At 63.9% G+C, this 225,931-nt stretch carries 209 protein-coding genes, 4 pseudogenes and 1 other annotated feature (2 of these 214 running past the window's edge); of the genes and pseudogenes, 97 read left to right on the top strand and 116 right to left on the bottom strand.

The annotated features are described in order from the left end of the window. Positions 1–154, top strand: a pseudogene (locus P5703_RS03110) (IS5/IS1182 family transposase); its annotated part reaches 29 nt to the left of the window's first position; the annotation flags it as partial. Positions 155–168: 14 nt separating this feature from the next. Here the strand turns inward: P5703_RS03110 and P5703_RS03105 are convergent. From P5703_RS03105 to P5703_RS03085, 5 genes are all read right to left on the bottom strand, one after another. Beyond that, positions 169–360 carry a periplasmic substrate-binding domain-containing protein gene (locus P5703_RS03105; RefSeq protein ID WP_020307714.1) on the bottom strand — a complete coding sequence of 64 codons (192 nt, stop codon included), beginning with the start codon at positions 358–360 and terminating at the stop codon, positions 169–171. Positions 361–1,083: 723 nt separating this feature from the next. After that, the gene (locus tag P5703_RS03100; protein WP_020307713.1) at positions 1,084–1,401 is read right to left on the bottom strand and encodes a hypothetical protein; all 318 of its coding nucleotides are present in this window, start codon (positions 1,399–1,401) and stop codon (positions 1,084–1,086) included. Between the two features lie 23 nt (positions 1,402–1,424). Next, the gene (locus tag P5703_RS03095; RefSeq protein ID WP_011914418.1) at positions 1,425–4,547 is read right to left on the bottom strand and encodes an efflux RND transporter permease subunit; all 3,123 of its coding nucleotides are present in this window, start codon (positions 4,545–4,547) and stop codon (positions 1,425–1,427) included. Between the two features lie 2 nt (positions 4,548–4,549). After that, positions 4,550–6,187 (bottom strand): efflux RND transporter periplasmic adaptor subunit, encoded by a 1,638-nt coding sequence (locus P5703_RS03090; protein ID WP_011914419.1) that lies wholly within the window; start codon positions 6,185–6,187, stop codon positions 4,550–4,552. Then, a complete protein-coding gene (locus tag P5703_RS03085) occupies positions 6,184–7,470 on the bottom strand; it encodes a TolC family protein (protein WP_279642063.1) in 1,287 nt (428 codons plus the stop codon). Before P5703_RS03085 ends, P5703_RS03090 begins: the two co-directional genes overlap by 4 nt. Positions 7,471–7,847: 377 nt before the next feature. Here P5703_RS03085 and P5703_RS03080 point away from each other — a divergent pair, with 377 nt between their 5' ends. The 6 genes from P5703_RS03080 to P5703_RS03055 all read left to right on the top strand — a co-directional run bounded on the left by P5703_RS03080 (position 7,848) and on the right by P5703_RS03055 (position 13,788). Further along, entirely contained in the window at positions 7,848–8,837 is a 990-nt protein-coding gene (locus tag P5703_RS03080; protein ID WP_049341153.1) for an IS5 family transposase, read from the top strand. Between the two features lie 484 nt (positions 8,838–9,321). Then, positions 9,322–9,744, top strand: a complete 423-nt coding sequence (locus P5703_RS03075) for a hypothetical protein (protein ID WP_169918116.1) — start codon at positions 9,322–9,324, stop codon at positions 9,742–9,744. A 131-nt stretch (positions 9,745–9,875) separates the two neighbouring features. After that, positions 9,876–11,951 (top strand): 2Fe-2S iron-sulfur cluster-binding protein, encoded by a 2,076-nt coding sequence (locus P5703_RS03070; protein WP_285585504.1) that lies wholly within the window; start codon positions 9,876–9,878, stop codon positions 11,949–11,951. Beyond that, a complete protein-coding gene (locus P5703_RS03065; RefSeq protein ID WP_014597608.1) occupies positions 11,952–12,641 on the top strand; it encodes a hypothetical protein in 690 nt (229 codons plus the stop codon). Next, positions 12,638–13,441, top strand: coding sequence for a multiheme c-type cytochrome (locus P5703_RS03060; protein WP_003298494.1), 804 nt, complete (start codon positions 12,638–12,640; stop codon positions 13,439–13,441). Before P5703_RS03065 ends, P5703_RS03060 begins: the two co-directional genes overlap by 4 nt. An 11-nt stretch (positions 13,442–13,452) precedes the next feature. Beyond that, positions 13,453–13,788 carry a DUF1622 domain-containing protein gene (locus tag P5703_RS03055; RefSeq protein WP_003298493.1) on the top strand — a complete coding sequence of 112 codons (336 nt, stop codon included), beginning with the start codon at positions 13,453–13,455 and terminating at the stop codon, positions 13,786–13,788. A 176-nt stretch (positions 13,789–13,964) separates the two neighbouring features. Here P5703_RS03055 and P5703_RS03050 read toward each other — a convergent pair whose 3' ends face one another. From P5703_RS03050 to P5703_RS03035, 4 genes are all read right to left on the bottom strand, one after another. After that, a complete protein-coding gene (locus tag P5703_RS03050) occupies positions 13,965–14,945 on the bottom strand; it encodes an IS5-like element IS1384 family transposase (RefSeq protein WP_010466230.1) in 981 nt (326 codons plus the stop codon). A gap of 270 nt (positions 14,946–15,215) precedes the next feature. Beyond that, a complete protein-coding gene (locus P5703_RS03045; protein WP_003292133.1) occupies positions 15,216–15,545 on the bottom strand; it encodes a DUF2790 domain-containing protein in 330 nt (109 codons plus the stop codon). A gap of 1,010 nt (positions 15,546–16,555) precedes the next feature. Next, positions 16,556–16,891: a hypothetical protein gene (locus P5703_RS03040; protein ID WP_011914422.1), complete on the bottom strand. Its 336-nt coding sequence runs from the start codon at positions 16,889–16,891 to the stop codon at positions 16,556–16,558. A gap of 195 nt (positions 16,892–17,086) precedes the next feature. Then, positions 17,087–17,380 (bottom strand): hypothetical protein, encoded by a 294-nt coding sequence (locus P5703_RS03035; protein ID WP_011914423.1) that lies wholly within the window; start codon positions 17,378–17,380, stop codon positions 17,087–17,089. A 604-nt stretch (positions 17,381–17,984) separates the two neighbouring features. Between P5703_RS03035 and P5703_RS03030 the strand changes: the two genes are divergently transcribed. Beyond that, on the top strand, positions 17,985–18,440 hold the full coding sequence (locus tag P5703_RS03030) for a DUF305 domain-containing protein (protein ID WP_003292136.1): 456 nt from the start codon (positions 17,985–17,987) through the stop codon (positions 18,438–18,440). Positions 18,441–18,642: 202 nt separating this feature from the next. Here P5703_RS03030 and P5703_RS03025 read toward each other — a convergent pair whose 3' ends face one another. The 9 genes from P5703_RS03025 to P5703_RS02985 form a co-directional block, all read right to left on the bottom strand. Continuing rightward, positions 18,643–19,455 (bottom strand): c-type cytochrome, encoded by an 813-nt coding sequence (locus P5703_RS03025; protein WP_014597611.1) that lies wholly within the window; start codon positions 19,453–19,455, stop codon positions 18,643–18,645. 8 nt (positions 19,456–19,463) lie between these two features. Next, positions 19,464–20,624 carry a copper resistance protein B gene (locus tag P5703_RS03020; protein WP_003292138.1) on the bottom strand — a complete coding sequence of 387 codons (1,161 nt, stop codon included), beginning with the start codon at positions 20,622–20,624 and terminating at the stop codon, positions 19,464–19,466. Then, positions 20,614–20,925 carry a hypothetical protein gene (locus P5703_RS03015; RefSeq protein WP_003298487.1) on the bottom strand — a complete coding sequence of 104 codons (312 nt, stop codon included), beginning with the start codon at positions 20,923–20,925 and terminating at the stop codon, positions 20,614–20,616. Before P5703_RS03015 ends, P5703_RS03020 begins: the two co-directional genes overlap by 11 nt. Before the next feature lie 12 nt (positions 20,926–20,937). After that, positions 20,938–22,719: a copper resistance system multicopper oxidase gene (locus P5703_RS03010; protein ID WP_014597614.1), complete on the bottom strand. Its 1,782-nt coding sequence runs from the start codon at positions 22,717–22,719 to the stop codon at positions 20,938–20,940. A 645-nt stretch (positions 22,720–23,364) separates the two neighbouring features. Then, on the bottom strand, positions 23,365–25,128 hold the full coding sequence (locus tag P5703_RS03005; protein WP_279642004.1) for a protein-disulfide reductase DsbD: 1,764 nt from the start codon (positions 25,126–25,128) through the stop codon (positions 23,365–23,367). A gap of 182 nt (positions 25,129–25,310) precedes the next feature. Next, complete coding sequence (locus P5703_RS03000) at positions 25,311–25,751, bottom strand: DUF411 domain-containing protein (RefSeq protein WP_014597615.1); 441 nt, start codon at positions 25,749–25,751, stop codon at positions 25,311–25,313. A 26-nt stretch (positions 25,752–25,777) separates the two neighbouring features. After that, the gene (locus tag P5703_RS02995) at positions 25,778–26,050 is read right to left on the bottom strand and encodes a heavy-metal-associated domain-containing protein (protein ID WP_003292143.1); all 273 of its coding nucleotides are present in this window, start codon (positions 26,048–26,050) and stop codon (positions 25,778–25,780) included. A 73-nt stretch (positions 26,051–26,123) separates the two neighbouring features. Beyond that, entirely contained in the window at positions 26,124–28,478 is a 2,355-nt protein-coding gene (locus P5703_RS02990; RefSeq protein ID WP_279947431.1) for a heavy metal translocating P-type ATPase, read from the bottom strand. Between the two features lie 5 nt (positions 28,479–28,483). Beyond that, positions 28,484–28,654, bottom strand: a complete 171-nt coding sequence (locus P5703_RS02985) for a DUF2933 domain-containing protein (RefSeq protein WP_080505060.1) — start codon at positions 28,652–28,654, stop codon at positions 28,484–28,486. 585 nt (positions 28,655–29,239) lie between these two features. On the opposite strand from P5703_RS02985, the gene P5703_RS02980 reads away from it, so the two are divergent. The 3 genes from P5703_RS02980 (at position 29,240) to P5703_RS02970 (ending at position 31,808) form a co-directional block, all read left to right on the top strand. Then, complete coding sequence (locus tag P5703_RS02980) at positions 29,240–29,917, top strand: heavy metal response regulator transcription factor (RefSeq protein ID WP_003292145.1); 678 nt, start codon at positions 29,240–29,242, stop codon at positions 29,915–29,917. Then, the gene (locus P5703_RS02975) at positions 29,914–31,293 is read left to right on the top strand and encodes a heavy metal sensor histidine kinase (protein WP_031323825.1); all 1,380 of its coding nucleotides are present in this window, start codon (positions 29,914–29,916) and stop codon (positions 31,291–31,293) included. The genes P5703_RS02980 and P5703_RS02975 overlap by 4 nt, the downstream gene beginning before the upstream one ends. 185 nt (positions 31,294–31,478) lie before the next feature. Further along, positions 31,479–31,808 carry a four-helix bundle copper-binding protein gene (locus P5703_RS02970; RefSeq protein ID WP_285585495.1) on the top strand — a complete coding sequence of 110 codons (330 nt, stop codon included), beginning with the start codon at positions 31,479–31,481 and terminating at the stop codon, positions 31,806–31,808. 219 nt (positions 31,809–32,027) lie between these two features. Here the strand turns inward: P5703_RS02970 and P5703_RS02965 are convergent, their stop codons facing one another. Further along, on the bottom strand, positions 32,028–32,327 hold the full coding sequence (locus P5703_RS02965) for a hypothetical protein (protein WP_085987739.1): 300 nt from the start codon (positions 32,325–32,327) through the stop codon (positions 32,028–32,030). Between the two features lie 453 nt (positions 32,328–32,780). On the opposite strand from P5703_RS02965, the pseudogene P5703_RS02960 reads away from it, so the two are divergent. Next, positions 32,781–33,400, top strand: a pseudogene (locus P5703_RS02960) (IS3 family transposase); the annotation flags it as partial. Positions 33,401–33,442: 42 nt separating this feature from the next. Here P5703_RS02960 and tnpC read toward each other — a convergent pair. Next, complete coding sequence (gene tnpC / locus P5703_RS02955; RefSeq protein ID WP_285585493.1) at positions 33,443–34,996, bottom strand: IS66 family transposase; 1,554 nt, start codon at positions 34,994–34,996, stop codon at positions 33,443–33,445. A 72-nt stretch (positions 34,997–35,068) separates the two neighbouring features. Between tnpC and P5703_RS02950 the strand changes: the two genes are divergently transcribed. After that, positions 35,069–36,097: an IS30 family transposase gene (locus tag P5703_RS02950; RefSeq protein WP_019818564.1), complete on the top strand. Its 1,029-nt coding sequence runs from the start codon at positions 35,069–35,071 to the stop codon at positions 36,095–36,097. A gap of 34 nt (positions 36,098–36,131) precedes the next feature. Here P5703_RS02950 and tnpB read toward each other — a convergent pair whose 3' ends face one another. Continuing rightward, a complete protein-coding gene (gene tnpB / locus P5703_RS02945; protein ID WP_023098947.1) occupies positions 36,132–36,491 on the bottom strand; it encodes an IS66 family insertion sequence element accessory protein TnpB in 360 nt (119 codons plus the stop codon). Positions 36,492–36,574: 83 nt separating this feature from the next. Between tnpB and P5703_RS02940 the strand changes: the two are divergent. Then, positions 36,575–37,129: pseudogene (locus tag P5703_RS02940) on the top strand (IS3 family transposase); the annotation flags it as partial. On the opposite strand, the gene P5703_RS02935 reads toward P5703_RS02940, so the two are convergent. Then, entirely contained in the window at positions 37,021–38,742 is a 1,722-nt protein-coding gene (locus tag P5703_RS02935; RefSeq protein ID WP_020307703.1) for a potassium/proton antiporter, read from the bottom strand. The pseudogene P5703_RS02940 and the gene P5703_RS02935 sit on opposite strands and share 109 nt — an antisense overlap. A gap of 200 nt (positions 38,743–38,942) precedes the next feature. Between P5703_RS02935 and P5703_RS02930 the strand changes: the two genes are divergently transcribed. The 5 genes from P5703_RS02930 (at position 38,943) to P5703_RS02910 (ending at position 44,813) form a co-directional block, all read left to right on the top strand. After that, a complete protein-coding gene (locus tag P5703_RS02930) occupies positions 38,943–39,365 on the top strand; it encodes a phosphatidylglycerophosphatase A family protein (protein ID WP_020307702.1) in 423 nt (140 codons plus the stop codon). Positions 39,366–39,658: 293 nt separating this feature from the next. Next, a complete protein-coding gene (locus P5703_RS02925; protein WP_011914445.1) occupies positions 39,659–41,536 on the top strand; it encodes a pyruvate kinase in 1,878 nt (625 codons plus the stop codon). 571 nt (positions 41,537–42,107) lie between these two features. Then, entirely contained in the window at positions 42,108–42,728 is a 621-nt protein-coding gene (locus tag P5703_RS02920) for a tyrosine-type recombinase/integrase (protein WP_003152807.1), read from the top strand. A 286-nt stretch (positions 42,729–43,014) separates the two neighbouring features. Further along, entirely contained in the window at positions 43,015–43,578 is a 564-nt protein-coding gene (locus tag P5703_RS02915) for a DMT family transporter (RefSeq protein WP_285585484.1), read from the top strand. 12 nt (positions 43,579–43,590) lie between these two features. Next, positions 43,591–44,813, top strand: a protein-coding gene (locus P5703_RS02910; RefSeq protein ID WP_085987735.1) for an IS3-like element ISPst4 family transposase whose coding sequence is annotated in 2 segments (ribosomal slippage) — positions 43,591–43,876 and positions 43,876–44,813 — 1,224 coding nt in all. Because the reading frame shifts where the segments join, the coding sequence is not laid out codon by codon here. Next, positions 43,869–43,985, top strand: a sequence feature (AL1L pseudoknot). (Overlaps the previous gene by 117 nt.) Before the next feature lie 196 nt (positions 44,814–45,009). Here P5703_RS02910 and P5703_RS02905 read toward each other — a convergent pair. From P5703_RS02905 to P5703_RS02875, 7 genes are all read right to left on the bottom strand, one after another. Then, on the bottom strand, positions 45,010–47,229 hold the full coding sequence (locus P5703_RS02905; RefSeq protein WP_014597638.1) for a DEAD/DEAH box helicase: 2,220 nt from the start codon (positions 47,227–47,229) through the stop codon (positions 45,010–45,012). After that, entirely contained in the window at positions 47,204–48,499 is a 1,296-nt protein-coding gene (locus tag P5703_RS02900; protein ID WP_014597639.1) for an ATP-binding protein, read from the bottom strand. Before P5703_RS02900 ends, P5703_RS02905 begins: the two co-directional genes overlap by 26 nt. Next, entirely contained in the window at positions 48,496–50,979 is a 2,484-nt protein-coding gene (locus P5703_RS02895; RefSeq protein ID WP_014597640.1) for a tellurite resistance TerB family protein, read from the bottom strand. Before P5703_RS02895 ends, P5703_RS02900 begins: the two co-directional genes overlap by 4 nt. A 209-nt stretch (positions 50,980–51,188) precedes the next feature. Beyond that, complete coding sequence (locus P5703_RS02890) at positions 51,189–51,842, bottom strand: 3'-5' exonuclease (protein WP_011914492.1); 654 nt, start codon at positions 51,840–51,842, stop codon at positions 51,189–51,191. A 94-nt stretch (positions 51,843–51,936) separates the two neighbouring features. Further along, positions 51,937–52,311, bottom strand: a complete 375-nt coding sequence (locus P5703_RS02885) for a hypothetical protein (protein WP_080505063.1) — start codon at positions 52,309–52,311, stop codon at positions 51,937–51,939. Positions 52,312–52,364: 53 nt separating this feature from the next. Continuing rightward, the gene (locus tag P5703_RS02880; RefSeq protein WP_003291462.1) at positions 52,365–52,679 is read right to left on the bottom strand and encodes a hypothetical protein; all 315 of its coding nucleotides are present in this window, start codon (positions 52,677–52,679) and stop codon (positions 52,365–52,367) included. Beyond that, positions 52,679–53,083: a DUF6957 family protein gene (locus P5703_RS02875; protein ID WP_011914493.1), complete on the bottom strand. Its 405-nt coding sequence runs from the start codon at positions 53,081–53,083 to the stop codon at positions 52,679–52,681. The genes P5703_RS02880 and P5703_RS02875 overlap by 1 nt, the downstream gene beginning before the upstream one ends. Before the next feature lie 1,268 nt (positions 53,084–54,351). Here P5703_RS02875 and P5703_RS02870 point away from each other — a divergent pair. Continuing rightward, the gene (locus P5703_RS02870) at positions 54,352–54,969 is read left to right on the top strand and encodes an HAD family hydrolase (protein WP_020306044.1); all 618 of its coding nucleotides are present in this window, start codon (positions 54,352–54,354) and stop codon (positions 54,967–54,969) included. A gap of 600 nt (positions 54,970–55,569) precedes the next feature. Here P5703_RS02870 and P5703_RS02865 read toward each other — a convergent pair. Further along, positions 55,570–56,025, bottom strand: a complete 456-nt coding sequence (locus tag P5703_RS02865) for an NUDIX hydrolase (protein WP_200632351.1) — start codon at positions 56,023–56,025, stop codon at positions 55,570–55,572. A 256-nt stretch (positions 56,026–56,281) separates the two neighbouring features. Here P5703_RS02865 and P5703_RS02860 point away from each other — a divergent pair, with 256 nt between their 5' ends. Together P5703_RS02860 and P5703_RS02855 are read left to right on the top strand one after the other, a co-directional pair. After that, positions 56,282–56,896 carry a LysE family translocator gene (locus P5703_RS02860; protein ID WP_014597642.1) on the top strand — a complete coding sequence of 205 codons (615 nt, stop codon included), beginning with the start codon at positions 56,282–56,284 and terminating at the stop codon, positions 56,894–56,896. A 166-nt stretch (positions 56,897–57,062) separates the two neighbouring features. Beyond that, positions 57,063–59,294, top strand: coding sequence for a hybrid sensor histidine kinase/response regulator (locus P5703_RS02855; RefSeq protein WP_125460316.1), 2,232 nt, complete (start codon positions 57,063–57,065; stop codon positions 59,292–59,294). A gap of 75 nt (positions 59,295–59,369) precedes the next feature. Here the strand turns inward: P5703_RS02855 and malK are convergent, their stop codons facing one another. The 3 genes from malK to P5703_RS02840 form a co-directional block, all read right to left on the bottom strand. Further along, on the bottom strand, positions 59,370–60,485 hold the full coding sequence (gene malK / locus P5703_RS02850; RefSeq protein WP_013983939.1) for a maltose/maltodextrin ABC transporter ATP-binding protein MalK: 1,116 nt from the start codon (positions 60,483–60,485) through the stop codon (positions 59,370–59,372). A 76-nt stretch (positions 60,486–60,561) separates the two neighbouring features. Next, positions 60,562–62,190, bottom strand: coding sequence for an alpha-glucosidase (locus tag P5703_RS02845; RefSeq protein WP_017244392.1), 1,629 nt, complete (start codon positions 62,188–62,190; stop codon positions 60,562–60,564). Between the two features lie 147 nt (positions 62,191–62,337). Then, positions 62,338–62,886 carry a sugar O-acetyltransferase gene (locus P5703_RS02840; RefSeq protein ID WP_011914504.1) on the bottom strand — a complete coding sequence of 183 codons (549 nt, stop codon included), beginning with the start codon at positions 62,884–62,886 and terminating at the stop codon, positions 62,338–62,340. A 165-nt stretch (positions 62,887–63,051) separates the two neighbouring features. Here P5703_RS02840 and P5703_RS02835 point away from each other — a divergent pair, with 165 nt between their 5' ends. Then, positions 63,052–63,675 (top strand): glutathione S-transferase family protein, encoded by a 624-nt coding sequence (locus P5703_RS02835; RefSeq protein ID WP_126526030.1) that lies wholly within the window; start codon positions 63,052–63,054, stop codon positions 63,673–63,675. A 47-nt stretch (positions 63,676–63,722) separates the two neighbouring features. On the opposite strand, the gene P5703_RS02830 is transcribed toward P5703_RS02835, so the two are convergent. The 5 genes from P5703_RS02830 to malE form a co-directional block, all read right to left on the bottom strand. Next, positions 63,723–64,151, bottom strand: a complete 429-nt coding sequence (locus P5703_RS02830; protein WP_243363388.1) for a hypothetical protein — start codon at positions 64,149–64,151, stop codon at positions 63,723–63,725. A 135-nt stretch (positions 64,152–64,286) separates the two neighbouring features. Further along, a complete protein-coding gene (gene malT / locus P5703_RS02825) occupies positions 64,287–67,034 on the bottom strand; it encodes an HTH-type transcriptional regulator MalT (protein WP_285585474.1) in 2,748 nt (915 codons plus the stop codon). Between the two features lie 93 nt (positions 67,035–67,127). Then, entirely contained in the window at positions 67,128–68,018 is an 891-nt protein-coding gene (malG, locus tag P5703_RS02820) for a maltose ABC transporter permease MalG (RefSeq protein WP_003283570.1), read from the bottom strand. Positions 68,019–68,028: 10 nt separating this feature from the next. Then, positions 68,029–69,594: a maltose ABC transporter permease MalF gene (gene malF, locus P5703_RS02815; protein ID WP_279646643.1), complete on the bottom strand. Its 1,566-nt coding sequence runs from the start codon at positions 69,592–69,594 to the stop codon at positions 68,029–68,031. Positions 69,595–69,661: 67 nt separating this feature from the next. Continuing rightward, on the bottom strand, positions 69,662–70,849 hold the full coding sequence (gene malE, locus P5703_RS02810; protein ID WP_045633478.1) for a maltose/maltodextrin ABC transporter substrate-binding protein MalE: 1,188 nt from the start codon (positions 70,847–70,849) through the stop codon (positions 69,662–69,664). Positions 70,850–71,099: 250 nt separating this feature from the next. Here malE and P5703_RS02805 point away from each other — a divergent pair, with 250 nt between their 5' ends. Next, positions 71,100–73,172 (top strand): alpha-amylase, encoded by a 2,073-nt coding sequence (locus P5703_RS02805; RefSeq protein ID WP_151320284.1) that lies wholly within the window; start codon positions 71,100–71,102, stop codon positions 73,170–73,172. Further along, positions 73,169–74,281, top strand: coding sequence for a protein kinase family protein (locus tag P5703_RS02800; RefSeq protein WP_151320285.1), 1,113 nt, complete (start codon positions 73,169–73,171; stop codon positions 74,279–74,281). Before P5703_RS02805 ends, P5703_RS02800 begins: the two co-directional genes overlap by 4 nt. Before the next feature lie 174 nt (positions 74,282–74,455). On the opposite strand, the gene mta is transcribed toward P5703_RS02800, so the two are convergent. Beyond that, positions 74,456–76,117, bottom strand: a complete 1,662-nt coding sequence (gene mta / locus P5703_RS02795; protein WP_061373048.1) for a glucan 1,4-alpha-maltotetraohydrolase — start codon at positions 76,115–76,117, stop codon at positions 74,456–74,458. A gap of 385 nt (positions 76,118–76,502) precedes the next feature. On the opposite strand from mta, the gene P5703_RS02790 reads away from it, so the two are divergent. Both P5703_RS02790 and P5703_RS02785 read left to right on the top strand, forming a co-directional pair. Continuing rightward, positions 76,503–77,795 (top strand): maltoporin, encoded by a 1,293-nt coding sequence (locus P5703_RS02790; protein WP_014597653.1) that lies wholly within the window; start codon positions 76,503–76,505, stop codon positions 77,793–77,795. Between the two features lie 116 nt (positions 77,796–77,911). Beyond that, complete coding sequence (locus P5703_RS02785; protein ID WP_019407048.1) at positions 77,912–78,835, top strand: MalM family protein; 924 nt, start codon at positions 77,912–77,914, stop codon at positions 78,833–78,835. A gap of 111 nt (positions 78,836–78,946) precedes the next feature. Here the strand turns inward: P5703_RS02785 and sugE are convergent, their stop codons facing one another. The 6 genes from sugE to zwf all read right to left on the bottom strand — a co-directional run bounded on the left by sugE (position 78,947) and on the right by zwf (position 85,035). Then, positions 78,947–79,267 carry a quaternary ammonium compound efflux SMR transporter SugE gene (sugE, locus tag P5703_RS02780; protein ID WP_014597654.1) on the bottom strand — a complete coding sequence of 107 codons (321 nt, stop codon included), beginning with the start codon at positions 79,265–79,267 and terminating at the stop codon, positions 78,947–78,949. A 268-nt stretch (positions 79,268–79,535) separates the two neighbouring features. Further along, complete coding sequence (locus tag P5703_RS02775) at positions 79,536–80,399, bottom strand: aldo/keto reductase (RefSeq protein WP_125856455.1); 864 nt, start codon at positions 80,397–80,399, stop codon at positions 79,536–79,538. A gap of 12 nt (positions 80,400–80,411) precedes the next feature. Further along, positions 80,412–82,040, bottom strand: a complete 1,629-nt coding sequence (locus P5703_RS02770; RefSeq protein WP_125856454.1) for an NADP-dependent glyceraldehyde-3-phosphate dehydrogenase — start codon at positions 82,038–82,040, stop codon at positions 80,412–80,414. Between the two features lie 69 nt (positions 82,041–82,109). Next, complete coding sequence (locus P5703_RS02765; protein ID WP_125856453.1) at positions 82,110–82,847, bottom strand: bifunctional 4-hydroxy-2-oxoglutarate aldolase/2-dehydro-3-deoxy-phosphogluconate aldolase; 738 nt, start codon at positions 82,845–82,847, stop codon at positions 82,110–82,112. Between the two features lie 18 nt (positions 82,848–82,865). Next, positions 82,866–83,579 carry a 6-phosphogluconolactonase gene (gene pgl / locus P5703_RS02760; protein ID WP_102838600.1) on the bottom strand — a complete coding sequence of 238 codons (714 nt, stop codon included), beginning with the start codon at positions 83,577–83,579 and terminating at the stop codon, positions 82,866–82,868. Further along, entirely contained in the window at positions 83,566–85,035 is a 1,470-nt protein-coding gene (gene zwf / locus P5703_RS02755; RefSeq protein WP_279641569.1) for a glucose-6-phosphate dehydrogenase, read from the bottom strand. The genes pgl and zwf overlap by 14 nt, the downstream gene beginning before the upstream one ends. 170 nt (positions 85,036–85,205) lie before the next feature. On the opposite strand from zwf, the gene P5703_RS02750 reads away from it, so the two are divergent. Continuing rightward, a complete protein-coding gene (locus P5703_RS02750; RefSeq protein ID WP_013983959.1) occupies positions 85,206–86,075 on the top strand; it encodes a MurR/RpiR family transcriptional regulator in 870 nt (289 codons plus the stop codon). Between the two features lie 121 nt (positions 86,076–86,196). Here P5703_RS02750 and P5703_RS02745 read toward each other — a convergent pair whose 3' ends face one another. The 4 genes from P5703_RS02745 to mdtD all read right to left on the bottom strand — a co-directional run bounded on the left by P5703_RS02745 (position 86,197) and on the right by mdtD (position 90,986). After that, positions 86,197–87,165, bottom strand: a complete 969-nt coding sequence (locus tag P5703_RS02745) for a glucokinase (protein ID WP_279641568.1) — start codon at positions 87,163–87,165, stop codon at positions 86,197–86,199. Next, on the bottom strand, positions 87,162–88,988 hold the full coding sequence (edd, locus tag P5703_RS02740) for a phosphogluconate dehydratase (RefSeq protein ID WP_020306020.1): 1,827 nt from the start codon (positions 88,986–88,988) through the stop codon (positions 87,162–87,164). Before edd ends, P5703_RS02745 begins: the two co-directional genes overlap by 4 nt. 97 nt (positions 88,989–89,085) lie before the next feature. Continuing rightward, complete coding sequence (locus P5703_RS02735) at positions 89,086–89,346, bottom strand: hypothetical protein (RefSeq protein ID WP_019407057.1); 261 nt, start codon at positions 89,344–89,346, stop codon at positions 89,086–89,088. 212 nt (positions 89,347–89,558) lie between these two features. After that, positions 89,559–90,986 carry a multidrug transporter subunit MdtD gene (gene mdtD / locus P5703_RS02730; protein WP_125919274.1) on the bottom strand — a complete coding sequence of 476 codons (1,428 nt, stop codon included), beginning with the start codon at positions 90,984–90,986 and terminating at the stop codon, positions 89,559–89,561. A gap of 285 nt (positions 90,987–91,271) precedes the next feature. Between mdtD and P5703_RS02725 the strand changes: the two genes are divergently transcribed. The 4 genes from P5703_RS02725 to P5703_RS02710 are packed head-to-tail and all read left to right on the top strand — an operon-like array spanning position 91,272 to position 94,390. Then, positions 91,272–91,805: an iron transporter gene (locus P5703_RS02725; RefSeq protein WP_014597663.1), complete on the top strand. Its 534-nt coding sequence runs from the start codon at positions 91,272–91,274 to the stop codon at positions 91,803–91,805. Further along, a complete protein-coding gene (locus P5703_RS02720; protein ID WP_014597664.1) occupies positions 91,805–92,143 on the top strand; it encodes a cupredoxin domain-containing protein in 339 nt (112 codons plus the stop codon). The genes P5703_RS02725 and P5703_RS02720 overlap by 1 nt, the downstream gene beginning before the upstream one ends. A 19-nt stretch (positions 92,144–92,162) precedes the next feature. Continuing rightward, the gene (locus P5703_RS02715) at positions 92,163–93,020 is read left to right on the top strand and encodes an FTR1 family iron permease (protein ID WP_014597665.1); all 858 of its coding nucleotides are present in this window, start codon (positions 92,163–92,165) and stop codon (positions 93,018–93,020) included. After that, positions 93,017–94,390, top strand: a complete 1,374-nt coding sequence (locus P5703_RS02710; RefSeq protein ID WP_014597666.1) for a 4Fe-4S binding protein — start codon at positions 93,017–93,019, stop codon at positions 94,388–94,390. The genes P5703_RS02715 and P5703_RS02710 overlap by 4 nt, the downstream gene beginning before the upstream one ends. A 97-nt stretch (positions 94,391–94,487) precedes the next feature. Here P5703_RS02710 and P5703_RS02705 read toward each other — a convergent pair whose 3' ends face one another. From P5703_RS02705 to P5703_RS02695, 3 genes are all read right to left on the bottom strand, one after another. Then, positions 94,488–95,183, bottom strand: coding sequence for an anaerobic ribonucleoside-triphosphate reductase activating protein (locus P5703_RS02705; RefSeq protein WP_013983965.1), 696 nt, complete (start codon positions 95,181–95,183; stop codon positions 94,488–94,490). Next, the gene (nrdD, locus tag P5703_RS02700; protein ID WP_014597667.1) at positions 95,180–95,335 is read right to left on the bottom strand and encodes an anaerobic ribonucleoside-triphosphate reductase; all 156 of its coding nucleotides are present in this window, start codon (positions 95,333–95,335) and stop codon (positions 95,180–95,182) included. The genes P5703_RS02705 and nrdD overlap by 4 nt, the downstream gene beginning before the upstream one ends. A 72-nt stretch (positions 95,336–95,407) precedes the next feature. Continuing rightward, entirely contained in the window at positions 95,408–97,426 is a 2,019-nt protein-coding gene (locus P5703_RS02695; protein ID WP_011914532.1) for a ribonucleoside triphosphate reductase, read from the bottom strand. Between the two features lie 231 nt (positions 97,427–97,657). Between P5703_RS02695 and P5703_RS02690 the strand changes: the two genes are divergently transcribed. Together P5703_RS02690 and P5703_RS02685 are read left to right on the top strand one after the other, a co-directional pair. After that, entirely contained in the window at positions 97,658–98,335 is a 678-nt protein-coding gene (locus P5703_RS02690; protein ID WP_011914533.1) for a Crp/Fnr family transcriptional regulator, read from the top strand. Between the two features lie 48 nt (positions 98,336–98,383). Next, entirely contained in the window at positions 98,384–98,767 is a 384-nt protein-coding gene (locus P5703_RS02685) for a putative zinc-binding protein (RefSeq protein ID WP_013983966.1), read from the top strand. Positions 98,768–98,905: 138 nt separating this feature from the next. On the opposite strand, the gene ubiT is transcribed toward P5703_RS02685, so the two are convergent. The 6 genes from ubiT to P5703_RS02655 form a co-directional block, all read right to left on the bottom strand. Continuing rightward, the gene (ubiT, locus tag P5703_RS02680; protein WP_014597668.1) at positions 98,906–99,400 is read right to left on the bottom strand and encodes a ubiquinone anaerobic biosynthesis accessory factor UbiT; all 495 of its coding nucleotides are present in this window, start codon (positions 99,398–99,400) and stop codon (positions 98,906–98,908) included. Further along, the gene (locus P5703_RS02675) at positions 99,394–100,284 is read right to left on the bottom strand and encodes a U32 family peptidase (RefSeq protein ID WP_011914535.1); all 891 of its coding nucleotides are present in this window, start codon (positions 100,282–100,284) and stop codon (positions 99,394–99,396) included. The genes ubiT and P5703_RS02675 overlap by 7 nt, the downstream gene beginning before the upstream one ends. A gap of 14 nt (positions 100,285–100,298) precedes the next feature. Further along, positions 100,299–101,294 carry a ubiquinone anaerobic biosynthesis protein UbiU gene (gene ubiU, locus P5703_RS02670; RefSeq protein ID WP_014597669.1) on the bottom strand — a complete coding sequence of 332 codons (996 nt, stop codon included), beginning with the start codon at positions 101,292–101,294 and terminating at the stop codon, positions 100,299–100,301. A gap of 203 nt (positions 101,295–101,497) precedes the next feature. Then, positions 101,498–101,707, bottom strand: a complete 210-nt coding sequence (locus P5703_RS02665; protein WP_011914537.1) for a hypothetical protein — start codon at positions 101,705–101,707, stop codon at positions 101,498–101,500. A 73-nt stretch (positions 101,708–101,780) separates the two neighbouring features. Continuing rightward, positions 101,781–103,307 (bottom strand): nitric oxide reductase transcriptional regulator NorR, encoded by a 1,527-nt coding sequence (gene norR / locus P5703_RS02660; RefSeq protein ID WP_019407064.1) that lies wholly within the window; start codon positions 103,305–103,307, stop codon positions 101,781–101,783. 4 nt (positions 103,308–103,311) lie between these two features. Continuing rightward, positions 103,312–103,455, bottom strand: a complete 144-nt coding sequence (locus P5703_RS02655) for a hypothetical protein (protein ID WP_285585468.1) — start codon at positions 103,453–103,455, stop codon at positions 103,312–103,314. Between P5703_RS02655 and ytfE the strand changes: the two genes are divergently transcribed. The 4 genes from ytfE (at position 103,454) to P5703_RS02635 (ending at position 105,762) form a co-directional block, all read left to right on the top strand. Further along, positions 103,454–104,170 carry an iron-sulfur cluster repair protein YtfE gene (gene ytfE / locus P5703_RS02650; RefSeq protein WP_285585467.1) on the top strand — a complete coding sequence of 239 codons (717 nt, stop codon included), beginning with the start codon at positions 103,454–103,456 and terminating at the stop codon, positions 104,168–104,170. The genes P5703_RS02655 and ytfE overlap by 2 nt on opposite strands. Further along, positions 104,167–104,685 carry a DnrO protein gene (locus tag P5703_RS02645; RefSeq protein WP_285585466.1) on the top strand — a complete coding sequence of 173 codons (519 nt, stop codon included), beginning with the start codon at positions 104,167–104,169 and terminating at the stop codon, positions 104,683–104,685. Before ytfE ends, P5703_RS02645 begins: the two co-directional genes overlap by 4 nt. Before the next feature lie 134 nt (positions 104,686–104,819). Beyond that, complete coding sequence (locus P5703_RS02640; RefSeq protein WP_011914541.1) at positions 104,820–105,503, top strand: Crp/Fnr family transcriptional regulator; 684 nt, start codon at positions 104,820–104,822, stop codon at positions 105,501–105,503. A gap of 67 nt (positions 105,504–105,570) precedes the next feature. After that, positions 105,571–105,762, top strand: coding sequence for a hypothetical protein (locus tag P5703_RS02635; RefSeq protein WP_013983973.1), 192 nt, complete (start codon positions 105,571–105,573; stop codon positions 105,760–105,762). Between the two features lie 255 nt (positions 105,763–106,017). Here the strand turns inward: P5703_RS02635 and P5703_RS02630 are convergent, their stop codons facing one another. The 13 genes from P5703_RS02630 to P5703_RS02570 all read right to left on the bottom strand — a co-directional run bounded on the left by P5703_RS02630 (position 106,018) and on the right by P5703_RS02570 (position 117,441). Then, the gene (locus tag P5703_RS02630; RefSeq protein WP_049340509.1) at positions 106,018–107,859 is read right to left on the bottom strand and encodes a nitric oxide reductase activation protein NorD; all 1,842 of its coding nucleotides are present in this window, start codon (positions 107,857–107,859) and stop codon (positions 106,018–106,020) included. An 83-nt stretch (positions 107,860–107,942) separates the two neighbouring features. After that, positions 107,943–109,367, bottom strand: a complete 1,425-nt coding sequence (locus tag P5703_RS02625) for a cbb3-type cytochrome c oxidase subunit I (RefSeq protein WP_011914544.1) — start codon at positions 109,365–109,367, stop codon at positions 107,943–107,945. A gap of 43 nt (positions 109,368–109,410) precedes the next feature. Then, a complete protein-coding gene (locus P5703_RS02620; protein ID WP_011914545.1) occupies positions 109,411–109,851 on the bottom strand; it encodes a c-type cytochrome in 441 nt (146 codons plus the stop codon). A 254-nt stretch (positions 109,852–110,105) separates the two neighbouring features. Then, positions 110,106–110,612 (bottom strand): siroheme decarboxylase subunit beta, encoded by a 507-nt coding sequence (gene ahbB, locus P5703_RS02615; RefSeq protein WP_285585465.1) that lies wholly within the window; start codon positions 110,610–110,612, stop codon positions 110,106–110,108. Then, a complete protein-coding gene (locus P5703_RS02610) occupies positions 110,587–111,030 on the bottom strand; it encodes an Lrp/AsnC family transcriptional regulator (RefSeq protein WP_011914547.1) in 444 nt (147 codons plus the stop codon). The genes ahbB (P5703_RS02615) and P5703_RS02610 overlap by 26 nt, the downstream gene beginning before the upstream one ends. Next, positions 111,023–111,535, bottom strand: coding sequence for a siroheme decarboxylase subunit beta (ahbB, locus tag P5703_RS02605; protein WP_285585464.1), 513 nt, complete (start codon positions 111,533–111,535; stop codon positions 111,023–111,025). The genes P5703_RS02610 and ahbB (P5703_RS02605) overlap by 8 nt, the downstream gene beginning before the upstream one ends. Then, positions 111,532–111,990, bottom strand: a complete 459-nt coding sequence (locus tag P5703_RS02600; protein WP_011914549.1) for an Lrp/AsnC family transcriptional regulator — start codon at positions 111,988–111,990, stop codon at positions 111,532–111,534. Before P5703_RS02600 ends, ahbB (P5703_RS02605) begins: the two co-directional genes overlap by 4 nt. Before the next feature lies 1 nt (position 111,991). Next, positions 111,992–113,167 (bottom strand): cytochrome D1 domain-containing protein, encoded by a 1,176-nt coding sequence (locus P5703_RS02595; RefSeq protein ID WP_045159642.1) that lies wholly within the window; start codon positions 113,165–113,167, stop codon positions 111,992–111,994. Next, positions 113,164–113,505 carry a c-type cytochrome gene (locus tag P5703_RS02590; protein ID WP_014597678.1) on the bottom strand — a complete coding sequence of 114 codons (342 nt, stop codon included), beginning with the start codon at positions 113,503–113,505 and terminating at the stop codon, positions 113,164–113,166. Before P5703_RS02590 ends, P5703_RS02595 begins: the two co-directional genes overlap by 4 nt. An 18-nt stretch (positions 113,506–113,523) precedes the next feature. Continuing rightward, a complete protein-coding gene (locus P5703_RS02585) occupies positions 113,524–113,838 on the bottom strand; it encodes a c-type cytochrome (protein WP_011914552.1) in 315 nt (104 codons plus the stop codon). A gap of 319 nt (positions 113,839–114,157) precedes the next feature. Then, positions 114,158–115,033 (bottom strand): ethylbenzene dehydrogenase-related protein, encoded by an 876-nt coding sequence (locus P5703_RS02580; protein ID WP_045159643.1) that lies wholly within the window; start codon positions 115,031–115,033, stop codon positions 114,158–114,160. Positions 115,034–115,080: 47 nt separating this feature from the next. After that, positions 115,081–115,689: a cytochrome c3 family protein gene (locus P5703_RS02575; protein ID WP_011914554.1), complete on the bottom strand. Its 609-nt coding sequence runs from the start codon at positions 115,687–115,689 to the stop codon at positions 115,081–115,083. Between the two features lie 69 nt (positions 115,690–115,758). Continuing rightward, positions 115,759–117,441, bottom strand: coding sequence for a nitrite reductase (locus P5703_RS02570; protein WP_011914555.1), 1,683 nt, complete (start codon positions 117,439–117,441; stop codon positions 115,759–115,761). 307 nt (positions 117,442–117,748) lie between these two features. Here P5703_RS02570 and P5703_RS02565 point away from each other — a divergent pair, with 307 nt between their 5' ends. From P5703_RS02565 to P5703_RS02505, 13 genes are all read left to right on the top strand, one after another. Continuing rightward, positions 117,749–118,597, top strand: a complete 849-nt coding sequence (locus tag P5703_RS02565) for a CbbQ/NirQ/NorQ/GpvN family protein (RefSeq protein WP_020305995.1) — start codon at positions 117,749–117,751, stop codon at positions 118,595–118,597. Continuing rightward, positions 118,581–119,168, top strand: coding sequence for a cytochrome c oxidase subunit 3 (locus P5703_RS02560; protein ID WP_106442316.1), 588 nt, complete (start codon positions 118,581–118,583; stop codon positions 119,166–119,168). The genes P5703_RS02565 and P5703_RS02560 overlap by 17 nt, the downstream gene beginning before the upstream one ends. Before the next feature lie 10 nt (positions 119,169–119,178). Further along, positions 119,179–119,427, top strand: a complete 249-nt coding sequence (locus tag P5703_RS02555) for a cytochrome C oxidase subunit IV family protein (RefSeq protein ID WP_106442317.1) — start codon at positions 119,179–119,181, stop codon at positions 119,425–119,427. Positions 119,428–119,585: 158 nt separating this feature from the next. Next, entirely contained in the window at positions 119,586–120,767 is a 1,182-nt protein-coding gene (gene nirJ, locus P5703_RS02550) for a heme d1 biosynthesis radical SAM protein NirJ (protein ID WP_125870172.1), read from the top strand. Positions 120,768–120,828: 61 nt separating this feature from the next. After that, positions 120,829–121,665, top strand: a complete 837-nt coding sequence (gene cobA, locus P5703_RS02545; RefSeq protein ID WP_011914560.1) for a uroporphyrinogen-III C-methyltransferase — start codon at positions 120,829–120,831, stop codon at positions 121,663–121,665. Beyond that, positions 121,656–123,164 carry a nitrite reductase gene (locus tag P5703_RS02540; protein ID WP_049325942.1) on the top strand — a complete coding sequence of 503 codons (1,509 nt, stop codon included), beginning with the start codon at positions 121,656–121,658 and terminating at the stop codon, positions 123,162–123,164. Before cobA ends, P5703_RS02540 begins: the two co-directional genes overlap by 10 nt. A gap of 242 nt (positions 123,165–123,406) precedes the next feature. Beyond that, positions 123,407–123,799 (top strand): type IV pilin protein, encoded by a 393-nt coding sequence (locus tag P5703_RS02535; protein ID WP_017244428.1) that lies wholly within the window; start codon positions 123,407–123,409, stop codon positions 123,797–123,799. Between the two features lie 5 nt (positions 123,800–123,804). Further along, positions 123,805–124,365, top strand: coding sequence for a type IV pilus modification protein PilV (gene pilV / locus P5703_RS02530; RefSeq protein ID WP_236082315.1), 561 nt, complete (start codon positions 123,805–123,807; stop codon positions 124,363–124,365). 14 nt (positions 124,366–124,379) lie between these two features. Beyond that, complete coding sequence (locus P5703_RS02525) at positions 124,380–125,477, top strand: PilW family protein (protein WP_049325941.1); 1,098 nt, start codon at positions 124,380–124,382, stop codon at positions 125,475–125,477. Then, on the top strand, positions 125,474–125,947 hold the full coding sequence (locus P5703_RS02520; RefSeq protein ID WP_017244431.1) for a PilX N-terminal domain-containing pilus assembly protein: 474 nt from the start codon (positions 125,474–125,476) through the stop codon (positions 125,945–125,947). Before P5703_RS02525 ends, P5703_RS02520 begins: the two co-directional genes overlap by 4 nt. Positions 125,948–125,970: 23 nt before the next feature. After that, positions 125,971–128,985, top strand: coding sequence for a pilus assembly protein (locus tag P5703_RS02515; RefSeq protein ID WP_285585460.1), 3,015 nt, complete (start codon positions 125,971–125,973; stop codon positions 128,983–128,985). An 8-nt stretch (positions 128,986–128,993) separates the two neighbouring features. Continuing rightward, a complete protein-coding gene (locus tag P5703_RS02510; RefSeq protein ID WP_017244433.1) occupies positions 128,994–129,512 on the top strand; it encodes a GspH/FimT family pseudopilin in 519 nt (172 codons plus the stop codon). A gap of 79 nt (positions 129,513–129,591) precedes the next feature. Further along, positions 129,592–130,455 carry a LysR family transcriptional regulator gene (locus tag P5703_RS02505; protein WP_048329852.1) on the top strand — a complete coding sequence of 288 codons (864 nt, stop codon included), beginning with the start codon at positions 129,592–129,594 and terminating at the stop codon, positions 130,453–130,455. 42 nt (positions 130,456–130,497) lie between these two features. On the opposite strand, the gene P5703_RS02500 is transcribed toward P5703_RS02505, so the two are convergent. From P5703_RS02500 to P5703_RS02430, 15 genes and pseudogenes are all read right to left on the bottom strand, one after another. Further along, positions 130,498–131,637 carry an HPP family protein gene (locus P5703_RS02500; protein ID WP_125852580.1) on the bottom strand — a complete coding sequence of 380 codons (1,140 nt, stop codon included), beginning with the start codon at positions 131,635–131,637 and terminating at the stop codon, positions 130,498–130,500. Between the two features lie 95 nt (positions 131,638–131,732). Beyond that, positions 131,733–132,062: pseudogene (locus P5703_RS02495) on the bottom strand (cbb3-type cytochrome c oxidase subunit I); the annotation flags it as partial. A gap of 345 nt (positions 132,063–132,407) precedes the next feature. Continuing rightward, complete coding sequence (locus P5703_RS02490; RefSeq protein WP_049325938.1) at positions 132,408–133,502, bottom strand: methyl-accepting chemotaxis protein; 1,095 nt, start codon at positions 133,500–133,502, stop codon at positions 132,408–132,410. Between the two features lie 12 nt (positions 133,503–133,514). Beyond that, entirely contained in the window at positions 133,515–134,258 is a 744-nt protein-coding gene (locus P5703_RS02485) for an SDR family NAD(P)-dependent oxidoreductase (RefSeq protein ID WP_049325948.1), read from the bottom strand. A 119-nt stretch (positions 134,259–134,377) separates the two neighbouring features. Further along, entirely contained in the window at positions 134,378–135,568 is a 1,191-nt protein-coding gene (locus P5703_RS02480; protein ID WP_108242308.1) for an NnrS family protein, read from the bottom strand. Between the two features lie 314 nt (positions 135,569–135,882). Then, positions 135,883–136,065: a twin-arginine translocase TatA/TatE family subunit gene (gene tatA, locus P5703_RS02475; RefSeq protein ID WP_013983994.1), complete on the bottom strand. Its 183-nt coding sequence runs from the start codon at positions 136,063–136,065 to the stop codon at positions 135,883–135,885. A gap of 47 nt (positions 136,066–136,112) precedes the next feature. Then, a complete protein-coding gene (locus P5703_RS02470) occupies positions 136,113–136,685 on the bottom strand; it encodes a nitrous oxide reductase accessory protein NosL (RefSeq protein ID WP_011914569.1) in 573 nt (190 codons plus the stop codon). 25 nt (positions 136,686–136,710) lie between these two features. Further along, positions 136,711–137,541: an ABC transporter permease gene (locus P5703_RS02465; RefSeq protein WP_013983996.1), complete on the bottom strand. Its 831-nt coding sequence runs from the start codon at positions 137,539–137,541 to the stop codon at positions 136,711–136,713. Continuing rightward, entirely contained in the window at positions 137,538–138,464 is a 927-nt protein-coding gene (locus P5703_RS02460) for an ABC transporter ATP-binding protein (protein WP_049340487.1), read from the bottom strand. The genes P5703_RS02465 and P5703_RS02460 overlap by 4 nt, the downstream gene beginning before the upstream one ends. Beyond that, entirely contained in the window at positions 138,461–139,768 is a 1,308-nt protein-coding gene (locus tag P5703_RS02455) for a nitrous oxide reductase family maturation protein NosD (protein ID WP_108242311.1), read from the bottom strand. Before P5703_RS02455 ends, P5703_RS02460 begins: the two co-directional genes overlap by 4 nt. 113 nt (positions 139,769–139,881) lie before the next feature. Further along, positions 139,882–141,795 (bottom strand): TAT-dependent nitrous-oxide reductase, encoded by a 1,914-nt coding sequence (gene nosZ, locus P5703_RS02450; RefSeq protein WP_285585459.1) that lies wholly within the window; start codon positions 141,793–141,795, stop codon positions 139,882–139,884. A 75-nt stretch (positions 141,796–141,870) separates the two neighbouring features. Next, entirely contained in the window at positions 141,871–144,048 is a 2,178-nt protein-coding gene (gene nosR / locus P5703_RS02445; protein ID WP_279644871.1) for a transcriptional regulator NosR, read from the bottom strand. A 262-nt stretch (positions 144,049–144,310) separates the two neighbouring features. Next, complete coding sequence (locus tag P5703_RS02440) at positions 144,311–145,561, bottom strand: acyl-CoA dehydrogenase family protein (protein ID WP_279641558.1); 1,251 nt, start codon at positions 145,559–145,561, stop codon at positions 144,311–144,313. Between the two features lie 184 nt (positions 145,562–145,745). Then, a complete protein-coding gene (locus tag P5703_RS02435; protein WP_011914576.1) occupies positions 145,746–146,186 on the bottom strand; it encodes a CopD family copper resistance protein in 441 nt (146 codons plus the stop codon). A gap of 70 nt (positions 146,187–146,256) precedes the next feature. Next, positions 146,257–146,610 carry a hypothetical protein gene (locus P5703_RS02430; protein ID WP_014597697.1) on the bottom strand — a complete coding sequence of 118 codons (354 nt, stop codon included), beginning with the start codon at positions 146,608–146,610 and terminating at the stop codon, positions 146,257–146,259. Positions 146,611–146,820: 210 nt separating this feature from the next. On the opposite strand from P5703_RS02430, the gene P5703_RS02425 reads away from it, so the two are divergent. Next, a complete protein-coding gene (locus P5703_RS02425) occupies positions 146,821–147,240 on the top strand; it encodes a DUF488 domain-containing protein (RefSeq protein WP_061373026.1) in 420 nt (139 codons plus the stop codon). On the opposite strand, the gene P5703_RS02420 is transcribed toward P5703_RS02425, so the two are convergent. Together P5703_RS02420 and P5703_RS02415 are read right to left on the bottom strand one after the other, a co-directional pair. After that, complete coding sequence (locus P5703_RS02420; RefSeq protein ID WP_011914579.1) at positions 147,224–148,222, bottom strand: TRAP transporter substrate-binding protein; 999 nt, start codon at positions 148,220–148,222, stop codon at positions 147,224–147,226. The genes P5703_RS02425 and P5703_RS02420 overlap by 17 nt on opposite strands. A 367-nt stretch (positions 148,223–148,589) precedes the next feature. Continuing rightward, on the bottom strand, positions 148,590–149,528 hold the full coding sequence (locus tag P5703_RS02415; protein WP_045159655.1) for a TRAP transporter substrate-binding protein: 939 nt from the start codon (positions 149,526–149,528) through the stop codon (positions 148,590–148,592). A 411-nt stretch (positions 149,529–149,939) separates the two neighbouring features. Here P5703_RS02415 and P5703_RS02410 point away from each other — a divergent pair, with 411 nt between their 5' ends. From P5703_RS02410 to P5703_RS02400, 3 genes are all read left to right on the top strand, one after another. Next, positions 149,940–150,941 carry an NAD(P)/FAD-dependent oxidoreductase gene (locus P5703_RS02410; protein ID WP_017244449.1) on the top strand — a complete coding sequence of 334 codons (1,002 nt, stop codon included), beginning with the start codon at positions 149,940–149,942 and terminating at the stop codon, positions 150,939–150,941. A 49-nt stretch (positions 150,942–150,990) separates the two neighbouring features. Next, a complete protein-coding gene (locus P5703_RS02405) occupies positions 150,991–152,367 on the top strand; it encodes an L-serine ammonia-lyase (RefSeq protein ID WP_125852594.1) in 1,377 nt (458 codons plus the stop codon). A gap of 156 nt (positions 152,368–152,523) precedes the next feature. Further along, positions 152,524–156,690 carry a CheR family methyltransferase gene (locus P5703_RS02400; RefSeq protein ID WP_020305979.1) on the top strand — a complete coding sequence of 1,389 codons (4,167 nt, stop codon included), beginning with the start codon at positions 152,524–152,526 and terminating at the stop codon, positions 156,688–156,690. An 86-nt stretch (positions 156,691–156,776) separates the two neighbouring features. Here P5703_RS02400 and P5703_RS02395 read toward each other — a convergent pair whose 3' ends face one another. Further along, a complete protein-coding gene (locus P5703_RS02395) occupies positions 156,777–158,336 on the bottom strand; it encodes a sigma-54-dependent phenylalanine hydroxylase transcriptional regulator PhhR (RefSeq protein ID WP_011914584.1) in 1,560 nt (519 codons plus the stop codon). 245 nt (positions 158,337–158,581) lie between these two features. On the opposite strand from P5703_RS02395, the gene phhA reads away from it, so the two are divergent. From phhA to cynS, 5 genes are all read left to right on the top strand, one after another. Further along, a complete protein-coding gene (gene phhA, locus P5703_RS02390) occupies positions 158,582–159,367 on the top strand; it encodes a phenylalanine 4-monooxygenase (RefSeq protein WP_013984010.1) in 786 nt (261 codons plus the stop codon). Between the two features lie 140 nt (positions 159,368–159,507). After that, positions 159,508–159,864, top strand: coding sequence for a 4a-hydroxytetrahydrobiopterin dehydratase (locus P5703_RS02385; RefSeq protein ID WP_011914586.1), 357 nt, complete (start codon positions 159,508–159,510; stop codon positions 159,862–159,864). Continuing rightward, positions 159,864–161,060, top strand: a complete 1,197-nt coding sequence (locus tag P5703_RS02380; RefSeq protein ID WP_017244452.1) for an amino acid aminotransferase — start codon at positions 159,864–159,866, stop codon at positions 161,058–161,060. The genes P5703_RS02385 and P5703_RS02380 overlap by 1 nt, the downstream gene beginning before the upstream one ends. Before the next feature lie 203 nt (positions 161,061–161,263). Then, positions 161,264–162,025, top strand: a complete 762-nt coding sequence (locus P5703_RS02375; protein WP_125882445.1) for a phytanoyl-CoA dioxygenase family protein — start codon at positions 161,264–161,266, stop codon at positions 162,023–162,025. 84 nt (positions 162,026–162,109) lie between these two features. Continuing rightward, positions 162,110–162,559, top strand: a complete 450-nt coding sequence (gene cynS, locus P5703_RS02370) for a cyanase (protein WP_279641557.1) — start codon at positions 162,110–162,112, stop codon at positions 162,557–162,559. A 4-nt stretch (positions 162,560–162,563) separates the two neighbouring features. Here cynS and P5703_RS02365 read toward each other — a convergent pair whose 3' ends face one another. Together P5703_RS02365 and P5703_RS02360 are read right to left on the bottom strand one after the other, a co-directional pair. After that, positions 162,564–163,118 (bottom strand): ankyrin repeat domain-containing protein, encoded by a 555-nt coding sequence (locus tag P5703_RS02365; protein ID WP_279641556.1) that lies wholly within the window; start codon positions 163,116–163,118, stop codon positions 162,564–162,566. 111 nt (positions 163,119–163,229) lie between these two features. Continuing rightward, positions 163,230–164,768 carry a catalase gene (locus P5703_RS02360; protein WP_003280002.1) on the bottom strand — a complete coding sequence of 513 codons (1,539 nt, stop codon included), beginning with the start codon at positions 164,766–164,768 and terminating at the stop codon, positions 163,230–163,232. 291 nt (positions 164,769–165,059) lie between these two features. On the opposite strand from P5703_RS02360, the gene codB reads away from it, so the two are divergent. Next, positions 165,060–166,337 carry a cytosine permease gene (gene codB / locus P5703_RS02355; protein WP_279641555.1) on the top strand — a complete coding sequence of 426 codons (1,278 nt, stop codon included), beginning with the start codon at positions 165,060–165,062 and terminating at the stop codon, positions 166,335–166,337. A 13-nt stretch (positions 166,338–166,350) separates the two neighbouring features. Then, positions 166,351–167,586, top strand: a complete 1,236-nt coding sequence (codA, locus tag P5703_RS02350) for a cytosine deaminase (RefSeq protein ID WP_279640570.1) — start codon at positions 166,351–166,353, stop codon at positions 167,584–167,586. On the opposite strand, the gene P5703_RS02345 is transcribed toward codA, so the two are convergent. After that, positions 167,580–168,266: a c-type cytochrome gene (locus P5703_RS02345; protein ID WP_020305973.1), complete on the bottom strand. Its 687-nt coding sequence runs from the start codon at positions 168,264–168,266 to the stop codon at positions 167,580–167,582. The two genes, codA and P5703_RS02345, sit on opposite strands and share 7 nt — an antisense overlap. A 337-nt stretch (positions 168,267–168,603) precedes the next feature. Between P5703_RS02345 and P5703_RS02340 the strand changes: the two genes are divergently transcribed. Both P5703_RS02340 and P5703_RS02335 read left to right on the top strand, forming a co-directional pair. Further along, positions 168,604–169,107 carry an acyl-CoA thioesterase gene (locus P5703_RS02340; protein ID WP_014819134.1) on the top strand — a complete coding sequence of 168 codons (504 nt, stop codon included), beginning with the start codon at positions 168,604–168,606 and terminating at the stop codon, positions 169,105–169,107. Between the two features lie 119 nt (positions 169,108–169,226). Then, positions 169,227–169,571 carry a zinc ribbon domain-containing protein YjdM gene (locus tag P5703_RS02335; protein WP_197861100.1) on the top strand — a complete coding sequence of 115 codons (345 nt, stop codon included), beginning with the start codon at positions 169,227–169,229 and terminating at the stop codon, positions 169,569–169,571. 47 nt (positions 169,572–169,618) lie between these two features. Here the strand turns inward: P5703_RS02335 and P5703_RS02330 are convergent, their stop codons facing one another. After that, positions 169,619–170,326, bottom strand: coding sequence for a DUF1294 domain-containing protein (locus P5703_RS02330; RefSeq protein ID WP_151320302.1), 708 nt, complete (start codon positions 170,324–170,326; stop codon positions 169,619–169,621). A gap of 132 nt (positions 170,327–170,458) precedes the next feature. On the opposite strand from P5703_RS02330, the gene P5703_RS02325 reads away from it, so the two are divergent. Next, positions 170,459–171,292, top strand: coding sequence for an NYN domain-containing protein (locus P5703_RS02325; RefSeq protein ID WP_013984021.1), 834 nt, complete (start codon positions 170,459–170,461; stop codon positions 171,290–171,292). 6 nt (positions 171,293–171,298) lie between these two features. On the opposite strand, the gene P5703_RS02320 is transcribed toward P5703_RS02325, so the two are convergent. Then, positions 171,299–172,699 carry a diguanylate cyclase gene (locus P5703_RS02320; RefSeq protein ID WP_037004340.1) on the bottom strand — a complete coding sequence of 467 codons (1,401 nt, stop codon included), beginning with the start codon at positions 172,697–172,699 and terminating at the stop codon, positions 171,299–171,301. 217 nt (positions 172,700–172,916) lie between these two features. Between P5703_RS02320 and P5703_RS02315 the strand changes: the two genes are divergently transcribed. Beyond that, positions 172,917–173,303: a hypothetical protein gene (locus P5703_RS02315; RefSeq protein WP_013984023.1), complete on the top strand. Its 387-nt coding sequence runs from the start codon at positions 172,917–172,919 to the stop codon at positions 173,301–173,303. Positions 173,304–173,315: 12 nt separating this feature from the next. Here P5703_RS02315 and P5703_RS02310 read toward each other — a convergent pair whose 3' ends face one another. The 6 genes from P5703_RS02310 to P5703_RS02285 are packed head-to-tail and all read right to left on the bottom strand — an operon-like array spanning position 173,316 to position 179,462. Beyond that, positions 173,316–174,242, bottom strand: a complete 927-nt coding sequence (locus tag P5703_RS02310; protein ID WP_125919297.1) for an ABC transporter permease — start codon at positions 174,240–174,242, stop codon at positions 173,316–173,318. Then, complete coding sequence (locus P5703_RS02305; RefSeq protein WP_125883083.1) at positions 174,242–175,378, bottom strand: ABC transporter permease; 1,137 nt, start codon at positions 175,376–175,378, stop codon at positions 174,242–174,244. The genes P5703_RS02310 and P5703_RS02305 overlap by 1 nt, the downstream gene beginning before the upstream one ends. Further along, positions 175,371–176,948 carry an ABC transporter ATP-binding protein gene (locus tag P5703_RS02300; protein ID WP_285585443.1) on the bottom strand — a complete coding sequence of 526 codons (1,578 nt, stop codon included), beginning with the start codon at positions 176,946–176,948 and terminating at the stop codon, positions 175,371–175,373. Before P5703_RS02300 ends, P5703_RS02305 begins: the two co-directional genes overlap by 8 nt. Beyond that, a complete protein-coding gene (locus tag P5703_RS02295; RefSeq protein WP_285585441.1) occupies positions 176,945–178,042 on the bottom strand; it encodes a BMP family ABC transporter substrate-binding protein in 1,098 nt (365 codons plus the stop codon). The genes P5703_RS02300 and P5703_RS02295 overlap by 4 nt, the downstream gene beginning before the upstream one ends. Before the next feature lie 26 nt (positions 178,043–178,068). Further along, the gene (locus P5703_RS02290; protein WP_125865855.1) at positions 178,069–178,455 is read right to left on the bottom strand and encodes a VOC family protein; all 387 of its coding nucleotides are present in this window, start codon (positions 178,453–178,455) and stop codon (positions 178,069–178,071) included. After that, positions 178,452–179,462, bottom strand: a complete 1,011-nt coding sequence (locus tag P5703_RS02285) for an isopenicillin N synthase family dioxygenase (RefSeq protein WP_125865856.1) — start codon at positions 179,460–179,462, stop codon at positions 178,452–178,454. Before P5703_RS02285 ends, P5703_RS02290 begins: the two co-directional genes overlap by 4 nt. Positions 179,463–180,041: 579 nt before the next feature. On the opposite strand from P5703_RS02285, the gene P5703_RS02280 reads away from it, so the two are divergent. Next, entirely contained in the window at positions 180,042–180,497 is a 456-nt protein-coding gene (locus P5703_RS02280; RefSeq protein WP_013984030.1) for a DUF2231 domain-containing protein, read from the top strand. Continuing rightward, positions 180,494–181,789: a PQQ-dependent sugar dehydrogenase gene (locus tag P5703_RS02275; RefSeq protein ID WP_011914609.1), complete on the top strand. Its 1,296-nt coding sequence runs from the start codon at positions 180,494–180,496 to the stop codon at positions 181,787–181,789. Before P5703_RS02280 ends, P5703_RS02275 begins: the two co-directional genes overlap by 4 nt. A gap of 52 nt (positions 181,790–181,841) precedes the next feature. Here P5703_RS02275 and P5703_RS02270 read toward each other — a convergent pair whose 3' ends face one another. Further along, positions 181,842–182,246, bottom strand: a complete 405-nt coding sequence (locus tag P5703_RS02270; RefSeq protein ID WP_285585436.1) for an SRPBCC family protein — start codon at positions 182,244–182,246, stop codon at positions 181,842–181,844. A gap of 170 nt (positions 182,247–182,416) precedes the next feature. Here P5703_RS02270 and gloA2 point away from each other — a divergent pair, with 170 nt between their 5' ends. Then, positions 182,417–182,809: an SMU1112c/YaeR family gloxylase I-like metalloprotein gene (gene gloA2, locus P5703_RS02265; protein WP_049340458.1), complete on the top strand. Its 393-nt coding sequence runs from the start codon at positions 182,417–182,419 to the stop codon at positions 182,807–182,809. Between the two features lie 128 nt (positions 182,810–182,937). Then, a complete protein-coding gene (locus P5703_RS02260) occupies positions 182,938–183,396 on the top strand; it encodes a hypothetical protein (protein WP_014597721.1) in 459 nt (152 codons plus the stop codon). Positions 183,397–183,438: 42 nt separating this feature from the next. On the opposite strand, the gene P5703_RS02255 is transcribed toward P5703_RS02260, so the two are convergent. Next, positions 183,439–183,897 carry a carboxymuconolactone decarboxylase family protein gene (locus tag P5703_RS02255; RefSeq protein WP_049340457.1) on the bottom strand — a complete coding sequence of 153 codons (459 nt, stop codon included), beginning with the start codon at positions 183,895–183,897 and terminating at the stop codon, positions 183,439–183,441. Between the two features lie 94 nt (positions 183,898–183,991). Between P5703_RS02255 and P5703_RS02250 the strand changes: the two genes are divergently transcribed. The 3 genes from P5703_RS02250 (at position 183,992) to P5703_RS02240 (ending at position 187,215) form a co-directional block, all read left to right on the top strand. Next, positions 183,992–184,798, top strand: coding sequence for a helix-turn-helix transcriptional regulator (locus P5703_RS02250; protein WP_285585435.1), 807 nt, complete (start codon positions 183,992–183,994; stop codon positions 184,796–184,798). A 159-nt stretch (positions 184,799–184,957) separates the two neighbouring features. Next, a complete protein-coding gene (locus P5703_RS02245; protein WP_014597723.1) occupies positions 184,958–185,947 on the top strand; it encodes a GlxA family transcriptional regulator in 990 nt (329 codons plus the stop codon). 86 nt (positions 185,948–186,033) lie between these two features. Beyond that, on the top strand, positions 186,034–187,215 hold the full coding sequence (locus P5703_RS02240) for an MFS transporter (protein ID WP_011914616.1): 1,182 nt from the start codon (positions 186,034–186,036) through the stop codon (positions 187,213–187,215). A gap of 22 nt (positions 187,216–187,237) precedes the next feature. Here the strand turns inward: P5703_RS02240 and P5703_RS02235 are convergent, their stop codons facing one another. Both P5703_RS02235 and rutR read right to left on the bottom strand, forming a co-directional pair. Next, positions 187,238–187,612: a VOC family protein gene (locus P5703_RS02235; RefSeq protein ID WP_014597724.1), complete on the bottom strand. Its 375-nt coding sequence runs from the start codon at positions 187,610–187,612 to the stop codon at positions 187,238–187,240. 106 nt (positions 187,613–187,718) lie between these two features. Next, on the bottom strand, positions 187,719–188,429 hold the full coding sequence (gene rutR, locus P5703_RS02230) for an HTH-type transcriptional regulator RutR (protein WP_011914618.1): 711 nt from the start codon (positions 188,427–188,429) through the stop codon (positions 187,719–187,721). Positions 188,430–188,722: 293 nt separating this feature from the next. Here rutR and rutA point away from each other — a divergent pair, with 293 nt between their 5' ends. The 9 genes from rutA (at position 188,723) to P5703_RS02185 (ending at position 195,460) form a co-directional block, all read left to right on the top strand. After that, positions 188,723–189,811 carry a pyrimidine utilization protein A gene (gene rutA, locus P5703_RS02225; RefSeq protein WP_014597725.1) on the top strand — a complete coding sequence of 363 codons (1,089 nt, stop codon included), beginning with the start codon at positions 188,723–188,725 and terminating at the stop codon, positions 189,809–189,811. Continuing rightward, complete coding sequence (gene rutB, locus P5703_RS02220; protein ID WP_111481519.1) at positions 189,811–190,557, top strand: pyrimidine utilization protein B; 747 nt, start codon at positions 189,811–189,813, stop codon at positions 190,555–190,557. Before rutA ends, rutB begins: the two co-directional genes overlap by 1 nt. Positions 190,558–190,636: 79 nt before the next feature. Further along, positions 190,637–191,023, top strand: coding sequence for a pyrimidine utilization protein C (gene rutC / locus P5703_RS02215; protein WP_014597727.1), 387 nt, complete (start codon positions 190,637–190,639; stop codon positions 191,021–191,023). 63 nt (positions 191,024–191,086) lie between these two features. Next, positions 191,087–191,884: a pyrimidine utilization protein D gene (rutD, locus tag P5703_RS02210; protein WP_014597728.1), complete on the top strand. Its 798-nt coding sequence runs from the start codon at positions 191,087–191,089 to the stop codon at positions 191,882–191,884. 10 nt (positions 191,885–191,894) lie between these two features. Continuing rightward, positions 191,895–192,485 (top strand): malonic semialdehyde reductase, encoded by a 591-nt coding sequence (locus tag P5703_RS02205; protein ID WP_014597729.1) that lies wholly within the window; start codon positions 191,895–191,897, stop codon positions 192,483–192,485. 13 nt (positions 192,486–192,498) lie between these two features. Beyond that, complete coding sequence (gene rutF, locus P5703_RS02200) at positions 192,499–193,026, top strand: NADH-dependent FMN reductase RutF (RefSeq protein ID WP_019405326.1); 528 nt, start codon at positions 192,499–192,501, stop codon at positions 193,024–193,026. Positions 193,027–193,199: 173 nt separating this feature from the next. Beyond that, positions 193,200–193,604, top strand: a complete 405-nt coding sequence (gene dksA / locus P5703_RS02195; RefSeq protein WP_014597731.1) for an RNA polymerase-binding protein DksA — start codon at positions 193,200–193,202, stop codon at positions 193,602–193,604. A gap of 9 nt (positions 193,605–193,613) precedes the next feature. Then, positions 193,614–194,816, top strand: coding sequence for a zinc metallochaperone GTPase ZigA (zigA, locus tag P5703_RS02190; RefSeq protein ID WP_111481520.1), 1,203 nt, complete (start codon positions 193,614–193,616; stop codon positions 194,814–194,816). Continuing rightward, positions 194,816–195,460: a DUF1826 domain-containing protein gene (locus tag P5703_RS02185; RefSeq protein WP_111481521.1), complete on the top strand. Its 645-nt coding sequence runs from the start codon at positions 194,816–194,818 to the stop codon at positions 195,458–195,460. The genes zigA and P5703_RS02185 overlap by 1 nt, the downstream gene beginning before the upstream one ends. A gap of 45 nt (positions 195,461–195,505) precedes the next feature. On the opposite strand, the gene P5703_RS02180 is transcribed toward P5703_RS02185, so the two are convergent. Further along, positions 195,506–195,835 (bottom strand): four-helix bundle copper-binding protein, encoded by a 330-nt coding sequence (locus P5703_RS02180; protein WP_014597733.1) that lies wholly within the window; start codon positions 195,833–195,835, stop codon positions 195,506–195,508. Between the two features lie 209 nt (positions 195,836–196,044). Here P5703_RS02180 and P5703_RS02175 point away from each other — a divergent pair, with 209 nt between their 5' ends. The 3 genes from P5703_RS02175 to P5703_RS02165 all read left to right on the top strand — a co-directional run bounded on the left by P5703_RS02175 (position 196,045) and on the right by P5703_RS02165 (position 198,295). After that, on the top strand, positions 196,045–196,632 hold the full coding sequence (locus P5703_RS02175; protein ID WP_111481608.1) for an IMPACT family protein: 588 nt from the start codon (positions 196,045–196,047) through the stop codon (positions 196,630–196,632). 448 nt (positions 196,633–197,080) lie between these two features. Beyond that, a complete protein-coding gene (locus tag P5703_RS02170; protein ID WP_014597735.1) occupies positions 197,081–198,031 on the top strand; it encodes an adenosine deaminase in 951 nt (316 codons plus the stop codon). A 99-nt stretch (positions 198,032–198,130) separates the two neighbouring features. Further along, the gene (locus P5703_RS02165; protein ID WP_168355681.1) at positions 198,131–198,295 is read left to right on the top strand and encodes a hypothetical protein; all 165 of its coding nucleotides are present in this window, start codon (positions 198,131–198,133) and stop codon (positions 198,293–198,295) included. A 4-nt stretch (positions 198,296–198,299) separates the two neighbouring features. On the opposite strand, the gene P5703_RS02160 is transcribed toward P5703_RS02165, so the two are convergent. Further along, complete coding sequence (locus P5703_RS02160) at positions 198,300–199,472, bottom strand: Bcr/CflA family multidrug efflux MFS transporter (protein ID WP_111481522.1); 1,173 nt, start codon at positions 199,470–199,472, stop codon at positions 198,300–198,302. Positions 199,473–199,673: 201 nt separating this feature from the next. Here P5703_RS02160 and P5703_RS02155 point away from each other — a divergent pair, with 201 nt between their 5' ends. Continuing rightward, a complete protein-coding gene (locus P5703_RS02155) occupies positions 199,674–200,321 on the top strand; it encodes a TetR family transcriptional regulator (RefSeq protein ID WP_017244489.1) in 648 nt (215 codons plus the stop codon). Between the two features lie 12 nt (positions 200,322–200,333). Here P5703_RS02155 and P5703_RS02150 read toward each other — a convergent pair whose 3' ends face one another. After that, a complete protein-coding gene (locus P5703_RS02150) occupies positions 200,334–200,525 on the bottom strand; it encodes a heavy-metal-associated domain-containing protein (protein WP_017244490.1) in 192 nt (63 codons plus the stop codon). A 148-nt stretch (positions 200,526–200,673) separates the two neighbouring features. Here P5703_RS02150 and P5703_RS02145 point away from each other — a divergent pair, with 148 nt between their 5' ends. The 4 genes from P5703_RS02145 to P5703_RS02130 all read left to right on the top strand — a co-directional run bounded on the left by P5703_RS02145 (position 200,674) and on the right by P5703_RS02130 (position 207,421). Continuing rightward, on the top strand, positions 200,674–203,052 hold the full coding sequence (locus P5703_RS02145; RefSeq protein ID WP_111481523.1) for a heavy metal translocating P-type ATPase: 2,379 nt from the start codon (positions 200,674–200,676) through the stop codon (positions 203,050–203,052). Positions 203,053–203,065: 13 nt separating this feature from the next. Next, positions 203,066–203,491: a Cu(I)-responsive transcriptional regulator gene (gene cueR / locus P5703_RS02140; RefSeq protein WP_285585426.1), complete on the top strand. Its 426-nt coding sequence runs from the start codon at positions 203,066–203,068 to the stop codon at positions 203,489–203,491. A 253-nt stretch (positions 203,492–203,744) separates the two neighbouring features. After that, positions 203,745–205,325 carry a malate dehydrogenase (quinone) gene (gene mqo, locus P5703_RS02135; protein WP_017244493.1) on the top strand — a complete coding sequence of 527 codons (1,581 nt, stop codon included), beginning with the start codon at positions 203,745–203,747 and terminating at the stop codon, positions 205,323–205,325. Between the two features lie 173 nt (positions 205,326–205,498). Beyond that, complete coding sequence (locus P5703_RS02130) at positions 205,499–207,421, top strand: HAMP domain-containing methyl-accepting chemotaxis protein (protein WP_279641551.1); 1,923 nt, start codon at positions 205,499–205,501, stop codon at positions 207,419–207,421. A gap of 52 nt (positions 207,422–207,473) precedes the next feature. Here the strand turns inward: P5703_RS02130 and bfr are convergent, their stop codons facing one another. Continuing rightward, positions 207,474–207,941, bottom strand: a complete 468-nt coding sequence (bfr, locus tag P5703_RS02125; RefSeq protein WP_017244495.1) for a bacterioferritin — start codon at positions 207,939–207,941, stop codon at positions 207,474–207,476. Positions 207,942–208,185: 244 nt separating this feature from the next. Between bfr and P5703_RS02120 the strand changes: the two genes are divergently transcribed. From P5703_RS02120 to P5703_RS02110, 3 genes are read left to right on the top strand one after another with little or no spacing between them, the layout of a single operon-like run. Continuing rightward, positions 208,186–209,265 (top strand): efflux RND transporter periplasmic adaptor subunit, encoded by a 1,080-nt coding sequence (locus P5703_RS02120; RefSeq protein ID WP_026006500.1) that lies wholly within the window; start codon positions 208,186–208,188, stop codon positions 209,263–209,265. A gap of 4 nt (positions 209,266–209,269) precedes the next feature. Then, positions 209,270–212,314, top strand: a complete 3,045-nt coding sequence (locus tag P5703_RS02115; RefSeq protein WP_279641550.1) for an efflux RND transporter permease subunit — start codon at positions 209,270–209,272, stop codon at positions 212,312–212,314. Beyond that, positions 212,311–213,774 (top strand): efflux transporter outer membrane subunit, encoded by a 1,464-nt coding sequence (locus P5703_RS02110; RefSeq protein WP_279641549.1) that lies wholly within the window; start codon positions 212,311–212,313, stop codon positions 213,772–213,774. The genes P5703_RS02115 and P5703_RS02110 overlap by 4 nt, the downstream gene beginning before the upstream one ends. Positions 213,775–213,850: 76 nt before the next feature. Here the strand turns inward: P5703_RS02110 and P5703_RS02105 are convergent, their stop codons facing one another. Further along, positions 213,851–214,741 carry a PA4780 family RIO1-like protein kinase gene (locus P5703_RS02105; protein WP_017244499.1) on the bottom strand — a complete coding sequence of 297 codons (891 nt, stop codon included), beginning with the start codon at positions 214,739–214,741 and terminating at the stop codon, positions 213,851–213,853. A 157-nt stretch (positions 214,742–214,898) separates the two neighbouring features. Here P5703_RS02105 and ada point away from each other — a divergent pair, with 157 nt between their 5' ends. The 3 genes from ada to P5703_RS02090 are packed head-to-tail and all read left to right on the top strand — an operon-like array spanning position 214,899 to position 217,062. After that, the gene (ada, locus tag P5703_RS02100; protein WP_285585419.1) at positions 214,899–215,939 is read left to right on the top strand and encodes a bifunctional DNA-binding transcriptional regulator/O6-methylguanine-DNA methyltransferase Ada; all 1,041 of its coding nucleotides are present in this window, start codon (positions 214,899–214,901) and stop codon (positions 215,937–215,939) included. Between the two features lie 51 nt (positions 215,940–215,990). Then, positions 215,991–216,233: a hypothetical protein gene (locus P5703_RS02095; protein WP_279641547.1), complete on the top strand. Its 243-nt coding sequence runs from the start codon at positions 215,991–215,993 to the stop codon at positions 216,231–216,233. Positions 216,234–216,282: 49 nt separating this feature from the next. Beyond that, positions 216,283–217,062, top strand: a complete 780-nt coding sequence (locus P5703_RS02090) for a TatD family hydrolase (protein ID WP_013984059.1) — start codon at positions 216,283–216,285, stop codon at positions 217,060–217,062. 9 nt (positions 217,063–217,071) lie between these two features. Here the strand turns inward: P5703_RS02090 and P5703_RS02085 are convergent, their stop codons facing one another. From P5703_RS02085 to nfi, 4 genes are all read right to left on the bottom strand, one after another. Beyond that, positions 217,072–219,102: a methyl-accepting chemotaxis protein gene (locus P5703_RS02085; RefSeq protein WP_014597746.1), complete on the bottom strand. Its 2,031-nt coding sequence runs from the start codon at positions 219,100–219,102 to the stop codon at positions 217,072–217,074. A gap of 310 nt (positions 219,103–219,412) precedes the next feature. Next, a complete protein-coding gene (ampE, locus tag P5703_RS02080; RefSeq protein WP_011914647.1) occupies positions 219,413–220,249 on the bottom strand; it encodes a regulatory signaling modulator protein AmpE in 837 nt (278 codons plus the stop codon). A 15-nt stretch (positions 220,250–220,264) separates the two neighbouring features. Further along, positions 220,265–220,816: a 1,6-anhydro-N-acetylmuramyl-L-alanine amidase AmpD gene (ampD, locus tag P5703_RS02075; protein ID WP_011914648.1), complete on the bottom strand. Its 552-nt coding sequence runs from the start codon at positions 220,814–220,816 to the stop codon at positions 220,265–220,267. A 103-nt stretch (positions 220,817–220,919) separates the two neighbouring features. Further along, positions 220,920–221,645, bottom strand: a complete 726-nt coding sequence (gene nfi, locus P5703_RS02070) for a deoxyribonuclease V (RefSeq protein WP_279641546.1) — start codon at positions 221,643–221,645, stop codon at positions 220,920–220,922. 154 nt (positions 221,646–221,799) lie between these two features. Between nfi and P5703_RS02065 the strand changes: the two genes are divergently transcribed. Further along, positions 221,800–222,789, top strand: coding sequence for a GlxA family transcriptional regulator (locus P5703_RS02065; RefSeq protein WP_017244506.1), 990 nt, complete (start codon positions 221,800–221,802; stop codon positions 222,787–222,789). 143 nt (positions 222,790–222,932) lie between these two features. Here the strand turns inward: P5703_RS02065 and zapE are convergent, their stop codons facing one another. The 3 genes from zapE to P5703_RS02050 form a co-directional block, all read right to left on the bottom strand. Beyond that, positions 222,933–224,027, bottom strand: a complete 1,095-nt coding sequence (zapE, locus tag P5703_RS02060) for a cell division protein ZapE (protein WP_019405341.1) — start codon at positions 224,025–224,027, stop codon at positions 222,933–222,935. Positions 224,028–224,190: 163 nt separating this feature from the next. Beyond that, positions 224,191–225,549, bottom strand: a complete 1,359-nt coding sequence (locus tag P5703_RS02055; RefSeq protein WP_013984065.1) for a tryptophan--tRNA ligase — start codon at positions 225,547–225,549, stop codon at positions 224,191–224,193. A gap of 51 nt (positions 225,550–225,600) precedes the next feature. After that, positions 225,601–225,931, bottom strand: partial view of an alpha/beta hydrolase gene (locus P5703_RS02050; RefSeq protein WP_020305933.1) — the 3' portion only. It continues 296 nt past the right edge of the window; only the last 331 of its 627 coding nucleotides appear in the window; its start codon lies beyond the right edge, outside the window; it ends in the stop codon at positions 225,601–225,603.

Below are 225,931 nucleotides of genomic sequence, written 5' to 3'. Positions count from 1 at the left end.
CTTCCTGAGCGACACCGAGCATGGCGTGATCATGTAAGTGGAAACGACTCCGGTGCATCGTACTGCCGCAGTCGACTCGACCAGAACGATGGTCGAGTGTTTCGAAGCGCAGTTCGATCTAACGCCGGAACGCCTCATTGGCTATGCCGCCTATGCGGTGCAATCCGCCTAAAGAGGTGCGTTCACGGGCCGCGGTTTGAGCTTTAGGGAAAATCCCTCCTCGCTTTTCTCCACTATCAGCTCATCTCCCAGCGTCCAACCGAGTTTCGCAAGTAACTCAGATGGAAGCTCAACGATTACGTCTCCGCTGCCGTCTCCCGGATCTTGGCAGACAACTCGCCAGCTGTTAGGTGTGTCCATGACGCCACCCTCCTTACAGAAGCTAAAGTCAGAAGCATGGCGGAGACGCCTTACCATAGCGCACACCCATGTCGTAGATTCCCCCTATTTGGAGGCTAAACCATGACAGAGCCCAGCGACCACGAAATTGGCCATCCCGAGGGATTGATTCCTGCGCTCGCAGCCAGCGCCACGCATGCTGCTTACCTGCGTGCAGTTCAGGCAGGCCGTACGCTGATAATGGCGAGGGATGGATGGCTCGTTCGAATTGATCCGGACGGCTCAGAGACGCGGCTTCGCGCCTTACCCATGAAGCATAAGGTAACGGCGGGGAGCGTCTTTCATTTTAGCGCGCAATTGCGGAGCTAGGGCTGCCCAACGCGGATACGACTGCCTCACGAAAGTGGCGGGCGCAGGCAGTACCGCCAAGATCTTGAGGCGGTGAGTGCGGCAAGCTTAATCCGTACAATGCCGCTTCGTTTGCTCTGTGTAGCCCGATGAAGCACCCGATGGTGGCAATCACCGAGGCCACGCCAGGTCGCCTGGATCGAAGTAGCTGCTACAGGTAGCAGACGTGATCGACACGAAGCCTGATTTGCGTGGCTGTCCATTCGCATCGCTTGGCCTGCCGTCCGAGAATGGATTCCCGCGGCAGTTATTTGGAATCTGCGGTGCTGCTCGACCTGGCTTGTTAGCTGGCGTAAACCAAGATCCATCACGGCGACCAGATGAAGACCGGTGGAATTAGGAGGCGATGCGAATGCCGCACGCCGAGTACTTCTGGTTAAGCGCCAGATCGATTTCGGCAACGTACTTCACGTGCGCCATGCTGCACGGCACATCTATCAGGCGATGCAACGTCTTCTCTATTTTAGCCTGGGGCCTTTTGGTTGTTGACGATACCGTCGATGGGAATCGCGCCTGCACAGTCAGCAGCGACACCGTTTCGCCTCCAAGATCTATGGCTCCATTAGCGTCGCGAATGACTGATGGAGGATGCGAATCGGTGTCGGAGTCGATGCGATTACCCACCGGCCGGACGATCAGGGCGGATTCGAACAAATCGATGCTCGAATCCGCATCATTTAGCAAGCCGAACGGGCCAGGCCACGCTGTTTCACGAGCGTATAGATCGCCGGAATAACAACCAGCGTAAGAATCGTCGAAGAAACCATGCCGCCCACCATCGGCGCGGCGATGCGCCTCATCACCTCCGATCCGGTACCGGTGCCCCACATGATTGGCAACAGACCGGCCATGATGGCAACCACAGTCATTATCTTCGGCCGCACTCGATCCACCGCGCCAATTATCACTGCCTGGTAAAGGTCATCCACCGTCAGCTTTTCACCGGCAGCCTCCCGCTCTGCTCGACGCTCATCGAGCGCGTGGTCAAGGTAGATCAGCATGATCACGCCTGTCTCCGCGGCAACGCCAGCCAGAGCAATGAAACCCACCGCTACTGCAACGGAGAAGTTGTAGCCCAACGCCCACATCAGCCAAACGCCACCTACCAGCGAGAATGGCACTGAGAGCATGACGATCAGCGTCTCGGTAAGCCGCCGGAAGTTCAGATACAGCAGGAGGAAGATCACCACCAGCGTCAACGGCACTACGATTTTCAGCCGCTCGGCCGCTCTCTCCATGTACTCAAACTGGCCGCTCCAGGTGACATAATACCCAGGCGGGAAACTCACTTGCTCCTGTACAGCTTGCTGCGCCTCGCGCACGTAGCTACCGATATCCCTATCACGAATATCCACGTAGATATAGGCCGATAGCAATGCGTTCTCAGTGCGGATGCTCGGCGCGCCCTTAGTGATGCTGATGTCCGTAAGCTGGCCGAGTGGTATCTGTGCACCGCTCGGCGTCGGCACTAGCACTTCAGTGCCGATCCGTTGGGGATCGGAACGCAGCTCTCGCGGATAGCGCACATTGACGCCGAATCGCTCCCGCCCTTCGACAGTGGTGGTCACAAGCTCGCCGCCAAGGGCGGTGCTAATCACCGTTTGCACTTCCCCTACCGTCAAGCCGTAGCGGGCCAAGGCGTCATAGTCGGGCGAAATGTCGAGGTAGAAGCCGCCTGTAATACGTTCGGCAAACGCGCTGGTGGTGCCGGGCACTGCCTGCACAACCGCTTCAATCTGAGTTGCTAGCCGCTCGATCCCGGCGAGGTCCATGCCAAATACCTTGATGCCAATGGGCGTTCGAATGCCGGTGGAGAGCATGTCCAAGCGCCCTTGGATGGGCATAGTCCAGCTATTTGCCACGCCCGGAAATTTCAGCGCGTCGTTCATCTCGGCGATGAGCTTGTCCACCGTCATTCCTGGCCGCCACTCTTTCTCCGGTTTGAGGTTAACCACCGTCTCGAACATTTCCACCGGCGCCGGGTCGGTGGCCGTGGCCGCGCGGCCCGCCTTGCCAAACACCGAGGCCACCTCTGGGAAGCTCTTGATGATCCGGTCCTGCGTTTGCATGAGCTCAGCGGCCTTGGTAATAGACATACCAGGAAGCGAGGCTGGCATATACAGCAGCGTGCCCTCGTTGAGTCGCGGCATGAACTCGCTACCGAGCTGCCGCGCCGGCAAAATGCTAACGACCAAAACCACCAGCGCTACAACGATTGTCATCACCTTCCAACGCAGCACACCTTGGATGATCGGGCGGTAGACCCATATCAGAAAGCGGTTCACCGGGTTCTTGTGCTCGGGGATTATCCGCCCTCGCACGAACAGCAGCATCAGCACCGGCACCAGGGTCACTGATAGCAGCGCCGCAGCGCCCATAGCGAAGGTCTTGGTGAGCGCCAGCGGCGAGAACATCCTCCCCTCCTGCGACTCCAGCGTGAACACCGGTAGGAAGGAGACTGTGATGATCAGCAGCGAGAAGAACAGCGCAGGGCCTACCTCCCGACAGGCCTCGATTATAATATGTACACGCGGCTTCTCCGGCGGCGCTCGCTCCAGGTGCTTGTGGGCGTTCTCGATCATCACAATAGCTGCGTCCACCATCGCACCGATGGCGATCGCGATGCCGCCCAAACTCATGATGTTGGAGTTGAGCCCTAGCCAGCGCATGGCGATGAAGGACATTAGGATGCCAATCGGCAGCATGAGGATGGCCACCAGCGCACTGCGCACGTGCAGAAGAAACACAACGCACACCAGCGCAACGATGATCGACTCTTCAAGAAGCGTGAACTTGAGATTGTCGACAGCGCGCTGGATAAGATCCGAGCGGTCGTACACCGTCTCGATATTCACTCCTTCCGGCAGGCCGGGACGGATCTCCTCTATTTTGGCCTCAAGATTGTCGATCACGGACATAGCATTCTCGCCGTAGCGGGCAACGGCGATGCCGCCGACCACCTCACCCTCTCCATCGAGCTCAACGACGCCGCGACGCTCGTCCGGGCCGAGTTCGACGCGAGCTACATCACGCAGCAGAACCGGAATTCCGCGTGAAGCTTTCAGCACCAGTTTCTCGATGTCCTCTGCACCGCGCAGGTAGCCACGACCGCGCACCATGTACTCGGTCTCGCTCATCTCTACGATGCGGCCACCGACGTCGGCATTGCTGGTACGGATGACTTCAGATATCCGGCTCAACGGGATGTCATAGGCCTGAAGCTTCTGCGGGTCAACGGTGACCTGGTACTGCTGGACAAAGCCTCCGATGCTCGCAATCTCGGATATGCCTTCGGCCTTGGTGAGCTGATAGCGCACGAACCAGTCTTGCAGGGTGCGTAGCTCAGCAAGGGTATGACGTGTGCTGGTCAAGGCGTATTGGTAGACCCAGCCCACACCTGTGGCATCTGGCCCTAACGCGGGTGTCACCCCCGCTGGCAGGTTCTTCGAAGCGAAGTTGAGGTACTCCAGCACCCGCGAGCGGGCCCAATAGATGTCGGTACCGTCCTCGAAGATGACATAGACGAAGGAGGCACCGAAAAACGAGAAGCCTCGCACCACCTTGGAGTTGGGCACCGATAGCAGCGCCGTGGTAAGCGGATAGGTGACCTGATCCTCTACCACCTGCGGGGCCTGCCCAGGATATTCGGTGTACACAATCACCTGCACGTCGGATAGGTCCGGCAGTGCGTCCAGTGGGGTTTTCATTACCGCGTAGATGCCGGCGCCGATGATAATCAGCGTGGCGAGCAACACAAGGAAGACGTTGCGCACCGACCATTCAATGATTTTGGCAAGCATGCTTAATGCCCTCCATGGGAATGGCCGCCGTCCGGCATCACATGATCTGGGTGACTCCCAGACTCAGCGTCGCTACCGTGGCCCGCATCCACCTCACCCGCCGGCTTATGAAGCTCGTTGCTCTCGTAACTGCCGCTATCACTGTGATCGTCGTGTCCAGCATGACGATGAAGTGCATCGGCATTGCCTGGCGCGGCGGGACCGTCAGGCCCGACGGCGGCTCCATGGGCATGGGGATCCGCTTCTGCAGTCGAAGCCGACTTCCCACTCATGCCGCTTAGCGCTGCCTTTAGGTTGCTCTCGGCGTCTATCAGGAAGTTGGCGCGCGTGACTACTGACTCGCCCTCCCCCAGCCCTTCCAACACCTCAATGTAGCCGTCGGCACGCCTGCCTGTGCGCAGTTCGCGCGGCTCAAAGCGACCTTCGCCCAGGGCAACCAGCGCAATCCGGCGAGTACCGCTGTCGATTACCGCCGAGTCAGGCACTGCGAGCACCGGCGCCTGCTCACCTGCTGCGAGCTGAGCGGTGCCGAACATAGCCGGCTTAAGCAGGCCGTCGGGATTGGTTAGCTCGATGCGAACCCTGGCGGTGCGAGTCTCCGGCGACAGATCGGGATAAACGAAGGTTACCTCGCCCCTAAAGCGCCGGTCGGGATAGGCGCTTACCGTAAGCTGCGCCTTCTGCCCAAGCTGAACTAACGCCAGATCCTGCTCGAAAACCTCAGCGATAAGCCAGACGGTATCGAGATCCGCGATTCGGTAGAGGGCATCCCCTGGCTGAAAGCGCATACCTTCAACCGATGGCTTATCCAATACCACGCCATCCACGGGCGCGGCGATCGTCAAAGTGCGAGTTACCTTGCCAGTACGACGCAACCGTTCAAGCTGTGCTTCCCCGATATCCCAATTGCGTAGCCGCTCAAGGGCAGAATAGGAGAGGGAGGCGAGCCCCTTTTGCGCGGCCGCGCTGCCGCCGGCAAGACTTTGCTGCCCGGCATTGGCGATCAGGAACTCCTGCTGCGCCGACACCAGCTCGGGGCTGTAGACCTCCATAAGTGGCTGGCCTTTGCGAACCGGCTCACCGGTCGTGTTGACGTAGAGCTTTTCGATCCAACCCTCAAACTTGGGCGCCAAGGTGTATTGGCCGCGCTCGTCGACCTGCACCGTACCGACTGCACGCACTGTACGGGTGAGCACGCGGCGCTCAACTGGCGAAGACAGTACACCCAGCAACTGCACCTTCTCAGGGCTGATTACAACGGTGTTTCCCGATTCATCACCCTCATAAACGGGGATGTACTCCATACCCATGGAGTCCTTCTTCGGCACCGGGGAGGTGTCCGGCAGTCCCATGGGATTGCGGTAGTACAGGATCTTGCGCTCGCCCTGCGCGGCAGCAGGCCCCTTGTCGGCGTAGACCGGGATGTAGTCCATCCCCATCGGATCCTTCTTGGGCACTGGCGACGTGTCGGGCAGCCCCATGGGGTTGCGGTAGTACAGAACCTTGCGCTCTTGTGGGGCGGTGCTTCCAGCTACCTCCGAGGAGCCTGTCCTTTGCGCCACCATGTAGCCACCACCGAAGCCGGCGATTGCCGTCGCAAGGGCGAGCGCACCTGCGCCGAAAATCATGCTGCGATTCATAGTTCTGCTCCGACAAGACGTTCCAATTCCACCACTTGGACTCGTTGCTCCAGCGCCAGCGAGAGCAGCGACAGCCTCAGCTGGCGAATCTGTCGCTGGGCATCAAGCAAGGTCGCGAAATCGACGTTGCCGGTCTGATAGCTGGCGAGCGCCGATTGATAGGTGAGCTCCGCCTGCGGCAGGAGCGTTCTGTCAATCAGTTCGTGCTGTCGAAAGGCTGTCTCCAACGCCGACCACGCTTCACCTACGCTGCCCGCGAGACGGCTGTTGACCGCCTCGCGACGAGCCTCGGCGGCGTAGCGCAAGGAAACGGCCTCGCGCTGCTCTGCGCTGCGGCGTTTGCCCCACAGCGGGATATTCATCTCCAGCATCAACTCGAACTCTTCGGCCCGGTTACCCATCTGGACGACGGCAGTGCCGACGGTGATATCCGGAATCCAGTTTCGGCTGGCAAGCGCCTCAGCACGCTGGGCCTCTTGAATTCGTGCATTGAGCTCAGCCAGTTGAGGATTGCCACCGAAGATACGAGCCTGCAGCTCAGCCAAGGTCGGCACTGATGCAGGCAGAGCAGGCCAACCGGCGGGCTCCGCCAGCGGCGAGTTCGCAGGGCGCGCCAAGATGCCGTTCAACCGCGCCGCCGCGCCGCGTCGGTCGCGTTCCAGCGTCAGCAGCTCGCTCTGCAGACTGGTGTGCTCGGTCTGAGCCTTGATCACGTCCTGTTGCGGCGCAAGCCCCACTCTGTAGCGAGCTTGGGCAATACTCTCAAGCTCATCCACCAGCGCCCGCAGCTCCTCGGTGACCTGGATGGCTGCGTGGGCATACTGGTATTCGTTGAAGGCAAGCTTGACGAGACTCCTGAGCTCGACTCGGCTCAGGCGCTCGCGGGCCGCTGCCTGCTCGGCGCCCGCCTCTGCGATCTCGCGAGCAAGCCCCCGCTTGCCGCCAATAGGAAAAGTCTGACGGAACGCGTAACGTGTGCTGCCAACGCCGCTGGGCGATAGGCTCGGGTCGTCGCGGGCGATGCCCATTTCCTCAAAAGTGAGCATCGGGTCCGGGAGCGCACCGGCTACATCGGGACGCTCCCAGGCGGCCTGCCTCTCATGCCCGACAGCCCGGAGCTCTGGGCTCTGCCGTTCAAGCAGGTCTAGCAGCGGAGGCAACGTGGCGCCAAGCTCGGCTGACCCTGGCGAAGCCTGCGCGCCGCTGCTCAGAGCAAGGCCTAGGATGACGGGTGCTAGCAGCCCCCAACTGCGGACGGGCAGCGGCTGAACGATCCAGTTCATAGAATCTCCTTACTGCAGTGCCGGTCCCGTTGATTGCAGCAACGACAACTAGAATATTCGAGGACTTCGGCTTGCGCACCACGCCAGTCATGAGCGGAGAGCGGAAACGGGTGTGCCGACCAGGCGCGATATTTGATCAAGTCATTCATCATGTTTAACTCCGAAGCACGCAAATTTCGGCACAAGGGAAAGCTTGGACCCGTTTATGAGCGAGCCTCGAATAGTTCGTAAATATTGTTTGGCTTTATTGCAGATCAGACCTGTCGTTTATATAACCTAAACTTTACATTTATGTCAGTTACCTAAACTAAGGAAACGCTGATTTAACCCCGTCCCCGTAGAATGCCCCGGTCATCCCGATAGGCGCAACCATCCAGATGAAACAGCAAGCCAGCTTCGCCGATCTCGAGTACTCGGCGCGTCGCAAGCCGACGCGGCGGGAGAAGTTTCTGACCGACCTGGATCGTCTGGTGCCGTGGTCGCAGCTGGCGGCATTGATCGAGCCGCACTACTACCGCGGTGAGCGCGGTCGTCCGCCGGTCGGTCTGGAAACGATGCTGCGCATGTATCTGTGCCAGAACTGCCTGGGCCTGTCGGACGAAGGAATTGAAGATGCCATCGTCGACAGCATCGCGGTGCGTCGCTTCGTGGGCATCGACCTGATCGAGCGTCAGGCGCCCGATGCCACCACGCTGCTGAAGTTTCGCCGTCTGCTTGAACGTCACGAGATGCCGGTGCGCATCTTCGCGCTGATTCGCGAACAGCTCGGTCAGCAAGGGCTGATCCTGCGCGAAGGCACGATCGTCGACGCCACCTTGATCGCTGCGCCCCCCTCGACGAAGAACAAGGAGGGCGAGCGCGACCCCGACATGCACCAGACGAAGAAGGGCAAGCAGTGGTATTTCGGCATGAAAGCGCATATCGGTACGGATGCGCACACCGGCATCGTTCATTCGCTTGCCGCCACGGCGGCGAACGCCTCCGACGTGAGCCAGACGCACAAGCTGCTGCATGGTGAGGAGAAGCACGTGCATGCCGACGCCGGCTACCAAGGCGCAGACAAGCGTCCCGAACTGAAGGAGTGCGAGGCTGAGTTTGTCATTGCACGTCGCCGCTCAACCTACAAGAAGCTGGACAAGACGGACCCGAGACGCCAACTCATCGAGCAGGCGGAGCACGCCAAGGCGAGCATCCGCTCGAAGGTCGAGCACGCGTTCCATGTGGTGAAGAACCTGTTCCGGCATCGCAAGTGCCGCTACAAGGGTCTGGCGAAGAACACGGCGCAGTTGCATGTGCTGTTCGCGATGGCGAATCTGGTGCTGTCGCAGAGAAGTCTGTGCGCGCCCTACAGGACAGGTGCGTCCTGAGGGCGAGAAATCGGGGTGATGAACCCCGAAAGGGCCTCGGGTTGATGATTCGGGGCTGAAAAAGAGCCGAAATTCGATGTCATGACGATGCGAATTTCGGAGTTGCTGCCTCATGGACGAAAAATCCCGGACGGGTGGCTTTGATCAGCGTTTCCCTAACATATTTTCAGCGTACTACTCGCAAAACACCTGCTATCTCCGCCGCCGCAAACCACAAATAACCTGCTACCTCCTCTTCAAAATCAATGCAACTATTTCACCAACAAACGTGAAAATGTAATGCACAAGTAAGGTTTACGACAGCTTCTTTTCCGTAGGCTATTAGTAATAGCCTGATCTGTAAGGTAGTTTTTCCTACGCCCACAGCCAAAGTCAGAAAAACAACCATTAGGAGGTTGTCATGAGACCGCACCGACGCACACCCCTCGCTCCAATTTGCTTCGTGGGAATACTCCTCGCTGGGACGACGCTCGCTGATGACGACATGCACAACAAGAACGCCATGCCTAGCCCAATTGGACAGCAGCCCACCAGCACGCCATCGGCGCACGCTACCGATCCGAAGTCCTCTGCTCCTCAGAATACGCTTGCAACGCCCGATGCCATGGCCACGCACATGGAGGAGATGGCAGCCATGATGCGCCAAAAGGGGCAAGCCATGGAGGCCATGGGCCGACAGATGCAGGAAGGCAGCATGCAGATGCATCAACAGGCCATGGCGATGAAGACTGGCGACGCCTCTGCGCATCAGGGCATGGACATGTCTGCCACGATGCAGCACATGCAGCAGATGAATGAGGACATGAAGCACTGCGAGATGCAGATGCAGAGGGTTGACGCCACCATGCAGAAGATGGATTCGAGCATGGGTGGCGGTATGGCTAAGAAGAAGATGGGCCACATGTAGCGGAGGCCGGCGCGGTGCTAACGGAAGACTTCGTACGGTGGAAGCGAGTCGCCGCTGCAGCCACGCTGGCGATGCTGCTAGCTCCCGGAACTGCTGGCGCTCAGTCGGCTGCTGATCTACACGCAGCTTATTTGCAAGGCAAGGTCGGCTACACCACGGCTGCGCAGCTGGTCGCTGCCGGCACGGCATCTGCCCAGGGCGGCGGCTCGATGGGTGGTGTGCCGATGGGCACCACGCCGCCGGCTGGCGCGCCGATGGGCGATGACGATCACGCCGCGCATCATCCGGACAAGGCCGGAAGCATGGCGGTACCGCAGCCGGCGCCAGCCGATGGCATGCCGGCGCAAAGCAGCAGCTCGATGAACGGCATGCCGATGAGCGCCACACCGCCGGCTGACGCATCGGCGGGCGATGACGATCACGCCGCGCATCACCCGGACGCGACTGCCAGCATGCCGGCTTCGAGTGGTGCATCGATGGCCGGTTCCATGGGCGGCATGATGGCCGGTTCCATGGGCGGCATGATGGACGACATGATGCGCGGCTGCCGCGGAGACGAGTGCGGTCGGGATCGGCGCCTCAACAAGCTGCTGTATCCGCAGCTGATGGCGCTACCGGATCTACCGCCGGAGCGGCGCGCGAGCGTTGAGCAGCTCGCCCACCACCGGATGCACGAAGGGATCCAGCTATTGGCGTCCCTGTCGTCGGAGGCGTCGCACGCGGTCCAGCGCAACGACTACGGCGGCCTGCAGGAAGCATCCGACCGCATGCGCGTGGCCTGGGGCGAATTCGACAGCGGCTTGTCGGCCTACCGCGCACTGGCCGAAGGACAGGCGCCGCGGGGGATCGCGCTGGCGTGGTTCCGGCGCGAGATGAACCTGACCGATCCCCTGACCACGGCCCCGGCGCACGGCGTCTTCGGCCTGTCGGGCTTCCACTACTTCACGATGGCGTTGCTGCTGGCCTTTGCGCTGCTGGCCGCCTGGATGTACGTGGCGCGAACCCGACGCACGAATGCGGTCCTCGCCACGTTGCGCACCGGGGCACCGGTGCCTCCGGCCCCCGCCGCTGCGCCTCGTTCCGGTGTGGCGCCGGTCCCCGCGGCGTCCGTGTCTCCGGGCGTGCCGGCCGAGGGCGAGCCGCAGGCACGCGCACCCGTGTCCACCATGGGCGGCTGGGTGGGCAAGTTGCGGGTCGCACGCGTCTTCCAGGAGACGCCCAAGGTCAAGACGTTTCGGCTGGCGCCAGTGGAGGGCGTGGGTGCGCTGCCGTTCGAGTTCGAGCCCGGCCAGTTCCTCACGCTTTCGGTGCATTCAGGCGGGAACCAGGTCAAGCGCTCGTATTCGATCGCTTCATCGCCATGCTGCCACGGCTGGTGCGACCTGACGGTCAAGCACGAAAGCGGCGGCATCGTCTCGGGTTACCTGCACGAGCAGGTGAAGGAAGGCGATCTCCTCGATGCGTCCGGCCCCTACGGCCGCTTCACCTTCCGCGGCGTCGAGTCCGACAGTGTCGTGTTCCTGGGCGGCGGCGTCGGCATCACGCCGCTGATGAGTTCCATCCGCTACCTGACCGACCAGAGCTGGAACGGCCGGATCGACCTGGTCTACGCCTGCAAGGACCTGGAAAGCGTGATCTTCCGCGACGAGCTGAACCAACTCGCCCGCCGGCATCCGAACCTGCATGTGTCCATCGTGCTGAGCGACGAGTCATCGGCGGCATGGACCGGCCCGCGTGGGTTCATCACCGCCGAACTGCTGGGGCAGATTCCGCAGATCCGTTCGCGCCGCATCCACTTGTGCGGTCCGTCGGTGATGATGGACGCGGTCCGCAACGAACTGGGCAAGCTGGGCATCGACCTGGCGTCGGTTCATTCCGAGCTGTTCCTGAGCCCCTCCAGGACAGTGCCTCCCGGCCTGGAGGTGTCGGCGGGCGACACGGCGACGGCCGTCACCTGCAGCTTCGAGCGGTCCGGAAAAAAGGCGCCGCTGGCGGCCGGCCAGACCGTTCTCGAGGCCGCCGAAGAGGTCGGCGTTCCGATCGAATATGCCTGCCGGCAGGGTTACTGCGGCCTCTGCAAGATCAAGCTGCTGTCGGGCGAGGTCACCATGGACGTGGACGACGGTCTGACGCCACTCGATCGTTCCTCGGGCGTGATCCTGGCCTGCCAGGCGAAAGCGTCGGCCGATATCTCGGTGGATGCGTAGATGCGCAACCAGGATCGCATCATCGCGACGATCATCTTCTTGATGCTGGTGGTCCTGTGGCTGGGTTTCCTGGTGCACCGCTCTTCCTTCTTCGCCGGAAGCCTCCTGGGTGGCGTGTTCGGCGTCGTAGGCGCGGCGTTCATGCTCGTCCCGCTCACCTACACCGTAATCAAGCGCAGCGCTACGCTGCGCCGCGCATTCACCAGGAAGCATGGCTTCGGCGCATTGCTGCAGGCGCACGTCTATTTCGGCTTGGTAGGCGCGCTGTTGGCCATCCTCCATAGCGGGCACAAGTTCCAGAGTGCGCTCGGCGTCGCGCTGACGGCATCGATGCTGCTGAGCGTGCTCACTGGGTTCATCGGCCAGCATTACCTGCGCTACGTCGCGGAGAACATCCGCGAGAAGAAGGCGCAGATCGACGGGCTGTGGCGCCTTCTGGATGGGCAGTACTGGGCCTACGCGCAAGGACCAACAGCGGGCGTTGCCGGTACGCCCAAGGCCAGCGCCGAACTGCTGCCACTGGCATCCGCCGCCGCCGATCTGCAGTACTCGATCCAGTTCCAGGAGCGGGTGCGCAGGCTGTTCAACGCCTGGCTGTCGGCACACATCGCGTTCTCGATCATCTTCTATCTTCTGCTGGCGTTGCATATCTGGGCTGGCATCTACTTCGGGTTGCGGTGGTTCAGATGAGTCGAAAGGGAAAGATCCTCGCCGCGCTGCTCGCGGTCCTGGCGCCGGTGTCGGCAGTCGCACTGTGGACATACCTTCCGCAAATGCAGCGCGCCGCGACGTGGCAGAACATGGCCTCTCCGGGCCCCCTGTCCAGCGCACATGCGTTTCTCAAAGAGGACTGTGCGGCGTGCCACACGCCGGTGAAGGGCGTGGAGGACGCGACTTGCGTGGCCTGCCATGCAAACGAGACCGTCCTGGTCCAGCGACAACCGACGGCATTCCATGCCGACATCGCCGGCTCGAACAACTGCGTGGCCTGCCACAAGGAACACGACGCCGGCCGCAGCCTGCGTGGTATGGACCATGCGGCTTTGACCGACATCATCGTGCGATGGCTCGATCGGGCCCCGGAGGGTCATGAGGGGGCGGTGCTGCTCGCGCACCTCAAGGCACACCGGCCCGAGGCGCTGCCGGGCAACCTCTCGCTTGCCAACGGCATGACTTACAAGGAGACGCTGCTGGACTGTGCGAGCTGCCACAAGACCACCGACCCGCACGTCCAGGTCTTCGGAAACGACTGCGCGACATGCCACGGCACGACCACATGGTCGATTGCCGAGTACCGGCATCCACCGCCGAGTTCCACCGAGTGCGGCCAGTGCCACCTCGCGCCGCTCAGCCACTACAAGGAGCACTTCGGAATGATGTCCAAGCCGATAGCGGGTGTCAGGAATGCGGAACCTGAGCAGTGCTATCTCTGCCACCAGACCACCTCATGGAACGATATTCGGGGAATAGGCATCTATGACCACCATTGACGGGTGTTTCTATGAACCTTGAGGCACCTCATGCAGCGATTGAGATCGCGGTGATCGGGTTCGAGATTGCAGGGGTGCTCGCTATAACTTTCGGAAGTTTCATAGCGCTCTATCGCTTTTTTTTCAATTACAAAGGGGCCGCATTGACGGATCGCTCCCGGTCATTACGGCAAGATATTGGCGGCGCGATTGTGCTAGGACTAGAATTCCTCGTTGCTGCCGATGTCATACGAACGGTTGTAATTGAGCCCTCGCTACGAAACGTTGCAGTACTTGGTTTGATAGTACTTGTCCGAACATTTCTCAGCTACACGCTCCATATGGAAAATAAAAGCCGCGAGTCGTAGGCACCCCTCGCGGCTATGTATGTACTACTAAGGATGGTCTGAAGTAGCCATGTATTTCCCCGGCATACCACCTGGCGCAACTTTTAAACTCGCCAAATGACCAAAAAACAATCAATTCGACGAGTATTTCTTACGTTTTCGCCACCCGGACCCCACTCCGGTGGCCATTTCCCGCATTACAGGCGCACCTCTCCTGCATTCGTCAGTAAATGTCGGCGCGCCATCCACAGGTTCGACAGAGCGAACAGTGTCACCAGTTGCGCCGTGTTTTTGGCCAAGCCGCGAAAGCGCACCTTGGTGTAACCGAACTGGCGCTTGATTACCCGGAACGGATGCTCGACCTTGGCGCGCACCTGAGCCTTGGCCTTTTCAATCTTGCGCTTGGCTTTGTACAGCACGCTGCGCTTATCGAGTTTTTTGTAGGTGCTGCGGCGTGCCGCCACCTGCCAGATAACTTCACGTCCTTCATGCTCGGGCCGCTTTTCGACACCGGTGTAGCCTGCATCGGCGCAGACCACGTTTTCGTCGCCATGCAGCAATTTGTCCACCTGGGTGACATCCGCCACATTGGCCGCCGTGCCCACTACGCTGTGCACCAGACCCGATTCGTCATCGGCGCCGATGTGGGCCTTCATGCCGAAATAATACTGGTTTCCCTTCTTGGTCTGGTGCATTTCCGGGTCGCGCTTGCCGTCCTTGTTCTTGGTCGAACTGGGCGCATTGATCAGCGTTGCATCGACGATGGTGCCCTGGCGCAGCGACAGGCCGCGGTCGCCCAGATAGCCATTGATGACAGCGAGGATGCCGGCCGCCAGCTCGTGTTTCTCCAGCAAGCGGCGGAAGTTGAGAATGGTGGTTTCGTCGGGGATGCGCTCCAGGTTCAGCCCGGCAAACTGGCGCAGGATCGTGGTTTCGTACAGCGCTTCCTCCATCGCTGGATCGCTGTAGCCGAACCAGTTCTGCAGCAGATGCACACGCAGCATCGCCATCAACGGGTAGGCCGGACGGCCACCTTCACCCTTCGGATAATGTGGCTCGATCAAAGCAATCAAGCCCTTCCACGGCACCACCCGATCCATCTCGATCAGGAACAACTCCTTGCGGGTTTGCTTGCGCTTGCCAGCGTACTCGGCGTCGGCGAAGGTCATCTGCTTCATCGGGAAACTCGGTGGGTGGGGTCGCGGTATTTTGCCAAATCAGAAAGTCTTTTTCAGAGTTTCCCTAAGCACATCGCTCAGCTGGGCAGTTTCCCCAGACGGCCCCATGCCAGTACCCGCACCGATTCGCCATAAAAACGGCAAGGCTAGTAACGATTGTATTGCTGAAATGCTTATGACCACCGCCGCACCAGGAGCATGTCTCGGGCTGCGACTACCGCCTCGGACTCTTACGTTTATGCAGGCTTCGATGGGTCGATAGGTGGTGTCTTATCTCCGACAGTTCGTTCCGGCGACCCGATACTCAACAATCGCCAAATCACCCTTAGAGTCCTCATAGGTAATTTGGGCCGGCATCACATCGTTGCAGGTCATATCGGTTCGCGTGGTACGAATTACCTTGGCGATGTCCAACTTCATCCCATAACGATAATGGACAACTTCGGGAGGCTTCTTTCCGACAGAAGTAGCGTACTCCCGCATAGTATTTTCGTTCGCACGTATCATTTCGCCATACTCGCGATCTGAGCTACCCTCTGCCAAGGATAATGAGCTCACGCTCATAAAAAACACTGCTGCCGTAATCTTGAAAGCTTTCATAACCAGCTCCTAACTTAACGTGTGTGATGAAATTATAAGAGCGGCAAGCTGTTACTCATATGACGCGGTAATTACACTGGTGTTATGAATCAAATTACCCAAGGATTAAGTGGGGCCGGTAGCATTCGAGCAAGCATAGCCATCCCGATTAATTGGCTCAGTTACCTAGCGGCCACACCATATGAAAATCATTCAGCCGTTGAGCTGGGGGTCGCAGGCGCTCAAGTTTTAAATTTGAGAGGCCCATCCACGCAGCGCTTCTGGCTAGGACGGGCCGACGGGTGACAGGCGCCCCTCGGCTCTTGATGAAGGGGCATAGAACTGGCACTGCCGGAGCAGAGAACAGCATCGGCATCGACCAGGGGCGTATTCTCGATATGCGCCGCATCAGACTTTCCCGGCTCAAAGCTGGGATACTGACCGCTGCGATCTCAGACCAAAAGATGGGTCTCGTCGATCACATGCATCGCTTTGCGTGACGTCCGCGTTTGCAAGCTACCCGCGGCAATTATCGGTGCCTTTTGGAAGACATCACGAGGAAGACCACATACTGCTCGACAATGACAGACTCAACTTGGTAATAGCCTATGTAGGAGGCGATAGCGGCGCGGCCATAAGGGGCGGCATTCAGAATGGCAATGGAGCTTCAAAACGCTGCGTATCGTCACACTTTTGGTCAGGGCCTCATATTCGCGGCAGAGAACGCGATCGCGATCGGCGGCATATCAGAGCGGACTGGTGGTTTTCCACAGCGACTGTAGTGATTTCGTAGCAGCACCACTGGGTCCCCCACAGACATTCGCTCAACTGGTGAAGTAGACGCCAACTGAATGTAAAAATTGTATGTGCTGTGGAAAAATTAAATCACTCGCTCATGTTGCTTTGAGCTGAGCCGAGAAGGCCGACTCAGCCCATTGTTGCATGACACGCTGTCAGGATCCTCCTCCCGTGTAAGGAGACGTTATGATCCGGCTTACCCCTGTGGCAGCTACTCAGAAATAACTTTCTTGTCATTTATTACCATGTGAGCGGTTGTTTATTTTGGCTGGCATTCCGCGGAACTCTACCGCGTGAAGTCGCCCGTCTGGAGTACGAATTTTTATTTCATATGGCCTAACATTTCCCTTAAGTGTGTTATTTATAGCTTTATTATCCGAACGCTCTTTATTCATAGGGGCCACACTCACCACCTCGCCGCGCTTCAGCAGATCCAGCATTACTTGGTGACCATCCCCAACAGTGTGATCGTGCCGCATAGCACTTTCTTGTTCCGTGCCGGCGACGGCTGCGAAAGCTGCCGAAATTAGCGAAATCGTCACCAGTGCTTTACTAATTTGGTTCATCATTTATCCCTCTTCCCCGATTTGCGTTTAAAAAACTATTGCTCGCTTTCTGTCTCAAACATCCCAAGTATAAACTGCACGTCTAGGGTTCCCTTAGCAAAGGGAAGCCTAAGCATCGATGATTGTTGCAGGGTAAGTGCTGATACCTGCAACAACCATAATCGTATTAATATCGCGGAGGTGTCCGTTAAAGTGGTATCAGCCGTTTTTAACGCCTACTGGGGCACCGAGAAATTCGACCGAATGGACGACTCCGTCAGGGGTTTTAATTTTAATCTCATACGTTCTTACATCACTTCCGGACACTGGTGAATTACCCATTGGGGTCACGCTTAGCACTTGCCCGGTTTTTAGCAGATTGACCATCACTTCATGACCATCGCCAACAGTATGGTCGTGTCTCATGGGTTGATCGCCTTTATTTGCAGCGATGAGAAAAGGAGATGTAGCGGTTAGAACAAGGGCGATAACGAGCTTTTGCATGCTTTTCATTGTGCTTTCCTCAGTGTTGGGGCCTGATTTGAGTGTGGCGGGTGAATACTTACGGGATGCTGTCCCTAAAATTACATTGGCGTAACCTCAGTGACAGCCAACAAACGTTCAGCTCCTGCGCTTTGGAAACTGGAAACAGGTCTGAACGACCTGATCTTCCACAAATCGCAATTACTGGTTACCGCAAGGATCTCGATGTCGCTCCTTACCCCTTAAAGGCTTACCTCTTCTACATTCGACAGCGAATATCGAGGAGACATCCACAGTTCGACAGGTCGTACAGCGTCACCAGGCGCGCCGTGTTCCTCACCAAATCACGGAAGCGCGTCACGCAGCCAGACTGGCGCATGGTCACTTCTACTTGGAGCAGCGCTGCGCAAACCCGAGAGCGAGTAAACTCGGTGCAGATTACATTTTTGTAAGCTTTTTAAAAAAATCGAAACCTCACAGCCTCCCGGCTTGTCCGTTCTTAGGTAACACCGAGGGCTGATTATCAAATCTGAGCTCTCACAGTATTAGTAACGCAACTGCCCGGCATGATCGAAAAATACGCAGACTTTAGTCAATGCAATACTGTGGCAGCACATCACCATGAGGAGTTGATATGAAAATGTCTTATTGGCGTTTCGCTGCGATGGTGGCCACATCAACCGTCATCATGTACGGCGTTATGTATTTGAATACTTACGCTTTTGAGCATGTTCTATGGAGTGAGACCCGTGCTTGGATGGCGTTAGTAATGGGAGCTGTCATGGCGATAGTCATGCTCGCCTTCATGCTCAATATGTACAAGAAAAAGCCCATGAACATAGCGATATTCGCCGGCGGAGCAGCTTCCTTTGCTATTGCCCTGTGGCTTGTTCGTAGCCAGGCAACTGTCGACGATACGGACTATATGAAGGCCATGATTCCTCACCATTCCATAGCCATCATGACAAGTGAGCGCGCTCAGATTTCAGACCCGCGCGTTCGCAAGCTGGCAGATCAAATCATTGAGGCTCAGCGCCGAGAGATCTCTGAGATGAAGTTCCTGATCAATGATCTAGAGAGGGCTAACTGAAAAAACGTATCGAGCAACTTTCTCGCCCCGGCCCGTTTTTCCTTCAAGCGTCACGCGATCCCGACGAGGTCATTGCGCTTATTGAGTTCGCTGACCTGAGCGGCCAGCACACGAACTAACCCGCGATGACGGCGGTGTAGCAAGACGCTCGTCGCGGTAAAAGCTCAACTACTGCTTGACCACCAAACGTGCCCCGTTGCTTTTAGCTGTCATGTACGTGCTCTTTGCCATCCGCATGAGTGTGAGCGTTGGACGCCGGCTCGCCATGATGGTCGCTGGCGCTACTGCCTTTCGTGCTGGAGTTACTTCCACCATGGTGATCATCGCCGTTACTGCTCGAAGAATGGTGATCGGCCTCTGGAGCTGAGCCGCCGTGGTGGTCTGCAGCCGCTATACCGCGACGTCCAGACTCTCCTCCAGCGGCAGCATTGCCATGATGGTCAGAATTGCTGCCATCCAAGCTTTCATGATTGTGCGTCTGGCTCTCACCGCCACCATGCTGGTGACCGCCACTCGCAGCGACGAGCGCTTGGTATTGCGTAGCGTCGATCTTGGGCAACTGGCTGATGAAGGCAACCATGCCCCAGATATATTCGTCGCCCATACTCTTACCCCAGGCCGGCATGCCTGTTGCTTTGATTCCATGCTTAATGACCCAGAAGGCGGATGCAGGGCCTGCGTCAATGCCGATCTTGGCCAGGTTAGGCGGGGCTGGATACAGCGCCTGACTCAGCTCTGTTTGTTCGACACCGGGCGCCAGATGGCACCCAACGCACATGGCGTTGTAGTTCCCGGCCCCGCCACGAATGAGAGCCTCGTCATCTAGATTGGGAATCTCAATGTCCTTGGACCGCGCTTCGATAGAGCGATCACGCGCCATTGAAAGGAACGCATGCACGGCTGGGTAATGAGGATCGTCAGCACCAACGTTGATCAAGCCGGAATAGGCTCCGGCTAATATTGCTGCACTACCGACAGCGCCTGCTACCACCAGGGTTGTAATTGTTTTTTTCATATCAGGCTCTAAAACCACATTCGAATGCCGGCGACAAAGCGCGCCTCTTCAACATCTTCTCCTTCGTCGCGCAGCATGTCTGCGGTATTACCGTATGAGCGACTCCAAGAAATCCCGATGTAGGGCGCAAACTCGCGAACGATTTCGTAGCGCAGGCGCAAACCCAGTTCGGTATTCGCCAGGCCCGAGCCCACTCCTCTTTCAGAATCATTCTTACCGTAGAAATTGGCTTCCGCAGTTGGCTGGAGGATCAGCCGATTGGTAAGCAAGATGTCATAGTCGCCCTCAAGACGCGCCGCAGTCTGGCCGTTTTCGCCGACGAAGGCTGTGGCCTCGGCTTCAAAAGCGTAAAGCGCCATGCCTTGCACACCAAAGGCAGCCCAGGTCTGTGGAGACTCGGGTTTGAAGTCTTGGCGAACGCCAGCAACGACGTCCCACCAGGGGCCGACCGAGCGCCCATACAACAGCTGCAGCTCGGCATCCTCGGTTACGCCGTTAGTACGCTCTCCCTCGGAACGAAACCAGACCCGATTGATATCGCCTCCCACCCAGCCTGAGGCATCCCAGGCCAGGGTGCTGCCCTCATCAGCGTCCTGATATTCAAGCTGATCGAGCAGAAAGAAGCTGTTGATGCCGCTATCGTGCACTGTGTGTCCAGGCAGAGGCGCGAAGGCCGCTTGGCGATCAGCATCCGTGAGGACGGGGATCGGTGTACGACTGGTGGTTCTCGGGGTATCAGCGGAGCTATGGTTCATTTGGGAGTGATCCATGTTGCTGTGATCCATCCCTTTCATTTGCTCTTGCATGGCGCCGTGGCCCATCTTGCTATGGTCCATAGCCGCAGCTTTACTCTGATTTTGGCCATGGTTCATCTGGGAGTGATCCATACTGCCCATCTGGCCTTGCATGGCCTCATGATTCATCTTGCTGTGGTCCATAGCAGGAGTCCCATCCTGCGAATTCTGGCCCTCGGGCATCTGGCTATGATCCATGCCCCCCATCTGCACCTGAGCAGCCCCGTGGTTCATCTTGCTATGGTCCATCGGCATGGAGCCGTGGTCCATAGTCGAGTGATCCATCTCTTCTGCGGCAAAGGTAAAGCCGCTACTCAGTGCGCTCATTGACACCGCCAGCGCAATGAGCGATGGACGTGAAAGCTTAATGGTCATGGTTCGAATCTGCCTCGGCATGGTCGCTGCCATGCTCACCGGTCATTTTTTGGTGGTCCATGCCGTCATGGTCCATCGAGCCGTGATTCATCGAGCCGTGATCCATTTGCTGATTGGCGGGGCCCTGGCCTCGCACCTGAGGAGGCTGCTTCTCACTTGCAGCTTTGGAAGAGTCAACGGCGTGCCGTCCGTGATCGCTGTGATTTTCTTCGGCCAGCGACACTGGGATATACAGGGCAGCCAAAAGGCTCAACATTGCGGCACTGCAGAACAGGTGGTTTCGTTTCGGGGAATTGCTCATTAGATATCTCCTTTACTCATCCACACGAACTTCACGGAACATGCCCATTTCCATGTGGAGCAGCAGGTGGCAGTGATAGGCCCAGCGCCCTAGCGCATCTGCGGTTACGCGATAGCTGCGCTTCGAGCCTGGTGGTACATCAATGGTGTGTTTGCGAACTAGGAAGTTGCCGTTCTCATCCTCCAGATCGCTCCACATGCCATGAAGGTGGATGGGGTGGGTCATCATGGTGTCGTTGACTAAGGTGATACGAACACGCTCGCCATACTTCAATCGCAACGGTTCCGCATCAGAGAACTCAATGCCATCGAATGACCAAGAGAATTTCTCCATGTGACCTGTGAGGTGCAACTCGATGGTACGGCTCGGCTCGCGCCCATCCGGATCGAGGAAGGTGCTGTGCAGATCTGAGTAAGTCAGCACACGGCGACCGTTGTTGCGAAGCCCGATTCCCGGGTCATTCAGCTTGGGAGTTGGCGTCATGGTCTGCATGTCGACCAGAGGGTTATTGGTTTCGGAGGCCGGATGGGGCTGCATCGCTCCACCCATGCCTGCCATCGCTGAATGATCCATGCCAGCCATGCTGTCGTGGTCCATACCTGCCATCTTGCTATGATCCATGCCTGCCATGCCGCCCTGCATGGAGCCATGATCCATTCCCTCCATGCTGCCGTGATCCATTCCCATATCGCTCATGGAGATCAACGGGCGAGGATCAACTTCAGGAACAGGCGCGCTCAGCCCTTCGCGAACGGCCAGGGTGCCGCGTGAATAGCCAGTGCGGTCCATGGACTGCGCGAAGATGGTGTAGGCCTGCTCGCTATCGGGCTCGACTATTACATCGAAGGTTTCGGCCGCAGTAATACGGAACTCATCGACGCTAACAGGTTTGACGTACTGCCCATCGGCCGCCACCACCGTCATCTTTAGACCGGGGATGCGGACATCGAAATAGGTCATGGCCGATGCATTGATGAAGCGCAGACGGATTTTCTCACCCGGCTTGAAAATACCAGTCCAGTTGTTATCCGGCGCCTGGCCATTCATCAAGTAGGTGTAGGTATAGCCACTGACATCGGCAAGATCAGTCGGGCTCATTTTCATCTCGGCCCACATCTTCCGATCAGCGATCGCTGCGGACCACCCCATCTCGCTCACGTCATCGACGAAGTCGCCGACAGTACGTTTGTGGAAGTTGTAGTAATCCGATTGCTTTTTGAGCTTGGCCAGAACCCGTTCCGGATCTTCGTCAGTCCAGTCACTTAGTAGCACGACGTAGTCACGGTCGTAGCTGAACGGCTCCGGCTCTTTGGCATCGATCACCAGAGCACCATAGACGCCAGCCTGCTCCTGCAGTCCCGAGTGACTGTGGTACCAATAGGTGCCGTTCTGGTTAACCTTGAATTTGTACTCATACATGCCATCGGGGGCGATGCCGTGGAAACTCAGGCCAGGTACGCCATCCATGTTCGCCGGCAGGATGATGCCGTGCCAGTGAATCGAGGTATCTTCCTGCAGACGATTACGAACGCGCAGAGTCACGGTATCGCCTTCCCGCCACCGCAGGGTCGGCCCCGGAAGTGAGCCATTGATGGTCATCGCGGTACGAGCCGCGCCAGTAATATTTACCGGGGTTTCACCGATGAACAGATCAAAATCGGTACCGGCCAGCACGTTGGCCTGACCGGGACTGGTCACGGCCCAGACCGGCATACGCCACATGCCTAAGCCGCCGAGAATACTGGTGGCGGCTAGCCCCTTGATGAAAGTGCGCCTTGTGGTTTTGCTTTGCATCCCGTTATGTCCATTAATCAGATGAGCCGGTGGTGAGCAATCCGGTCTCGGGTTCGTTGACTGCCCCACTATCGAGATTCCACCTTCAACCTTTCCCACTGTTGTGTGAACTCGTTCCAGCGAGCAGCGCCTCTTCAGCAGTTGGTAAGCTCAGCTTATTTGGCGTCGCAATTTGCAACAGGCGCCTCGGCTTATGCTGCTTGGAGGCGACAGATTCTCAAACCGCCACTCAGGTGCCCCATATGCCAACTGACACATTCGCCCCTGCCAAGTCGGAGTACTCGGCAACGCATGAAAACAGGGGCATTGTTCGATCCCCCTCGAAATACCCGTTAATTCGGTTTCCGTTTGAACGGAGTGCTTTGTTCTTCAGGCACGACGCCAACTTAACCGCGGCATCCTGTCACAGGCCTTAGCGAAACATTACAGTTCTGTCAGGTTCTAGTTTTTCTGACTGTTAAGTTCCGGTGTGGCTGTTCAACAAATGGCTGACTTCAGCCGTCACGGATTTTGAAAGTGGAGCATCGGTAAAAACGATCAAGTCATCTGCCCACGTCTTAGCTTTCAGCCGCCGCAAGTACATGCTGCGGCGGGCTGCGATCTGCCAGCTGACGTCGACTTCCGGGAGCGACCAGGTTGCATGCTTTACATTCGGTCGTCGGCTTGACGCAGTCGTTCCAGAAAACTCTCGGCGTCGGTTTCACCAACCGTGCGAAGGTCCTGCCACTCATCACCACTGGGGGCAAACAATTGCAGTGCCGGCGGGCCAAACAGCTGGTAGCGATCAAGCAGCGCGCGTTGCTCGGCATCGCTACGCGTCATATCGAAGCGCACCAGCCGGTAATCAGCCAGCTGCTCGCGCACAGAGGACACTTCGAGTACTTCTCGTTCGATTACTTTACAACTGATGCACCAGTCGGCGTACCAGTCCAGCAGCAAAGGTTGGCCGGCAGTTTTCGCTGACAACAGTGCCGCATCCAGGGCTGCTGGGGTGTCCAGGGTCTGCCAGCCGACGGTTGCGCCGATTTGAGGCAAGCCTTGGGCGTCCAGGCGACCCAGTGGGCGCAGCGGGTCGGTTTGACCTTGCAAAGCGCCCACCCAACTGCTGATGCCGTAAACCAGCAAGGCCACACCAAGCAACTGGGCAAGCTTCTGCTTGCCGGGCTTAGGAATAAATTCCAGGGCGCCCAGCCACAACGCAGTGCCAACCGCCAACAGGCCCCACAAGGCCAGCGTCACGGGAGCGGGTAACACACGCTCCAGCAGCCATACAGAGACACCCAGCAACATCAGACCGAAAACCTTGCGTACGCCGACCATCCAGGTCCCGGACTTGGGCAACAAGGCGGCGCCACCAGTGGCGAGCAACACCAACGGCGCCCCCATGCCCAGACCCAGCGAAAACAGCTTCAGCCCGCCGCCCAGGGCATCGCCGGTGGCGCTGATGTACAGCAGCGCACCGACCAGTGGTGCTGTCACGCAGGGTGATACAAGCAGGCTTGACAGCACGCCTAGCGTTGCGGCCCCTATCATTGAACCCCCGCGGGTTCGGCTGGCCAGGCGATCCATTCGTTCGGTAATAAAGCGCGGCATACGCAACTCGAACACCCCGAACATGGCCAGGGCAAATACCGAAAAGAACAGCGCAAAGGGCACCAGTAGCCACGGTGACTGCAGGCGCGCCTGCAGGTTGAGGCCAGCTCCGAACATGCCCATCAGCGCTCCGAGCAGTGCGAAGCAGGCAGCCATGGGAAGTACGTAGGCAAGCGACAGGCGAAAACCTCGTAGCCCACCGAGTTGTCCACGCAGCACTACGCCGGAAAGGATGGGCAGCATCGGCAGCACGCAGGGAGTGAAAGTCAGCCCCAAACCGGCCAGAAAGAACAGTGCCAGACTTCCCCAGTCCAAGGTCGTTTCCGGTTGCGCAGGCGATACCGGGGGCGAGTTACCGATCTGAAAAGTGCGCATTTCAGGTGGGTAGCACAGTCCCAGATCGGCGCAGCCCTGGTAGCTCACCTGCAGGGTGAACGGCCTGTTCTGAGGGTTATCAATCGGTAGTTCTAAGTCCGTAATGCCGTAGAACACCTCGACATCGCCGAAATACTCATCGGTTTTCGGTTCGGCTGCAGGCCATTGCGGGGTGCCGATTGTTACTTGCGGATGGTCGCTGTTGAAGGCGAAACGATGTTTGTAGAGGTAATAGCCATCGGCATTTATGAACCGCAGGCGAATACTGTCGGTGTCGGCTTCTATCAGATCAAGGCCAAAGGCCAGATCCACCGGCAGGAAGTCCTGGCTGTTATTCAGGGGGGCGTTGAACAGGGCCGGCTGTGAGCGAGGCAGATCAAAAATCCCAGCACTGACCGGCAGTGGGATCAGTAAAAGCAGGCACAGCAAAAGGCGGAACATGGGTATCTCGCGGAACAAGAGTTAACGAAAGGCTCCGGACATAATTCCGCCTCGCAAGTCAGGAAACTGTCCTGAGCAAGCGAGCCGGACGGGGTGATCGCTGCGATCATCCAGTGATCACCCCCGCGTTCTCTTTGCTGCCACCCGCCTGGGAAAGCCGGTCAGCGGCACGGAGCCTGAATTTACGGGTACTTGGCGAGGACCTCATCCTGCCCTGAACGGGTAAGCCCGATTACCTCGTAGGCATGTTTGGCATCACCGTGCTCCATACCGGGCGATCCAGCCGGCATGCCGGGCACGGCAATACCTAGCAGGTCGGAACGCTTGCGCAATTCGAGTATCTGCGCCACCGGCACGTGGCCTTCAACGAACTTGCCGTTGATCACACCGGTGTGACAGGACGCCAGACGCGGCTCCACTCCTAGGTCTTGCTTCACCGAACGCATGTTGCGTTCAACATGGTCGCGGACCGCAAAGCCGTTGTCCTCCAGATAGGAGATCCAGTCCTTGCAGCAACCACAGTTGGCGTCTCGGTGTACATCGATGATCAAGGGTTCAGCGGCATGGATCGCCCCACTTACCAGCAGCGCCGCAAGGGCTGATATACGCAGTTTTCTAGACATATAAGAACCTTGTTTGCCTCTCGTTTTCAGTTGCAGCCGCAGCCACCGCTGCCACCGCAACCCGTCTTTTTCATGTTGTTCGTCCCGGCTGCCGGACTGGCCAGCTGCGCGGGATATCCCGCATCAGTCAGGGAAGCAATCAGCACTTGGCTGTCGCTCTGGCCGCTAACCCGCACCCTGGCGGCTTGCAAATCGACATCCACCTTGGTGACGCCCTCGACAGTGTTGAGCGCCTCGGTGACATGCTTGACGCACGAGCCGCAGCTCATGCCTTCGACGTTCAGTTCAATGGTGCTCATGAGAATCTCCTGGGAAGTCACCGTAATGGTTGAGCAGATGTTCAACCTTGCCAGAGCGGCAAGGTCAAGCGTTTCAATCGATCGATACCTTGCGCAGCCTCAACGCGTTAAACACCACTGAGGCCGAACTCAGGCTCATCGCCAGCGCGGCGATAATCGGCGACAGCAGCAGGCCGGTCAGCGGGTAGAGCAGGCCTGCGGCCAGCGGGATGCCCAGAGCGTTATAGAGAAAAGCAAAGGTCAGGTTCTGGTGCATATTGCGCACGGTGGCCACTGACAGGCTCCTTGCGCGCAAGATGCCCAGCAGGTCGCCCTTGACCAGCGTGACTTGAGCGCTGTTCATCGCCACGTCGGTGCCGGTGCCCATGGCAATGCCGATATCGGCGCGCGCCAGGGCTGGGGCGTCGTTGACGCCGTCGCCGGCCATGGCCACGCGGTGCCCTTCTTGTTGCAGGGCGGCGGCCAAGCGTTCCTTGTCCTGTGGTTTGACCTCGCCGTGCACCTCTTCGATGCCTAGCTCGCGGGCCACTGCGCGAGCAGTAGTCAGGCCATCACCGGTGGCCATGATCACCCGCACGCCGTCTGCCTGCAGGCGCTCTACCGCCAGTTTCGACGTCGGTTTGATCGGATCAGCCACTGCCAGCAGACCAGCCAGGACGCCGTCCACCGCCAGGAACATGATGCTCACGCCTTCGCCGCGCAACTGTTCGGCCCGCGCACTGAGGGAGCTGGCATCCACGCCGGCATCATTCATCAGCGCGGTGTTGCCCAGTTGCAGGTGGTGGTCATCAACCTGGCCACGTACGCCGATGCCGGAGGCTGATTCGAATGTCTCGGCCGTGCTCAGTGCCAGGCCGTGCGCGCGGGCATGGTCGACGATGGCGTGGGCCAGGGGATGTTCGCTGCCCTGATCGAGGCTCGCTGCCAGGCGCAGCACCTCATCCGGAGTGAAACCAGGCGCCGCCTCTACACTGTGAAAGGCCGGGCGACCTTCAGTCAGGGTGCCCGTCTTGTCGACGATCAGCGTGTCAATCTTGCGCAAATTTTCGATGGCGCCCGCATCGCGGAACAGTACGCCGCTGCCGGCCGCCTTGCCGGTTGCGACCATTACCGACATTGGCGTGGCCAGGCCCAGGGCGCACGGGCAGGCAATGATCAGCACCGCCACCGCGTTGATCAAACCGAAGACCCAGCTCGGCTCCGGACCCCAAAGCCCCCAGACAAGGAAGGTTAGTATGGCGATAGCGATCACCACCATCACAAAGTAACCAGCAATAACATCAGCCAGTCGCTGCATCGGTGCTTTGGAGCGCTGCGCCTGGGCAACCATCTGCACGATCTGCGCAAGCATGGTCGAGCTGCCGACCTTCTGCGCCTGCATCACCAGACTGCCGTGGGCGTTAAGGGTGGCACCGATGAGACTGTCACCGACGTGCTTCATGATCGGCACCGGCTCGCCTGTCAGCATTGACTCGTCCACCGCGCTTTCGCCTTCCAGCACCAGACCGTCGACTGGCACCTTCTCTCCAGGGCGTACGCGTAGCCTATCGCCCGCATGAACATGGGTGAGCGGAATGTCGTCCTCTGTACCGTCGGGATTGATGCGTCGCGCGGTCTTCGGCGCCAGGCCGAGTAGTGACTTGATCGCCGCCGAGGTCTGCGAGCGTGCCTTCAGCTCGAGGAGCTGGCCGAGCAGAGTCAGTGAGATGATCACCGCCGCCGCCTCGAAGTACACGCCGATGCGCCCGTCTTGTACAAAGTCGGCAGGAAACACGCCTGGCGCCAGAGTGGCAACGACGCTGTACAGGTAGGCGGCGGCGGTGCCGAGGCCGATCAGCGTCCACATGTTCGGACTGCGCAGCACGAACGAGCGTACGCAGCGCTCGAAGAATGGCCAGCCAGCCCAAAGCACTACCGGAGTGGTCAGTACGAGCTCGACCCAGTTCTGCGTGGTGCCGTGGAACAGGTTCAGGGAATGCCCACCCATGGCCAGCACGGTGACGATCACCGTCAACGGCAGGGTCCACCAGAAGCGCCGAGAGAAGTCCTTAAGCTCCGGGTTCTCTTCTTCGTCTAGTTCCGGAATGACAGGCTCCAATGCCATACCGCAGATTGGGCAGCTTCCTGGTCCTGCCTGGCGAATCTCCGGATGCATCGGACAGATGTATTCGGTGCTAGGTCCGGACGGCGCTTGAGCTACATCTTGATGCTGCTCATGCGGCCGGCCGCTTGCGAACCGCTGAGGGGCAGCCTGGAATTTCTCCTGACACCTTGCGCTGCAAAAGCGATAAGTCTTTCCTTCGAAGGTCTCGTGATGAGGACTATCTGGCTTGACCGCCATTCCACACACCGGGTCGTACTGTTTACCGTTTTGATCGTGCGAATGGTTAGCCTGATGCCGGTCGTGGTTGCTGGAAGAATTGTGCATGCCATTTACTTCCTATCTTTGTCCTTGGAGACACGGGTGGGATTGGAATGGCCACCATGGTTGTGACCAAACAAATGGAGCAACGGGCAAAGCAGCAAGATTATGTATGGCAGTCCCTGCAAGAGATGACCGTAATGCTCGCGTGCCAAGTAGAAAAAACCGATTATTGCCAGCATTAAGAGCGCTACGCCGGGTCTAGTCTTCCAAAAAGATATTTCATTATTCCGATGAAGATGGCGGTGATACACGGCAGTGACCTCCAGTGCTGGTATTTTTAGTACGTTGCGTCAGCATGAGCCGCTCGTCCCGATAGATATAGCATGCCAACTAAGGAGATTAACGGATCCTCACCTTGCCGACCCTCCTTGCTTGATAGCCGACTGATGGATGTCGCGCCCAATCTAAGCATTGAAAGAAACTCCGTGCAGAGGAATGAATTAATTCACTTCAAGTTCAGAGGTGCGCACACTTAAATTACTATCTGTAAGGCTCGCCCGCCTGATCAGATCACCAAAAAAAAAAGGCGCCGTTGAGGCGCCATTAGGCCAAGGGAGCAATGTGGAAGGCCTGGAAAAACCAGCTGCTAGCATTCTTAGAGTCACTGCTCATATTTTGCTCGAACATAGATTCCGACTTATGTGAAACACTATCACCTCCGCCTGTCAGCGAGCTGATTTGTACGTTACATTTTTGTAAGCTTCTAGATGGCGGCCTCGTTAACCTGCACACTGAGTCGAAACAAACTTTCGGAATCTGCCTGCATGAAATTACTGGTCGCTGAAGACGAACCCAAAACTGGTTCTTACCTGCAACAAGGACTTACCGAAGCTGGATTTACCGTCGACCGGGTCACGACTGGCACAGATGCGCTCCAATATGCGCTGAGTGAGGTTTATGACCTTTTAATCCTTGACGTGATGATGCCAGGGTTAGATGGATGGGAGGTGCTACGCATGGTCAGATCAGCAGGGCACGAAATACCCGTACTGTTCTTGACCGCACGTGATGGCGTGGAAGACCGCGTCAAAGGCCTGGAGCTGGGCGCGGACGACTACCTGATTAAGCCGTTCGCGTTCTCCGAACTTCTGGCAAGGGTCCGGACATTGCTTCGCAGGGGCAGCGGCTCCCCCACCCAAACCACCGTGAAAATTTCAGATCTCGAAGTGGACCTGCTAAAGCGCCGCGCCGTTCGTGCTGGGAAGCGAATTGATCTGACGGCGAAGGAATTTTCACTGCTGGAATTGTTGATGCGCCGACGCGGCGAGGTGCTTCCGAAGTCTCTGATTGCATCTCAGGTATGGGATATGAACTTCGACAGCGACACCAACGTTATCGAGGTCGCGGTACGCCGTCTGCGCGCAAAAGTCGACGACGACTTCGAGCACAAACTGATCCATACCGTGCGTGGCATGGGCTATATGATGGATGCACCGGAGTGAGACTGCGTCACCTTTCGCTGACCGCCCGAATGAGTGTCATGTTCATGTCTGTGGTGGTTGTAGTTCTCACCATAGCTGGGCTGAGCTTCAATTTGCTTAGCCAGCATCACTTCGAAGTGTTGGATCGGCAGGCCTTGGTGGAGAAGCTCGAATCGACCAAGAAAATTTTCAATAACGTACGCAGCAGCGCAAACCTTGCTGAGGAGCTACCGCAGTTGCGAGCTCTGCTAGGTGCCCATCATGATTTAGCGGCGACCATCTTGAGCGAAGATGGCAGAGTGCTCTTTTCTGATCCCAAGACAGTCGACGTCCCGGAAAGCTATAGGGACGCAGAACAGCAGAATATGTGGGAATGGAAATATGCCGGCCGCCTGTATAGAGGATTGACTGCCCGAATCTCGGTAGCAGACCAGCCCGAACCACTTACAGCACTGTTGATTCTTGATGTCACTAACCACGCGCATTTCTTTCAGACTTTGCAGCGTTGGTTCGGCGTTGGATTAAGCGTCAGCGCTCTAATTAGTGCTGCGCTTGGCTGGATGGTAGTTAGAAGCGGTCTCAGGCCTCTGAGGCAAGTTACCCATCTCGCCGCATCGATGTCAGCAAGGTCGTTGCAGGAACGAATGCCGCTTGAACCGATACCGCTTGAGTTACAGCAATTGGTTCTGTCCTTCAATGCGATGTTAGATCGCTTGGAAGATGCCTTTGTTCGGCTTTCCAATTTCTCGGCGGACATTGCTCATGAACTGCGAACCCCTGTTAGCAACCTCATGACCCACACCGAGGTGGTGCTGACCAAAAAGCGGAATATTGATGCTTATGAGGAGAATCTTTACTCCAATCTAGAGGAGTTGAAGCGTATGTCACGCATTATTGACGACATGCTCTTTTTGGCCAAATCCGACAACGGCTTGATTATTCCCGAACAAGCGTCTATCGAACTAGCTGATGTCGTTGCTAAACTGCTTGCGTATTACCACTTAGTGGCTGACGAACGCGATATCCGTCTCTCAGTCTCAGGCGCAGGAAATGTGCTGGGAGATAAATTAATGATTGATAGAGCGGTCTCCAATTTGTTATCCAACGCGCTGCGTTACACCCCGGTAGGGGAAACTATTTCTGTAACGATTCACGAGGCGGAAAGAACGGTAACCCTCAGCGTCGAGAATCCCGGAGGGACGATCGAGCCCGAGCACCTGGACAAGCTCTTTTATCGCTTCTATCGGGTCGATCCTGCCCGGCGCGAGGGTAGTCCAAGCAACGCTGGCCTCGGCTTGGCTATTACCAGATCTATTGTTGAGGCCCATAAAGGCAGAATCTGGTGCACCTCATTAGACGGCGTGACGGGCTTTCACATGGAATTTCCCCGCCAATAATAAAATATCGAATAAAGGTAAATATTTTAAAATCAGCCGCATAGCGATCATAAGGGACCTTACACGATTGTAATGTTAACCATTGGAACGGACGAACTCTGAATATGTCGGATTTATGAGCTGCTAGAGGATCACCTCAGGCCAGCTCAAGACTATACGCTAAAATACGAACTTTGGAGGAAGTCATGACTGAAACAATGTTCAATAGCTGCATTCAAGCTTGTTCTAACTGCGCTCTAGTTTGCGAAGCATGCGCATCTGCCTGTTTACTTGAAGACGACGTACAAACGATGGCCCGTTGCATTGAGCTCGACAGAGATTGTGCTGACATATGTGCTCTGGCAGCCAGACTCATGAGTCGCCAGAGCGAGTTGGCTAAAGAGTTCTGTGCATTGTGTGCAAAAATTTGCCGAGCCTGCGGTGAAGAGTGTGCCAAGCATCAGATGGATCACTGCCAAGAGTGCGCGAAAGCCTGTATGATGTGCGCTGAGGAATGTGAACGTATGGCTGTATAACCAGCAAGCCGCTTTCCTGCCAAGATGGTATCTTATGGACTTGGTAGGAAAGCGCTTTTATTCAGTGGCAGGACACCTACGCTCTACCCACTGAAATGACGCCTTGGCTTCTATTGTTACTCTTGTGCAAAAAAAAGAATGCCATTTGAAAAATCAGTCATAAGCCAATCGTAACGATCATACAATTGGCTTATATCGTATTAATTCCCTTATAAATAATTAACCGTTATTGATGCCAACTGGCGCGCTACGGAACTCCACTGAGTGGACAACTCCATCAGGAGTACGAATTTTGATTTCGTATGGCTGCGCACGATAGCTTGGCCAGCCTAGAATACTATCTTCGCCCATTGGCGTCACACTTAGTACATCACCGCTTTCAAGAAGAACCTTTAAAGCCTGTCTACCCTCGACTGCAGCATAGTCATGCTGCATCGTTGAGTTTCTATCAACCTCAGCCATTGCGAAGGAGGAACTTACGGCTATGCCAACAGCAAGAACTGCCGCAAATTTTTTCATCGTTAACACCTCTTGGTCATTGATGTTGGATAGTTTAAAGGTGTCAACCTTACACAAAGCTGAGTCTTATATTACATTAATGCTAAGCGGAGCTTACGTGTGATGTGCTCTTAACCTCATCACTTGCACTGAAAAACAGCAGAAATTTTTGTTCGATGGCTGCTGCTCGTGGTCTTCAAATTCCGGCAGCAAGAAGCGGATACTCGAACAAGGCGTAGTTCCCCCAAGCGCAACAGAATCTCAAGACAACACTAGCATTTATGCCGTGAGCCAATTTATTCTAGGGATGGTCTGAAGTAGCCCTGTGTTTCCGGCCGACTTCTGCCCTTGCCAATTTTAGAAGCGGCGATTCGACCAAAATCGATCAAGTCATCCGCTCATTTCTGAGTTTTGAATCGCCCCTGGTTTCGTAGACACCTCCAAGCCTCATAATGAGGCCCATCAGGAGGTGCCATGAGCAACCAGCGTTACCCCGAAGAATTCAAGATCGAAGCGGTCAAGCAAGTCACCGAGCGCGGTTTGCGCGTTGCCGATGTGGCGGAGCGTCTAGGCGTGTCCGCGCACAGCCTGTACGCCTGGGTAAAGCGCTACAGCAAGCCCCAAGCACAGCGGCAGCAGGTAGATGATCAACAGGCCGAGCTGCGTCGCTTGCGCGCGGAACTCAAGCGGGTGACCGAAGAGCGAGACATCCTAAAAAAGGCCGCCGCGTACTTTGCCAAGGAGTCCGGCTGAAGTACGCCGTCATCAGCAAGCTGTCGGTGGAGTACCCGGTACGGCGTCTCTGCCAGACCCTCCAGGTACATCCCAGCGGTTACTACGCCTGGCTGGCCGAGCCGAAATCCGCACGCGAGAAGGAAGATCAGCGCCTGCTCGGATTGATCAAGCATGCCTGGCTGGAAAGCGGCGGGGTCTACGGCTACCGCAAGATCCACGACGACCTGCGTGAGCTGGGCGAGTCCTGTGGCCGGCACCGCGTGGCTCGCCTAATGCGGGTGGAGGGGCTGCGTTCGCAGACCGGTTATCGTCGGCGCCCCGGCTATTACGGCGGTAAGCCGACGGTGGCTTCGCCCAACGTAAGCGCTCCATAAACCCCGTCCTGGCGGACGGGTTTGTTTTCAGGAAGCAGAGGCAGAAGCTGGCGAGCAGTTCCACGGCAGCAGCGCTTCGTAGTCTTCGACGCTCTGTGCCGCAGGCAGGTGTTCAAGGATGTGGCGCAGCCAGGCGTAGGGCTCCTGCCCGTTGGCTTTCGCGGTTTCGATCAGGCTGTAGATCTGCGCGCTGGCCGTGGCACCCTTGGGCGTGTCGCTGAACAGCCAATTCTTGCGGCCGATGACGAACGGTCGGATGGCGTTCTCGGCGCGGTTGTTGTCGATCGGTAGATGCCCACCTTCGATGTAGCGCACCAGCCTGCTCCAGTTGCTGGCCAGGTAGTTCACCGCCTTGCCCAAGGCCGTCTGCCCAGCGACCTGCGGCTGGGTTTTGTCCAGCCAGGCCTTGAGTTGGTCGAGCAGCGGCTGGCTGCGTTGCTGGCGGACGGCCAGGCGTTCGCTGTCGTCGACCTCTTTAAGATCGCGCTCGATGCCGTAAAGCTTGTTGATCAGGTTCAGCGCCATGTCGGCACGGCCGGTCTTGCCCTTGGGCTGCACTTTCTGCGCCTCGACGAACTTGCGCCGCGCATGCGCCCAGCAGGCCAACCGCTCGATGCCCTCTTGCACGGCCACGGCGTTGTAGCCGGCGTAGTCGTCGGTCATCAGGTAGCCGCGGTAGCCATCGAGCAGGCGTAGCGGCACCTCCTGCGCACGGCTGGCTGTGTAGTCGAAAAGGATCACCGGCTTGTCCGGCGGCCCACCGCTTTGCACCCACATCCAGGATTGTGCCGAGGGGTCGCGTCCCGGTTCATGCAGCACCTGCAGACGCGTTTCGTCGCAGTGCAACACGGGGTATTCGAACAGTTTGTCGCGCATCAGGTTGAGCAGCGGTTGCAGTTGCTCGCCACTTTGGATCACCCAACGCGCCAGCGTCTGCCGTGGGATGTCGACGCCGTGGCGGCTGAGCATCCTCTCGAAGCGGTACAGCGGGATGCCGTCGGCGTACTTGGTGGTCAGCAGCATCGCCAATACGCTGGGGCTGGCCAGGCTCTTCTCGATCAGTTGGGCCGGCTTGTCGGCGATGACCGGCGCAGCTTCGCAGGCCTTGCAGGCATAGGTCTTGCGGATGTGGCGGATGACCCGCACCTGCATCGGGATGATCTCCAGCTGCTCGCTGGTCTCCTCGCCGATCACCTGCTTGCAGGCACCGCAGACGCAGGTGCGCTCATGCTCGGGCAGCTCATGGATGACCTCCACACGCGGCAGGTTGGCCGGCAGCGGCTTGCGTTTGCCACGGCGCTTGACCGGCGCAACGACTTCTTCGGCTTCGGCTTCGGCTGGCTCGGCGGCCAGCGCTTCGATCAGCTCTTCGGCCTCGTTGAACATGGCCAACTGCGGTGAGTCGGCATCTTCAGGGCTGCGCTCGGACTTGGGCGAGAACAGCTTGTGGCGCAGCAGGGCGACCTGTTCTTGAAGTTGTTCTATGCGAGCATCTTTCGCAGCCGCCTGTTCACTGGCCAGCAGCAGTAAATGCTCGAGCAGGATTGGGTCGTCAGGAAGGGATTCGGGCACGGCGATCATGGCCGTGGATTATACCAGGCGGCCGCGAAAACTGAGTGCAACACCTGACCTTTCCGGTACGGTGCTGCCCCTATGTCCTATTCCGAACTCAGCGTCGAAGAGCGCGCCATCATTCAACTCAGTCAAGCTCAAGGCTTCAGCCTGCGCGGCATTGCTCGCCTGATTGACAGGTCGCCCTCGACCATCAGCCGAGAGCTGAAGCGCAATCGAGGCAGTAGTGGTGCTTACTCGGCCCGCTGCGCCCAGCAACAGATGAACATTCGGCGCCAGGTTTGTCGCCCCAAGCGCAAGCTTGTGCCGGGCAGCGAGCGCTTCGAACTGGTGGCCCACATGCTGCGTAAGCGTTTGTCTCCCGAGCAGATTGCCGGCAAGCTGCGCAGCATGACCATACCCAACCTCAGAGATGCCTACGTCTGTCGTGAGACGATCTATAACGCGATCTATGCCTTGCCGGTCGGCGAGTTGCGCAAGGAGCTGATCGTCTGCCTGCGCCAAGGCAAGACGACGCGCCGGCCGCGCTCTGGTGGCGTGGATCGGCGCGGCCAGATCCCTGAGATGGTCAGCATTCATGTTCGCCCGCCAGAGATCGAAGACCGGCTGATGCCGGGGCATTGGGAGGGCGACCTGATCAAGGGTAAGGCCAACGCCTCGTCGGTAGGCACGTTGGTGGAGCGCACCAGTGGCTACCTGATGCTGATGAAGATGAACGACGCAACGGCGACCTCGGCGATGGAGGGCTTCAGTGCAGCGCTCAACAGCATGCCGCTGGCGATGCGCAAGAGCATGACCTACGACCAGGGCCGGGAGATGGCGCGGCATGCTGAAATCACCCAGCAGACAGGGGTCGCTATTTACTTCTGCGACCCGCACAGCCCCTGGCAGCGCGGTAGCAACGAAAACATCAACGGCCTGATCCGCCAGTACCTGCCCAAGGGGACTGACTTGTCGGTACACAGTCAAGAGCAATTGAATGCCATCGCCTTGGAGCTGAATATGCGCCCCCGTAAACGCTTCGATTTCAAGTGCCCGATCGAAGTCATGGGCGAGGTGATGCAGGAAGCCATGGCTATGCGGCATCATGCTCCAGCTTCAAATCAATAACCGTGTTGCACTCAGCTTCTGCAACCGCCCCAGCTCAGGTCACGAAGCGCGGCGTCAGTATCTGGTGCGGGCGGTTACGCCACAGGTCGATGCCGTCGAGCAGCCAGTTCAGTTCGTCGACCGTCAGCTCAATGGCCTCGTCACCGCCATCGGGTTTGGTCTTGAAGCGCTCGGCTTCCAGACGCTTGAGCCACAGGCAGAAGCCATTGCGCTCCCAGTAGAGAATCTTGACCTGGCTGCGGGTGCGATTGAGGAACACGAACAGCACCGGGTTGAACACTTCCACCTTGATGTCCAGCTCGACCAGCGCAGCCAGTCCGTTGATGGATTTGCGGAAGTCGACAGGCTTGGGATACAGATAAACCTTTTGGACCTTGGCGTCGGGACGCATCATGGGATGAACTCCAGAGAAAACAGGAGTTCAGCATCCGCTGATCTGCGGGCTATAGGCAGGTGGGGTTTATGGAGCGCTTACCGCCCAACCGCCTGGAGCGGCAGTTCAAGGTCAGCGAGCCGAACAAGGTCTGGGTCACCGACATCACCTACATCCGCACCTATGAGGGCTGGTTGTACTTGGCGGTGGTGCTGGATCTGTTTTCGCGCCAGGTGATCGGCTGGTCGATGAAACCACGGATGTGCAGCGACCTGGCCATCGATGCGTTGTTGATGGCGGTCTGGCGGCGCAAGCCCAGGCAGGAGGTGATGATCCACTCCGACCAGGGCAGCCAGTTCAGCAGCTCGGACTGGCAGAGCTTCCTAAAGGCCGACAACCTAATCAGCAGCATGAGTCGACGCGGTAACTGTCACGACAACGCGGTCGCGGAAAGCTTTTTCCAGTTGCTGAAGCAGGAGCGCATCCGACGGAAAACCTACGGCACTCGCGAAGAAGCCCGCAGTGATGTGTTCGATTACATCGAGATGTTCTATAACCCCAAGCGCCGCACCGCCTCGATTCCAACCGTCGTGATGCGCCCTTGCAGTTGCTCGCGAACGATTAGCCGCACTGATCCGGCCATCAATTCGTCCCCCTGACGAGCGCTGCCATCGAGTGCCTCCTTTATCAACTGATCCAGGGGTTGCCCCTTTTCCGCTGCCAGGTCGATACCGTAGGAATTCCACACATCTTCAACCTTGGTGCTGCCCTTGAGCCGGAGTTCAAGGTTTGGCAGATCGGTTCTTGACGCTTCTACCGCCTGGGAAAAAACGCAGTCAACGAAAGGCTGATTGTTTGGCTTGAGGACGACAAACAGATGATCACCGGCTTCAAGCCTGGTCGACCCTCGAGGCGGTATGACGGCCGACCCTCGCGTGATCATCGCCACGACTACGCCTTCGGGCAACGCCATCTGCGAGAGCAAACGGCCGGCGGCTCTCGCATCGTTACCGAGCGTGTATTCGACGATTTCCGCGTCGACATCGTGCAGTGACGAGATTTCGAGAGTCGCGGCGGGCGTCGCTGGTGGCTTCTCCGTCAGCCCCAGCTTGCGCGCGACGAGCGGGAGCGTAGAGCCCTGCACCGTCGCCGATAGCAGAACTACGAAGAACACAACATTGAAGATCAGGGGCGCATTAGGCAGTCCGAAAAGCAACGGGAAGATTGCCAGGATGATCGGCACCGAACCACGTAGGCCTACCCAGGAAACGAGTGCCGTCTCCCTGAGATTGAAGCCAAAAAGCGCAAGCATTGGTGCGACGGCCAGCGGCCTGGCCAGCAACACCAGGACCAGTGCAATCACCAACCCCTCGACCCACACATCGAGCAGCGAAACCGGATCGACGAGCAGGCCGAGGACTACGAACATGGTGATCTGGCTAAGCCATGCCAGGCCATCCATGAACAGGAAGGTGCTGCGCTGGAAAACGAATTTCTGGTTTCCGATCATCACGCCAGCGACGAAGATCGCCAGAAATCCGCTGCCGCCCAGATTCGCGGATACTCCATAGGCGAGCAATCCGCCGGCCGCAACAAGCACCGGATACAAGCCGGTCGCGACCAGTTTTATCCTGCTCAGCAACCTGAGTATCGACCATCCGACACCAAGCCCGACCAGCGCACCTATCCCCATCTGCATCAAAAACATCTGAAGCAGACCCCAGCCAAGCGGCATGCTGTTAACCAGCACCTCCAACAAGCCCACCGTCAGAAAGATGGCCATGGGGTCGTTGGACGCGCTTTCAATCTCCAGCACCGACTTGAGCCGCTGATTGATGTGAATTCCGGCGTTTCGCAAGAGAGAAAATACGGCTGCAGCATCGGTCGAGCCGATGATCGCACCCAGCAACATGCCTTCCAGAACTGGAAGCTCAAGCATCCAGGCAGCTGCGAGCCCCGCGATTGCGGCCGTTGCGAGTACCCCAACTGTTGCCAGCAGAGACGCTGGCTTCCAAACCTTCCTTATGGACGAAACGGGCGTTTGCAGGCCGCCGTCAAAAAGGATAAGCGCCAAAGCCAGGGTGCCGAGGGCATGCGCGGCAACGGCATTATCAAAAACGATCCCGCCGATACCGTTCTCACCTGCAAGCATGCCGGTGATCAGGAACAACACGAGCACCGGCAGCCCCAGACGGGCCGACAGTTTGCTGGAGAGCACACCGAACAGGATCAGTACTGCTGCCAGCAGCAATAGCTTGTCAATTGCAAACACCGAAGGTCCTTAATTATCTATGCACCGCATTTCTCGCGAGCAGACGCAACGTCGTGATAAGCCGGCGAGCCGACCACACCGCCGGATCAGGTCAGTTGTAGCTCAGGAGTAAAAAGCGCTCATTTTGAGCGATGTTCGATACCTAGCGGTCGAATCGATTTCATGCCAGATGTTGCGAGGCCTTTCTCGCGCAATGCCAAATGGTCACCCTAGAGGTTCGACAATTGATCTTTGAGCAAGTCGTTTTATTGATTGCCACTGGTTTCGGGCTGGGGTCTTTACCCTGGGTGCCTGGAACCTTCGGATCACTGCTGGGGATACCACTGGCGTGGTGGCTCTGGGGGCAGGCGCTGACAAGGCAACTGCTGGTCATCACCGCGCTGCTGGCGGTCGGCGTTCCGCTGTGTCACTGGGCCTCGCGTTGGCTTGGAGGCGGTGATGCCGCGCAGATCGTTGCCGACGAGTACTTCGCCTTTCCACTGGTTTTTTTGGGAGTGGCCACAACCCATCGATGGTGGCTACTAGGTGCGGGATTCGCACTGTATAGGCTTTTCGATATCACCAAACCGCCCCCCATTGATTTCGTCGAAACCATTGGTGGTGGCTTGGGTATCGTTTTTTAAGACGTGCTGGCCGCGCTATTGGCTTGGCTCGTTCTGCGTGGGACACAAGCAGTTTGGAGACGCCCGTAGCTCCAGCTCAAAGTCACCCCTACCGACAGTGATTCTAGGCCCAGTCACTCCGCTGCTGTCTGAAACGTTGCATAGGCCAAGATGCTCTCGGCTACAGGTCGACACCTCGTGTGCTGCTTTCTAGGACGACCCACTGGTCGGCTGTCATGAAACAGGTCCAACCTGCATCAGGTCAGTGTATACCGGTAGCGGCCGGTCGGGCCGCAGGCTCTCTGGAGATTTCGATGTCGAAAAAGGCACTGACCCCGCCCTCTGCGGCCTTGCATTTCAATCCATTACGCGTGCAACTCGAACGGCTACGTAACGAGATGACGAGCGACGCCTGCCTGGCATCGCTGAAAAATATCCAGGTTCATGAGTGCTACAGGCAAAGCGCCGAGAACCTGCTGCAGTACCTATGTCTTCGTCGCCATGACCTGCGCGAGTTACAAGCGCAGCTTGCCGAGATCGGTTTGTCGTCCTTGGGCCGCGCCGAGGCGGCAATACTCGCAGCTGTGACATCGGTGATGGGCGTGTTGCAGCGGCTCGAAGAGCCGAATACCCAAGAGCCCAAGGCCCCTGAGCGTGGTCTCCACGAGGGTGAGCGTCTATTGGCGGCTCACGCCGACGCGCTGTTTGGAAAGGCCCGTGGCACGCGCTCGATTCGAATCATGGTCACCCTCCCCTCTGAAGCGGCGCACAACCGCGACCTCATCGAAGCGTTGATCAAGGAAGGCATGGATTGCGCGCGCATCAACTGCGCACACGATGACCCAGACAGCTGGCGTGCGATGATCGAGCATGTTCGTGCAGCGGAGAAAGCGCTTGGGCGCGAATGCAAGGTAGCGCTCGATCTCGCTGGGCCCAAGTTACGCACAGGCCCTATCGCAACGGCGCCAGGTGTAAAAAAGGTACGGCCCACGCGTGATTGCTATGGGCAAGTCATCAGCCCCGCCCACGTTCGTATTACCTGGGCGACGGCAGCCATAAACGAGTCCGATACCGACCCATGCTTGATGGTTACAAGCGATAAAGCGCTGGCAGTCCGTGCTGGCGATACGCTTAGGTTACGCGATGCGCGCGGCTCGAAACGAAAGATGAAGGTCATCGCGTCTGATGAGGAGGGGTGCCTGGCGGAGCTGAAGAAAACGGCCTACTTCACAGACGGCAGGCAGATCAAACAGCGTCGGGCAGGCAAGACACTGGGACGAATGCGCGTTACTGGCTTGCCGCCGCGCGAGCAGCATTTGACCCTGCGGGTTGGCGACCTGTTGGCGCTGACCGCTGACGACCAACCTATCGATCCACCGAGCAACGACAATGCCGAGACCGCAAGGATAGGCTGCACACTACCGCACGTATTGGCGGCGGTCGCAGCGGGCGACCCTGTTTGGTTCGACGATGGCAAAATTGGGGCGCGGGTGGAGAAAGCGTCTGCCGATGCGCTGATCTTGCGCATTACCCAAATCGCACATGCAAGCGGCCGCGCCAAGCTGGCAAGTGACAAGGGCATCAACTTCCCAGACAACGCCCTCCCAGTCCGAGCACCGACCGAGGACGATATTGAAACACTGGCGTTTGCGGCGAAACACGCCGATATCGTTCAGATGTCGTTCGCAAACAGCGCCGAAGACGTGATTGAATTGATTGATCATTTGGAACGACTGGACGCGACGCACCTTGGAGTAGTGTTGAAAATCGAGACCCGTGCCGGATTCGAAAACCTGCCCAAGATGCTGCTCGCCGGCATGCGATTGCCACGATTTGGCGTCATGATCGCCCGGGGCGACCTGGCCGTAGAGACCGGTTTCGAACGTTTGGCCGAAATTCAGGAAGAGATGCTGTGCCTGTGTGAGGCAGCCCATGTACCAGTGATATGGGCAACCCAGGTTCTTGAAAGCCTGGCTAAGAAGGGAGCGCCGGCGCGCTCAGAAATTACCGATGCAGCCATGAGCGTTCGTGCTGAGTGCGTAATGCTCAACAAGGGGCCATACATTCTTAAGGCGGTGACAACCCTCAATGACGTGCTGCGCCGCATGCGGGAGCATCGCGCGAAGAAACGGGACTTACTTCGCTCGTTGCAAGTGGCTGGGCGGCAGGATGCAACCGGGGCGCTAAGCTGAAGGCTGCTGAAGGAAGGTGTCGCGGTCACTGGCAATGGTGTTCAGCAGTGCTTTTCTTCGAGTTATCACCCGTCTGCCACTCGTATCTGCAGGCCCCATCCCACCCATATGGACGGGATTTGACAGCACTTGGCTCGCCGATACTCGACAGCAACCTGCGGGCTCGTCCGGCTTTTTGGTTACGCCGCATGCGCGACCGGACCCGGTTCTCCCACCTGCGTTTTGGACTTCGCAGAGCGTGGAGACGCATCGAGCAAAAGTTGGAAGAGCGGCGTTCGAGGGTAGCCGACTGAGAGGTATGAGCGTGGCTGTGGAAGGAGCACCAGCCGGGCGAGCCGATTGACGCTGGCTTGCTTCGCTTCGAGCGTGCGGGCCCCGTCGCGACCCAGGAGACACTTATCTTTGACGCACTAAACCACAGCGCATCGCGACACTCGCTGGTTGTCGCCCCCCTGCTTTGTAGGCGCCCCCAAATCTCAAAGTAAAACCTTGTTGAATGTCCGGTTCTGGCCGGTTAGCGACCACTTCTCAGGCTAGCCATGCTTGTCCTCCCACATGTGGAGGACTTGCCATGAACATCACTGCTACCTGCACCCGCCGGCCCTGGAACAAAGGAAAGTTGGTCGGACAGAAAACCCCGCTCCGGCTGAGAGATATCTGGGCCATCCGAGTAAGGCTTCAGCTTGCAGAACGAACCCGGGATCTGGCTTTGTTCGATCTGGCCATCGACAGCAAGCTTCGAGCCTGCGACTTAACCAAGCTCCGTGTATGCGACGTTGCTCATGGCGAGCATGTGTCATCACGAGCAATGGTTATGCAGCAGAAAACGAAGCGACCAGTGCAGTTCGAAATTACTGAGCAAACACGGTCTGCTCTCGCGGCCTGGATACACCAAGCCCAGCTCCGTAGCCAGGACTGCCTTTTCCCGAGCAGGCTGCACACCTCAGACCATCTATCCACTCGTCAATACGCTCGTATCGTCAAAGGCTGGGTGCAAGCCATTGGCCTTGATCCGGCCATGTATGGCACTCACACAATGAGACGTACAAAGGCATCACTGATCTATCGCAGGACAAAGAACTTGCGGGCCGTTCAACTTCTGCTTGGCCATACGAAGCTGGAGAGCACCGTTCGATATCTTGGGATTGAGGTCGACGACGCCTTGGAAATGGCAGAGCAGACCGAGGTTTGACCATGTATAGCGACGGTCGAAGTCAGGCCGTCGCTAACCGGCCAGAAGCGGAAGCTGGCGACAGTGCATCGGGTGCCATGTTGTAGCCATCTGTCGATGGCAGCTTGCTGCAGACTGGTTTGTAGCACCTGTTGACAGCCTGCTGCCCCAGATTGATTAATAGCGGCAGATGAAAGCGCTTTACCGACTTGCCTTAACGTTAGAGAAGAGATTGAAGGCAAACTCGGGCTTTCTTGCGGCCTCTCCGCATGCTCTAACCACTCCAATTTGAATGGATGGTTTTCGCATGCCTGTTCGTCAGACATATCTATGCCTGTTAATCCTCGGAACCGCGTTCTGGGGGATTTCGTTTGCCTTCACCAAAGTGGGTGTTGCGGACGGGCCACCCTTCGTATTCCTGGGGTACAAGTTCGCACTCGCTACGCTAGTGCTTTGCGTGATCTTTTTCAGACGGCTGAAACTGATCAACAAAAAAACGCTCCTGGCCGGCGTGGCCATAGGTCTACCCTTGTGTTTGGGTAACATTTTCCAGACTGTCGGGCTTCAGCACACCAGCATCACCAACACCGCCTTCATCACTGGCCTGGATGTATTGCTCATCCCGGTCTTCAAGTGGGCTCTCTTTCGGAAGCGCGTCGAGCCTCGAATCTGGCTCTGCTGCGCCGTCGCGCTGACAGGGCTCTATCTGATCGTTACGAGGGCCGGGCTTACTCTGAATCCAGGTGACATCTGGATCATGTGCTGTGCAGTCTTTTTTGCCGCATATGTGCTCACGGTTGGCTTCTTCTCGCATAAGTACGACTCGATGCTTATGAATCACCCCGGGTTTCGTGGAGGCCTCAACTCTTGAGAAGATGAGGCCATGAGAAAGACTACTACCTACTCCCCTGAAGTCCGTGAGCGTGCTGTGCGCATGGTTCTGGAACACCTGAACGACTATCCGTCCGAGTGGGCAGCCATTGAGGCCATCGCTCCGAAGATTGGCTGTGCCGCGCAAACCCTGCATGGCTGGATTCGTCGCCAGCAGACCGATGCGGGGCAGCGCCCCGGTCAGACCAGTGAAGAGCGCGAGCGCATCAGAGCCCTAGAGCGCGAAAACCGCGAACTGCGTAAGGCAAACGAGATATTGCGCCTGGCCAGTGCGTATTTTGCCCAGGCGGAGCTCGACCGCCGCACCAAGTCCTGAGGGCGTTTGTCGATCAGCATCGTGACCGTCTCGGGGTCGAGTCGATCTGCCGCGTGTTGCAGATCGCCCCGTCCGGTTACCGCAGGCACGTGGCTCAACAGCGCAACCCGGCACTGCGCTGTTGTCGTGCTCAGCGCGATGACGCATTGACCCTGGAAATCCAGCGAGTGTGGGATGCCAATATGCAGTGCTATGGCGCGGTGAAGGTCTGGAAGCAGCTGCGGCGAGAAGGCATCGAGGTCGCCAGATGCACGGTGGAGCGGTTAATGCGTCGGGCCGGATTGCAGGGCATTAGACGTGGCCAGATCGTGCAGACAACGGTGGCCGGCGACAAGGCCCTTTGCCCGCTGGATCGTGTCCAACGCCAGTTCCATGCCGACCGCCCGAACCAGTTGTGGGTGTCGGACTTCACCTATGTATCGACCTGGCAGGGCTGGCTGTACGTGGCGTTCGTGATCGACGTCTTTGCACGGCGGATCGTCGGCTGGCGAGTCAGTACCAGCATGAAGACAGACTTCGTACTGGATGCCCTGGAGCAGGCCCTGTACGCCCGCCAGCCACACCGTACCGGTGGTCTGATCCATCACAGCGACCGTGGAAGCCAGTACGTCTCGATCCGCTATACCGAACGGCTGGCAGAGGCCGGCATTGAGCCTTCGGTTGGCAGCAAGGGAGACAGCTACGACAACGCCTTGGCCGAAACCATCAACGGGTTGTACAAGGCCGAGCTGATTTACCGTCAGTCATGGAAGAGCCGCGAAGCCGTCGAAATGGCGACTTTGAAATGGGTGCACTGGTACAACCACCAACGCCTGCTGAGCTCAATCGGATATATCCCGCCTGCGGAGGCTGAGGCAAACTTCCACCAGCAACAAGCAGGTCAGGCCATGGCGGCCTGACTTAAACGAAACGGCCTCCACAAAACCCGGGGCGATTCAGAATCTAATGTGTGGAGGCACTGAAGCCGGTCAAATAGTCACTTGTTAGCACTCGGTCTTAAGTTGTGCTCCATATGCACTGGATTTTGGTTCATATTGACCAGATGAACCAAAGTCGGCTTTCAACAAAGCAGGCACCACACGAATAAGCTAGATATCAGGCCGTCTCCGCAGGCTGGCTCACTAGAGCCAATGCCAAGGCCTTTGCTCCACCCAAGTCCAAATGCATCGTGGCGTAAGACTGCATGAGTAATGCTGGCGGAAGCACCCAATCCCATTTTTCTTGAGCCATGTTCTGTACGTCCGCTAGAACAGCGGATTCATCAATACCGTCCCACTCGGCGATCTCACGCAGCTTGCGTTCAAGCGACGTCCGATCTCCCTCAACCTCGATGACCAACCCGCTGTTCTCACTGGCTAGTCCGGTGTGCGTCAACAAGATGGCTAGGGCATCGTTTGTCCAATCGCCTCGCCAGCTGAAAAGGTAAGTCTTACCTCCGCTTTCGGTCATGCTCGAATGTACCAATCCAAGGTCCGAGAAAGCGCTACGTGCCTGAGCTAGTAGCTCTTGTGCCGTAGTATCAAGATAGGGGTAGACGTCCGCCTCCAACAAGACGCTCCTCATCTCTTGCCGAACCCGATCATGTACACGGGCTCCAAGCCCGTCAAAGGACGGGGGAGCACCACCGGGATCGGATCTCACGACAACGACCCTGGCCTCAGTGTCCACGCTCGTTACCCGCCAGCGGCGCCCAGCAAAGATAATTCGCTGATCGACGGTCAATGGCCTGGAGACGGGCAATGCGCCAAGTAGTTTGCCATCGCATACCAGGCGGAACTCTTCATTACTGACAAATGCACTGTAGAAGTCGTAGTGGTTGATCAGGCGTTCCCCCACTACGCCGGGCAGCAGGAGCCCCGATGTTTCCTGGGTTATCAAATCGCGCTCACCGAGGGCACGAAGCAAACTGAGGAAGCTGCCCTGCTCCACCCCAGTGAACGGACCACTGCGTATCAAGGTGCTCCACAGCTCTGCAGCTGTAGCTCCTCCCCGCTGGGCTATCACCGAGAGGCACTGCTGTACCAGCGTCGATAAATGAAGGCCATGAACACGAGGAGGCTCGAACCAGCCCTGCATCAACAACCGGATCATCGCGATGCTTTGCAGCAAACCCTGGCGAAGTCGATCTGACAGGGGCGAGCCATCGTCTAGCTGACGCTCCTTGCAGTAACTTCGGAGAATGGCTGCCTCTCCCGGACGGCGTCCGGATCGCCCCAAGCGTTGACGCAAGCTAGCTACCGATGGCGGAGCCCCGATCTGCACTACCGTCTTGATGCTGCCGATATCGACCCCAAGCTCCAGCGTGGTAGTGCAGACTGCGGTGGCAGGCCGGTCACCGTCTTTCAGCGCTTTCTCAGTTTCCTCTCGAATGTCCTTCGCCAAACTGCCGTGATGCGGCCAGAACTCGTTCGGTACACCATCCTGCTCGCAACGGCGCCGCAGATTGTCAGCGAACCACTCAACCTGAGTTCGACTGTTGGGGAAGATCAGGTTATTGCTGCCGCGTAGCACCTGAAAGAGATGCTCTGCGATGGCATGGTCCGGAGAAAAAACATCGTCACCTTCAGGCTGTACCGGGAGCGCCTTCTTGGACTCCACATACCCTCTGATCTGAACCTTAAGTATCTGGCCACTACCCTTGGATTCGATCACCGACACATGATGAGGGGCATTGGGACGCAAGAAGGCAGCAGCCAACGTCATGTCGCCCAACGTGGCGGAAAGACCAACCCTGGGCAGGGGGCGATCAATGATTGTTTCAACACGATGCATGAGTGACTGCAGCTGCTTGCCTCGCTCACTGCCGATAAAGGCATGGAGCTCATCCACCACCAGGTACCGCAGGTTGGCAAACAATCCCGCCAGGCTGGTTCCCTTGTTCACGAACAGAGCTTCGAGCGACTCCGGCGTGATCAGCAGAATGCCTTCCGGGGACTTGAGGAAGCGATGCTTGCGGCTCGCTGAGATATCCCCATGCCAAGCAATGACAGGAAGCTCAAGCTCATCGCAAAGCCTCGCCAAACGATCCCACTGGTCATTGATGAGAGCCTTCAGCGGGCTGATGTAAAGCACCGCCCCAGGCTTTTCCGTGTCCTGCAGGAGATTGGTAAGGATGGGCAGAAACGCGGCTTCGGTTTTGCCTGCAGCTGTAGCCGCCGCGATGATGACATCCTGGTCGGCCCCCAAGAGCGCAGGGATAGCACGCTCCTGGGCATCGCGTAGGGAGGTCCAGCCCTCGGCCCATATCCAGCGCTGGATTCGCGGTTCAAGGAGATCGAAGCCAACCGATTCAGAGCTGGAAGGTGGCAAGCTCATCGTCCGCATCCACTTGGGTATCGGCCTCACCGCCTCGATCCGGTGCAATCTCCACGGCACCCAACAGCGTCCGCCAATCAGCGTCAGGATTCTGCTCCAACACCGCTAGCAGGCTGATGAATGCGGTAATGGTCGTCCGCGGGGTACGGAAGTAGGCCTCACCCATCCGCTGGTTGCAGTGGGCCATAAACAGCGGCAATGCTTCGTCGGGTAGCAGATAGCGCTCGCTCACGCCTGCCGCGTATACATGACGCAGTTTCTGCAGCAGCACGTAGAAATCCTCAGGCGTCAGACTAGTGAGGCGTATGACAGGGCCGGACAGATCTACCAGCCCGGACTTGGCGAAGTTATTTTCAGCCAGACGCGACTGCAGCGCCGGATAGCTGTAGAGGCCGCGGCGAGTATCCATGAGAAATTCGGGTGTACCGCCCAACACAAAACCAAGCCCCTCAGCAGAGCCCTGCAGGGAGTCATTGAGGATACGAAGAATCTGCTCGTAGTTAGCGTTACGAGCTTGGGTGTTGGAAAGTTTGTACAGGTTCACCAGCTCATCGAGACATACCATCAACCCGCTAAAGCCGGCCAACCGAACGAATCGCGCAAGCAGCTTGAGCTGATCGTAGACCGAAGCATCGTCGACGATGGTTCGCACCCCCAGTGCGGTGCGGGCATCTGTCTTGGTAGTGAACTCGCCACGCAACCAGCGGATAGCATCAGCCTTGAGCTGCTCGTTACCCTCTTCGAAGCCTTTGCAATAGGCCGCGATTACATCAGCAAAGTCATAGCCGTTGACCATCTCTGCCAGTTGGTCGAGATGCTCGCGAATCACGGCCTCACTGTCTTTGCCGGACGCTTTGGCTTCCGTTTTGGCCTGCGCCACGAATTTCTCGACTATTCCTTGCAGAGCGCCGCCATCAGGCTTAGTCCGGGTGGACATATTCTTGGCCAATTCGGCATACAGCGAGCGAGCCTGGCCACCAGTAGCATGGAGACGACGATCCGGGTTCAGATCGGCATGCATGGTGACGAGCTTGCGCTCCATCGCGATAGAGCGAACCAGGTTGAGGAAGAATGTCTTGCCTGCACCATACTCACCGATCACTACGCGGAACGCGGAACCGCTTTCCGCGAGGCGCTCCACATCACGGATGAGTGCTTCCAGCTCCCCGACACGCCCCACTTGAATCAGGTGCTGGCCTGCACGGGGGACGACGCCGGCGCGCAGGGACTGGATGACCGCATCGCGGTCCTTGGCTCTGATGCTGCTCATAGCGGTAGTTTGTCCATAATGTCAGGGTTAACTTCGAAGGGGTCTTCCCCTTCGGTGACTGGCATATCGAAATGCTCAAATGCCATGTCGTTGATCTGCTCCAATGCTCCGTCGAGCATGAGTTCCATATCGCTTGCTACGGCCCCCAACTCGTCACGAGACCACTCGGTACGGGATACGAGTACACGCAGGAAGGCTGAGTGATCGGCGTCTAAGCCACAAACGGAGGAAGTATCCTCAACAGTCTCTTCCACAACTACGTCATCTGGCTCAGCAGTCTTGTCGTCAACGAAAACCTGAGCCAGCAGCGCAGATACCTGTTCCGTTTCACGCTGCAACTGAGTGATGCGCTCTTTGTCCAGAGCAAATTCGCCAACAGGCTTGGACGGAGTTGCTCCGGGAATGGAAGGCGTTGTCTGCGATGAGCCTACGGCGCTGCCACTGGCGGCCACATGAAGGTCGCTGTAGAGCGATTGCGGATCCAGCTGCAGGGTCTTGTAGACGCGCTCCAGCAACTTCACCTCTGCGGGGCTAACCTCGCCGTCGACCTGCGCCAAGTGAGCGAGAAAAGCCGCCACAACCCTCTTCGCCGGCTCGGCCAGGGGTTCCAGTTTCTTCTTCAGGCTTTGCAGGGTTGGTGGCTGGTTAAGCTGCAGACGCAGGTGGGCCTTCAGGCGTTTCCGATGAGCACCGCTCAGGTGACACCAGGAGTCGATATGCTGGGATAGCAGCATAATTTCCTGCGGCGACGTGTCACCATCGGCCGCCGCCACAGCACAAGCAAGGTCCAACGTAACAGAGGCGGCGCTATACGCCGGCGAAGAACGCAGATCACCATCTTCAGCCTGGGTCGCAAAGAGCGCCACATTGTCCTCTGCCTTGGGTGTTCGGCTGCCTGTCAGCACATCCGGCTCGATACCGATGTGTAAAGACTCCAGAGCGCGGGCGAGCGTCAGAACCTTGTCTCGCGACAGGCTACCTGCACTCTGCAGTCGCCCTGCCAGCTCACCGAAGCTCATGACCACCATGCCATCGCCGATGCGTTGCTTTAGCTCGGCGAGCGCTGTTCGAGCTGCTGGCGGCCACAGGTTTACGGGCAGCTGTAACAGCGCTTCTAGTGCATCAGGAGTGCCGGGGTTGCGGCCGAGATAACGACTGTAGGGCTCCAACTGCACTGTGCATTCGTCAACCAACTGCTGCAGCTTCTTCCGAGCTGCGCTAGTCGCAGTGACATCAGGGATACCGGATAGGCCATCCAGCTCTTGGGGTGGTAGACCCGCAGAAGCGGTGTTGTATTGGAGTCTCAGACGGGTCTTGTTCTGAGGGAGCACCATACCGGCGCCATAACGTTCCTCGTAGCGCATGCAGAACAACTGGGCGAACGCTTCTTTACAGCGGGTTACGGGTGTCCGCTTCCCGATGCTGTGATCAGACAGCACCCAGGCCAACGCCCAGTCAGCCGGCATTGGTTGCTTGTCAGCCGCCAACTGACCCAGGCCAATACGCAGCTCTACAGGCATTTCGTAGCCGTAAGGTAACGGTGCCGGCGGCGCCTTTTGATAGCGCCTGGCGAGTATTTGGCCTTGGCGGAGGAAGTCTACGAAGCGACTGGCGTAGTTATTGAAGGAGTTATTCTTGCCATAGATCGAGAGCAACCGCTCCACCTCGGCAATTATGATAGGTATGTCGGCCGCCGCAGCCTGATCCGTCTTGGCGTCGACAAAAACCCTACGCTCAAGACCGTAGAAGAATAAGAACACGTAGCCGATGTTGGCATGCGGAGCCTTTCGACCACTGGATAGCCATTGCAAATATGCGCGGCGGGCCTCAGGAGAGATGCTGTCGTAACTGGGCCAGTAAGGGGTGAGACGCTCAGATATATCGACGATGCCCCGTGCGACCTTCAGTTTCGGGTTGATCAGTGACGGTTCCGAAGGTCCATTGCGCCTGTTTTTATCTTCGCCGACGTAGATCAGACCAATAGTGATATTTTCGCCCGCCACTTCGATGGTTTCGCCAGCAGAAAGCCACCGCACGTTGGCACTATTCAGGTTCGCCGGCGCGCTCGGAATTCGGTGGGAAGGCCGCTCAGTGGCCTCTAAAGTTACGGTAAAAAAGCCAGAGTCGTCTCGCTTTGCCGAAACCTGCCGGGGCGACGCCGAGACTTGCGCAGGAGCAGAGGGCTCACTTAGTGGCGAGACCTCATCCAATGAAAACGTCAGGCCGGTGCTTATGCCGAGGTCCGAGGAACTTGAACGAGCTCCCCCTTGGGGTGGCCGCATAGTTGTTGCCGAAGACATGACTGACGGTTTGCTGAAGGCCTTTATTACTAGCCACCCGCCTATGCCGACAATAAGTGCTCCGCCCAAGAAAACCCATACACCCTTGGGAACGGAAGCAAGCCCCCCAATCACTAGGGCACACAGAACCATCGCTCCAGATACACCAGACTTGCTGCTGCGCTTACGCTTCCCTGCCATCGCTTCGACTCCCTATACAAGCATGCTGGCCATTTAGCAGTATCGGCAATTCGGGTGCATCAGCCAATACCTCGCGCCAAGCTATGTGTTGAATCTCTTTATGATGTTATCCAGATGTGTTCCGTATGCACTGGTGAGATGGCGGCCAGATGCGAGCCGGGCGGTCACGGGGTTGAATTGATGAGCAGGCACAGCGCCGTCCGCCCCTACTACGTCGGTTGCCTCGCGCTGAGCAGTAACTGCGCTAACCGTGCCAGATTACGCGCATCGTCGATGGCCCTGTGATGCGCACCCTCCCACAAAAGGCCCATGCTTTCCACTGCACACTTCAGCCCTAGCGCACGGCAAGCGAAAATCTTCCAAAAGCACTTCTTTAGATTGATATGACGGGCCGGATCCAGCAATACATCTACCCCTGCTCTGAAAGCGTCCTCCTTCAGCTGGTTTCGGTCGTAATCGCCCCAAGAGCACCAGCGCCAGCCTTCTGTATTTCGCGGCCTCAGCCATTCACCAAGCTGATCTTGTACCTCCGCGAAACGCTTTGCAGTATCGACGTCAGATTGAGATATGCCGGTCAGCCCCGTGCAAAACTCAGTTAGCGTGGGGCGAAGTAGCGGCCGGACAAACTGTCCGAAATGATCGACAATCCTGTACTCCAACTGAACATCCAACAGCCCGATGCCAATTTCGATCGTCTCCATCTCGTCGCGCTGGACCTCCAATACGTGAGCGTTCCGGGCCGCCTCGTTTAGGTCGGCAGGGTAGTCATCGCAAGTCGCTTCCAGATCCACGCAAAGTAACCAGCGACTTTCGCCAAGTTGTTGACGAAGCGCATCAAGTTGTCCCCAACGCTTTACCTGCATGACACCCCGCCCTTCTTTTCCTCAGAGGATATAAACCTACGAGCATCAGCACGGACCGTGGGCTCCGTTTTATAATAGTGACACGAGAAACGGATCACTGAATCGTTACCGGGGTTGCGTGTAAGCCTTTTGCCCTCTGTGCCAACAGCCAATCCAGTGACAGACGCCCGCCGTCTTCTTTGAAAGTCACAATAACGTACAAGCTGCCCGTGGCGGTAAACAGCGCCCAAAACCCGCCTTGCTCATGAGCTTTCAGTACATCGGAGGTCCGAACCCGGTGACCGTCCTGAAACCTTCCATACACATCCGCCCGCACGTGACGATGAACCACGCCGATACAACAGCCTGCGATTAAATAAGCGTCCGTGAGATACGCCGTAACTTCCCTACCAAAAGACATATCCATTGCTCGCGACAACGCGCCAGATACATCACGTGCTTGGTTGATACTTCGTTTAGTTGAACCCATCACGTCAGCACCCAAATTCGGATCAAAACTCGTTGCCTCCCCCCCACTAACGGCTAGCTGTCCAACCAATAATCGTCTCGAGCAATACGCCCAAACTTGTAGTCTTCATGCTGCGGGGCGTCGCCAAACAAATGATGTATGCGTCGCTCCTGTCGCAAATACGCCAAGGTCATGAAGAAGCAGGTTTCACACATCCGTACGCGATAACGCTCACCGTCATGTCGCGCGCCGTATCCCCAGTGCGCTTGCAGCACACCGAACTGTTCGCCGTACCCAGGCACTCGCATGGAGGTACCACAGACGTCGCAAGGCACATCGGGGTGTCGGTTGTCTGGTACGTCCATGCCCGCCAATATCTGTCTACGCATCAAAAAATCTTCAACACAGTAGTGAGCTCGGCGCTTTTGCGAGCCCCTGGGCCAGCAAGCACATATCGCGTATTGCGCGTTCTGAAAATGCACCCATCGGCAAACTCAATCAGTTGTGTTGTACGCACCCAGTCCCCCTCTTGGAAACGGTTGGCACTGTCGTACAACACGCGGCCGGCATACACCATCGCGGGCTGTTGCCCGGACGCCTGTAACGTTTCTCGTATCGCGTCAGGCACGATGAGATCGATCCAGATCCAGTCACGCACAACACAGAAAGGCACCTCGTCATGCAACGCAGCCGCTGAACCACGCGCGCACGCTTCTGCTAACGACATCTCGATACCAGGCATTACCTCACCCGGGGCGTATAACAAATGAGATATTTTCTTTAAATCGTCCATACCGTCTCTCTATCTGAACCATAGATGTCTAGAGGCAGAATCTGGGCAAAACTTCCCTACCTTGACAAAATTACCAAGTATGAAAAGCTTGCTTCCCAATGAGCGTCAGTTCTGACTTTTGATATATGGCCTGAGTCTAAAAGGCGAACAGCGCAACCCCATCAACCTCCATTATTAAACTAAGTACTTTATTCATCAATGCAAGCCTATGGCGTCGCCCCACTACGCTCAGTATTGGACAAAAAACAGCAACCTGAAACCAATGCAATAAAATAATCCAGCTCCAACGACCGCCCGTCAAGCACTTTTAGAAAAGAAAAAGCCAACCACTGACCATCGGTATTTGTAATACGTATATATTGACAAGGATTGCCAGAACTCATGCACCAGAAGAGCAAGAAGATAATCCTTATCGGACTTACCCTGGGCGCGGTCAATGACTATTTGAGATCAAGACATATCTCCACGGACGATGCGAGGCTGATCCAACCGGCTCGGAGTCTTCTTTTCGAATTTTGAAATTTCGCACCGTTGGTAATCACCACAAGCGAGGCGCGTCGGTGACGCGGAAGGGTACCGCGACTCCTCGCGACTGCTTAAATTGCAAACGAAAGCGGATGATCTGAGTAATTTGTAGCGAGGGGCAGGTTCGAGAAAGTCTGCGTACGCTGAGATCTGCTCACTAACACCTAGCTACCCATCTAGTGCACGCACGAAGCGCGCCACGCGTCGAGCTGTACGGCGAGGCCACAAAATGATGAAAATTATGGCTCAGCAATAATTATGGCTGAGCCATAATTTCATATAACCGCAGCGTCACGGAAAAACCGCAATTATTTACAGCCTGCAATTGACCATGACAGCTGCCCCTCCAACGAGGGGATAGACTAAGTAGGTTAGCTAACTCGGGGCTGTGGAGATGATCGAGGATCGCGCCAATGAGCTGTTCATCAGCGCCGCTAGCAGCTGGAAAATCGGCCAAAAACGCGATGAGCAAAGCCAGCTTTCAGTTCGATTCAGGAGTACTAAGAAGGTCTCTTCTGGACGGCGACTACAAGGAGCTGTCCATGACCAGCCGACACGCCATTAAGGCTGCGGCCTCGCCTCTCCTTCACAGCGCCCATTTGATCGGATGCTCATTGGACAAGCAGCTTCGGAAGGCTTCATCCTAGTAACCAATAATCATGCTATAGCGAAGTATTCGGGGCCAATCAAGCACGTCGGTTGAATGCGCCAGCCTTCGATACCCTGTCGTGACGGGATGTCTAATGACCATACAAGCCGTCATTTTTGATGCTTTCGGGACACTGATAAAGATTCAAGATGGGTCGCATCCGTACCGACAGTTGATGAAGATCGGAAAGGCGCATGGGCGGCGCCCCCGCCCGGACGACGCGTCTTTCCTGATGAAATCTGCGATAACGTTGACGCAAGCCGCAGCGCATTTGGGGATCACTGCAAGCCCTGAACAATTGAGCACTCTGGAAACTGTCCTGGCAGAAGAGATCGCAGCCGTTGAGGCATATCCTGACGGGCTCGAAGCGGTGAAACTGCTCCAAGAGCAAGGCATTCGAATCGGTGTTTGCTCGAATTTGGCTTTCCCGTACCGGCAAGCCGTCCTGCGTTGCTACCCCATGCTAGACGCATATGCATTTAGCTGTGATTTAGGCGTAATGAAGCCCGAACCCACCATCTACAGTTGGATTTGCGATCAGCTTGGGGCGTCCCCGACCGCATCGTGGATGATCGGTGACTCCCAACGTTGCGACCGAGATGGGCCAACGGCAGTAGGCATCCGAGGCTTTTTTGTTGACCGAAACAGCACCAACGGTGACTGCCCTGAATTGGTTACGTTCGCTCGTAAGGTATTGGCAACCGCGCCTTGAGCGAGCGATGTCAGCCCCATCCATTTTCGCACTTCGCGATTGAAACCTGGAATCACACCAAGCAATCCTGCTCCATGAACCTCGAACCGCAGTCAAGATAAGACCGTAAATTGAGTTGAGGTGATTATGATCGGGGGCCAACGGGAACACCTTAGAAACCCAAGACGCCTCCCTAGATCATTGGTAACTTCAAACTCAGGAGCGTTTGGCTTCAACGCAGCCTAAACCCAACCGACTGCGGGCAGCTCTACTCGCCAACGCACGCAAAGCCACTCTCACAGATAGGTGAATGCGATGCTTGACAAGGCTCGAAAGGTTCATATACTCGCGCTCACTGTGAGCAATCCAACAAATCAAGGTTTCCTGCATAATGCGCTGAAGCCTTGATTTGGCCGGGATATTGAAGTTTGGGATTCAAATCCCCCCGGCTCCACCAAACAAACAAGCCCCGAGAATCTCAAGACTCTCGGGGCTTTTTCTTTGTGGTGCCGGAAGATGGCCGCGGGCCTGGCAAGCATCTCTTGCCCGTTTCCTGGGCAACGGTATTTCGGTGGCGCCGCCGAATTGCCCATTGCCGGCAGTCGGAAGAACACAGCCCGGTCAGCTGTTGCGTTGACGCTCCCGCAGAATGGCACCGAGAAGTTCAGGCAGCCACTCAGGCTTGAACGAAGATGGCGCCTCATCTTGCATCTCGCGCAGGCTCCACCACTTCCATCTCTGGATCGTGCTCTGCTCTTCTTCGGTCCATTTTGCAGCGAACACGCGAGTGTTCGCCGGGCACTCTACGAGGAAGTACTTTTCCAACCAACGCGCCGGCGTCGAGCGTGCCACGGCATAGACCTCGTCTCGTTCCTTTAGCAGCTTGCCGATTGGACGCGTAAGGCCAGTCTCTTCATACAGCTCTCGTGCAGCTGCGTCGGTGTAGCTTTCGCCCGGTTTCAGTTCGCCGCCAGCGGTCGCCCAGAACGGCGGCTGGTGTTCGTCCTTGTAGAAAAAAAGCAGCAGCCGCCCATCGGCATCCGCTATGACCAGTCGAGAGCACCTTCTGACTTCCATTGTTTCCTCGCAGCAAATTGGCACGTTGTGGCGTAGGTTACCCAGAGGTCCGGATCAGCGCGCGAGCGCGTCGCGGAACGCGCAGAATGGCGCTCGGACTGGCCCGCCCCAACCCGTAGACACGCGACCGCAGCCAGCCTCTCGGGGCGTGCTATTTCAACCCGCCCATGCGCAGTTCGATCGGCGCCCGGCCCGGATAGTCTCGATGGATGCTCTATGCTGGTTCACTCCAGCCGTCCCATAGCAAGGAGTCCCCATGCCCAGCCTCGAATATCTGATTACCTGCCTGGTCGTCGTGCTGATACCTGGCGCGGGAGTGATCTACACGGTATCGACGGCGCTGGTGCATGGGCGTCGCGCCGGCATCCTGGCCGCGCTGGCCTGTACGCTCGGGATCCTGCCGCATCTGTTGGCGACCATTCTTGGCGTCGCTGCCATCCTGCATTCCAGTGCGCTGGTTTTCGAGACGCTGCGCTATGTCGGTGCCGCGTACCTGCTCTATCTCGCCTACGCAACCTGGCGCGATCGTTCCGCGCTGGCGGTGGGCGGCGATGGTGCGACACTCGACATTCGATCGCTGGTTGCCAAGGCGCTGCTGGTCAATCTGCTGAACCCGAAGCTGACCATCTTCTTCCTGGCCTTCCTGCCGCAGTTCGTCCGGCCCGGCGCCGGTGACGAGCTTGCGCAACTGCTCGGGCTCAGCGCGACCTTCATGCTGATGACCTTTGTCATCTTTGCCATCTACGGGTTGCTGGCCCATGCTTTTCGCAAGGCGGTCGTCGAGTCGCAGCAGGTTCAGGCCTGGCTCCGTCGCGGGTTTGCGGCGTCCTTTGCCGGACTCGGTGCAAACCTCGCGCTGGCCGACCGATGAACGCCCGGGGCGGCTGAAGCCGACCGAGTACAGCAGTCCGAAACCCTGGGCCAGCGCCTCGATCGTCGGCGATGAGGCCGGCCCGCGCTTCTTCTGCGTGACCTGAGTTATGCTGCGGCACGCCCAGCGCTCCAAGCGTTGCGCTTCCATCAGGAACCCTTGCGCCGTGTCGATTCGCTCCCGTCTGGTTTGGCTGGTCATTGCCGTTATAGCCCCGGCATTCGCGTTTGCGCTGTATGGCACCTATGCGGTCTATCGTGCGCAATCGGCGCAAGTCGATCAGGGCATGAAGGAAGTTTCGCGAGCCGTCGCGCTGGCCGTCGATCGCGAGCTGAGTCGGTATGCCACCATCGTCTCGACGCTCGCGGCGTCCCCAACGATCGTCAAAGGTGACGTGCGGACCTTCCACGAGCGCCTTCAGCAGACCGAACATGCGGTGGGCGCCAGCGTGGTGATCTACGATCCGCAAGGCACCCCCTTGGCTGACACGGATCATCCGTTTGGCGCACCCCTGCCAAGCCTGCCGGACTTTCGAACCTTCATAACCACCACCCAGGCCGACGTCAGCCCGGCGTTCCGCGATCCGGTGACGGGGGCGCAGAGCATCGCCATCCGCCACCCGGTGATCCGCGGCGGCGAGGTCGTTTACTACCTGACCATGGACTTTCCGGTTGCAGGCATCGGTGCGCTGCTGGAGCAACAGGCGCTGCCGCAGAAGTGGCTCGGGGTGATCCTGGATCAGAACCAAACCGTCGTCGCGCGCACCCGCGATCCGGACAAGCACATCGGCAAGCGCGCCAGCCCCGATTTCGTCAGCCAACTGCAGGCCGCTGCAGGCGTCGACGGCAAGGTGCAGTCCATCACTCGGGACGACGTGCCGGTAACGACGTTCTTCAGCCATGCACCGGCCTCCGGCTGGACGGCGCTGATCGCCATCCCCCGCAACGACCTGCTGGCCAGCGTGCTTGCGCCGCTGGGGACCGTGGTGCTGGGTATTCTGGTCGTGCTGGCGTTGGCGGTCGTGCTGGCGATCGCAGTCGGTCGAACCATCACCCGACCGCTTGCGCAGCTCGATGATGCGGCCAGCGCGCTGGCGCGAGGCGAGGTATTCGACCCGCCCAGCACGGGAATGGATGAAACCGACCGTACCGCGCAGGTGATGGCCCAGGCCAGCGTGACGATCCATCGCTCCAGCCGGGAGATGGCTCACAGGGTCAAGGAGGCGGTCGCCCAGGCCGAGCGCTCCCATCAGGCCCTGCTCCAGGGGCAGAAGCTCGAAGCGCTGGGCAACCTGACGGCGGGGATTTCCCACGAGTTCAACAACCTGCTGCAAAGCATGACCATGGGCCTGCAGCTGGCCGAAATGCTGACCTCGCATCCGCGCGCCAGGCGTGCCATCGAGGGCTGCCAGCGGTCCGCCCGGCGGGCCACTCGCCTCACACGGCATCTGATGACCTTCAGCAGAAGCCGCACTGCCGACGCCGAACAGGTCGACCTGCGCGTGTTGATCATCGGCATGCACGAGCTGCTGACCGGCGCCCTTCCCAACCGCGTGACGCTGACGCTGGAGCTGCCAGAAGGGGCCTGGCCGACGGTCCTCGATCCGGTGCAGTGCGAGCTGGCCGTCCTCAACCTTGCGATCAACGCCCGTGATGCGATGCCGGAAGGCGGCCCGCTGGTCATCGCCCTGCATCAGCTCACTCTGGTGCAGGACAATCCGTTCGGTCTGGCAGCTGGTCCCTACCTGTGCGTGGATGTGGAGGATTCCGGCTGCGGCATGAGCCCGGAAGTCCAGGCTCACGTGTTCGAGCCGTTCTTCACCACCAAGCCGGTCGGCGAAGGGACTGGCCTGGGCCTGGCCCAGGTCTATGGTTTCGCCCGCCAATCCGGCGGGACGGTATCGATCCAGAGCGAGCTCGGCAAGGGAACCCGCGTGTCCTTGCTGCTGCCGCGCATGGAACAGGCTGTCTGCGCCATACCGGAGGATCAGGATGCGTCCGTGCGGGCCGGCCGCCCGGCACGGGTGCTGGTGGTCGATGATGACGCCGAAGTGCGCGAAGCGATGGTCGCGATGCTCGATGAGCTGGGTTATCAGGTCGACGAAGCACCTTCGGCGGATGACGCGCTGGCGAGGCTGGCCGACCGGCGTCAGCCGGCCATCGACATCCTCCTGTCGGATGTAGTCATGCCTGGGCGGCTGGATGGTGTCGGCCTCGCCGAAGAAGTGCAGCGGCTCTATCCAACGATCCCGATCATCCTCGCATCCGGGTACACCACGCGGATTGCCACCGAGCCGGCGGTCAGGGTGCTGGCGAAACCGTTCAGCCATCAGGCCCTGGCCGAGACCCTGTCGGAAATCCTCGACTCGAATACGCCCGCGCCTCCCGCCGCCCCGTGAGCGCCCGGGCAGGCGCCACGCGTGCGAGGGTCGGTTCGCTCCCCTCCTTCCGTCGCTCCGCCCTGCCGCAGCCCCTTACCCGTAGATGGCCGGCTCCCGATAGTGCCGGGTGCACGCCTCGCCGTTCTCGCGGAACAGGTGGCACTTGTCGGCCTTGAGGCCGGCGGCGAAGGTCTCGCCCTCGGTGACGCGCAGGTTGCCGTCGACGCAGAGGGTGATCACATCCTGCAGACGTTCAAGGGTGAGGTGCAGCAGGTTGTACTGGCCCAGGCGCTCGGCCACGGTGATCTGGCCATGGAACGTGAAATCGGCCTGATCCGGCATGACGAAGTGCTCCGGGCGAATGCCCAGAGTGAGCGGGTCGCCGGGGCTCACCGCGCTGCCGTCCACCGGCAGGGTCAGCGGGAAGCCGCTGGGCAGTTCGATGGTGACAGCCTCGGGGCTGGCGGAAATGGCCCTCACGTCGACGAAGTTCATCTGCGGCGAGCCGAGGAAGCCGGCGACGAAGCGGTTCTGCGGGTAGTGATAAAGGTGCAGCGGCTGACCGACCTGGGCAATCTCGCCGGCGTTGAGCACGACGATCTTGTCGGCCAGGGTCATGGCTTCGACCTGATCGTGGGTCACGTAGATCATGGTGGAGCGGATGCGCTGGTGCAGGCGGGCGATCTCGATGCGCATCTGCACGCGGAGGAAGGCATCGAGGTTCGACAACGGTTCGTCGAACAGGAAAACCTTCGGCTCGCGGACCATGGTGCGGCCGATGGCGACACGCTGGCGCTGACCGCCGGAGAGGTCCTTGGGCTTGCGCTCGAGCAGCTTGTCCAACTGCAGGATCGCCGCGGCCGCCTCGACGCGACGCGCGATCTCGCGTTTCTCGACACTGGCAAGCTTGAGGCCGAAGGCCATGTTCTCGGCCACTGTCATGTGCGGATAGAGGGCGTAGGACTGGAACACCATGCCCACCGAACGGTCCTTGGGGGGCAGGTCGTTGACGCGCTGGTTGTCGATGAACAGGTCACCGGAGGTGATGTCCTCGAGCCCCGCGATCAGCCGCAGCAGGGTGGACTTGCCGCAGCCGGAGGGGCCGACGAAGACGACGAACTCACCGTCTTCGATATCCAGGTCGATATGCCGGGTAATGGGCGTACCGTCGTAACTCTTGCAGATGTCGCGCAGCGTGACACTGGCCATCGTTGTTGTTCTCCGTAGATGTCGCCATGCACTTCGTTCGTTCGCAGCGGCGGGCCGCCCCGCCGCTGCCGGCTCCCTACCGCGCCAGCCGCGCGTAGCCGAAGCCGTGCGCCGGCAACCGCGCCCAGTGGTCATCGTACTCGGCGAAACTCGCCGGCACGTCCACCAGCGGCACCGCCTGTGCCGGCAGCTCGTAGCTGCGTGGCAGGTCGCCGAGGTTGAACAGGCACAACCAGGCTTCCTCGCCCAGCCGGCGCTCGAATACCAGCAGGGCGTCGTCATGGTAGACCATGCGGATGTCGCCCTCGATCAGCAGCCGCTGCTCGCGCCGCCAGCCGAGGAAGCGCCGGTAGCAGTTGAGCATCGAATGCGGGTCGGCATCCTGCGCGGCCACCGACAGCGAGCGGTGCGAGTCGTCCACCGGCAGCCACGGCTGGCTGCCAGTGAAGCCGGCGTGATGCGCCTCGCTCTCCCAGGGCATCGGCGTGCGGCAACCGTCGCGGCCCTTGAATTCCGGCCAGAAGGTGATGCCGTACGGATCGACCAGATCTTCATAGCGCAGTTCCGCCTCCGGCAGACCCAGCTCCTCGCCCTGATAGAGGCAGACGCTGCCGCGCAGGGACAGCAGCAACGCCATCAGCACGCGGCCGCGCTCCGGATCGGGCCGGCCGTCGAGCGCCCAGCGGGTCATCACCCGCACCACATCGTGGTTGCCCATGGACCAGCACGACCAGCCATCGGCCAGCTCGCGCTCGATGCCCTCCACCGTGCGGCGGATATAGGCCGGGCTGCACTGTTCGGTCAGCAGGTCGAAGGAATAGGCCATGTGCAGGGTGTCGCCGCCACTGGTGTAGGCGGCCATGGTGCGCAGGGATTCGTCGCAGCCGATCTCGGCCACCGACGAAGCGCCGGGGTAACGCTGCAGCAGGGCGCGCAGGCGGCGCAGGAAGGCCAGATTTTCCGGACGGGTCTTGTCGTAGATGTGCCGCTGGTAAGCGTAGGGGTTGTCCACGCGCACGCCGATACTGCCCTCGCGGATCTCCAGGTTCGGCGGGTTGTCGCGCAACTCGAGGTCGTGGAAGTAGAAGTTGGCGGCGTCCAGGCGGAAGCCGTCCACACCGAGCTTGAGCCAGAACTCCATGTCATCGAGCAACTGATCCTGCACGGCCGGGCAGTGGAAATTCAGGTCCGGCTGGCTGGACAGGAAATTGTGCAGGTAGTACTGCCGGCGCCGGCTGTCCCAGCTCCACGCGGGGCCGCCGAAAACCGAGAGCCAGTTGTTCGGCACGGTGCCGTCCGGCTTGGGGTCGGCCCAGACGTACCAGTCGGCCTTGTCGTTGTCGCGGCTGGAGCGGCTCTCCACGAACCAGGGGTGCTGATCCGAGGAATGGTTGAGCACCTGGTCGATCAGCACGCGCATGCCGCGCTCGTGGCAGGCCTCGACCAGGCGGACGAAATCATCCAGCGTGCCGAACAGCGGGTCGACGCCGCGGTAGTCGGCCACGTCGTAGCCGAAATCCTTCATCGGCGAGGTGAAGAAGGGCGACAGCCAGATGGCGTCGACGTTGAGGCTGGCGATGTAGTCCAGCTTGTGCAGCACGCCGGGCAGGTCGCCCACGCCATCGCCGTTGCTGTCGAAGAAGCTGCGCGGGTAGACCTGATAGATCACCCCGCCGCGCCACCAGTTCTGAAGTTGCTCGGACATACCACGTACCTTGAGTGAGCGTGAAGACGGGGCCACTCTAGGTGCGGCAAGCGGTCGCAACATCCTCCGGCGGCAGGCGGGCGCAGGCGTAACAGGCGGGCGTAGCTGGCCTGCCGAGCGAGGGCGTAGAGCGGCCCAGCGAGCCGGTCAGCGCACCCGCGCCGGGTTGCCGACCACGGTGGCGCCGGCCGGCACGTCGCGGGTGACCACGCTGCCGGCACCGATCACCGCATCGTCGCCCACCGTCACACCCGGGAGGATGATCGCCCCGCCACCGACCCAGACATTGCGACCGATATGGATCGGCCGACCGAACTCCACGCCCGAACGACGCGCCTCGGGGTCACGCGGATGGTCGGCGGTGTAGAGCTGCACCGCCGGCCCGATCTGCGCACCGGCGCCGATGTGCACCTCGACCACATCGAGAATCACACAGTTGAAATTGAGAAAGGCGCCTTCGCCCAGGTGGATGTTGTAGCCGTAGTCGCAGTGGAACGGCGGACGGATCACCGCGCCGGCACCGACCGAGGCCAGCCGCTCGGCCAGCAGCGCCCGGCGCTCGTCCGGCGAGGCTGCCAGCGCTGCGTTGTAGCGCACCATCCAGGCCTTGGCCGCCGCCTGGTCGGCGAGGATTTCCGGGTCGCCTGGGTGGTACAGCTCGCCCGCCAGCATCTTCTGTTTCTCACTCATTGCCATGGCAACGCCTCCTTCGCTGAAAGCCCGAGGGTGCCACAGCGCCCGCCGCGCCTTCCTCCTCCCTGACGGTCGCGAGCGGATGAGACGATCGACGGTCGCGCCTTCGCATTAACCGCCGGGCTCGACTAGGGTTGTTGCACCTCTCCCCCGTCCGGAGCACTGCCCGTGAAACTGATCGGTCGCTACATGTCGCCATTCGTCCGCCGCGTCGGCGTCAGCCTGCATCTGCTGGATATACCGTTCTCCAACGAGCCCCTCAGCGTTCTGACGGATAGCCTGAAGATCCGCGAATACTCGCCGCTGGGTCGAGTGCCCGCCTTGGTGCTGGACGATGGCCGGGTGCTGATCGACAGCAACGCCATCCTCGACCATTTCGATCAGCAGGCGGGCGCCGAGCGAGCGCTGCTGCCGCTGTCCGGCGCCGAGCGCAGCGAGGCGATGAACCTGCTGGCCTTCGCCGTCGGTGCCTGCGAGAAAACCGTGGCGGCGTACTACGAACGCGATCGTCGGCCGGAAGGACTGGTGTGGGACGATTGGTACCGCCATTGCGAAGACCAGGCGCGTGGCGCGCTGGCCTTGCTGGACACACGCCAGGCCGAGCGCGGCGAGCGGCCCTTGCTGGGCGAACGCATGAGCCAGGTGGATATCAGCGCGGTGGTCGCCTATGACTTCGCCCACCTCACCCTGCCCGACACGCTGGCGCCGGACGGCGCATTTCCCCACTTGGCCTCAGCGTCTCGGCGCGCCAACGCCCTGCCCGCCTTCGCCCAGACGCAGTGGAAGGGCTGAGCGGCGCACCGCAGGCCGCGCGCTAACAGTGCGCAGCCCCGACGTACTCAGCGCGGCGCGCGAACCTGCGCCACCACCTCGTCCAGGGTCGGGTTGGCCTTGCCCATCCCGTTGAAGAACACCGCCGGGATGCCACCGTTGAGCACCGCGACGGTACGCTGCAGCTGCGCCTGCTGTTCGGCGCTGGGGTTGGTCGTCTCGGTACTGAAGTGACTGGAACGCTGCACGGCGATGCCCATGCGGGTCAGCCCGGCCGCCAGCTCGTCGGCCCGCCGTGCGGCGTCGGAGGGGCAGTTGACCGGTGCGAAGACCATCACCACGCCCGAGCGCGCGCCACCGGGCATCGCCACCGGGACGAACCCCGAGGGGCTGCTTGCCGTGCCTGCCTGGAGCAGCGCCTCCTGCGGATGCCCGCTCCACAGCTTGTAGCCGAGCCCCAGGACGGCGGCGATAAACAGGACGCGGGTCAGGCTCATGGGCGACCTCCGTCGTGCAATGCGGCGCCGGGCGCACGCCGGCCGGTTCGCTGAGCTGCCTTCATCATCCGCCACGTCCCTGTTGTGCTGTACGGGCAGCGAGCATAGCCGGTCGCCCGGGTGGCGGCGAGCGCCCTACTCGCCCTGAATCTTGCTCAGCAGGTCGCGCGCCAGCTGCACCGCTTCGCTGCGGTGGGTGATGTTGAGCTTCTGGTAGAGGCTGCGGATGTGCGTCTTGATGGTGGTCGGCGCGACGTTGAGGTGATCGGCGATCTGCTCGTTGGACTGCCCGGCGTGGATCAGGCTCAGCACCTGCCATTCGCGCCGGGTCAGCGGCGAACGGCGGATCAGCTCGGGCACGTCGGGGCGGTTGATGATGTCCTGGATCACCGCCTCGTCCAGCGTGATGCGAATGGCGCGGCTGAAATCGCGCTGCTGCTGCGCCAGCTGGATCAAGCGCGCGGCGCGCTGGGCCTCGGCTTCATCGAGGGTGCGCTCGTGCAGCAGGCACTTGAGCATGCCGATGATCGGCTTGCCGACGCGCAGGAAGCTGCCGATCGCGCCACTGCCGCTGGCCAGGGTCATGGCCCGCTGCAGGTGGTCCAGTGCCTGCTGGCGCTCCTCGCGCAACCAGTGCAGCTGCGCCAGGAGGATATGGTTGCGGTTGCGGTCCATGATCAGGCCGTGGCGCTCGGCATCGGTCAGCAGCTGGCGCAGGATCGGTAGGGCGCGCTCCAGCTGCCCCAGCGCCAGGTGGGCACGGGCGTGATTGCGTGCATTGAGCTGGGCGAAATGGTTGGCGCCGCCGCACACCGGCGGGGCACTGAGCAGCCACTGGCGGATCGCCTCGCGATCCTGGCTGGAGTCCCAGTAGGCGAGCATGATCGCGTGGGCATTGGCCAGCCAGTCGATGTGGTAACGGTCGTCGGCGAGCATCGTCTGCAACTGCGCGATGTAGTCGGCACAGGCGTGCTGCTGGCCGCGGGCGTAGGCGACGCCGGCCAGCAGCGCGTAGCTCTGCAGGCGCCAGCGTGGGTCGTCCAGTTCGTCGAGGATCTGGATACCCTGCAGCGCGCACTGCTCGGCAGCGTCCAGCTGGTGCCACTCCAACAGCACCTGGCCGCGCACCCGGTAGATGAACTCGACGATGGGCGTGGCCTGCAGGTTCTGCTGCTCGATGTACTGGATGGCGCGCTCCTGCAGGGTATAGGCCTTCTGCAGATGCCCCTGGGCGATGGCGATTTCCGACAGCTGGCCGAGACTCCAGACCACCAGGTGCGAGGCATTGATCTCCCGCGCGCGGCGCTCGGCTTCCTCGTACTGCTTCTGCGCCTGCGGCAGTTCGCCCTGGACGAAATGCGCCTCGGCCAGGCCCGACATCGCCGCCACCCGCGAGGTGCGCATGATCAGCGGCTCGCGGGTCAGCGCCTCCTGCGCCAGGGCGACGGCGCGCTGCTCGTCGCCCTGGTTCATCGCCACCTGCGCGCGGACGGCATTGAATTCGCAGACGATGCGCGCCCAGTCCTGCTCGGAGCAGCTGCGCTGCAGCGCCAGCTCGCCGGCCTTGAACCAGCGCTCGACATGATCGAATTGATAGGAGTTCTGCGACACCCACGCCTGCAGCAGGGTGAGCAGTGGCGAGCCGGCGATCACCGCTTCCGGCAGGGTTTCCAGGCACTGTTGCAGCAACCCGAGACGACCCTGGCGATAGAACGCCCGGCCGTGGCGCTGCAGGATCTCGTCGACCTGCTGCGGGTCGCCGGCCTGTACGGCATGGCGCGCAGCTTCCTCGGGCATGTTCTCGGCCAGCAGCGCGGAGGCTGCACGCAGGTGCAGCTGGTTGACCCGCTGCGGCTGGTGGGTGCGCAGCTCGCCCTGCAGGAACACGGCGAACAACGGGTGATAGCTGTACCAACGGCGCAGGCTGTCCAGCGGCTGGATGAACAGGCCGCCACGCTCGAGCCGTTCGAGCATCTCGCGGCCGTGACAGGCCTCGGTCAGACGATCGGCCAGGGCGGCGTCGAAGCGGTCGAGCAGGCAGGTCGCCTCGAGAAAACCGCGCAGGTCATCGGGCAGCCCCTCGATCACCTGTTCGCGCATGTAGTCGCGGATGTCCGGGTGGCCGAGCTGCAGGTTTTCCAGGAACAGGTCCATGCCGCGGCTGGTCTGCACTTCCTGCAAGGCCAGCTGCAGCGCGCAGGGCCAGCCACCGATGCGGCGGTTGAGACGCTCGACCTGCTCGCGATTGATGCTGACCGGCACGCCCAGCTCCAGCAGCGCCTGCACTTCGTCATCCTCGAAAGCCAGCTGGCGCGCGTCGAGCAGCAGCAGCTGATGCTTGACCCGCAGCTCGGCGACACCCAGTTCGGGCAGGCGCCGGCTGCACACCAGCAGGGTCATCCAGCTCGGCATATGGCGCAGGAAGAAGCGCAGGCCGGCGATCAACTCGGCGTCGTGCAGCACCTCGAACTCGTCGAGCACGATCAGGATGGCCTCGTGCTCGTCCGGCAGCTCGGCCAGCAACTGGGTGAACAACGCGTCCAGCGATACCCGGCCCTGCTCGGCCAGCGCCACGGACAGAGGACAGCCGGCGTCCAGCTGGCGGTCCAGCGCCTGGGACAGGTAGCGACCGAACTGCAGCCCCAGGTTGTCGCTGGCATGCAGCTGGAACCAGGCGATGCGGCCGTCGAAGGCCCGCGCCCACTGCGCCGCCAGGGTGGTCTTGCCGAAGCCGCTGGCGGCGTGCAGCACCGCCAGGCGCACCTGCGGCAGGCGCTGCTGCCACTCGTCCAAGCGCGGCCGCTCGAGCAGGCCCGGCGGCAGCATGGGGATCGCCAGCTTGGTGGGGATCAATGGCAGTAAAGGTGGCATCGCGGCATTCATGGACGGTTCCCTGTTCTTGTTCTTGTCATGACCTGGCGCACCGGTTCGCACCGCTCCCGCTCCCCGGTTCCGCGCCTCGTTTAACTCAGGTGGTCAGCCCTTCACCCCGCCGGCGGTCAGGCCACCGACGATCCACTTCTGGCAGTAGAGGAACACGGCGGTGATGGGCAGACCGGAGAGTACCGCGGCGGCGGCGAAGTCGCCCCACAGGTAGTTCTGCGGGTAGAGGTACTGCTGCGCGCCGACCGAGAGGGTGAGCTTGTCCACGTCCATCAGCAGCACCGAGGCGATGGGGTATTCGGTGACGCTGGTGATGAAGGCGAGGATGAACACCACCGCCAGGATCGGCACGCTCATCGGCAGCAGGATATGGAAGAACGCCTGCCAGGTGGTCGCCCCATCGACGATGGCAGCCTCCTCCAGCGAGGCGTCGATGCTCTCGAAGTAGCCCTTGATGGTCCAGATGTGCAGCGCCATGCCGCCCAGCGAGGCGACGATCACCGCGCCGTGGCTGTTCACCCCGAGCCAGCTGACGTGCTGGCCGAGCTGGTCGAACAGGGCATAGATCGCCACCAGCGAGAGCACCGGCGGGAACATCTGGAAGATCAGCATGCCTTTGAGAATCGGCGCCTTGCCGCCGAAGCGCATGCGCGCGAAGGCGTAGGCGCTGGTGGTCGACAGGAGCAGGATCAGCGCCGAACTGACCAGGGCGATCTTCACCGAGTTCCACAGCCACAGCAGCACCGGAAACGGCGGGTTCGTCACGCTGCCGTCCTCGTGGGTGTAGGGGATGCCGAGGGCCAGCGACCAGTGCTCCAGCGTCGGGTTCTCGGGGAACAGGCTGCCGGTGGCGAAGTTGCCCTCGCGAAAGGAGATCGACACCACCATCAGCAGCGGGAAGAGGATTGCCGCGACGAAGGCCAGCAGCGCCGCGTGGGTCGCCCAGAGCCGGTAACGCGCGGATTTCGGTTGCACCATGGCCATGACCGTCTCCTTATACCTTCACTTTCGAGAGTTTGAGATTCAGCAGCGCCATGGCACCGACGAGGATGAAGATCATCGTGGCGATGGCCGCGGCCAAGGCGAAGTCCTGCCCGGAATCCTGGAAGGCGATGCGGTAGGTGTAGCTGACCAGCAGGTCCGTGGTGCCGGCCGGTGTGGTCGCGCCGATGATGTCGGGGCCGCCACGGGTCAGCAGGGTGATCAGCACGAAGTTGTTGAAGTTGAAGGCGAAGCAGGCGATCAACAGCGGCATCAGCGGCTTGATCAGCTGCGGCAAGGTAATGCGCAGCAGGTTGTCCAGCGGACTGGCGCCATCGATCGCCGAGGCCTCGTACTGATCCCGCGGGATGGCCTGCAGCAGGCCCATGCACAGCAGCAGCATGTAGGGGTAGCCGAGCCAGGTGTTGACGATGAGGATCATCGTGCGTGCCAGGGTCGGGTCGCTGAACCAGTCCGGACGGATGCCGAACAACCCCTCGAGCAGCAGGTTGATCTCGCCGAAGTTCTGGTTGAACAGCCCGCGGAACACCAGGATGGAAATGAACCCCGGGACCGCATACGGCAGGATCAGCATCAGCCGGTAGAAGGCCTTGCCGCGCACCAGTTCCCATTGCAGCAGGCTGGCCAGCACCAGCCCCACGGCGAGGGTGAAGACCACGGTGAGCCCGGCGAAGGCGAAGGTCCAGGCGAAGATCTGCACGAAGGGTTCACGGATGCTCGGCTCGCTCAGCACCCGGGTGAAGTTGGCGAAGCCGGCGAACACGGTGAAGCCCGGCGGCACCGCCTTGCCCGTCTCGTCCACATAGAAGCCGCGCTCCATGTCGGCGGTCAGGCGTGCACCGCTGCGGGTGTCGACCAGCACACCGGGGCCGTCCTGCCGGTAGACCGGTTCCACCGCGGCGACCTCACGCAGGCCGTACAAGCGCAGCAGGCTGCCGTCCGGTGCCTGTAGTACCCATTGCTCCAGCGCCTTGCGCCGCTGGATCACGTCGCGCACCGGCAGCGCCTCGCCCAGCCCCTCGACGCCCTCGGCCGGCTGCAGCGGCAGCGGCGCCTGCGGGTCCGGCTCGCCGGTCAGCGGCGGGCTGACGAACACACCCAGTTCGCCCTTGTCGATGCGCAGACGCTCGCCATCAGGGCTTGGATGCAGGGTGAAACGGAAGCGCTCGCCGGCCAGGTAGGTCTGGCTCAGGTGGTAGCGCTCCACCTGGGTCTGGCTGAGCAGGTTGCTGCCGCTGTAGTTGGTGAAGCCGATGCCCACCGTGTATAGCAGCGGGAAGATGACGAACACCAGCATCCCGGCCACCGACGGGAAGATGTAGCGCTGCGCGTACATCCGCCGGTTGATGAACAGGTAGCTGGCGATCCCGGTCACCACCAGCCCGAGCAGGGCGAAGGCCATCTGCCCCTGCACGTAGAGCGCGACCACCAGGTACAGCGCGAAGGCGTTGAAGGTCAGCCACGCCAGCCAGCGCAGGCCGTTGGTCAGGGAGCGGGGCAGGCCCCGGGAGGTCGTACGGGTCATGGCTGGGCTGGGCAACTCGGCACGGGCATTCACGGGAGCGGAACCTTTGAGAACGGAGCATAGTCCGCCGGCGCGCCCGAGGCGGCGGCCGGCGACGGGTTCAACGGGTGATGCGCTTGGCGGCATCGTCCAGGGCGGCGTCGACGTCCTGTCGCCCGGAGGTGATGTTGGTCAGCGCGGCGGCCATGGATGACCAGAATGCCCCCATCTCCGGCACGTTGGGCATCGGCTCGCCCATCTGCGCGTTCTCGAAGGTCGCCTTGATGTGCGGATTGCTCGACAGCTCTTCCATGTAGGCGGTGTTGGCCACCGCACCCAGCGGCACGTCGGCGTTCACAGTCTTCAGGCCGTCGACCTCGAGCAGGTAGTTCTCGAGAAACTCCACGGCCAGGTCCTTGTTCGGGCTGGCGGCGTTGAGCAGCGCGGCGGCGACGCCGACGAATGGCTTGCCCGCCTCGCCATCGATGGCGGGGATCGGCGCGACCCCGAAATCGATGCCGCTCTTCTCGATGTTCGACCAGGCCCATGGGCCGCTGATCATCATCGCCGAGTCACCCTTGTTGAAGGCTGCCTCGGCCACGCTGTAATCGGCACCCTTGGGCATCACGCCCTTGTCGATCAAGTCGCGCAGCACCTGTGCACCGGCCTTGGCGCCGGCGTTGTTGACCCCGGTGGATTTGACGTTGTAGCCGCCGTCGGTCTGCTCGAACACATAGCCGCCCTTGGCCGACAGCAGCGGCCAGGTGAAGTAGGTGTTGTTGTAGTCCCAGAGGATGGCGCGCTTGCCCTGGGCGGCGAGCTTCTCGTTCAGCGCCAGGACGTCGTCGAAGCTCTTGGGCGGAGTATCGACCAGGGCCTTGTTGTAGATCAGGCCGATGGTTTCCACCGAGATCGGGTAGCCCCACAGCTTGTTGTCGTAGGTCACCGCCTGCCAGGAGAAGTCGGCGATACCGGACTTGGTCTCGGCGCTGGGGGTGACGGGGGTGAGCAGACCGCTCTTGGCCCACTCGCCGATACGGTCGTGGGCCCAGATGAAGATGTCCGGGCCGTTGCCGGTGGCCGCCGCCTGCTGGAACTTGTCGGTGGCGCTGTCCGGGTGGGCCACCTCGACCGGGATGCCGGTCTCGGCGGTGAACCGCTTACCGACCTCGGCCAGGCCCTTGTAACCCTTGTCGCCGTTGATCCAGACGACCAGCTTGCCTTCCTCGATCGCTGCCAGGGCCGGCAGCGGCAGGCTGAAGGTGGCCGCCAGGCCAATGGTGGCGAGACACCAGAATTTAGTGTTCATGCTTCGCGTTCCTCGTGGCTTCTTGTTTTTTGTTCCACCCGCTGCCGGCCTTTGGCTCTGGCAGTCGTTCCATCCTCGGCACCTGACGCGCCATCTGCATCCTCCCCTTCGGGGGCACCGAGGGCGTAGAAGCGGGGCGTAGATCGTTCGGCTCAGCTGCGCGAAATACGCCAGGTGATTCAGGCTTACGCCTATACCTGGCTGGCAACGCGCGGTCAAATGTGGCGAAAAAGCACAATGGAGCTTCTCGATGCGTGCTAACCGCCTGCCTGCCCTGCTGCCGCTGCTCTGCTTCGCCCTGCCGCTCTCCGCCCTGGCTGACCCCGAACTGGCCGCCCGACTGGACGACCAGCCGCTGGCGCTGAGCTGGAATGCGCTGGCCAGCGACCGTTACGACATCGAGCTCAGTCTCGCGCCCGGCCAGTTGCAGTTGCGCATGCCTCAGGCCGGCGACGAGGCCGTGCCGCTCGCGCCCTTTCGCCGCCAGCCGCTTGGCAGAGACAGCGCCTACCGCTACGAAGTGCCCGAGGCCGGTCGCTATCGGCTGATCGTCGAGACCGGCGCCGCGCCGGCCCTGCGTCTGCTGCCGATCAAACCCGCCGCTCCGGTGGCAGCCGCCGCGACCTGCAAGCCCTGGGATGGCCGCGAGGTGGAGCTGGCGGTCAGCGAGGTCTTCGGCGAAGGCGAGACCCTGCGTGACGCCTTGTCCGGCGCCACCGCGGTGGTCCGCGACGGCCGGGTCAGGCTGCAACCCGCCGCCGGCAGTGACGGTCTGCTGCTGCTCGAACGCGCCGAATCGCCCGAGCAGCCGATCACACGCGACTGGCGCAACGCGATCGTCTACTTCGTGCTCACCGACCGCTTCGCCAACGGTGATCCAGGCAACGACCGCAGCTATGGCCGCGAGCCGGATGGCGCCGAGGAGATCGGCACCTTCCACGGTGGCGACCTCAAGGGGCTGACCAAGCGCCTCGACCATATCGCCAGCCTGGGCGTCGATGCGCTATGGATCAGCGCGCCCTACGAGCAGATCCACGGCTGGGTCGGCGGCGGCGATCGCGGCGACTTCCGCCACTACGGTTACCACGGCTACTACGCGCTGGACTTCACCCAGCTCGACGCCAACATGGGCAGCGAGAACGACCTGCGTGCCCTTATCAGCGAGGCCCATGCCCGCGGCATCCGCGTGCTGTTCGACGTGGTGCTCAACCATCCGGGCTATTCCACCCTGCAGGACATGCAGCAGCTCGGCTTCGGCGCCCTGCGCGACGGCATGGCCGAGTATCTGCCCGAGCAGTGGAGCGCCTGGCAGCCGGAAGCCCACGAGAACCTGCACGCCTACCACAACCTGGTGGATTACGAGCACCCGAGCTGGGCCGCCTGGTGGGGCCGTGACTGGGTCCGTGCCGGCATCGCCGACTACGACACGCCGCCCAGCAGCACCGTCGATCCACTCAAGGGTTCGCTGGCCTTTCTGCCGGATTTCCGTACCGAGTCCGAGGCGGTCGTCGCGCTGCCGGAGTTTCTCGCGCACAAGGCGCAAACCCGTGCCGAGCCACGCGAAGGCTACCGGGTGCGCGACTACCTGATCGAATGGCTGACCGGCTGGGTCCGCGAGTTCGGCGTCGACGGCTTTCGTGCCGACACCGTCAAGCACGTCGAGCCGTCGACCTGGGCCGAACTGCGCGTGGCGGCCGAGCGCGCCCGCGCCGACTGGGCCCGCGCCAACCCGGACGACCCCATGGCCGGCGAGCCTTTCTGGATGGTCGGCGAAGTGTTCGGCCACGGCCCAGAGGCCAGCGACTATCTCGACCAGGGTTTCGATGCGTTGATCAACTTCGCCTTCCAGGATCAGGCGCTGGCCGCCAGCGACTGCCTGGCCGCCGCCGAGACCAGTTACGCCGACTACGCCAGGCGCCTGGCCGAGACGCCCGGGCACAACCTGCTGAGCTACGCCTCGTCCCATGACACGGCGCTGTTCAACCAGCTGGCCAAGGGCGACCTGGCGCACCAGCGCGGTCTCGCCGCCGCCCTGCTGCTGGCGCCCGGCGCGGTGCAGATCTACTACGGCGACGAAAGCGCCCGCAGCTTCGGCCCCAGCGGTTCGGACCCGTATCAGGGCACGCGCAGTCCGATGAACTGGGCCGAGCACCAGCGACCCGAGATCGCTGGATTGATCGAGCACTGGCAGCGGATTGGTCAGTTCCGTACGCGCCATCCAGCCATCGGCGCGGGTGAACACAAACTGCTTTCTTCCGGCCAGCCCTATGCCTTCGCCCGCGAGCTGGGCGAGGACAAGGTCATCGTGGTGCAGGCCCGATGAGTACCGCATCCCTGACCGCAGCGGCACGGCGCCAGGCCCAGCTGGCCTTTCTCGCCAGCGGCACCGAGTTTCGCCTGGGCCGCCCGGAGGATTGCCCGCTGCCACCGGAACAACTGGCGGCGGTGCGTGGCGACGAGCCCTGGGTACGCGCCTGCCTCGACGACGGGCTGACCGCTCGGGTCTACCGCGTGCAGCTGGCCGGGCGCGACTGGGCGCTGAAGGTCGCCCGGCGGCCCTGTCGTGTGCAGAACCCGGACGGCCAGGCGAGTTTCCTCAACGAGCTGCAGCGCCGCCGCGACCTGGCCCGGCTGATGCGCACACCGGAGCAGGCCGAACGCCTGGCCGGCGTCGTGCCGACGCAGTACGCCTCGCTGCAGCAGGGCATCGTGCTGTCGCCCTGGGTCGAAGGCCGGCGCATCGAGCGCTGGGACGAGCGACAGCTGGTCGAGCTGTTCGACCTGCTGATCGCGCTGGTACTGGCCGGCCTGTTCGAATGGGATCTGGCGCCAGGCAACACCCTGGACGATGGCCGCATCCGCCTGTTCGATTTCGGCTACCTCTACCCCTTCGACCCGCTGCGTCAGTACAACAGCGACGGCCTCGCCTCGCCGGGGTTTCATCCGGCCGAACGCTTCGAGACGCGCCAGCTGTTTGCCTGCCTGTTGCGGCTGGAACAGCAAAGCGAGGCCTGGGCACTGGCCGATTTCGAGCTGGAGAAACGCATCGCGCTGGATGCCTACCAGCGTCTGCATCGAGAGCTGACCGCCCGCGGCGCAAGCGAGACGGTATCGGGCTGGCTGAGCGACCTGATGCGTGGCTGGCGCAACGCACTGGCCGGCGATCCGGGCGGGCTGTACCTGCAGGAGGCCTGGCGCTCGCACTGGCTGGACGTGAAGGACGACCTCAGCGGGCAGAGCTGCACGCCACTGACCCTGCAGCGCCTGGCCTGGCTCCGGGATAAAGCCACTACCCTGCATGCCGACCTGCTCGCCAGCGGCGCACTGGCCAACGCGCGCAACCCTGGCCGCGATGCCTTGCTCGATGAGTTGCGCCAGGCCGAAGCCCAGGCGATTCGCTGGCAGCTGGGCGATACGCAGAATGCCGGATAGCCGTGAGTGACGCGCCGCGGACCCGACGGAAGCTGACTGACCGCAGAGCTGCGTTGGTGGGTTGATGCCCACCGAGCCTGGAGCGGCGCGGCTGCGCACATAGATCTGGACCGAGACCGGTCAACAAAAAGCCCGCCTCACATCGGCGAGGCGGGCCGTCGCTACCGCTTGCGGCTAGAACCGCCCCGCCGTGGTGGCACCCTCGGTGGGCTTCACGCTGTTGTTGGCCCCGCCCTGCCATTGCCGCACCTGCGTTGCATTGGCCTCGTTGCGGATCAGGCACTTCCATTCCACGTTCTGGCCGGCCGGCAGCGAGATGCGGCCTTTCCAGGTCGGGTAGCCGCTGGTATCGGTCAGCCGCACCGCAGAGGCCGGACTCCAGTTGCCGAGCTGGCTGACGTTGCCCACCGCGTAGACGCTGTCGCCGGGTTGCGTCACACCGTTGTCGCAGCGGAAGTTCACGCTGACCAGGGCACCGGGCTCACCGCCGCCATTGTCACCGCCACCACTGCCGGCGCCGGTCCGCCAGACCCGCACCTGGCCATTACTGGTATTGACTGCTTCGCTGAAGCTGCCGCTGGCGACCTGGCCGGGATTGCTCAGGTTGGAATTGAGCGCCACCACCAGGGTCTGCTGACTGCCGGTGACGGTGGCGACGAGGCCGCTGTAGCCGCTGTGGAAGCTGATCGCTGAATCGGCACGCACGCCAGCGGCGCGACGCACCTGGATCAGCTGGCGGATGAAGTCGCGGTAGCCCCAGTCGTACATGTGCGACCAGTACACCACCGGCGTGCCGGGGCTGGTCAGAATGTACGCGTAGGCCTGACGGATCAGCCCGTCCTGCAGCGGCCAGTGATGCTGCCCACCGTTCTGCCCGGGCGAGTAGCCGGTGTCGTGGTTGTCGACAAAGGTCACTGCCACCTCGCGCCAGCGCGGATCGGGGTTGCCGTTAAGGCCGTTCTTCCAGTCGGCGATCGAGCCGTTCTGCATGCGCTCCTTGAGGGCGAAGTCGAACACCGGGCACTTGGCCCGATCGGACCAGTCCTTGATGATCTGCTGCCAGCTCGCCGTGTTGCGCCAGTCCCAGCTGGGATATTCAGAAGGGCCTTTCCACAGCTCGCCGACGCAGAAGCTGTTGTCGGCACTGTCGGTCATCCAGCTGTTGACCCGCTCCGGGGCGAAGCCGCGGACGAAATCGAAGCGGAAGCCGCCGGCGCCGTACTGGCTGCGCAGGTTGGCGAACTCGTCGCGGAACATGCCGTAGACCTGCGGATGACCGGTATTGAGGTCGGCATCGCCGCCGACGAAACGATCGCCGTCGTCGCAGTCGTTGGGGTAGTTGCCCGGGTCGGCGCAGTCGTTGCGCCAGAAGCCCTGGCCAGCCGGCAGGTTGATTTCCTTGTTCGGGTAGCCGCGGTTCATGTGGTTGGGCACCACGTCGTAGAGCACCTTCACCCCGGCACCGCCGAGCGCACCGGCCGCCTGACGCAGCTGGGCATCGCTGCCGTAGCGGCCGTTCTTGTTGAAGTCGTGCCAGAAGTAGCCTTCGCCGCCGCCGGACTTGCCGCCTTCGCTCCAGCTGGAGAAGTCACGCCAGGGCACCGGCATCCAGATTGCCGAGAAGCCGTCGGCCGCGATCGTCGAGGCCTGTTGGCGGAGGATGTTGTACCAGTCGTTGGGCGCTTCGCGGACGACGTTCCAGTGGAAGCCCTGGAGGATGATTTCGTCGCCGCCGTGGTAGCGCACCCCGGCCGGGCTCTTGCCGGCCTGATCGGCCAGTGCGGGAAACGGCAGCAGGACCGCCGCCAATACGGCGGCACGCAGGATGTGGCTCATCGCAATACTCCGGTTCTTGTGCTTGTTCGGGTATCCGACGGCAAGGCCGCCGGACGAGGATGAACGCCGGCCGGGTCTTCGACCGGCACCCGCAGGCTGCCCCTGCACGCCCCCGCCACCAACCTCCCCCGCCCAGTTGCAGGCGGCGTAGTGGCCAGGCCGAAGGCCCCTGGCAATCATCTGCGCCCTGCCGGGCGTAGCCCCGCCCCGGGGATTACGCCGCACTCATCCTGATTACGCCCTCGAGCTGCGCCAGCGAAATCTCTGGGCGGGAGGATGCCGCCAACGGAGCCATCCCCGAGGCTTTCGCCACCGAGCTGCGCCCTGCGACACGCAGCGAAGGCGTGATCGATTCGGCATTAACAAGAAAAACAAGGACCTCGTCATGAAGCACACCGCGCCCCCCCTGTTCGTCCTCAAACCCGCCTGCCTGCTTGCCGCCCTGCTGGTCGGCGGCCCGGCCCTGGCGGTCGATTTCCACGGCTATCTGCGTTCGGGCGTCGGCGCCACGGCCGGCGGCGGCGACCAGGCCTGCTTCCAGGCTGCTGGTGCACCGGCGAAATATCGCCTGGGCAACGAATGCGAAACCTACGCCGAGATCGGCCTCGGCCAGGAGGTGTGGAGCGAAGGCAACCGCAGCTTCTACGTCGACAGCATGATCGCCTACCGCTCCGACCAGGGTAACGACTGGGAAGCCACCGGCACCGACACCAACGGCGGCGAGAACAACCCCTTCGACGAGGCCGGCACCACCTCCATCCGCCAGTTCAACGTGGTCGGCAAGAACCTGATCCCGAGCCTGCCGGGCGCGGCGATCTGGGCCGGCAAGCGCTACTACAAGCGCCACGACGTGCACATCAATGACTACTACTACTGGGACGTCTCCGGCCCCGGCGCCGGTATCGAAGACATCGACCTGGGCTTCGCCAAGGCCAGCGTCGCGTGGATTCGCAACACCGACGGCGACTGGGTCTACCAGGGCTCGGGCACCGGCACCAACCTGGCCAACGACACCCTCGACTTCCGCCTCGCCGAGATCGACGTCAACCCGGGCGGCAAGCTGGAGATCGGCTACGACTACGGCAAGGCCAACCTCACCGACGAGCAGGAACGCGACCCCGGCTACCAGGACCAGAAGGGTCATCTGGTCACCCTCGAGCACACCCAGAGCAACTGGTTCGGCGGCTACAACAAGCTCGCCCTGCAGTACGGCACCGACGGCATCATCGGTAGCAGCGGGCGCAACAGCACCGGCAACAGCGACGGCAAGATGTTCCGTCTGGTCAACCAGGGCGTGGTCGGCCTGACCGACAACATCGAGATGATGTACGTGCAGATCTACGAGGACCGCGACTTCGACAACGACTCCGGGCAAACCTGGGCCAGCTTCGGTGTGCGCCCGGTGTACAAGTGGAGCGACGTGATGAGCACCGCGCTGGAGTTCGGCTACGACCGGGTCGATCCGCAGGCCGACGGCGAGCGCACCCGCGACCTGAAGAAGCTCACCCTGGCCCAGCAGTGGTCGGCCGGCAACAGCTTCTGGGCGCGCCCGCAGATCCGCGTGTTCGCCACCTACGCCCAGTGGGACGGCGGCCGCTATCAGGCCGCCAGCGAATCGATCGATGCCGGTGACGATGACGGCATCACCTTCGGGATCCAGGCCGAGGCCTGGTGGTAACCCGCACTGGCTGAACGCCGTTGCGCGCAACGGCAGGCTTTCCGCTCCCACCGTCCAGACGGTGCCTTTTGCCCCGACTCTGGCAGGTCGGGGCATTTTTTATCCGGAGAAGCACCATGCATCCTCTCTCTCTTTTCGCCGCCGGGCTGATCGCCCTGGCACTCGCCGGCTGCAGCAGCGAGCCGCTGCGCCGGGTCGACGCCCTGGCCGCCAGCCCGGCCCCGCTGCAAGGCTCGGTCGAACAGGCCCGTGCCGCGCTGGCGGCCGCGCCGTCCTGCTGCAACGGCCTCGACCAGCTGCCGTACGAGCCCCTGGAGGCAGGCTTCAGCGGCAACGTCGTGATCGACAGCCAGGCACCGGCCTATGCCTTCGAGACCGGCAAGAGCTTCTTGCGCGCCTTCAAGCTGCCGGCCGGCGGCCCGTCGTTCGAGCTGCGCCTGTACAGCCAGGCCGGCAGCAGCGTGCTGGCACCCAATGCCATGCTGCTGGACAGCCGCATGCGCCCGACCCGCCTGCTGGATGCCGACGACTTCGTCTACGTTCCGCCAACCGGGCTCAAGGGCGACAGCCTGGACGCGCGCCTGCGCATCGATCGCTCGCAGCCCGAGCATCCAGGCAACGAGCGCTACCTGATCCTCTACACCAGCGAGGCGCAGATGGCCGGGCAGACCGTCCTGCAACATCCGGCCAAGGCCTACGCCAAGGCGCTGGGCAACGAACCGCCGAGCATCCCCGATCCGGTGGCGCAGCACTCCCCGGTGGGCGTGATCAAGCTGGTGATGATCCCCGACAGTGCCGCCGGATCGAACGCCAAGGGCTACGTACCGGGCTACAGCATCGGCCAGGAGATGGGCAACGAACTGCCCACCGCGCCGGCACCGACGGTGCTGCCGGAAACCTCGGCCTACTATCGCCAGGCGATCGATGCGGCGCTGGCGCAGAAGGACCTGGAGCGCGCCCTGCGCCTGGCCGACGAGGCCGCGCGCGTCGGCGACACCCAGGCGAAGCAGCATCTGCTGCAGCGAATCGAGATTCGCTGACACGGTCGGCAGCAACGGGTGGATGGGTGAAGTGCCATCCACCCTGCGACGGCTCCCTTGGGCTGGGCTTCAGCGCCGCAGAGTGGAACCCTCAGGACGACCGGCCCTGCCTCAGGCGGTCAATTTCAGCCCCACCAGCCCCGCCAGCAGCAGCACCGCGCTCAGCAACCGCGCGGCCGAGGCGCTTTCGCCGAAGATGACGATGCCCAGGGCCACGGTGCCCAGCGCACCGATGCCGACCCATATCGCATAGGCGGTACCCACCGGCAGAACCTGCATGGCGCGGGCGAGGAGGAAGAAGCTGGCGGCCATGGCCACCAGGGTGAGCACGCTCGGCAGCGGGCGGGTGAAACCTTCGGAAGCCTTGAGGCCAATGGCCCAGCCCACTTCGAGCAGGCCGGCGATGATCAGCATGATCCAAGCCGAATGCATGACGATGACTCCAGCAACGGCAGGGCCGTCCCCGCATGATTCGACACGCCCCGGGTCGTCCCGCGGCGGATGCGACCCTAGCACAGTCGCGCACCGTTTTGGACCACTCACAGCGCCCGTTGATCAGTAGCGTTCCTAAGCGAGGATATGCCGAACCATCGGAGATGCCTGCGGTGGATGGGTGAAGCGTCATCCGCCCTACGAGTCCCGCGTAGGGTGGAAAACTGCAAAGCATTTTCCACCTCGGATAGCGGACAGATGTCCCTGCTCAGGCCACCTCATGCCCGCGGGCCGCTTCGCTCAGGTAGAACCAGGCGGGACGGTCCAGCTCCAGTTCGGCGCCCAGCAGCGCCTCCTCGATCCGCTCCCAGCGCAGGCTGCCGAGGATCGGCAACGGCCGGCCGGGCAGCTGCCGCAGCCAGGCCAGCGCCACCTGATTGGCCGTGGCGCCCACATCGGCGGCGACCTCACTGAGTGCGCTGCACAAGCGCTCACCGAAGCGTCCACCGCCCATGGGCGACCAGGCCAGCGCCTGCAGGCCGGCTGTCTGCAACGCATGCAGGCTGCCATCCCACACCCAGTGCTGGGCCTGCAGTGACAGCTCGATCTGGTTGCAGCGCAGCGGCACGCACTGCGCCAGTGCCTGGCAATGCAGGATGCCGGCGTTGGACAGCCCCACCCAGCCGACCTTGCCGCTGGCGACCAGTCCGTTCAGCGTCTCGGCCACCTCGTCGACCTGCAGCAGCGGGTCCGGGCGATGCAACAGGAAACCATCGAGTCGTTCCACGCCCAGCCGCGCCAGGCTGTCGTCCACCGCCCGGCGCAGGTAACCGGCACTCGAGTCGTAGTGCTTGACCCGCCAGCGCGAGCAGTCCTGTCCCGCCGGCACGATATCGGCCTTGCCGATGATCTGCAGGCGCTGGCGCAGTCCCGGTGCCTGGCGCAGGGCCGCACCGAAGTGCGCCTCGCATTGCCCGCCGGCATAGATGTCGGCATGGTCGAAGCCGTTCAGCCCGCGCTCCACACAGCGCTCGATAAAGCCCAGCAACGCCTGGGGCTCACCCAGCTCGGGGTATTCCAGCAGGCGCATCATGCCCAGCAACAGCGGCTGGGCGAGCACGGGTGCGGCCATCGTGGCGCTCCGTCAGAAGATGTAGTCGGTGGTCAGGAAGCTCGACTGGCGGTCACGAATGATCCGGTCGACCAGCTCCTTGTTGGCCTCGTTGAAGCGCGTCGCCACCAGGGTACGGATGGAGAACACGCGCAGGGCGTCATGTACCGACAGCGTGCCCTCGGCGGAATTCTTGCGACCGTTGAACGGATAGCTGTCCGGTCCGCGCTGGCACTGGGCGTTGATGTTGATGCGCCCGACCTGGTTGACGAAAGCATCCACCAGCCGGCCTACCTGCGCCGGGTCGTTGCCGAAGATCGACAGCTGCTGGCCGTAGTCGGAGGCGGTGACGTAGTCGATCACCTCCTGCAGGTCGCGGTAGGGCACCACCGGCACCAGCGGGCCGAACTGCTCTTCGTGATAGACACGCATGGACGAATCCACCGGGCTCAGCACTGCCGGCTGGAAAAAGGTCTGGTGCGACTCGCCGCCGCCGGCGTTGATCACCCGCGCGCCCTTGCCCACGGCGTCTTCCAGCACCGCATGCAGGTAATCGGTCTTGCCCGGCTCCGGCAGCGGCGTCAGCGCCACGCCCGGCTCCCAGGGCATGCCCGCCTTGAGCGCGTTGACCCGCGCAGCGAAGCGTTCGAGGAAGCCATCGAGCACCGCCTCATGCACGAAGAGGATCTTCAGTGCGGTGCAGCGCTGGCCGTTGAACGACAGCGCGCCGGTCACCGCCTCCTCCACGGCATTGTCGAGATCGACCTGCGGCAGGACGATGCCCGGGTTCTTCGCATCCAGCCCCAGCGCGGCGCGCAGGCGGTGCGGACGCGGGTGCAGTTTCTTCAGGTCGGCCGCGCCCTTGTGCGTGCCGATAAAGGCGAACACGTCGACCTTGCCGCTGGCCATCAGCGCGCTGACCGTCTCGCGACCGCGGCCGTAGATGACGTTGATGACCCCGGCCGGGAAGCTGTCGCGGAAGGCCTCGAGCAGCGGGCGGATCAGCAGTACGCCGAACTTGGCCGGTTTGAACACTACGGTGTTGCCCATGATCAGCGCCGGGATCAGCGTGGTGAAGGTTTCGTTCAGCGGGTAGTTGTACGGCCCCATGCACAGCGCCACGCCCATGGGCACGCGGCGGATCTGCCCGAGGGTGCCCTGCTCCAGCTCGAAGCGGCTGGAGCTGCGGTCCAGTTCCTTCAGCGCATGGATGGTGTCGACGATGTAGTCGCAGGTGCGGTCGAATTCCTTCTCCGAATCCTTGAGGTTCTTGCCGATCTCCCACATCAGCAATTTGACCACCGCCTCGCGCTGCTCGCGCATACGCGCCAGGAAGGCCTCGACATGGGCGATACGCTCGGCCACGCGCATGGTCGGCCAGGCGCCGCGGCCGTTGTCGTACGCCGCGACCGCCGCATCCAGCGCCTCGAGCGCAGCGTCGGCATCCAGCAGCGGCGTGCTGCCTAGTACGACCTGGCGCTCGCTGCCGTCCGCCTCGCGCAGGAACACCGGGCTGCGCACTTCGGCCAGCGGGCCGTGCCACTGCCGCAGCTCGCCATCGAGCAGATAGTCGCGCTGCTCGACCGGTGCATCCGGTTGGTAGGCAGCGGGAATCTCATCGAGACGGGGAAACAGCTCGGCAAGCGGGCGCGCGGTAGTCATGGAACCTCCAGGTAGCGAATCGGGATGATCGCGGCAGGCCCCACGCCCACCGCGACGGGGTCGGACGGATTACAGCTCGCGCTGTTCGGCGCGCTCGGCACGCAGATCGAAGTCGCGCGGCAGTTCGGCAGGCGCTGCGCTGTCCAGCGCCTGCAGGGCCTGGCGCGTGGCGCTTTCGATGGCGTCCCAGTCGCCGGCACGCACGGCCTTGGCATCGACCATCCAGGTGCCGCCGACACACATCACGTTGGACTGCGCCAGGTAGTCCCTGGCGTTGCGCGCGTTGACGCCACCGGTCGGACAGAAACGGATATTGCCGAACGGCCCTCCCAAGGCCTTGAGCGCGGCGACGCCGCCACAGACCTCGGCCGGGAACAGCTTGAAGCGGCGGTAACCCAGGGTGTAGCCGAGCATGATTTCCGAAGCGCTGGCCACGCCCGGCAGCAGTGGCAATGGACTTTGTAGAGCGGCATCCAGCAGCTCGGCGGTGCTGCCCGGAGAGACGATGAATTGCGCACCAGCGGCCTCGGCCTCGGCCAGCATGGCGGCATCCAGCACGGTGCCGGCACCGACGATCAGCTCGGGGCGCTGCTCGCGCAGCAGGCGGATGGCACTCAGGCCCAGCGCCGAGCGCAGGGTGATTTCCAGCACCTTGAGGCCACCGGCGGCCAGGGCGTCGGCCAGCGGCAGGATGTCCGCCTCTCGCCCGATGGTGATCACCGGGAGGATGCGCGCGGCACTGCACCACTGGTCGATCAGGGCGATCTTGTCGGTCATGCTGACGGCGCGGGTTTGGGTAGATGTCATGGAAGATTCCTTGCGGCCTCAGGGGCACCAGTAGATTTCGAGGGGACGGGCGAGGAAGGCGCGGATCGGCATCGCTTCGTAGGATTCGCCGGCCAGGGCCTGGTTGAGCGTGGCCAGCTTGCCCGGGCCGTGCAGGGCGAGCAGGGTCAGCCGCGCGCTGGCCAGCAGCGCCAGGGACATGCTCAGGCGCTGGCGCGGTACGCTCGTCGCCTGCATCGGCAGGCAGCGCCGCGCACCACGCGGGTCGAGCGCTGCTTCCAGGTTCGGGCTGTCAGGGAACAGCGAGGCGGTGTGGCCGTCCTCGCCCATGCCCAGCACCAGCACGTCGATCGGCGGCAGTTCGGCCAATACGGCGTCGGCGCGTTCGGCGGCCTGCTCCAGGCTTGCCGCGCTCTGGTACAAGCCAACCAGGCGCGCCGCAGCGGCCGGGCCCTGCAACAGATGGCGGCGCAACAGGCCTTCGTTGCTGTCGGAATGGCTGACCGGCACCCAACGCTCGTCGGCGAGGCTGATGGTGACCTTGGCCCAATCCAGCTCCTGCTGCGCCAGGCGCTCGAAGAAGGCGATCGGGCTGCGGCCGCCGGACACTACCAGGGTCGCCGCACCGCGCTCGGCGATCGCACTGCGCAGGGCGTTGCTCACCGTCAGCGCCAGTTCGCCCGCCAGCTGGTCGGCGTTGCCGAGGCTGAAACCGAGGGTCTGCACAGGCAGATCGAGATTAGAGATCGTCATACCAACTCCTGCCGTCACGGCTGATCAGGGCAATCGAGGCAGCCGGTCCCCAGCTGCCTGCTGCGTAGGGTTTGGGAGGCGCGCCGACGCGTTGCCAGCCGTCGATCAGCTGGTCGCACCACTTCCAGGCGTATTCGATTTCGTCCTTGCGCACGAAGAGGTTCTGGTTGCCCTTCATCACTTCCAGCAGCAGACGCTCGTAGGCGTCGGGGATGCGCGGGCTCTTGTAGGTTTCCGAGAAGTTCAGCTGCAGCGGGCCGCTGCGCAGCTGCATGCCCTTGTCCAGGCCCTGGTCCTTGGTCATCACCAGCAGCGAGATGCCCTCCTGCGGCTGCAGGCGGATGATCAGCTTGTTGCCGATCAGCTGGCGCTGCTCGGGGGCGAAGATGTAATGCGGCGGCGCCTTGAAGTGGATGACGATCTGCGACAGCTTCTGCGGCATGCGCTTGCCGGTCCGCAGATAGAAGGGCACACCCGCCCAGCGCCAGTTGCAGATCTCGGCCCGCAGGGCGACGAAGGTCTCGGTGTCGCTCTGGGTGTTGGAGTTTTCCTCCTCCAGATAGCCCGGCACCTGGCGCCCGAGGATGCTGCCAGCCACGTACTGGCCGCGCACCAATTGCTGACCGAGGTGCTCCGGCGCAATCGGCGCCAGCGCCTTGAGCACCTTGACCTTCTCGTCGCGGATGCTGTCGGCCGAGAGGTCGCTGGGCGGGTCCATGGCGATCAGGCAGAGCAGCTGCAGCAGGTGGTTCTGGATCATGTCGCGCAGCTGGCCGGCTTGGTCGAAGTAGCCCCAGCGGCCCTCGATGCCGACGGTTTCGGCGACGGTGATCTCCACATGGGAAATGTGGTTCTGGTTCCACTGCGTCTCGAACAGGCTGTTGGCAAAGCGCAGGGCGATGAGGTTCTGCACCGTGTCCTTGCCCAGGTAATGATCGATGCGATAGGTCCGGTCTTCCGGGAAGAAACGCGCCACCGCGTCATTCACCTCGCGGGACGACCCCAGGTCATGGCCGATGGGCTTTTCCAGCACGACGCGGGTGCGCTCGGCCAACCCCGACTCCGCCAGCCCGGCGCAGATCGCACCGTAGACGGAAGCCGGCGTGGCGAAGAAGGCGACGATACGTTCGGCCTGGCCGGCCTTGTCCGCCAGCGCGGCGTAATCCTCGCGGCGGCCGAACTCCATGCTCAGGTAGTCCAGACGGGCCAGGAAACGCTGCAGAACGCTTTCCTCGAGTTCGCGCTCGGCCACATGGCGACGCAGGTGCTCGGCGATCAGCGCCAGATGCGAAGCCGGCTCGCCGCCGTCGCGGGCGAGGCCGAGAATGCGGGTGTCCGCCGGCAGCAGGCCGGCACGGTCGAGCTGATAGAGCGCGGGAAACAGCTTGCGCAAGGCCAGATCACCGAGGGCGCCGAACAGCGCCAGGGTGCAGGGTTCGACAGATAATGGCGTCATGATGTTTGTTCTTCTACTAACACTGCACTATGAATACACGCGAAGCCGCGTTTATTCAAGGATGATGTAGTAATAAAAACAACATTTAGCCAGAAAAGGAGATTCCGGTAGTCGCTCCGCAGCCCGCTCAGTAGCATAGGGCACCTCTGACCCGCCGCATCAGGATCGTCATGGACCGCGTACACAACCTGCTCGAGCAGATCCAGCGTCGCATCGAAGACCTCAACAAGGCCGAGCGCAAGGTGGCCGAAGTCATCCTGCGCAACCCTCAGCAGGCCACCCGCTTCAGCATCGCCGCCCTGGCGCAGACCGCACAGGTCAGCGAGCCGACGGTGAATCGCTTCTGCCGCTCGTTCGGCGTTAGCGGCTACCCGGAACTGAAGATGCAGCTGGCGCAGAGCCTGGCCAGCGGCGCCGCCTATGTCAGCCAGGCGGTAGAGCCCGACGACGGCCCGGCGGAATACACGCGCAAGATCTTCGGCTCGGCCATCGCCTCGCTGGACAGCGCCTGCCAGAGCCTCGACCCGCAACTGGTCAGCCGCGCCGTGGACCTGATGATCCAGGCCCGCCAGATCCACTTTTTCGGCCTCGGCGCCTCGGCCTCGGTGGCGCTGGATGCACAGCACAAGTTCTTCCGCTTCAACCTGGCGGTGACCGCCCATTCGGACGTGCTGATGCAGCGCATGCTGGCGTCGGTAGCGCACACGGGCGAGCTGTTCGTGATCATTTCCTACACCGGGCGTACCCGCGAGCTGGTGGAAGTGGCGCGCATCGCGCGCCAGAACGGCGCCTCGGTACTCGGCCTGACCGCCGCCGGCTCGCCGCTGGCCCAGGCCAGCACGCTGAGCCTGAACATTCCACTGCCCGAGGACACCGACATCTACATGCCGATGACCTCGCGCATCATCCAGCTGACGGTGCTCGACGTGCTCGCCACTGGCATGACCCTGCGCCGCGGCGTGGATTTCCAGCCGCACCTGCGCAAGGTGAAGGAAAGTCTCAACGCCAGCCGTTATCCGGCGGACGAGGAGCCGAGCTGACGCCGCCAGCCCGACCGCTCGGGCATCGGCAATCCCGCCATGATGCGGAGCACGCAGCCCCGGAAGGAACCACGCACCGCTCCATGATGTTGCTCCAACAACATCATGGATATCGGCCGCGCTAGCCAGGCACGCACGCCAGGGCCTGCTCCAGCGCCACTCCGGCACCTTCGAGCCCCGGATATTCCGCGGTCACCAGCCACACCGGCACGTCGGCGAGATAAGCGCTCATGCAGCCCTTGCTGGCAAAGCCACGGGCGAAGCCGCTGGCGGCGAAGAAATCGGCAAAGCGCGGCACCACACCACCGACGATATACACGCCCGCGCGCGCGCCCAGGGTCAGCACGTTGTTGCCAGCCACGCGACCGAGCCACACGCAGAACTGTTCCAGGGTCGCCGCTGCCAGCGTATCGCCGGCCAGCGCTGCCGCCGTGACCTCGGCCGGCGATGCCAGCCGCGGCGCCTGGTCGTGCAGCAGGCAGAGCGCGCGGTACAGCAGCAGCAGGCCGCCGCCACTGAGCACATCCTCGGCGCGCACATGGCCGAGTCCGGCGAACAGCTGCTGCCACAGCGCCGCCTCGTAGACATCCGCCAACGGCAGGTCGACATGCCCACCCTCTCCCGGCAGCGCCTGCCAGCCGCCGCCTGCCAGCGGCAGCAGCGTGGCCACGCCAAGCCCGGTGCCGGGCCCGATCACCAGCGCCGGCGCGCCCGTCTCCGCGACCCCATTGCAGATGATGCGCCGCTGCGCTTCGGCGACCCGGGTCATACCCAGCGCCATGGCCGCGAAGTCGTTGATCAGCAGCAGCTCGTCCAGCTGCAGGGCACCACAGAAATCCCTGCGCCCCAACCGCCAGTGGTTGTTGGTGAACACGAACTGCTCGCCCTTGACCGGCCCGGCACATGCCAGGCAGGCCGCACCGACGCTGCCCGGCGCAAGACCGAGCGACGCCAGGTAGTACTCGACCGCCAGCTCGGGCGTGGCGAAATCCGCCGTCGCCAGCACGCGCACCGCTTCCAGCCGGGCGTTACGCCAGAGCGCGAAGCGCGCGTTGGTCCCTCCGATGTCACCGACCAGCGCCAGCCTCATCGCAGCACCTCCAGCCCGGCGGTGAACACACTGGCACCCTGTTCCGCCGAACTGAACGCCGCCCGCATGAAGCCGAACAGCTCGCGGCCGCAACCCTGCACGCCCGTTGCCGGCGCCGCTGCCGGCAAGCGATCGGCCAGCTCGGCGGCATCCACCAGCACCTCGAGCACGCCGCCCTGGCCGTCTACGCGCAACAGATCGCCATCGCGCAGCCGCGCCAGCGGCCCGCCATCGATCGCCTCCGGGCATACATGGATCGCCGCCGGCACCTTGCCCGACGCGCCGGACATGCGCCCGTCGGTGACCAGCGCGACCTTGAAGCCGCGGTCCTGCAGCACGCCGAGATAAGGCGTCAGCTTGTGCAGCTCGGGCATGCCATTGGCGCGCGGTCCCTGGAATCGCACCACGGCGACGAAATCACGCTCCAGCTCGCCGGCCTTGAACGCCTCCACCAGCTCCAGCTGATCGGAGAAGATCCGCGCCGGCGCCTCGACCACGCGATGTTCCGGCGCCACGGCGGACACCTTCATCACCCCGCGCCCGAGGTTGCCGCTCATCAGCCGCAATCCGCCCTCGGCGGAGAACGGCCGCGCCACGGGGCGCAGGATGCTGTCGTCAAGGCTTTGCGCAGCCCCTTCACGCCAGGTCAGCCTGCCATCTTCGAGGAAGGGCTCCTGGGTATAGCGATGCAGGCCTCGCCCCATCACGGTATGCACATCGTCGTGCAGCAGGCCGGCGTCGAGCAGCTCGCGCACCAGCAACGCGACACCGCCAGCGGCATGGAAGTGATTGATGTCCGCCGAGCCGTTGGGATAGACGCGGGCCAGCGTCGGCACCACTTCGGAGAGGTCGGCCATGTCCTGCCAGGTCAGCTGAATGCCCGCCGCCTGGGCGATGGCCGGCATGTGCAGGGTGTGGTTGGTAGAGCCGCCGGTGGCATGCAGCGCAACCACGGCGTTGACCAGCACGCGCTCGTCGACCAGCTCGCCGAGGGGCGTGTGGCAGCCCCCCTGAGGCGTGAGCCGCGTGACCTGGCGCGCCGCCTCGATGGTCAGCGCATCGCGCAATGGCGTCCCGGGATTGACGAAGGACGAGCCCGGCAGGTGCAGGCCCATCACTTCCATCAGCATCTGATTGGTGTTGGCGGTGCCATAGAAGGTACAGGTGCCAGGGCTGTGATAGGCCTGCATCTCGGCAGCGAGCAGCTCGTCGCGGCCAGCCTTGCCTTCGGCGTAACGCTGGCGCACCGCGGCCTTGTCCTTGTTGGCCAGGCCGGAGGGCATCGGCCCGGCCGGCACGAACAGCGCCGGCAGATGACCGAAGCGCAGCGCACCGATCAGCAGGCCAGGCACGATCTTGTCGCAGATGCCGAGCAGCAGCGCGGCGTCGAACAGGTTGTGCGACAGCGCCACCGCCGTGCTCATGGCGATCACCTCGCGGCTGGCAATGGCCAGCTCCATGCCCGGCTCGCCCTGGGTAACGCCATCACACATCGCCGGCACGCCGCCGGCCACCTGACCCACCGAGCCGATCTCGCGCAGCGCCTGGCGCAGGCGCTCCGGGTAGTCCTCGTAGGGCTGGTGCGCCGAAAGCATGTCGTTGTAGGCGGTGACGATGGCCACGTTGGCCGCATCAGGCAGCCGCAGGCGCTGCTTGTCCTTCGCGCCACAGCCGGCGACACCATGGGCGAAGTTGGCGCACTGCGCCGCGTTGCGGGCCGGCCCGGCGCTCGCGGCGGCGCGAATCATGGCGAGATAGGCCTCGCGCGTCGGACGGCTGCGCTCGATCAGGCGCTCGGTGACTTCGACGACCCGGGGATGCATGAAACCTCCAAGATTGTAGTTTTTATAACAAACAGGAGCGCATCATAGCCGTACACATCAAGCTTTCGAAGCAATATGTTCGTACTAACAACAAATTTCAGTGCCGCAGCAGCTCGATTTGCCGACGCAACTGGGCGACGTGGGCTTTTTCCGCGCGCAACCCCGATGTCAGCTCGGCCTTGTCCTTCTCCAGCCGCACGATCACCTGCCCGAGGCCGTCGAGCAGTTCACGCAACACCGTGAGCTCGCAGCGCTGGCTCCTGCGTTCCAGCCACAGCAGCCATAGCAAAACCAGCAGCACCATCACGCTGCACAGCGACCCTCCGATCAGCAGCCAGGCCAGGCTCAACCCATTCATTCCTTCGCTCCTTCCATAACGGCAGAATGCCAGTCCAGAGCCGCGACGATATGTAGCCTTATACGACAGGTCGATAATGTTTACTTGAACAGGTAAACAAATGCAGCGGGTTCGCGGTGGCGCAATAGCCATCGCGATCAAGTCTGCGGGGAGCGCTACGCAGGGCGGCTGAGCGACCTGTCGACAAAGCTTACAGGTCGCAAGCAGCCGCCCTATTCGGCCACGTCAACCGCGCGCCGGGAGTCATCGCCGTGACCAGGGTCGCGGGGCTCCAGCTGCAGAAACAGCGCGGCCGCGAGCATGGCCATGGCACCCACGCAGAGGAAGGTCAGCTGGAAAGCGTGCAGCACCTCGCTGCCCGCCGCACCCTCCACGGTGAAGCCACCGAGCAGCGCGCCGGCGGTGGCGACACCAAGGCTCATCGACAGCTGCACCACCACCGACAGCAGGCTGTTGCCGCTGCTGGCATCGGCATGGCTGAGGCCGATCAGGGTGACCGTGTTCATCGCGGTGAACTGCATGGAGTTGACCATGCCGATCAGCCCGAGATGCACCAGCAGCAGCCAGGTCGGCGTCTGCGTGCCGATGGTCGCCAGGCTGGCGATCAGGCCGCCGAGCAGCAAGGTGTTGCCGATCAGCAGGCGGCGATAGCCGAGGCGGTCGATGATCGGCTTGGCCAGGGATTTCACCGCCATCGCGCCGAGCGCAAGCGGGATCATGCTCATGCCCGCCTGCGCCGGCGAATAGCCCAACGCCACCTGCAGCAGCAGCGGCACCAGGAACGGCAGAGCGCCGCCGCCCAGGCGCGCGAACAGGTTGCCGAAGATGCCGACCGCGAAGCTGCGGGTATGGAACAGCTTGGGGCTGAACAGTGGCGCCTCGATGCGCCCGGCACGCAGCCAGTAGGCAGCCATGCAGGCGGCACCGCCGAACAGCAGTAACGTCACCCGCGCATGCGGCATGTGCATCTCACCGAGCCCTTCCAGGGCAATGGTGATCAGCACCATCGCGACACCGAACAGCACGAAACCCAGGGTATCGAAACGCACCCGCTCCGGCCCCTTGAGGTCCGGCATGAAGCGCAACGCGGCAATACAACCGATCACACCCACCGGAAGATTGATCAGGAAGATCCAGTGCCAGGAGGCGTACTCCACCAGCCAGCCGCCCAGGGTCGGACCGAGCAACGGCCCGACCAGCCCCGGCAACGCGATGAAGGCCATGATCCGTACGAAGTCGCTGCGCGGAAAGGCGCGCAGCACAACCAGCCGCCCCACCGGCAGCATCAGCGCGCCGCCCAGCGCCTGCAGCACGCGGGATGCGACGAGCTGGTTGAAGCTGGTGGACAGCGCGCAGAGCAGCGAACCCAGGGAGAACAGCACGATGGCTGCGACAAAGATCCGCCGACTGCCGAAGCGATCGGCAATCCAGCCCGATGCCGGAATCAACAACGCCACCGTAAGCATGTAGGCGATCACCACACCCTGCATGCGCAGCGGGTTCTCGGCCAGGTCGCGGGCCATGGCCGGCAGCGCGGTATTGAGAATGGTGCCGTCCAGCGTCTGCATGAAGAAGGCGATGGCCACCAGCCACGGCAGGATTCGCGCGGTGCGGGCATCGAGAGCTACGGGCGGTTGCATGAAGTCCCCGGAAACGAAAGGTGCCCCATCTTAGAGGATTCCCCCGGCGACGGTTCGCGCCGCCAGGGCTTCGACACGGCAGGGACCAGTGCTACGACGCCCCTGTGACGACCGGTCGCAGCAGTCCGCCGACGCCCACGGAGAGCGGTCTGCAACTGCATACGGGCTTGCATACGACCACCGGCAACAAAATATTTCTTGGGAAATTGACGCGAATCATTATCATTCGGAAGCGCAGATGCAATCTTCACTCCGTCCTATTCTGCTTTTCCGGAGGCTTCCCCAATGCGCATCCCCGCCACACTCGCCATCACGTCCCTGCTGCTCACCCCGCTCGCCCAGGCGAAGGAATACCCCATCGGCGAACCGCAGCACTGCGGTGGCATGGAGGTCGGCGCGGTGTACCTGCAGCCGGTCGATATGGACCCGCCGGGCATGATGCGCGCCGCCGCCGAGTCCGACGTGCATCTCGAGGCCGACATCAGCGCCACCGAGGACAACCGCAACGGCTGGCAGGAAGGCAGCTTCGTGCCCTACCTGAGCATCCACTACACGCTGCGCAAGAAGGGTTCCGACGAGGTCGTCGAAGGCGACTTCCACCCGATGGTCGCCAACGACGGGCCGCACTACGGTGACAACGTCAAGCTGCTCGGCCCCGGCAAGTACCAGCTGACCTACAAGATCCTGCCGCCAGGCTCGGGGCACAACATGTTCGGTCGCCACACCGACAAGGAAACCGGCGTCGCCCCCTGGTTCGAAGGCTGCGAGCTGAACTACGAGTTCACCTACGCCGGCATCGGCAAGAAAGGGGGCTACTGATGGGCCGCGCCGGGCGTTCGCTGCTCGGCGTGCTGCCCCTGCTGGCCGGGCTTGCGGGCCCGGTGCACGCCGCGCTGCCGACCTACGAGCTGACCATCCGTGACGGCCACTTCGAGCCGGCAACCATCGAAGTCCCGGCCCGTCAGCGCTTCAAGATCATCGTGCACAACGCCGGCAGCGGACCGACCGAGTTCGAGAGCACACCGTTGCGCGTCGAGAAGGTGCTGTCACCGGGTGTGACCTCCTTCGTCGTGATCCATCCGTTGAAGCCGGGCCGCTACCCGTTCTTCGACGAATTCCATATGGATCTTCCCGAAGGCGAGATCATCGCCAAGTAGTTTTTCCGAGGAGAACCCCATGGGCCAATCCATGTTCATCGTCTGGCGCGAAAGCGTCGAGGCCCTGCTGGTCATCGGCATCCTGCATGCCTGGCTGCGTCAGCAACCGGGTGCCGGCAACGCCCTGCGCATGCTCTGGGCCGGCGTCGCCGCCGGGCTCGGCCTGGCCGGCGCGCTGGGCTGGGGCGTGCTGCAGGCCGGAGACTGGCTGGCCGGCAGCGGTGGCGAATGGTTCCAGTGCGCGATGCTGCTGGTAGCCAGCCTGCTGATCCTGCACATGGTCGGCTGGATGCACCAGCACGGCCGGACCCTGAAGACCAGCCTGCAGAACAGCGCGGCGGACAAGCTCAGCCAGGGCAGCGGCTTCGGCCTGCTGGTGCTGGCCATGCTCGCCGTCGGGCGCGAAGGCAGCGAGACGGTGGTGTTCCTCTACGGCATCGGCAACCAGCAGCAGGGCCAGGAACTCACCGGCTTCGTCATCGGCGGAGTTCTGGGCTTTGTCCTCGCCCTGCTCAGCTATGCCGCGCTGCAGGCTGGCAGCCGTTACTTCAGCTGGCGGCGTTTCTTCCAGGTCAGCGAGGTGATGTTGCTGCTGCTCGGTGGCGCCCTGCTGATGGCCGCGCTGGATCGCTTCAGCGGCCAGCTGATGGGCATGGATGTACCGGAAGTGTTCTATACGGTGTTCGGCGATCCGCTCTGGGACACCTCCGCCCTGCTGGATGACGGCAGCGCCCTCGGTGGCACCCTGGCCGGCCTCACCGGGTACCGCGCCATGCCGTCACTGGCCGCGGTGGTGACACTCGCCTTGTACTGGCTCGCCGCATGGGCCTGGCTCAAACCCCGGGCCCAGGTGCAGCTCGCTGCGAGGCCGGCGTGATCATCCAGGCGCCGTGGCTGGCGCGACTCGGTGATCTGCTGCGCCAGCATGCGAAGGCCATCCGCACGCTGCAGTGGCTGGTGGTGGGCTTCTACCTGACGCTGCTGGTGATTCCCGCCTTTCTCGACCTGCCGCCGGCCCAGGCCGGCATGCTCGACAACCTGACGGTGCTGGCGCAGTTCATCTTCTGGGGGCTGTGGTGGCCCTTCGTGCTGCTGTCGATGATCTTCTTCGGCCGCCTGTGGTGCGGCGTACTCTGCCCCGAGGGCTCACTCAGCGAGTGGATCAGCTGGCGTGGGCTGAACAAGCGCACGCCGCGCTGGGTGCGCTGGAGCGGCTGGCCGACCATTGCCTTCATCCTCACCACCGTCTATGGCCAGCTGATCAGCGTCTACGACTACGCTCAGGCGGCGCTGCTGATTCTCGGCGGCTCCACCGTCGCGGCGATGCTGGTGGGCTTTCTCTACGGCCGCGGCAAGCGCGTCTGGTGCCGCCATCTGTGCCCGGTCAGCGGCGTGTTCGCCCTGCTCGCCCGGCTGGCGCCGGTGCACTACAAGGTCGATGAGCAGCGCTGGCTGGAAAACCGCGAACCGCACCTGCCGACGCCCAACTGTGCGCCGTTGATCGACATTCGCCGCATGCAGGGCAACGCCGACTGCCATGCCTGCGGCCGCTGCAGCGGACAGCGCGGCGCAGTACAGCTGAGCGCCCGCTCGCCGAACGCGGAAATCCTCATCGTCGGCGGCCAGCGGCAAGGCGAGCATTGGGACAGCACCCTGCTGCTGTTCGGCATGATCGGCCTGGCCATGGGCGCGTTCCAGTGGACGGTCAGCCCCTGGTTCATCGCCCTCAAGCAGGCCGCGGCGGAATGGCTGGTGGATCGCGATATCTTCTGGCCGCTGGAAGCCAACGCGCCCTGGTGGCTGCTGACCCACTATCCGCAGGCCAACGATGCTTTCACCTGGCTCGATGGTGCGGCGATCCTGACCTATATCTTTGGCGCCTCATTGCTCGTCGGTGGCGCGCTGTGGCTACTGCTACGCGCCGCCGTGCGGGTGATGCGCCGTGGCGACAATGTGTTCCAGCACCTGGCGCTGGCGCTGGTGCCGCTGGGCGGTGCCGGCTTGTTCCTCGGCCTTTCCGCCACCACGGTGAAGCTGCTGCGCTACGAGGGCTTTCTGCTGGCCTGGGCACAACCGGCTCGGGCCGCGCTGCTGATCGGCGCCATCGCGTGGAGTCTGTATCTGGCCTGGAACGTCATCAGCCGCCACGGCGGCAACGGCCTGCGCCGGTTGCTGGCGTTCGCCTGCGTCAACGCCGGCTGCGCGCTGGTGGGCTATGGCTGGTGGTTGCAGTTCTGGGGTTGGTGAGCCGCCTGCTCATTGTGGGCTCAAGCCCACCCGCGCTCCCCTTCTTCACATCAGCAAGCCCGGCCCCGGGGCCGGGGACTGCAGGGAGCGCCTGCGACTAACCGCGCAACACGAAGGACGGGAACAGCCGATCCAGGCGTTCCCACAGCCGCTGCTGGTCGTAAGGTGCGCGGCTCTCGGCAAGGTTGTCGTCGAGCATGCGCGCGGTGCGCACGCATTGCACGGCGAAGCGTTCGACACCCAGACGGCGCAGGCGCTGGGCCATGTCCCACAGGCTGTCGGCATCGAACAGCTGCCAGTGCACGGTGGTCCTGCATTCATGCTCGACACCGCTTTCCAGCAGGTGTTCGAGGCTCCTCCAGTTGGCCTTGCCGCTGCCGTCCACGCCGGTGATCGCCGTGCTCTGCTCGGGCAGCGCCTTGACGTCGAAACCGACCCAGTCCACCAGCGGCAGGATACCGGCGAACAGCTTCGGCTTGATGCCGGCGCTGTGCAGGCCGACCTTGTAGCCCAGCGCCCGCACTTGGGCGATGGCCTCCGGCAGCGCGGTCTGCAGGGTTGGCTCGCCGCCGCTGAACACCACCGCCTCGAGCAGGCCGACGCGTTGCTCGAGGAACGCCAGAATCTCCGACCAGGGCCTTTCTTCGTTGCCACAGGCGGGAATCAGCTGCGGGTTGTGGCAATAGCGACAGCGCCAGCCGCAGCCTTGGCAAAAAAGCACGCAGGCCAGATGGTCGGGAAAATCCAGTGTGGTCAGGGGGACCAGCCCCCCGACGCGAAGTGCTGCGGTCACCGCGCCGCCGCTTCAGTGAAGTGCAAGCGCTCGCGATGCTCGGACTGCTTGCCCGGATTGAACGCGGCGACCGGGCGGTGATAGCCCATCACGCGGGTCCAGACTTCGCAACGCTGGCGCTGGTCCCGGGGCAGTTGGTTGGCTTGGGTCATGCTGATGCTCCTTTGCGGGGGGTGAGTATGCGGCGCCGCACCTCATGGCGCGGCGTGACATGGGATCGCAGATCAGACGGCCAGGGCCGCTTCGGCCTGCTGCTTGTGCAGCAGCGCCTCGTCGCATTTCGGGCAGAACTCGTGCTCGCCGGCGAGATAGCCGTGCACCGGACAGATCGAGAAGGTCGGCGTCACCGTCAGGTAGGGCAGGCGGAAGCGCGACAGCGCATTGCGTACCAGCTTCTTGCAGGCCTCGGCCGAGGAAATCTGCTCAGCCATGTACAGGTGCAGCACGGTGCCGCCGGTGTACTTGCACTGCAGTTCGTCCTGCAATGCCAGCGCCTCGAAGGGATCGTCAGTGAAACCCACCGGCAGCTGCGACGAGTTGGTGTAGTACGGCGCCTCGGCCGTACCCGCCTGGAGGATGTCCGGGAAACGCTTGCGGTCTTCTTTGGCGAAGCGATAGGTGGTGCCCTCCGCCGGCGTCGCCTCTAGGTTGTAGAGGTGCCCGGTGTCTTCCTGAAACTGCACCAGCCGCGCCCGCACGTGGTCGAGCACCTCAAGCGCCAGGGCGCGACCGGCTTCGCTGTGCAGCCCCTCGGCGTCATCGGTGAAGTTGCGCAGCATCTCGTGCAGGCCGTTCACGCCGATGGTGGAGAAGTGATTGCGCAGGGTGCCGAGGTAACGCTTGGTGTAGGGGTAGAGCCCGGCATCCATATGCTGCTGGATGACCTTGCGCTTGACCTCCAGGCTCTGCCGCGCCATCTCCAGCAGGCGATCCAGCTGCGCCAGCAGGGCCGCCTTGTCGCCTCGGTAGAGGTAACCCAGCCGCGCACAGTTGATCGTCACCACGCCCAGCGAACCGGTTTGCTCGGCCGAGCCGAACAATCCGCCGCCACGCTTGAGCAGCTCGCGCACGTCCAGCTGCAGGCGGCAGCACATGGAACGCACCTGGTTGGGCTGCATGTCCGAGTTGAGGAAGTTCTGGAAGTACGGCAGCCCGTAGCGCGCGGTCATCTCGAACAGGCGCTCGGCGTTGTCGCTGTCCCAGGGGAAGTCGTGGGTGATGTTGTAGGTCGGGATCGGGAAGGTGAACACCCGGCCGAGGCCGTCGCCGGCCTGCATGACTTCGATGTAGGCGCGGTTGATCAGCTCCATCTCGGCCTGCAGCTCGCCGTAGGCGAAGGGCATTTCCTCGCCGCCGATGTAGGGGATCTGCTCGCGCAGGTCTTCCGGGCAAACCCAGTCGAAGGTCAGGTTGGTGAACGGCGTTTGCGTGCCCCAGCGCGACGGCACGTTGAGGTTGTAGATGAACTCCTGGATCGCCTGGCGCACCTCGTCGTAACCGAGCCGGTCCTTGCGCACGAAGGGCGCGAGGTAAGTATCGAAGCTGCTGAACGCCTGGGCGCCGGCCCACTCGTTCTGCAGCGTGCCGAGGAAGTTGACCATCTGCCCCAGGGCGCTGGACAGGTGCTTCGGCGGGCCCGCCTCGACTCGCCCGGGAATGCCGTTGAAACCCTCGTTCAACAGCGTGCGCAGCGACCAGCCGGCGCAGTAGCCGGCGAGCATGTCCAGGTCGTGGATATGCAGATCGCCTTCGCGGTGCGCCGTACCGATCTCCGGGCTGTAGACCTCGTCCAGCCAGTAGTTGGCGGTGACCTTGCCCGACACGTTGAGGATCAACCCACCCAGTGAATAGCCCTGGTTGGCGTTGGCCCGTACGCGCCAATCCTCACGCGAGAGGTATTCGTTCATCGAGGCCGCGACATCCACCACTGCCTTGCGATCACGCCGCAGGCGGGCGTGCCGCTCGCGGTAGACGATGTAGGCACGCGCCGTGTCGAAGTGGCCGGCGGCCATCAGCGCACGCTCGACAGCATCCTGCACCTGCTCGACTTCCACTGCCGTGCGGCGGGCCAGTTGCAGCCGCACCGCCTCGGCCAGGGCCTGTGCGACCGCTGCATCGAATTCACCCGTGGCCGCCCCGGCCGCCGCAATGGCGCGCTCGATCTTGGCCAACTCGAACGCCGCCAAGCGGCCATCGCGCTTGCGCAGCGAGACCGGTTGGTTCACCTCTGCCTGTCTGGGCATTCCCGCCTCCATAACCATATGTAGTGTTCTTTTTTCAGCAAACCACAATATGGTGTGACTTTAGCGGTGGAAATCCATTGTCGAATTGACCATCGTCAAGCCCGAGCGGCTGGCTGGCGAACGGCATCGACCCTGCGTGACGCGCAGACTTGTCCCTGATCAAGGAACCTCCCGCGGCGGCGCTCCTAGGATGCAGCCAGATAAGACCCGGCCCAGCCCGGGGGAGGAACCATGCTCACCGAAAAGACCCTGGTAGCGGAGCTACGCCGCCATCATCTGTTCAGCCGGCTGCCGGACGCCGCGCTGCAGGAGGTATGCGCTTCGGCCAACCTCAAGCGCCTGCCGGCCGGAGCCTCGCTGTTTCACCAGGGCGACAAGGCCGACCGTTTCTATTTCCTCTTCAGTGGCCAGATCAAGCTGCATCGGGTGGTCTGCGACGGTCAGGAGAAGCTGGTGGAAGTGATGCGCGCCGGTGAGTCGTTCGCCGAGGCACTGCTGTTCAAGGGCACGCCCTGCTATCCGGTCAGCGCCACCGCCCTCAAGGCCAGCCTGGTGGCAAGCCTGAACGGGCCCCACTACCGACGCATCCTCGAACAGCAGCCGGACATCTGCCTGGACATCCTCGCCACCCTCAGCATCCGTCTGCACCAGCGCATGACCGAGATCGACACCCTGACCCTGGCCAACGCCAGCCATCGGGTGGTGCGCTTTCTCGCGCAGTCGCAGCAGGACGACAGCGGCGTGGTGGTGCTCGATGTGCCGAAACGGCTGATCGCTTCGAAGCTGGGCATCCAGCCGGAAACCTTCTCGCGCATCCTGCATCGACTGATCGACGCCGGAACCATTTCCGTACAGCGTCGGCGCATCGAGATCCTCGACAACCGCAAGCTGGCCGCCTATGACGAATGACCCGCGGCATGTCCGCCCGCCAACCCACCCCACTGCCGGGAGCGCGCGATGACCGTCACCCCCATCCCCCTGGTCTATTCCTGTTCCGGCTGCTCGAACGTCGCCCAGCTGGCCAACACCCTGGCCGTGCGCCTCGACCGCGCCGGGCTCGCGGAAATGTCCTGCATCGCCGGCGTCGGCGGCCGCGTCGCGGCGCTGGTGAAGAAGGCCAACTCCGGGCGACCGATCCTGGCCATCGACGGCTGCCCGATGCACTGCGCCCGCGCCTGCCTGGCACAGCACGGCGTGATGCCCGACGTGCACATCACCCTCAGCAGCTACGGCCTGCGCAAGCGGTATCGGGAGGACTGCAGCGAGGAAGAGATCGCGGCGCTGTTCGAGGACATGAAACAGATCATCGCCAGCGACCGCATGCAGATGCGCGCCGTGTGACATCTGCCGAAGCTGACGCTGGCCCGATCAATCCGGGCCGCGCAACGAGATCACGGTTTGCAGGTGGGCCGACGCCACCGTTCGTGCCAACGAGCAGAAGCGCCTGTGATTCGCAGCGCTCCGGCTTGGGTGCCTCGATCAGGCGTTTGCCGCCTGCGCCCGATTGGCCGCGGCCACCTCCTCTCCCGCGCCCTGCAGCAGCTTCCACAGCCAGCTCGGCAGGGTGTCCGGGTCGAGGCTGTCGATCAGGTTCTTGATCGCCAGGCCCAGCTCGGTATCCCCTTCGATGACCAACCGGCGGCGGAAGAACAGGGTGTCCGGGTCTTCCTGACGGCTGGCCAGCAAGAGGAACTCGCGCCAGTTGCCGCGGATGGTCACCTCGACCGGCGCCTGCGCCGCGATGCGCAGCTTGCCGCGCTCGCAGGTCAGGCACCAGGCGAGCCCCAGATCGGCAACCTCGAGCTTCATCCAATGGCCATCAAGCACATCGAAGGCCCCGTCGTTCAAAGCCTCGGCGAATACCTGATTCAGGCTGCGCTCCAGCGCCAGGCGCTGGAGCAGGAATGGCGTTTTCGCCGCCAGTGGCAACAGACGGCCGCCGAGATTCACCAGATGGGCACGCGGATTCAGCATAAACCGGCCTCCTCGGCACGCAGCATGCCCGGCTGGCCATGCCAATAACCATTGCAACCATCCACCGCCAGGGGCGGCAGCGCGCCCTTGCGCACCGCGTCGAAGGCGCCGATCACCTCCTCCATGCCGGCGGCCCGCGGGCTCAGGCGCAGCAGGTCGGCGCCGCTGTCCACCAGCCCCTGATAGTCGGCGAGCAGGTTGCTGACCGAAGCGGACATGGTCTGGATGCCATTGATGGTGAACAGCGCCTCGCCTTCCTGGCTGAGCAGCGGGATGCCCTCGGGGTAGTTCTGGCAGCAGAACTGGCAATCGTCCTTGGGCCGGTTCTCGGCTCGCGCGGTGAAGCAGCGCGCCGAATAGGCCAGTGGCAAGTGCCCGTAGGCGAAGATTTCGATTTCCGGCAGCGCCACGCCCAGTTCCTGCAGTTGCGCGCGGGCGCTCTTGATCAGCTTGCCGGAGGCTTCCACCGGCGGCACCCAGCGGCTCATGCCGCTGGCCACCAGCTCGGCCAGGGCGTGGCCGTTGTAGAGGTTGAGCGCCGGGCCGCCGACGAAGGGCAGCTTGCGCTCGGACATCAGCTGCACTGCGCCCATGTCGTTGGCCTCCACCAGCAGCTCGCCGTTGTCGCACAGGCGGCGCAGGCTGGACAGCTCGGAGGCGGCCTCGACCAGCGTCAGACCGGACAGGACCAGTTGCGCCGACGAGGCTTCGGCCAGGTCGCGGGCCAGCCCCAGCCAGTCGTCGAGCATCATGGCGCGGCGCTTGGAGCACACCGTTTCGCCGAGGTAGATCACGTCCAGTGGCTGTTCCGCCATGTTCGCGTAGAAATCCAGTGTCTGCTGGCGATCCCAGTAGAACAGCACCGGGCCGAGAGAGAGTTTCATGCGTGGCTCCTCGTTCATTGCCAGGCTCGGTGGTAGGCACCCAGGGTGGTCTGCGAGCCTTCGGAAAGGCCATCCAGTACCTGCCGCCAGCCGGGTTCGACCGCATAGCGCTGCGGTGCCTTGAGGTAGCTGTCCAGCGCCGCGCGCCAGACCCGGGTGACCTGCTCGACGTAGGCCGGGCTGCGTTGGCGCCCCTCGATCTTCATCGCGGTGACGCCGATGGCGGAAAGCTCCGGGATCAGGTCCAGGGTATTCAGGCTGGTCGGTTCCTCCAGCGCATGGAAGCGTTGGCCGTTGACCATGAAGCGACCCTTGCACAGCGTCGGGTAACCGGCCGATTCGCCTGCGGCGTAGCGGTCGATGAGCACGTTGTTCAGGCGCGAGGTCAGCCCCTCAGGCTCCTCGCTCCAGCGCACCGCCTTGGCCGGCGAGCAGACGCCGCAGAGGTTGGGCGACTCGCCGGTGAGATATGAAGACAGATGGCAACGCCCCTCGGCCATGATGCACAGGCTGCCAAAGGCGAACACCTCGATCGGCACCGGACTGCTCGCGGCGACCTGCTTGACCTGCTTGAGCGAGAGCACCCGCGGCAGCACCGCGCGGCTGATGCCGTAGCGCTGCTGATAGAAACCCAGCGCCGCGGCATTGGTGGCCGAGCCCTGTACCGACAGGTGCAGCTTCAGCTTGGGGTGGCGCTTGCTGGCATAGCCCAGCACGCCGGGATCGGCGGCGATCAGCGCATCGACGCCCATGTCGGCGGCCTGATCGACGGCGCGCTGCCAGCGATTCCAACCTTCCGGCTGGGCATAGGTATTGACGGCGATGTACAGCTGCCGCCCCTTTTCACGGATCAGCTGCAGGCCCTTGTCCAGCTGCTTTTCGTCAAGATTGAGGCCGGCGAAATGGCGGGCGTTGGTGTCGTCGCGAAATCCGACGTAGATGGCATCGGCGCCCTGCTGGACGGCGGCCTTGAGCGCGGGCAGGCTTCCTGCCGGGCAGACCAGGTGCATGACAACTCCTAGACATTCGGGTACATGCGCGCCGCGCAAACAGCGCAGCGGTCGTTCGGCTGAACGGAAAACAGCCGGCAGTCTAGGCAGCTGACCAGTGGCCAGCATTGATAGGGGTCAAGATTGACCGGACGTCGCGACTGCGACGAAATGCAGCGGAAAATCCGCGCCGACCGCACGGCCGCCGGCGCAGAGCGGGGCTCTCAGATGCCCTCGTCACCCTCGAATTCCTCGGTGGCGCGGGCGACCATCTGCCGCCAGGCACCGGACTCTTCGCCGAGCAGGCGCATGGCCTTGAGGCTGGCGGCGAAGGCATCACGGTAATGCAGCGGGTTGTTCTCGCTGGCGGCGCGCTCGGCGAAGGCTTGCGCCTCGTTCAGCAGGGCGTTGAATTCATTGTTGTCCAGGGCCATTGGGCGTTCCTCGAGTGATGACCTGAGGTTAGACCATAGCCGGCCACAGGCGTCCTCGACCGGCCGACAGGCGCTACTTGAGCTTCAGCCGCCGCGCCAGCTTGTGCAGGTTGCTCGGGTCGACATCCAGCAGCCGCGCGGCCTGCGCCCAGTTCTCGCCGGAAGCCTCCAGGGCGTAGACGATGGCCCGGCGCTGCGCCGCGTCCACCGTCTGGCGCAACGGCAGTATCTCGTCGACTGCCACAGGCTGCTCGGTCGGCGCTGGCGCTTCCGTGCCCGCGACATGGCTGTCCAGATCCAGCAGCTCGGGCTCCAGGGTGAGAATCTCGCTGCGCGAGGCGCCCCGGCTGAGCAGGCGCAGGGCCGCGCGGCTGACCACGTGTTCCAGTTCGCGCACGTTGCCCGGCCAGGAGTAGGCCAGCAGCGCGCGCTCGGCCGCCGGCGACAGGCGCATGCTGCGCAGCCCCAGGCGCGCGCGGTTGAGTTCGAGAAAATGCCCGGCGAGGATCAGTACGTCATTGCCACGCTCGCGCAGCGGCGGGATCGGCGCCGGGTAGACCGACAGCCGGTGATAGAGGTCGGCGCGGAAATGCCCGTCGCGCACACTGTCGCGCAGGTTTCGGTTGGTCGCCGCGATGATGCGCACATCCACCTGCCGCGGCTTGTCCGCGCCCAGGCGCTGGATCTCGCCGTTCTGCAGGGTGCGCAGCAGCTTGGCCTGCACCGTCAGCGGCAGTTCGCCGACCTCGTCGAGCAGCAGCGTGCCGCCGTTGGCGGCATCGAACCGCCCCGGACGGTCGGTGGTGGCGCCGGAGAAGGCGCCCTTGACGTGCCCGAACAGCTCGCTCTCGGCCAGCGACTCCGGCAGCGCCGCGCAATTGACGTGCACCAGCGGCTTGTTGCGCCGGCGGGAATGCCGATGCAGCCAGCGCGCGAACAGCTCCTTGCCGACCCCGGTTTCGCCCAGCAGCAGCACCGGCAGCTCGGAGTCGGCCACCACCTGCAGCTCGCGCAGCAGCTCGCGGATCGCCTCGCTCTGGCCGAGAATCTCACCCTCGCCGTGCTCCACCGAGGACTCCAGCACATCGCTGCGCGCCAGGCGCAGGCCGCGGTTCTCATGTTCCAGACGGGTCACCCGCACGGCGGCCTCGATCACCAGGGTGAAACGCCGCAGGTCGCAGCGGGCCGCATCGTCGAAGGTGCCGGCATGCAAGGCATCGAGGGTCAGCGCGCCCCACAGCTTGCCCTCGACGTAGAGGCTGACGCCCATGCAGTCGTGCACCGGCAGGGGTTCGCCGACATGCGCGTCGAGCAGGCCGTCGTAGGGGTCGGGCAGGCGACTGTCAGGCTCGAACCAGGTCGGCTCGCGTTGCGAGAGGATCGCCGCCAGCCGCGGGTGCTGGGCAACGACGAAGCGCCGGCCGAGCGCCTCCTGTACCAGACCGACCGCCGCCAGCGGACGCAGGCTGTCCTCGTCCAGCCGCAGCAGCACCACTGCGCCGCAGCGAAAATGCTGGTGCAAGGTGTGCACGAGGCGCTGCAGGCGCACGGCGTTGGGCAGTTCGGTGGTCAGGTCGGCGAGCAGGGCATCAGCCATCATGGTTCTAGTTACCCTCAAGGTTTTCCGAACCATAACCTGCACGGGTAATTTTCACCAGCGGCGTGCTGCAGTTGGCGATTTTCGGTGCCTCCAGCGATGGCACGCCTGTTGCGATGGCTCGGTCATCGTCCATCAGGAACGTTGTCATGAGCACAGACCTTATCGACCAGACCCTCGGCAACCTCGCCTGCTCGCTGCCGGGAGCCACCCGCGTCTTCCGCCACTATCGCCTGGACTTCTGCTGCGGCGGCGATCTCTCGCTGGGCGAGGCCGCACGGCGTATCGGCGTCGAGCCCCAGATCATCGCCGAGGCGCTGCTCGCCCTCGAGCCTGAGGAAGCGCAACGGGACTGGCGCAACGTGCCCGCGGGCGAGCTGATCGACTACCTGGTGGCGCGCTTCCACGAACGTCACCGTGACCAGTTCCCCGAGCTGATCCGCCTGGCCAGCCGGGTCGAGCAGGTTCATGGCAGCCGCCCCGAATGTCCCAACGGACTCGCCCAGCACCTGTGGCACATGCAGCAGGAGCTTGAAAGCCACATGCTCAAGGAGGAGCAGGTTCTGTTCCCCATGCTGCAGCGCGGCATGCGTTTCCCGCAGGCCCAGGGGCCGATCTCGGTGATGCGCTACGAGCATCAGGAGCACGGCAACGCGCTGGAACGACTGGCCGCACTGACCAACGACATCACGCCGCCGGCCAACGCCTGCAATACCTGGCGCGCGCTGTACCGCGGGTTGGAGGAAATGCGCAGCGACCTGATGCAGCACATCCACCTGGAGAACAACGTGCTGTTCCGCAACGCCGAAGCGCCGCTCGCGGCCAGCGCAGACGACGCTCAAACCATCGAGGTGCGGCAGCCATGAAACAGTACCTGCAACCGCTCGCCTGGGGCATGGCCATGGCCTCCATCGTCGCCGCGGCCAGCGGCTTCGCGCTCAGCATGGTGGCCAGTACCGCGCAGGCGGCGATGGCCCACGATCATGGCCCGCACGGCCAGGCAATGATCAGCGAGCCCCCGCCGGGTGCGCGCTGGAGCACCGACGAGGCCCTGCGCGAGGGCATGACCCGCATCCACGAAGCGGTCCAGCGCAGCCTGCCGGACGCCCCGGGCCAGCCGATCGGTGACGAAGCCGCCGCCGATCTGCAGCGCGACATCGAGGCAGCGACCAGCTACCTCATTGCCGACTGCAAACTGCCGGAAGCCGCCGATGCCGCGCTGCACGGTCTGCTCATCGACCTGCTCAGGGGCGCCGAGGCGTTATCCGAAGCCGACCAGCGCGAGCAGGGCCTGCAACGCCTCGTCGAGGCGCTGGAGCGCTACCCGCAGCTGTTCGCCGAGCCGCTCTGGCGTGACGGTTTCGTCGCCCGTCTGCACTGATCCCACGCCGCGGCGACACGACCTATTGGCCAGACCTTGACCGTCATCAAGGTCTGGCCTGCGCCATCGCCCAGCACTTGCGCTAGGCTGAAGCCCGACGTTTGTTGTTGTTCAATTGAAACAGGACGCCTTGCATGGTGCTTCACCGCGTACACCACCAGATCCTCCGCAGCCATCACCTGTTCGAACCGCTCAACGAAGAGCAGATGGAAGAACTGCTCAATGCCAGCCAGCTGCTCAACCTGGACAAGGGCGACAACCTGTTCCATCAGGGCGAGCCGGCACACAACTTCTACTTCGTCATCTCCGGTGCGGTGAAGGTCTACCGCCTGACACCGGACGGCCAGGAAAAGGTCTTCGAGGTGATCGGCAACCGCCAGACCTTCGCCGAAGCCATGATGCTGATGGACACGCCCAACTACGTCGCCTCGGCCCAGGCGGTCTGCCCGTCGCAGGTCTACCGCTTCTCGAACGCTGCCTACATGCGTCTGCTGGAGGCCAACCAGCGACTGACGTTCGCCCTGCTCGGCAAGCTCTGCGTGCGCCTGCACCAGCGCATCAACGAGATCGAGACGCTGTCGCTGAAGAACGCCACTCACCGCGTGGTGCGCTATCTGCTGACGCAACTGGCGCGGGTGAAGGACGACAGCAACAGCTTCGAACTGCCGATGGCCAAGCAGCTGGTGGCCGGGCACCTGTCGATCCAGCCGGAGACGTTCTCACGGATCATCCGCCGACTGATCGACGAGGGCATCATCACCCAGGAAGGTCGGCAGATCGCCATCCTCGATCGCCAGCGGCTCGAGCAGTTCGAGTGAGTTGATCGCCATCAAAGTCGACGGCGCGAGCAGCGTGTCAGGCTTTGCTGGCGAGGAGGAGCACCACATGCCCAAGTGCCTGTACTGCCAGCAAGACAATCCGCCGGGGGACGCCGAATGCAGCAACTGCGGCATGCCCCTGCCGGAACACGCCGATGGCGCCCCGGAACGCCGCCAACGGCGTTTCCTCTGGTTCTGCATCGCCCTCAGCATCTTCTGCGCGGTGATGATCGTCTGGCTGCCGCGTTATCTGTTCTGATCGCCAGGGCGAATCACGCTTAACCGCTCCCCACGAACGGTGCGCCGCGGGCGTGAACAGCGCCATCCACCCTACATGCCACGCGCGCCGCCCGGCCAACGAACCCCGTCGGTCGCAGGATGGACCGCGCCACCAATTCACGGAATGGCCATCCACCGAGCGGCTGCTCGGTGGACGTGAAAAGCTACATCCACCCTACCGTCCTGCAATACAGAACCGCGGCGGCTGCGCAACACGATATCCGCCATTGCCCGCCTACGGCTGGGTCAGCTGCTTGTACAACTGCGGCAGGCGGAACGGCAGCTGCTGTGGCTCCTTGATCAGGGTGTAGCCGTTGGCGCCGAACATGTACGGCAGGTAGTCGCCGGCTTCGCGGTCGATGGTGATGCAGAACGGCAGCAGCCCCTGCTTGCGCGCTTCCATGACGGCCTGACGGGTATCCTCGACGCCGTAGCGACCTTCATAGAGGTCCAGGTCATTCGGCTTGCCGTCGGTGACCAGCAGCAACAGCTTGCGCCGCTGCTTGCAGGCACCAAGCAGCTCGGTGGCCTGGCGGATGGCCGCGCCCATGCGGGTGTAGTAACCGGGCTTGAGCGCCTGGATGCGCCCGCGGGTCTCGTCGCCGTAGGGCTGGCGGAAGCTCTTCAGCTCCTGCATGCGCACCTGCTGGCGGCGCAGCGAGGAGAAGCCGTACAGCGCAAAGGGATCGCCCACCGCCGACAGCGCCTCGCCGAACAGCAGCAGGCTGTCGGTCACCACGTCGATCACCCGGTGCTCGTTGTCCAGGTGCGCATCGGTGGACATCGACAGGTCGGCCAGCAGCAGACAGGCCAGGTCGCGGCGATTCTGCCGCTGTTCCATGAACAGGCCGCGCTCGGCGCACTGGCCGTTCTGCCGCTCGACGTGAAAATCGAGCCAGGCCTGCATGTCCAGCTCGGAACCCTGGGGTTGCTGGCGCAGCCACTGGCGGTCGTTGCGCAGATGTTCGAACTGCCGGCGCAGGCGCCGCGCCAGGGGCGACAGGTGCAGCGGCAGCGGCTTCGCCTCGGCGCCACGGGGCAGCATCAGCTGCAGGTTGACGAAGTCCTTCTGCAGGCATTGCTTGCGATAATCCCATTCGGGCAGCTTGATGCCCTCACCCAGCGGCACATCGTCGAAGTCCGCGGCCGGCAGGTCCAGGTCCAGCTTCAGGCCGCCGCCCTGACGCATGCGCTGACGCGACAGAGCCAGTTCGTCGAGATCCTCGGCGACACGGGCCGCGTCCAGATCCTCGGTATCGTCGCCGCAGCGATCCAGCTCGATATGCTCGGACCAGCTGAACAGGTTTTCCAGACGGAACAGCAGCAGGCCGCCCTTGCTCGAGCTTTCCTCGACCCGCCGAGCCCGCTTGCGCTGGCGCGACTCGCCACCGGGCGGGGTTTCCAGATTGCCCTCGCCTTCCTCGGCGCGCTGCGCGGCCTGGGGTTCACCGAGGTTGTCCGCCGGATACAGCCACAGCGGCAATGGCCAGGGCGCGCGCTCGCTACGCGGGAACTGGCTGACGCTGCCCGGTTCACGCAGCGCCTGGCACAGCGCGCGTTCCAGTGCGGCCTCGGCCTTGGGCAGCTGGCTCGGGTCCGGGCGCAACTGCAGATGAGCCTCGACCAGGCGCCGGTAACGCGCACGCATGGCCGGGAACTGCTCGAGGATGGCCTGGGTCCAGCGCTGGTTGTCCCGCGCCCAATGGCGCATCTGCCCCGCCTGCGCGGCGAGCAGCGCCAGCCAGCGATACAGGTCCTGGTTCAGCGAGACTTCCGGGTACACCGCCAGGCTCTGTGGCAGCCGCAGGTTGCTGGCGTCGCACCAGGCCACCGGCAGTTGCTTGCAGGTGCCGGCGACCTGCTGCAGCAGGTTGCGCCGCACGAGCATGTCACGCGCGCTGGCGGCCTCGACACCCACGCCGCTGGCGCCGCCCATGGCGCGGAACAGCAGCGACAGCGGCCGCTGCATGCTCTCAAGTTCCACTCGTGCCTCGGGAAAGTCCGGGCTGGCGCGACGGGTGATGAAGCGGTGCCAGACACTGCCGACCCACTCTTCCACTTCGATGGTAAAGGCCATGGCGGGTTACTCCGTGCTGGCAGTTGGAACGCAAAACGGCCCGCTATTACCAGCCGGGCCGTCGATGCTCATTGCGAACCGTCTCAGGCCGCGGCGGCTGCCGCTGCTGCGACCGGTACTCGACCGCGCTGGCGGAAGCTGTACAGGTAGCAGACCAGACCGATCAGGAAGAACACCCCGGCGACCAGGCGCAGCCAGAAGAAGATGGCCAGCTGGTCGGCAGTCGCCATGAAGGACATGGCGGCGCCATCGGCAGGGATGCGTTGCAGCCAGACCTGCACCACGCCGGCAGCAGTCAGGAACAGGGTGATGGCGACCATGGACAGGGTCATCAGCCAGAAGCCCCAGACCTCGACGCGCTGTGCCCGTGCATCCGGTGCTTCGCCCAGGCCACGCAGACGCGGCATGGCATAGCTGATCATGGTCATCACGATCATCGCGTAGGCGCCGTAGAAGGCCAGGTGACCATGCGCAGCGGTCAGCTGCGAACCGTGGGTGTAGTAGTTCACCGGGGCCAGGGTGTGCAGGAAGCCCCATACACCGGCGCCGAGGAAGGCGGTCACGGTGGTGCCGATGGCCCACAGCGAGGCGGCCTTGTTCGGGTGTTCGCGGCGACGACGGTTCACCATGTTCAGGGCGAACAGCACCATGGCGAAGAACGGCAGCGGCTCAAGGGCGGAGAAGATCGAGCCCAGCCACAGCCACACGGTCGGTGCGCCGATCCAGAAGAAGTGGTGGCCGGTGCCGATGATGCCGGTGATCAGCGCCATGGCGATGATCACGTAGAGCCACTTCTCGACCACTTCGCGATCCACGCCGGTGATCTTGATCAGGACGAAGGCCAGCATCGAACCCATGATCAGTTCCCACACGCCTTCCACCCACAGGTGCACGACGAACCACCAGTAGTACTTGTCGCGCGCCAGGTTCTCCGGGTTGTAGAAGGAGAACAGGAAGAACACCGCGAGGCCGATCAGACCGGTCATCATCACCGTGCTGACCACGGTCTTGCGACCCTTGAGCATGGTCATGCCGATGTTGTAGAGGAAGCCCAGCGCCACGATCACGATGCCGATCTTGGTGATCGTCGGCTGCTCCAGGAACTCGCGCCCCATGGTCGGCAGCAGCTCGTTCTTGGTCATTTCCGCCAGGCCCGCATAGGGCACGAACAGGTAACCGAGAATGGTCAGCACGCCGGCGGCGGCGAACACCCAGAACAGGATGATGGCCAGTTTCGGGCTGTGCAGTTCACGGTCCGCTTCCTCGGGGATGAGGTAGTAGGCCGCGCCCATGAAGCCGAACAGCAACCAGACGATCAGCAGGTTGGTGTGCACCATCCGCGCCACGTTGAACGGCAGCAGCGGGAACAGGAAGTCGCCCACCACGTACTGCAGCCCCATGATCAGACCGAACAGGATCTGACCGACGAACAGGATCAGTGCAAACACGAAGTAGGGTTTGGCGACCGCCTGCGATTGGAATTTGAGATGCGGGTTAATGATGCCCATCTCGTGGCCCTCCTTTGAATTCGGAAACAAAGACGTTCATCACTCAACCTTCCTTGTTTGGCGGCCAGTTGTTGGTGTCGATCTTCGAAGTCCACTTGAGGAACTCCGCCATATCGTCAACTTGCTGCTCGGTCAGATTGAATTGCGGCATCGCGCGGCGTCCGGGGGCGCCGAGTGGCTGAGCCTTCATCCAGGCGTGCAGGAAGGGCTTGAAGGCCTCCTCACCACCCCGGCGGACGAACACGTTGCCCAGCTCCGGCGCGAAGTAGGCGCCTTCACCCAGCAGGCTGTGGCAGCCGATGCAGTTGTTGTTTTCCCAGACCGCCTTGCCGCGAACCACCGCCTCGGTCATCTCCGATGCATTGGTTCGTTCGGGGAAAGTCTGCTCTGTGTGGTAAGTGAGGCCGAGGAATACCAGGAAGAAGAACACGCTTCCTCCGAAGTAAATATTCCTGGCCATCCCTTTGGTGAAGGTCTCGGACATGGTCGCCTCCTCATGGCTTGGCGTGGCCAGTTTAAGAAGGGGGCTATCGAAACCTGCTTGATGGCAATCAAGAAAAACCCGAACGCAACAGTCAGGCTTTCCAGGGGGATCGAAGGGAGGTCGCAAGCCCTTGCGGGGCAAGGGTTCCAGCGGTTTTCAGGCGCGCCCGCCGGGCATCGTGCCGCTGTGCAACGGGCCTGTGCACCCGCTGGCCGGCGCTGCCGGCGAGGGCGAACGGCAGCGCCGACGGGGGCTCAGGCGCGGCGCTGAGCGGCCAGGCGCAGGCCGGTCTTCTTCAGGATGCGACTGGACACCAGCATCTCGTTCGCGCGACAGGCACTGCCGAGCAGCGCGCGGATCTGGTTGCGGTAGGCCTCGATGTCGCTGGCATCGCGCCCGTGCACCATGGCGAACAGGTTGTAAGGCCAGCCCTCGCGGCGTGGCCGTCGATAGCAGTGGCTGACGAAGGGCTGGGCACCGATCCGCGCGCCCAGACGGTCGATCTCGGCATCGTCGACATCCCACACGGTCATGCCGTTGTGCCGGTAACCCAGGCGGTAGTGGTTGGGCACCGCGGCGATCCGCCGAATCGCCCCTTCGGCCTGCAGGCGCTGCAGCAGCGCCAGCGTGTCGTCCACCTCGAGCCCCAGCTCGTCGGCGAGCCAGGCCCAGGGATCGGCCACCAGCGGCAGTCCGGCCTCGGTCAGCTCGACCAAGCGACGCACCAGGACTTCATCAGACAGGGAAGTGCAAACCGACATGAAAGGTTTCCTCCTTCGGCAGGTTGAGCACCGTCAGGCCGGTCTGCGCCTCGATGCGCGCGATGGCTTCGGCAATGCCCGCAGGGGTCTCGCAGCCGAGCACGAACCACATGTTCCACGGGTGCTCGCGGCGGTAGTTGTGGGCGACCTCGGGCATCGCCTCGAGCAGCGCGGCGACCTCGTCGAAACGCGCCTCCGGCACCGCCAGCGCGGCCAGGGTGAAGGCGCCACCGAGGCGGTCGACATCGAACATCGGCCCGAATCGGGTCAGCGTGCCATCGTCGAGCAGCGCCCGGACCCGCTGACGCAGCGTTTCAGCCGAGCTGCCCAGCTCTTCGGCCAACGCCTCCCAGGGATGCCGCACCAGCGGCAGACCGTGCTGCAGGCGGTTGACCAGCAGGCGATCGAGCTCATCCATGGGCAAACTCCCGCGCCGGCGGGGCGAAACGCCCACCGCACTGCTTGAAGGCGCGGGTGCTGAACAGCAGCTGGTGTGGCACGCCGCTCAGGCCGTGCTCGGCCAGCAGCTGCTCGATCAGCTGGCAGACCTGTTCGCGCTCGCGCCCATGCACCATGCAGAACAGGTTGTAGGGCCACTGGGGCAGGCGACGCGGTCGCTGGTAACAGAGATTGACGCCGGCGGCCTGGCCGAGGCGACGGCCGACTTCGTCCACCTGCTCATCGGGGATGTCCATCACCAGCATGGCGTTGGCACGGAAACCCAGGGCGCGGTGCTTGAGCACCAGGCCGACGCGGCGGAACAGTCCGACCTGTTGCCACTGTTCCACCTGCTCGAGTACCTGCTGCTCGCTGCAGCCGATCTGCTCGGCCAGCTGACGGTACGGTCGGGCCGCCAGCGGCAACCCGGTTTCCAGCAGGCGCCGCAGCTGCAATGCCCGTGGTTCGTCGAGACAAGCGTTCATCGGATGTCTCCCAGCGGGAAGCCCAGGTCGATACGGAAGGCCTGCTGCATCGGCAGATCGAGCGGAACGAGGCCGGTGTCCGCCTCGATCTCGGCGAGCAAGCGGTCGATATGCGCGCGGTCCGGCCCGGTCAGGACGAACCAAAGGTTGTAGCGATGCTCGCGCAGGTAGTTGTGATTGACCTCGGGAAAGGCGTTGATGCGTGCCGCGACCTGCTCCAGGCGCGCCTCGGGCACGGCCAGCGCTACCAGCGTGCTGGCCCCGGCGCGGCTGTGCTCGAACACCGGGCCGATACGCGACAGCCCGCCCGCCGCCTGCAAGCGCTCCAGGCAGGCGAGCACCTCGCCTTCGCTGCAGCCGAGTTCTTCGGCCATGGCGCGGTAGGGTTCGGCGCACAGCGGCATGCCGTGCTGGTAGCGGTCGATCAGGCGGCGGCTGAGCGTGTCGATCTGCATGTCACAGCCCCGTCTCGTGGGCACGGCTGCTGAAGAAGATACCGCTCGGGCTGTGCGCCGGCAGTCGCTTGAGCAGCTTCAGGGTGTAGGGGTCCCAGACCTGGACCTCCTCGCCATCGCGCACCGACAGCCAGAGCTGGTCGCCACGGGCGGTGAACTCCATGTGCAGCACCGCCGGACCGGGCTCCAGGGTGGCGACGATCTCGTGGGTCTCGCTGTCGATGACCTGCACCCTGCCGTTGTCCGGATGAGCGAAGTTGACCCAGATCTGCCGTGCGTCCGGCCGAGCCATGACGAAGATCGGCTGGCCGGCGACGTCGATGGCCGCGGTCTGCTGCCACTTCTGCGAATCCATCACCAGCACCCGGTGCTGGCCGACCGCAGGCACGAAGGTCTGGTTGCCGGCCACGGTCCAGCCCTCCAGGTGCGGCATCTTGTATACCGGCAGCTTCTGCTGACCGCGCCCGTAGCCGTCGAGGATGCGCTCCACGCCACGCTCGGGATGCCAGAGATCGATCTTGGCCATGCCGTCCTCGCCGAATAGGCCAGCGATGTAGTAGCGGCCTTCCGGGGTCAGCAGCGCGTCGTAGGGCTGGCGGCCGATGCCTTCGAAACGGGTGATCCGTGGCCGATTGCCCTGGCTGAAATCCAGCAGCCAGGTTTCATCGGTATCGAACAGGCTGTAGATGAAGCGCCGCCCGGGTACGTCGATGACGCCGACCACCCGCGAGTTGCGGCTGCCATCGGCCAGCGGCGTGGCGGGAATGTCGGCGACCAGCTCCAGGGTCTGGGCATCGAACACCTTGACCCCACCCGGCTCGTAGTTGCCGACGGCGATCAGGCTGCCGTCCTGGCTGATGGCGCCCCCGATGCTGTTGCCGCCCTGGATCACCCGACGCTCGATGCGCTGGCGCAGCAGGTCGACCTTGCTCAGCCCGCCATCGCGGCCGAAGACGTAGGCGTAGCGCTGATCGCGGGAAAAAACCACCGAGGCGTGGGACAGGTCGCCCAGCCCTTCCACGCGCGCCAGCTGGCTCTGGGTGCTGCTTTCGATGATCTGCAGGCTGCCGGTGGCGCGTTCCACCACCACGCCCAGGTCGCCGGTGCCGCGCAGGGGTTGCTGGGCACAGGCCGCGAGCAGGCCGGCCGCAGCCAGCAGCAGAAAGGGGCGCATCATGGCTTGGGATATCCTTCGAGGAGCCGGTCGACCAGCCAGGCGATGTCCTGCTCGTCGAGCAGGGCGTTCCAGCCGGGCATGGCGGTGCCGGGGCGGCCGTGGGTCACGGTGGCAATGAGACTGTCGCGGGGTTTGCCGGCCAGGGCATCGCGCGTCAGCGCCGGGCCGAGTCCGCCGGTCATGCGCAGGCCATGGCAGGAGCCACAGTCCTGAAGCAAGAGATGGTCGAGCTTCGCCTGGCGCTCGGCAGAGGGCGCTGCGGCCAGGGCGAGAGGAATCAGGAGAAAGGACGCCAGGGCCAGCCCCAGACGTGAAACGGCGTGTCGGGCAACTGTCATGGCGTCCTCCGGGAGAGCTTACTTGTGGCTCAGAACCCACTCGGCCAGGATCTTGGCCTCTTCTTCGGTGACCGGGTTTGGCGGCATCGGGATCGGACCCCAGACGCCCTGGCTGCCGTTCTTGATGTGGCCGGCCAGCAGGTCGGCGGCGCCGTCCTGACCGTCGTACTTGGCGGCGACTTCCTTGAACGCCGGACCGACCAGCTTGGCATCGATGCTGTGGCAGGCCGCACAGGGCTTGCTCTTGAACAGCGCTTCACCGTCCTGGGCCAGAGCCGGCTGCAGGGCCAGCGCGCCACCCAGGGCGAGCATCGGGATAAGGATTTTCTTCATTAGAACTATTCCTCAAGGCTAAAGGGGTGAACGTTGCCGCCCACCCAAAGGGTGCTCAGCCAAAGACGCACTGAGCAAGTGCACGGTAAATTTACCGCTTGTGCTAGGCAACCTTTTGTCCTTGGTCATTGTTTGTGGGTTCCGGACCTCAAACGGCTGCGTCGCGACCGGTGCGGGCGAGTTCAGAATGAAGGAGCGGCCTCCCGCCTTCCTTGACTGCAATCAACTCGTTCCGCCGGGCTGCCGCCGGCCGTGTCGGCATTGCCAAAGGCGCATGAAAAAGGGGCCGGCGCGGGGCCGGCCCCTGTGCCCTGACGGCTTACTGCTTGGCGGCGGTGATGTCGCCCTGGGCGTCGATGCCCAGCGTGTAGCCCAGCGAGACATGGTGGAAACGACCGGTGGCGCTGTCGTCGTGGATGGCGAAGCCGAAGTTGTAGAGGTTGCCGGGTGCCAGTGTGACGTCACCCTCGCCGCCGGCGAACTTGCGGGTGAAGACCACCGACCAGGTGTCGCCGTCGAGCTGGCCCTGAGCACCGACCAGCGCCTGCCCGCCCTCCATCACCCGCTCGCCGGCGACGTAGCCGTCGAAGGCCTTGTTCTCGCCACTGCGCCACTGGTTCAGGTCGTAGAACACGCCGTCGGCCAGCGAGCCGCCCTTGACGTACTTGGTCTTGGTCTCGGCGGCGCCGGGCATGGTCCGCGCATCGCCGTGGCAACTGCCCCAGCAGCCGCCCTGCTCGGCCAGCTCCACCTTGGAGCCGCCTTCGAGCATGTAGGCGATCTTCACCGGGTTGGCGGCATCCATCGGTGCCGCGCCGGAGGCGGCCGGCTGCTTCCAGGTGAAGCGCAGGTAGAGGTTCTCGCCGTCATTGGCGGCCTGGACCTTGGCATTGATGAAGGGCGCCTTGCCGGCGATCGGGCTGGGCTCGAGCTTCTGTCCGCTGGCCATCTTGGCGCCCATGTCGCCGGCTTCCTCGGAGTGGCAGCCGGCGCAGGTTTCGCCTTTTTTCAGGGCGCGCGCGCCGCCGTGCTCGGTGCCCTTGGTGATCCACTCCACCGGCGACACACCGGGGTAGAACAGGGTGACGTCGGTCGCGGCCACCGAGCTCCAGTCGGCAGGCGCGGCGGCCATGGCGCTCTGTGCGCCGAAAGCGATCACCGCCCCCACCGCACTGGCCATCAGAGTCTTTTTCATAGTCGGTTCCTCATCATCGATGGTTGGCTGGCCCGCCAGAACCTGGGTCAGTCTTCGTCTTCTTCGGTCATGCCTTCGGGCAGGTGATGCGCGATGCCCTTGTGGCAGGCGATGCAGGTCAGGTTGTCTTCGCGCGCCATCTCGTGCTGCTTGCGCGCGCGCTGCTTCTGCTTGTCGGAGCTCATGCTCTCGAGGCTGTGGCAATTGCGGCATTCACGGGAATCGGATGCCCGCATCCGCGCCCATTCGCGTCGGGCCAGCGTCAGCCGCTTGGCTTCGAACTTCTCCTGGGTGTCGATGGTGCCGACGATCTTGCCCCACAGCTCCTTGGAGGCCTCGACCTTGCGCACCATCTTGTGCGTCCAGTCGCGCGGGACGTGGCAGTCCGGGCAGGTGGCACGCACGCCGGTGCGGTTGCTGTAGTGGATGGTTTCCTTGTATTCGGGGTAGACGTTGTTGCCCATCTCGTGACAGGAAATGCAGAAGGTTTCGGTGTTGGTCGCTTCCAGCGCGGTGTTGAACCCGCCCCAGAAGATGATGCCGGCAACGATGCCCACTACCAGAATGCCGCCGAGCGAATAGCGCGTGCTCGGCCGCCGCAGCAGTGCCAGGATGCCGCCGCCCTTTTGTTGCTTGTTGCCGTCTTGATCGGTCATGGAATCGGTTCCCTTGCCAGACCCACCACGCCGGGCGTGGTGGGTGTTAACAGGCAATCCTCGGGCGGATTAGTACACGTCGTGCATGGTGTTGAAGACGTTGAACTTGCCGGTCGGCGTGACGATCGCCGGATCGGTGATCACCTTCTTCAGCTTCAGCGTCTTGTCGTCGTAGATCACGATCGCGGACTGGTCGGTCTTGCCGCCCCAGAGGGAGATCCACACCTCGTCACCCGCCTCGTTGTACTCGGGGTGAGTGGCGCGACGGATCGCCTTGCTTTCCGGCAGGCCGGAGTCCTTGGCGACGTCCAGCCGCTTGGGCGCCTTGCTGAGATCGGCCAGGTCGTAGACGTAGACGGATTCGGCGACTTCCCGCTCGGGGTTCATCGGCGCGTCGGCCCAGAGGTTCTTCGACTTCGGATGGGTCTTGACGAACAGGTTGCCGGCGCCCGGCATCTTCAGCTCCTGCACCACCTTCCAGTTGTGCTCCTTGTACTTGGCGTACTTCGGATCGTCCGATGCGGTGGAGATCAGCGAGACCACGTCGTCACCCAGGTGGCCGGTGGTCCAGACCGGGCCGAACTGCGGATGGATGAAGTTGGCGCCGCGACCCGGGTGCGGGATCTTCGCGGTGTCGACCAGCGCGGCCAGCTTGCCGGTCTTGGTATCGACTGCCGCGACCTTGTTGGAGGCGTTGGCGGCGACCATGAAGTAGCGCTTGGAGTAGTCCCAGCCGCCGTCGTGAAGGAACTTGGCCGACTCGATGGTGGTGGTCTTGAGGTTCTTCAGGTCGGTGTAGTCGACCAGGATGATCTGCCCGGTCTCCTTCACGTTGACCACCCACTCCGGCTTGATGTGCGAGGCGACGATGGACGCCACGCGCGGTTCGGGGTGGTATTCGCCGTCGACCGTCTGGCCACGGGTGGAGACGACCTTGATCGGCTCCAGGGTCTCGCCGTCCATGATCGAGTACTGCGGCGGCCAGTAGGTGCCACCGATCAGGTACTTGTCCTCGTAGCCCTTGAACTTGGAGGTGTCCACGGAGCGGGCATCGGAACCCAGGCGCACGGTGGCGACGGTGGTCGGCTCCTCGTACCACATGTCGATGATGGTGGTCAGGCCGTCGCGGCCCACGGTGTAGACATAGCGACCGGAGGCGGACAGGCGCGAGATGTGCACGGCGTAGCCGGTATCCAGCACCTTCCAGATGGTGTGGGTGTCGCCGTCCACCAGCGCCAGCTTGCCGGCATCGCGCAGGGTGATGGCGAAGACGTTCTTCAGGTTGATCTTGTTCATCTGCTTCTTCGGACGCTGATCAACCGGAACGATGAGTTTCCAGCTGTCCTTCATGTCCTGCAGGGAGAACTCCGGCGGCACATCCGGGGTGTTCTGGATGTAGCGCGCCATCATGTTGATCTCTTCCTTGGTGAGGATGTCGTCGTAGTTGACCATCCCGCCCTCGGTGCCATAGGCAATGATGTTCTCCAGGCGCTTGGTGCCCAGATTGAGGGTGCCGCCCTCGGTCTTCTTGCCGTCCGCATCGGTCTTGGTCCAGTGCGGTTCGAGGTTCTTGCCCGTTGCGCCCTTGCGCAGAACGCCATGGCAACCGGCGCAGCGTTCGAAATAGATCTGCTTGGCCGCCTCTTTCTCTTCGGCGGTCATCTCTGGGGCGGCAGCCTGGGCGACTGCCAGACCTAGCAGCGAAAGGCCGGCGATCACGCCAGCCAGAATAGGTTTACCGACATTGCTCATCCTTCTCTCCTATGGGAGCGCTCAGGCGCGACTCCTGCTAGTTACGGCGGTGTGGCAGTTCCCGGGGACTTCTTCTTTTTGCGATTCGGATGCTATGAGAGCGCGGAAGCGAAGGCGCTTGACGGTAATCAAGAGGCCCCCCGAGATGCCCCAGACGTGACGCCTTGTCGCGGAGATCGCCGCTACAGCTGCGACAAAGCGCCTCGTTTCGCCGCCTGTTCGTCGCAGATCTCGACGCAGACTTGACCGCAATCAAGCTTTGCCGGCGCACGGCTTGAGGGGGTCGCACGGGGCCGGTAGCGTGGCGATGGAAATAACCAACCGCTGTCGTGAGGTACTGCCTGTGAACGCGCCTGAAATCCGAATCGCCGCTGGCACGCCGGACGCGCCCTTCTATCAACCGCTGGGCAACGAGGAGCAGTTGTTCGAGCAGGCCTGGCAGCACGGCATGCCGGTGCTGATCAAGGGCCCGACCGGCTGTGGCAAGACGCGCTTCGTGCAGCACATGGCGCACCGGCTGAATCTGCCGCTGTACACCGTGGCCTGCCATGACGACCTCTCCGCCGCCGACCTGGTCGGCCGCCACCTGATCGGCGCCCAGGGCACCTGGTGGCAGGACGGCCCGCTGACCCGCGCGGTGCGCGAAGGTGGTATCTGCTACCTGGACGAGGTGGTGGAAGCGCGCCAGGACACCGCCGTGGTGCTGCACCCGTTGGCGGACGACCGCCGCGAACTGTTCATCGAGCGCACCGGCGAGGCGCTCAAGGCGCCGCCGGGCTTCATGCTGGTGGTGTCCTACAACCCCGGTTACCAGAACCTGCTCAAGGGCATGAAGCCCAGCACCCGCCAGCGCTTCGTGGCGATGCGCTTCGACTATCCGCCAGCCGCCGAGGAAGAGCGCATCGTCGCCAACGAAGCGCAGGTGGATGCTGCGCTCGCCGCCCAGGTGGTCAAGCTCGGCCAGGCGCTGCGCCGGCTGGAGCAGCACGATCTGGAGGAAGTCGCGTCGACCCGCCTGCTGATCTTCACCGCGCGCATGATCCGCTCCGGCATGACGCCGCGGCAGGCCTGCCTGGCCTGCCTCGCCGAGCCGCTGTCGGATGACCCGCAAACCGTCGCCGCGCTGATGGATGTGGTCGATGTCCACTTCGGCTGACGTGCTCGCCAGCCCCGCCCGGCGCCTACCGGGTGATCTGGCGATGTGGTTCTTCATCCTCGCCGAGCTGACCGTGTTCGCCATTCTGATCCTGGCGTTCGCGGTCACGCAGATGTTCAACCCGCAGCAGTTCGGCGAAAGCCGCGCGGCGCTGGACAGCTCCATCGGCCTGGCACTGACCCTGAGCCTGCTGACCTCGGGCCTGTTCGCCGCACTGGCCGTCGAGCAGGTTCGCCAGGCTCGGCAGGGACGCGCCGCCTTGCTTCTGCTCGCCGCACTGGGCACCTCATGCGTCTACATGGTGCTCAAGCTCAACGAGTATGGTCATCTGGCAGGGCTCGGCCTGGGGATGGAGCACAACACCTTCTTCACCCTGTACTGGATTCTCACCGGCTTTCATTTCCTCCACGTGCTGCTGGGCATGGTCATCCTCGCCTGGCTGGCCGAACGCTGCCGGCGCCGTGCCTACCGGCCGGACGACCACGGCGGCCTGGAATCCGGGGTGCTCTACTGGCACATGGTGGATCTGGTCTGGGTGCTGCTGTTCCCGCTGGTCTACGTGCTGAACTGACGAGGCAAACATGTCCGCTACCAAGGTCTTGGTCGCCTGCTGGCTCGGTCTGGCGGTGCTGTCGATATCCACCGTCGTGCTGGGCAATGCCGGTGCCACCCTCGCGCTGGCAGGCGGCGTGCTGCTCGCTGCGTTCGGCAAGGCCTGGCTGATCACCGATGGCTTCATGGAGCTGCGCCACGCACCCTGGCCGTGGCGCCTGCTGCTGCTCGGCTGGCCGCTGGTCATCGCAGTCGGCGTGCTGCTGACTCTGCTCTGACCGGCGGCCCGGGCCGGCCGTGCTGGGCACCAAGGCCGCGCGACTTTTATTGTTTCCGATCAAGGCCAGGCCTATCCCACTCGGTGATCCTGCTGCTCAACCAAGGGGCGGCCAGCACGGCGCGCCCGCTGTGACACGCTGCCGAAGCGGAGCCGCCCATGTTGAGAATCAGCCATTACCTGCGCGCCCTGGCCCAGCCGACCACGCCGGTGCTCGGCGCCCGCAGTGTCAGCGGCAAGCGCCCACCCGTGGTGATATGGAACCTGCTCAGGCGCTGCAACCTGACCTGCAGGCACTGCTATGCAACCTCCGCCGACAGCGAATTCCGCGACGAGCTGGACACCGCCGAGGCGCTCCGAGTGATCGACGATCTGCACGAAGCCGGCGTGCGCGTGCTGATCCTCTCCGGCGGCGAACCGCTGCTGCGCGGCGACATCTTCCAGCTGGCCGATTACGCTCGCGACAAGGGCTTCTTCGTCGCCCTGTCGACCAACGGCACGCTGATCGACGAAGGCAACATCGCGCGCATCGCCGCGGCCCGGTTCGATTACGTCGGCATCAGCATCGATGGCCTGGAAGCGGTGCATGACGACTGGCGCCAGCTCAAGGGCAGCTTCGCCGCCTCCATGCATGCCATCGACCTGTGTCGCCAGCACGACATCCGCGTCGGCCTGCGCACCACCCTGACACAGAACAACTACCCGCAGCTGCCCGCCCTGCTGGCACTGATGCGTGAGCACGACGTACAGAAGTTCTACCTCTCGCACCTCAACTACAGCGGCCGTGGCAAGCGCAGCCGCAAGGCCGACGCCCATCACCAGATGACCCGCGATGCCATGCGCCAGCTCTTCGAGCAGGCCTGGGACGACGTGCAGCACGGCCGCGAGACCGACTTCGTCAGCGGCAACAACGACGCCGACGCCATCCTCCTGCTGCAGTGGGTCGAGCAGCACCTGCCCGAGCATCGCGAGCGCCTGGAAGGCATGTTGCGGGCCTGGGGCGGCAACGCCTCGGGCAGCGGCATCGCCAACATCGACAACATCGGCGACGTGCACCCGGACACCTACTGGTGGCAGCACACCGTGGGCAACGTGCGCCGCCAGCGTTTCAGCGACATCTGGCTGCACGAGCCGGCCCCACTGCTGCAGGAGCTGCGCCAGCATCCGCGAGCGGTGAATGGCCGCTGTGCCGAATGCCGCTGGCTGTCGATCTGCAACGGCAACACCCGTACCCGCGCCTGGGCGCAGGGCGACCTCTGGGCCGAGGACCCGGGTTGCTACCTCTCCGACGAGGAGATCGGCCTGCCGACGCCCGAGCGCATTCCCAGCATCGCCATTTGATCGAAGCGGCCGCCAAGCGCCGCCCGCACACCGTAGTCCGATGAGCATTCAGGAGCACCGCATGGACCAGCCACTCACACTTCCCGCTTCGCTGAGCGCCGCGTTCGCCCCCGGCGAAGTCGCTCTGGTCGGCGCCGGCCCGGGTGATCCCGGCCTGCTCACCCTGCGTGCCTGGAGCCTGCTGCAACAGGCCGATGCGGTGGTCTACGACCGGCTGGTCAGCGATGCCCTGATGGACCTGCTGCCCGCCGCCTGCAGCCGCCACTATGTCGGCAAGACCAGCGGTTATCACAGCCTGCCGCAACCGGAAATCAATCAGTTGCTCGCCGACCTGGCAAAGCAGAACAAGCGCGTGGTGCGGCTCAAGGGCGGCGACCCGTTCATCTTCGGTCGCGGCGCCGAAGAGCTGGAGTTCCTTCTGCAGCGCGGCATCGACTGCCAGGTGGTGCCGGGCATCACCGCCGCAGCCGGTTGCAGCGCCTATGCTGGCATCCCGCTGACCCATCGCGACCTGGCGCATTCCTGTCAGTTCATCACCGGCCACCTGCAGACCAACGGCGAACTGCACCTGCCGTGGGACTCACTGGCCCAGGGCGGCCAGACCCTGGTGTTCTACATGGGGCTGGCCAGCCTCGGCGAGATCTCGCGCAACCTGATCGCCGCCGGCCTGCCGGTGGATACCCCGGCCGCACTGATCGGCAACGGCACCCGGCCGGACCAGCAGGTGGTGCGCTGCACGCTACGGCAACTGCCGAACATGGCCGACGAGCAGCACCTCACCCCACCGACTCTCACCGTAATCGGCAAGGTGGTGGGCCTGTTCGCCGAGCGCCAGGTCCGCCACCCGGCGCGCCTGCACGGCGACCCGCTCGCCACCGCGGAGGCCTTATGCAACTGATACCCGCCCTGCTGCTGGCCGCCGCGCTGCCGGCCGCCACCTTCGTCGCCCTCGACATGGCCAGTGCCGCCACGCCGGACGACAGCCAGGCCCTCTACGAACTGCACTGCCAGGCCTGCCACGGCGTCAACCGCCTCGGTGGCGCCGGGCCGGCGCTGCTGCCGGAAAGCCTCAGCCGCATCAAACCGGCCGAGGCCCAGGCGGTGATCCGCGACGGCCGCCCGGCGAGCCAGATGGCCGCCTATTCACACGTGCTGAATGACGCGCAGATCACCGGCCTGGTCGATTACCTGTATCAGCCCTCGGCCGTGCCGCCGACCTGGAGCGATGCCGATATCCGGGCCAGCCACCGCATCCTCACCGACGTCGCCACCCTGCCGACGACTCCGCAGCACGGCGCCGATCCACGCAACCTGTTCGTCGTGGTCGAGGCTGGCAATCATCACGTGCGGGTGCTGGATGGTGATCGTTTCGAGGAACTGGCCAACTTCCAGTCGCACTTCGCCCTGCACGGCGGGCCGAAGTTCTCGCCCGATGGCCGCTTCGTCTATTTCGCCTCCCGCGATGGCTGGGTCAGCGTTTACGACCTGCACAACCTGACCATGCTCGCCGAGGTCCGCGCCGGGCTGAACACCCGCAACCTGGCGGTCAGCAACGACGGCCGCTGGGTGCTGGTGGGCAACTACCTGCCGGGCAACCTGGTGCTGCTCGATGCCCGCGACCTGTCGCTGGTCAAGCACATCCCCGCCGTCGGCCAGGACGGCACGCCGTCACGGGTCAGCGCCGTGTACACCGCGCCGCCGCGCGACAGCTTCGTGGTCGCGCTGAAGGACGTGAAAGAGGCCTGGGAGCTCTCCTATGCCGGCGAGCCGACCTTCGAACCGCGGCGCATCGAGGCCGCCGACTTCCTCGATGACTTCTCCTTCACGCCGGACTACCGCTACCTGCTGGCTACCTCGCGCAAGGCCCACGGTGGCCAGGTGATCGATCTCGACAACGGCCAGGCAGTCACCGACATTCCGCTGCCGGGCATGCCGCACCTGGGCTCGGGCATCTACTGGAAGCGCGACGGCAAATGGGTGTTCGCCACCCCCAACGTCAGCAAGGGACTGATCTCGGTGCTGGATCTGGACACCTGGAAGCTGATCAAGGAGATCCCCACCGAAGGCCCGGGCTTCTTCATGCGCAGCCAGGCCAACTCGTCCTACGCCTGGACCGACGTGTTCTTCGGCCCGAACAACGACGCCGTGCACCTGATCGACAAGCAGACCCTGGAAGTCGCCCACACGCTGCGGCCGATGCCGGGCAAGAACGCCGCCCACGTCGAATTCACCAACGACGGCCGCTACGCCCTGCTCAGCGTCTGGGACACCGACGGCGCACTGATCGTCTACGACGCCAAGACGCTGGAGGAGGTCAAGCGCATCCCGATGAACAAGCCATCGGGCAAGTACAACGTCGGCAACAAGATCGAGTTCGCCGAAGGCACCTCGCATTAGCACCTTCCAGCCCGCGTTAACGCTGCTTTGACAGCAGCGTTAACGGCCGTAAAAGCCGCCTCCAACACCAGCCATATTTGAACTACGACACAAAATATCGGCATTTGTGACCGACCAGTCTATCTTTGACTTTGATGTCACCATAATATTTGTGTGCCATCACTGATTCGGCGTATTCCGCCGACTCGTGATGATGGGGAGTTCGCGCTCCCGCTGTGATCGGCCTCACTTGGAGAAGTAATGTGGCTCGGTATAAAGCGCGTGGTTTCACCCTGATCGAAGCCATGATCGTCGTGGTCATCATCGGCATCCTCGCCGCCATTGCGCTGCCGAACTATCGCCAGTACGTCATCCGCAGCAACCGTACCGCCGCCCAGGCGCAGATGCTGGAGATCGCCAACCGCCAGCAGCAGTTCTTACTCGCCAACCGCAGCTACGCCGATACCGCGGCTCTCTCAGCCAGCGGGTTTACGCTCTCTGGCGAAGTGAGCCCGCACTACAGCTTCGCCGTGACGGTTGGCAGCGGGACGGCCCCCTCGTTCCTCATCACGTTTACCGCTCTCGGCAGCCAGGCCGTCGACGGTGACCTCACCCTCAACCACGAAGGCGTCAAGACGCCTCCGGACAAGTGGTGAACACGGTGTCTTCCGTAAACCACCGCCAGGTCGGTGTGAGTTTGATAGAGGTGCTGGTCACCCTGGTGATCCTTGCCGTCGGCCTCCTCGGCGTGATGGCACTGCAGGCGCGCTTGCAGCAATCGGAGATGGAAACCTACCAGCGCTCACAGGCATTGCTGCTGCTCGATGACCTCGCCGCACGCATGACAGCCAATCGCACCGCAGCGGCCAGTTATGTGACCGGTACGTCGAGCCCACTAGGTGCAGGCATGGCCTGCCCTACCTCCAGTACGACTCAGCAACAGCGCGATGCCGCGGCCTGGTGTGCCGCGCTGCAAGGTACTCGCGAAAGCACAAGCGGCGTTCTTGCCGGCGGGCTGATCGGTGGGCGCGGTTGCGTCGAAGCATTGGGTAACAATCAGTATCTGCTGACGGTCGCCTGGCAGGGTCTGCTGCCCCTTACGGCGCCACCGGCCAGCGTCGCTTGTGGCAAGGACGCCTTCGACGGAGACACCGGCAGTCAGTGCAGCGGCGACCGCTGCCGCCGAGTTGTCACCACGCTGGTGCGGGTGGCACCGCTATGAGACGAGTATTTGCAATGCGTGGCTATAGCGCCAGCGCTGGCTTCGGTCTGATCGAACTGATGGTGGCGATGACTCTCGCCCTGATTCTCAGCGCCGCCACCCTGACCCTGTACCTCAACATGAGCCGCAGCAACAGCGAATTGGCCAAGACCAACAGTCAGATGGAACACGGCCGGCTGGCGATTCGACTGCTGCGCGACGACCTCATGCATGCCGGCTTTCTCGATGGTTACCTGCCCGAATTCGACGATCTCACCGCCACCGCGGCACCCGCCGACTATCCCCTCGCTGTCCCGACACCCTGTGCGCCCTATTCGGCTTGGGACGCGCCGTACAAGACCAACCTGCTCGGCGTCCCGGTGCAGCTCTATGCCACCGTACCGACCGACTGCGCCAGCGTGATGCCTTCGCCCCGCCTGGGCAGCGATGTACTACTGGTGCGCCATGTGGCCAGCTGCGTGGCCGGGGCAGCCAACTGCGAGACCGACACCAACGGCAAGCTCTATTGGCAAACCTCCTACTGCGAAAGCGAGCCGCGCTACGTTTTCGATACCAGCGGTTTCTCTCTTCACAAGCGCAACTGCACGACCTCCGCCGACAAGCGTCGCTTCCTCAACACGGCCTACTACATCCGCGACTACGCAGTGAGTGCTGGCGACGGCATCCCCACATTGATGCAGTCCAGCTTCGATCTCACCGGTGGAGCACTGATTCAGCAGGATGCGCTAGCGATGGTCGAAGGTATCGAAGCGATGCGCTTCGTCTTCGGCGTCGACAACCTCAGCGACACCGGCGCGGCGGTCGATTACAGCCAGCCGGTGCAATGGGCCAGCGCGCTGAACCGCAACTCGCCAACCAACCGCGGCGATGGCGCACCGGACACCACCTGCACCTCCAGTACGCCCTGCAGCCTGGCGGACCTGACCAATACCGTGGTGGTCGAGATTCATCTTCTGGTTCGCAACCTTGAGCCCACCCCGGGCTACCAGTCAAACAAGACCTACGTCGTCGGCGGTGAAACTTTCGGCCCCTTCAGCGACGCCTTCCAACGCCACGTCTATTCCACCACCGTGCGCCTGACCAACGTTTCGGCCCGCCGGGAGACGCCATGAATCGCCGCCGCCAACGGGGCTTCGCCCTGATCACCGCGTTGATCATGCTGCTTCTGCTGACCGTCCTAGTGACGTCGTCCTTCACCATGAGCCGGGTGAACCTGGACGTGGTCGGCAACCAGCAATGGCGCAACGAAGCGCTGGCCGCGGCGGACAACGCCCTTGAACAGGTTATCCAGTCCATGGCGAGCACCACGCCAACGGCCCAGTCAATCGGCGTCGACATCAACCGGGACGGCAGCGATGACTACGAGGTGGCCGTGGCTCAACCGCAATGCATCAGGGTCAGCCTCGCTACTGCCGTCGCGCCCAGCAGCCTGACCTTGGAAGGCATGTCCAGCTCGACCTGGAACACCGAATGGGAACTGCTCGCCAGCGTGCTGGATCCCGCAACAGGCGCCTCGGTAAGGGTGCGCTCGGGCATCCGCCTACTGCTGGCCGATGCTCGCAAGAACCAGCTGTGCCCCTGAAGTCGGCCCCACGAGGTAAGCGCATGAAAACGTATCTGAGCCGGATGTTGCTGGTGCTGAGCGCGAGTCTGGCGCACAAGGTGTTCGCCGAAGATATCGACCTGTTCGTTGGTGTGCCGAGCAGTTCGACCGGCGCGCCGAACGTGCTGATCATCCTCGACAACACCGCGAACTGGAACGACGCTTTCGCCAACGAGATGGCCGCTCTGCGCTCGGTGGTCAACGCCCTGCCGGAGGACAAGTTCCGTTTGGGCATCATGATGTTCACCGAGACCGGGGGTGGAAATTCGGGGCCGGACGGTGCGTACGTGCGCGCCGCCCTGCGGCCGATGGATGCCGCCAACAAGACGGCCATGGCGAATCTGGTGACCAGCTTCGACAAGGTCGGCGACAAGTCCAATGGAGGCAAGATCAGCAAGGCCATGCAGGAGGCCTACCTGTACTTCGCCGGTGCTACCCCCCACGCTGGCAACAACAAGGCCAAGGCCGACTTCGCCGGCAACCGCGGCGTATCGACTGCTTCCGATGCTGTCTACGCCTTGCCGAACAATGCGCTGGAGAGCAAAAGCGCCACCAGCTACCGCTCACCTATCGTCTCCGGCTGCGGCAAGAACTACATCATTTACATCAGCAATGGCCCGGCGCAGGACAACAGCTCGGATATCACCCAGGCCACCACCGCCCTCGCTGGCCTTGGCGGCTCCACCACCACGATTCCGATCACCCCCAGCGACTCGCAGGACAACGTCGCTGACGAATGGGCGCGCTTCATGAAAAAGAGCGCCCAGCAGATCACCACCTACACCATCGATATCAACCGTGGCACCAACCGCCAGGGGCTTGGCTGGACGGCGCTGCTGCAGAGTATGGCGCGCACTAGCGACGGCAAGTACTTCGACGTTACCAGCAGCGGCAGCCAGATCGTCGATGCGCTGAATGCGATCTTCTCCGAGGTGCAGGCGACCAACAGCGTGTTCGCCTCGGTTAGTCTGCCGGTCAGCGTGAATGCCCAGGGCACTTACCTGAACCAGGTGTTCATCGGCATGTTCCGTCCAGACGCGGATGGATTTCCGCGCTGGCACGGTAATCTCAAGCAGTACAAGCTGGGCTACATCGGCGCCGACCTGCGCCTGCTCGACGCCGACGGTGTCAGCGCCATCAACAGCAATACTGGCTTCATCACCGAATGCGCGCGCAGCTTCTGGACGCCGACCGCGGCGGACAACTACTGGAGCTTCAGCGCCCGCGGCAGTTGTCTGACCGGCGCAGATTCGTCCGGCTCCAACACGCCGGATGGCAACATCGTCGAAAAGGGTGGTCAGGGCTACCTGCTGCGGGCTTCCAGCACACGCAACATGCTCACCTGTGCGGCCGGTGCCTGCACCTCGCTCACCAACTTCTCCACCGCCAATACGGCGATCACCGCAACGCAGCTGGGCGCAGTCGATGATGCCGAGCGCACCACGTTGATCGACTGGGCGCGCGGCAAGGACCTGCAGGACGAGGATGGCGACGGCAACCTCAACGAAATGCGCCCCTCGGTACATGGTGACGTAGTGCATTCGCGCCCAGTCGCAATCAACTACGGCAGCACCGGCAATCCCGCTATCGTCACCTTCTACGGCGGCAACGATGGCGCGCTGCGTGCGGTGGTCGGCAACCGCACCAGCGCTTATGGCACCCACGCGGCCGGTAGCGAGCTATGGTCGTTCATGCCCCCGGAGTTCTACAGCAAGATCAAGCGGCTCTACAGCAACAGCGTTCCGATCAGCTTCCCCGGCTTTAGCGGAGCCACTACGCCCAAGCCCAAGGATTACGGCATGGATGGCCCTGTAGTGGCCCACCAGGACGACACCGCCGCCTGGATCTACGCCACCATGCGCCGCGGCGGACGGGCCCTGTACGCCTTCAACGTGACTGACCCGACCGCACCGGCACTGAAGTGGAAACGCGGCTGCCCGAGCAACTTCACCACCAGCGGCACGGTCAGCGACAGCAACTGCGGCGAGGGCTTCGCCGGTATCGGCCAAACCTGGGCGCCACCGAAGCTGCTCAAGGCGAGCGGCTACGGAGCAGGTACCGCGCCCATGTTGATCATGGGTGGCGGCTACGACACCTGCGAGGACGCAGACCCACATGTCTGCAGTAGTACGACCAAGGGCAACAAGGTTTACGTACTGGACGCCGACAGCGGCGCATTGCTCAAGACCTTCGATACCCAGCGCAGCGTCGTTTCCGACGTGACGTTGGTGCGGAACAGCGCCGGACAGGCCCAGTATGGCTACCTGGCCGATCTGGGCGGCAACGTCTACCGCATCACCATGGGTGCAGCTGCACCGGTGAACTGGACCATTACCCGCATCGCAGCCCTGGGCTGCAGCACGGCGGGAAACTGCGCCGCCAATCGCAAGTTCATGTTCGCTCCAGACGTGGTCGCCGATGGCGCCGACTTCGTCCTGCTGCTCGGCTCCGGCGACCGGGAAAAGCCCCTGCTCGATTACGACGATGCCGCGGCCACCACCAACTATTTCTTCATGCTGCGTGACCGCCCCAACGACACCGGCTGGCTTGCCAGTGAAGGCCTGAACTGCGGTGGGAGTCTGATCTGTCTGAACTCGCTGCTGGGCATCACCACCCAGAGCGCACCAACCACCACCAGCCTCGGCCAGAAGAAGGGGTGGTACCTGCAGCTCGACAGCACCGAGCAGGTGGTCACCTCGGCGATCACGGTATTCGGCGATGTGACTTTCAGCACCCATCAACCGAGGGTGCCGTCGGCCAATGTCTGCTCCGGGCTCGGCGAGACCCGCGTCTATACCGTCAATTACCTGACCGGCCAGGGCGTCTATCACGACGTGGTCGGCGACGGCCTACCCCCTTCGCCGGTTGCCGGCATGGTGACCCTGGACGACGGTGTCACCACCGTGCCGTTCGTCATCGGCGCCGACCCGTCCTCGCCGCTGCAAGGTAGCCCGCCGATCAATCCCGCTTCGGTCATGCAGCCGACTTCGCGGGTGTTCTGGAATATCGAGCAGTAGGAGCGCTAATGCCGTACCGCATTCGGCCACAGGCCACCCCGAGTGTTCGCCAGGCCGCGTTCACCCTTATCGAGCTGACGGTGACACTCGGCGTACTGGCCGTACTGGCGGCTATAGCAGTACCGGGCTATGACAGCATGGTGCTCAACAGCAGATTGCGTACCTACACCACCGATTTCGCGGCGAGCGCCCAGTTCGCCCGGAGCGAGGCTATGAAACGCAGCGCACCGATCACCCTGTGCAGCTCCAGCGACGGCATCAATTGCGACGCCGCCGCAGGCTGGGAACAAGGCTGGGTAATGCGCACGGGCAGCACGGTGATCCGCAGCTACCCATCGACAAAGGATGGCTACCGGCTCTCCTCGACGGTACGCGAACTGACCTTTCTTCCCAGCGGCTTCGGTACCACGCCACTCTCGCTGACCATCTGCCGCGCCTCGCCGCTGGGCAACCAGGAGCGTTCGCTGACGCTGTCAGTCACTGGCCGCATCACCATAGAGCGCACGCGCACCGGCAGCTGCTCCTGAGCCCGGCTGGCGCCGCGCGCCACCGGATGCCGGCACGGTTGCTACAATCGCCAGCCAACCCGGCTTTCAAGGCTCGTACATGGACATCGATCTCGCCCGCACCTTTCTCGAGATCATTCGCAGCGGCAGCTTCATCGCCACCGCCGAACGCCTGCACATCACCCAGACGGCGGTGACCGCACGGGTGCACAATCTCGAGGAGCAGCTGGGTTGCCGGCTGTTCGTGCGCAATCGGGCCGGGGCGCGGCTGACCGATGACGGTCAGCGCTTCGTCGCCTATGCCACTCAGCTGGTGCAGACCTGGGAAGCCGCGCGGCGCGACCTGCCGTTGTCGCAGAGCGGTGACAAGCTGCTGACCCTCGGCTCCGAGGTGAGCCTGTGCAACCCGCTGATGCTGGCCTGGGCCCAGCGCCTGCGACAGGGGTTGGCCAGCCATGCGATACGGCTGGAAGTGGCCAGTGGCGAAGAGCTGCAGAAGAAGCTCGACCTGGGCGTGCTGGACGCCGCGCTGGTGCACCAGCCGGAGTACTGGCCGGGACTGCAGGTCGAGCAGCTGCTGGAAGAAAAGCTGATCCAGGTGGTGCAGACGCAGAACCCGGCGCCCTACCTGTACGTGGACTGGGGGCCGGCGTTTCGCAAGCAGCACAACCAGGCGCTGCCCGAATGCAGTCGCGCGGCGCTGTCGTTCAGTCTCGGGCCGCTGGCCCTGCAATACCTGGTGCAGTGCGGCGGGCGTGGCTATTTCCGCACCCGCGTCGTGCAGCGCTATCTGGACGAGGGAATTCTCAAGCGGGTGGAACAGGCGCCGGAGTTTTCCTACCCGATCTATCTGGTCCATGCCCGAGCCAGCGAGTCGCCGGCCCTGACCAAGGCCATCGAGCTGCTGCGCGAGATCGCCCTGGACGACTACGACTGGTCGCGCTGGTACTACGCGGAGCTATGAGGCGGGACGCGCGCTGGCGTGGATCGAGCGTTCCGGCAGCGCTCAGTCCGGCAACTGTTTGAGCCAGTTGCGGTACAGCGCGGCGATCAGGTCGGTCTGGGTGATCATGCCCACCAGGCGCTGCTGCGCGTCGACCACCGGCAGGCAATGCAGGCCGCGATCGGAGAGCAGGTAGACCAGCTCGACCATGTGCGTATCCGGCGTCACCGAAACCACCGGCGAACTCATGATGGCGCGCAGCTTGGTGCCGCGCAGGAAATTCAGCTGACCGAAGCTGAGCCGCCCCGGGCGCGGGTGGAAGTGCTTGAGCAGGTCGACCTGGGTGACGATGCCCACCAGCCGGAGGTCGTCGCCCTGCACCACCGGCAGCGAGCGCAGCCGATGCGCCTGCAGGGTCTGCCAGGCCTGTTCGATGAAGGTGTCCGGCGTGTGCCAATAGAGGTCGCGCGACATCACGTGCGCCGCGGTGACCTCGCCCATGCTGCGACGCAGGGCATGCTTCTCGGTCTGCTTGATCAGCCGTTCCAGGTCATCACGGGTGACGTCGACATACTCGCCGAACTCCAGCAGTGCACGATCCACGTCGTCATGGGTGAAGCTCATGCGCTCGCCCGGCGGCAGGTCGCGGGTGTGATGACTGTTCTCGCGGCTCAGCCGCGGCTTCGGATAGGGATGCCCGGTCAGGTTGTTGTAGACCAGCGCCACCGCCACCAGGAGCGCCGAATAGAACAGCACGGGCCCGACCAGCATGAAACCGAGGTGATGCAGCTCCGGACTGCCGACCGCCGCCACCAGCGCCAGCGCGATGCTCGGCGGGTGCAGGCAGCGCAGGTAGAACAGGCACAGCAGCGACAGGCACGCCGCCAGCGCCAGCGAAGCCACGCTCGGCAGTCCGCTCATACCCAGACTGATGCCGATCAGCGCGGCCAGCAGATTGCCGGCGAGCACCGCCCAGGGCTGGGCGAACGGGCTGGACGAGGCGACAAATATCAGCACCGCCGAGGCGCCGGCCGGGCCCATGATCTGCAGGGTCAGCGAACTGCCGACCAGCAGATAGCCGCTGCAGAACACCAGCGGCATGACGATGGCGACGCCGAGGGCGGCGCGCAGCCACTCCTTCGGCGAGGCATTCAACGGGGCGGGGATGAACGAGCGAATCCAGAGGGCAAAAGAGTCGTGCATTGGTCCTGCTTGTGTCGAAATCGGAAGAGGCCGCCAGCGGGCGGTGGAGCGGTCCGTCCCTGGACCGGTTTTGAGCGAGATCGCTGTTCGGGCGTTCAGCCGGCCAGCAGCGGCGAAGCCTGCGGCGCGCGCTCGTCACGACGACGGCGCACGGTCAGCCAGGTGTTCAACGCCATCAGCAGCATGCCGCTGGCGAAGATGGCGCCGCCGGCCATGCGCACGACGTAGCCGGGGTGGCTGGCCTGCAGCGCCTCGACGAAGGAATAGGTCAGCGTTCCGCCTTCGTTGATTGCGCGCCACATAAGCCCCGGGGTGATGCCGTTGACCCACATCGAGGCGATGTAGAGCACGGTACCGATGGTGGCCAGCCAGAAGGGCGCGTTGATCAGGCCGATGCTGTGCATCTGCTCGCGCCCCCGCAGCCGCCGAGTCAGGGTGAACTGACGCACCACGCGGTAGTTGTAGGCAGTGGGTTCGGGGCTGTTGTGCAGTTCGCTCATGCTCGCTGGGCGGGCGACGCGGGCACCAGTGAGCGACCGCGAGATTCACCAGCGCTGCGCTGGCGAGAGTCGACGGACCGGCACGCCGCATCCACTCGCCGCTCCTCCTGATTCGTTGAGTCAGGCGCGGCAGATTGCCGCGCGGACGGGATGCGGGCGGCATTGTCGACAGTAACTTCAATAATCTCTAACGAATGTTATTGCTGGTTTGATGCAATTATTTTGAACCAAGCGCATCGATGCCGCTCGGCTGGCCATCAGGCTGGATGCCTAGCCCCCGGCGCCGCAGTGCTGGATCACCTCTCCGACAATGCGCATCACCTCGAGATTCGCCTCCTCCATCTGCCCGAGATGCTCCAACGCCCGTTCCAGTGCGTCCTTGCCGAATGCCTCCAGTGCGGCCTGGCCCTGATCGTGGACCTGGGTGTGCGGGCGTTCGATCCGGCGGAAATGCTCCAGGCCCTGCAGCTCACGGTTGCCCTGGCCGTAGTACCAGCGCCCGAAGCGGCAGTCACGCTCGCCGGGAAGCTGCGGCGGGTTGTGCCGCTCGTTGCCCAGCAGGTGGTTGTAGACGACGAACTTGAGCGAAAGCTCATCGAGGTTGGCCAGTTCCACCCCGGCGCGCAACGCCGAGGCCGCGGTGCTCTCGCGCATCACCCCGGCCAGCTGGTGCAGTGTGCCCATGGCCTGTACGGCCTGCTGGGTGGTCTGACTGAAGCCGCGGGCCTGGCTGCCCTGCTGGCGGATGTAGTCGTGCACGTTGGCAATCTCGGCCTGCACCTCGTCGATCTTGCGCACGATATCGCCGGTGGCCAGGGCGGTCTTTTCCGCCAGGCTGCGAATCTCCCCGGCAACCACGGCGAAGCCGCGGCCCGCCTCGCCGGCGCGTGCCGCCTCGATCGCCGCATTGAGCGCCAGCAGATTCGTCTGGCTGGCGATACCGCTGATGAGATCGACGATGCCGTTGATCTCCCGCGAACGCTCGGCGAGGGTGTCGACCTTGTGCGAGGCCTGCTCCAGGCCGCTTTCCATCTCAGCGGAACGGCCCTGCAGTTCACCGAAGTGACGCTGGTTGTCCAGCGCCGCCGTCGCGACCCGCTCGGCGCGGGCGCGGTTTTCCTCCAGCTGTCCGCTGAGGTGCTCGAAGGAGTCCCCGAGATGGGCCACCGAGTGGCTGAAGCGAATCAGGTTGGCCGATACGCCGCGGTAATAATCCAGCTGGCGCTGACCGCAGCGATTGGCCTCCTCGGCCGCGGCCAGCGACAGCTCCAGTGCGGCGATGCGCGCCGCCTGGGCGTCGCACCGGGCATGCAGCGCAGCGAGTTCGTCACGCTGGCGTAGCGCGCGCTTGCTTTCGAACCACATCGGTCACCTCCGTCAGCTGATGGTGTAACCGTTGTCCACCACCCAGTCCTGGCCGAACACACCGCGCGCACCCTGGGACAGCTGGAACAGGATCACATTGGCCACCGCCGCCGATTCGAGAAAATGCCCCGGCAGCAAGCGCTTGGTGACGCCATCGGCGACCGCTTCGAGCTGGTCGTCGCTGAGCCCCAGCGTGCCCCAGATCGCCGTGGCGGTCGGCCCCGGCGACACCATGTTCAGGCGCACGTCCAGTGGTGCGAATTCCGCCGCCAGGGTGCGCATCTGCGCGGCCAGCGCCGCCTTGCTGGCGATATAGGCGCCGAGGCCGGGGAATGCCGAGCGGATCAGGAAGGTGCCGATGAACACCACCGAGGCGGGCTTGGCCAGCTCGTTGCGCAACGCGGCGAAGGTGTTCAGCGCGCCGGCGCCGTTGACCGCCCACTGCCGGTCGAAGGCGGCCATGTCCAGCCCGTCGGCGAGTTCGGCAATGCCGGCGTTGGGTACCAGGTAATGCACCATTCCCAGCTGCGCAGCACGGCGGGCCAGCCGGGCCAGGTCGTCGGCCGACGTCACGTCGCCTTGCAGCCACTGCAGCTGTTCGGCATGGGTTTCCAGCATGGTCTCGAGCCCGCCGAGGCTGCGCGACATCGCCAGCACCCGCGCGCCCCGCTGCAGCAAGGCTGCGCACAGGGCCAGACCGATTCCGGAACTGGCACCGGTGACCACGGCCAGGCGATCCTGAAACTCGCTTTTCATCATCATCTCCGAGCTCGACGCACGCCGAGTCACAGGCTGCCTCGCGGAGGCAGCGGGTTTTGGGTTGGCTGTTGGACGGGCAGATGCGCAGCACCTGCTCCGGTTTCAGGTGCCGCCGTTCAGCCCGGGTGGCCATCCACGCGCGGGGCCAGCAGCATCGGCGCGTAGCGCCAGACATAGAGGGCAAAGGCCAGCGCCCAGCAGATCGCCGCCAGCCACAGACCGGTCACCGGCCAGGCGACCGAGAGAAACACCCGCGACGCAGTGCCCAGGTTGAACAGGACGAAGGCCCCGACGATCCCCGCCGGCAGCTGCAAAGGCCGGCCGGTATGGCCGAGGGTCACCCGGGCGATCATCGCCAGGATCAGTCCGCTCATGGAGCCGACCGTCAGTGCGTGCAGCGCCGGGCTGGACTGCGCCAGCAGGCCGAAATGCCAGAGCGCCAGGCCGAAGGTCGCGACCACCATCCAGAGCATCGCCACGTGCAACGACCAGAGCAGGCCGACCTTCCAGATGCCCTTGTCGTACCAGCGCGCCAGGCGCAGCAGGTGGCCGACACCGATCGCGGCAAACAGCAGCCCCAGCAAGGGTTGCGGGCGCATGGCCACGCCGAAGGCGTGCAGCAGGGCGATCACACCGGTGCCAACCAGCAGGGCGACGTCCAGCCAGACCCAGGGTTTGACCGCCTCGAGCTTGCCCAGCGCACGCTGGGTGAAGAACGGGATCACCCGGCCGCCGATCAGTGCCATCAGCGCCGCGACCAGCCACAGACCGGCCAGCACACCCTGGCGCTGCAAGGCATCGCTGCCTTGCAGCAGGCCGGTGAGCACCAGCAGATCGGCACCGAACATCAGCGCCAGCACCACCACGATCGGGTAGTTGCGCTTCTGCCGCACGGCCCAGAGCATGCGCGCCATCATCCAGGCCAGGGCCAGCAGGAACAGCAGGTCCAGCGGGGCCAGCCACTCGGCCGGCAGGCCGAACAACCAGCCCAGGCGTGCCGCCAGCCAGAGCAGCGCCAACCCCATCAGGCGATTGCCGGACGGCGCGATCTGCCCGGTCCACGTCTGCACGGCGGTGAGCAGAAAACCGGCGACGATGGCCATGGCGAAGCCGAACAGCATCTCGTGGCGGTGCCAGGCCAGCCAGCCGCCGGTGGGCTGGAAGCCAGGCCAATGGCCAGTCCAGGTCGCCACCCAGAGCGGGATCGCCAGCAACGCGTAAACGCTGCCGGCGAGAAAGAACGGGCGAAATGCGAGCCGCCAGATGGGCGCGATACTCAGGGCTTTTCGCCGATCGATAACTTGCACGGAAGGGCCTCCAGACGTTCTGCGCCCGGCTGCGACAACCGCGACGCGCCGGACTCGATGACCGCTCCCGAATCCGGGAGCCAGGATTACTTTCTACAGGGTAGGTGCCCTCGGCAGACTTGATTGCAATCAGCTTTTTTCCGAGGGGGTGGGAAAGTGACGATCGGCGGGCAAGGGCCGCAGTCAGGCGCACCATGGCGGTGCGAAGCGACGCAGCTGATCGTGCAGAGGTAGGTCGCGGCGGGCACGAGGTGCCCGAGGCAGCCCGTCCAGATGCCGAGGCGCGGCCGGACGGGCTGCTTCGGAGATGACGGTTACTTGAGTTCCTGCTTCACCGTTTCGGTATGGGCGGCGGTCTCGCCTTCGCTCACCGATTTGCGGAACCCGCTGATCGCGCTGCCCAGATCGGAGCCCAGGCCACGCAGGCGCTTGGTGCCGAACAGCATGACCACGATCAGAAGAATGATCAGAAGTTGCCAGACGCTGATACCCATCATTGTGTTACCTCGCAAGTGTCGGAAGACTGGTCGTCACTGTCCGGGGCTCAGTGCCCCGCATGCGCGCCGTGTGCATCGTCGGACAGGTGCCCGTGCATGCCGCCATGTTGCATGCTGGCCGCTTCCTGCAGCAGCGCCTGATCGATCTCGTCGAAGCGCAGCACACGGCCGCCGTGCATGCTCGCCAGGGCCTGGGCGTCCTGCTCCTGGGCGAAGCTGGCGAGCGACGCACCCATGGCGCCCTTGAGCGTCGTGCCGACCACATAGTAGGCGCTGGTTGCGTCGATCAGATGACCGTCGTCCGGATGTTCCCAGACGCTGCGGCCCATATCGTGCACGTACAACCGGGCCTCGAGCAGGCGGTTCTCCGGCTGCAGCCACCAGCCCAGCATCTCGGCGGTGGAGCAGAACTTCTTCACCCCGCCCTTCTCCACCGCCTGGCCCTTGGGCCCGGGGAAGTCGCTGATGATCATGCCGCAGACATGGCACTCGTCGCTGGCATGGAAGGCCACCGGCTCGAGCGATTGCCGGACCTCCTCCTGCTCGCCGCAGCCGGCCAGGCCGAGGCCCAGCAGCAGGGCGAAGACGGCGCCGGCGCCGATGCGATGCAAAGTGTTCATGGCGTTCTCCTCGATTCGTGAAAGGTCAGGCCAGGCGCCGGCGGAAGATGCCGTAGGCCAGCAGCAGCGAGACACCGACCCAGGCCAGCAGGCACAGCCAGAGCATGGCCGCCGGCACCGGCAGGTCCGCCCCAAGCGACAGCACGCCCATGGCGCTGCCGCTGCCCTCGAAGCCGGACAGGTTGATCAGCCGGTAGATGTCGGTGGGGTTGAGCAGGAGCAGCCAGGGCAGCAGCTCCGGATTGAACTTGCCTTCGCTGAGCACCAGCAGCGCCAGCAGCACCAGGTCGAAGACCAGCACGAAGAGGAACCAGACGCCCAGCGCAAGGCCCGCGGCGCTGGACTTTTCGTTGACCTTGCCGCTGAGCACGTAGGCAAAGGCGAGAAACACCCAGCCGAGCAGCGTAGAGGAGATCATGAAGCGACCGAACGCCCAGAGCAGCAGGCCCAGCTCGACGCCGTCCACCAGCAGGGCGATGGCCAGCGCGGCACAGCCGAAGCCGATCAGCACCGCCAGGGCCAGGATCAGCCCGTGGCCGACGAACTTGCCCAGCAGGATCTGCCCGCGGCCCAGCGGGTAGGTCAGCAGCAGCATCAGGGTGCCGCCTTCGTCCTCGCCGACGATGGCGTCATAGGCCAGCAGCAGCGCGATCAGCGGCATCAGAAAGGTGGCCAGGCTGGCCAGGCTGGCGATGGTCGCCGGGATCGAGGTGAAGCCCAGCTGCCCGGAGGCCGCGGCGCCGAGCCAGGCGATGCCCACTGCGAGCACGGCGAACAGCAGGCTGATGGCGAGCAGCCAGCGATTGCGCAGGCCGTCGCTGAGTTCCTTGCGCGCGATGTTCCAGACCTGGTTCATGGCCGACCCTCCTGGGCGCGCACGTCGCCGGCACGCTCCATGTAGTAACGATAGAGATCCTCCAGCGACGGCTGGTGGATCTCGATGTCCTCCGGCTCCCCCTCGCCCAGCAGCTGACGCAGCAGCACCAGTTTGTGGCCGTTGACCGCCACCACCTCCAGGCTCGATTCGCTGAGGCCGCGGGCGCTGTGCCCGGCAGCGGCCCAGCGCTGCAGCCAGCTGTCACGCTCGCTGATGCCGCTGGCACGGATGCGCACCGGCAGACCGGCCTCGGCACGCAGGTGCGCCAGGCTGCCTGCGGCCTGCAGGCGACCCTTGGCCAGGATCGCCGCACGATTGATGTGGGCCTCGACACCCGGCAGCACATGAGAGCAGAGGATGATGCTGGTGCCGCGCTGGCGCAGGCGGTCGATCAGCAGGTAGAGGTCCTGGGTGGCGATCGGGTCGAGGCCGACGGTGGGCTCGTCGAGCAGCAACAGCTTCGGTTCGCCGAGCAGCGCCTGGGCCAGGCCGAGACGCTGGCGCATGCCCTTGGAATAGGTCTTCACCCGACGGTCGGCAGCATGGGCCAGGCCGACCTGCTCGAGCAGCTCATCCACCTGGCTTAGCGCCGCGCCCTTGAGGCGAGCAAAGTGGCGCAGGGTTTCGCGGCCGCTGAGCTGCGGATAGAAGGTGACGTTCTCCGGCAGATAGCCGAGCTGGCGGCGCACCTGCGGATCGTTCGGCGCGCGGCCAAGCACCTTAACCTGCCCTTCGCTGGGCGCGAGCAGGCCGAGGATCAGTTTCATGCTGGTGGTCTTGCCGGCGCCGTTGTGGCCGAACAGCCCCAGCACCTCGCCTTCGGCAAGGGTCAGGTTCAGATCGTGCAGCACGGTCATGCTGCCGTAACGCTGGCTTACGCCCTGGATCTCGACGGCGTTCATGACGTTGGTTCCTGCTTGGCGGATAGGAGTTTTTCGGTGGGCAGGCGCATCAGTGGATGGCTGTCCTGGACACCCGGCGACTTGATCACCGGGAAGGCGCGCTGCACCCAGCGCAGCACCTCGATGCTCGGGCTGTTCATCAGCAGACGTACCTGCGGATACAGCCAGAGCAGACGGTCCACGTTGTCGTTGGGCTCGTAGGCGACGTCGCCCAGGCCATCGTCGTTGCGATCCCAGCCCAGGTAGTCGCTCCAGTAGTTGCCGCGGCCGTCCACCGACCATTCCTGGGTGCGGCTGGCGACGTACTTGACCTGCTGGCGGTTGTCGACGAAGGCGTTGCCGCTGATGCGGTTGTCCTCGGAGCCGGCGGTGAGGTGGATGCCCAGCGCGCTCTTCTCGAAATGGTTGTTCTCGATGCTGTTGAACAGCGAGTTGTAGATGAACAGCGCCTTGCCCTCGCCACCGCTGATCATGCTGTCGCCGGTCGACCCGCTGCGCACGTCGCTGACGAAGTTGTCGCGAATGGTCGAGTAGGTGATGTAGTTGAGCAGCATGCCGTAGTTCTGGTCCTGCTCGGAGCGGTTGCCGGTGACGATCAGCTTGCGGCTCTGCATCAGCGCATAGCCGGTACGGGTGCGACGGGTGATGTTGTCGATGAGGCTGTTTTCGTTGGCGAACATGTAGTGCACGCCGTAGCGGACATCCTCGATGACGTTGCCCTCCATGTGGTTGCCATGGGAGGTATCGATGTAGATGCCGTCGCGCACGTCGCGGACCTGGTTGCCGAGGATGCGTGCGCCCTTCACCGCGAACAGGTGAATGCCGTTGCCGCGATCCTGCGAGCGCACGCTGGCGTCGCCGTCAATGCGGTTGCCGCTCACCTCGGCCTGCACGGCGCGATCGAGAAACACGCCGAAGCCCGGACCCTGCATGCGGTTGTTGCGGATGGCCGCACGCTCGGCCTCCGGCAGGATGAACACGGCCGAGTCCATGGCGGTGAGATCGCGTCCCCAGTTGCGCAGCGTGCAGCCTTCGACCTGCACATCACTGGCGGCGATGGTCAGCACGTTGCCCTGGCCCTGGGCATCGAGCACCGCGCCTGGCTCGCAGATGAGCTGCAGCGACTCGTCGATGCGGAACTGTCCGGCATATTCACCGGCAGGCAAACGCCAGCGCTGTTCGCCCATGGCCTGCAGCGGCAGGTCGCGGATCGGCTGCGGTGCCGCCTGGGCGAGCCCGGCCAGCAGGGCCAGCGCGCATCCGGCGATCAGCTGAAACGAATGAGGCGCCTGATTTCTGAGCACGACGTTTACCTTCTTCAGCGTTCAGGCAGAAATTCTGGACGGGCCCTACCGCAAGGCCGGGCCCGTGACCGTTACAGCGAACCGGCCCCTGGTCAGCGGGGCCGGCCCCGGCATCAGGCCGGTTCGACCAGCATGCGGCCGACCATCTCCATGTGCAGCGCGTGGCAGAACCAGCTGCAGTAGTACCAGTGCAGGCCCGGCTTATCCGCGACGAAGGTGATCGAGGAGGTCTGCTGCGGACTGATCTCCATGCTCACGCCGTGGTTGACCATGACGAAGCCGTGGGACACGTCCTCGATCTGGTCGAGGTTGGTGATGGTCACGGTGACCTCGTCGCCCTGCTTGACGGTGAACTCCTGAACACCATAGCTCGGCGCCATGGAGGTCATGTAGACGCGGACCTTGTTGCCGTCGCGGATGACCTTGTTGTCGGTTTCCAGGTTGATGCCGTCCTTCTTCGCCATTTCCACGGTGGGGGCGAAGAACGGGTCGTTGCGGTCCCAGATCTTCTTGGTCTTGATCTGGTCGCGACGGGCCATGATGCAGTCGTGCGGCTCGGCGTAGGTCGGGCCGTCGTGCACCAGCTTCATCACGTCACCGGAGATGTCGATCAGCTGGTCGTTCTCGGGGTGCAGCGGCCCGGTGGGCAGGAAGCGGTCCTTGGAGAACTTGCACAGCGCCACCAGCCACTTGCCGTCGGCTTCGCTGGTTTCGCAGAGCGAGGCATGAATGTGGCCCGGCTGGTAGTGCACATCGAGCTTCTGCTTGATGTACTCGACCTTCTCGCCCTTGTAGGCGCGTACCGCGTCGGCCATGTTCCACTTCACCACCTGGCTGTCGATGAACAGCGTGGTGTAGGCGTTGCCGCGACCGTCGAAGGTGGTGTGCAGCGGGCCGAGGCCCAGTTCCACTTCCGCCGCCACGGTGTCGCGCGGGTCCTTCAGCTTGCCGGCGAACAGGTCGGGCAGCTTGGCGATCTCGATCATGGTCACGGTCGGCGACAGCTTGCCGTTGGCGATGAAGTACTTGCCATCGGACGAGGTGTTGCAGCCGTGCGGGTTCTTCGGCACCGGGATGTAGCGGGTGAACTCGCTGTCCTTGTCGCCCTTCTTGCGGCCGTCGAGCACCGGCACCTTGGAGTCGCCCAGGGTGATGAACTTGCCGGCCTTGACCGCCTTCTCCGCCGCCTCGATGTCGAACACCACGACCCAGTCGCGCTCGTTGCGCATCATGCCGCCCAGGTCGTAGGCCTTTTCCGAGTTGTAGCAGGTGGACGCGGTGAAGCGGCCGGTGTAGTCCATGTCGGTGTTGTCGAGGTTGCCGTCGACGATGATCTGGAACGCCATCTCCATCCTCTCGGCATCGATGACGTTGTACATGGTGTAGCTGTTCTCATCCTGCAGGTCGAAGACCTTGCCGTCGTTCGGGTGCGGGATGACGAATTCGGCGTTGGCGAACACGTACTTGGTGTATGGCACCTTCTGCAGGCGCAGACCGTGGATGGCCTGGCAGTTGGGCACGGTCAGCATCTTGTCGCACTTCATGATGTCCAGGCGGATACGCGCGACGCGGGTGTTGGCCTTGTCGTTGATGAACACGTACTTGCCGTCGTACTTGCCGTCGGTCATGGAGATGTGCGGGTGGTGGCAGTCGCCGTTGAGGAACTTGGCGCTGTCGCCCATGATCGCGCGGCTTTCGTTGGTCAGGCCCCAACCGCTGGCGGAGTCGACGTTGAACACCGGGATGCGCATCAGCTCGCGCATGGACGGAATGCCCAGTACGCGCACTTCACCCTGGTGGCCACCCGACCAGAAGCCGTAGTAGTCGTCCAGCTCGCCTGGGCCGACCTGGATCTTCTGCTGCGCGTCCTTGACGGCTGCCGCGAAGGACTCGCGGGTCATGACGGAGGTGCCCAGGGCGGTGGCGGCAACGGCCGCGCCGGTCATGGCGGTTGCACCGAGGAAGCCGCGGCGACTGAGGCCACCCTTCTCCAGCGTTTCGGGATAGTTCTTGCTCTTGTCACTCATGGGGGTCTTGCTCCTTATCGCTTTCACACTCAGGTCAGACGACCAGTTTTGAGCGGCGCGCCCGCGGGCGGTCACTCAGGGTTCCACCACTTGCACTACGGGAATCAACGACGGGTTGGCCGGTGCCTTCTTGCCACGCTTGGCTCGCTTGTTCTTCAGAATCAGCGGCGGGCACTTGTTCTCATTGTGATAAGTCATTTGGCAGTCCAGGCAGTAGTGGCACTCGTTGTGGTTGATGTGCCCATCCGGATGGATGGCCTGGATCTCGCATTCCTTAGCGCACAGCTGGCAGGGGCTGCCGCATTCCGGGCGGCGCTTGAGCCAGTCGAACAGGCGGACCTTGCTGGTGATCGACAGCGCAGCGCCCAGCGGGCAGACGTAGCGGCAGTACACCTTGCGGGTGAAGATGTTGATCACCAGCAGGAACACCGCGTAGGCGACGAACCACCACTGGCGGTCGAACTTGAGGGTGATGGCGGTCTTGAACGGCTCAACCTCGGCGGCCTTCTCGGCCATCATCATCGACTCGAGCGAGAGCCCGAACAGCACCAGCAGGACGATGTACTTGATCGCCCAGAGCCGCTCGTGCACCGCGAAGGGCAGCTCGTACTGCGGAACCTTCAGCTTGCGTGCCGCCTCGTTGATCAGCTCCTGCAGCGCACCGAACGGGCACAGCCAGCCGCAGAACACGCCACGGCCCCAGAGCAGAATGCTGGCGGCGGTGAAGGTCCAGATGATGAAGATCACCGGGTCGGAGAGGAACAGTTCCCAGCGGAATTCCTGAAACAGCGCATGGGTGAAGGTCAGCACGTTGACCACCGACAGCTGACCGAGGGCGTACCAGCCGATGAACACCACGGTGAACACCAGGTAGCCGCGACGCAGCCAGTGCAGGAACCGCGGCCGCTGAGTGAACTTGTCCTGCAGGAACAGGATGACCGTCAGCAGGCCCAGCGCCGCGAGGATCACTCCAATCTGGAATGACTTCTGGTACCAGATGTTGACCCACATCGGCCGGTTGGCCTCTTCGATGGCGGCCAGCTCCTCGGCGGTCGGCTGCGGACGCTCGATGTACTGCTCGGGCATCTGGTAAGGCAGCTCGAAGCTGGTGAACATGCCGCTGATCGGGCCGGTCTGGCGGCGCACCAGCAGCTCCAGCGTCCAGGGTGAACCGGGATCGAACGCCGCATGCTCGCGGACGATGAAGATCGCCATTTCCCTGAAGTCGGGCATGCCTTCGGCATAGACGTCGTCCAGGCGCTGGAAGTCCATGTCGCGGAAGCTGATGACATTGCCGAACTGGCGCAACTGGACCCGATCGAAAATGCCGCCGCGCACATAGCCCGAGCCCTTGAACGAGTACTCACCGCTGCCCATCACCGCGATGGCGTGCTCGCCTGGCTTGAGCTCGTCCATCAGCGTGCGGTAGTGCGCATCGCCGAGCAGCGCGCGGCCGATGGTCGGTGGGTTCAGATGCGTGGCGTAGAGGTCGATGAAGGTGTCCTGCACCTCATCTGCCGCCGCCTCGTCGATGCCTTCGCCCTCGGTGCCCTTGAACGCCTCGTCGATCTCGCCCTTGGTCAGGTGCAGCCGGCGGATCGCGCCGTTGCCGGTCAGGTCGTTCCAGGTCGCCTGTTCGTAGTAATCCGCGCGGACGGTGGCCGGCTTCTGCGCGACGCCGGCCTTGCTCTCCACCAGCCCCAGCGACACCGCGACGTCATGCGCCGCGCGCATGACGATCTCGTTGACCACCATCACCGTGACGGTGGCACCGGTGACCGCATCGATGGTGACAGCATTCTCGTCCCGCGAACGGCCGACGACGACGCGCTGGTCAACGTGGATGCCCTGGTACTTGGCATTGAAGGCGTGCAGCTCTTCTTCGGGAATCCCGATCAGCAGGATCGGTTCATGGTGCTCGAGCACGTAGGCATCGACGATCACGCCCTGAGGGTCGAGCAGCACCTGCATGTTGATGGGTTTGCCGGAATAGGCGGGGATGTCCACCACGTTGATGGACTGGAAGGCATAGCCAAGGATCTCGTCGCCCTTGGTGATCGTGCGGACCTGGTAGTCGCCCTCGGCTGCAGAGACGCTTGAGCCGGGGAAGAACTTGTCGAGACGCTGCTGCTCGGCTTCATATTCCCTGGCCTGCAGCGACGATGCGCAGACGCTCAGGATCAGCAGAATGACAAACCCCTTGACCCAGGTACTGAACGTACCGGCCAGCGACCAGATTTCACGGGAAGCCATCGAGTTACCTGATTGTACGGTTGGCGTAAGCGGATGGTAGGTGAGTCTCTACATGCCTCCCCTTGATTGCAATCAAGGACTCCCCCGGCGACTGGTTTCGTTGTCCCATGTCAAAAGAACACCATGACCGTGAACAAAGACGTTGTAATGACTAGCCTAGGCCAGTAGGAGAGAGACGCAAGCTAGCGCACCAGGACGGAGCATGCGCGCGAACGGAGATAGGCCGCGCGCCTTGGCGTCGCGCGGCCAGCAGCAGTCACGATCAGTGGCGGCCGGGCGGGGTCAGATAGGCCGCCGTCGCGCCGCGACTGGCTTCACTGGCCTTGATTTCCATTTTCGCGATGCTGCGCAGATGCACCTGATCCGGGCCATCGGCGAAGCGCAGCGCGCGGCCGCCGGTCCACATATCGGCCAGCGGCGTGTCCGGCGTCAGGCCCATCGCGCCGTAGACCTGGATGGCGCGATCGACGACATTGGTGTGCATACGTGGCACCAGCGCCTTGATCATGGAGATCTCCTTGCGTGCGGCCTTTGCCCCGACCTCGTCGATCATCCAGGCGGTCTTGAGTACCAGCAGCCGCGCCTGCTCGATCTCGATGCGCGACTCGGCGATCCAGTCGGCGACGTTGGAATACTGCTGCAGGTACTTGCCGAACGTCTTGCGTTCCTGGCAACGCTCGACCATCAGCTCCAGGGCCAGCTCGGCCATGCCGATCGAGCGCATGCAGTGGTGGATGCGCCCCGGCCCGAGGCGTGCCTGGGCCATCATGAAGCCGTCGCCTTCCTTGCCGAGCAGATTGCTCGCCGGCACCCGCACGTTGCGCAGCAGCAGTTCGCTATGGCCTTCCGGCGCGATGTGGTTCATCACCGGAATGTTGCGCAGCAGCTCGACGCCGGGCGTGTCGAACGGCACCAGAATCATGCTTTGCTGCTGATGGGTCTCGGCGTCCGGATCGGTCTTGCCCATGACGATCAGGAGCCTGCAGTTGGGATGCGATGCGTTGGTGATGAACCACTTGCGTCCGTTGATCACGTAGTCGTCGCCGTCGCGGCGGATCAGCGTCTGGATGTTGGTGGCGTCGGAAGACGGCACGTCCGGCTCGGTCATGGCGAAGGCCGAGCGGATCTCGCCGTTCAGCAGCGGCTCGAGCCAGCGCTGGCGCTGCTCGGGCGTGGCGAACAGGTGCAGCAGCTCCATGTTGCCGGTGTCCGGCGCGTTGCAGTTGAACACTTCGGAAGCCCAGTGGACGCGCCCCATGATCTCCGCCAGCGGCGCGTACTCCAGGTTGCTCAGCCCGTTACCCGGCTCGTCTTCGCCAAGCGATGGCAGGAACAGGTTCCACAGTCCCTCCTCCCGCGCCAGCGCCTTCAGGTCCTCCATGAACGACACGGGGTACTGGCCGGCAGCGACTTCCGCGTGCCAGGCGCCGATGCGCGGCACGATGTGGTCGTCCATGAAGGCCTGCAGCTGCTGCCGCAGGGCCTCCACACGCGGGCTGTAGGCGAAGTTCATGGCAGACCTCTGCTGACTGGAATGGATGCAGCCACCTTAGTCGCCGATACGGCGAACGCAACGAGACTGCAGCCACTGAATCGGCCCCGATAAGCACCACGAAAAAGCGCCGGCAAACTTGACCGGAATCATCACTCCGCGCGGCGGACCTGCTAAGGCGCCGGACAGATGAAGGCGGCGGCGACTACCAGTGCAGGTAGAACATGCCCTTGGCCAGCAGCACGATGCCGATCATCTGCAGGAAGATGGCCCAGTGCAGCGTCCGGTAGCGCGCCGGCGTCATCCTCCCCTTGCGCAGCAGCACGGCCACCAGGCCGAACGTGAGGAACACGCCGACCGCCAGCACGATCTTCAGCGTCAGTTGTGTGGCGAAGCTGCTGGCGAACGGATTGGCCAGTGCCTGGCGGTGATACCAGGCCAGGCCGATACCGGCGCCGTAGACGAACAGGACCACCCAGTGCAGCACCACCCGCGAGCGCGCACCTACGGCACGCTCCACCAGCGGCATGGTCTGCTCGCCGATCTGCTGACGGATACGGCCGAGGATCATCACCTCGAAGAACAGCGTGCCGATGAAAAAGATCGCGGCCAGCAGATGCACCACATGCAGAACGGAATAACTCATCAGTGCCTCCTCGATGACGGTCAGCCGCGATCATCCCCCATCCGACGGCCGGCGGACCAGCCGCCGTGCATCAGCGGGTCGACGCGGTGACCCGCGCGCCATCGCGCTCGATGTGCTGGCCCTGCAGAAAGCGGTCATCCGAAGTGCGGATGCGGGCGATGCTGCCATCCTCGCGCTTGACCACATACAGCGTCTGCTCCAGCCCGGCGGCCTGCTGCGTGCCCTGCCCCATCAGATACCCGAACCCACCACCGATCAGCGCCCCGATCGGGCCGCCCGCTGCGGCCCCGATCATGAAGCCGCTGAGCCCACCGAAGCCGCCACCGACGGCGCGGTCCTTGTGCACTTCCAGAATCTCGTCCGCACTGGCCAGTCCGCTTGCCAGGATTGCCGCTGCCGCCACCAGAACCTTTGCGCTTTTCATGTAATGCTCCTGTCGTGATTGATTTGCCGCCAAGGCTTCACTTCAGGAAGCGTGCCGCTTTTTAGTCCTTTTAAATCATAACGATACGCATTAAATGGTCATAAAAACCCAATCGCACAGGGTTTGATTTACCATTTCTCCAGTAAAATAAACCACACCTCAGCGAACGAACGGTCTAGGCTGGATCACCGATAACGAGGAGGTCTGGTGATGATTCAGTGCAAACGCGCCTATGCACCCGCCGAGGCCACAGACGGCCGCCGGATACTGGTCGACCGGCTATGGCCGCGGGGCTGCGATCGTCAAGGGCTGGCGCTGGAGGCCTGGCTGGCGGATCTGGCGCCATCGACCGAGCTGCGCAGGGCGTTCAAGAACGGCACGCTGAACTTCGCCGAGTTCCGCCGGCGCTACCGCAGCGAACTGGCGGCGCATCCGGAGCACTGGTGGCCACTGCTGGAGATGACCGAAGGGGGTACCCTGACGCTGGTCTACGCGGCTCGGGATGAGCACGAGAACAACGCACGGGTACTGGCCGAATGGCTAGAGCAGGAGGGTGAGCGGTTGAACCGCCCGAGCTCGCCGGCCTGCATGGCCGGCGAGCTCGATCGCGGCCTCAGCGGCGACGATTGACCGTCATCGCAGCGCGAATCAGGTCCGCACCGATTTCGGCCTCGTAGGTTTTCCATACCGGCAGCATCTGCTCGCGCCAGGCCTGGCGTTCTTCCGGCGTGAGGGTGATCAGCTGGCTGCTGCCGCTGGCCAGGATGCGATCGCGGTCGCGCCGATTGACCGCCGCGGCCTCGCGATTCACCGCCTGGGTGACCTCGAGAATGATGCCCTCCAGCTCCGAACGCACGGCGAACGGCATGCTCAGCCAGAATTCGTTGTTGGTGATCAGCATGTAGTCGAGCACACCGTGGTTGGTTTCGGTGATGTACGGCTGAACGCTGTGCATGTTCTGGCTGAGGATGTTCGACCAGGGGTTCTCGGCCCCCTGCACCACGCCGCCCTTGAGCGACTCGTAGACCTTGGCGAACGGCAGCACCACCGACTTGGCACCGACCGCCGCGAACTGCGCCTCAAGCACCGGCGAGGGCTGGATACGGAAGGCCAGACCCGCCGCATCGCTCGGCTTGCGCAGCGGCGCCGTGGCCGAGAGCTGCTTCAGGCCGTTGTTCCAGTAGGCCAGGCCGTAGACGCCGTGATCGGCCATGGAGCGCAGCAGCTGGCGCGCGGCCTCGCGCTTCTGGAAACGCTGCAGCGCCTCGGCGTCATCGAACAGGAACGGCAGATCGAACACTTGCAGTTTCTTGGTGTAGGGCGCGAACTTCGACATCGACGGCGCCAGCAGCTGCACCTTGTTGTCGAACAGCGCCTGCATCTCGTCGGCGTCGCCCACCAGCGTCGAGTTCGGATAGACCTCGACCTTCACCTTGCCGGCCATACGCTCCTCGACCAGCTGCTTGAGCAACAACGCCCCCTTGCCCTTGGGGGTGTCGTCCGCCACCACGTGGGCGAACTTGATGACGATCGGCCCGCCTTCGGCAGCCATCACGGGAGCACTCAACCAATACAGGGCTGCGACCAGCGCAGCGACACAAGACTTGTACATCCAACCCCCAATGGGAAAAGCCCGAAGGCGCCTCGTGAGCACCGTCCGAGTGGTTAGTCGATATGGATTGAAAAGGCCCGCTGACGCGCAACGCCAAGGGTCTTTTGCTGAGGTGGCCCGATCGACACGCGTGCCGCGGTCGTCGCTGGCCTTTCTTGGAATGCCGCTGCGGTGAATGCGGCGCGAGAGCCATCCGCAGCTATACGAAAGTCTTAGGGAACGCCGCAGATGGCACAAGGCCAGAAAGTGCGACCAGCTCTCAAAATGGCGTTTTGCTGGCGCATGAAAGCCCGGCGACGAGCCCGATCAGGCTCATCGCAGCGCTCTGGGGTGGGCGGCTCCGGCCGGTGAACCGGAGCCGTGGAACTCAACGGCGGTTGACGGTCAGCGCGGCACGCATGATGTCTGCGCCGATCTGGCTTTCGAACGACTTCCACACCGGCTGCATCTTAGTGCGCCAGGCCTGGCGCTGTTCCGGCGTCAGGGTGACCAGTGTGGCACTGCCGCTGGCGATCAGCTGTTCGCGTTCGCGCTGGTTGATCGCCGCCGCTTCGGCGTTCACCGTCTGGGTGACTTCAAGGACGATGTTCTCCAGCTCCGAGCGCAGCGCGAAGGGAATGCTGGTCCAGAACTCGGAGTTGGCCACCAGCATGTAGTTGAGCACTCCGTGATTGGTCTCGGTAACGTAGCTCGGCTTGCCGGCGGCGCTCTGCCCGCGCAGGTTCGACCAGGGCCCTTCGGTTCCCTGCACCGTGCCGCTCTGCATGGCCTTGGACACCTCGGAGAACGGCAGGCGCACGGCCTTGGCGTCGACCGCGGCGAACTGCGCCTCGAGCACCGGCGAGGGCTGGATACGGAAGGCCAGACCCGCGGCATCGGCCGGGTTGCGCAGCGGCTGGTTGGCGGTCATCTGCTTCAGGCCGTTGTTCCAGTAGGCCAGGCCGTAGATGCCGCGCCCGGCCATCGAACGGAGCAGTTCACGGCTGGCCTCGCGCTTCTGGAAGCGCGCAACCGCGGCGTCGTCATCGAACAGGAAGGGCAGGTCGAATACCTCCAGCTTCGGCGAATACTCGATGAGTTTGGAGAGCGATGGCGCCAGCATCTGCACCTTGTTGTCCAGCAGCGCCTGCATTTCGTCGGCATCGCCGACCAGCGTCGAGTTCGGGTACACCTCGACATCCACCTGGCCGGCCAGGCGCTGGCGCACCAGCTTCTGGAAAAGCAGCGCGCCCTTGCCCTTGGGCGTGTCGTCCGCCACCACATGGGCGAACTTGATGACGATGGGCTCGGCGGCTTTCGCGGCCATTGGCGAAAGCATGAGCAACAGCGCCGCACAGGGCGCAACAACCAGAGACTTGAACACGATCTACCCCCACGGGAAATAAGCCCGACACGGCGCCTCGTGAGCACCGTTCGAGTGGTGTTTGCAATTCGATATGGTTCAGCCGGCGCCGGGTGTGGCGAGGCTGGGGTACAGCGAGGGGACCAGTGCACCGCGAGCGGAGCCGCAGGCTGGTCTTTATTGGAATGGCGGTGACCGATCGGTACGGGTTGGACCCGACGGTCACCGAGCCGCGCAGTTTTGGCCATCGACGGCTCTGGCACAAGGGTTGAAGCTCCAACCAGCTCTCAAAACCGCACATTGCATCCATCGGCCGGACCGAACTTTCTCGTCACCCCCCCTTCTACTGGCAACCACCCGCCACCGGCCAACGCCATGCCCCCCGAGCAAGCGAACCCGCAAACCGCCGTGACCGACTGCCTGATCGTCGGCGGCGGTCCCGCCGGCCTCACCGCCGCGCTGTACCTGGCGCGCTTCCGACGCAGCTGTCTGGTGGTCGATGCTGGCAGCAGCCGCGCCGCGTGGATACCGCGGTCGCGCAACTACCCGGGCTTTCCACCGGGCATCAGCGGCAACGACCTGCTGGCCAGGCTGCGCGAACAGGCCGCTGGCTACGGCGCACGCCTGGAGCACGGCCAGGTCGAGCACATCGAGCCGCATGTCGAGGGCTTCAGCGTGCGCTACGGCGAGCGCAGCTGCATCACCCGGCGGATCATCCTCGCCACCGGTATTGAGGACCGGCTGCCGGACATGCCCGACATCGAGCCGGCCATTCACGCCGGCAAGGTGCGGCTGTGCGCGATCTGCGATGGCTATGAGGTCGACGGCGACAACGTTGCGGTCTACGGCGAAGCGGAAAGCGCCATCACCCACGCGGTGTTCCTGCGCACCTTCACCGACCGGGTCACCGTCGTGGTGCACGGCGACCAGGCGGCATGCGAACAGGCCATCGCCCTGGCCGAGCACTACGCCATCCGCGTGATCGGCGACCGGGTCGAGTCCATGCAGCCCTGCGAGAACGGCATCGACCTGCTGACCTGCCGCGGCGAGCGGCACAATTTCGACATCATCTACCCCAGCCTGGGCGCACGCTTTCGCTCGGAGCTGGCGCTGCAGCTGGGTCTGGACTGCGACGAATGCGGCGGTGTGAAGGTGGACCAGCACCTGCAGACCTCGCTGCGCGGCCTCTATGCCATCGGTGACGTGACCCTGGGCCTGAAGCAGATCAGCGTCGCCATCGGCCAGGCCGCGCAGGCCGCGACCGCAGTGCACAACAGCCTGGAGGCCAACCCCTGGGGCGGCTCGCGCCAGGCCGCGGACCAGCCCGGCGCCGCGACCGCCCGGAACGACAACGAAAGCCTTCCCGATCAACCTTGACGGGCGGCCGAGGGTCTAGGCTTATACAAGCCTCGCCTGGAGCCTCCCAATGTCCCTCAGTGTCTTCGACCTGTTCAAGATCGGTATCGGCCCGTCCAGTTCGCACACGGTGGGCCCGATGCGCGCCGCCCTGCGCTTTGCCGAAGGCCTGCGCCGTGACGGGCAGCTGACAGCGACCCGCGCCATCAAGGTCGAGCTGTACGGCTCGCTCGGCGCTACCGGCAAGGGCCACGGCAGCGACAAGGCCGTGCTGCTCGGGCTGGAGGGCGAACATCCCGAATCGGTGGATACCGACAGCATCCCGGCGCGCCTGGCGACGATCCGCGAGCGTGGCGAACTGCGCCTGCTCGGCGAGCACCCGATCCCGTTCGACAGCCGGGCGCAGCTGGCCTTCATCCGCCGGCCGCTGCCCTTCCACCCCAACGGTCTGATCTTCCGCGCCTTCGACGCCGCCGGCCTGCAGCTCTGTAGCCGCGAGTACTACTCGGTGGGAGGCGGATTCGTGGTCGACGAGCAGGCCGCCGGTAGCGATCGCATCGTCGAGGACGCCACCGCACTGGCCTACCCCTTTCGCAGCGCTGCCGAGCTGCTTGATCACTGCGCTGCCCATGGGCTGTCCATCAGCCAGCTGATGCTCGCCAACGAGGCCGCCTGGCGGCCGGAAGCAGTGACCCGCAGTGGCCTGCTGCGCATCTGGCAGGTCATGCAGGACTGCGTCGATGCCGGCTGCCGTACCGAAGGCGTGATGCCCGGCGGCCTCAAGGTGCGTCGCCGCGCGGCGGGCCTGTATCGCCAGCTCAGCGAACACCCCGAGGCCAACCTGCGCGATGCGCTCAACGTGCTCGACTGGGTCGATCTCTATGCGCTGGCGGTCAACGAGGAAAACGCCAGCGGCGGGCGCGTGGTCACGGCGCCCACCAATGGCGCGGCGGGCATCATTCCGGCGCTGCTGCATTACTACATGCGCTTCGTCCCGGGTGCGGACGAGGACGGCGTGGTGCGCTTCCTGCTCACCGCCGCCGCCATCGGCATCCTCTACAAGGAGAACGCTTCGATTTCCGGCGCCGAGGTGGGCTGCCAGGGCGAGGTAGGCGTGGCCTGTTCGATGGCTGCCGGCGCGCTGTGCGAAGTGCTCGGCGGCACCCCACAGCAGGTCGAGAACGCCGCCGAGATCGGCATGGAACACAACCTCGGGCTGACCTGCGACCCGGTCGGCGGGCTGGTGCAGGTGCCCTGCATCGAGCGCAACGCCATGGGCGCGGTGAAGGCGATCAACGCCGCGCGCATGGCCTTGCGCGGCGATGGCCGGCACTTCATCTCGCTGGACAAGGTGATCCGCACCATGCGCCAGACCGGCGCCGACATGAAGAGCAAGTACAAGGAAACCGCCCGCGGCGGTCTGGCGGTGAACATCATCGAGTGCTGAGGACACGGGCCGCGCCACGCGAGCCGGCCGCACAGTAATCGCGTGCGCAAAGCCGTATCATCCGTTCGGCAGCACTGCTCGGCAGCGATGGACTCCCTGCTTCGTTCTGCTGTCTGCCCTTTAATGCCCGGAAGTCCCAATGCACCCGAGGATTCGATGAGTACCAGCCCTGAGCCGTCCGTGCCGAAGAACAGCAACCTGACCCGCAGCACGCTGCAGTTTCCCGTGGTCGGTATCGGCGCCTCGGCAGGCGGCCTCAAGGCGCTTATCACGCTGTTCGAAAGCATGCCGGCCGATTGCGGCATGGCCTTCGTGGTGATCATGCACCTCTCGCCCAAACACGAGAGCAAGGCCGACCAGATCCTGCAGAAGGCGACCCGCATGCCGGTGCTGCAGGTCACCCAGCCGACGCCCATCGAGCGCAACCACATCTACGTGATTCCCCCGGCGCTGGACCTGTCGATGAACGACGGCTACCTGCGCCTGACCGAGCCGCAGCGCGAGCGTGGCGTGCAGGTGGCCATCGACCTGTTCTTCCGCACGCTGGCCGACACCCACCACACCCACGCCATCGGCATCGTGCTTTCCGGCAGCGGTGCCGACGGTTCGGTGGGGCTGTCGCGCATCAAGGAACAGGGCGGCATCACCCTGGCGCAGGAACCCGGCGATGCGGAGTTCGAGTCGATGCCGCGCAGCGCCATCGAAACCGGCATGGTCGACATCGTTCTGCCGGTGGCCGACATCGCGCAGAAGCTGGTCGAACTGCACCGCAACATGCAGACGCTGCTCGAGCAGTTCCGCCCGGTGCCGGCGCCCGAGGACGGCGAGCACCCCGCGGTCGAGCCGGGCGAGATGGACTACATCCAGGCGCAACCCCAGACCAAGCCCAACGAGCTGGCGCTGCGCGAGATCCTCGCCGCGCTGCGCACCCGCACCGGCCACGATTTCCGCCATTACAAGCTGGCCACGGTACTGCGCCGCATCGAACGGCGCATGCAGGTCAATGCCCTGCCCGACATGCCCAGTTACGCCCGGTACCTGCAGGGCAACCCGGAGGAAACCCCGGCACTGCTGGCCGACATGCTGATCGGCGTGACCAACTTCTTCCGCGACCGCGAGGCCTTCGAGGCGCTGGAACGCGACATCATCCCCGTGCTGTTCGAGCAGAAGCTCGCCACCGATGACCGCGCTCTGCGGGTCTGGGCCGCGGCCTGCTCCACCGGCGAGGAAGCCTATTCGCTGGCCATGCTGCTCACCGACCAGGCCGCCCACAGCGGGGTCGACATCCAGACCCAGCTGTTCGCCACCGACATCGACGATCGCGCCCTGGAAACCGCGCGCGCCGGCGTCTACCCCGAGGCCATCGTCACCGACGTCACCCCGGCCCGACTGCGCCAGTACTTCGTCAAGGATCAGAACCAGCTGCGCCTGCAGAAGGAGCTGCGCGAGCGAATCCTCTTCGCCCGTCACAACATCCTGCGCGACCCGCCATTCTCGCGGCTCGACCTGATCTCCTGCCGCAACCTGATGATCTACCTGGACCGCGACATCCAGATCGAAGTGCTGCGCATGTTCCACTTCGCCCTCAACCCCGGTGGCTACCTGTTTCTCGGCAGCTCCGAAACCGCCGACGTCTGCAGCCAGCTGTTCACCGCGGTGGACAAGAAGAACCGCATCTACCGCGCCAAGGAAGTGGGCTCCTCGCTGCGCCGCGCGCCCCTCGGCCCGGTGCACGGCTTCACCCTCAGCACGCCGCCGCGCCCGCCGTTCAGCGAGCCGCACCGGCGCCACCGCAAGTTCTCCTTCGCCGACGTGCACCAGCGCGCGCTCGAGCAGTACGCGCCGCCCAGCGTCATCGTCAACCAGGAGGCGGAGATCGTGCACATGTCCGACCGCGCCGGGAACTTCCTGCGCTATGTCGGCGGCGAGCCCTCACTGAACCTGACCACCCTGGTGCATCCCCAGTTGCGCCTCGAACTGCGCACCGCGCTGTACCAGGCCGCCCACACCGGCAAGAGCGTGGAGGCACGGCGCGTGCGTCTGGAACGCGACGGCCGCAGCTACTATGTGAACATGGTGGTGCGCCCGTTCCGCGACAACGAGGCAGGCAGCGACTACATGCTGGTGCTGTTCGACGAAGTGGAAGCCTGCATGGACAGCAGCACACTGGAGGATCCGGACACCAAGGACAGCGTGCTGACCCAGCTCGAGGCGGAACTGCAGCACACCAAGGAGCGCCTGCAGATCACCATGGAGCACTCGGAAACCTCCACCGAGGAACTGCGCGCCTCCAACGAGGAGCTGCAGGCGATCAACGAGGAATTGCGCTCGGCCACCGAGGAGCTGGAAACCAGCAAGGAAGAGCTGCAGTCGATCAACGAAGAACTCACCACCGTCAACTACGAGCTCAAGAGCAAGGTCGACGAGACCAGCAAGATCAACGACGACCTGCAGAACCTGATCTCCTCCACCGACATCGCCACGGTCTTCGTCGACCGCAAGATGCGCATCAAGTGGTTCACCCCGCGTGCCAGGGACATCTTCAACGTGATCGGCAACGATGCCGGCCGTTCGCTGTTCGACATCACCCATCGGCTGGACTACCCGCTGCTGGCCAAGGACGCCGCCGAAGCCTTCGAAGAGCTGCACCTGGTCGAGCGCGAGGTGCGCGACCGCGAGGGCCAGCACTGGTACCTGGCGCGCTTCCTGCCCTATCGCACGCTGGACGACCGCATCGAAGGCGCCGTGCTGACCTTCATCGACATCAGCGACCGCCGCCGGGCCGAGGAAGAGCTACGCGCCGGCGAAGCCCACCTCAAGCTGCTGGCGCAGAGCACCAAGGGCTACGCCATCATCACCCTGGACTGTGACGGCCTGATCACCACCTGGAACTGCGGTGCCGAGCTGATCCTGGGTTACCGCGAAACCGAAGTGCTCGGCCAGACGGTGGACATCATCTACACCGAGCAGGATCGCCAGGCCGGTGTTCCGGAAGCCGAACGCCAGCGCGCACTGCAACATGGCCAGGCCACGGACGAGCGCTGGCACGCCCGCCGCGATGGCAGTCGGTGCTTCCTCAGCGGCCTGCTCAATCCACTGGTGGATGGTACGGGCAAGGTCATCGGCTTCGCCAAGATCGCCCGCGACCTCACCGAGGAACGCCAGCGCAGCTCCGAACAGCAGAACGAACTGGAGAGTGTGCAAGCGGCCAACCTGCAGAAGGACCAGTTCTTCGCCGTACTCTCCCACGAGCTGAAGCACCCGTTGAACCTCATCCAGCTCAACACCGACCTGGTCGCCCGCTCTCAGGCGGTGAAGAACAACCCGAGCCTGCACAAGGCGACGCAGTCGATCCAGAACGCGGTGCGCAGCCAGTCGAGGATCATCGACGACCTGATGGATGTCTCGCGCATCCGCACCGGCAAGCTCAAGCTGCACTTCGCCACGCTGCGCTATCAGGACGTGCTGCGCGGCATCGAAGCGGTGTTCGCGCCGCTGGCACAGAGCGAGAACATCAGCTTCGAGAGCTTCAAGCCGGACGCCCCCATCTACATCCAGGCCGACCCGACACGCCTGGACCAGATCATCTGGAACCTGCTGAACAACGCCTGGAAGTTCTCCAAGGGTGGCGAACGCATCTGCATGCAACTCGAGCGCGAGGGCGACCAGGCCCGGCTCGACGTCATCGACACCGGCGAAGGCATCAGCGCCGACTTTCTGCCCAAGGTCTTCGATATGTTTGGCCAGGCCGAGATGCAGCATGCGCAGCGTGCCAAGCACGGGCTGGGCATTGGCCTGGCGCTGGTCAAGCAGCTGGTCGAGGCGCACAACGGGCGCATCGAGGCCTATTCGGAAGGCATCGGCCGCGGCGCGCGCTTCAGCGTCTGGCTGCCGGTGCATCTGCAGACCGAACTCGAACTCAGCGACCTGGCCAATGCCGATGACGCCGGTGGGCTCAGGGGCATCCGCATCCTGCTGGTGGACGACTCGCCGGACATCCTCGAAACCATGTGCGAGCTGCTGCAAAGCGAGGGCGCCGAGGTCACCACTGCCGACGGCGGTGCGCGGGCCATCGAGCTGGCCGAGCAGACGCCGTTCGATGTGATCGTCTCCGACATCGGCATGCCGGAGATCGACGGCCACAAGATGATGGCCATCATCCGCCAGCAGGGCGCCAATCGGGACACCCCGAGCATCGCCCTGACCGGCTACGGCACCTTGCGCGACGTGGAAAAGGCCATGGCCGCGGGCTTCACCCTGCACCTGCGCAAACCCATCGACCTGCAGGCGCTGATCGACGCGGTGAGCCAGGCGGTGCACTGACTGCCACGCTCGGTAGCAGGTTGATGGCTCGCGGACGTTCATGCTCCCGCCGAGCATGAAGCGCTCTGCGCGGCCGCCAGCAGGCCTCAGCCGTCGGCCCTGCCCACGCCATGCTCGCGCAGCTTGTTGGCGATGGTGGTATGCGACACGCCAAGGCGCTTGCCCAGCTGACGGCTGCTCGGAAACTGCTTGTACAGCCCCTCCAGCACGGCCTTCTCGAAGCGCCCGACGATGCTGGCCAGGTCGCCCTCCAGCGAAAAATCACCCAGTGGCTGCGCCGCGCCGTAGCCCGGCAGACGGATGTGCTCGGACTTGATGATGCCGCCCTCGCACAGAGAAACCGCCTGGAACAGGGTGTTCTCCAGCTGCCGCACGTTGCCCGGCCAGTGATAGCCGGCCAGGCGCTCCAGCGCCTGCGGCGAGAGCGTCGGCAGCGCACAGCCGATCTGCCGGCTGGCCTGATCGATGAAGTGCAGCGCCAGCGGCTGCAGTCCGTCCAGACAATCGCGCAGCGGCGGAATGTGCAGCGACAACACGTTGAGCCGGTGATACAGGTCCTGGCGAAATTCACCCTTGGCGCAGAGCTCGGACAGGTCCACCTGGGTCGCGCAGATCACCCGCACATCCAGATAGACCTCTTCGTCGCTGCCGACCCGGCGGAAGCCGCCGTCCTGCAGGAAGCGCAGCAGCTTGGCCTGCAGCCGCGGGCTCATCTCGCCGACGCCATCGAGAAACAGCGTACCGCCTGCGGTCAGCTCCAGCAGGCCGAGCTTGCCTTCCGGCCGCGCGCCCTCGAAGGCGCCGGGGCCGTAGCCGAACAGCTCGGTCTCGGCCATCGACTCCGGCAGGCCGGCGCAGTTGAGCGCCATGAAGGGTGACTGCCCACGCGGGCTCGACAGGTGACAGGCGCGCGCCAGCAGTTCCTTGCCGGTGCCGGTCTCGCCCTCGATCAGCAGCGGCGCATCCAGCGGTGCCATGCGCCGCGCCTCGCGCACCACCGCGGCCATCACTTTCGAGCTCTGGAAGATGCTGTCGAAGCCGCGCAGCTCCTGCTTGCGCACCTGGTAGATGCGTTCACCGACCCGGTCGGCGCGATGCAGGGTCAGCACCGCGCCGGCCAGCGCCTCGCTGTCGTCGTGTTCGGATTGCAGCGGGGCGATGTCGGCGAGGAACACATCGCCCTTGATTTTCACCCGCAGCCCGTTGATCCGCGCCTTGTTGGCGCGCACCAGTTCCGGCAGGTCGAAGTCCTCGGCGTAGCGCGACAGGCTCATGCCCGGGACCTCGTCGACGCGCACGCCGAGCAGCTGCGCAGCGGCACGGTTGGCGGCAACGATGGCACCGCTCATGTCGATGGAGAGGACGGGGAATTCCAGCGCGCCGAGCAGTGCATTGAGTTCCAGGGAATGCCGCTCGCTGGGCATCAGGCTGACCTTGCGCAGCTCGAACACGCCGGGCAGCGCCTCGATCTTCGGCCGTAGCGCCTGCAACTGCAGGTTCATCAGGTTGGGGCAGTGCAGGTAGACGGCATTGCCCTGCTCGCCGCCCACCTCGCCGCGGGCCACGTTGATGCCGTAATCCACCAGCAGGTTGAGCATGTCGCGCAGAATGCCGACGCGGTTCTGGCAGAGAATTTTGATACGCATGGCGGAGCCCTGTTGTCTTGTTGTGGGGCCGGCGCTGCAGTGCAGCGCAAATTATCGTCAAGATTATTTGACAGTTTGCTCGATTGGCAACGCCGCCGATCCAGCTGCCGACCTCTCTGTCATGGATTTCTTACAGCGCAACACCACGCACATGCGACATTGCGCCACAGCGCCTCTCCCCTGCGGCACGCCTTCGCGTTCGAATGAGGGCAACAACAAGATGCCCAAGCGGCCCAGGAGAAGCGATGAAGACCACCCACTACGTAGCCCGCGAACCGGACGCGCAGGGGCATATTCATTACCCCGACGCCGAGCACGCGGTGTGGCAGACGCTGGTCGAGCGTCAGCTGAAACTGCTCGACGGGCGCGCCTGCCAGGAATACCTCGACGGCCTCGACCAGCTCGCCCTGCCCCACGAGCGCATCCCGCAGCTCGGCGAGATCAACCGCGTGCTGGCCGCCACCACGGGATGGCAAGTGGAGCGCGTACCGGCGCTGATCCCCTTCCAACGCTTTTTCGAACTGCTGGCGAGCAAGCGTTTCCCCGTCGCGACCTTTATCCGCACCCCGGAAGAGCTGGACTACCTGCAGGAGCCGGACATCTTCCACGAGATCTTCGGTCACTGCCCGCTGCTGACCAACCCCTGGTTCGCCGAATTCACCCACACCTACGGCCAGCTCGGCCTCGAGGCCAGCAAGGAGGAGCGGGTGTTCCTCGCCCGCCTGTACTGGATGACCGTCGAGTTCGGCCTGGTGGATACGCCCGCCGGCCGGCGCATCTATGGCGGCGGCATCCTTTCCTCGCCGAAGGAAACGCTCTACAGCCTGTCCGCCGAACCCGAGCACCAGCCGTTCGACCCGCTGGAGGCGATGCGCACGCCCTATCGCATCGACATCCTGCAGCCGCTGTACTTCGTCCTGCCGGACCTCAAGCAGCTGTTCGACCTCGCCCAGCAGGACATCATGGCGATGGTGCGCGAGGCCATGCGCATGGGCCTGCACCAGCCGAAGTTTCCGCCGAAGGCGGCATGATTCGGCCCTGTGCGGCGCTCGTGGTGGGCTGAGGCTCACCACGGCCGTCATCCGTTCGACAGGGTGGGCGTCAGCCCGCCCTCTTGCCTAAGCTTCAACCTTCAAAAACGACTTCGATCATCAAGAAAGGGACCTACACCATGACCGCCCTCGCCCAAGCCCAATGCGAAGCCTGCCGCGCCGATGCACCCAAGGTGTCCGATGAAGAACTGGCCGAGCTGATCCGCGAAATCCCCGACTGGAACATTGAAGTGCGCGGCGACCACATGGAGCTGGAGCGTGTCTTCCTGTTCCGCAACTTCCGCCACGCCCTGGCCTTTACCAACGCAGTCGGCGCCATTGCCGAGGAAGTCGGCCACCATCCCGCCCTGCTCACCGAGTGGGGCAAGGTCACCGTCACTTGGTGGAGCCACGAGATGCGCGGCCTGCACCGCAACGACTTCATCATGGCCGCCCGCACCGACCAGCTCGCCGCCAGCGCGGAGGGCCGCAAGTAATGCACTTCGGCCAGATTCCCCGCGTGCCCGGCGACCCGATCCTCGGCCTGATGGACCTGTATCGCGCCGACACCAACCCGGCCAAGCTCGACCTCGGCGTCGGCGTCTATAAGGACGCCCAGGGCCTGACGCCGATCCCGCGCGCGGTGAAGCTGGCCGAGCAGCGCCTGGTGGACAGTGAGCAGACCAAGAGCTACATCGGCGGCCACGGCGACGCCCAGTTCGGCGCCCTCTTGCTGCGTCAGGTGCTCGGCAGCCGCGCAATTGCCCTCGGCGAGCAGCGTGCCGGCTGCACCCAGGCGCCGGGCGGCACCGGCGCGCTGCGCCTGGCCGGCGAGTTCATCGCCAAATGTCTGCCAGGGCGCAGCATCTGGCTGAGCGATCCCACCTGGCCGATCCACGAAACCCTGTTCGCCGCCGCCGGCCTGCGCGTGCAGCACTACCCCTACGTCGGTGCCGACAACCGCCTCGATGTCGACGGCATGCTCGCCACGCTGCAACAGGTGCCGCCTGGCGACGTGGTGCTGCTGCACGCCTGCTGCCACAACCCCACCGGCTTCGACCTGAATCACGACGACTGGCTGCGGGTGCTGGACGTGGTGCGCGCGCGCGAATTGCTGCCGCTGTTCGACTTCGCCTACCAGGGCTTCGGCGACGGACTGGAAGAGGACGCCTGGGCGGTACGGCTGTTCGCCGAAACGCTGCCGGAGATGCTCATCACCAGTTCCTGCTCGAAGAACTTCGGCCTCTACCGCGAACGCACCGGCGCGCTGATCGCAGTCACCAGCGATGCCGAGCGCCTGCTCGACGTGCGCAGCCAGCTCGCGTCGCTGGCCCGCAACCTCTGGTCGACGCCACCGGCCCACGGCGCCGCGGTGGTGGCGACGATCCTGGCCGATGAGCCGCTGCGGCAGATCTGGCAGGACGAGGTGGAGCGCATGCGCCGGCGCATCGCCAGCCTGCGTCAGGGGCTGGTCGAGGCGCTGACACCCTATGGGCTGGCCGAGCGCTTCGCGCACATCGCCCGGCAGCGGGGGATGTTCTCCTATACCGGCCTGACCGCCGAGCAGGTACGCCGGCTGCGCGCCGAAGATTCGGTGTATCTGGTGGAAAGCGGTCGCGCCAACGTCGCCGGGCTGGATGCCGAGCGCCTGGACGATCTGGCCAGGGCCATTGCACGGGTGGTGCAGGCCTGAACGATGTGAAGGTGCGCGCCGGTGACGCCGCTTCTGGCGACGCCGCCGGGTGCGCTGGAGCGAGAGAGCAGAGGCGCGGCTCGTGACCACGCGACTGGCTGCCGCAGCAGCGCCGGCACAGTAGCGCCGCAAGCTTTCAACCGGCTTTCAACGCGCAGCCGAGCTGCCTATGCTGGAGTCTGGCGCTCTACCCGGCCGATGCCATGACCGACTCCGTCACCATTCGGCAACAGCTCGCCGCCCTGCACCAGCAGGGCTTCGTGCTGCTGCCTGCCGTACTCGATCCCGCGGGCATCGCGGCGCTGCGCGAAGCCATCGATGGCCTCGAACCCATCCACTGGGATTACCAGGGCCTGGTCGACGACCACTACAAGTGCGTCTTCAATCGCTCGCCGTTCTGGCTGCGCTTTCTCGATCTGCCCGGGGTGATCGAACTGGCCGAGGCGGCACTCGGGACGGACTGCCATATCATCGGCCAGACCGCCTGGCGCAGCCGCCCGGGCTTTATCGGCGGCGAGCTGCATGCCGACTACCTGGCCATGGAGCTGCCGGAAAGCCTGCTGGCCGATCCCGCGTTCGAACTGCCGATGCAGATCTGCACCGCACACCTGTATCTGGATGACATCGACGCCGACCTCTGCCCGACGCTGGTGATCCCCGGCAGCCACCGCGCCGGGCGCAAACCGCAGCCGGGCGAAACCCAGTGGCACGGCCGCTCGGCCGAGCCCGTGCTGTGCAAGGCCGGCGACATGCTGCTGTTTCGCAGCGACCTCTGGCACGCGGGCAGCCGCAACCGCAGCGCCGAGCGCAGCCGCTACCTGCTGCAGATCCACTATGGCCGGCGCATGGTGGCGCAGAAGTTCTCGCCCTACCTGCACTTCCGTTTCAATCCCGAGGTGCTGGCCGCCGCCACACCGCGCCAGCGCCGCCTGCTCGGTGAGCACGAGGCGGCCGAATACGACTGAACCCCCTGGCACCGAACCTGCATCGACCGAGGCCCGCCGCGCCCGCGCGGCCATTGACTCGCATTCGCCAGATGAGGATTCGCCATGATCAGCAGTCGTGAACAGGTCACCCAGATGATCGTCGCCGCCAAGGTGCGCAAGGGCCTGAAGTGGGCGCATGTCGCCGAAAACATCGGTATGTCCAAGGAGTGGACCACCGCCGGTTGCCTTGGCCAGATGGCCTTCGACAAGGCCCAGGCCGAGACCCTGGGGCAGCTCTTCGAACTCTCCGACGAAGCCGTCGCCTGGCTGCAGATCGCCCCCTACAAGGGCTCGCTGCCCACCGCGGTGCCGACCGATCCGCTGATCTACCGCTGGTACGAGCTGGTCAACGTCTACGGCACCACCATCAAGGAACTGATCCACGAGGAGTTCGGCGACGGCATCATGAGCGCCATCGACTTCTCCATGGATATCCAGCGCCAGAGCGACCCCAAGGGCGATCGCGTCAACGTGGTGCTGTCCGGCAAGTTCCTGCCCTACAAGAGCTACTGAGGGATCAGCGGGTGCGGATCTCCCCGCGCGCCAGGCTTTCCACGCTGTTGCCCAACGGGTCCGCCGCATTGAGGTCCGCACCACGCTCGCGCAGCGCCTGGAGCAATGCCTCGCGCTGGAACAGCGCGGCGTACATCGCCGGCGTCTGCCCGGCGTTGTTGCGCTGGTTGGGATCGCACTCGGTGGCCAGCAGACGCTTGGCGATGCCGAGCTCACCCTTGAAGATGGCCCCGAGCAGGGCGGTATTGCCGCGCTTGTCCTCGGCGCAAGCATCGGCCCCGGCGGCGAGCAGGCGCTCCACGGTCTCGCCATGGCCGTTGTAGGCCGCCAGGATCAGGGCGGTATAGCCCTTGTCGTCGGCGCTGTTCAGGTCGTAACCGGCCCGGATGAATTCGTCGAGGACCTCGTTATCGCCGAAGCGCGCGGCACTGAAGAAGTAGTCGCGCAACTGCTGCCGGACCGCCTCGGGCGTGTCCACAGCATCCGTCAGCGGGCCATCGGCGGCCAGGGCGGCCCCGCTGCCCAACAGCAGCGCTGCCATCAGCAAAAGACCTTGCATATAGCCTCCACAAAAAAAGACCCGGGCCATCGCCCGACCCGGGTCGAAACAACCGGCACCCATGCAGCGCAAAGGAGCCTCCACTGCATGCCGGGCGCCGGTCCGGGGACCTTAGTCCTTGAGCTCGGCGGCCAGCGCCTTGACCCGCTTGAGGTCGGCCTTGGCGACCTTGGTCAGGCCCTCGCCGTAGTTGGCATCGGCCTTGTAGAAGAACGACAGCAGGATGTGCCTGGCCTCGTCGTCCGCCTTGGCCAGCTCGCCGCCCAGGGTGTTGATCAGGTCGGTCTGCTCCTTCTTGCTGAACGAGCGATACAGATCGCCGGCCTGCTTGAAGTTCTGCTGACGCTGGATCGGTGCCTGCTGGGTGGTGCCGCTCAGCTCCAGTTTGCTGAGCACGGCGCGTGGCGTTTCCTCACGGTTCTCGCGGCGGCTCGGCTGGTAGTTGACGCTGCTGGTGGTGTGGCCGGCGTTCAGCTGGCCGTCCTGGTTACCGTTGTTGACCGGCACCTTCGGGCGGTTGATCGGCAGGCTCATGCCGTTGGCACCGACGCGGTACATCTGGGTATCGGCGTAGGAGAACAGACGGCCCTGCAGCAGGCGGTCCTCGGACGGCTCGATGCCCGGCACCAGGTTGGCCGGCGCCATGGCGACCTGCTCGGTTTCCTGGAAGATGTTGTCCGGATTCTTGTTCAGCACCATCTGGCCGATCTTGCGCTCGGGCACGTCAGGCCAGATCTTGGTGGCGTCCAGCGGATCGAAGTCGAACCTGGCCAAGTCCTCCGGCTTGAGCACCTGGATCATCAGGTCCCACTTGGGATAGTCGCCGTTGTCGATGGCGGTGATCAGGTCACGGGACAGGTGGCTGTAGTCCTTGCCCTGCATCGCCTCGTTCTCTTTCGGGTCGAGGTTCTTCAGGCCCTGCAGGCTCTTCCAGCGGAACTTCACATAGTGGGTTTCACCCTGCTCGTTGACGAACTTGTAGGCGTGCACGCCGTTGCCATCCATCATCCGGTAGCTGGCCGGAGTGCCCTGGTTGGAGTACAGCAGGGTCAGGGTGCGGGTGGCTTCCGGGTGGTGCGAGAGGAAGTCGAAGCGGCGGCTGTCGTCATCCAGGTTGGTGCGCGGGTCCGGCTTGAAGGAGTGGACCATGTCCGGGAACTTGACCGCGTCGCGGATGAAGAAGGTCGGGAAGTTGTTGCCGACCAGGTCCCAGTTACCATCGGCGGTGTAGAACTTGGTGGCGAAGCCGCGCGGGTCGCGCAGGGTTTCCGGCGAGTGCAGGCCGTGCACCACGGTGGAGAAGCGCACGAACACCGGCGTGGTGCTGCCCTTCTCGAAGACCTTGGCCAGGGTCAGGTCGGAGATGTCTTCGGTCGCGGTGAACTCGCCATGAGCACCGGTACCACGGGCGTGCACGACGCGCTCGGGGACGCGCTCGCGACCGAAACGCTGCAGCTTCTGCAGCAGCTGCACGTCCTGCAGCAGGGTCGGGCCGTTGGGTCCGGCGGTCTGGGAATTCTGGTTGTTGCCGACCGGCGCGCCATTGTCGCGGGTCAGCGGAGCAGCGTGGGCAGGCAACGCAAGGAGGCTCGCGGAAAGGACGCCCAGCGCAAGGCGCGCTGGCGTGGAGCCAAAGGTCATACGGGACATGGGTGATTCCTCTTCGATTTTCTGATGCGCTTATGGCGCGTCGGAAAGCCTAAGAGGGGGGCCGAAGATGCCCCAATTGAATAAGCCGAACAGCGCGATAGAGAAAATGTCGCGCCGCCTGGAGGAACTTCGCGCCAGGCGCCATGGCGGTGCGAGGCGACAGCCCGCTGCACCGCGATGAGACATCCGCCGCCGCCATCCGACGCGACAGCCCCGCTTGGCCGATCGGTCAGCTATGGCATGGCATCTGCACTCCCAGCGCATTCAACCGGCGCTTGCGGAGCAACCACCATGAAACAGCCCGTCGATACCGACTACCCCCTGAGCGAAGTGCCTGCCGGCGCGCGCAAAGGGCTGTGGTCCACCTCCATCCTGCTGTTCGGCTTCACCTTCTTCACCGCCACCATGTTCGCCGGCGGCAAGATCGGCCTCGCCTTCGACTTCAAGACCATGCTCTGGGCAGCGGTGATCGGCAATCTGCTGCTCGGCGCCTATGCCGCCGCGCTCGGGCTGATCGCCTGCCGCAGCGGGTTGAACTCGGTGCTGATGGGGCGCTTCTGCTTCGGCGAGGTCGGCAGCCGGCTCTCCGACTTCCTGCTCGGCTTCACCCAGATCGGCTGGTACGCCTGGGGCACGGCGACCATCGCCATCGTCCTGGTGCGCCTGCTGGCGTTGCCGGAAAGCTGGACGATGCCGTTGATGGTGCTGTTCGGCTTCAGCTTCTGCCTGACCGCCTTCGTCGGCTACAAGGGCCTCGACCTGCTCTCGCGCATCGCGGTGCCGGCGATGCTGATCCTGTTGATCGCTTCGCTGTGGACCGCGACCCGTGACATTGGCGGGCTGGACGGCCTGCTCACCGTGCAACCGGGCGACACCCTGACCCTCGGCATGGCCATCACCATGATCTTCGGCACCTTCGTCAGCGGCGCGACCCAGGCCACCAACTGGACGCGTTTCGCCCGCAGCAGCAAGGTCGCGGTATGGGCCAGTTTGATCGGCTTCTTCATCGGCAACGGCCTGATGATCGTCGCTGGCGCCTACGGGGCCATCGTCTACCAGCAGCCGGACATCGTCGAAGTGCTGGTGCTGCAGGGCCTGTCGATGGCCGCGGTGGTGATGCTCTTTCTCAACCTCTGGACGACCCAGGACAACACCATCTACAACTTCGCCGCGGCCGGCTGCAACCTGCTGCGCACCGAGCGCCGCCGCCTGGTAACCCTGGGCGGCGCCTTCGTCGGCACGCTGCTGGCGCTCGGCGGCATGTACGAGTTGCTGATCCCCTTTCTGATCCTGCTCGGCTCGATCATCCCGCCCATCGGCGGCGTGATCATGGCCGACTACTTCTACCGCCATCGCGGACAGTACCCGAAGCTGGCCGAAGCGCACCTGCCCAGGTACAACAGCCTGGGCCTGGCGGCCTATGTGCTGGGTGCCGCCTGCGCCTACTTCTCGCCCTGGGTGGCGCCCATCGTCGGCATACTGGTGGCCGCCGCAGCCTATATTGTGCTGTACGAGGGCCAGCGCCTGGCCCTGTCGCGCACGGTGCTGACGCAAACCGACGCACGCTGATCAAGGAGCCACCATGAACATCCTCAACGCCCGCTTGCGCGGCCGCAGCGGCCTGTACCGCATCGAACTGGACGGCGCGCGCATCGCCGCCATCAGCGCGCAGCAGGCGCCGGCCGAAGCCAGCGAGGGCGATATCGACGCCGCCAGCAATCTGGTGGTGCCGCCCTTCATCGAACCGCACATCCACCTGGACGCCACCCTGACCGCCGGCGAGCCGGCCTGGAACATGAGCGGCACGCTGTTCGAAGGCATCGAACGCTGGGGCGAGCGCAAGGCGCTGGTGACCCACGAAGACACCAAGGCGCGGGCGAAAAAGACCATCGACATGCTGGTCGACCACGGCATCCAGCATGTGCGCACCCATGTCGACGTCACCGATCCGACGCTGTCGGCGCTCAAATCCATGCTCGAAGTGCGCGAGGAAACCCGCCACCTGATCGACCTGCAGATCGTCGCCTTTCCGCAGGAGGGCATCGAGTCGTTCAAGGGCGGTCGCGAGCTGATGACCGAGGCGATCGCCATGGGCGCCGATGTGGTCGGCGGCATTCCACACTTCGAGAACACCCGCGACCAGGGCGTCAGCTCGATCAAGTTCCTCATGGACCTCGCCGAGCGCAGCGGCTGCCTGGTGGACGTGCATTGCGACGAAACAGACGACCCACAGTCACGCTTTCTCGAAGTGCTCGCCGAAGAGGCGCGGGTGCGCGAGATGGGCGAGCGGGTCACCGCCAGCCACACCACGGCGATGGGCTCCTACGACAACGCCTACTGCTCCAAGCTGTTCCGCCTGCTGAAGCTGTCGCAGATCAACTTCGTCTCCTGCCCGACCGAGAGCATCCACCTGCAAGGCCGCTTCGACACCTACCCCAAGCGCCGCGGCCTGACCCGCGTGGCCGAGATCGACCGCGCCGGGATGAACGTATGCTTCGGCCAGGATTCCATCGTCGACCCCTGGTACCCGCTGGGCAACGGCAACATCCTGCGCATCCTCGAAGCTGGGCTGCACATCTGCCACATGCTCGGCTACGAGGACCTGCAGCGCGGCCTGGACCTGATCACCGACAACAGCGCACGCACCCTGAACCTGGGCGAGCGCTACGGACTGGAAGTGGGGCGTCCGGCGAACCTGCTGGTGCTGTCGGCAGCGGACGACTACGAGATGCTGCGCACCCAGGGCCATGCCCTGCTCTCGGTGCGCAACGGTGAGGTGCTGATGCGCCGCACGCCGGCGCAGATCAAGCGTTACTGAGCGGCGGCGGTGGTCTTGCGCAGACGGTTGATGTTGGCCATTTCCTCGGCCGGCGTCAGCTTCAGCTGCGACAGATAGGCCGCCAGCGCCTCCACGTCCGCTGCGGAAAGCTGCGCGGCGACGCCGATCATTACCGAGCCGGCGCGGCTCGGGTCGTTCTCGCGGAAACGCGTCAGCGCCTTGCGGATGTACTCGTCGGGCTGCCCGGCCAGGCGCGGCATGGTCTCCATGCCTTCGGCATGAGCACCGTGGCAACCGGTGCAGGTGGTCTGGAAGATCTTCTCACCGCTTCCGCGCAACGCAGCATTCGCCGGGCCCTCGGGCGGATTGACCTTCTGCTGGCTGAAGAACACTGCGATGTTCACCCGCTCCTCCATGCTCAGGTTTTGCGCCAGCTTGGACATGACGAAGTCGGTCCGCTCGCCGCTGGCGAACTTCTCGAAGGCATAAAACAGGTACTGCGGATTCTGCCCAGCCAGATTGGGGATGTGCTTGCGCTTGCTGTTGCCGGTCTCACCGTGGCAGTAGGCACAGAACACCGCGCGCTCCTGGCCGGCCAGGCTGGCCTGCTCGCGCCGCTGCTCGTCGGCCATGATTTGGTTGAAGCGCTCGATGGCCTCCTCGCTGGCATGGGAGAGCGGAACGAAGCAGGCAAGCAGAGCGAGAACAAGCTTACGCATGGGAGGCATCCGTTACTGAAGTAGCCGGTGGGTGTTTTTTAGGCGCCCGACTATAGGAAGCCTGTGCCCGGCGAAACCCGGCACAGGTCAACAAAAGTGCCCGAGAGCGACGCATCGCCCGCCTTTCGTGACCCAGATCACACTCGAACGATTACCCCCACGAAATTACAGGCGTTCACGCCTTAGCTGATCGTATTTCCGCCAAAACCGACATGTGCGCGCCTTTGCCGCATTGACGATAGAAAAAATCGATGAAGCGTTTCGCCAGATAGGCCAGACAGACGGGAGGTATTCGACTAAAGTAGCAACCCTTCACCACCGAGGAGCCGTAACCCCCATGCTAGATGGACATGCAGAGCTGACCATGACCGTGCTGATGACGCCGGACAAAGCCAATTTTTCCGGCAACGTACATGGCGGCACGCTGCTCAAGTATCTCGACGAAGTCGCCTATGCCTGCGCCAGCCGTTACGCCGGGCAGTACGTCGTCACCCTCTCGGTGGACCAGGTAGTGTTCCGTCAGCCAGTGCACGTGGGCGAGCTGGTCACATTCCTCGCCTCGGTCAACTACACCGGCACCACGTCGATGGAGATCGGCATCAAGGTCGTCACCGAAGACATTCGCGAGAAAACCGTACGCCACACCAACAGCTGCTTCTTCACCATGGTCGCCCTCGGCGAAGACGGCAAACCGGTACCGGTACCGCCGCTCAACCCGAAGACGCCTGAACAGCAGCGTCGTTTCGCCCAGGCCTACCAGCGCCGCGAAATCCGCCGCGAACTGGAACATCGCTACAGCGAGCTACGCGCTGGCAACGAGCGCCTCACCGCCGTGAAGTAAGCGCTACCCCGTGAAACCACGTGGAATCCGGCCAGCCTGGATTCCACGGCGGCCCCAAATTTGTAACAAAACCTTATACAATGCACGGCTTTCCGCATCCCGCCCCCTGAGGATCTGCCGTGAGCTCGCTGCCACCCTGCCCCAAATGCAACTCCGAATACACCTACGAAGACGGCCAAATGCTGGTCTGCCCCGAGTGCGCCCATGAGTGGTCCGCCACTGACGGCGCGGCTGCCGCGAGCGAAAGCGACAAGGTGATCAAGGACTCGGTAGGCAACACGCTGCAGGATGGCGACACCATCACGGTAATCAAGGACCTCAAGGTCAAGGGCTCGTCGCTGGTGGTCAAGGTCGGGACCAAGGTGAAGAACATCCGCCTGGTCGACGGCGATCACGACATCGATTGCAAGATCGACGGCATCGGCGCGATGAAGCTGAAGTCCGAGTTCGTCAAGAAGGTCTGAGCCGCGATGCTCGCCCGAAAACCCGGCATTCGCCGGGCTTTTGCGTTTCAGAGCAGCCGCAGCAGCCAGTCCAGGCGCTCGCGGGTGAAGCCGCTGCCGATGAACAGCAGGTCGATCCAGAACGCCTGGTGCAGCACCACGATCAGCCAGAACAGCAGCTGGTAGCCGAGCTTGCGCGTCTTGTGACGAAAAACCTGCTGCGCCAGCAACGCACCCGGCCAGCCACCTGCCAGCTCGAAGAGATGCAGCGTGGTTTCCGGCGTGCGCCAGCGGTCCTTCAACGCGCTGTGCTTGTCGCGCCAGTAGAGAAAGAAGGTCAGCAGGCTGGCAACGGCATAGAGCGCCAGCGGCAACGCCGAGCCCAGCCGATGCAGGCTGCCCAGCAGCGGTAGCAGACAGAGCAGGGCGAACAGCGCCAGCTTGAGCGGGAGCTGCTGGACATTGCCCACAATCAGCCGCCGCGCAGGCCTGCCCCGCCCCGACTCGCGCTTGCCAGTCGAGTGCGAGCGGGCCGGCCGCTGACGAATCGCCGGCTGATCCAGCGTCAGCGGAGCATCCAGCCGCACATGCTCGGCTCGCAGACGGCCCTGCGCATCGCGCCCCGCCACGAAGAGCACCCGGTCGCCCACCAGCGGCCGGCGCTCACCATGCACTGCCGAGATATGCACGAACAGCTCTTCGCCGCCCTGCTCCGGACGAATGAAGCCGAAGCCCTTGTCGTCGTTCCAGCTTTTCAGCGTACCCCGTCGTTCCATGCCCGAGCCCGAGAGTGCAAAGCGCGCATGCTAACCGAGCAGGCGACGCTCGGCATCCGCGCGGCAGGTCGCTATGGCCACGGCATGGCGGTCGGCGTTATGGTCGGGTGATCATCAGCCCAGGGATGAACCATGGCCAGCAAGCCCAGCAGTGCGAACAAGCAGAAACACCTCGCGGTTCTGATCGACGCCGACAACGCGCCGGCGGCCATCGTCGAAGGCCTGTTCGAGGAGATTGCCAAGTACGGCGTCGCCAGCGTCAAGCGCATCTATGGCGACTGGACCAAACCCAACCTCGGCAGCTGGAAGAAGGTGCTGCTCGACCACTCGATCCAGCCGATCCAGCAGTTCGCCTACACCTCCGGCAAGAACGCCACTGACAGTTCGCTGATCATCGACGCCATGGACCTGCTCTACACCCGGCGCTTCGACGGCTTCTGCCTGGTTTCCAGCGACAGCGACTTCACCCGCCTGGCCGCACGCATCCGCGAGGAAGGCCTGACGGTGTATGGCTTCGGCGAACAGAAGACGCCCTCGCCGTTCGTCTCGGCGTGCGACAAGTTCATCTATACCGAGATCCTGCGCGCCGACGCGGCCAAGGCCAGCGTCGAGCCGCCGACGCCGGAGAAACTCGCCGCAGCCGCCGCGCAGGTCGAGGAAGGCGCAGCCAGGCCGGCACGCACCAGCGACAAGGGCGAGGCGATCAAGTGCCAGCAGGTGCCGGTGGACTTCATCGCCAAGATTCTCGACGACCTGACCGAGGAGGACGACTGGATCCAGCTCGGCACGCTCGGGCAGAACATCAGCAAGCTGCGCCCGGCCTTCGATCCTCGCCTGTACGGCTGCAGGAAGCTCAGCGACCTGATCGCCGGCCAGCCCAAGCGCTTCGACCTGGAGTCCCGCGGCAGTAGTGCCACCGGCGGCAAGGACCTCTACGTGCGCTTGCGCAAGCCCGCCAAGCACTAGCGCGCTTCAACTCGGCTGCGCGTCGGCCGCCAGCCAGCAGACACGGTCGCGGCCTTCATGCTTGGCCCGGTACAGCGCGGCGTCGGCGCGGCGCAGCAGGCTGTCCGGCGTGTCGCTCGGGCTCAGCTCGGCGACACCGGCGCTGAGGGTCTGACTGACGCCGGTGGCGAAGGGAAATGCCCGCGCCTGCTCACACAGACGTTCGGCGAACTGCACCGCCTGCGGGCCGCTGGTTTCCGGGCAGAGAACCAGAAACTCCTCACCGCCCCAGCGCCCCACCGCATCGCTGCCGCGCAGGCAGTCGTCCAGCAGCGCGGCGAAGTCCCGAAGCACGCGGTCACCCATCTGGTGGCCGAAGTCGTCATTGATGCGCTTGAAGTGATCGATATCCAGCATGACGATCGACAACGGTCGGCGATAGCGCCGCGCCTGCTCCAGCGCCGTGGCGAAGCGCCGATCCAGCGCCGCGCGGTTGGCCAGCCCGGTAAGCGAGTCGGTCTGCGACTTGATGCGCAGCTGATCGTTGAGCCGGCGCAAGCGCCTGATCCAGAACAGACTCGTCAGCAGCATCGCCGAGAAAACCACCACCACCTGCATGAGCAACCGGTAGTCGGTGCCGGACTCGACGAGGATGGGCGCATGGCGGTTGGCGATCTGATGCAGCTCTACCGGTGTGATGGTGGCAATCGCCTTGTTCAGGATATCGCGCAGCACCGGCTCGCTCTTCAGCACTCCGATCCGAAACTGGTTGTCGAGGCTGGCCACTTGCCCGGCGATCTTCAGGTTGAACCAGCCTTCGCGGCGAATGGTGTAGGCGGCCACGGTCAGCGAGCGCACCGTCAGGTCGGCCTTGCGCTCGTTCACCAGCGCCAGTGCCTGGGCATCCGTCTCGGTGCTGATGACGTGCAACCGGGGGAAGTCGCGCCGCACGCTTTCCTCGATGAACGTGCCGGACGGCAGCGCCACCGTTGCGTTTTCCAGGGCGGACAGATCGGCCACGTACGGGTGGTCTTCCCGTGCGATCACCACGTTGGCGTCGGTAAACAGCGGCTGGGTGAAGATCAGCCAGGCATCACGCACGGGCGTCTGGTTGAGAAAGCTGAGCAGCTGGCATCGACCAGCCTGGGAAAAGGCGACCGACTGGCCCCAGTCACTGGTCGGCACGATATCCAGCTGCAGGCCTGACCGCTGCGCAACGAGCCGCAGCAGATCGGCTGCGATTCCCTCGTGCTCGCCGCGCGCATTGAGCATTTCGAACGGCAGCCAGTCGGGGTCGACACAGATGCTGACCGAACGATTGGCAGCCAGCCATTCGCGTTCGGCCGCGTTGAGATCGAGCGCCACATCAGCCGTTGCTGCTGCACCACCTGCAAACGCCAGCAACGCCAGAAGCAGATACCTAGTCACTTCAGCCACCCTCGGAGGAGCGCACGTAACATTGGCGACGGATACAGTTCAACACGACGCTAATGGCACGGCAAGGAAAGTCATGGCAATGAGCTATCACATATCGTGCCAAACGGTTTTTTGACGCTAGAAAATCATTTGCAATCATTCCTTGGCGCAACGATCGAACCGAGGGCGGATGCGCTCTTCTAAAGGGGACCGATTAATGGAGGTTTCCATGAGCAAGCAGCTACTACTCGCCTGCGGCCTGGCGATTTGCGTGCCGGCAGCGCTGGCGCAGACGCCGCAGCCAGAGATCATCACCCACCTCAACGGCCTGGACGTCGAGATCAGCCCAATGGGTGTGCCAGCCAAGTCCGAGGGTGTGGAGGGCGAACTGCTCGGCGTACGCGCGGTGAAGGTGATGAACCGTACCGGCGGCCAGATTTCCTGCGAATTCCACGTTCCAGCCGAAGCGCGCTCGGATACCTCGGCCTCGCCGGTGTTCACCGTCGCGCCAAATACCCAGCGTACCGAACGCGTGCCAGGCGACTATTCGCCCGACCAGCCCTACGCGGAGATCACCTGCCGTTCCAGCGACCAGAGCCAGAACCAGGCGCAATAATCCGTATGGCTTTCAGCGGCGCTCCTCGCGGATAAAGGGAATGCCCAGCGCGCCCGGCTGGTTGCCGGTGGCGTGCTTGCCGCTGGCAACCCAGATCATCACCGCCAGGGTCACCGCGTAGGGCGTCATCAGCACGAAGTACTGCGGCAGGCGCACGCCAGCGGCGGCCAGCTGCGGGATCAGCGCCTCGATGCAGCCGAACAGCAGCGCTCCGGCCAGCGCCTTCCAGGGTGACCAGCGGGCGAAGATCACCAGCGCCACGGCGATCCAGCCGCGGCCGCCGGTCATGTCGGCGATCCACAGTTTGGTGCTGAGCAGCGAGATATAGCCTCCTGCCAGACCGATCAGCGCCGCACCGGCGAGGACCGCTGCCAGCCGGTATCCGAGCACGGAAATGCCCGCGGCATCCGCCGCCTGCGGGTTCTCCCCCACCGCGCGCAGGCGCAGGCCCGTGGTGCTGCGGGTGAGAAACCAGACCACGGCGAGCACGATCAGCGGCGTCATGAACACCAGCGGGTTCTGCACGAAGAGCTTGCCCAGCAGCGGCAGCTCCGACAGCGGCCACAGCTCGACCGCGCCCAGCCCCTTGACCGGCTTGTTGGTCCAGTCCAGCAGGGTGCCGAGCAAGCCGGTCAGGCCCTGGCAGAAAAACACCAGCGCCAGGCCGGCTATCACCTGATTGATGCGCAGCACCAGCACCATCAGCGCGAACAGCAGCGACACCACCGCCGCCGCGCCCATCGCCATCAGCAGCGAAGTGCCGTGGCTGCCGAGCGCCAGTTGCGCGCCAATCCCGGCCAACGCGCCGACCAGCATCAGCCCTTCGGCGCCCAGCGCCAGGACGCCAGCGCGCTCGGTAAGGATCAGCCCCAGCGCCGCGAGAGCGAAAGGTACGGCGAAGTCCGGCGTGTTGCCGAGCCAGTTGGCGATCATGTCCATCAGCTTTCGCCTCCCTGAACGCGGCGGATACGGTGGCGGATAAAGAAATCCGAGGAGGCGACGCAGATGACCAGGATCGCCTGGATCAACTGCACCATGGAAAACGGAATTTGATAGAACACCTGCAGGCTGCGCCCGGCGACGAAGAGCATCGCCATCAACAGCGCCACCACCAGCGCCGCTACCGGGTTGTTGCGCGCAAGGAAGGCGATGAGGATGCCGGAGAAGCCGTAGCCCTGATAGAACGACTGGGTCAGCCGCCCCTCCTGCCCCGCCGTAACGAGAAACCCGGCAATCCCGGCCATGGCGCCGGAAATCAAAACCGTGCCGATGATCATCTTCTGCACCGGCACGCCCACCGCGCCGGCCACTCGCGGGTTGGCATCGACAAAGCGCAGGTACAGCCCGGCGCGGGAGATGCCGAGGAACCACAGCGCCAGCAGCGCGACGACCACCGCCAGCGGCACCGCCGCGCTGATGCCATCGAACAGTTCGGGCAAGCGCTCGAACGGCTGGAACTGCGGCGAATAGGGGAACGAGCTCCTCGGGTCTTTCCAGCTGCCGTACAGCAGGTGCAGCAGGAAATTGATCGCCAGGTAGTTGAGCATCAACGTCGAGATGATCTCGTTGACCTTAAGCCGCAGCTTGAGCACCACCGGCGCCAGCGCCCAGGCGAGGCCACAGCCAATTGCCGCGGCGAGCATCAGCGGCAGGCGCAGCGCCGGCGGGCCGATCTCGAACAGCGAAATCGCCGTGGCACCGATGGCGCCCCAGATCATCTGGCCTTCCAGACCCAGATTCCAGAACTTGGCGCGAAAGGCCATGCAACCGGCCAGGCCGACGAGAATCATTGGCGAGGCCTGAAACAGCACGGCCTTCAGGCTCTGCGCATCGAATACCGTGAGGATGACAAACTCGTTGAGCAGCTCGCCGGCCGGTACGCCAGCGGCGACCAGTATTGCCGCGGAAATGCCCAGCCCCAGCAACAGGGCAAGGCCGATGATCAAAGCCTGCCAGTGCCAGGCCAGTTGCTGGCGGATCTCCAGCGCATAACGCCGCGACAGCAGCGGCGGCTTGGGCTGCTTCGCGGCCTGCCTGGCCTGCTCGAGCATCATTGGGCGTACCTGTTCATTCATGGTCTGCCCCTTCAGCTGTTGGATTTGCGAGGCCCTGCTCGTCGTGACTGACCATCGCCCTACCGATGGCCTGACGATCCGCCGGCCGGTCGAACTCGGCAACGATCCGGCCGGCGTTCATCACACCGATGCGATCGGCCAGGGCCAGCACCTCATCGAGGTCTTCACTGATCACCAGCACCGCGGCACCGGCATCCCGGGCAGCGCGCAGGCGGGCATGTACCGCGGCGGTGGCGCGCACGTCGAGGCCGCGGCTGGGGCTGTGTACCAGCACCAGTTGCGGGTCACGGGAGAACTCTCGGGCGATGACCAGCTTCTGTGCGTTGCCGCCGGAGAGCAGCGCGGCCTTCTGTTTCAGCGAGCGCACGCCCTGCACATCGAAACCTGCCACCGCCTCGGCGGCCTCCGCCTCCAGACGCTTGCGCCGCAGGTTGAAGAACGAGCCGTAGCGTCCGCTGTGGATCTGCCCGACGCCGAAGTTCTCGGCCACCGACAGCTCGCCGGCCAGGGCCGTGCCGTAGCGGTCTGCGGGGATCGCAGCGATGCGAAGCTCGCGGCGCTGCTCCGGGCTGGCCCGACGCAGGTCGCCGAAGCCGGCCAGCTCGATCTCGCCCTCGCACTGCTCAGGCAGGCCCATCAGCGCGTTGGCCAGCTCGCTCTGGCCGTTGCCGCCCACACCGGCGATGCCGTAGATCTCGCCGGCACGCAGGCTCAGCGTCACGCCATTGAGCGCGCCACGGCTGCCCGCGCCTGACGATCTGAGACCACGTACCTGCAGCCGCACCTCACCCGGCGCCGCCGGCTGGTACTCGCTGGCCGGCGCGGATTCGCCCACAGTCAGGCGCACCAGTTCGGGTACCGAGACCGTTCGCGGATCCAGGGTCTGGATGGTGCGCCCGCCACGCATCACGGTGACACGGTCGGCGAAGCGCTTCACATCACTCATCTTGTGAGTGACCAGGATCACCGCGGCACCCTGGCGGGCAAAGGCGCGCACCGTCTCCAGCAGGCGTTCGGCTTCCTGATCGGTGAGTACCGCCGTTGGCTCGTCGAGGATCAGGATCCGCGCGCCCGCCAGCAGCACCTTGAGAATTTCCACCCGCTGCTGCTCGGCCACGGAAAGCGACTCGGTGACCTTGCGCGGGTCTATGCTGAAACCCAGCTCCGCCGCCTTGTCAGCGATCCGCTGCTCCAGGGCGGCAAGACGTTGGCGATGGCTGCCGGCAAAGGCGTGATTACCCGGCCCCTCCGGCAGCGCCAACTGGATGTTCTCGGCCACGGTGAAGGGTTTCACCAGCTTGAAGTGCTGGTGAACCATGCCGATGTGGTAGCGGCTCGCATCCCGCGGTCCGCTCAAGCGCACCGGGTTGTCGTCGATCAGCAGCGATCCGCTTTCCGGTGCGTAGAGGCCGGCAGCGATGTTCATCAGCGAGGATTTGCCCGCGCCGTTCTCGCCGAGCAGCGCATGCACCTCGCCCCACCTGGCGGTGAAGTCCGCCTGGGACAGGGCCATGAAGCCGTCGAACGACTTGCTGACTCCGGAGAGCTGGATCGCGTTGAGGTTGCTCATTGCTGGGTGATCACTCCCTTGACGAACCAGTCCATCTGCCACAGCTCGGGGTCGGCCATCACCTCGCCAGCGGCGATGCGCTCGGTTCCGTCACGATCCAGCATCGGCCCGGCGTAGATCTGCTTCTCGCCTTTCAGCAACGCTTCGCGGGCGGCCATGATCTTCGCCTTGTCCGCTTCGGAGACCGCCGGGCCACAGCAGGCTGCATCGGTACCGCCTTCGGCCATGGACAGCAGCGCGCCGTTCTCCGGCGGCGTCCAGTTGCCGGCGCTGATCTTCTTCAGCTCCGGCGCGAGGAACTTGTCCCAGACCCAAACCGAGGAACATACGGTGGCGTCCGGGGCAAACTCGCGCATGTCGCGATGGTGCCCGGTGCCGTGTACGCCACGCTCCTGAGCCACGATCTGCGGCGTCGGGCTGTCGACGTGCTGGCCGAGAACGTCGGCGCCGGCATCGATCAGCGCCATGGCGGCTGCGCGCTCCTTGACCGGGTCGTTCCAGGCGCCGGTGTAGACCACTGTGACGGTGGCGTCCGGGTTGATCTGCTGGGCGCCCAGGGCGAAGGCGTTGACCGTCCAGTTCACCTGACCAAAGGGATTGGCCGCGACAAAGCCGAGCTTGCCGGTCTTCGACGCCGCGCCGGCGGCCATGCCGCACAGGTACTGGCTTTCGTAGGTGCGCCCGTAGAAGGATTCGAGGTTGGCGCTGTTGGTGGTGCCCGAGCCGTTGAGGAAGGCCACGTCCGGATACTTGTCGGCCAGCTCCTTGAAGGTGTCGGAATAGCCGAAGGCGGTGCCGATGATGACGTTGGCGCCGCGCTGGATCAGCCGGTCCACTGCCGGGCGGATCGATGAAGCGTTCTCCGGCACGCTTTCGACGTACTGGATCTTGGTATCCAGCTCGGCTTCGAGCTTCTGCCGCGCCTCGTCGAAGGCCTGGGTCCAGCCACCGTCATTGCGCGGGCTGATGTAGAGCATGGCGATCTTCGCCGGTTTATCGAGGGTCAGCCCTTCCTGCGCCGAGGCGACGCCAAGAGTGGTCGCCAGGCCGAAAGCCACCGCCGCACACAAGGTCCGTTTCATCTGTTTGAGCATTTTGGGTCTTCCTGAGGGTTGGCACGTCAAAGCATGTGGTTGATGCGAAACACGTTGTCTTCCGGGTCCAGCAGCACCGCCTGATACCAGTGGTAATAGGTCTCGTAGGGCGCCTTGATCAGCCGCGCGCCCATGGCGACGGCGATGGGTACCAGCCGCTCGACCTGGTCTTTCGAATCGACGTCGATGTTCAGCAGGAACTTGCAGCCGCGGGCGTCGGCGAATGCGTCCAGCTGCAGCAGCTCGTAGGCTTCCGGCGCGTTGAAGCCGATGCAGCTCTTGCCGGTATCCAGCCCGCGAAAGATCGGCGAGGCGATCTCGGGGATGTTCCTGAAGCCGAACAGCTCGCGGTAGAAGCCGCTCAGCGCCTCGATGTCCCGGGCGAAGACGTTGACGTAGGACAGCGTGCTCATGCGACCTCCAGGCCTTTGCCGAAGGTGGTCTGCTTGACGAACTTGGAGAGCAGGTTGCCGCCGGAGGTGACCGGCGCATGACGTGGCGGATTGGTCGCGCTGCAGCAGCCCGGCAGGCATTCGATCAAGGCGTCGTAGTTGGGTTGGTGGAAGAACACCAGCGACTGGCGGCCGTTGTCCGCGGGGCTGTCGGCCGGCGGGTTGACCACCCGGTGCAGCGTGGAAATCCACTGATCATTGGTCCACTGCATCATCAGGTCGCCGATGTTCACGGCGAAGCCGCCCTCCACGTAGGGCACGTCCACCCACTCGCCCTGGCGGTTGCGCGCCTGCAGGCCGCCGAGAGCGTTGTCCGGCTTGACGATGGTCAGGCTGCCGTAATCGGTGTGGGCGCCGGCGCGCATCTGCCCCGGCTCCACCGCGCCCTTCAGGTCCGGGTAGCTGAGGCTGCGGAACATGCTGATGTGCTTGTCGATCTTGTCGTCGAAGAAGGTCTCCGGCAGGTCCAGCGCCAGGGCGAAGATGCGCATCAGCGACTGCGCCAGCGTGCTCATGGCGGCGAAGTACTCGCGATAGGCCTGCTCGAAGCCCGCGATGCCGCTGGGCCAGACGTTCGGTGCGAAATGCGGGCCGGCGGCGGCGCAGCGGAAATAGGGCTCGTCCGGTACGTCGCTGGGGCCGATGGAAAAGGACTCCTTCAGGTCACCCGGGGCCGCCTCTTCGAGCGAATAGGACAGGCTCTCCTCGGCCACTGCGCTGTAGCCGCGCACCATGTCCGGGCTGGGCCGGTCGACCTTGCGCTTCTCGGCCAGCGGCAAGGCGAAGAACTGCCGTGTCAGCCGCGACACCCGCTCGATCAATTCGGTAGGAATCTGATGGTTGGTGATGACCAGAAAGCCAATGTCGCGACAGGCCTGGTCCACGGCGCGGGCGACTTGCAGCTTGCCCTCCGGCGTGCCGGCGAAATACGGCGCCAGGTCGATGATGGGAACGTATTGCAGAGTCATGGGTGACGCACTCCTCTGACGCAAGGCGGGTAACGAGCGCGTCGCCGATGGCGCGGGCGCTTCTCTGTATGCGTGACGCCGCCGCCCGCGTGCACGCCGGGCGACGGGGGAGGAGAGAGCAGAAAGCGTGCCACTGGATCGAAGCGCTTATGGATCAGGGACTTGGCGTCGCGCCAGAGAAAAACCGGATCAAATGGTCCGCTTCGGAGCACTTGGTTTGTGCGTCAGGCACGAAAAGCGGGCGGCCGAGGTGCGCCGGACTGAAGGTCGCAGCGAGGCGAATCGGCAGCCAGGCGGGCGACGGCGCGAGGCAAGCTGCAACATTTCATTTCGTCGCCAGCACCGCAGCACACGGATGCTCGAACGACCGAATCGGGGGGCATCCCTGCGCTCCTTGCCGTTCCGCGGCGCCGCAGCCTCCACGCCGCGCCATGCCCCGCCGCCTACACGCGCACTTGAATGCCCGTCGGCAGTGAACTAACGACGCAGCGTCGCGATCCCCTTTTAAGCACAGTCAGAGCGATCCGGGCCGGCAGCGCGCCGCGCAGGTCCGGTCTCAAGCGATGAGGAGCCCCTTCCGTGACCGTTATCACCCACCGCACGCAAACCACCCAGACCACCCACAGCGTCTCCCGCCACGTACCGAACCCCGTGCACGCGACCCTGCTCGCCGGCTCGGTCCCGCTGTTTCTCGGGGCCATGCTGAGCGATATCGCCTACTTCAAGACCTACGAGATCCAATGGAGCAACTTCTCCGCCTGGCTGATCGCCGGCGGGCTGGTGTTCTGTGGCCTGGCGCTGCTGTTCGCGCTGGCGAACCTGATCGGCGCGCGGCACAAGCAGGGGCGACCGCTGATCTATTTCGCACTACTGCTGGCCACCTGGGTGCTGGGCTTTTTCAACGCCCTGGAACACGCCAAGGATGCCTGGGCGACCATGCCCCAAGGGCTGGTGCTTTCGGTGATCGTCACCCTGCTGGCCTGCGCGGCCAGCTGGATCGGCCTGAGCAACCTGCGCTCGGGAGGTGAAGCATGAAGCACTCGAGCGCATTGACCACCCTGGCCATGGCTGCCCTGCTCAGCGGCTGCGGCGGTGAAGAGCAGAACGCTGCCCAGCATTACGGACCCGATCCCAAGCTGCCCGAACCGGAGCGTGGGCTGCTGCCGAGCATGAAGATCGCCGAGCCAACCCCCTGGGGCGATCAGCTACCCACCGTGCCGGACGGTTTCAGCGTGACGGCAATTGCCACCGATCTGAAGATCCCCCGCCAGACGCTGGTGCTGCCCAACGGCGACATCCTGGTGGCCGAAGGCCGCGGCGGCAATGCACCCAAGCTCAAGCCCAAGGACGTGATCGCCGACGTGATCAAGGCACGCGGCACCACCTCGGTGGAGAGCGGCGACCGCGTCACTCTGCTGCGCGACGCCGATGGCGACGGCGAGTACGAGCTGCAGACGGTGTTCGCCGAGGATCTCAACGCCCCCTACGGGCTGGCGTTCCACGACGGTAACCTCTACGTTGCCAATCAGGACGCGCTGGTGCGCTTCGACTATCAGGACGGCCAGACCGAGGCCAGCGGCCCGCCGACCCAGGTGGCCGAACTGCCCTCCGAGATCAATCACCACTGGACCAAGGCGCTGACCATCAGCCCCGATGGTCAGTACCTCTATGTCGGCATCGGCTCCAACAGCAACATCACCGAGCGCGGCATGGAAGCCGAGATCGACCGCGCCATGGTCTGGCAGATCAACGCGGAAACCGGCGCCTACAAGCCCTACGCCACCGGCCTGCGCAACCCGACCGCGCTGGCGATCCAGCCAGGCTCGGGGCAGCTCTGGGCGGTGGTCAACGAGCGCGACGAACTGGGAGAAGACCTGGTGCCGGATTATCTGACGTCGGTCAAGGAAGGCGGCTTCTACGGCTGGCCTTACGCCTACTGGGGCCAGAACGTCGATGACCGCGTGCGCCCGCAGGACCCGGACAAGGTCGCCGCCAGCATCACGCCGGACTACGCCCTGGGCTCGCACGTCGCCGCACTGGGCCTGGATTTTTCGTCCGACGTGATGGGCGAGCGCTTCGCCGAGGGTGTGTTCATCGGCGAGCACGGCAGCTGGAACCGCAAGGAACCGGTCGGCTACAAGGTGATCTTCGTCCCCTTCCAGAATGGCCGCCCCGCCGGCCAGCCGATCGACTTCGTCACCGGCTTTCGTACCGACGACGGCAAGACCCGCGGCCGCCCCGTCGGCGTGACGGTAGACCCGCGCGGCGCGCTGATCGTCGCCGATGACCTGGCCAACGTGGTGTGGCGAGTGACGCGGGAGCAGTGATGGACAGCCGGCCGGTGGCCAGGGTCACCGGCCGGTCTCATGCACCCTGAGCTCAGCCTGTCGCTGTGCCAAGCAGGCTCTTCAGCCGCTGCGGGTCGGCTTCGACCGCGAGCGCATCCGCCTCGAATTGCTCGTCGGTCATCCCCGGCTGGCGGAACAGACTGAAGACGAACTCACTGCCTTCGCCATACGGCATGACCCGCATGGGGTTGTGTACGGTCAGGCCCGACGCCAGCTCCACCTCGTGGTCCAGCACGCCCAGCGCATTGCGAGCGGCGAAGCGGATCGTCACCTGGCCGAACGGCGCATCCGCGATCCAGGCACCGCCCTGCTGCCTGACCTCGGAACGCGCCAGCCCCGCCGCCCACAAGGGAAGATTGCGCGGATCGGCGGCGAACTCATACACATCGTCCGAAGCTCGGGCGATAAACACACTGATATGGCGAACATGCTCCATGGTTCCTCCCGGCAGCTGCGCCCGAATGAACACAGCATCATAGAACCGCCTGTAGTATCAGGCGCAACAAACCCGATGATCGCCTTCATCGGCCTCGCCCGGCGACGCCCGAACCAGAACATCGCCCTGCCCTATCGGTCTGTACCGAACAACCGCCACTGGACAGCCCCATGCTCCGCTCCATCCACCATGCCGCGATCATCTGCTCCGACTATGCCGTGTCGAAGCGCTTCTACAGCGAGACCCTCGGCCTTGCAGTGCTCGCCGAGCATTACCGGGAATCACGGCAGTCCTACAAGCTCGACCTGGCGTTGCCGGACGGCGGGCAGATCGAACTGTTCTCCTTTCCCGATGCGCCGCCGCGTCCTTCGCGGCCGGAAGCGCAGGGGTTGCGGCATCTGGCGTTTGCGGTGGACGACGTCGCCGCCTGCAAGGCTCAACTGGAGGCGAAGGGCGTGGCCGTGGAGCCGATCCGGGTCGACGAGTACACGGGCCGCCGCTTTACCTTCTTTGCCGATCCGGACGGCCTGCCGCTGGAGCTGTACGAAAAGGCGTCGCGCTAGTTCGGCAGCCGACCCATCCTGGCGGAGCTGGAAGCGAGATCACCTTGTTTCCTCGGGCCGTCCTCGGCTAGGGTGCCGCCTCGAAGAAATCGCGGTCATCAGGAGCGTGCGGATTGAGCAGAACAGGGATGTTGGCGCTGGGGTTATCCCTGGCGCTATCGGCACAGGCGGCCGAGCGACAGGTCTATCTGGTGGCCACGGTGCAGCTGGACGGCTCCAGCCTGGCGCAGAGCATCTTCCTTCACGAGCCGCAGATCACCGAGCTGCAGGGCTGCCTCGACGCCGTGCGCGACGGGCAGAGCAAGCGTGACTGGCTCCTGTACCGGCACATCTTCCGCCGCGACCGCTTCAAGGGATTCTCCGGGCATATCCGCTACCAATGCGGCTACAGCGAGCAGCGCTTCAGCAGCTGGCACGACGGCCCGCGCTACAACAAGCCGTACCTGATTGGCGTGAACGACAACGCCGAGCTCAGGGTGGTGCGTACGCCCAGCCAGGCGCAGTGCATGACCCAGCTGCGCGCGCTGCCGGCGGCGCGGCAGGCTCAGAGCTTCTGTGCGATGGGCAACCAGGAACTGCAGCCGTGAACCGGAGCCGCCCGGCCAGCAGACCAGGCGGCACGCCATGCATCAGTCCGGCTGGTAACTGCCCGGCACCGGCGCGAAGGAGACGCCGAAGCGGTTCCAGGCGTTGATGGTGGCGATGGCCAGCGTCAGGTTGGCGAGCTGGGCTTCGGAAAACTGCTCGCGCACCTCCTCGAACAGCTGCTGCGACACACCCTGGGGCAACAGGGTGTTGGCCTCGGCCCAGGCCAGCGCGGCACGCTCGCGGTCGCTGAAGAACGGGGTTTCGCGCCAGGCACTCAGGGCATAGATGCGCTGCTCGGTTTCGCCCAGGACACGGGCGTCCTTGGTGTGCATGTCGAGGCAATAGGCGCACCCGTTGATCTGCGAGACGCGGATCTTGACCAGCTCCATCAGCGGCTTGTCGACGCCATCCTCGCGGCGGCTCTGCCGTGCCAGGTAGGTTTCCAGCCCGATCATTGCCGTCATCACGTCGGGGGCGGCGGCCTGGTAATTCATACGCATGGTGGTCACTCCTTGGTTTGAATGTGCAACCCAGGCTACGCAGCCGCCGCGCTGCGCTATTGTAGATTTTCGACATCCTCCTACGGCGCTTGCCATGACCCAGTCCCTGCACGAACGTCTGCCCTGCCTGCAGGGCTTCGTTGCCCGCCCGCCGAGCCCGGCGTTGGCGGCGTACGTGCAGCGTTTCTGGTGGATGGAAGGTGACGGTTCGCAGGTCTACGACGAACAGCTGCTGCACCCGGACGGCGGCAGTGGCGTGATCTTCAACTTCGCCGATCCGCTGAGTTTCGATGGCACGCTACGCGGGCCGCGGGCGCTGATCGCGGGTCCGCAGCTGGCCAGCACCCGCCTGCAGCTGGCCGGCCAGGTCAGGCTGATGGGGGTGCGTTTTCGCCCCGGCATGGGCGCTGCGGTATTCGGCATCGGCCTCGATGAGCTTCACGGGTTTCAGGAGGCCGACTGGCCCCGGCTGGGCCTGGCGCATCTGGTCGATCGGCTGGCCGAGCTGGAGCGGGACGCGCAGCAGGCGGTGGTCGAACGCGAATTGCTCCGCCGGCTCGAGGAGATCCAGGCACGCCGCAACCCGGTGCAGCAGCTGCTCAACCGGATCGCGGCCAGCGAAGGCCGGGCGCGGCTGGCCGATCTGCTGCAGAGCGTACCGCTCGGCCAGCGCCAGCTGGAACGCCTGTTCCGCCATCAGGTGGGGCTGACACCCAAACAGTTCAGCCGCATCCAGCGCGTGGCCCTGGTGCGCAGGGAACTGCGCGCCGGAGAGGCACTGCTGGACACCGCCCTGGCCTGCGGCTACAGCGACCAGGCGCACTTCATCCACGACTTCAAGACCGTGGTCGGCATGACGCCGGGGCAGTATCGCTTGCGGATCAAGCGCAGCGGCGCCTGAAGCGCAGGCCGCCATCCACAAAAGTCGACTTTCGCGTTGCTGATCGCGCATGACCGCAGGTTCGCATGGCGCGATGTTGGCAAGATTCGCGGGAACCTTGTCATTGCGACAGCGGCGTCTCGGCAGCAGACTGCAGCCATCCACTCCGAGAGCTGCACCATGGACGCCACCCGCACCGTCGCCTGCCTGATCTACCCGGATGTGATGAGCCTGGACGTCACCGGCCCGATGCAGGTGTTCGCCTCGGCCAACGTCGAGCGACAGCGCCAGGGGCTGCCTCGTCATTACGAGCTGGTGCTGCTGGGCACCACGGCCGGCCCGGTCGTCACCTCGGCCGGGCTGAAGCTGGTGGCGGATGCCAGCTGGGCCGACTGCGATCCCGCCACGCTGGACACCCTGCTGATCCCCGGTGGCGTCGGCGTGGATGCGCAGTGGCGCGACCAAGCGCTGCTCGCCTGGCTGCGGGCCGCCGAACCCAGCGTGCGGCGCCTCGGCTCGGTCTGTTCCGGCGCGCTGATCCTGGCCGAGGCCGGGCTGTTCGACGGGCGCAAGGCGACCACGCACTGGGCGGACCTCGCGGCGCTGGGCGAGTACGCATCCATCGAGGTGCAGGGCGACCGGTTGCACACCTACGACCCGACCGATCCACAGGCGTCGCACCTGTTCAGCTCCGCGGGCGTCACCGCCGGCATCGACCTGGCGCTGGCCCTGGTGGAAGCCGATCTCGGCCGCGCACTGGCGCTGGCAGTCGCCCAGCGGCTGGTGATGTTCCTGCGCCGGCCCGGCGGGCAGACTCAGTTCAGCCCGATGCTGGCGGCGCCGAGCGGCAACGTGGCGCGCCTCGCCGCGCTGCTGGAATGGATTCCAGGGCATCTGGGCGACGACCTGTCCATCGAGGCGCTGGCCGCCCAGGCGCATATGACCCCACGCACGCTGTGCCGCCTGTTCAGCCAGGAAACCGGCATGGGCCCGGGCCAGTACATCGAACGGGTGCGCCTGGAAGCCGCGCGCAATCTGCTGCTCGACGCCCAGGCCTCGATCGCGACGGTGGCGCGGCTGACCGGCTTCGGCCATCCGGAAAACCTCCGGCGCAGCTTCCAGAAGCACCTGTCGGTCAGCCCGCGGGACTTTTACCAGCGCTTCGGCTGACCAACCGACCTCATTCACCGTTCCCAGCCCGCTCGGCATCTGGCCAGGCAGCACTGTGCCCGCTCGCCCCCCTAAAGGAGCCGCTCATGCATCTTTTGCTCAGCAATCCCCAGGTCCTGCGCCTGTTCATCGCCCAGGCGCTGTTCTGGTCCTGTTCGATGACCGGGATCATCTTCACCGCCATCGTCGGCCTGCGCCTGGCGCCAGCGGCCGGTCTCGCCACCCTGCCGCTGGCCCTGCTGATGCTCGGCGGCCTGCTCGCCCTGCAACCACTGGCGGGCCTGATGCAACGCCGCGGTCGCCGCGCCGGCTTTCTCATCGGTGCGTTGGCCGGCGTACTGGGCGGGCTGATCAGCGCGCTGTCGCTCTGGCTCGACAGCTTCACCCTGCTCTGTGTCGGCGCTCTGCCCATTGGCGCCTATCAGGCCTCGGCGATGTATTACCGCTTCGCCGCGCTGGAAGCGGTGAGCGATGCCTTCAAGGGTCGCGCCACGGCCTGCGTGATCGGCGGTGGTGTGCTGGCGGCGCTGATCGCGCCCACCCTCGGCCATATGGCGCGCGATCTCGCTGACGTGCCCTTCGCCGGCACCTATCTGTTGATCGCCAGTCTGGCGGCACTGGGGTTCATGGTCTTGGCCGGGCTGCCGGCGACCTCGGGAAAGCCGGCGACCCCGGCCGATACGGCAGCGGTCAGCTGGCAGGCGCTGCTAGCACGGCCGACCATTCGCGCCGCGGTGCTGACCACCGCTGCTGGACACGGCCTGATGATCCTGGTGATGAACGCCACGCCCCTGGCGATGCATGGCGAAGGTCTGGATCTGCACGACAGCGGCCAGGTCATCCAGTGGCACATGCTCGGCATGTTCCTCCCGGCGTTCGTCGCCGGGCCGCTGGTGGATCGCTTCGGCTGCCGGCTGGTCGCCTGCCTTGGCGGAGGACTGCTGATCGTCAGCGCGGTGGTCGCCCTGCTCGGCGTCAGCCACTGGCACTTCCTGCTCAGCAGCTGCCTGCTCGGCATCGGCTGGAACCTCATGCTCGTCGCCGGCACCACTCAGCTGGGCCAGGGCCACGCCGCGAGCGAACGCGCGCGGGCACAGGGCCTGATGGAGCTGAGCAACGGCAGCGTCGCCGCAGCCATGTCGTTCGCCTCCGGCGCGCTGATCGCCCAGGCGGGCTGGGCGGCGGTGAACATCGGGCTGCTGCCCATCGTGACGCTGGTGGTACTGCTGCAGGTTGCGCAGGGCTATCGGCAAAGGCAGGCGGCGTAACGCTGCGCCGCCGGAGGCGCGTTCAGGACAGTTTCTGCTCGGAAATCAGGTGGATGATATTCGCCGGGCTCGATATCCAGAACGCGCGGAAGCCGTCAGGCAGGGGTTCGATTTCATCGCGACGGGCGCAATGGCGCTGTTGCAGAAGGGCCGATGCAGCGTCCAGATCGTCTGTCACCACCTCCAGCCAGATCTCTGCCTGGCTGATGCCCGCCACGCAATCGAGCCAGAGCACCTTGTCGCCGAATTCGAAGCGCGGCGTCTGCTCGCCATCCGCGTCGGTCGGTGTCAGCTCCCTCAGCCCCAGGGTTTCACGGTAGAAGGCGACGGTGCTCGTGTACTCGTGGGTGGGCACCTTCATTGCCATGTTTCGGCCGGGCAGAAATCTCGGATTCATCGGGTCGCTCCACTGGCGCGCCGACCAACCCGGCCGGCGCCGCTAGCAAGCCAGTACAGACGCCATCGGCCGTGCACGCAAGGCGCCAGGTAGGCGCTGCGGCTGCTCAGCGCGGCCTGACGCCGTCCAGGATCAGCGCCTGCAGACTCCTGAGCGTCTCCTCGAAGAACGCCGGATCATCCAGCGTCCTGCCCGCCACCGCCTCGACCTGCACGCGAAAATCGGCGTAGTGCTGGGTGGTCGCCCACAGCGAGAAGATCAGGTGATGCGGCGCGACGGGCGCGAGCTTGCCGGCGTCGATCCATGCCTGGATCACTGCGACCTTGTTTTCCACCAGGTCGTGCAGCGGCTGCTGCAGCTCACCCAGCAGCTGCGGTGCGCCCTGCATGATCTCCATGCAGAACAGCCGCGATTCGGCGGGATGGTCACGGGAGAGTTCGAGCTTGACCCGCAGGTAGTCGCGGATCGCCTCGACCGGGTCCTGTTCGACGGAGAACGCCTGCAGCGGCTGCAACCAGACCTCCAGCAGCTGACGCAGGACGTTCACGTACAGCTCTTCCTTGCTGCCGAAGTAGTACAGCAGGTTGGTCTTGGAAACGTCGGCCTGCGTGGCCACCTGATCGAGGCTGGTGCCGTGCAGACCGAAGCGGGAGAACAGCTCCAGCGCGGCCTGGAGGATGCTCGTGCGCTTGCCTTCGATCATGCGCAGGCGCCGGTTCTGCGCGCTGACGCTCGGCTCGCGGACGGCGCCTTTCGGACGGGGAGTCTTGCTGGCGGTGAGACGCTTGCGTGGTGGTACGGAGGGCTGATCGGTCACGGGATTACCGGCTGGGCTCAAACGAGCCGCTACTGTAGCGCGGCGACGGCGGCCGGGACGAGCGGCAATGCGTGCTCATCACCCGTACGGGCGCCTGCACCGGGTTCGTGCGTCGCGCACAAACCAGGTGCTCCGATTCGGACCAAATGGTCCACAACGCATCGGAAAAAATCGCCATCTTGTTGATTAAACAGCCGAATCCGTTTCTGGCCTACATCCTGCTAAAGCCCCTGCGACCCTGCCCGTCACGTTCGGGCAGCGCTTTCTAGCCATTGCGTACAGAGGTGCTACCCATGGATGTTGGTGTTTTCATTCCGATCGGCAACAACGGCTGGCTCATCTCCGAGAATGCGCCGCAGTACATGCCGAGCTTCGAGCTGAACAAGGCCATCGTGCAGAAGGCCGAGGGCTACGGCTTCGACTTCGCGCTGTCGATGATCAAGCTGCGCGGCTTCGGCGGCAAAACCGAGTTCTGGGAACACAACCTGGAGTCCTTCACGCTGATGGCGGGCCTGGCTGCCGTCACGAGCAAGATCCAGCTGTTCGCCACCGCCGCCACCCTGACCCTGCCGCCGGCCATCGTCGCGCGCATGGCTTCGACCATCGACTCGATCTCCGGCGGCCGCTTCGGCGTGAACCTCGTCACCGGCTGGCAAAAGCCGGAGTACAGCCAGATGGGCCTGTGGCCGGGGGATGAATTCTTCGGCACCCGTTATCAGTATCTCGGCGAGTACGCCCAGGTGCTGCGCGACCTCTGGGCCACCGGCCGCAGCGATTTCAAGGGCGAGCACTTTCAGATGGAGGACTGCCGCGTCAGCCCGAAACCCCAGGCGGACATGAAGATCATCTGCGCCGGCTCGTCCGATGCCGGCATGGCCTTCTCGGCGCAGTACGCCGATTACAACTTCTGCTTCGGCAAGGGCGTGAACACCCCGACCGCCTTCGCCCCGGCCGCCGAACGGCTGCAGGCGGCCTGCGCCAAGACCGGCCGTCATGTCACCTCCTGCGTGCTGTTCATGGTGATCGCCGACGAGACCGACGAAGCGGCCCGGGCCAAGTGGGAGCACTACAAGGCCGGCGCCGACCAGGAGGCCATCGCCTGGCTGGGCGAACAGGGCGCGGCAGACAAGACCTCCGGTAGCGACACCAACATTCGCCAGATGGCTGACCCGACCTCGGCGGTGAACATCAACATGGGCACGCTGGTGGGCTCCTACGCCAATGTCGCCCGGATGCTCGATGAGATCGCCACGGTGCCCGGCATGCAGGGCGTGATGCTGACCTTCGACGACTTCATCGAAGGCATCGAAGCCTTCGGCCAGAAGATCCAGCCGCTGATGCAGAGCCGCCGGCACGTCAGTGCTCTGAAGGAGTCCGCCTGATGAGCGCCATCGAACAGGTCTCCGGCTACGGCCTGAGCGCAACGGACGAGCCCGTGCAGCTGCCGGCGCGGCCCGAGCCGTTGGCGATGAAAGCCAGTGAAACCGCGCTGATCGTCGTGGACATGCAGAACGCCTACGCCAGCCGCGGCGGCTACCTGGATCTGGCCGGCTTCGATGTGTCGGCGACCCAGCCGGTGATCGCGAAAATCGGCCAGGCACTATGCGCGGCTCGCGCCACCGGCATGCAGGTGATCTTTCTGCAGAACGGCTGGGACAACGGGTACGTCGAGGCGGGCGGGCCGGGCTCGCCGAACTGGCACAAGTCCAATGCGCTGAAGACCATGCGCAAGCGCCCGGAACTGGCCGGCACCCTGCTCGCCAAGGGTGGCTGGGATTACGCGCTGGTGGACGAACTGGCGCCGCAGCCCGGCGACATCCTGGTACCCAAGCCGCGCTACAGCGGTTTCTTCAATTCGCAGCTGGACAGCACCCTGCGCGCCCGGGGCATCCGCAACCTGGTGTTCACCGGCATCGCCACCAATGTGTGCGTGGAGTCGACCCTGCGCGACGGCTTTCACCTGGAGTACTTCGGTGTGGTACTGGCCGATGCCACGCACCAGGCCGGGCCGGAATTCGCCCAGCAGGCGGCGCTGTACAACATCGAGACGTTCTTCGGCTGGGTCTCCAGCGTCGACGCCTTCTGCCGGAGCTTCGCGACCGCGCCAGAGGTGGCGGTCGCCAGCTGATTACACCCGAGTGCCCGACCGCGGCGCCCGCAGAGGCGTCCGCCGGGTTCGCCTGAATGCCTTGCAAGGAATCAACCACATGCCCAAGCAATCGATCATCCCCGCCGGAACCGGCAAACCGCTCGCCCCCTACGTGCCCGGGTCCATGGCCGATGGCGTGCTTTACGTCGCCGGCACCCTGCCCTTCGACAAGGACAACAACGTGGTCCACGTCGGCGATGCCGCCGCCCAGACCCGCCATGTACTGGAGACCATCAGGGGCGTCGTCGAGGCTGCCGGCGGCAGCATGGACGACGTCACCTTCAACATGATCATGCTCACCGACTGGGCCAACTACGCCAAGGTCAACGAGGTGTACGCCGAGTTCTTCCCCGGCGAGAAGCCGGCGCGCTACTGCATCCAGTGCGGACTGGTGAAACCCGATGCGCTGATCGAGATCGCCAGCATCGCCCACATCGGCCAATAGCGCCGGCCGGAGCGGGCCCGCCGGCGCGCCGGCGGCCCGCTGATACTGCACGGAGGGAGTGACATGCATTACGAACTTCATGGCCGCATGGAGCCCGATGCACCGACCCTGGTGCTCAGTTCCGGCCTCGGCGGCGCCGCTGCCTTCTGGACGCCGCAACTGCCGGCGCTGACCCAGGACTATCGGGTGCTGGTCTACGACCAGTTGGGGACCAACAGGAGCCCGGCGAACCTGCCGGCGGGCTATTCCATCGAATCCATGGCAGTGGAATTGCTGGAGCTGCTGGATACCCTGGGCATCCGCCGCTGTCATTTCATCGGCCATGCACTCGGCGGGCTGATCGGCTTGCAGATCGCCCTGCTGCGGCCGCAGCTCTTGCAGAGCCTGGTGCCGATCAACGCCTGGAGCAGCCCCAACCCGCACAGTGCACGCTGTTTCGCGGTGCGCCTGAAACTGCTGCACGACAGCGGCCCGGCAGCCTATGTACAGGCCCAGTCGCTGTTCCTCTACCCGGCCGACTGGATCGCAGCCAACAGCGAGCGACTGGCACGCGACGATGCCCACGCACTGGCGCATTTCCCGCCGACGATGAATCTGGTGCGGCGCATCGAGGCGCTGCTTGCCTTCGATATCGAGGCCGAGCTGCCGCGCATCACCACCCCGACCCTGCTGATCGCCAACCGCGACGACATGCTGGTGCCCTGGCAACGTTCGCAGCACTTGGCCGACGTCATGCCCAATGCCCAGCTGGCGCTGCTGAACTACGGCGGCCACGCGTCCAGCGTCAGCGACAGCGAACCCTTCAACCAGATCCTGCTGGACCATCTTGCCGAGCAGTGCGGCCAGGTTGCAGCAGCCTGAGGACCCGAACATGCACGCCCCCATCGACTCGAATGCCCTCGCCACGCTGTTCAGCGAGGCCCGCACCCACAGCGCCTGGCTGGACAAGCCGGTGCCCGACGCCCTGCTCGAGCAGCTCTACGAGCACGTCCGTCTCGGCCCGACCGCGGTCAACAGCTGCCCGGCGCGCTTCGTCTTCGTGCGCAGCGCCGAGGGCAAGCAAAAGCTGGCGCCCTGCCTGTCCAAGGGCAACCTGGACAAGACCCTGGCCGCGCCGGTGACGGTGATCGTCGCCTATGACGAGGACTTCCCGGAGACCCTGCCGGAGCTGTTTCCCCACGCCGATGCGCGCAGCTGGTACGCCGGCCGCCCGGCACTGATCACCGAGAACGCGCTGCGCAACAGCTCGCTGCAGGCCGGTTACCTGATCCTCGCTGCCCGCGCCCTGGGGCTCGATTGCGGACCGATGTCCGGCTTCGACGGCAAGACGCTGGACGAGGCCTTCTTCGCTGGCACGAGCTGGAAATCCAACCTGCTGATCAACCTCGGCTACGGCGACGCCAGCAAGCTGCGCGACCGCCTGCCGCGCCTGCCCTTCGACCGGGCCTGCGTCCTCGCCTGATGGAGAACCGACCATGCAACTGGCTCAATGCGAAACCGCAGGGGCACCCGGCGCCCCGCTGATCCGCCAGGACTACCGCGATGCCATGGCGCGCCTGGCCGCGGCGGTCAACATCATCACCACCGATGGCCCCAGCGGCCGTGCCGGCTTCACCGCCACCGCGGTGTGCAGCGTCACCGACGAACCGCCGACGCTGCTGGTGTGCCTGAATCGCAGCGCCTCGGCGCATCCCATCGTCACCGCCAATGGGCAGCTCTGCGTAAACACCCTGGCCGGTGCGCAGCGGGACCTGTCCAACCTGTTCGGCGGCAAGACGCCCATGGCCGAGCGCTTCGCCGCAGCGCAATGGAGCACCGGCGTGACCGGTTCGCCGCTGCTCGACGGCGCCACGGTGTCGTTCGACTGCCGCATCAGCCACAGCGCCAGTGTCGGCACCCACGACATCCTCTACTGCGAGGTGCTCGCCGTGTACCGCCGCGACAGCAGCGATGCGCTGGTGTACTTCGGCCGCAACTACCACGGGCTGCCCGGCGCCGGCTGAACGCTCGGCTCCCATCACCACCCGAGCCCGCCGCGCGATCCGCGCCGCGGGCTTTTTCTTGCCTGCGGAATAACGCACCTACCGCTGCGCCACGCGACACGCAAACAGCGCTTGCATCACGAACACAATTGTTATGTTATAACTATTACATTATTTCCGACATGTGCCTCCCGATGACCGAAGCCGAACTACTCGCCCAACCCGCCGAGGCGTACATGAACGCCGAACAACAGGCCTTCTTCCGCGACTTGCTACTGCAACAGCGCCAAGAATTGCAGAGCCGCATCGCCGAGGAATTCGACGCCTTGCGCGAAGTTGAACCCAGCAGCGATCCAGCCGACATCGGCAGCGCCGAAGAACAGCGCCAGTGGCAGCTGCGTGTGCTTGAACGTGAGAAGAAGCTGCTGGACAAGATCGACGATGCACTCGACAGCATCGCCCGCGGCGAATACGGCTGGTGCGCCGAGACTGGCGAACCCATCGGTCTGCAGCGCCTGTTGCTACGCCCCACCACGACGCTGTCCATCGAGGCGAAACAACGCCAGGAACAGCGCGAAAAACACCAACGATCCGCCTGAGAGACCGCCATGAACCGCCTCCCTGTAACCGTCCTGTCCGGCTTCCTCGGTGCCGGCAAGAGCACCCTGCTCAACCACATCCTGAAGAATCGCGAAGGCCGCCGCGTCGCGGTGATCGTCAACGACATGAGCGAGATCAACATCGACGGCAACGAGGTGCAGCGCGGCGTCAGCCTCAATCGTGCCGAAGAAAAGCTGGTGGAGATGAGCAACGGCTGCATCTGCTGCACCCTGCGCGAAGACCTGCTTGAGGAAGTCGGCAAGCTCGCCCGCGAAGGCCGTTTCGACTACCTGTTGATCGAGTCCACCGGCATTTCCGAACCGCTGCCGGTGGCCGAAACCTTCACTTTCCGCGACGAGCAGGGCCAGAGCCTGGCCGATCTGGCTCGCCTGGATACCATGGTCACGGTGGTCGACGGGGTTAATTTCCTGCGTGACTTCCAAGAGGCAGAAAGCCTCGCCAACCGCGGCGAAACCCTTGGCGAGGACGACGAGCGCTCGGTCACCGAGCTTCTGATCGAACAGGTGGAGTTTGCCGACGTCATCCTGATCAGCAAGATCGACCTGATTTCCGCCGTCGAGCGCGAAGAGCTGACCGCCATCCTCGGTCGGCTCAACACCCATGCCGAGATTCTGCCGATGAGCATGGGCCAGGTGCCGCTCGACCGAATCCTCGACACCGGCCGTTTCGACTTCGAACGCGCCGCCCAAGCGCCGGGCTGGCTCAAGGAAATGCGCGGTGAGCATGTGCCGGAAACCGAGGAGTACGGCATCGCCTCCACCGCCTACCTGGCGCGCCGGCCGTTCCATCCACAGCGTTTCTACAACTTCCTCAACCGCGAGTGTAGCAACGGCCGCCTGCTGCGCTCCAAGGGTTTCTTCTGGCTCGCTACCCGCCCCGAGGAAGCCGGCAGCTGGTCGCAGGCCGGTGGGCTGATGCGCTACGACTACGCCGGGCGCTGGTGGCACTTCACGCCGGAGTCGGCCTGGCCGAGCGACCGCGAAAGCCGCACGGCGATCCTCGGCAAATCCCGCGGCGAGTTCGGCGATTGCCGCCAGGAACTGGTCTTCATCGGGCAGAACATCGACTTCGACCAGCTGCGCCGCGAGCTGGACGCCTGCCTGCTGAACGACAGCGAGTGGGCCTTGGGCATCGACGGCTGGCTGCGCCTGCCGGACCCGTTCGGCCCCTGGCACGAGCAGGTCGCCTGATGCTGGCACTTGCGGCGACTCGCCCGCAGCCGCGGCAGCTGTTCGGCGATACCCCGGCGGTGCTCGCCGAAGCCCTGCAAGATGGGGTCAACCTCGCGGTGTGGCAGCGCCGACTACCCCTGCACATCACCGGCTTCGCCGAGACGCTGCTGGCGCTGGGCGAACCGCTGGCTGAGTCCCTAACGCTGGAACCGGGCGCCGTAGGTGAATTGCAGCTGCCGACCCTGGCCGCGAGCCATCGGGACCTCGCCGGACATGCCGGCTTCGTCGCGGATGTCGCCTGGCTGGCCCGCGCCTTCGCCTGCCTGGTCGACGCGCGACGCATCGGCCTGCGCCTGCGGCTGCTGAACAAGGCCATGTGCCCGCGCTTCCACGTCGATCATGTGCCGCTGCGGCTGATTACCACCTATGCCGGCGCGGGCAGCGAATGGCTGCGTGAGGGGGTCATGGCCCGTCGGCGTCTCGGCGAGCCATCAGCCGAGCCCACCGATGCGGCCGCTGTCGAGCGGCTGCAGGTCGGCGAGGTCGCACTGTTCAAGGGAGAGAAATGGCAGGGCAACGAGGGCGCAGGGATCATTCATCGCTCGCCCCTTGCCGCACCGGATGCGCCTCACCTGATCCTGACGCTGGACTGGCTGGCCTGAAGCAAAAAGGGCCGCAACTGCGGCCCTTCGGATCGACGAGACTGATCACGCGGCCATCTTTTCGCACTCCTCCGCACACTTGCGACAGGCTTCGGCGCAGGCCTGGCAATGGTCGTGCTGGTGCTTGCCGCATTCCTCGGCACAGTCGCGGCAGACCTGCGCACAGAGCTTGCAGAAGGCTTTGGCATAGGCGCTGTCGCGGGTCATCAGCACCGCCGCGATGGCGCACATGTCGGCGCAGTCACGATCGAGTTCGATGCAGCGCGCCATCATCTTCACGTCGTCCTCGCGCAGGCAGGAGGCCGCGCAGGTCTCGCAGACCAGGGCGCAATTGGAACAGGCCTGGATGCATGACTGGTAACTGGAATTGAGCATGGGATGTCCTCCATTTGGTGTGCCAGCGGAATGCGGTACGGCGGGGCCCTCTCCGGGCCACGCGAACCGCCCCTTACTAGGTAGGAGTTGGACGGTCCGGCGAAGTTCAATCCGTTCGCCGGATGGCCTCTTGCAGCATGGCGCAGCGCAGCCACGGCAGCGCCGCTACAATGGCTGCCCCGCAAACCTTCACCGACGCCGTAACTGCCATGCCCTTTACCCTGTCCGCGCCCTGCGAGTTGCTGGAAGTCATCAGCAAAAGCCGCTTCCTGGTCAAGGCCGCACCGGTGCAAAGCCCGGAAGAGGCGCAGGCGTTCGTCCAGGCGGTCAGCGATCCCACGGCGACCCACAGCTGCTGGGCGTGGAAGATCGGTAACCAGTACCGCTTCAGCGATGACGGCGAGCCCGGCGGCACGGCGGGCCGGCCGATGCTCACCGCCATCGAAGGGCAGGATTTCGACCGGGTCGCGGTGGTGGTGATCCGCTGGTTCGGTGGCATCAAGCTAGGCACCGGCGGCCTCGCCCGTGCCTACGGCGGCACCACCGCCAAATGTCTGCAGGCCGGCGAGCGCAGCGAGCTGGTCTCGCGCTCGCGCTGCCGCTGTCATTGCCGCTTCGCCGAACTGGCGCTGCTCAAGGCGCGCCTGGGCGATTTCGAAGCGCTGCTGGAAGCCGAGCACTTCGACGCCGAAGGCGCGACGCTGGAGATAGCCCTTCCCGCCGACCAGCTGCAGCCACTCGACAGATTGCTCGCTGATATCACCCGCGGGCGAAGCCGGCTGCAGGCCTTGGACTAGACGCGCCTTTGCCCACAATAACTGTGGAAGCAATTGTGGATAACAATTGTATGGTGCGCTGCGAAGCGCCTGCCGCGGGGCTTGCAGAAATCTGTACACTTTTTGACCAGAACGTATTCCGCGCCCGGTAAGGCCGCGTTAAACGCTTGAATTTCGGTGTTTTTTGACTGGCCGGTCGAGCGATGACGTTATGCCATCAATTGCGTTCTGCCAGCTGCCAGTTATGCCCGATTGACGTGGAGAACCTTGTGGATAACGTTGGGAACAACCTTGCCAGCCCGCGCCATTCTTGGCCCGCAGACCACTGGTCAAATTTTCGCCAAATGCAACTGGAGCTTCATCGCGTTGTCATCGGTGCCTGATAGCCGCTTCAAACGGCCGATGGCCATATCGGTCATGCAGCCCCGTCGCTAGAATGCCCTCATACCCGCAAGACGAGAATTTCGCGATGCAAGACTGGCTCAACAACCTGCCCAAGGCCGAACTCCACCTGCACCTGGAGGGCTCGCTGGAGCCGGAACTGATGTTCCGTCTGGCCGAGCGCAACAAGATCGCCCTGCCCTGGAATGACGTCGAAGCACTGCGCAGCGCCTACAACTTCGGCAACCTGCAGGAGTTCCTCGATCTCTACTACGCTGGCGCTGACGTGCTGCGTACCGAGCAGGACTTCTATGACCTGACCTGGGCCTACCTGCAGAAGTGCGAAGAGCAGAACGTGGTGCACACCGAGCCCTTCTTCGACCCGCAAACCCACACCGACCGCGGCGTACCGTTCGAGGCCGCGCTCAACGGCATCAGCGCCGCGCTGGCCGATGGCCGTGAGCTGCTGGGCATCAGCAGCGGGCTGATCCTCAGTTTCCTGCGCCACCTGCCGGAAGAGGAAGCCTTCAAGACCCTGGAACAGGCATTGCCCTATCGCAACGCCTTCTTCGCCGTCGGCCTGGACAGCTCCGAGGTCGGCCATCCGCCGAGCAAGTTCCAGCGCGTGTTCGACAAGGCGCGTGGCGAAGGCTTGCTGACCGTTGCCCATGCCGGCGAGGAAGGTCCGCCCGAGTACATCTGGCAGGCACTCGACCTGCTCAAGGTCAGCCGGATCGACCACGGCGTACGTGCCGCGGAAGATCCGAAGCTGATCGCCCGGCTGATCGAGGAGCAGATCCCGCTCACGGTCTGCCCGCTGTCCAACACCAAGCTCAAGGTGTTCGCCGACATGCGTCAGCACAACATCCTCGACCTGCTGGAGCAGGGTGTGAAGGTCACGGTGAACTCCGACGACCCGGCCTACTTCGGCGGCTACGTGACGGAGAATTTCGTCGCGCTGCACGAGAGCCTGGGGATGACCGAAGCGCAGGCTCGCCGCCTGGCGCAGAACAGCCTGGACGCGCGCCTGGCCTACTGAGCCATTCGTCGGCGCAAGGCCGACCTGCGACACCATGGCTCGCCACGCGAGCCATGGCTGCGCCTAGACTGAGCGGCGCCAACTTGCGAGGAGATCGCCATGAACATTCTCGTCCGCCGCCTGACGCCCTATCCCGACACCGCCTGGCAGGTCTGCCTGGACCGCCAGCGCGTCACCTTCCGCAGCGAGGCCGAGGCACGCGCCTTCGTCGAAACCCTGCAGCGACGCCTGCAGGCGCCGCATCGCCTGCCACTGAGCGCCTGATAATTCACTCCGTGCTGGCGCGCGCCGTGCCATAGGCGACGAGCGTCGCCAGCAGCCCGCACAGGCTCATGATGGCCGCCAGCGGCACCGCTGTGCCGTTGTGCAAAGCGCCTATCGCCGAAGCGGCAATCGCCGCGATGGCAAACTGCAGGCTGCCGAGCAGAGCCGAAGCACTGCCGGCATTTGCACGCTGGTCGGCCATGGCGCAGGCCGTGGCGTTCGGCAACAGACAGCCCAGGCAGGACACGCAGCAGAACAGCGGGATCAGCAACGGCCAGAGCGATTCGGGCTGCGCGGCGGCGACCGCCAGCAGCGCCAGCGCACTGGCGAAGAAGAACCACACCCAGCGCCGCACCCAGAATTCCGGCCCGCGCCAGCGCACCAGCCGCACGTTCACCTGCGCCATCAGGATGAAGCCCGCCGCATTGATGCCGAACAGCCAGCCGAAATGCTCGGGCTTGACGCCATACAGCTCGATGAAGACGAACGGCGAACCGGTGATGTAGGCGAACATCCCGGCCATGCACAGCGCGCCGGTGAGCACGTGGCCCATGAAGAAACGATCGCGGAACAACCGCAAGTACTGACCCAGGGCCCCGGCCATCGGCTGGCGCGGCAAGCCCGGCGGGTAGGTTTCCGGCAGCCAGAGCGCCACCGCCACCAGGCACAGCGCGCTGAACAACGTCAGCAGGATGAAGATCGACGGCCAACCGAACGTCGCCAGCAACGCACCGCCGGCCACCGGCGCGAGGATCGGCGCCAGGCCCATGACCAGCATCAGCTGTGAGAACACCTTGGCGCTGGTCATCGGATCGCAGAGGTCGCGCACCACGGCCCGCGCCACCACCATGCCGGCGCAGCCACCCAGCGCCTGCACGAAGCGCACGCCGATCAGCCAGTCCATCGACGGTGCGAAGGCGCTGGCCAGTGATGCCAGGGTAAACAGGGTCACGCCCACCAGCAGCGGCCCCCGCCGCCCGTAGCGATCGGCCAGCGGACCGTAGACCAGCTGACCGATGGCCAGACCGATGAAATATGCCGCCAACGACAGCTGGACGTGATCGACACTGGTACCAAAGGCCTGCGCGATCAGCGGAAATGCAGGCAGGTACATGTCGATGGCCAGGGGACCGAACGCGCTGAGCGCGCCCAGGATGAGCAGAATCCGCAAAGACATCAGAGGCTCGCAAAGCAGGAAAAGGGACGTGCCGAGGCCAATGCTTGGACCGCGGCCTCGGTGGGGCAATTGCACCGGCGTGCAAGATGCTGTTACATACACCGCCGATTGTAAACATGCATCGCGACGAGATGCCTCGTTACACTGGTCGCCTCCACCGCTGCTGGATGCCTGAAGCAGCCGCTACCGCCGAACCTGCCCATGCGCCGAACCAAAGAAGAAGCCGAGAAGACCCGCATCGCCATCCTCGCCTCCGCCGAGCGGCTGTTTCTGGACAAGGGAGTAGCCCACACCAGTCTCGATCAGATCGCGCGCGACGCTGGCGTGACGCGCGGCGCCGTGTACTGGCACTTCCAGAACAAGGCGCACCTGTTCCACGAGATGCTCAATCAGATCCGCCTGCCGCCTGAGCAGATGACCGAGCGGCTGTGCAGCTGCAATCAGCAGCAGCCGCTGCAGGCCCTGATCTCCCTGCGCAACCTGACGGTCGAGGCCATCAGCACGCTGGCCAGCAACGAGCAGAAGCGTCGGATCTTCACCATCCTGCTGCACAAGTGCGAATTCACCGACGAGCTGCGCGAGGCCGAAGAGCGACATCACGCCTTCATCAACCAGTTCATCGATCTGTGCGAGAACCTGCTGCGCAACGCCTCGGCCTGCCTGCGGCCCGGCGTCTCGCCGCGCCTGGCAGCATTGTCGCTGCATGCCCTGGTGGTCGGGCTGTTCACCGACTGGACCCGCGACACCGGGCTGTTCGCGCCGCTGGTCGACACCAAGGCGCTGATCGACCCGCTGTTCCGCGGCCTGGTCCGCGACTGGCCGGACGACCCCGACCAGCTCGGTGCCTGAGTGCCGGCATGATCACGCCACCTGATAGCCCTCCTCGCTGATCGCCTGGCGAATCGCCTGCTCGCTGGCGCTGCTCTGCACCTCGACCGTCCCGCTCGCCAGATCCACCTTCACCTGGGCCTGCGCGTCCAGCGCCTTGACGGCCTGGGTGACCGCGCGCTCGCAGTGGCTGCAGGTCATTCCGCTCACGTTGAATACAGGCATCGTCGTTCTCCTCGATCGTTGGATGGATCGATTCTCGAGCTTGCCACCCTGGCAAGGTCAAGGCCCTGGCTGTCGCAGATCATGGTGTTGACCTTGCCATAGGGTTAAGGTCGATCCTGAGCGCATCGCCATCCGAGGAGACACAGCCATGTCCAGCGCCACCCATACGCTGCCGGTCAGCGGTATGACCTGCGCCAGCTGCGCCGGCCGCGTCGAACGCGCCCTGCTCAAGGTGCCGGGCGTGGCCAGCGCCAGCGTCAACCTGGCCAACGAGCAGGTGCGCGTCGAAAGCAGCGAGGCGGACCTCGCGGCCCTGATCGAAGCCGTGCAGAAGGCCGGCTATGGCGTGCCGGTGCAGAGTCTGGAGCTGGCCATCGACGGCATGACCTGCGCCAGCTGCGTTGGCCGCGTCGAGCGTGCCCTGCTCAAGGTGCCCGGGGTGCGCAGCGCGGCGGTGAATCTGGCCAGCGAGCGCGCCCACGTCGAAGTACTCGGCACGCCGGACCCGGCCGCGCTGATCCAGGCCGTCGGGGCAGCCGGTTATCACGCCACGGCGAGCAGCGAGCGCCGCCCGGCGGCCGATGCCGAACGACGCCTGCAGCGCGAACGCTGGGCGGTGATCGCCGGCCTGCTGCTGGCCGCACCGCTGGTGCTGCCGATGTTCGGCGAGCTGTTCGGGCAGCACTGGATGCTGCCGGCATGGATCCAGTTCCTGCTCGCCACGCCGGTGCAGTTCGTCCTCGGTGCGCGCTTCTACGTCGCCGGCTGGAAGGCGGTGCGCGCCGGTGCCGGCAACATGGACCTGCTGGTCGCCATCGGCACCAGCGCCGGTTACGGCCTGAGCCTCTATCAATGGTGGGCGACGCCGGCCGGGCAGATGCCGCACCTGTATTTCGAGGCCTCGGCGGTGGTCATCGCCCTGGTGCTGCTGGGCAAATACCTGGAAAGCCGCGCCAAGCGCCAGACCAGCGCGGCGATCCGGGCACTGGAAGCCTTGCGTCCGGACCGCGCGACACGGGTGATCGACGGCCGCGAGGAAGACGTCGCCATCGCCGCGCTGCGCCTGGACGACCTGGTGCTGGTCAAGCCTGGCGAGCGTTTCCCGGTGGACGGCGAAGTGGTCGAGGGCGAAAGCCAGGCCGACGAAGCGCTGATCAGCGGCGAGAGCCTGCCGGTGAACAAGGCGCCAGGCGACCGCATCACCGGTGGCGCGATCAACGGCGAGGGTCGGCTGCTGGTGCGCACCACCGCGCTCGGTGGCGAGACTGTGCTGGCGCGGATCATCCGCCTGGTGGAAGACGCCCAGGCGGCCAAGGCACCGATCCAGAAGCTGGTGGACAAGGTCAGCCAGGTGTTCGTCCCGGCGGTGCTGGTGATCGCCGTGTTCACCCTGATCGGCTGGTTGCTCACTGGCGCGCCGGCCGAGGTCGCGCTGATCAATGCGGTGGCGGTGCTGGTGATCGCCTGCCCCTGCGCGCTCGGCCTGGCGACACCGGCGGCGATCATGGCCGGCACCGGCGTGGCGGCACGCCACGGCATCCTGATCAAGGACGCCGAGGCCCTGGAAGTCGCCCATGCGGTGAATGCGGTGGCCTTCGACAAGACCGGCACGCTGACCTCCGGCAAGCCGCAGATCATCCACCTGCATGCGCTGGAAGGTGACGAGGCGAGCCTGTTGCGCCTGGCCGGCGCTCTGCAACGTGGCAGTGAACACCCGCTGGCACGTGCCGTGCTGGAGCGCTGCGAAGCCGATGGCGTCGCGGTGCCGGATGTGCAGAAGAGCCAGGCCCTGAGCGGCCGCGGCATCGCCGGGACGCTGGACGGTCGGCAGCTGGCGCTGGGCAATCGGCGCATGCTGGACGAATTCGGCCTGCAACCGGGCGAGCTGCTGGATACCGCCCAGCGTTGGGAAGCCGAAGGCCGCACGCTCTCCTGGCTGGTGGAGAGCGCACCGCAACCGCGCGTGCTCGGCCTGTTCGCCTTCGGCGACAGCCTCAAGGAGGGAGCTGCGGCGGCGATCGCCGCACTCGATGCCCGGCATATCCGCAGCCACTTGATCACCGGCGACAACCGAGGCAGCGCGCGGGTGGTGGCAGAAGCACTGCACATCGACGACGTGCATGCCGAAGTGCTGCCGGCGGACAAGGCCGCCACCGTGGCAGAGCTGAAAAAGGGCGGCGCCGTGGTGGCGATGGTCGGCGACGGCATAAACGATGCGCCGGCTCTGGCTGCGGCGGATGTTGGCATCGCCATGGGCGGTGGTACCGACGTAGCCATGCATGCGGCCGGCATTACCCTGATGCGTGGCGACCCACGCCTGGTACCGGCGGCGCTGGAGATCAGCCGGCGCACCTACCGCAAGATCCAGCAGAACCTGTTCTGGGCCTTTATCTACAACCTGGTGGGCATTCCGCTCGCCGCCTTCGGCTTCCTCAGCCCGGTGGTGGCCGGTGCGGCAATGGCCCTGTCGAGCGTCAGCGTGGTGAGCAACGCCCTGCTGCTGCGCTCCTGGAAACCGGAAGAATGATCGGGAGCACGCCATGAACATCGGTCAGGCAGCCAAGCACAGCGGCCTTACGGCGAAGATGATCCGCTACTACGAATCCATCGGTCTGCTCACGCCCGCCGGGCGTGGCGCCAATGGCTACCGCCACTACAACGAGCGCGACCTGCACCAGCTGGCCTTCATCCGCCGCGCTCGTGATCTGGGCTTCTCCCTCGAGGAGGTCGGCAAGCTGCTGGCGCTGTGGCAGGACCGCCAGCGCGCCAGCGCCGACGTGAAAGCCCTGGCCGGCGCGCATATCGACGAGCTGAACCGCAAGATTGCCGAGCTGGTCGGCCTGCGCGACACGCTGCAGGAGCTGGTCGACCACTGCCAGGGTGATGATCGGCCGGACTGCCCGATCCTCAGGGACCTGGAGTCCGGCGGGTGTTGCCAGACGGCACAGGACAGGCAAGGAACTTGACCGAGGCGTCGAGAGGTCGTTGCCAAATACTTAGCTCCCTAATAAGCTCCGCGCCCCTCGCAACGGCGGGCGCGGCGAACTCCGCCCCGTTCGGTCACCGGATTTAAGTCCGGGGGCCGGTCCCGCCGCCTTGCTTCCGGGCCCACAGGCCTTTCCGAACGCGCCGCTTACCGACCTTGAGGGCCAAGCCCTCGGCGGTCCGCTGAGCGATTGCCGTTCATTCGCATACATCAACAGGCAAACAGAACCACCGATGAAGAAACTGATTCTGGCGTTCATGTGCACAACACTGATCGCCTGCTCCAAGCCCAACGAACCGGAAAAGACCGTCGACGTCCTGCTGATCGGCGGCGGCATCATGAGCGCCACCCTGGCGACCTACCTGCACGAACTGGAGCCGGACTGGACCCTCGAAGTCCATGAGCGCCTGCCCAGCGTCGCCGACGAAAGCTCGAACGCGTGGAACAACGCCGGTACCGGGCACTCGGCCTTCTGCGAGCTCAACTACACGCCGCAGAAAGCGGACGGCAGCATCGACATCAGCAAGGCCGTGAGCATTGCCGAGTCGTTCGAACTCTCCAAGCAGTTCTGGGCCCACCAGGTGGAGCGCGGCGTGCTGCAGGAGCCGCGCCGCTTCATCAATGCCGTCCCGCACATGAGCTTCGTCTGGGGGGAGGCCAACATCGAGTTCCTGCGCAAGCGCCACGCTGCGCTGCAGCAGAGCCCATTGTTCCGTGGGATGGAGTATTCCGAGCAGCCGCAGCAGATCGGCGAATGGGTGCCCCTGATCATGAACGGCCGCGACGCCGATCAACCGGTCGCTGCGACACGGATGCCGCTTGGCACCGACGTCAATTTTGGTGAAATCACCCGTCAACTGTTCGAAGCCCTCGGCAAGAGCGAACAGGTCAAGATGCAACTGCAACACGAAGTCCGCGACATCACGCGTAACGCGGACGGCACCTGGACCGTGGTCTCGGCTGACCTCGCCAACGACGAAGCGCAGACCAGCGTCAAGGCGCGCTTCGTGTTCATCGGTGCCGGCGGCGGCGCCCTGAAACTGCTGCAGATGGCCGACATCCCGGAAGCCAAGGGCTACGCCGGTTTCCCGGTGGGCGGCCAGTTCCTGATGACACGCAACCCTGACGTCGTCGCCCAGCACCAGGCCAAGGTCTACGGCCTGGCCTCGGTCGGCTCGCCGCCCATGTCCGTACCGCACCTGGACACGCGCGTGATCGAGGGTGAGAAGGTCCTGTTGTTCGGACCCTTCGCGACCTTCTCCAGCAAGTTCCTGAAAAACGGCTCGCTGACGGATCTGCCCGGTTCGATGAGCACCGACAATGCGCTGCCCATGCTCCACGCCGGCCTGGATAACCTCGACCTGAGCCAATACCTGATCGGCCAGCTGATGCTGAGCCAGGAGGACCGCATCGCCGAACTGAAGGCGTACTTCCCACAGGCCGAGGCTGACGACTGGGAATTGATCACCGCGGGGCAGCGCGTCCAGATCATCAAGAGCGACCCGGAGAAAGGTGGCGTGCTGCAGTTCGGCACCGAGATCGTCAGCGCGGCGGACGGCTCCATTGCTGCCCTGCTCGGCGCCTCGCCGGGTGCGTCAACAGCCGCACCGATCATGCTCAAGCTGCTGCAGACGACCTTCAAGCAACAGGTCGAAACCCAGGAGTGGCAAGAGAAGCTGAAGGCGATCTTCCCTGCCTATGGCCGCTCGCTGAACGAGGACGCAGCCTTGACCGAAGAGATCCGCGCCATGACCAGCGACCGTTTGCAGCTTTCCGCTCCGGCGACGGCCGTGGCCAATATCGCCCGCGACTGATGCGTAGCAGCCTGGCCTCGCTGCGTTGGCGCAGATGCCCGGCCACCGCTCGTCGCCTTGCTGACGACGTGCAGCATTACACCTAAAGCACTGAGGCGCCTTTGCCGATAGCGGGTGCTTCTGATCGGCGACGGACCGCCGCCCCCTGAATCGTCTCCTCACGTGGTACCTGAATGAACAACTGGTTTGGCAACATTAGCGTCAGCCGAAAGCTGTCACTGGGCTTTGGCGCGGTATTGGTTCTTACGCTGATCCTGGCCTGGAACGGCTGGGGCAGCCTTGGCAGCGTGATCCAGCGCAGTGGCTGGATGACCGAGATCTCCCAACTCAACAACACCCTGACGAACCTGCGCATCGCACGCCTGCAATTCATGCTGGCCAACGGCGATGCCGAATCCACCGAGCGGCTGGACAAGAACCTGGGCATCTACCTGACTCAGCAGACCAAGCTGCTCAACGCCTTCAAGAATCCCATCAACGTCGCGATGCTCAAGGAGCAGGCCGGCTACAACGAGCAGTACCAGCAGTCGTTGAATGTCATGCGACAGGCCTATGTCGCCGCCAACGGCTCACAGCGGACCATGGACGCCGCAGCCGTCAAGCTGGACAGCCTGACCGGTGCGCTCAACGAGCGCGCCCTGCAGCTGCCCGACTACGAGCCGCAGCGCTTCGAGCAATACCGCGTCGTCACGCAGATGCGTGACGACATCAAGCACGCGCGCTACCTGCTGCGCGTCTACCTGGCCGCCACCACCGCGGACAACATCCAGGCCGTCTACGCACAGCTCGACACCGCGGTAGCGGCACTGCAGCAGCATCGCGGCCAGTTCGATCAGACCGGCCGCGACGCCGTTGAGCAGATCCGCACGGTGCTGGGTGACTACCGAAGCGCCATTGAAACCTTCGTCGGCGCGACCCAGGCCATCGCCAAGGCACGCCAGGAGATGACCGACCAGCAGAAAGAAATCGTCCGGTTGAGCGATGCCCTGTATCAATTCCAGCTTGAACGTCTGGACATCGAAAGCGGCGAAGCCCGCACCCGCCTGATCATCAGCACGCTGCTGGCACTGGCGCTCGGCGCCCTGGCCGCCTGGCTGATCACCCGCCAGATCGTCCTGCCGCTGCGTGCCACCCTGGCCGACGTCGAGCGCATCGCCTCCGGCGACCTCAGCCCGACGGCGCAGGTCCATCGCCGCGACGAACTGGGCGCGCTGCAACGCGGCATCCAGCAGATGGGCTCGACCCTGCGCGAGCTGATCGGCGGCATCCGCGATGGCGTCAGCCAGATCAGCGCCGCCGCCGAGGAGCTGTCAGCGGTCACCCAGCAGACCAGCGCCGGGGTGAACAGCCAGAAGGAAGAGACCGACCAGGTTGCCACCGCCATGCACGAGATGTCGGCCACCGTCCAGGAGGTCGCGCGCAATGCCGAGCAGGCCGCCCTGGCCGCCACCGAAGCGGATAGTGAAGCCCGTGAAGGCGACCGCGTGGTGCTGGAGGTGGTCAACCAGATCGAACGCATGGCCGATGCCGTGGTGCGCTCCACCGAGGCGATGAGCGCGCTGCAGAGTGAAAGCGACAAGATCGGCAGCGTGATGACAGTGATCCGCGCCGTGGCCGAGCAGACCAACCTGCTGGCGCTCAACGCCGCCATCGAAGCCGCCCGCGCTGGCGAGGCCGGCCGCGGATTCGCCGTGGTCGCCGATGAGGTGCGCGGGCTGGCGCAGCGCACGCAGAAGTCCACCGAGGAAATCGAAGGGCTGGTCGCCGCGCTACAGAACGGCACCCAGCAGGTCGCCGCGATCATGCATACCAGCCGCGACCTGACCGACAGCGGCGTCGAGCTGGCGCGCCGGGCCGGTGCATCACTGGGCAGCATCACCCGTACCGTGTCGAACATCCAGGCGATGAACCAGCAGATCGCCGCAGCCGCCGAGGAGCAGAGCGCGGTGGCCGAGGAGATCAGCCGCAGTGTGGTGAACGTGCGTGACGTGTCGGAACAGACCGCCGCTGCCAGCGAGGAAACCGCAGCGTCGAGCACCGAGCTGGCCCGTCTGGGTGGCCAGTTGCAGTCGATGGTGAGCCGCTTCCGGCTCTGACGGAACGTCGAAGCGCCCCGCGAGGCAGGCCCTGCCTCGCGGGGTGGAAGGCTCAGCTGGCCTGGGATTGCAGGTAGTTCTGCAGACCGATGCGGTCGATCAGGCCGAGCTGCTGCTCGAGCCAGTAGGCGTGGTCTTCCTCGGTGTCGTGCAGCTGCAGCGCCAGCATGTCACGGGTCGGGTAGTCGCCGTGCTGTTCGGCCAGCTCGATGCCCTGGGCCAGCGCGGCGCGCACCTTGTACTCCAGCGCCAGGTCGTTGCGCAGCATGTCCGGCACGCTGTGGCCCGGGTTGATCGGTTCCGGCGTCATGTCCGGGGTGCCTTCGAGAAAGAGGATGCGCTTGAGCAGGGCATCGGCATGCTGCGTCTCCTCCTCCATCTCATGGTTGATGCGCTCGTAGAGCTTGCTGAAGCCCCAGTCGGCGTACATCCGCGAATGCAGGAAATACTGATCGCGCGCCGCCAGTTCGCCGCGCAACAGCTCCTTCAGATAGTCGATTACCGGTGCCTGGCCTTGCATTGCGTATTCCCCAGAGTGATGCGCCTTCAACAGCGGGCAAGCTTCCCCGCTGAGTTCACGACGGTCAAGCGCAGCAAAGACGCAGCCGCTCATGCGTCAAGTGTGGCAGAGCATTGGCGAAAATCGACCACCCGGTCACCCCGTTGGCAACAATTTGCCGCCGAACTTCTGCGCCGACGCAGGGCTCTACTGTCAGTCCCAACGGGCGTCAGCGCGCCCGCAACGCGAGCAGCCAGGAGCCCCGATGACGTCAACACGAGCATTTCCAGTGACCCTGGCCTGGTTGACGATCATCGCCTGCGCGCTGCCACTGCTTGGCGGCTGTTCCTCGGAAGCCGAGCCGGCACCCCAGCCGCCACGGGTGGCGCTGGTCGAGCCGCTGCAGGCGGCCGAGCCGAAAGCCGAGGCACTGCGCTTCTCCGGCGTGGTGCAGAGCGTGACGTCCACACAGCTGTCGTTCGAGGTGGCCGGGCGTATCGAGCGCATCCTCGTCGATGAAGGTACCCGCGTGATCCGAGGACAGCCGCTGGCGCAGCTGGATCGTACCGACTACCGCCTGCAGCTGCGCGAGGCCGAGGCGCGCCTGCGTCAACTGGAGGCGGATCTGGCGCGCAAGCGCACCCTGCTCGCCGAAGGCATCCTCGCTCCCGCCGCCATCGAAGCGCTGCAAGCCAACACGGTGGCGGCACGGGTGGCACGCGACAGCGCCCAGCGCGATCTCGATCAAAGCACGCTGAATGCACCGTTCGACGGCGTGGTGGCGCGCCGTCTGGCCGAACCGGACATGGTGGTCGCGGTGGGCACGCCGGTCTTCGAGATGCAGGACAACGGCCATATCGAAGTCAGCGTCGACCTGCCGGAAACCGCCGCCTTGAGCATTCCGCTCGGCCCCGGTCTGCAGGCCGAAGGCGAGCTGGTGATCGCCGATGTGCGCCTGCCGCTGCGCTACAAGGAGCACAGCACGCAACCGCGTGAAGGCGCGCGGACCTATCGCCTGGTGCTGCAGGGCGAGCCGCCGGAGGAGTACAACCTGCTGCCGGGCATGGCCATGCGCGTGCGCATCGAACGCCCGCCGCAGCCGCAGAGAACCCACGACGCCTTCCGCCTGCCGTTGTCGGCGCTGCAGACCGGCAGCGACGGCCAGCATTTCATCTGGCAGGCGGACGATGGCCGCGCGCGGCGGCTGGCCGTGGACCTGCAGCAGGTTGAAGGCGATCAGGCACTGATCCGTGGCGAGGGCCTGCAGGCGCAGATGCCGATCATCGTCGCTGGCGGCAGCAAGCTGCACGAGGACCAGCCGATCGAAGCGCAGGAGCGGAACTGAGCCGATGGATTTCGCCCGCTACGCCATCACCCGGCCGGTCAACATCTGGATTCTGGTACTGATCTGCCTGCTCGGCGGCACCCTCGCCTTCTTCGAGATCGGCCGCCTGGAAGACCCGGAATTCACCATCAAGCAGGCCATCGTCAACGTGCAGTACCCCGGCGCCACAGCGCTGGAGGTCGAGCAACAGGTGACCGAACCGCTGGAGAGCGCGATCCAGCAGATGTCGCAGATCAAGGAGATCCGCTCGCGCTCGATGCCGGGCATCGCCGAGATTCGCGTGGAGATACAGGACCGCTACGACGGCGATGCGCTGCCGCAGATCTGGGACGAGCTGCGCAACAAGATCAACGATGCCCAGGGCGACCTGCCGCCGGGGATCGAACCGCCGCAGGTCAACGATGATTTCGGCGACGTCTACGGCATCTTCTACGCGCTGACCGGCGACGGCCTGACGCTCAAGGAGCTGCACGAGACGGCCAAGGATCTGCGCCGCGCGCTGGTGGCCGCCGACGGCGTCGGCAAGGTCGAGATCGCCGGCGTGCAGGAAGAGCGCATCCTGGTGGAGGTCGATCAGGCGCAGCTGGCGGCAATGAACATCGCCCCGGACGAGATCGCTGCAGCGCTGGGCGATACCGACGCCGCGGTGGAGGCCGGCGGCGTCAATGCCGGCGACTTCTTCGTGCGCCTGCGCCCCAGCGGGGCGTTCGACTCCCTGGAGGAGCTGCGCGCACTGTCGGTCGGCCAGGGTCCGCAACGGGTCGAGCTGGGCGCCATCGCCAAGCTTTCGCGCGACTATGCCGAGCGGCCGCAGCAGATCATCCGCCACAACGGCCAGCCGGCGCTGACGCTGGGTATCAGCGGGGTGTCCGGAGCGAACATCGTCGAGGTCGGGCACAGCGTCGAGGCAGTGCTGCAGGCCAACGAGCACCGCATGCCGCTGGGCGCCGAGCTGCACGCGCTGTACGAGCAGCACCGCATCGTCGACGAGTCGGTGAACAGCTTCGCCCTCAACGTGTTTCTCTCGGTGGCCATCGTGGTCGGCGTGCTGTGCATCGCCATGGGCCTGCGCGCCGGGGTGATCATCGGCGCGGTGCTGTTTCTCACCGTGCTCGGCACGCTGCTGGTGATGTGGCTGGCCGGCATCGAGCTGGAGCGGATTTCCCTCGGCGCGCTGATCATCGCCATGGGCATGCTGGTGGACAACGCGGTGGTGGTCTGCGACGGCATGCTGGTGCGTCAGCGCCAGGGCAAGAGCATCCTCGAGGCGTCGCAGCAGACGCTGCAACAGACGCAGTGGCCGCTGCTGGGGGCGACCATCATCGGCATCCTGGCCTTTGCCGGCATCGGCCTGTCCCAGGACACCACCGGCGAATTCCTCTTCTCGCTGTTCTTCGTCATCGCCGTGTCGCTGCTGCTCAGCTGGTTGCTGGCCCTGCTGCTGGTACCGCTGTTCGGCCATTACCTGCTGCGCAACGCCGGCGCCGACGAGGATGCCGATGCCGCATACGACGGCCCCTGGTACGCGCGCTATCGCCGGCTGGCTACAGGCGTGCTGCGCCGGCCGAAGCTGACCATCGGCGCGCTGCTGGTGCTGACGGTGATCAGCGCGGTGATCTTCACCCGTCTGCCGCAGAGCTTCTTCCCGCCGTCGAGCACGCCGTTGTTCTACGTCAACCTGTTCCTGCCGCAGGGCACGCATATCCGCGATACCGCGCGCGCCGCCAGCGAGGTCGAGCAGTACCTGGCCGAGCAGGACGGCGTGAGCGATCTGTCGAGCTTCATCGGCGCCGGGGCCTCGCGCTTCATGCTCACCTACATGCCGGAGCAGCCGAATGCCTCGCTGATGCACTTTCTCGTGCGCACCGAGGATGCCGAGCGGATCGACGGCCTGGTCCGGCAGATCAACCAGGAGCTGCCGCAGCGCTATCCATCGGCGGACGTCAGCGCTGCCCAGTTCATGTTCGGCCCCAATGCCGAGGCCAAGCTGGAGGCGCGCATCAGCGGCCCGGACATCCAGGTGCTGCGCGAGATATCCGCCGAGGGGCGCAAGCGCCTGCAGGAGCAGGGCCAGGTGCTCAACGTGCGCGACGACTGGCGTCAGCCGGTGCTGGTGCTGCGCCCGCAGCTGGCGCTGGATCGCCTCGCCGATGCCGGGCTGACCCGCCAGGCGGTGGCGCGCGCACTGGCTGCCGGCAGCGAGGGCCAGCGCGTCAGCCTGTTGCGCGAGCGCGACGAGCTGATCCCGGTGCTGCTGCGCGCCGCGCCGGATGACCGCATCGACGCCGACAACCTGCTGCAACGGCTGATCTGGAGCCCGGCCGGCAACGGTTACGTGCCGCTGGCGCAGGTCGCCGACCGCATCGAACCGAGCAGCGAGGACGGCATCATCGTGCGCTACGACCGCGAGCGCACCATCTCCATCCGCGCCGAACCGCGCGACGGCGAGAACACCAACGAGGCGCATGAGCGCATCCGTCCGCTGATCGAGGGCATCGAGCTGCCGGTGAACTACAGCCTGAAGTGGGGCGGCGACTACGAACAGTCCTCCGATGCCCAGCAGGCGCTGGCCAGCACGCTGGCGGTGCCCTACCTGGCGATGGTGCTGGTCACCGTACTGCTGTTCGCCAGGGTGCGCCAGCCGCTGATGATCTGGGCGGTGGTGCCCATGGCCATCTGCGGCGTGAGTTTCGGCCTGCTGCTCACCGGCCAGGCCTTCGGCTTCATGGCGCTGCTCGGCCTGCTCAGCCTGACCGGCATGCTGATCAAGAACGCCGTGGTGCTGGTGGATGAAATCGACCGGCAGATCGCCGCCGAGGTGCCGCGCCTGACCGCCATCATCGAGGCCTCGGCCTCGCGTCTGCGCCCGGTGACGATGGCCGCCGGCACCACGGTGCTGGGCATGGTGCCGCTGCTGTTCGACCCGTTCTTCGCCAACATGGCGGTGACCATCATGGGCGGCCTGGGCTTCGCCACGCTGCTGACGCTGCTGGCCGTGCCCTGCCTGTACCTGCTGCTGATGAAAGTGCGCCCGGAGGAAACCGCATGACTGCCAAGGCCCTGGCCGCTCCGCTGCTGCTCGCTCTGGCCCTGAGCGCCTGCTCCAGCGCACCACAGCATCCGGCGCCACAACTGCCGGATACCTGGTTCAGCGCCGCCGGCGCCCACCCGCCCGATGCCGAGTCGCTGGCCAGCTGGTGGCGTCAGTTCGACGACCCGCAGCTCACCGCGCTGGTCCATCGCGCCATGCAGCAGAACCACGATGTACGCCTGGCCATGGCGCGGGTCGACAGCGCCCGCGCGCAGCTGCGCCAGTCGCGCGCCGGCCTGCTGCCGAGCTTCGACCTGCCGGGCTCGGCCAGCCGCCAGTGGATCGAGAACGACCAGGACGCCGAACCCGGTAGCCCGCTGGCCGAGTTCATCCCGGATGACGACCCGATCGCCTTCGACAGCTGGGAACTGGCGCTGCAGGCGACCTGGGAACTGGACCTGTTCGGCGCCACCCGCGCCCGGCGCGACAGCGCCGCCCAGCAACTGCGCTCGGCCGAGGCGCAGACGGTGGCCGCGCGCCTGGCCGTGGCCGCCAACACCGCGCAGGGCTATCTGCAACTGCGCGCGCTGCAGGGACAGCGCGCCCTGCTGGTGGAAGGCATCGAGGTGGCCCGCGAACTGGAGCGCATCGCCGGGCTGCTGTTTCACGCCGGCGAGGTGACCCGGCTGGACGTCGAGGCCACCTCCGCCGAACGCGCATCGCTGGAGGCCGATCTGGACGAGCTGGACATCCACCTGGCCGAAGCGCAGCTGGCGCTGGATACCCTGCTCGCCGAGCCGCCAGGCAGTAGCGCCGCCCGGCTCGCCGCCAGTACGGCGGTGCCGTTGGCCGAATCGCGCATCGCCGCCGGTCAGCCCATCGACCTGCTGCGCCGCCGCCCGGACCTGATCGCCGAAGCGGCGCGGCTGGATGCGGCCGAACTGCAGGCACTGGCCGCCCGCCGCGACCTGTTCCCGAAACTGGCGGTACAGGCTGCCGTGGGGCGCTCCGGCTTCGCGTTGGGCGACACCATTTCCAGCGCTTCGAACTTCGCCCGGGTCGGCGCCACCTTCGGTCTGCCGCTGGACTATGCAAACCGTGGCGCTGCCATCGAACTGGCCGATGCCGAAGGTGAGGGCGCCTACATCGCCTTCGAGCAGGCCTTGGCCCGCGCGCTGGAGGAGGTCGAACGCGGCCTGACGCGCATTGCCGGACAACAGCGTCGGCACGCCGCCCTCAGCCGCACCCGCGAGCACCGCGAGCGCGCGCACCGGCTGGCGCAGCGCAGCTACGAGCTGGGCGAGGCGAACCTGAGCGAGGTGCTGGACGCTCAGCGCAGCGCACTGCAGGCGCGCCAGCGGGCACTGGAAGGCCGCACCGCACTGGCGACCGCGCAGGTGGCGTTGTACGTGGCACTGGGTGGTGGCTGGAACGCCGCGGATGGTGCGGCGGTCTCTAAGGATCAGTCAGCGCCCTGAGGGGTCGGTTGGTGACAATGCAAGCCGGCTGGCGCATGGGCTACTCGGCAGCGGGCGGGCCGAGTAGCCAAAACCATCACCCCTTCATCCAGGGCGGCTCGGGCGCCTCGTCCGGCTCGCCGTCTTCTGCGCCCCGCATGGCCTCCCGCCGTGCCTGTTCGGCCAGCGTTGCCTTGATCTCCCGCATCACCGCATCGATATCCGCCGCATCCTCCGGCTCGGCGAACTCGCCGGTCAGCTCGGTCTCAGGGGTCAGCTTGCCCTGCTGATAGAGCGCCCACATCTCCTTGGCATAGCGGGTGAACCTGAGCTCCGGGGCGAAGCGGCCGAAATAGGCCGACATGTTGCCGACATCCCGCTCAAGCATCTCGAATGCATGGTTGTTGCCCGCCGCGTCCACGGCCTGCGGCAGGTCGATGATGACCGGGCCGTGCTCGTCGAGCAGCACGTTGAACTCCGACAGGTCGCCGTGCACCAGCCCGGCGCAGAGCATCTTCACCACTTCATGGATCATGAAGGCGTGGAATTCGCGGGCATCGTCCGGATGCAGGTCGACATCATTGAGGCGCGGCGCGGCATCGCCATCCTCGCCGGCGATCATTTCCATCAGCAGCACGCCGTCGAGAAAGTCGTAGGGCTTGGGCACCCGCACGCCGGCGTCAGCCAGGCGGAACAGGGCCGCCACCTCGGCGTTCTGCCAGTTCTCTTCCTTCTCCTTGCGCCCGTGCTTGGAGCCCTTGGCCATGGCGCGCGCGTCGCGACTGCTGCGCACCTTGCGCCCCTCCTGGTATTTCACGGCCTGGCGGAAACTGCGCTTGTTGGCTTCCTTGTAGACCTTGGCGCAACGCAGCTCATCGCCGCAGCGCACCACATACACCGCTGCTTCCTTGCCGCTCATCAGCGGCCGCAGCACCTCGTCGATCAGGCCATCCTCGATCAGCGGTTCGAGTCGTTTAGGCGTTTTCATCAGCGGCTTGCAGGTCCTTCGGTCAGGGGCGGTGTTGCAGGTTACGGCAATCACAAACCGGCTTCCATGCCTGCCATCGAGTTTGAAAGCGCGCTTTGGATTGGCGCACAGCACGTTCAGCGCCGACAATCGAGCCATCATTCCCTGGAGCACCGTCATGCTCGATGAAGACCGTTGCTGGCAGGCGCTGTGCGAGCGCGATGCCGCCTTCGATGGGCGTTTCGTCTTCGCCGTGCGCTCGACCGGCATCTTCTGCCGGCCCAGCTGCCCGGCCCGCCGACCCGCCCGCGAGCGGGTGGCCTTTTTTGGCGATGGCGAAGCGGCCTGCGCCGCCGGCTTTCGTCCCTGCCGACGCTGCTCACCGATGGGGCCAAGCCCGAGCGAGCAATTGGACGCGCTGGTCGTCGCCGCCTGTCGCCTGCTCGACGAAGCCACCGCGCCCATGACACTGCCACAGCTGGCTGCACGGATCGGCCTGTCGCCGACGCATCTGGCCCGCGCCTTCAAGGCGCGCACCGGTCTGACGCCCCATGCCTGGGCGGCCGCGCGCCGGCGTGAACGCCTCGATGCCCAACTGCCCGAGGCCGGTTCGGTACTGGATGCCGCCCTTGCCGTCGGTTACTCCGGCACCCGTGCGCCCTATGCCGAGGCACGGGCGCTGACCCCGGCGCAACGGCGTCGCAAGGGCGCCGGCGAAACCCTGCGCTATGCCCTGGCGCCCTGCCCGCTCGGCCTGCTGCTGCTTGCCGCCAGCGACAAGGGCATCTGTGCCCTGCTGTTCGGCGATGACGAAGCCGCGCTGGAACAGGAGCTGCGCTCGCGCTTCGCCGCCGCCGACCTGCACCGCGATCAGGCCGGGCTGGGCGACTGGCTGCAGGCGATCGTCAGCCAGCTGGAAGAACCGCAGCGCGCCACCCAGCTGCCGCTCGACCTGCGCGGCACAGCCTTTCAGCAGCGCGTCTGGCAGGCGCTGCAGCAGATTCCCGCCGGCGAGACACGCCGCTACAGCGAGCTGGCGGCAACCCTCGGCAGCCACGCGCGGGCGGTGGCGCGTGCCTGCGCCAGCAACCCGATCGGCCTGCTGGTACCCTGCCACCGCGTGGTCGGCAGCCAGAACGCGCTGACCGGCTACCGCTGGGGCCTGGCGCGCAAGGCCAGGCTGCTCGATCGGGAAGGGCAAGGCGAGCCGGGAGCCTGAGCGAGTTTCAGCGGTCGGATATTGCAGTGCCGCCCACCGCAGGAAGCCGTCATGACCGAACTGAAGCGTTACCGCATCCACTACCGCATCAATGGCGAGCCCGCTTCGCTGCTGATCAGCTCGTTCGAGATGCCCGGTCTCGAACAGGCCGAGCTGGAGATCCTGCTGCATCATGTCCGCGAGCCGCGTGCCGCGGTCGACGCACCCTGGGTGAACCCGGTGCACCCCAGCGAAGCCAGCCGCTTGAGCGAACTGGGCGTGAGCGATATCCAGATCGAAGAGGAAAGCCGCTGAAGTCCCGGTAGCATTGCCCACCCGCCCTCGCAGACCGCATGGAGCCCTCGTGCAGCTGATCGACACTCATACCCACCTCGACTTCGAGATGTTCGACGATGACCGGGCGCAGGTAATCGCCCGCGCCCGGAACGCCGGTGTCGAACGCATCGTGGTGCTCGGGGTGCATGCCGCCAACTGGCAGCGGGTCTGGCAGCTGGCCTGTGACGAACCTTCGGTGCATGCGGCGCTGGGCCTGCATCCGGTGTTTCTCGAGGAGCACCAGGACGCCCACGTGCAGCAGCTGCGCGACTGGCTGGAGCGTCTGCGCGGCGAGCCTAAGCTCTGCGCCGTCGGCGAGATCGGCCTGGATTACTACATCGACAACCCGGACATCGAGCGCCAGCAACGGTTGCTCGAGGCGCAGCTGGCGCTGGCGGCCGATTTCTCCCTGCCGGTGCTGCTGCACGTGCGCCGCGCCCATGCGCCGATGATCGCCACGCTCAAGCGTTACAAGCTCGAGCGTAGCGGCGTCATCCACGCCTTCAGCGGCAGCTGGGAGGAAGCGCGCGAGTATCTGCGCCTCGGATTCAGGCTCGGTCTCGGCGGCGCCGGCACCTGGCCCCAGGCGCAGCGGATGCATCGAGTACTGCGGCAATTGCCGTTGGAGGCCATCGTGCTGGAAACCGACGCGCCGGACATTCCACCCGCCGGCCATGCCGGCGAACGCAACAGCCCCGAGCTGCTGCCGGAAATCTGCCGACGCCTGGCCGACCTCAAGGGCATCGACGCGCACGCGCTGGCGGCGGCCAGCTATCGCAACAGCTGCGAACTGTTCGGCTGGCGCTGAGCCGCCCCGTCAGACGCGGAAGGCGGCGATCAGCTGCTGCAGGTGCCCGACCAGCTGGGTCAGCTCCCGACTCGCCTGCTCGGTGTGGCCGGCGCCCTCGGCGGTGCGCTGGCCGGCCTCGTTGATGGCGACGATGTTGCGATCGATATCGTGAGCCACCGCCGTCTGCTGCTCCGCGGCTGCGGCGATCTGCTGGTTCTGATCGACGATCAGGCCGACCGCATCGAGGATGTGCTCCAGCGCCTGCTCCACCTGCGCCGACTGGCCGACGGTGTCTTCGGCCAGCGCATGGCTGGCATGCATGGTCTTGACCGCCGCGCCGACGCCGTTCTGCAGGCGCGCGATCATCTGCTCGATTTCCGCCGTGGATTTCTGCGTGCGCTGTGCCAGTCCGCGCACCTCGTCGGCCACGACCGCGAAACCGCGTCCCTGCTCGCCGGCGCGGGCCGCCTCGATGGCCGCGTTGAGGGCCAGCAGGTTGGTCTGTTCGGCGATGGTCTTGATCACGTCCAGCACCTGGCTGATCGCCTGGCTGTCACCGGCGAGCTGGTTGATCACGGTGACCGACTGCTCGATCTCGCTGGCCAGGCGCTGAATCCCGCCCACCTGCGCGACCACCAGGGCACGGCCGTTGACGGTTTCTTCGTTGACGCTCTGAGCGCTGCCCACCGCGGCTTCGGCGCTGGTGGCGACCGCCTGGGCGGTGGCCGACATCTCGTTCATGGCAGTGGCCACCTGCTCGATCTGGCCGCGTTGCTCGGACACCGTCTGGTTGCTTTCGCCGGAAACGCTCTCCACCCGTCCGGCCTGGCGCTCCACCTCGGCGACGGTCTGGCCGACCCGCTCGATCAGTTCGCGAACCTGCGCCACGGTGGTGTTGAACACCTGGCCCAGCTCGCCCAGCTCGTCGCGGCTGCGGACCTGGAAACGCACGGTCAGATCGCCATCGGCAACCTTGCCCATGATTTCCCCCAGGCTACGCAGCGATGCCCGCGTCGAGGCGTAGAACCCCGCATAGAGATAGGCCACCAGGCAGAGCACCACGGCCAGCGCGGAAAGCAGCAGGGTCATCAGCAGGCGCTTCTGCTCCAGCCGCTCGCCGAGTTCCACGGCAAGAAAGTCGAGGACGCCATCGTTCAGCTCGTAGGTCTTGGCCATCTGCGCGCTGATGCGCTCGTAGAACTGTTCCCAGGGACGATCCAGCGCATCGGCCATGATCACCTCGTCCTGCAGGATGTCGCTGCTCACCTGCAGCGACTCGCGGCTGGCGCTCGCCAGCGCATCCAGACGCCGCCGCGCGGCCTCGCTGGCCGCCAGCGCGTCCTGCAACTGCGCGGCGTACTGCACCTGCAGCTTCTCCAGCTCCAGCACGAGGTTGTCCAGCGTGTTGCTGGCATCAGAGTTCAGGTACCCCTGGCCAAAGGTGTAGGAGCCTACCGCGCGTCCCTGGCCGAGCGAGGCGCTGATGGCCGGCGTGACGGACGTCAGCAGTTCGGCCAGCAGCCGAACCTCGCGCTCGAGGTCTTGGCTGAGCCCGGATTGCCCGGCCACGAGTTTGATCATCACCTGCGACTGACCCAGCAGCGTCTCGGCCATCGCCGCCTTGGACTGCAGCGACTGCTCGGCCTGAGCCGCCCGCAGGCCGGCCACCAGCTCGTCGCGCCGGGCATTGAATTCCGCCACCTGCTCGGGCGCATCGCTGACCGGGGCGAGGGCCTGCAATTGCGCCGACAGCTCGGCCTCGATACGGCTCAGGCGGGTGCCCAGAGCCTCGACGTTGCCGGTCTGGCCGATGATCGACTCGATGCGCACCAGGTCCTTCCAGTCCTCCATGCTGCGCCGTACCTGCAGGGTCGAACCGAGCAGTTCCAGACTCTGCAGCTCCGTTCGCGTGCCGACGAAGGCCCGGTACGACTCGCGCACCAGGTAGTAATTGCTCAGCAGCATGGGAACGAAGAACAGGACGCTGACCAGACTGAACTTCATGCCGAAGCTCAGGCGGTTCATGAACGCGATCGCGGGATACAACAGGCTATTCACACGACGTCTCCCAAATCTTATTGGTATGGGCTTGCACGCAATTGCAGCGCGCAGCAGGGCTCGTCAGAGAGTGGCATCTGCCCGGGTTATACGGGATATCGGTAGCGGAATTTGTAACTTAAGGTAATGGCTAACTGATGGCTCGCCAACGACCAGCGGTCGCCCGAGCTGCGAAGCGTCTAGCCTGAGCTCTGCAGCGTTGCGAGCCGGTTTGCGCCATACAGCGGCCGTATGGCGGCGTATTCAGAAATGCGTCAGTCAACGCCAAGCGAGGGGCCTGTGCCCGCTGTGCGGGCCAGGTTTACGCAAACTAGGCCAGCAGCGTCAGCACCGCGATCACCGCGTACCACAGCACGCGGGTGCGTACCAGCAACGCCGCCAGGCCGTCGAGGCGAGCGATGCCGGCTTCGCCGTCGATCGCAGCGGGCAGGTCGGCGGCAAGGGGCCCGGCGTCGGCCAGCAGGCGCCGGGCCGACACGTCCCAGCTCAGCAGCTCGTGCAGCAGCGCGCGGTTGACCGCGACGAAATTGCCGACCAGGGCGAAGCTCCCCAGCAGCAGACGCACCGGCAGCCAGTCGAACGCATGTCGCAACTGCTCGGCGCGTTCGCGCAGCCCGTCTTGCTGGGCGTGCTCGACGCACAACGCCAGCAGCCGATAAGCCAGAGCCGCCATCGGTCCGAGCAGCAGATACCAGAAGATCACGGCAAAGAAGCCTTCGTAGCTCTTCCACAACAGTCGCGTCTGCACCGCGTGCATCAGGCTGGCCGGGTCATTCTCGCGCAGGCCGGCATCGCGCTCGGCAGCCAGTGCCGCGGCTTCTTCGTCGCCGCGCCGCCAGGCATCACGGAAGGCGCCGAGCTCGGCCTTGGCGTGACCGCGCCCGAGGCTGTAGAGCAGTACCAGCAAGTGCACCGGCAGGGCCAGCCAGCCATAGGCCAGCGGCTCCAGGACCTCTAGCAGCAAACCGAGCAGCACCACCGGCAACACGACCAACAGCAGCAGCGTCAGCCAGGGCGCATCCCGCAGGCGCGGATTGGCTTCGGCCTGACGCAGCCTGGTCAGCCAGGGGCCGTCGTGCTGCAGGCGTGGTCGCCAGTCGGAGAACTTGTCCACCAGCAGCACGAGCAGGATCACCAGAAAACTCATCGTCCCTTCCTTTCGTCAGCAGGTAATGGAGGCCGCCCGCAGGCGCAGCCAGTCGAAGGCCGGCCCCGGATCGGTCTTGCGTCCCGGCGCGATGTCGCTGTGGCCGCATACACGCTCGGGCGTGATCGCCGGATATGCACACTGCAGCAGCCGGCAAAGCTCGATCAGCGCCTGGTACTGCGCCTCGCTGAACGGCTCGTGGTCGGTGCCTTCCAGCTCGATACCGATGGAAAAGTCGTTGCAGCCCTCGCGGCCGTCGAAGCAGGACACACCGGCATGCCAGGCCCGATCCAGACAGGAGACGAACTGGGTGATGGCGCCATCACGCTCGATGAGAAAATGTGCGGAGACCTGCAGCCCGGCGATCTCTTCGAAGAAAGGATGCTCGTCGCACTGCAGGCAGTTCTGAAAGAACTGCTGAACCCTGCCGGTACCGAACTGGCCTGGCGGCAGGCTGATGTTGTGGATCACCAGCAAGGAAATCTCGCCGGCCGGGCGCTGATTGAAGTTCGGCGAGGGGCAGTGGCGCACGCCATGGCACCAGCCGGTGGCGGAATCCAGGTGCATCGTGGGAAGGCCCATGCTGAAGGCAGGCGAGCAGGCTAGCGCCTGCATGATACCCGCTGCAAGCGCAGCGTCCGGCGCCAGTATGGCCTGATGTGTCCCGCTCTTACCTGAGCGCGGCCAGCCGCCGACTGGCTGCCTTCTCCTCGCGCCGCGAGGCGAGCCGGTCGGCCAGGCGCGTCGGTTCCGGCAGGCGGTAGCGGGTCACGTAGCGCATGACCAGCTCCAGCGCCGTGGCGATGCTGACCCGGTTGCCCGGCGAGATGATCAACGGCCGCACCTTGTCCTTGCTACGCAGCACACAGCCGATCACCTCGCCGGTCTTCTTGTCGCGCAGCGCCACCCGGGCACCGCGCTGCAGGTCAAGTTCGTCATGCTCGCCGGTGAGTAGCTTCTTCGCCACGCCAATGGTGGGCAGGCCGGTCACCACGCCCAGATGCGCAGCGATGCCCAGGCGCCGCGGGTGGGCGATGCCGTGGCCGTCGGAGAATATCAGGTCAGGAATTGCCGGCAGTTCCGCCAGCGCCTGCAGCACGGCCGGCAGCTCGCGAAACGATAACAGGCCGGGCACGTACGGCATGTTGGTGGGGATTCGCGCCAGGCTGCTGCCCACCAGTTCCAGGGTATCGGCATCCAGCAGCACCGCTGCCGCCCGGGTGACGGTGCCGCCGTCCTCGAAGCCGACATCCACCCCGGCGATCAGGCGCAGCGCTGGGAAATCGTCCTGCAGCCGCACCTGCGCAGCCAGCGTCAGCTGCATCGCTCGTGCCGCGGCAGGACTGCCATCCCAGTCGCCGAACGGGGCAGCGGGATAGTGACTGATCTGGCTCATGTTTCGCTCCTCTGCATCAACGATTCGACGCCGCACCGCCCACGCCGTTCAACGCGACGCGCTGAGTTCGTACTGGACTTTGCCCTGGAAAAATAGGACGCTCCAGCCGCCGCACGGCTGATTTACCCTGAAATCCCACAATAATTAGAATCGTATGACCCATCTCGCCTCGATCCAGCGCGTCAGCATATTGGCCACCGAAGGGGTTTTCGCCTCGACGCTCATGCAGGCCAAGGACTTTTTCCATATGGCTAGCCTGCGCTACGGCCGCCAGCTCGGCCTTGACCTCAAACCGGCATTCGAAACCCGCCTGGTCAGCCCGGACGGCGGTGCGGTGAGCACCTTCAGCGGAACCAGCATTGCCGTGGATGGCGCGCTGGACAATGCCGACATGCTGATCCTGCCGGCGTTCTGGGGCGATTTCGACGCGCTCTGCGCGCGCTACCCGCAAGTCGCCCCCTGGCTACGCGAACGCCATGCCGCCGGCAGCGTCATCTGCGGCGAAGCCACCGGAGCTTTCTGGATGGCCCAGGCCGGGTTGCTGGAAGGCCGCGAGGCGACCACCCACTGGCGCTTCGCCGGGGAGTTCGCCGAGCGCTTTCCCGGGGTCCAATTCAGCGCCGACAAGCACCTCACCGACAGCGACAACCTCTACTGCGCCGGCGGCACGACCTCGGCCTGCGACCTGTACATGTACCTGATCGAGCGCTTCTGCGGCGCCCATGTCGCCCAAGGCATGGCGCGCGATGTGCTGTTCGAACTGCAGCGCAGCTATAGCCCGGGCCGACTGGGCTTCGGCGGGCAGAAGCTGCATCTGGATACCCGCATCCTGCAGATCCAGGAATGGCTTGAGGCCAACTACGCAGAGAAATTCCGCTTCGAGGACGTCGCTCGCCAGCACGGCATGAGCATCCGCAACTTCATGCGGCGCTTTCAGGCCGCCACCGGCGACAAGCCGCTGCACTATCTGCAACGCCTGCGCATCGAGACGGCCAAGAGCCTGCTCGCCACTACCGGCAAGAGCATCAAGACGATCAGCTACGAAGTGGGCTACGACGATGCCAGCTTCTTTGCCCGCCTGTTCCGCCAGCACACGGAGCTATCGCCGAACCACTATCGGCAGAAGTATCGGCCGGCATCCTAGGGCAAACACGGAAAAGCCATGCGTGCTGAAGCGGGCTGCCGATTGCAGCGCGCGGCCTGGCAGGGAGACCGCTCCGAAATCAGCGCAGTAATCGTGCGGGCGACCCCGGCCGCGAAGAACAGGTCTTCGCGACCGGCTCACGGTCAGGGCTTGTGCGGACGCGCCAGGTACTCGTGGGACTGCATCTCCAGCAGCCGGCTCAGGGTCCGCTGGAATTCGAACTCCAGACGACCTCCGGTGTAGAGGTCCTTCAGTTCCACTTCGGCGGAAATGATGAGCTTGACGTTGCGGTCGTAGAACTCGTCCACCAGGTTGATGAAACGGCGCGCCATGTCGTCCTTGGTGACGTTCATCTGCTCGACGTTGGCCAGCAGGATGGCACCGAATATCTTGCCCAGCTCGATGTAGTCATTCTGGCTGCGCGGCCCGTCGCAGAGCTCGCGGAACTCGAACCAGGCCACGTCGTTGCCGGTCTTCACCGCGCGGATTTCACGGTTCTCGATCATCAGTGCGTCGTTGTTAACGACCCGGCAGTTCTCCGGCAGCAGGCTCTTGAAGCTGCGCTCCAGGCTCTGTTCGGCCTCGGCATCGAGGGGGAAGTGGAACAGTTCGGCCTGCTCCAGCGCACGCAGGCGATAGTCGATGCCACTGTCGACGTTGACGATCTCGGTGTGCTTCTTCAACAGGTCGATCGCCGGCAGGAAGCGCGCACGCTGCAGACCGTCCTTGTACAGGCCGTCCGGCACGATGTTGGACGTCGCCACCAGGCTCACGCCGTTCTTGAACAGCTCGTCGAGCAGCGTGGCGAGAATCATCGCATCGGTGATGTCGGAGACGAAGAATTCGTCGAAGCAGATGACCCGGGCTTCGTCGGCGAAACGCTTGCCGATGATGGTCAGCGGGTTCTTCTCACCCTTGAGGGTTTTCATTTCCTCATGCACGCGCTTCATGAAGCGGTGGAAGTGCGTGCGCATCTTCTGCTCGAAGGGCAGCGCGTCGAAGAAGGTATCCACCAGGTAGGTCTTGCCGCGGCCGACGCCGCCCCAGAAGTAGATGCCCTTGATCGGACCCTGCTGCTTCTTGCCGAACAGCTTGCCGAGCAGGCCGCTCTTGCTGCGATCGTCGGCGACCAGGTCGTCGTACAGACGCTGCAGGTGACGCACCGCGTTTTCCTGGGCGGCATCGTGGAAGAAGTCAGGACGTTTCAGGTCGGCCTGATAGCGCTCAAGAGGAGTCATGGCGGAGTCTGGGTAGTGAAACGGGGCCGCCACTTTAGCGGCGCCCTCGGTGGTTGGCAATTTACTCAGGTCGTTCAAGCGTCAGCCCTCCTGGGACACCCGTACTTGGAAATCACCGCGTCGCCGAGCGCACCCATCGGCCGCGCCCGGCCTGCCAGCAGCGTTACTCGACAAGCGTGGCCAGCGCCTCGCGCACCCGCAACATGGCGGCGTCGAGCGCTTCGGCGCTCTCGTAGTGCGGGCTGTCGGCGATGCATTCGTCGTCCAGCCACAGGGTGAATTGATCACCTTCGTCCTCGCGAAGTTCCAAGGCATCCGGGCCGCCGGCGATCAGGCGCTGGGTCAGGCTGCCGATGGCCTTCGGATTGCTCAGCGGACGGGACAGCAGCAGTTCCTCGCCGTCGGCGGCGAAGAAGCGGAAACGGAAGGCGCCATCGGCCTCGCGGAAGCTGGCAAAACGAGCGGTCTTGCTGGACTTCTTCTTGGTCGGCGCCGCGCTTTTCACTTCGCTGCTGAAGTTGCGCAGCCCCACCGCCTCGCGCAACTCGCCGAGGAATGGTGTGGCAATCCGGCGTGCCTTGGCCGCTCCCGCCTGCAGAATGTCTTCCAGCTCGGCCGGCTTGGCGATGAGCTGGTGATACAGCTCGCGCGCCTGGCCCAGTTCGTTGTCGAGCAGCTCGAACAGACGTTGCTTGGCATCGCCCCAGGCCAGGCCATCGAGCAGCTCCTGGCGGAAGTCAGCCTGCTGCTGCGCGGTGGCAAAGGCCTGGTAAAGCGTGAACAGGTGGGAGTTGTCCGGATCCTTCGGTTCGCCCGGCAGGCGCGAGTCGGTGACGATGCGTGCGATCGCTGCCTTCAGCTCCTTGGCACTGCCAAACAGCGGGATGGTGTTGTCGTAACTCTTGGACATCTTGCGCCCATCGAGCCCGGGCAGCGTGGCGACGCTCTCCTCGATCACCGCTTCGGGCAGGGTGAAGAACTCGCGGCCGTTGCCGAACAGATGATTGAAGCGCTGGGCAATGTCACGGGCCATTTCCACATGCTGGATCTGGTCGCGCCCCACCGGCACCTTGTGCGCGTTGAACATCAGGATGTCCGCCGCCATCAGCACCGGATAGCTGTACAGGCCCATGGTGACTCCGGCATCCGGGTCTTCGCCGTTCTCCACGTTCTTGTCCACCGACGCCTTGTAGGCATGGGCGCGGTTGAGCAGGCCCTTGGCGGTGACGCAGGTCAGCAGCCAGGTCAGTTCGGGAATCTCAGGCACATCCGACTGGCGGTAGAAGGTCACGCGCTCGGCATCAAGGCCGCAGGCCAGCCAGGTCGCGGCGATTTCCAGACGCGAGCGCTGGATGCGTAGCGGATCGTCGCACTTGATCAGCGCATGGTAGTCCGCGAGGAAGTAGAACGAATCGGCGGCCGCGTCGCGGCTGGCGAGGATGGCCGGGCGGATCGCTCCGGCGTAGTTGCCCAGATGCGGCGTACCGGTAGTGGTGATACCGGTCAGGATGCGGGTAGTCATGCAGTCATTCTCGAATCGTTGCAGCGCGACGGAGGGGATTGGCACGCAGCATCAAAGCCGCGGGACGACCAGTTCCTTCAGCTCCACCAGCTTGCCGTGAAAAAAGTGGCCGCATTCTGCCACTTTCAGCAGCTCGTGGGGGTGCTGCAGCTGCGCAGAAAAGGCATACACGGACTCGGCATCGATCACCTCGTCCTGCTCCGGCTGGATGATCGTCAGCTGACAATCTTCAGCCAACGACAGCGCCGCAAGACGCGACACCGCCGGAGCCACCATCATCAACCGCTGCACCGTCACGCCCTCGGCGTTCAATCGGCCGGCCAGATTGCCGGCAACGAACCCACCGAAGGAGAACCCCAGCAGCGTCAGCGGCAGCTCGGGG

Source organism: Stutzerimonas sp. FeSN7 (assembly GCF_030263795.1).
Lineage (GTDB): Bacteria > Pseudomonadota > Gammaproteobacteria > Pseudomonadales > Pseudomonadaceae > Stutzerimonas > Stutzerimonas stutzeri.
This window is presented reverse-complemented; position numbering and strand designations above follow the sequence as displayed.

Bases quoted from the DNA above. Each gene is read 5' to 3' on its own strand.
- P5703_RS03105 (WP_020307714.1), bottom strand. From the start codon at position 360: ATGGACACACCTAACAGCTGGCGAGTTGTCTGCCAAGATCCGGGAGAC.
- P5703_RS03095 (WP_011914418.1), bottom strand. From the start codon at position 4,547: ATGCTTGCCAAAATCATTGAATGGTCGGTGCGCAACGTCTTCCTTGTG.
- P5703_RS03090 (WP_011914419.1), bottom strand. From the start codon at position 6,187: ATGAATCGCAGCATGATTTTCGGCGCAGGTGCGCTCGCCCTTGCGACG.
- P5703_RS03085 (WP_279642063.1), bottom strand. From the start codon at position 7,470: ATGAACTGGATCGTTCAGCCGCTGCCCGTCCGCAGTTGGGGGCTGCTA.
- P5703_RS03080 (WP_049341153.1), top strand. From the start codon at position 7,848: ATGAAACAGCAAGCCAGCTTCGCCGATCTCGAGTACTCGGCGCGTCGC.
- P5703_RS03075 (WP_169918116.1), top strand. From the start codon at position 9,322: ATGCACAACAAGAACGCCATGCCTAGCCCAATTGGACAGCAGCCCACC.
- P5703_RS03065 (WP_014597608.1), top strand. From the start codon at position 11,952: ATGCGCAACCAGGATCGCATCATCGCGACGATCATCTTCTTGATGCTG.
- P5703_RS03060 (WP_003298494.1), top strand. From the start codon at position 12,638: ATGAGTCGAAAGGGAAAGATCCTCGCCGCGCTGCTCGCGGTCCTGGCG.
- P5703_RS03055 (WP_003298493.1), top strand. From the start codon at position 13,453: ATGAACCTTGAGGCACCTCATGCAGCGATTGAGATCGCGGTGATCGGG.
- P5703_RS03050 (WP_010466230.1), bottom strand. From the start codon at position 14,945: ATGAAGCAGATGACCTTCGCCGACGCCGAGTACGCTGGCAAGCGCAAG.
- P5703_RS03045 (WP_003292133.1), bottom strand. From the start codon at position 15,545: ATGAAAGCTTTCAAGATTACGGCAGCAGTGTTTTTTATGAGCGTGAGC.
- P5703_RS03040 (WP_011914422.1), bottom strand. From the start codon at position 16,891: ATGATGAACCAAATTAGTAAAGCACTGGTGACGATTTCGCTAATTTCG.
- P5703_RS03035 (WP_011914423.1), bottom strand. From the start codon at position 17,380: ATGAAAAGCATGCAAAAGCTCGTTATCGCCCTTGTTCTAACCGCTACA.
- P5703_RS03030 (WP_003292136.1), top strand. From the start codon at position 17,985: ATGAAAATGTCTTATTGGCGTTTCGCTGCGATGGTGGCCACATCAACC.
- P5703_RS03025 (WP_014597611.1), bottom strand. From the start codon at position 19,455: ATGAAAAAAACAATTACAACCCTGGTGGTAGCAGGCGCTGTCGGTAGT.
- P5703_RS03020 (WP_003292138.1), bottom strand. From the start codon at position 20,624: ATGACCATTAAGCTTTCACGTCCATCGCTCATTGCGCTGGCGGTGTCA.
- P5703_RS03015 (WP_003298487.1), bottom strand. From the start codon at position 20,925: ATGAGCAATTCCCCGAAACGAAACCACCTGTTCTGCAGTGCCGCAATG.
- P5703_RS03010 (WP_014597614.1), bottom strand. From the start codon at position 22,719: ATGCAAAGCAAAACCACAAGGCGCACTTTCATCAAGGGGCTAGCCGCC.
- P5703_RS03005 (WP_279642004.1), bottom strand. From the start codon at position 25,128: ATGTTCCGCCTTTTGCTGTGCCTGCTTTTACTGATCCCACTGCCGGTC.
- P5703_RS03000 (WP_014597615.1), bottom strand. From the start codon at position 25,751: ATGTCTAGAAAACTGCGTATATCAGCCCTTGCGGCGCTGCTGGTAAGT.
- P5703_RS02995 (WP_003292143.1), bottom strand. From the start codon at position 26,050: ATGAGCACCATTGAACTGAACGTCGAAGGCATGAGCTGCGGCTCGTGC.
- P5703_RS02990 (WP_279947431.1), bottom strand. From the start codon at position 28,478: ATGCACAATTCTTCCAGCAACCACGACCGGCATCAGGCTAACCATTCG.
- P5703_RS02985 (WP_080505060.1), bottom strand. From the start codon at position 28,654: ATGCTGGCAATAATCGGTTTTTTCTACTTGGCACGCGAGCATTACGGT.
- P5703_RS02980 (WP_003292145.1), top strand. From the start codon at position 29,240: ATGAAATTACTGGTCGCTGAAGACGAACCCAAAACTGGTTCTTACCTG.
- P5703_RS02970 (WP_285585495.1), top strand. From the start codon at position 31,479: ATGACTGAAACAATGTTCAATAGCTGCATTCAAGCTTGTTCTAACTGC.
- P5703_RS02965 (WP_085987739.1), bottom strand. From the start codon at position 32,327: ATGAAAAAATTTGCGGCAGTTCTTGCTGTTGGCATAGCCGTAAGTTCC.
- tnpC (WP_285585493.1), bottom strand. From the start codon at position 34,996: ATGATCGCCGTGCCCGAATCCCTTCCTGACGACCCAATCCTGCTCGAG.
- P5703_RS02950 (WP_019818564.1), top strand. From the start codon at position 35,069: ATGTCCTATTCCGAACTCAGCGTCGAAGAGCGCGCCATCATTCAACTC.
- tnpB (WP_023098947.1), bottom strand. From the start codon at position 36,491: ATGATGCGTCCCGACGCCAAGGTCCAAAAGGTTTATCTGTATCCCAAG.
- P5703_RS02930 (WP_020307702.1), top strand. From the start codon at position 38,943: ATGGTCACCCTAGAGGTTCGACAATTGATCTTTGAGCAAGTCGTTTTA.
- P5703_RS02925 (WP_011914445.1), top strand. From the start codon at position 39,659: ATGTCGAAAAAGGCACTGACCCCGCCCTCTGCGGCCTTGCATTTCAAT.
- P5703_RS02920 (WP_003152807.1), top strand. From the start codon at position 42,108: ATGAACATCACTGCTACCTGCACCCGCCGGCCCTGGAACAAAGGAAAG.
- P5703_RS02915 (WP_285585484.1), top strand. From the start codon at position 43,015: ATGCCTGTTCGTCAGACATATCTATGCCTGTTAATCCTCGGAACCGCG.
- P5703_RS02905 (WP_014597638.1), bottom strand. From the start codon at position 47,229: ATGAGCTTGCCACCTTCCAGCTCTGAATCGGTTGGCTTCGATCTCCTT.
- P5703_RS02900 (WP_014597639.1), bottom strand. From the start codon at position 48,499: ATGAGCAGCATCAGAGCCAAGGACCGCGATGCGGTCATCCAGTCCCTG.
- P5703_RS02895 (WP_014597640.1), bottom strand. From the start codon at position 50,979: ATGGCAGGGAAGCGTAAGCGCAGCAGCAAGTCTGGTGTATCTGGAGCG.
- P5703_RS02890 (WP_011914492.1), bottom strand. From the start codon at position 51,842: ATGCAGGTAAAGCGTTGGGGACAACTTGATGCGCTTCGTCAACAACTT.
- P5703_RS02885 (WP_080505063.1), bottom strand. From the start codon at position 52,311: ATGGGTTCAACTAAACGAAGTATCAACCAAGCACGTGATGTATCTGGC.
- P5703_RS02880 (WP_003291462.1), bottom strand. From the start codon at position 52,679: ATGCGTAGACAGATATTGGCGGGCATGGACGTACCAGACAACCGACAC.
- P5703_RS02875 (WP_011914493.1), bottom strand. From the start codon at position 53,083: ATGGACGATTTAAAGAAAATATCTCATTTGTTATACGCCCCGGGTGAG.
- P5703_RS02870 (WP_020306044.1), top strand. From the start codon at position 54,352: ATGACCATACAAGCCGTCATTTTTGATGCTTTCGGGACACTGATAAAG.
- P5703_RS02865 (WP_200632351.1), bottom strand. From the start codon at position 56,025: ATGGAAGTCAGAAGGTGCTCTCGACTGGTCATAGCGGATGCCGATGGG.
- P5703_RS02860 (WP_014597642.1), top strand. From the start codon at position 56,282: ATGCCCAGCCTCGAATATCTGATTACCTGCCTGGTCGTCGTGCTGATA.
- malK (WP_013983939.1), bottom strand. From the start codon at position 60,485: ATGGCCAGTGTCACGCTGCGCGACATCTGCAAGAGTTACGACGGTACG.
- P5703_RS02845 (WP_017244392.1), bottom strand. From the start codon at position 62,190: ATGTCCGAGCAACTTCAGAACTGGTGGCGCGGCGGGGTGATCTATCAG.
- P5703_RS02840 (WP_011914504.1), bottom strand. From the start codon at position 62,886: ATGGCAATGAGTGAGAAACAGAAGATGCTGGCGGGCGAGCTGTACCAC.
- P5703_RS02830 (WP_243363388.1), bottom strand. From the start codon at position 64,151: ATGAGCCTGACCCGCGTCCTGTTTATCGCCGCCGTCCTGGGGCTCGGC.
- malT (WP_285585474.1), bottom strand. From the start codon at position 67,034: ATGAATGCCGCGATGCCACCTTTACTGCCATTGATCCCCACCAAGCTG.
- malG (WP_003283570.1), bottom strand. From the start codon at position 68,018: ATGGCCATGGTGCAACCGAAATCCGCGCGTTACCGGCTCTGGGCGACC.
- malE (WP_045633478.1), bottom strand. From the start codon at position 70,849: ATGAACACTAAATTCTGGTGTCTCGCCACCATTGGCCTGGCGGCCACC.
- P5703_RS02805 (WP_151320284.1), top strand. From the start codon at position 71,100: ATGCGTGCTAACCGCCTGCCTGCCCTGCTGCCGCTGCTCTGCTTCGCC.
- P5703_RS02800 (WP_151320285.1), top strand. From the start codon at position 73,169: ATGAGTACCGCATCCCTGACCGCAGCGGCACGGCGCCAGGCCCAGCTG.
- mta (WP_061373048.1), bottom strand. From the start codon at position 76,117: ATGAGCCACATCCTGCGTGCCGCCGTATTGGCGGCGGTCCTGCTGCCG.
- P5703_RS02790 (WP_014597653.1), top strand. From the start codon at position 76,503: ATGAAGCACACCGCGCCCCCCCTGTTCGTCCTCAAACCCGCCTGCCTG.
- P5703_RS02785 (WP_019407048.1), top strand. From the start codon at position 77,912: ATGCATCCTCTCTCTCTTTTCGCCGCCGGGCTGATCGCCCTGGCACTC.
- sugE (WP_014597654.1), bottom strand. From the start codon at position 79,267: ATGCATTCGGCTTGGATCATGCTGATCATCGCCGGCCTGCTCGAAGTG.
- P5703_RS02775 (WP_125856455.1), bottom strand. From the start codon at position 80,399: ATGGCCGCACCCGTGCTCGCCCAGCCGCTGTTGCTGGGCATGATGCGC.
- P5703_RS02770 (WP_125856454.1), bottom strand. From the start codon at position 82,040: ATGACTACCGCGCGCCCGCTTGCCGAGCTGTTTCCCCGTCTCGATGAG.
- P5703_RS02765 (WP_125856453.1), bottom strand. From the start codon at position 82,847: ATGACATCTACCCAAACCCGCGCCGTCAGCATGACCGACAAGATCGCC.
- pgl (WP_102838600.1), bottom strand. From the start codon at position 83,579: ATGACGATCTCTAATCTCGATCTGCCTGTGCAGACCCTCGGTTTCAGC.
- zwf (WP_279641569.1), bottom strand. From the start codon at position 85,035: ATGACGCCATTATCTGTCGAACCCTGCACCCTGGCGCTGTTCGGCGCC.
- P5703_RS02750 (WP_013983959.1), top strand. From the start codon at position 85,206: ATGGACCGCGTACACAACCTGCTCGAGCAGATCCAGCGTCGCATCGAA.
- P5703_RS02745 (WP_279641568.1), bottom strand. From the start codon at position 87,165: ATGAGGCTGGCGCTGGTCGGTGACATCGGAGGGACCAACGCGCGCTTC.
- edd (WP_020306020.1), bottom strand. From the start codon at position 88,988: ATGCATCCCCGGGTCGTCGAAGTCACCGAGCGCCTGATCGAGCGCAGC.
- P5703_RS02735 (WP_019407057.1), bottom strand. From the start codon at position 89,346: ATGAATGGGTTGAGCCTGGCCTGGCTGCTGATCGGAGGGTCGCTGTGC.
- mdtD (WP_125919274.1), bottom strand. From the start codon at position 90,986: ATGCAACCGCCCGTAGCTCTCGATGCCCGCACCGCGCGAATCCTGCCG.
- P5703_RS02725 (WP_014597663.1), top strand. From the start codon at position 91,272: ATGCGCATCCCCGCCACACTCGCCATCACGTCCCTGCTGCTCACCCCG.
- P5703_RS02720 (WP_014597664.1), top strand. From the start codon at position 91,805: ATGGGCCGCGCCGGGCGTTCGCTGCTCGGCGTGCTGCCCCTGCTGGCC.
- P5703_RS02715 (WP_014597665.1), top strand. From the start codon at position 92,163: ATGGGCCAATCCATGTTCATCGTCTGGCGCGAAAGCGTCGAGGCCCTG.
- nrdD (WP_014597667.1), bottom strand. From the start codon at position 95,335: ATGACCCAAGCCAACCAACTGCCCCGGGACCAGCGCCAGCGTTGCGAA.
- P5703_RS02695 (WP_011914532.1), bottom strand. From the start codon at position 97,426: ATGCCCAGACAGGCAGAGGTGAACCAACCGGTCTCGCTGCGCAAGCGC.
- P5703_RS02690 (WP_011914533.1), top strand. From the start codon at position 97,658: ATGCTCACCGAAAAGACCCTGGTAGCGGAGCTACGCCGCCATCATCTG.
- P5703_RS02685 (WP_013983966.1), top strand. From the start codon at position 98,384: ATGACCGTCACCCCCATCCCCCTGGTCTATTCCTGTTCCGGCTGCTCG.
- ubiT (WP_014597668.1), bottom strand. From the start codon at position 99,400: ATGCTGAATCCGCGTGCCCATCTGGTGAATCTCGGCGGCCGTCTGTTG.
- P5703_RS02675 (WP_011914535.1), bottom strand. From the start codon at position 100,284: ATGAAACTCTCTCTCGGCCCGGTGCTGTTCTACTGGGATCGCCAGCAG.
- ubiU (WP_014597669.1), bottom strand. From the start codon at position 101,294: ATGCACCTGGTCTGCCCGGCAGGAAGCCTGCCCGCGCTCAAGGCCGCC.
- P5703_RS02665 (WP_011914537.1), bottom strand. From the start codon at position 101,707: ATGGCCCTGGACAACAATGAATTCAACGCCCTGCTGAACGAGGCGCAA.
- norR (WP_019407064.1), bottom strand. From the start codon at position 103,307: ATGATGGCTGATGCCCTGCTCGCCGACCTGACCACCGAACTGCCCAAC.
- ytfE (WP_285585467.1), top strand. From the start codon at position 103,454: ATGAGCACAGACCTTATCGACCAGACCCTCGGCAACCTCGCCTGCTCG.
- P5703_RS02655 (WP_285585468.1), bottom strand. From the start codon at position 103,455: ATGACAACGTTCCTGATGGACGATGACCGAGCCATCGCAACAGGCGTG.
- P5703_RS02645 (WP_285585466.1), top strand. From the start codon at position 104,167: ATGAAACAGTACCTGCAACCGCTCGCCTGGGGCATGGCCATGGCCTCC.
- P5703_RS02640 (WP_011914541.1), top strand. From the start codon at position 104,820: ATGGTGCTTCACCGCGTACACCACCAGATCCTCCGCAGCCATCACCTG.
- P5703_RS02635 (WP_013983973.1), top strand. From the start codon at position 105,571: ATGCCCAAGTGCCTGTACTGCCAGCAAGACAATCCGCCGGGGGACGCC.
- P5703_RS02630 (WP_049340509.1), bottom strand. From the start codon at position 107,859: ATGGCCTTTACCATCGAAGTGGAAGAGTGGGTCGGCAGTGTCTGGCAC.
- P5703_RS02625 (WP_011914544.1), bottom strand. From the start codon at position 109,367: ATGGGCATCATTAACCCGCATCTCAAATTCCAATCGCAGGCGGTCGCC.
- P5703_RS02620 (WP_011914545.1), bottom strand. From the start codon at position 109,851: ATGTCCGAGACCTTCACCAAAGGGATGGCCAGGAATATTTACTTCGGA.
- ahbB (WP_285585465.1), bottom strand. From the start codon at position 110,612: ATGTCGGTTTGCACTTCCCTGTCTGATGAAGTCCTGGTGCGTCGCTTG.
- P5703_RS02610 (WP_011914547.1), bottom strand. From the start codon at position 111,030: ATGGATGAGCTCGATCGCCTGCTGGTCAACCGCCTGCAGCACGGTCTG.
- ahbB (WP_285585464.1), bottom strand. From the start codon at position 111,535: ATGAACGCTTGTCTCGACGAACCACGGGCATTGCAGCTGCGGCGCCTG.
- P5703_RS02600 (WP_011914549.1), bottom strand. From the start codon at position 111,990: ATGCAGATCGACACGCTCAGCCGCCGCCTGATCGACCGCTACCAGCAC.
- P5703_RS02595 (WP_045159642.1), bottom strand. From the start codon at position 113,167: ATGATGCGCCCCTTTCTGCTGCTGGCTGCGGCCGGCCTGCTCGCGGCC.
- P5703_RS02590 (WP_014597678.1), bottom strand. From the start codon at position 113,505: ATGACAGTTGCCCGACACGCCGTTTCACGTCTGGGGCTGGCCCTGGCG.
- P5703_RS02585 (WP_011914552.1), bottom strand. From the start codon at position 113,838: ATGAAGAAAATCCTTATCCCGATGCTCGCCCTGGGTGGCGCGCTGGCC.
- P5703_RS02580 (WP_045159643.1), bottom strand. From the start codon at position 115,033: ATGAAAAAGACTCTGATGGCCAGTGCGGTGGGGGCGGTGATCGCTTTC.
- P5703_RS02575 (WP_011914554.1), bottom strand. From the start codon at position 115,689: ATGACCGATCAAGACGGCAACAAGCAACAAAAGGGCGGCGGCATCCTG.
- P5703_RS02570 (WP_011914555.1), bottom strand. From the start codon at position 117,441: ATGAGCAATGTCGGTAAACCTATTCTGGCTGGCGTGATCGCCGGCCTT.
- P5703_RS02565 (WP_020305995.1), top strand. From the start codon at position 117,749: ATGGAAATAACCAACCGCTGTCGTGAGGTACTGCCTGTGAACGCGCCT.
- P5703_RS02560 (WP_106442316.1), top strand. From the start codon at position 118,581: ATGTCCACTTCGGCTGACGTGCTCGCCAGCCCCGCCCGGCGCCTACCG.
- P5703_RS02555 (WP_106442317.1), top strand. From the start codon at position 119,179: ATGTCCGCTACCAAGGTCTTGGTCGCCTGCTGGCTCGGTCTGGCGGTG.
- nirJ (WP_125870172.1), top strand. From the start codon at position 119,586: ATGTTGAGAATCAGCCATTACCTGCGCGCCCTGGCCCAGCCGACCACG.
- cobA (WP_011914560.1), top strand. From the start codon at position 120,829: ATGGACCAGCCACTCACACTTCCCGCTTCGCTGAGCGCCGCGTTCGCC.
- P5703_RS02540 (WP_049325942.1), top strand. From the start codon at position 121,656: ATGCAACTGATACCCGCCCTGCTGCTGGCCGCCGCGCTGCCGGCCGCC.
- P5703_RS02525 (WP_049325941.1), top strand. From the start codon at position 124,380: ATGCGTGGCTATAGCGCCAGCGCTGGCTTCGGTCTGATCGAACTGATG.
- P5703_RS02520 (WP_017244431.1), top strand. From the start codon at position 125,474: ATGAATCGCCGCCGCCAACGGGGCTTCGCCCTGATCACCGCGTTGATC.
- P5703_RS02515 (WP_285585460.1), top strand. From the start codon at position 125,971: ATGAAAACGTATCTGAGCCGGATGTTGCTGGTGCTGAGCGCGAGTCTG.
- P5703_RS02510 (WP_017244433.1), top strand. From the start codon at position 128,994: ATGCCGTACCGCATTCGGCCACAGGCCACCCCGAGTGTTCGCCAGGCC.
- P5703_RS02505 (WP_048329852.1), top strand. From the start codon at position 129,592: ATGGACATCGATCTCGCCCGCACCTTTCTCGAGATCATTCGCAGCGGC.
- P5703_RS02500 (WP_125852580.1), bottom strand. From the start codon at position 131,637: ATGCACGACTCTTTTGCCCTCTGGATTCGCTCGTTCATCCCCGCCCCG.
- P5703_RS02490 (WP_049325938.1), bottom strand. From the start codon at position 133,502: ATGTGGTTCGAAAGCAAGCGCGCGCTACGCCAGCGTGACGAACTCGCT.
- P5703_RS02485 (WP_049325948.1), bottom strand. From the start codon at position 134,258: ATGAAAAGCGAGTTTCAGGATCGCCTGGCCGTGGTCACCGGTGCCAGT.
- tatA (WP_013983994.1), bottom strand. From the start codon at position 136,065: ATGATGGGTATCAGCGTCTGGCAACTTCTGATCATTCTTCTGATCGTG.
- P5703_RS02470 (WP_011914569.1), bottom strand. From the start codon at position 136,685: ATGAACACTTTGCATCGCATCGGCGCCGGCGCCGTCTTCGCCCTGCTG.
- P5703_RS02465 (WP_013983996.1), bottom strand. From the start codon at position 137,541: ATGAACCAGGTCTGGAACATCGCGCGCAAGGAACTCAGCGACGGCCTG.
- P5703_RS02460 (WP_049340487.1), bottom strand. From the start codon at position 138,464: ATGAACGCCGTCGAGATCCAGGGCGTAAGCCAGCGTTACGGCAGCATG.
- nosZ (WP_285585459.1), bottom strand. From the start codon at position 141,795: ATGAGTGACAAGAGCAAGAACTATCCCGAAACGCTGGAGAAGGGTGGC.
- nosR (WP_279644871.1), bottom strand. From the start codon at position 144,048: ATGGCTTCCCGTGAAATCTGGTCGCTGGCCGGTACGTTCAGTACCTGG.
- P5703_RS02440 (WP_279641558.1), bottom strand. From the start codon at position 145,561: ATGAACTTCGCCTACAGCCCGCGTGTGGAGGCCCTGCGGCAGCAGCTG.
- P5703_RS02435 (WP_011914576.1), bottom strand. From the start codon at position 146,186: ATGAGTTATTCCGTTCTGCATGTGGTGCATCTGCTGGCCGCGATCTTT.
- P5703_RS02430 (WP_014597697.1), bottom strand. From the start codon at position 146,610: ATGAAAAGCGCAAAGGTTCTGGTGGCGGCAGCGGCAATCCTGGCAAGC.
- P5703_RS02425 (WP_061373026.1), top strand. From the start codon at position 146,821: ATGATTCAGTGCAAACGCGCCTATGCACCCGCCGAGGCCACAGACGGC.
- P5703_RS02420 (WP_011914579.1), bottom strand. From the start codon at position 148,222: ATGTACAAGTCTTGTGTCGCTGCGCTGGTCGCAGCCCTGTATTGGTTG.
- P5703_RS02415 (WP_045159655.1), bottom strand. From the start codon at position 149,528: ATGGCCGCGAAAGCCGCCGAGCCCATCGTCATCAAGTTCGCCCATGTG.
- P5703_RS02410 (WP_017244449.1), top strand. From the start codon at position 149,940: ATGCCCCCCGAGCAAGCGAACCCGCAAACCGCCGTGACCGACTGCCTG.
- P5703_RS02405 (WP_125852594.1), top strand. From the start codon at position 150,991: ATGTCCCTCAGTGTCTTCGACCTGTTCAAGATCGGTATCGGCCCGTCC.
- P5703_RS02400 (WP_020305979.1), top strand. From the start codon at position 152,524: ATGAGTACCAGCCCTGAGCCGTCCGTGCCGAAGAACAGCAACCTGACC.
- P5703_RS02395 (WP_011914584.1), bottom strand. From the start codon at position 158,336: ATGCGTATCAAAATTCTCTGCCAGAACCGCGTCGGCATTCTGCGCGAC.
- phhA (WP_013984010.1), top strand. From the start codon at position 158,582: ATGAAGACCACCCACTACGTAGCCCGCGAACCGGACGCGCAGGGGCAT.
- P5703_RS02385 (WP_011914586.1), top strand. From the start codon at position 159,508: ATGACCGCCCTCGCCCAAGCCCAATGCGAAGCCTGCCGCGCCGATGCA.
- P5703_RS02380 (WP_017244452.1), top strand. From the start codon at position 159,864: ATGCACTTCGGCCAGATTCCCCGCGTGCCCGGCGACCCGATCCTCGGC.
- P5703_RS02375 (WP_125882445.1), top strand. From the start codon at position 161,264: ATGACCGACTCCGTCACCATTCGGCAACAGCTCGCCGCCCTGCACCAG.
- cynS (WP_279641557.1), top strand. From the start codon at position 162,110: ATGATCAGCAGTCGTGAACAGGTCACCCAGATGATCGTCGCCGCCAAG.
- P5703_RS02365 (WP_279641556.1), bottom strand. From the start codon at position 163,118: ATGCAAGGTCTTTTGCTGATGGCAGCGCTGCTGTTGGGCAGCGGGGCC.
- P5703_RS02360 (WP_003280002.1), bottom strand. From the start codon at position 164,768: ATGTCCCGTATGACCTTTGGCTCCACGCCAGCGCGCCTTGCGCTGGGC.
- codB (WP_279641555.1), top strand. From the start codon at position 165,060: ATGAAACAGCCCGTCGATACCGACTACCCCCTGAGCGAAGTGCCTGCC.
- codA (WP_279640570.1), top strand. From the start codon at position 166,351: ATGAACATCCTCAACGCCCGCTTGCGCGGCCGCAGCGGCCTGTACCGC.
- P5703_RS02345 (WP_020305973.1), bottom strand. From the start codon at position 168,266: ATGCGTAAGCTTGTTCTCGCTCTGCTTGCCTGCTTCGTTCCGCTCTCC.
- P5703_RS02340 (WP_014819134.1), top strand. From the start codon at position 168,604: ATGCTAGATGGACATGCAGAGCTGACCATGACCGTGCTGATGACGCCG.
- P5703_RS02330 (WP_151320302.1), bottom strand. From the start codon at position 170,326: ATGGAACGACGGGGTACGCTGAAAAGCTGGAACGACGACAAGGGCTTC.
- P5703_RS02325 (WP_013984021.1), top strand. From the start codon at position 170,459: ATGGCCAGCAAGCCCAGCAGTGCGAACAAGCAGAAACACCTCGCGGTT.
- P5703_RS02315 (WP_013984023.1), top strand. From the start codon at position 172,917: ATGAGCAAGCAGCTACTACTCGCCTGCGGCCTGGCGATTTGCGTGCCG.
- P5703_RS02310 (WP_125919297.1), bottom strand. From the start codon at position 174,242: ATGGACATGATCGCCAACTGGCTCGGCAACACGCCGGACTTCGCCGTA.
- P5703_RS02305 (WP_125883083.1), bottom strand. From the start codon at position 175,378: ATGAATGAACAGGTACGCCCAATGATGCTCGAGCAGGCCAGGCAGGCC.
- P5703_RS02300 (WP_285585443.1), bottom strand. From the start codon at position 176,948: ATGAGCAACCTCAACGCGATCCAGCTCTCCGGAGTCAGCAAGTCGTTC.
- P5703_RS02295 (WP_285585441.1), bottom strand. From the start codon at position 178,042: ATGCTCAAACAGATGAAACGGACCTTGTGTGCGGCGGTGGCTTTCGGC.
- P5703_RS02290 (WP_125865855.1), bottom strand. From the start codon at position 178,455: ATGAGCACGCTGTCCTACGTCAACGTCTTCGCCCGGGACATCGAGGCG.
- P5703_RS02285 (WP_125865856.1), bottom strand. From the start codon at position 179,462: ATGACTCTGCAATACGTTCCCATCATCGACCTGGCGCCGTATTTCGCC.
- P5703_RS02275 (WP_011914609.1), top strand. From the start codon at position 180,494: ATGAAGCACTCGAGCGCATTGACCACCCTGGCCATGGCTGCCCTGCTC.
- P5703_RS02270 (WP_285585436.1), bottom strand. From the start codon at position 182,246: ATGGAGCATGTTCGCCATATCAGTGTGTTTATCGCCCGAGCTTCGGAC.
- gloA2 (WP_049340458.1), top strand. From the start codon at position 182,417: ATGCTCCGCTCCATCCACCATGCCGCGATCATCTGCTCCGACTATGCC.
- P5703_RS02260 (WP_014597721.1), top strand. From the start codon at position 182,938: ATGTTGGCGCTGGGGTTATCCCTGGCGCTATCGGCACAGGCGGCCGAG.
- P5703_RS02255 (WP_049340457.1), bottom strand. From the start codon at position 183,897: ATGCGTATGAATTACCAGGCCGCCGCCCCCGACGTGATGACGGCAATG.
- P5703_RS02250 (WP_285585435.1), top strand. From the start codon at position 183,992: ATGACCCAGTCCCTGCACGAACGTCTGCCCTGCCTGCAGGGCTTCGTT.
- P5703_RS02245 (WP_014597723.1), top strand. From the start codon at position 184,958: ATGGACGCCACCCGCACCGTCGCCTGCCTGATCTACCCGGATGTGATG.
- P5703_RS02240 (WP_011914616.1), top strand. From the start codon at position 186,034: ATGCATCTTTTGCTCAGCAATCCCCAGGTCCTGCGCCTGTTCATCGCC.
- P5703_RS02235 (WP_014597724.1), bottom strand. From the start codon at position 187,612: ATGAATCCGAGATTTCTGCCCGGCCGAAACATGGCAATGAAGGTGCCC.
- rutA (WP_014597725.1), top strand. From the start codon at position 188,723: ATGGATGTTGGTGTTTTCATTCCGATCGGCAACAACGGCTGGCTCATC.
- rutB (WP_111481519.1), top strand. From the start codon at position 189,811: ATGAGCGCCATCGAACAGGTCTCCGGCTACGGCCTGAGCGCAACGGAC.
- rutC (WP_014597727.1), top strand. From the start codon at position 190,637: ATGCCCAAGCAATCGATCATCCCCGCCGGAACCGGCAAACCGCTCGCC.
- rutD (WP_014597728.1), top strand. From the start codon at position 191,087: ATGCATTACGAACTTCATGGCCGCATGGAGCCCGATGCACCGACCCTG.
- P5703_RS02205 (WP_014597729.1), top strand. From the start codon at position 191,895: ATGCACGCCCCCATCGACTCGAATGCCCTCGCCACGCTGTTCAGCGAG.
- rutF (WP_019405326.1), top strand. From the start codon at position 192,499: ATGCAACTGGCTCAATGCGAAACCGCAGGGGCACCCGGCGCCCCGCTG.
- dksA (WP_014597731.1), top strand. From the start codon at position 193,200: ATGACCGAAGCCGAACTACTCGCCCAACCCGCCGAGGCGTACATGAAC.
- zigA (WP_111481520.1), top strand. From the start codon at position 193,614: ATGAACCGCCTCCCTGTAACCGTCCTGTCCGGCTTCCTCGGTGCCGGC.
- P5703_RS02185 (WP_111481521.1), top strand. From the start codon at position 194,816: ATGCTGGCACTTGCGGCGACTCGCCCGCAGCCGCGGCAGCTGTTCGGC.
- P5703_RS02180 (WP_014597733.1), bottom strand. From the start codon at position 195,835: ATGCTCAATTCCAGTTACCAGTCATGCATCCAGGCCTGTTCCAATTGC.
- P5703_RS02175 (WP_111481608.1), top strand. From the start codon at position 196,045: ATGCCCTTTACCCTGTCCGCGCCCTGCGAGTTGCTGGAAGTCATCAGC.
- P5703_RS02170 (WP_014597735.1), top strand. From the start codon at position 197,081: ATGCAAGACTGGCTCAACAACCTGCCCAAGGCCGAACTCCACCTGCAC.
- P5703_RS02165 (WP_168355681.1), top strand. From the start codon at position 198,131: ATGAACATTCTCGTCCGCCGCCTGACGCCCTATCCCGACACCGCCTGG.
- P5703_RS02160 (WP_111481522.1), bottom strand. From the start codon at position 199,472: ATGTCTTTGCGGATTCTGCTCATCCTGGGCGCGCTCAGCGCGTTCGGT.
- P5703_RS02155 (WP_017244489.1), top strand. From the start codon at position 199,674: ATGCGCCGAACCAAAGAAGAAGCCGAGAAGACCCGCATCGCCATCCTC.
- P5703_RS02150 (WP_017244490.1), bottom strand. From the start codon at position 200,525: ATGCCTGTATTCAACGTGAGCGGAATGACCTGCAGCCACTGCGAGCGC.
- P5703_RS02145 (WP_111481523.1), top strand. From the start codon at position 200,674: ATGTCCAGCGCCACCCATACGCTGCCGGTCAGCGGTATGACCTGCGCC.
- cueR (WP_285585426.1), top strand. From the start codon at position 203,066: ATGAACATCGGTCAGGCAGCCAAGCACAGCGGCCTTACGGCGAAGATG.
- mqo (WP_017244493.1), top strand. From the start codon at position 203,745: ATGAAGAAACTGATTCTGGCGTTCATGTGCACAACACTGATCGCCTGC.
- P5703_RS02130 (WP_279641551.1), top strand. From the start codon at position 205,499: ATGAACAACTGGTTTGGCAACATTAGCGTCAGCCGAAAGCTGTCACTG.
- bfr (WP_017244495.1), bottom strand. From the start codon at position 207,941: ATGCAAGGCCAGGCACCGGTAATCGACTATCTGAAGGAGCTGTTGCGC.
- P5703_RS02120 (WP_026006500.1), top strand. From the start codon at position 208,186: ATGACGTCAACACGAGCATTTCCAGTGACCCTGGCCTGGTTGACGATC.
- P5703_RS02115 (WP_279641550.1), top strand. From the start codon at position 209,270: ATGGATTTCGCCCGCTACGCCATCACCCGGCCGGTCAACATCTGGATT.
- P5703_RS02110 (WP_279641549.1), top strand. From the start codon at position 212,311: ATGACTGCCAAGGCCCTGGCCGCTCCGCTGCTGCTCGCTCTGGCCCTG.
- P5703_RS02105 (WP_017244499.1), bottom strand. From the start codon at position 214,741: ATGAAAACGCCTAAACGACTCGAACCGCTGATCGAGGATGGCCTGATC.
- ada (WP_285585419.1), top strand. From the start codon at position 214,899: ATGCTCGATGAAGACCGTTGCTGGCAGGCGCTGTGCGAGCGCGATGCC.
- P5703_RS02095 (WP_279641547.1), top strand. From the start codon at position 215,991: ATGACCGAACTGAAGCGTTACCGCATCCACTACCGCATCAATGGCGAG.
- ampE (WP_011914647.1), bottom strand. From the start codon at position 220,249: ATGAGTTTTCTGGTGATCCTGCTCGTGCTGCTGGTGGACAAGTTCTCC.
- ampD (WP_011914648.1), bottom strand. From the start codon at position 220,816: ATGCACCTGGATTCCGCCACCGGCTGGTGCCATGGCGTGCGCCACTGC.
- nfi (WP_279641546.1), bottom strand. From the start codon at position 221,645: ATGAGCCAGATCAGTCACTATCCCGCTGCCCCGTTCGGCGACTGGGAT.
- P5703_RS02065 (WP_017244506.1), top strand. From the start codon at position 221,800: ATGACCCATCTCGCCTCGATCCAGCGCGTCAGCATATTGGCCACCGAA.
- zapE (WP_019405341.1), bottom strand. From the start codon at position 224,027: ATGACTCCTCTTGAGCGCTATCAGGCCGACCTGAAACGTCCTGACTTC.
- P5703_RS02055 (WP_013984065.1), bottom strand. From the start codon at position 225,549: ATGACTACCCGCATCCTGACCGGTATCACCACTACCGGTACGCCGCAT.